At 70.0% G+C, this 222,904-nt stretch carries 194 protein-coding genes, 2 tRNA genes, 5 pseudogenes and 1 riboswitch; of the genes and pseudogenes, 77 read left to right on the top strand and 124 right to left on the bottom strand.

The features are described from left to right. A partial coding sequence (locus AB0D12_RS17275; RefSeq protein WP_362682784.1) for an adenosylhomocysteinase occupies positions 1 to 131 on the bottom strand: 131 nt, incomplete at its 3' end. A gap of 361 nt (positions 132 to 492) precedes the next feature. On the opposite strand from AB0D12_RS17275, the gene AB0D12_RS17270 reads away from it, so the two are divergent. Continuing rightward, a complete protein-coding gene (locus AB0D12_RS17270; RefSeq protein WP_362682739.1) occupies positions 493 to 2,577 on the top strand; it encodes a fructose-specific PTS transporter subunit EIIC in 2,085 nt (694 codons plus the stop codon). 141 nt (positions 2,578 to 2,718) lie between these two features. On the opposite strand, the gene AB0D12_RS17265 is transcribed toward AB0D12_RS17270, so the two are convergent. The 7 genes from AB0D12_RS17265 to AB0D12_RS17235 all read right to left on the bottom strand — a co-directional run bounded on the left by AB0D12_RS17265 (position 2,719) and on the right by AB0D12_RS17235 (position 10,613). Next, on the bottom strand, positions 2,719 to 3,696 hold the full coding sequence (locus tag AB0D12_RS17265) for a cation diffusion facilitator family transporter (RefSeq protein WP_362682736.1): 978 nt from the start codon (positions 3,694 to 3,696) through the stop codon (positions 2,719 to 2,721). A gap of 99 nt (positions 3,697 to 3,795) precedes the next feature. Continuing rightward, on the bottom strand, positions 3,796 to 5,001 hold the full coding sequence (manA, locus tag AB0D12_RS17260; protein WP_362682733.1) for a mannose-6-phosphate isomerase, class I: 1,206 nt from the start codon (positions 4,999 to 5,001) through the stop codon (positions 3,796 to 3,798). 58 nt (positions 5,002 to 5,059) lie between these two features. After that, positions 5,060 to 6,196 carry an SIS domain-containing protein gene (locus AB0D12_RS17255; RefSeq protein ID WP_362682730.1) on the bottom strand — a complete coding sequence of 379 codons (1,137 nt, stop codon included), beginning with the start codon at positions 6,194 to 6,196 and terminating at the stop codon, positions 5,060 to 5,062. A gap of 108 nt (positions 6,197 to 6,304) precedes the next feature. Continuing rightward, positions 6,305 to 6,487 (bottom strand): Trm112 family protein, encoded by a 183-nt coding sequence (locus AB0D12_RS17250; protein ID WP_326650288.1) that lies wholly within the window; start codon positions 6,485 to 6,487, stop codon positions 6,305 to 6,307. Positions 6,488 to 6,933: 446 nt separating this feature from the next. Further along, complete coding sequence (locus AB0D12_RS17245) at positions 6,934 to 8,298, bottom strand: phosphomannomutase/phosphoglucomutase (protein WP_362682727.1); 1,365 nt, start codon at positions 8,296 to 8,298, stop codon at positions 6,934 to 6,936. 50 nt (positions 8,299 to 8,348) lie between these two features. Further along, the gene (locus AB0D12_RS17240; protein WP_362682724.1) at positions 8,349 to 9,965 is read right to left on the bottom strand and encodes an L-lactate permease; all 1,617 of its coding nucleotides are present in this window, start codon (positions 9,963 to 9,965) and stop codon (positions 8,349 to 8,351) included. A 219-nt stretch (positions 9,966 to 10,184) separates the two neighbouring features. Beyond that, positions 10,185 to 10,613: a DUF3499 domain-containing protein gene (locus tag AB0D12_RS17235; RefSeq protein WP_327323970.1), complete on the bottom strand. Its 429-nt coding sequence runs from the start codon at positions 10,611 to 10,613 to the stop codon at positions 10,185 to 10,187. 274 nt (positions 10,614 to 10,887) lie between these two features. On the opposite strand from AB0D12_RS17235, the gene AB0D12_RS17230 reads away from it, so the two are divergent. Continuing rightward, positions 10,888 to 11,316 carry a metallopeptidase family protein gene (locus AB0D12_RS17230; RefSeq protein ID WP_362682781.1) on the top strand — a complete coding sequence of 143 codons (429 nt, stop codon included), beginning with the start codon at positions 10,888 to 10,890 and terminating at the stop codon, positions 11,314 to 11,316. A 45-nt stretch (positions 11,317 to 11,361) separates the two neighbouring features. Here AB0D12_RS17230 and AB0D12_RS17225 read toward each other — a convergent pair whose 3' ends face one another. From AB0D12_RS17225 to AB0D12_RS17215, 3 genes are all read right to left on the bottom strand, one after another. Then, complete coding sequence (locus tag AB0D12_RS17225) at positions 11,362 to 12,915, bottom strand: DUF5719 family protein (protein WP_362682721.1); 1,554 nt, start codon at positions 12,913 to 12,915, stop codon at positions 11,362 to 11,364. After that, positions 12,912 to 16,631 carry a glycosyltransferase family 2 protein gene (locus tag AB0D12_RS17220; protein WP_362682718.1) on the bottom strand — a complete coding sequence of 1,240 codons (3,720 nt, stop codon included), beginning with the start codon at positions 16,629 to 16,631 and terminating at the stop codon, positions 12,912 to 12,914. The genes AB0D12_RS17225 and AB0D12_RS17220 overlap by 4 nt, the downstream gene beginning before the upstream one ends. 237 nt (positions 16,632 to 16,868) lie before the next feature. Further along, on the bottom strand, positions 16,869 to 17,132 hold the full coding sequence (locus AB0D12_RS17215) for a WhiB family transcriptional regulator (RefSeq protein ID WP_326650296.1): 264 nt from the start codon (positions 17,130 to 17,132) through the stop codon (positions 16,869 to 16,871). 652 nt (positions 17,133 to 17,784) lie between these two features. Between AB0D12_RS17215 and AB0D12_RS17210 the strand changes: the two genes are divergently transcribed. The 3 genes from AB0D12_RS17210 (at position 17,785) to AB0D12_RS17200 (ending at position 20,602) form a co-directional block, all read left to right on the top strand. Next, entirely contained in the window at positions 17,785 to 18,285 is a 501-nt protein-coding gene (locus tag AB0D12_RS17210) for a cysteine dioxygenase family protein (protein WP_327323973.1), read from the top strand. Positions 18,286 to 18,350: 65 nt separating this feature from the next. After that, complete coding sequence (cofD, locus tag AB0D12_RS17205) at positions 18,351 to 19,307, top strand: 2-phospho-L-lactate transferase (protein WP_362682713.1); 957 nt, start codon at positions 18,351 to 18,353, stop codon at positions 19,305 to 19,307. Beyond that, positions 19,304 to 20,602: a coenzyme F420-0:L-glutamate ligase gene (locus AB0D12_RS17200; protein WP_362682711.1), complete on the top strand. Its 1,299-nt coding sequence runs from the start codon at positions 19,304 to 19,306 to the stop codon at positions 20,600 to 20,602. Before cofD ends, AB0D12_RS17200 begins: the two co-directional genes overlap by 4 nt. Before the next feature lie 23 nt (positions 20,603 to 20,625). Here the strand turns inward: AB0D12_RS17200 and AB0D12_RS17195 are convergent, their stop codons facing one another. The 4 genes from AB0D12_RS17195 to AB0D12_RS17180 form a co-directional block, all read right to left on the bottom strand. Continuing rightward, positions 20,626 to 21,261, bottom strand: a complete 636-nt coding sequence (locus AB0D12_RS17195) for a hypothetical protein (protein ID WP_362682708.1) — start codon at positions 21,259 to 21,261, stop codon at positions 20,626 to 20,628. A 90-nt stretch (positions 21,262 to 21,351) separates the two neighbouring features. Beyond that, a complete protein-coding gene (locus AB0D12_RS17190; RefSeq protein WP_362682705.1) occupies positions 21,352 to 22,359 on the bottom strand; it encodes a DNA-3-methyladenine glycosylase 2 family protein in 1,008 nt (335 codons plus the stop codon). Positions 22,360 to 22,607: 248 nt separating this feature from the next. Beyond that, positions 22,608 to 23,723, bottom strand: a complete 1,116-nt coding sequence (locus AB0D12_RS17185; protein WP_362682702.1) for an NDP-sugar synthase — start codon at positions 23,721 to 23,723, stop codon at positions 22,608 to 22,610. Between the two features lie 51 nt (positions 23,724 to 23,774). After that, the gene (locus AB0D12_RS17180) at positions 23,775 to 25,088 is read right to left on the bottom strand and encodes an N-acetylmuramoyl-L-alanine amidase (RefSeq protein WP_362682699.1); all 1,314 of its coding nucleotides are present in this window, start codon (positions 25,086 to 25,088) and stop codon (positions 23,775 to 23,777) included. A gap of 127 nt (positions 25,089 to 25,215) precedes the next feature. Here AB0D12_RS17180 and AB0D12_RS17175 point away from each other — a divergent pair, with 127 nt between their 5' ends. From AB0D12_RS17175 to AB0D12_RS17160, 4 genes are all read left to right on the top strand, one after another. Continuing rightward, complete coding sequence (locus tag AB0D12_RS17175) at positions 25,216 to 25,968, top strand: TIGR03089 family protein (protein ID WP_362682696.1); 753 nt, start codon at positions 25,216 to 25,218, stop codon at positions 25,966 to 25,968. Between the two features lie 171 nt (positions 25,969 to 26,139). Next, positions 26,140 to 27,546, top strand: a complete 1,407-nt coding sequence (locus AB0D12_RS17170; protein WP_362682693.1) for an LCP family protein — start codon at positions 26,140 to 26,142, stop codon at positions 27,544 to 27,546. A 222-nt stretch (positions 27,547 to 27,768) separates the two neighbouring features. After that, positions 27,769 to 29,517 carry an LCP family protein gene (locus AB0D12_RS17165; protein WP_362682690.1) on the top strand — a complete coding sequence of 583 codons (1,749 nt, stop codon included), beginning with the start codon at positions 27,769 to 27,771 and terminating at the stop codon, positions 29,515 to 29,517. 51 nt (positions 29,518 to 29,568) lie between these two features. Further along, positions 29,569 to 31,302 carry an LCP family protein gene (locus AB0D12_RS17160; RefSeq protein ID WP_362682687.1) on the top strand — a complete coding sequence of 578 codons (1,734 nt, stop codon included), beginning with the start codon at positions 29,569 to 29,571 and terminating at the stop codon, positions 31,300 to 31,302. Between the two features lie 55 nt (positions 31,303 to 31,357). On the opposite strand, the gene AB0D12_RS17155 is transcribed toward AB0D12_RS17160, so the two are convergent. After that, the gene (locus AB0D12_RS17155; protein WP_362682684.1) at positions 31,358 to 32,374 is read right to left on the bottom strand and encodes a glycosyltransferase family 2 protein; all 1,017 of its coding nucleotides are present in this window, start codon (positions 32,372 to 32,374) and stop codon (positions 31,358 to 31,360) included. A gap of 277 nt (positions 32,375 to 32,651) precedes the next feature. On the opposite strand from AB0D12_RS17155, the gene AB0D12_RS17150 reads away from it, so the two are divergent. Then, positions 32,652 to 34,016: an LCP family protein gene (locus tag AB0D12_RS17150; RefSeq protein WP_362682681.1), complete on the top strand. Its 1,365-nt coding sequence runs from the start codon at positions 32,652 to 32,654 to the stop codon at positions 34,014 to 34,016. A 7-nt stretch (positions 34,017 to 34,023) separates the two neighbouring features. Here the strand turns inward: AB0D12_RS17150 and AB0D12_RS17145 are convergent, their stop codons facing one another. Next, on the bottom strand, positions 34,024 to 34,572 hold the full coding sequence (locus AB0D12_RS17145; protein WP_362682678.1) for an acyl-CoA thioesterase: 549 nt from the start codon (positions 34,570 to 34,572) through the stop codon (positions 34,024 to 34,026). 107 nt (positions 34,573 to 34,679) lie between these two features. Here AB0D12_RS17145 and AB0D12_RS17140 point away from each other — a divergent pair, with 107 nt between their 5' ends. The 4 genes from AB0D12_RS17140 (at position 34,680) to AB0D12_RS17125 (ending at position 39,153) form a co-directional block, all read left to right on the top strand. Then, on the top strand, positions 34,680 to 35,954 hold the full coding sequence (locus tag AB0D12_RS17140) for an LCP family protein (protein WP_362682675.1): 1,275 nt from the start codon (positions 34,680 to 34,682) through the stop codon (positions 35,952 to 35,954). A 704-nt stretch (positions 35,955 to 36,658) separates the two neighbouring features. Beyond that, a complete protein-coding gene (locus AB0D12_RS17135; RefSeq protein WP_362682672.1) occupies positions 36,659 to 37,183 on the top strand; it encodes a DUF6879 family protein in 525 nt (174 codons plus the stop codon). An 18-nt stretch (positions 37,184 to 37,201) separates the two neighbouring features. Further along, positions 37,202 to 38,050, top strand: coding sequence for a helix-turn-helix transcriptional regulator (locus tag AB0D12_RS17130; protein ID WP_362682669.1), 849 nt, complete (start codon positions 37,202 to 37,204; stop codon positions 38,048 to 38,050). A 635-nt stretch (positions 38,051 to 38,685) separates the two neighbouring features. Continuing rightward, entirely contained in the window at positions 38,686 to 39,153 is a 468-nt protein-coding gene (locus AB0D12_RS17125) for a hypothetical protein (protein WP_362682666.1), read from the top strand. Positions 39,154 to 39,759: 606 nt separating this feature from the next. On the opposite strand, the gene AB0D12_RS17120 is transcribed toward AB0D12_RS17125, so the two are convergent. Further along, positions 39,760 to 40,917 carry an acyl-CoA dehydrogenase gene (locus tag AB0D12_RS17120; protein ID WP_362682663.1) on the bottom strand — a complete coding sequence of 386 codons (1,158 nt, stop codon included), beginning with the start codon at positions 40,915 to 40,917 and terminating at the stop codon, positions 39,760 to 39,762. 246 nt (positions 40,918 to 41,163) lie between these two features. Here AB0D12_RS17120 and AB0D12_RS17115 point away from each other — a divergent pair, with 246 nt between their 5' ends. Then, positions 41,164 to 42,507, top strand: coding sequence for a UDP-glucose/GDP-mannose dehydrogenase family protein (locus AB0D12_RS17115; protein ID WP_362682661.1), 1,344 nt, complete (start codon positions 41,164 to 41,166; stop codon positions 42,505 to 42,507). Positions 42,508 to 42,671: 164 nt separating this feature from the next. Here the strand turns inward: AB0D12_RS17115 and AB0D12_RS17110 are convergent, their stop codons facing one another. After that, positions 42,672 to 43,196 carry a CGNR zinc finger domain-containing protein gene (locus AB0D12_RS17110; protein WP_362682658.1) on the bottom strand — a complete coding sequence of 175 codons (525 nt, stop codon included), beginning with the start codon at positions 43,194 to 43,196 and terminating at the stop codon, positions 42,672 to 42,674. A gap of 88 nt (positions 43,197 to 43,284) precedes the next feature. Between AB0D12_RS17110 and AB0D12_RS17105 the strand changes: the two genes are divergently transcribed. Further along, positions 43,285 to 43,647 carry a VOC family protein gene (locus AB0D12_RS17105; protein ID WP_362682655.1) on the top strand — a complete coding sequence of 121 codons (363 nt, stop codon included), beginning with the start codon at positions 43,285 to 43,287 and terminating at the stop codon, positions 43,645 to 43,647. A gap of 35 nt (positions 43,648 to 43,682) precedes the next feature. Here the strand turns inward: AB0D12_RS17105 and AB0D12_RS17100 are convergent, their stop codons facing one another. From AB0D12_RS17100 to AB0D12_RS17085, 4 genes are all read right to left on the bottom strand, one after another. Continuing rightward, positions 43,683 to 44,873, bottom strand: a complete 1,191-nt coding sequence (locus AB0D12_RS17100) for a membrane dipeptidase (protein WP_362682652.1) — start codon at positions 44,871 to 44,873, stop codon at positions 43,683 to 43,685. 127 nt (positions 44,874 to 45,000) lie between these two features. Then, positions 45,001 to 46,197: a dipeptidase gene (locus AB0D12_RS17095; RefSeq protein WP_362682649.1), complete on the bottom strand. Its 1,197-nt coding sequence runs from the start codon at positions 46,195 to 46,197 to the stop codon at positions 45,001 to 45,003. A 6-nt stretch (positions 46,198 to 46,203) separates the two neighbouring features. After that, a complete protein-coding gene (purE, locus tag AB0D12_RS17090) occupies positions 46,204 to 46,740 on the bottom strand; it encodes a 5-(carboxyamino)imidazole ribonucleotide mutase (protein ID WP_362682646.1) in 537 nt (178 codons plus the stop codon). Beyond that, a complete protein-coding gene (locus AB0D12_RS17085; RefSeq protein WP_362682643.1) occupies positions 46,737 to 47,876 on the bottom strand; it encodes a 5-(carboxyamino)imidazole ribonucleotide synthase in 1,140 nt (379 codons plus the stop codon). The genes purE and AB0D12_RS17085 overlap by 4 nt, the downstream gene beginning before the upstream one ends. Positions 47,877 to 48,048: 172 nt before the next feature. On the opposite strand from AB0D12_RS17085, the gene AB0D12_RS17080 reads away from it, so the two are divergent. Next, entirely contained in the window at positions 48,049 to 48,555 is a 507-nt protein-coding gene (locus tag AB0D12_RS17080; RefSeq protein ID WP_327323996.1) for a GtrA family protein, read from the top strand. Positions 48,556 to 48,703: 148 nt separating this feature from the next. Here the strand turns inward: AB0D12_RS17080 and AB0D12_RS17075 are convergent, their stop codons facing one another. Beyond that, complete coding sequence (locus AB0D12_RS17075) at positions 48,704 to 49,972, bottom strand: ATP-binding protein (RefSeq protein ID WP_362682640.1); 1,269 nt, start codon at positions 49,970 to 49,972, stop codon at positions 48,704 to 48,706. Positions 49,973 to 50,101: 129 nt separating this feature from the next. Then, a complete protein-coding gene (locus AB0D12_RS17070; protein WP_326650322.1) occupies positions 50,102 to 50,779 on the bottom strand; it encodes a response regulator transcription factor in 678 nt (225 codons plus the stop codon). A 467-nt stretch (positions 50,780 to 51,246) separates the two neighbouring features. Here AB0D12_RS17070 and AB0D12_RS17065 point away from each other — a divergent pair, with 467 nt between their 5' ends. Next, complete coding sequence (locus AB0D12_RS17065; protein ID WP_362682637.1) at positions 51,247 to 52,767, top strand: oligopeptide:H+ symporter; 1,521 nt, start codon at positions 51,247 to 51,249, stop codon at positions 52,765 to 52,767. Positions 52,768 to 52,842: 75 nt separating this feature from the next. Here AB0D12_RS17065 and AB0D12_RS17060 read toward each other — a convergent pair whose 3' ends face one another. From AB0D12_RS17060 to AB0D12_RS17035, 6 genes are all read right to left on the bottom strand, one after another. Beyond that, entirely contained in the window at positions 52,843 to 54,168 is a 1,326-nt protein-coding gene (locus AB0D12_RS17060; protein ID WP_362682778.1) for a hypothetical protein, read from the bottom strand. A gap of 14 nt (positions 54,169 to 54,182) precedes the next feature. Then, positions 54,183 to 55,406 carry a hypothetical protein gene (locus AB0D12_RS17055; RefSeq protein WP_362682634.1) on the bottom strand — a complete coding sequence of 408 codons (1,224 nt, stop codon included), beginning with the start codon at positions 55,404 to 55,406 and terminating at the stop codon, positions 54,183 to 54,185. 2 nt (positions 55,407 to 55,408) lie between these two features. Then, a complete protein-coding gene (locus tag AB0D12_RS17050; protein WP_362682631.1) occupies positions 55,409 to 56,338 on the bottom strand; it encodes a hypothetical protein in 930 nt (309 codons plus the stop codon). A 9-nt stretch (positions 56,339 to 56,347) separates the two neighbouring features. Next, positions 56,348 to 57,043, bottom strand: coding sequence for an LPXTG cell wall anchor domain-containing protein (locus AB0D12_RS17045; protein WP_362682628.1), 696 nt, complete (start codon positions 57,041 to 57,043; stop codon positions 56,348 to 56,350). A gap of 175 nt (positions 57,044 to 57,218) precedes the next feature. Next, positions 57,219 to 57,713 carry an ATP-binding protein gene (locus AB0D12_RS17040; RefSeq protein ID WP_327324004.1) on the bottom strand — a complete coding sequence of 165 codons (495 nt, stop codon included), beginning with the start codon at positions 57,711 to 57,713 and terminating at the stop codon, positions 57,219 to 57,221. A gap of 160 nt (positions 57,714 to 57,873) precedes the next feature. Beyond that, positions 57,874 to 58,242 (bottom strand): STAS domain-containing protein, encoded by a 369-nt coding sequence (locus tag AB0D12_RS17035; RefSeq protein WP_327324005.1) that lies wholly within the window; start codon positions 58,240 to 58,242, stop codon positions 57,874 to 57,876. Between the two features lie 317 nt (positions 58,243 to 58,559). Here AB0D12_RS17035 and AB0D12_RS17030 point away from each other — a divergent pair, with 317 nt between their 5' ends. The 3 genes from AB0D12_RS17030 (at position 58,560) to AB0D12_RS17020 (ending at position 63,069) form a co-directional block, all read left to right on the top strand. Then, positions 58,560 to 59,465 (top strand): RNA polymerase sigma factor SigF, encoded by a 906-nt coding sequence (locus tag AB0D12_RS17030; RefSeq protein WP_362682775.1) that lies wholly within the window; start codon positions 58,560 to 58,562, stop codon positions 59,463 to 59,465. A 174-nt stretch (positions 59,466 to 59,639) separates the two neighbouring features. Beyond that, the gene (locus AB0D12_RS17025) at positions 59,640 to 60,818 is read left to right on the top strand and encodes a DegT/DnrJ/EryC1/StrS family aminotransferase (RefSeq protein ID WP_362682772.1); all 1,179 of its coding nucleotides are present in this window, start codon (positions 59,640 to 59,642) and stop codon (positions 60,816 to 60,818) included. Positions 60,819 to 60,909: 91 nt separating this feature from the next. Further along, positions 60,910 to 63,069, top strand: coding sequence for a lipopolysaccharide biosynthesis protein (locus tag AB0D12_RS17020; protein ID WP_362682769.1), 2,160 nt, complete (start codon positions 60,910 to 60,912; stop codon positions 63,067 to 63,069). Here AB0D12_RS17020 and AB0D12_RS17015 read toward each other — a convergent pair. From AB0D12_RS17015 to AB0D12_RS16990, 6 genes are all read right to left on the bottom strand, one after another. Beyond that, positions 63,044 to 64,183 carry a glycosyl hydrolase gene (locus AB0D12_RS17015; protein ID WP_362682624.1) on the bottom strand — a complete coding sequence of 380 codons (1,140 nt, stop codon included), beginning with the start codon at positions 64,181 to 64,183 and terminating at the stop codon, positions 63,044 to 63,046. The two genes, AB0D12_RS17020 and AB0D12_RS17015, sit on opposite strands and share 26 nt — an antisense overlap. Next, complete coding sequence (locus AB0D12_RS17010; protein ID WP_362682621.1) at positions 64,183 to 64,581, bottom strand: hypothetical protein; 399 nt, start codon at positions 64,579 to 64,581, stop codon at positions 64,183 to 64,185. The genes AB0D12_RS17015 and AB0D12_RS17010 overlap by 1 nt, the downstream gene beginning before the upstream one ends. Continuing rightward, positions 64,578 to 66,521, bottom strand: a complete 1,944-nt coding sequence (locus tag AB0D12_RS17005) for a hypothetical protein (protein ID WP_362682618.1) — start codon at positions 66,519 to 66,521, stop codon at positions 64,578 to 64,580. Before AB0D12_RS17005 ends, AB0D12_RS17010 begins: the two co-directional genes overlap by 4 nt. 117 nt (positions 66,522 to 66,638) lie before the next feature. Continuing rightward, positions 66,639 to 67,430, bottom strand: a complete 792-nt coding sequence (locus tag AB0D12_RS17000; RefSeq protein WP_362682615.1) for a polysaccharide deacetylase family protein — start codon at positions 67,428 to 67,430, stop codon at positions 66,639 to 66,641. A 43-nt stretch (positions 67,431 to 67,473) separates the two neighbouring features. Further along, a complete protein-coding gene (locus AB0D12_RS16995; RefSeq protein WP_362682612.1) occupies positions 67,474 to 68,787 on the bottom strand; it encodes a glycosyltransferase family 2 protein in 1,314 nt (437 codons plus the stop codon). Between the two features lie 34 nt (positions 68,788 to 68,821). Beyond that, positions 68,822 to 69,892, bottom strand: a complete 1,071-nt coding sequence (locus AB0D12_RS16990) for a GNAT family N-acetyltransferase (protein ID WP_362682766.1) — start codon at positions 69,890 to 69,892, stop codon at positions 68,822 to 68,824. Positions 69,893 to 70,231: 339 nt separating this feature from the next. Between AB0D12_RS16990 and AB0D12_RS16985 the strand changes: the two are divergent. Continuing rightward, a pseudogene (locus tag AB0D12_RS16985) lies at positions 70,232 to 70,531 on the top strand (cytochrome P450); the annotation flags it as partial. Positions 70,532 to 70,575: 44 nt separating this feature from the next. On the opposite strand, the gene AB0D12_RS16980 reads toward AB0D12_RS16985, so the two are convergent. Next, positions 70,576 to 71,271, bottom strand: coding sequence for an aspartate/glutamate racemase family protein (locus tag AB0D12_RS16980; RefSeq protein ID WP_362682609.1), 696 nt, complete (start codon positions 71,269 to 71,271; stop codon positions 70,576 to 70,578). Positions 71,272 to 71,366: 95 nt separating this feature from the next. Between AB0D12_RS16980 and AB0D12_RS16975 the strand changes: the two genes are divergently transcribed. After that, positions 71,367 to 72,125, top strand: a complete 759-nt coding sequence (locus AB0D12_RS16975; protein ID WP_362682606.1) for a hypothetical protein — start codon at positions 71,367 to 71,369, stop codon at positions 72,123 to 72,125. Between the two features lie 11 nt (positions 72,126 to 72,136). Here AB0D12_RS16975 and AB0D12_RS16970 read toward each other — a convergent pair whose 3' ends face one another. Beyond that, positions 72,137 to 73,219 carry a class I SAM-dependent methyltransferase gene (locus AB0D12_RS16970; RefSeq protein ID WP_362682603.1) on the bottom strand — a complete coding sequence of 361 codons (1,083 nt, stop codon included), beginning with the start codon at positions 73,217 to 73,219 and terminating at the stop codon, positions 72,137 to 72,139. A 396-nt stretch (positions 73,220 to 73,615) separates the two neighbouring features. Between AB0D12_RS16970 and AB0D12_RS16965 the strand changes: the two genes are divergently transcribed. From AB0D12_RS16965 to AB0D12_RS16955, 3 genes are all read left to right on the top strand, one after another. Continuing rightward, a complete protein-coding gene (locus AB0D12_RS16965) occupies positions 73,616 to 73,906 on the top strand; it encodes a glycosyltransferase (protein WP_362682600.1) in 291 nt (96 codons plus the stop codon). Next, entirely contained in the window at positions 73,903 to 74,307 is a 405-nt protein-coding gene (locus AB0D12_RS16960; protein ID WP_362682598.1) for a GtrA family protein, read from the top strand. The genes AB0D12_RS16965 and AB0D12_RS16960 overlap by 4 nt, the downstream gene beginning before the upstream one ends. A gap of 217 nt (positions 74,308 to 74,524) precedes the next feature. Next, positions 74,525 to 75,391 (top strand): SDR family oxidoreductase, encoded by an 867-nt coding sequence (locus tag AB0D12_RS16955; protein ID WP_362682595.1) that lies wholly within the window; start codon positions 74,525 to 74,527, stop codon positions 75,389 to 75,391. On the opposite strand, the gene hutI is transcribed toward AB0D12_RS16955, so the two are convergent. From hutI to hutU, 4 genes are read right to left on the bottom strand one after another with little or no spacing between them, the layout of a single operon-like run. After that, positions 75,370 to 76,539: an imidazolonepropionase gene (gene hutI / locus AB0D12_RS16950; RefSeq protein ID WP_362682592.1), complete on the bottom strand. Its 1,170-nt coding sequence runs from the start codon at positions 76,537 to 76,539 to the stop codon at positions 75,370 to 75,372. The two genes, AB0D12_RS16955 and hutI, sit on opposite strands and share 22 nt — an antisense overlap. Positions 76,540 to 76,567: 28 nt before the next feature. After that, positions 76,568 to 77,902, bottom strand: coding sequence for a formimidoylglutamate deiminase (locus AB0D12_RS16945; protein ID WP_362682589.1), 1,335 nt, complete (start codon positions 77,900 to 77,902; stop codon positions 76,568 to 76,570). Next, positions 77,893 to 79,083: an allantoate amidohydrolase gene (locus AB0D12_RS16940; RefSeq protein ID WP_362682763.1), complete on the bottom strand. Its 1,191-nt coding sequence runs from the start codon at positions 79,081 to 79,083 to the stop codon at positions 77,893 to 77,895. Before AB0D12_RS16940 ends, AB0D12_RS16945 begins: the two co-directional genes overlap by 10 nt. 56 nt (positions 79,084 to 79,139) lie before the next feature. Beyond that, complete coding sequence (hutU, locus tag AB0D12_RS16935; RefSeq protein ID WP_362682586.1) at positions 79,140 to 80,804, bottom strand: urocanate hydratase; 1,665 nt, start codon at positions 80,802 to 80,804, stop codon at positions 79,140 to 79,142. A gap of 118 nt (positions 80,805 to 80,922) precedes the next feature. Between hutU and AB0D12_RS16930 the strand changes: the two genes are divergently transcribed. From AB0D12_RS16930 to AB0D12_RS16910, 5 genes are all read left to right on the top strand, one after another. Further along, entirely contained in the window at positions 80,923 to 82,242 is a 1,320-nt protein-coding gene (locus AB0D12_RS16930) for a diaminopimelate decarboxylase (RefSeq protein WP_362682583.1), read from the top strand. 203 nt (positions 82,243 to 82,445) lie between these two features. Then, the gene (locus tag AB0D12_RS16925; RefSeq protein ID WP_362682580.1) at positions 82,446 to 82,883 is read left to right on the top strand and encodes a hypothetical protein; all 438 of its coding nucleotides are present in this window, start codon (positions 82,446 to 82,448) and stop codon (positions 82,881 to 82,883) included. Positions 82,884 to 82,900: 17 nt separating this feature from the next. Next, positions 82,901 to 83,716 carry a transcriptional regulator gene (locus tag AB0D12_RS16920; protein WP_362682577.1) on the top strand — a complete coding sequence of 272 codons (816 nt, stop codon included), beginning with the start codon at positions 82,901 to 82,903 and terminating at the stop codon, positions 83,714 to 83,716. Positions 83,717 to 83,753: 37 nt separating this feature from the next. Continuing rightward, positions 83,754 to 84,182 (top strand): roadblock/LC7 domain-containing protein, encoded by a 429-nt coding sequence (locus AB0D12_RS16915; protein WP_362682574.1) that lies wholly within the window; start codon positions 83,754 to 83,756, stop codon positions 84,180 to 84,182. Between the two features lie 57 nt (positions 84,183 to 84,239). Further along, complete coding sequence (locus AB0D12_RS16910) at positions 84,240 to 84,614, top strand: hypothetical protein (protein WP_362682571.1); 375 nt, start codon at positions 84,240 to 84,242, stop codon at positions 84,612 to 84,614. Positions 84,615 to 84,699: 85 nt separating this feature from the next. Here AB0D12_RS16910 and AB0D12_RS16905 read toward each other — a convergent pair whose 3' ends face one another. Continuing rightward, positions 84,700 to 85,536 carry a MurR/RpiR family transcriptional regulator gene (locus AB0D12_RS16905; protein ID WP_362682568.1) on the bottom strand — a complete coding sequence of 279 codons (837 nt, stop codon included), beginning with the start codon at positions 85,534 to 85,536 and terminating at the stop codon, positions 84,700 to 84,702. Next, positions 85,533 to 87,047, bottom strand: a complete 1,515-nt coding sequence (locus AB0D12_RS16900) for an aromatic amino acid ammonia-lyase (RefSeq protein ID WP_362682565.1) — start codon at positions 87,045 to 87,047, stop codon at positions 85,533 to 85,535. The genes AB0D12_RS16905 and AB0D12_RS16900 overlap by 4 nt, the downstream gene beginning before the upstream one ends. Before the next feature lie 141 nt (positions 87,048 to 87,188). Between AB0D12_RS16900 and AB0D12_RS16895 the strand changes: the two genes are divergently transcribed. The 5 genes from AB0D12_RS16895 (at position 87,189) to AB0D12_RS16875 (ending at position 91,346) form a co-directional block, all read left to right on the top strand. After that, positions 87,189 to 88,523 carry an ABC transporter ATP-binding protein gene (locus AB0D12_RS16895; protein WP_362682562.1) on the top strand — a complete coding sequence of 445 codons (1,335 nt, stop codon included), beginning with the start codon at positions 87,189 to 87,191 and terminating at the stop codon, positions 88,521 to 88,523. After that, entirely contained in the window at positions 88,520 to 89,164 is a 645-nt protein-coding gene (locus AB0D12_RS16890; protein ID WP_362682559.1) for an ABC transporter permease, read from the top strand. Before AB0D12_RS16895 ends, AB0D12_RS16890 begins: the two co-directional genes overlap by 4 nt. Before the next feature lie 4 nt (positions 89,165 to 89,168). Then, positions 89,169 to 89,834, top strand: a complete 666-nt coding sequence (locus tag AB0D12_RS16885) for an ABC transporter permease (RefSeq protein WP_362682556.1) — start codon at positions 89,169 to 89,171, stop codon at positions 89,832 to 89,834. A gap of 11 nt (positions 89,835 to 89,845) precedes the next feature. Next, a complete protein-coding gene (locus AB0D12_RS16880) occupies positions 89,846 to 90,781 on the top strand; it encodes an ABC transporter substrate-binding protein (protein ID WP_362682553.1) in 936 nt (311 codons plus the stop codon). 145 nt (positions 90,782 to 90,926) lie between these two features. Then, positions 90,927 to 91,346 (top strand): hypothetical protein, encoded by a 420-nt coding sequence (locus tag AB0D12_RS16875; protein ID WP_362682550.1) that lies wholly within the window; start codon positions 90,927 to 90,929, stop codon positions 91,344 to 91,346. A gap of 372 nt (positions 91,347 to 91,718) precedes the next feature. Here AB0D12_RS16875 and AB0D12_RS16870 read toward each other — a convergent pair whose 3' ends face one another. Further along, positions 91,719 to 93,107, bottom strand: coding sequence for a cystathionine beta-synthase (locus AB0D12_RS16870; RefSeq protein ID WP_362682547.1), 1,389 nt, complete (start codon positions 93,105 to 93,107; stop codon positions 91,719 to 91,721). 163 nt (positions 93,108 to 93,270) lie between these two features. Between AB0D12_RS16870 and AB0D12_RS16865 the strand changes: the two genes are divergently transcribed. The 3 genes from AB0D12_RS16865 to AB0D12_RS16855 all read left to right on the top strand — a co-directional run bounded on the left by AB0D12_RS16865 (position 93,271) and on the right by AB0D12_RS16855 (position 96,716). Continuing rightward, a complete protein-coding gene (locus AB0D12_RS16865) occupies positions 93,271 to 94,335 on the top strand; it encodes an SGNH/GDSL hydrolase family protein (RefSeq protein WP_362682545.1) in 1,065 nt (354 codons plus the stop codon). A gap of 111 nt (positions 94,336 to 94,446) precedes the next feature. Next, on the top strand, positions 94,447 to 95,667 hold the full coding sequence (locus tag AB0D12_RS16860; protein ID WP_362682543.1) for an acetyl-CoA C-acetyltransferase: 1,221 nt from the start codon (positions 94,447 to 94,449) through the stop codon (positions 95,665 to 95,667). Between the two features lie 233 nt (positions 95,668 to 95,900). Further along, complete coding sequence (locus AB0D12_RS16855; protein WP_362682760.1) at positions 95,901 to 96,716, top strand: hypothetical protein; 816 nt, start codon at positions 95,901 to 95,903, stop codon at positions 96,714 to 96,716. 50 nt (positions 96,717 to 96,766) lie between these two features. Here the strand turns inward: AB0D12_RS16855 and AB0D12_RS16850 are convergent, their stop codons facing one another. After that, positions 96,767 to 97,093 (bottom strand): hypothetical protein, encoded by a 327-nt coding sequence (locus tag AB0D12_RS16850; protein ID WP_362682541.1) that lies wholly within the window; start codon positions 97,091 to 97,093, stop codon positions 96,767 to 96,769. Positions 97,094 to 97,192: 99 nt separating this feature from the next. Here AB0D12_RS16850 and AB0D12_RS16845 point away from each other — a divergent pair, with 99 nt between their 5' ends. Continuing rightward, positions 97,193 to 97,423 (top strand): DUF4287 domain-containing protein, encoded by a 231-nt coding sequence (locus AB0D12_RS16845; RefSeq protein ID WP_327324042.1) that lies wholly within the window; start codon positions 97,193 to 97,195, stop codon positions 97,421 to 97,423. Between the two features lie 80 nt (positions 97,424 to 97,503). Here AB0D12_RS16845 and AB0D12_RS16840 read toward each other — a convergent pair whose 3' ends face one another. Further along, positions 97,504 to 98,394 carry a Bax inhibitor-1/YccA family protein gene (locus AB0D12_RS16840; protein WP_362682539.1) on the bottom strand — a complete coding sequence of 297 codons (891 nt, stop codon included), beginning with the start codon at positions 98,392 to 98,394 and terminating at the stop codon, positions 97,504 to 97,506. Between the two features lie 167 nt (positions 98,395 to 98,561). After that, positions 98,562 to 98,644 (bottom strand) — tRNA-Leu (locus AB0D12_RS16835). A gap of 351 nt (positions 98,645 to 98,995) precedes the next feature. Between AB0D12_RS16835 and AB0D12_RS16830 the strand changes: the two genes are divergently transcribed. Then, positions 98,996 to 99,766: an ABC transporter ATP-binding protein gene (locus tag AB0D12_RS16830; protein WP_362682537.1), complete on the top strand. Its 771-nt coding sequence runs from the start codon at positions 98,996 to 98,998 to the stop codon at positions 99,764 to 99,766. Between the two features lie 51 nt (positions 99,767 to 99,817). After that, on the top strand, positions 99,818 to 102,364 hold the full coding sequence (locus AB0D12_RS16825; protein ID WP_362682535.1) for an ABC transporter permease: 2,547 nt from the start codon (positions 99,818 to 99,820) through the stop codon (positions 102,362 to 102,364). A gap of 97 nt (positions 102,365 to 102,461) precedes the next feature. Here AB0D12_RS16825 and AB0D12_RS16820 read toward each other — a convergent pair whose 3' ends face one another. From AB0D12_RS16820 to AB0D12_RS16760, 13 genes are all read right to left on the bottom strand, one after another. Further along, the gene (locus AB0D12_RS16820; RefSeq protein WP_362682533.1) at positions 102,462 to 103,763 is read right to left on the bottom strand and encodes a cyclopropane-fatty-acyl-phospholipid synthase family protein; all 1,302 of its coding nucleotides are present in this window, start codon (positions 103,761 to 103,763) and stop codon (positions 102,462 to 102,464) included. A 284-nt stretch (positions 103,764 to 104,047) separates the two neighbouring features. Further along, positions 104,048 to 105,460, bottom strand: coding sequence for an NAD(P)/FAD-dependent oxidoreductase (locus AB0D12_RS16815; protein ID WP_362682531.1), 1,413 nt, complete (start codon positions 105,458 to 105,460; stop codon positions 104,048 to 104,050). Between the two features lie 358 nt (positions 105,461 to 105,818). Next, the gene (locus AB0D12_RS16810) at positions 105,819 to 106,733 is read right to left on the bottom strand and encodes a Ppx/GppA phosphatase family protein (RefSeq protein WP_362682529.1); all 915 of its coding nucleotides are present in this window, start codon (positions 106,731 to 106,733) and stop codon (positions 105,819 to 105,821) included. Next, a complete protein-coding gene (locus AB0D12_RS16805) occupies positions 106,730 to 107,335 on the bottom strand; it encodes a DUF501 domain-containing protein (protein ID WP_362682526.1) in 606 nt (201 codons plus the stop codon). Before AB0D12_RS16805 ends, AB0D12_RS16810 begins: the two co-directional genes overlap by 4 nt. Positions 107,336 to 107,359: 24 nt before the next feature. Beyond that, on the bottom strand, positions 107,360 to 107,833 hold the full coding sequence (locus tag AB0D12_RS16800) for a septum formation initiator family protein (RefSeq protein WP_362682523.1): 474 nt from the start codon (positions 107,831 to 107,833) through the stop codon (positions 107,360 to 107,362). A gap of 139 nt (positions 107,834 to 107,972) precedes the next feature. Next, positions 107,973 to 109,259, bottom strand: coding sequence for a phosphopyruvate hydratase (gene eno, locus AB0D12_RS16795; RefSeq protein WP_327324051.1), 1,287 nt, complete (start codon positions 109,257 to 109,259; stop codon positions 107,973 to 107,975). A gap of 325 nt (positions 109,260 to 109,584) precedes the next feature. Next, the gene (locus AB0D12_RS16790; protein WP_362682520.1) at positions 109,585 to 110,268 is read right to left on the bottom strand and encodes a transglycosylase family protein; all 684 of its coding nucleotides are present in this window, start codon (positions 110,266 to 110,268) and stop codon (positions 109,585 to 109,587) included. A 3-nt stretch (positions 110,269 to 110,271) separates the two neighbouring features. After that, positions 110,272 to 110,453: riboswitch (cyclic di-AMP (ydaO/yuaA leader) on the bottom strand. A 266-nt stretch (positions 110,454 to 110,719) separates the two neighbouring features. Further along, positions 110,720 to 111,631, bottom strand: a complete 912-nt coding sequence (locus AB0D12_RS16785; protein WP_362682518.1) for a transglycosylase family protein — start codon at positions 111,629 to 111,631, stop codon at positions 110,720 to 110,722. A 178-nt stretch (positions 111,632 to 111,809) separates the two neighbouring features. Continuing rightward, on the bottom strand, positions 111,810 to 113,063 hold the full coding sequence (locus tag AB0D12_RS16780) for a cytochrome P450 (RefSeq protein ID WP_362682515.1): 1,254 nt from the start codon (positions 113,061 to 113,063) through the stop codon (positions 111,810 to 111,812). Between the two features lie 60 nt (positions 113,064 to 113,123). Next, positions 113,124 to 114,128, bottom strand: a complete 1,005-nt coding sequence (locus tag AB0D12_RS16775) for a nucleoside triphosphate pyrophosphohydrolase (protein ID WP_362682512.1) — start codon at positions 114,126 to 114,128, stop codon at positions 113,124 to 113,126. Between the two features lie 19 nt (positions 114,129 to 114,147). Then, positions 114,148 to 114,798: a SurA N-terminal domain-containing protein gene (locus tag AB0D12_RS16770; RefSeq protein WP_362682509.1), complete on the bottom strand. Its 651-nt coding sequence runs from the start codon at positions 114,796 to 114,798 to the stop codon at positions 114,148 to 114,150. Between the two features lie 164 nt (positions 114,799 to 114,962). Next, entirely contained in the window at positions 114,963 to 115,382 is a 420-nt protein-coding gene (locus AB0D12_RS16765) for a GtrA family protein (RefSeq protein ID WP_362682506.1), read from the bottom strand. Further along, the gene (locus AB0D12_RS16760) at positions 115,379 to 116,356 is read right to left on the bottom strand and encodes a glycosyltransferase family 2 protein (RefSeq protein ID WP_362682503.1); all 978 of its coding nucleotides are present in this window, start codon (positions 116,354 to 116,356) and stop codon (positions 115,379 to 115,381) included. Before AB0D12_RS16760 ends, AB0D12_RS16765 begins: the two co-directional genes overlap by 4 nt. Positions 116,357 to 116,480: 124 nt before the next feature. Between AB0D12_RS16760 and AB0D12_RS16755 the strand changes: the two genes are divergently transcribed. Further along, positions 116,481 to 118,883, top strand: coding sequence for a YfhO family protein (locus tag AB0D12_RS16755; protein ID WP_362682500.1), 2,403 nt, complete (start codon positions 116,481 to 116,483; stop codon positions 118,881 to 118,883). 13 nt (positions 118,884 to 118,896) lie between these two features. Here AB0D12_RS16755 and AB0D12_RS16750 read toward each other — a convergent pair whose 3' ends face one another. The 3 genes from AB0D12_RS16750 to AB0D12_RS16740 all read right to left on the bottom strand — a co-directional run bounded on the left by AB0D12_RS16750 (position 118,897) and on the right by AB0D12_RS16740 (position 123,251). Then, entirely contained in the window at positions 118,897 to 120,414 is a 1,518-nt protein-coding gene (locus tag AB0D12_RS16750; RefSeq protein WP_362682497.1) for a serine/threonine-protein kinase, read from the bottom strand. Then, positions 120,411 to 121,022, bottom strand: coding sequence for a hypothetical protein (locus tag AB0D12_RS16745; protein ID WP_362682494.1), 612 nt, complete (start codon positions 121,020 to 121,022; stop codon positions 120,411 to 120,413). Before AB0D12_RS16745 ends, AB0D12_RS16750 begins: the two co-directional genes overlap by 4 nt. A 114-nt stretch (positions 121,023 to 121,136) precedes the next feature. Beyond that, entirely contained in the window at positions 121,137 to 123,251 is a 2,115-nt protein-coding gene (locus AB0D12_RS16740; RefSeq protein ID WP_362682491.1) for an N-6 DNA methylase, read from the bottom strand. Positions 123,252 to 123,477: 226 nt separating this feature from the next. Between AB0D12_RS16740 and AB0D12_RS16735 the strand changes: the two genes are divergently transcribed. After that, entirely contained in the window at positions 123,478 to 124,332 is an 855-nt protein-coding gene (locus AB0D12_RS16735) for a DUF4352 domain-containing protein (protein ID WP_362682488.1), read from the top strand. 70 nt (positions 124,333 to 124,402) lie between these two features. On the opposite strand, the pseudogene AB0D12_RS16730 reads toward AB0D12_RS16735, so the two are convergent. Together AB0D12_RS16730 and AB0D12_RS16725 are read right to left on the bottom strand one after the other, a co-directional pair. Then, positions 124,403 to 124,579: pseudogene (locus tag AB0D12_RS16730) on the bottom strand (HNH endonuclease); the annotation flags it as partial. A gap of 419 nt (positions 124,580 to 124,998) precedes the next feature. Continuing rightward, the gene (locus AB0D12_RS16725) at positions 124,999 to 126,003 is read right to left on the bottom strand and encodes a helix-turn-helix domain-containing protein (RefSeq protein ID WP_362682485.1); all 1,005 of its coding nucleotides are present in this window, start codon (positions 126,001 to 126,003) and stop codon (positions 124,999 to 125,001) included. 56 nt (positions 126,004 to 126,059) lie between these two features. On the opposite strand from AB0D12_RS16725, the gene AB0D12_RS16720 reads away from it, so the two are divergent. Together AB0D12_RS16720 and AB0D12_RS16715 are read left to right on the top strand one after the other, a co-directional pair. Next, positions 126,060 to 126,827 (top strand): SDR family NAD(P)-dependent oxidoreductase, encoded by a 768-nt coding sequence (locus AB0D12_RS16720; protein ID WP_362682482.1) that lies wholly within the window; start codon positions 126,060 to 126,062, stop codon positions 126,825 to 126,827. A 14-nt stretch (positions 126,828 to 126,841) separates the two neighbouring features. Further along, positions 126,842 to 128,056, top strand: coding sequence for an MFS transporter (locus AB0D12_RS16715; protein WP_362682479.1), 1,215 nt, complete (start codon positions 126,842 to 126,844; stop codon positions 128,054 to 128,056). A gap of 22 nt (positions 128,057 to 128,078) precedes the next feature. Here AB0D12_RS16715 and AB0D12_RS16710 read toward each other — a convergent pair whose 3' ends face one another. Beyond that, positions 128,079 to 128,867: an HNH endonuclease family protein gene (locus AB0D12_RS16710; protein ID WP_362682476.1), complete on the bottom strand. Its 789-nt coding sequence runs from the start codon at positions 128,865 to 128,867 to the stop codon at positions 128,079 to 128,081. Positions 128,868 to 129,215: 348 nt separating this feature from the next. Then, positions 129,216 to 129,401 (bottom strand): hypothetical protein, encoded by a 186-nt coding sequence (locus AB0D12_RS16705; RefSeq protein WP_362682790.1) that lies wholly within the window; start codon positions 129,399 to 129,401, stop codon positions 129,216 to 129,218. Here AB0D12_RS16705 and AB0D12_RS16700 point away from each other — a divergent pair. Continuing rightward, positions 129,348 to 129,686 (top strand): annotated as a pseudogene (locus AB0D12_RS16700) (TetR-like C-terminal domain-containing protein); the annotation flags it as partial. The gene AB0D12_RS16705 and the pseudogene AB0D12_RS16700 overlap by 54 nt on opposite strands. A gap of 84 nt (positions 129,687 to 129,770) precedes the next feature. On the opposite strand, the gene AB0D12_RS16695 reads toward AB0D12_RS16700, so the two are convergent. The 3 genes from AB0D12_RS16695 to AB0D12_RS16685 form a co-directional block, all read right to left on the bottom strand. Continuing rightward, on the bottom strand, positions 129,771 to 130,472 hold the full coding sequence (locus tag AB0D12_RS16695) for a hypothetical protein (RefSeq protein ID WP_362682473.1): 702 nt from the start codon (positions 130,470 to 130,472) through the stop codon (positions 129,771 to 129,773). A gap of 87 nt (positions 130,473 to 130,559) precedes the next feature. Continuing rightward, positions 130,560 to 134,090: a transcription-repair coupling factor gene (gene mfd / locus AB0D12_RS16690; protein ID WP_362682470.1), complete on the bottom strand. Its 3,531-nt coding sequence runs from the start codon at positions 134,088 to 134,090 to the stop codon at positions 130,560 to 130,562. 534 nt (positions 134,091 to 134,624) lie between these two features. Continuing rightward, a complete protein-coding gene (locus AB0D12_RS16685) occupies positions 134,625 to 135,173 on the bottom strand; it encodes a phospholipase (RefSeq protein ID WP_362682468.1) in 549 nt (182 codons plus the stop codon). A 536-nt stretch (positions 135,174 to 135,709) separates the two neighbouring features. On the opposite strand from AB0D12_RS16685, the gene AB0D12_RS16680 reads away from it, so the two are divergent. Beyond that, the gene (locus AB0D12_RS16680; RefSeq protein ID WP_362682757.1) at positions 135,710 to 137,218 is read left to right on the top strand and encodes an MFS transporter; all 1,509 of its coding nucleotides are present in this window, start codon (positions 135,710 to 135,712) and stop codon (positions 137,216 to 137,218) included. A gap of 3 nt (positions 137,219 to 137,221) precedes the next feature. On the opposite strand, the gene AB0D12_RS16675 is transcribed toward AB0D12_RS16680, so the two are convergent. The 3 genes from AB0D12_RS16675 to AB0D12_RS16665 all read right to left on the bottom strand — a co-directional run bounded on the left by AB0D12_RS16675 (position 137,222) and on the right by AB0D12_RS16665 (position 139,339). Then, positions 137,222 to 138,019, bottom strand: a complete 798-nt coding sequence (locus AB0D12_RS16675; RefSeq protein WP_362682465.1) for a helix-turn-helix domain-containing protein — start codon at positions 138,017 to 138,019, stop codon at positions 137,222 to 137,224. Between the two features lie 274 nt (positions 138,020 to 138,293). Continuing rightward, entirely contained in the window at positions 138,294 to 138,509 is a 216-nt protein-coding gene (locus AB0D12_RS16670; RefSeq protein ID WP_362682462.1) for a DUF397 domain-containing protein, read from the bottom strand. Further along, entirely contained in the window at positions 138,485 to 139,339 is an 855-nt protein-coding gene (locus AB0D12_RS16665; RefSeq protein WP_362682455.1) for a helix-turn-helix transcriptional regulator, read from the bottom strand. Before AB0D12_RS16665 ends, AB0D12_RS16670 begins: the two co-directional genes overlap by 25 nt. A gap of 116 nt (positions 139,340 to 139,455) precedes the next feature. Between AB0D12_RS16665 and AB0D12_RS16660 the strand changes: the two genes are divergently transcribed. From AB0D12_RS16660 to AB0D12_RS16650, 3 genes are read left to right on the top strand one after another with little or no spacing between them, the layout of a single operon-like run. Next, positions 139,456 to 139,683, top strand: a complete 228-nt coding sequence (locus AB0D12_RS16660; RefSeq protein ID WP_362682452.1) for a hypothetical protein — start codon at positions 139,456 to 139,458, stop codon at positions 139,681 to 139,683. Beyond that, positions 139,680 to 139,802, top strand: a complete 123-nt coding sequence (locus AB0D12_RS16655; protein WP_362682450.1) for a hypothetical protein — start codon at positions 139,680 to 139,682, stop codon at positions 139,800 to 139,802. Before AB0D12_RS16660 ends, AB0D12_RS16655 begins: the two co-directional genes overlap by 4 nt. Positions 139,803 to 139,821: 19 nt before the next feature. Next, positions 139,822 to 140,040, top strand: coding sequence for a hypothetical protein (locus AB0D12_RS16650; protein WP_362682447.1), 219 nt, complete (start codon positions 139,822 to 139,824; stop codon positions 140,038 to 140,040). A gap of 112 nt (positions 140,041 to 140,152) precedes the next feature. Here AB0D12_RS16650 and AB0D12_RS16645 read toward each other — a convergent pair whose 3' ends face one another. The 10 genes from AB0D12_RS16645 to AB0D12_RS16600 form a co-directional block, all read right to left on the bottom strand. After that, on the bottom strand, positions 140,153 to 140,488 hold the full coding sequence (locus AB0D12_RS16645) for a hypothetical protein (protein ID WP_362682444.1): 336 nt from the start codon (positions 140,486 to 140,488) through the stop codon (positions 140,153 to 140,155). Between the two features lie 5 nt (positions 140,489 to 140,493). Then, the gene (locus tag AB0D12_RS16640) at positions 140,494 to 140,967 is read right to left on the bottom strand and encodes a hypothetical protein (protein WP_362682441.1); all 474 of its coding nucleotides are present in this window, start codon (positions 140,965 to 140,967) and stop codon (positions 140,494 to 140,496) included. Further along, positions 140,964 to 141,404 (bottom strand): hypothetical protein, encoded by a 441-nt coding sequence (locus AB0D12_RS16635; RefSeq protein ID WP_362682438.1) that lies wholly within the window; start codon positions 141,402 to 141,404, stop codon positions 140,964 to 140,966. The genes AB0D12_RS16640 and AB0D12_RS16635 overlap by 4 nt, the downstream gene beginning before the upstream one ends. A 118-nt stretch (positions 141,405 to 141,522) precedes the next feature. Next, on the bottom strand, positions 141,523 to 141,720 hold the full coding sequence (locus AB0D12_RS16630) for a hypothetical protein (protein WP_362682435.1): 198 nt from the start codon (positions 141,718 to 141,720) through the stop codon (positions 141,523 to 141,525). A gap of 131 nt (positions 141,721 to 141,851) precedes the next feature. Continuing rightward, a complete protein-coding gene (locus tag AB0D12_RS16625) occupies positions 141,852 to 142,331 on the bottom strand; it encodes a hypothetical protein (protein ID WP_362682432.1) in 480 nt (159 codons plus the stop codon). Continuing rightward, positions 142,331 to 146,635, bottom strand: a complete 4,305-nt coding sequence (locus AB0D12_RS16620; protein ID WP_362682429.1) for a DUF6531 domain-containing protein — start codon at positions 146,633 to 146,635, stop codon at positions 142,331 to 142,333. The genes AB0D12_RS16625 and AB0D12_RS16620 overlap by 1 nt, the downstream gene beginning before the upstream one ends. Then, entirely contained in the window at positions 146,632 to 146,991 is a 360-nt protein-coding gene (locus AB0D12_RS16615) for a hypothetical protein (protein WP_327324071.1), read from the bottom strand. The genes AB0D12_RS16620 and AB0D12_RS16615 overlap by 4 nt, the downstream gene beginning before the upstream one ends. Before the next feature lie 137 nt (positions 146,992 to 147,128). Further along, a complete protein-coding gene (locus tag AB0D12_RS16610) occupies positions 147,129 to 148,019 on the bottom strand; it encodes a cellulose-binding protein (protein ID WP_362682426.1) in 891 nt (296 codons plus the stop codon). Positions 148,020 to 148,378: 359 nt separating this feature from the next. Next, positions 148,379 to 151,045: an SUKH-4 family immunity protein gene (locus AB0D12_RS16605; protein WP_362682423.1), complete on the bottom strand. Its 2,667-nt coding sequence runs from the start codon at positions 151,043 to 151,045 to the stop codon at positions 148,379 to 148,381. A gap of 7 nt (positions 151,046 to 151,052) precedes the next feature. Next, the gene (locus AB0D12_RS16600) at positions 151,053 to 152,036 is read right to left on the bottom strand and encodes an SMI1/KNR4 family protein (protein ID WP_362682420.1); all 984 of its coding nucleotides are present in this window, start codon (positions 152,034 to 152,036) and stop codon (positions 151,053 to 151,055) included. Between the two features lie 216 nt (positions 152,037 to 152,252). On the opposite strand from AB0D12_RS16600, the gene AB0D12_RS16595 reads away from it, so the two are divergent. Together AB0D12_RS16595 and AB0D12_RS16590 are read left to right on the top strand one after the other, a co-directional pair. Further along, the gene (locus AB0D12_RS16595; protein ID WP_362682417.1) at positions 152,253 to 152,759 is read left to right on the top strand and encodes a YwqJ-related putative deaminase; all 507 of its coding nucleotides are present in this window, start codon (positions 152,253 to 152,255) and stop codon (positions 152,757 to 152,759) included. Between the two features lie 10 nt (positions 152,760 to 152,769). Further along, positions 152,770 to 153,261: an SUKH-3 domain-containing protein gene (locus AB0D12_RS16590; RefSeq protein ID WP_362682414.1), complete on the top strand. Its 492-nt coding sequence runs from the start codon at positions 152,770 to 152,772 to the stop codon at positions 153,259 to 153,261. A gap of 215 nt (positions 153,262 to 153,476) precedes the next feature. Here AB0D12_RS16590 and AB0D12_RS16585 read toward each other — a convergent pair whose 3' ends face one another. Continuing rightward, the gene (locus AB0D12_RS16585; protein ID WP_362682411.1) at positions 153,477 to 154,811 is read right to left on the bottom strand and encodes a histidine kinase; all 1,335 of its coding nucleotides are present in this window, start codon (positions 154,809 to 154,811) and stop codon (positions 153,477 to 153,479) included. Positions 154,812 to 155,048: 237 nt separating this feature from the next. Between AB0D12_RS16585 and AB0D12_RS16580 the strand changes: the two genes are divergently transcribed. The 7 genes from AB0D12_RS16580 to AB0D12_RS16550 all read left to right on the top strand — a co-directional run bounded on the left by AB0D12_RS16580 (position 155,049) and on the right by AB0D12_RS16550 (position 160,818). Next, positions 155,049 to 155,120, top strand: a tRNA-Gln gene (locus AB0D12_RS16580). Positions 155,121 to 155,229: 109 nt separating this feature from the next. Then, positions 155,230 to 156,678 carry a bifunctional UDP-N-acetylglucosamine diphosphorylase/glucosamine-1-phosphate N-acetyltransferase GlmU gene (glmU, locus tag AB0D12_RS16575; protein ID WP_362682408.1) on the top strand — a complete coding sequence of 483 codons (1,449 nt, stop codon included), beginning with the start codon at positions 155,230 to 155,232 and terminating at the stop codon, positions 156,676 to 156,678. A 109-nt stretch (positions 156,679 to 156,787) separates the two neighbouring features. Then, entirely contained in the window at positions 156,788 to 157,765 is a 978-nt protein-coding gene (locus tag AB0D12_RS16570; protein ID WP_362682405.1) for a ribose-phosphate diphosphokinase, read from the top strand. Between the two features lie 320 nt (positions 157,766 to 158,085). Then, positions 158,086 to 158,679, top strand: a complete 594-nt coding sequence (locus AB0D12_RS16565) for a 50S ribosomal protein L25/general stress protein Ctc (RefSeq protein WP_362682402.1) — start codon at positions 158,086 to 158,088, stop codon at positions 158,677 to 158,679. 169 nt (positions 158,680 to 158,848) lie between these two features. Next, positions 158,849 to 159,442: an aminoacyl-tRNA hydrolase gene (pth, locus tag AB0D12_RS16560; protein ID WP_362682399.1), complete on the top strand. Its 594-nt coding sequence runs from the start codon at positions 158,849 to 158,851 to the stop codon at positions 159,440 to 159,442. A gap of 55 nt (positions 159,443 to 159,497) precedes the next feature. After that, complete coding sequence (locus AB0D12_RS16555) at positions 159,498 to 159,965, top strand: hypothetical protein (protein ID WP_362682397.1); 468 nt, start codon at positions 159,498 to 159,500, stop codon at positions 159,963 to 159,965. A gap of 175 nt (positions 159,966 to 160,140) precedes the next feature. Next, on the top strand, positions 160,141 to 160,818 hold the full coding sequence (locus AB0D12_RS16550) for a hypothetical protein (RefSeq protein WP_362682394.1): 678 nt from the start codon (positions 160,141 to 160,143) through the stop codon (positions 160,816 to 160,818). Between the two features lie 191 nt (positions 160,819 to 161,009). Here the strand turns inward: AB0D12_RS16550 and ppc are convergent, their stop codons facing one another. Further along, on the bottom strand, positions 161,010 to 163,739 hold the full coding sequence (gene ppc, locus AB0D12_RS16545) for a phosphoenolpyruvate carboxylase (protein ID WP_362682392.1): 2,730 nt from the start codon (positions 163,737 to 163,739) through the stop codon (positions 161,010 to 161,012). 214 nt (positions 163,740 to 163,953) lie between these two features. Here ppc and AB0D12_RS16540 point away from each other — a divergent pair, with 214 nt between their 5' ends. Both AB0D12_RS16540 and AB0D12_RS16535 read left to right on the top strand, forming a co-directional pair. Beyond that, positions 163,954 to 164,937 (top strand): fatty acid desaturase, encoded by a 984-nt coding sequence (locus AB0D12_RS16540; RefSeq protein WP_362682389.1) that lies wholly within the window; start codon positions 163,954 to 163,956, stop codon positions 164,935 to 164,937. Next, the gene (locus tag AB0D12_RS16535; RefSeq protein WP_362682386.1) at positions 164,934 to 165,623 is read left to right on the top strand and encodes a TetR/AcrR family transcriptional regulator; all 690 of its coding nucleotides are present in this window, start codon (positions 164,934 to 164,936) and stop codon (positions 165,621 to 165,623) included. Before AB0D12_RS16540 ends, AB0D12_RS16535 begins: the two co-directional genes overlap by 4 nt. 114 nt (positions 165,624 to 165,737) lie before the next feature. On the opposite strand, the gene AB0D12_RS16530 is transcribed toward AB0D12_RS16535, so the two are convergent. From AB0D12_RS16530 to AB0D12_RS16510, 5 genes are read right to left on the bottom strand one after another with little or no spacing between them, the layout of a single operon-like run. Then, on the bottom strand, positions 165,738 to 166,445 hold the full coding sequence (locus tag AB0D12_RS16530) for a hypothetical protein (protein ID WP_362682383.1): 708 nt from the start codon (positions 166,443 to 166,445) through the stop codon (positions 165,738 to 165,740). Next, positions 166,442 to 168,082: an ABC transporter permease gene (locus tag AB0D12_RS16525; RefSeq protein ID WP_362682380.1), complete on the bottom strand. Its 1,641-nt coding sequence runs from the start codon at positions 168,080 to 168,082 to the stop codon at positions 166,442 to 166,444. The genes AB0D12_RS16530 and AB0D12_RS16525 overlap by 4 nt, the downstream gene beginning before the upstream one ends. Continuing rightward, the gene (locus AB0D12_RS16520) at positions 168,079 to 168,945 is read right to left on the bottom strand and encodes an ABC transporter ATP-binding protein (RefSeq protein ID WP_362682377.1); all 867 of its coding nucleotides are present in this window, start codon (positions 168,943 to 168,945) and stop codon (positions 168,079 to 168,081) included. Before AB0D12_RS16520 ends, AB0D12_RS16525 begins: the two co-directional genes overlap by 4 nt. 17 nt (positions 168,946 to 168,962) lie before the next feature. Beyond that, the gene (locus AB0D12_RS16515) at positions 168,963 to 169,892 is read right to left on the bottom strand and encodes a zf-HC2 domain-containing protein (protein WP_362682374.1); all 930 of its coding nucleotides are present in this window, start codon (positions 169,890 to 169,892) and stop codon (positions 168,963 to 168,965) included. Next, positions 169,889 to 170,437 carry an RNA polymerase sigma factor gene (locus AB0D12_RS16510; protein ID WP_362682754.1) on the bottom strand — a complete coding sequence of 183 codons (549 nt, stop codon included), beginning with the start codon at positions 170,435 to 170,437 and terminating at the stop codon, positions 169,889 to 169,891. Before AB0D12_RS16510 ends, AB0D12_RS16515 begins: the two co-directional genes overlap by 4 nt. A gap of 283 nt (positions 170,438 to 170,720) precedes the next feature. On the opposite strand from AB0D12_RS16510, the gene AB0D12_RS16505 reads away from it, so the two are divergent. Beyond that, the gene (locus tag AB0D12_RS16505; RefSeq protein WP_362682371.1) at positions 170,721 to 171,041 is read left to right on the top strand and encodes a hypothetical protein; all 321 of its coding nucleotides are present in this window, start codon (positions 170,721 to 170,723) and stop codon (positions 171,039 to 171,041) included. Positions 171,042 to 171,207: 166 nt separating this feature from the next. On the opposite strand, the gene AB0D12_RS16500 is transcribed toward AB0D12_RS16505, so the two are convergent. Then, a complete protein-coding gene (locus AB0D12_RS16500) occupies positions 171,208 to 171,567 on the bottom strand; it encodes a VOC family protein (protein ID WP_362682368.1) in 360 nt (119 codons plus the stop codon). Beyond that, positions 171,567 to 172,388, bottom strand: coding sequence for a trans-aconitate 2-methyltransferase (locus AB0D12_RS16495; protein ID WP_362682365.1), 822 nt, complete (start codon positions 172,386 to 172,388; stop codon positions 171,567 to 171,569). The genes AB0D12_RS16500 and AB0D12_RS16495 overlap by 1 nt, the downstream gene beginning before the upstream one ends. Positions 172,389 to 172,519: 131 nt before the next feature. Between AB0D12_RS16495 and tamR the strand changes: the two genes are divergently transcribed. Further along, the gene (tamR, locus tag AB0D12_RS16490) at positions 172,520 to 173,017 is read left to right on the top strand and encodes a MarR family transcriptional regulator TamR (protein WP_324973496.1); all 498 of its coding nucleotides are present in this window, start codon (positions 172,520 to 172,522) and stop codon (positions 173,015 to 173,017) included. Here tamR and AB0D12_RS16485 read toward each other — a convergent pair. Continuing rightward, a complete protein-coding gene (locus AB0D12_RS16485) occupies positions 172,976 to 173,755 on the bottom strand; it encodes a response regulator transcription factor (RefSeq protein WP_327328355.1) in 780 nt (259 codons plus the stop codon). The two genes, tamR and AB0D12_RS16485, sit on opposite strands and share 42 nt — an antisense overlap. A gap of 244 nt (positions 173,756 to 173,999) precedes the next feature. On the opposite strand from AB0D12_RS16485, the gene AB0D12_RS16480 reads away from it, so the two are divergent. After that, positions 174,000 to 174,446 carry an N-acetyltransferase gene (locus tag AB0D12_RS16480; protein WP_362682362.1) on the top strand — a complete coding sequence of 149 codons (447 nt, stop codon included), beginning with the start codon at positions 174,000 to 174,002 and terminating at the stop codon, positions 174,444 to 174,446. 12 nt (positions 174,447 to 174,458) lie between these two features. Here the strand turns inward: AB0D12_RS16480 and galK are convergent, their stop codons facing one another. The 8 genes from galK to AB0D12_RS16440 all read right to left on the bottom strand — a co-directional run bounded on the left by galK (position 174,459) and on the right by AB0D12_RS16440 (position 186,270). Next, a complete protein-coding gene (gene galK / locus AB0D12_RS16475) occupies positions 174,459 to 175,565 on the bottom strand; it encodes a galactokinase (RefSeq protein ID WP_362682359.1) in 1,107 nt (368 codons plus the stop codon). Then, positions 175,562 to 176,548 carry a UDP-glucose 4-epimerase GalE gene (gene galE, locus AB0D12_RS16470; protein WP_362682356.1) on the bottom strand — a complete coding sequence of 329 codons (987 nt, stop codon included), beginning with the start codon at positions 176,546 to 176,548 and terminating at the stop codon, positions 175,562 to 175,564. Before galE ends, galK begins: the two co-directional genes overlap by 4 nt. Positions 176,549 to 176,553: 5 nt before the next feature. Continuing rightward, positions 176,554 to 177,597 (bottom strand): galactose-1-phosphate uridylyltransferase, encoded by a 1,044-nt coding sequence (gene galT, locus AB0D12_RS16465; protein WP_362682353.1) that lies wholly within the window; start codon positions 177,595 to 177,597, stop codon positions 176,554 to 176,556. Positions 177,598 to 177,841: 244 nt separating this feature from the next. Continuing rightward, positions 177,842 to 178,534, bottom strand: coding sequence for a LuxR C-terminal-related transcriptional regulator (locus tag AB0D12_RS16460; RefSeq protein ID WP_362682350.1), 693 nt, complete (start codon positions 178,532 to 178,534; stop codon positions 177,842 to 177,844). Positions 178,535 to 178,767: 233 nt separating this feature from the next. Continuing rightward, a complete protein-coding gene (locus AB0D12_RS16455) occupies positions 178,768 to 180,597 on the bottom strand; it encodes a PQQ-binding-like beta-propeller repeat protein (RefSeq protein WP_362682347.1) in 1,830 nt (609 codons plus the stop codon). A gap of 53 nt (positions 180,598 to 180,650) precedes the next feature. Continuing rightward, entirely contained in the window at positions 180,651 to 182,432 is a 1,782-nt protein-coding gene (locus AB0D12_RS16450) for a PQQ-binding-like beta-propeller repeat protein (protein ID WP_362682344.1), read from the bottom strand. A 69-nt stretch (positions 182,433 to 182,501) separates the two neighbouring features. Beyond that, positions 182,502 to 184,229 (bottom strand): PQQ-binding-like beta-propeller repeat protein, encoded by a 1,728-nt coding sequence (locus AB0D12_RS16445; RefSeq protein ID WP_362682341.1) that lies wholly within the window; start codon positions 184,227 to 184,229, stop codon positions 182,502 to 182,504. Between the two features lie 229 nt (positions 184,230 to 184,458). Next, the gene (locus AB0D12_RS16440; RefSeq protein WP_362682338.1) at positions 184,459 to 186,270 is read right to left on the bottom strand and encodes an ABC-F family ATP-binding cassette domain-containing protein; all 1,812 of its coding nucleotides are present in this window, start codon (positions 186,268 to 186,270) and stop codon (positions 184,459 to 184,461) included. A 300-nt stretch (positions 186,271 to 186,570) separates the two neighbouring features. Here AB0D12_RS16440 and AB0D12_RS16435 point away from each other — a divergent pair, with 300 nt between their 5' ends. Continuing rightward, a complete protein-coding gene (locus AB0D12_RS16435; RefSeq protein ID WP_362682335.1) occupies positions 186,571 to 188,274 on the top strand; it encodes a lysyl oxidase family protein in 1,704 nt (567 codons plus the stop codon). A 110-nt stretch (positions 188,275 to 188,384) separates the two neighbouring features. On the opposite strand, the gene AB0D12_RS16430 is transcribed toward AB0D12_RS16435, so the two are convergent. From AB0D12_RS16430 to rsmI, 7 genes are all read right to left on the bottom strand, one after another. Further along, positions 188,385 to 189,722: an acyltransferase gene (locus tag AB0D12_RS16430; protein ID WP_362682332.1), complete on the bottom strand. Its 1,338-nt coding sequence runs from the start codon at positions 189,720 to 189,722 to the stop codon at positions 188,385 to 188,387. Between the two features lie 140 nt (positions 189,723 to 189,862). After that, complete coding sequence (locus tag AB0D12_RS16425; protein ID WP_362682329.1) at positions 189,863 to 190,762, bottom strand: 4-(cytidine 5'-diphospho)-2-C-methyl-D-erythritol kinase; 900 nt, start codon at positions 190,760 to 190,762, stop codon at positions 189,863 to 189,865. Further along, a complete protein-coding gene (gene rsmA / locus AB0D12_RS16420; protein WP_362682326.1) occupies positions 190,759 to 191,619 on the bottom strand; it encodes a 16S rRNA (adenine(1518)-N(6)/adenine(1519)-N(6))-dimethyltransferase RsmA in 861 nt (286 codons plus the stop codon). Before rsmA ends, AB0D12_RS16425 begins: the two co-directional genes overlap by 4 nt. After that, the gene (locus tag AB0D12_RS16415) at positions 191,616 to 193,025 is read right to left on the bottom strand and encodes a ubiquitin-like domain-containing protein (protein WP_362682751.1); all 1,410 of its coding nucleotides are present in this window, start codon (positions 193,023 to 193,025) and stop codon (positions 191,616 to 191,618) included. Before AB0D12_RS16415 ends, rsmA begins: the two co-directional genes overlap by 4 nt. Positions 193,026 to 193,296: 271 nt before the next feature. Then, entirely contained in the window at positions 193,297 to 194,166 is an 870-nt protein-coding gene (locus tag AB0D12_RS16410; RefSeq protein ID WP_362682324.1) for a TatD family hydrolase, read from the bottom strand. Positions 194,167 to 194,219: 53 nt separating this feature from the next. Then, positions 194,220 to 194,654, bottom strand: a complete 435-nt coding sequence (locus tag AB0D12_RS16405) for a hypothetical protein (RefSeq protein WP_362682321.1) — start codon at positions 194,652 to 194,654, stop codon at positions 194,220 to 194,222. Positions 194,655 to 194,782: 128 nt separating this feature from the next. Further along, on the bottom strand, positions 194,783 to 195,700 hold the full coding sequence (gene rsmI / locus AB0D12_RS16400) for a 16S rRNA (cytidine(1402)-2'-O)-methyltransferase (protein WP_362682318.1): 918 nt from the start codon (positions 195,698 to 195,700) through the stop codon (positions 194,783 to 194,785). A gap of 62 nt (positions 195,701 to 195,762) precedes the next feature. Here rsmI and AB0D12_RS16395 point away from each other — a divergent pair, with 62 nt between their 5' ends. Further along, complete coding sequence (locus AB0D12_RS16395) at positions 195,763 to 197,484, top strand: phospholipid carrier-dependent glycosyltransferase (RefSeq protein WP_362682315.1); 1,722 nt, start codon at positions 195,763 to 195,765, stop codon at positions 197,482 to 197,484. Between the two features lie 130 nt (positions 197,485 to 197,614). Here the strand turns inward: AB0D12_RS16395 and AB0D12_RS16390 are convergent, their stop codons facing one another. Next, positions 197,615 to 198,343 carry a DUF6333 family protein gene (locus AB0D12_RS16390; RefSeq protein ID WP_362682312.1) on the bottom strand — a complete coding sequence of 243 codons (729 nt, stop codon included), beginning with the start codon at positions 198,341 to 198,343 and terminating at the stop codon, positions 197,615 to 197,617. A 154-nt stretch (positions 198,344 to 198,497) separates the two neighbouring features. Between AB0D12_RS16390 and AB0D12_RS16385 the strand changes: the two genes are divergently transcribed. The 7 genes and pseudogenes from AB0D12_RS16385 (at position 198,498) to AB0D12_RS16355 (ending at position 205,472) form a co-directional block, all read left to right on the top strand. Beyond that, positions 198,498 to 200,795, top strand: a complete 2,298-nt coding sequence (locus AB0D12_RS16385) for a hypothetical protein (protein WP_362682309.1) — start codon at positions 198,498 to 198,500, stop codon at positions 200,793 to 200,795. A gap of 106 nt (positions 200,796 to 200,901) precedes the next feature. Further along, positions 200,902 to 201,216: pseudogene (locus AB0D12_RS16380) on the top strand (ATP-binding protein); the annotation flags it as partial. A 281-nt stretch (positions 201,217 to 201,497) separates the two neighbouring features. After that, positions 201,498 to 203,147 (top strand): penicillin-binding transpeptidase domain-containing protein, encoded by a 1,650-nt coding sequence (locus AB0D12_RS16375; RefSeq protein WP_362682306.1) that lies wholly within the window; start codon positions 201,498 to 201,500, stop codon positions 203,145 to 203,147. A gap of 62 nt (positions 203,148 to 203,209) precedes the next feature. Further along, on the top strand, positions 203,210 to 203,362 hold the full coding sequence (locus AB0D12_RS16370; RefSeq protein ID WP_362682303.1) for a hypothetical protein: 153 nt from the start codon (positions 203,210 to 203,212) through the stop codon (positions 203,360 to 203,362). Then, positions 203,359 to 204,210 (top strand): DMT family transporter, encoded by an 852-nt coding sequence (locus AB0D12_RS16365; protein ID WP_362682300.1) that lies wholly within the window; start codon positions 203,359 to 203,361, stop codon positions 204,208 to 204,210. Before AB0D12_RS16370 ends, AB0D12_RS16365 begins: the two co-directional genes overlap by 4 nt. A 39-nt stretch (positions 204,211 to 204,249) precedes the next feature. Further along, positions 204,250 to 205,017, top strand: a complete 768-nt coding sequence (locus AB0D12_RS16360; RefSeq protein WP_362682297.1) for a DUF817 domain-containing protein — start codon at positions 204,250 to 204,252, stop codon at positions 205,015 to 205,017. A 20-nt stretch (positions 205,018 to 205,037) separates the two neighbouring features. Beyond that, positions 205,038 to 205,472, top strand: coding sequence for a VOC family protein (locus AB0D12_RS16355; protein WP_362682294.1), 435 nt, complete (start codon positions 205,038 to 205,040; stop codon positions 205,470 to 205,472). Positions 205,473 to 205,545: 73 nt separating this feature from the next. On the opposite strand, the pseudogene AB0D12_RS16350 reads toward AB0D12_RS16355, so the two are convergent. The 7 genes and pseudogenes from AB0D12_RS16350 to AB0D12_RS16320 all read right to left on the bottom strand — a co-directional run. Next, positions 205,546 to 205,919 (bottom strand): annotated as a pseudogene (locus AB0D12_RS16350) (SDR family NAD(P)-dependent oxidoreductase); the annotation flags it as partial. An 8-nt stretch (positions 205,920 to 205,927) separates the two neighbouring features. After that, complete coding sequence (locus AB0D12_RS16345; protein ID WP_362682291.1) at positions 205,928 to 207,118, bottom strand: serine hydrolase domain-containing protein; 1,191 nt, start codon at positions 207,116 to 207,118, stop codon at positions 205,928 to 205,930. A gap of 125 nt (positions 207,119 to 207,243) precedes the next feature. Then, entirely contained in the window at positions 207,244 to 207,648 is a 405-nt protein-coding gene (locus AB0D12_RS16340) for an organic hydroperoxide resistance protein (protein ID WP_362682748.1), read from the bottom strand. A gap of 108 nt (positions 207,649 to 207,756) precedes the next feature. Continuing rightward, positions 207,757 to 208,233, bottom strand: coding sequence for a MarR family transcriptional regulator (locus tag AB0D12_RS16335; protein ID WP_362682288.1), 477 nt, complete (start codon positions 208,231 to 208,233; stop codon positions 207,757 to 207,759). Then, a complete protein-coding gene (locus tag AB0D12_RS16330; RefSeq protein ID WP_362682285.1) occupies positions 208,230 to 209,066 on the bottom strand; it encodes an ABC transporter ATP-binding protein in 837 nt (278 codons plus the stop codon). Before AB0D12_RS16330 ends, AB0D12_RS16335 begins: the two co-directional genes overlap by 4 nt. After that, entirely contained in the window at positions 209,063 to 209,824 is a 762-nt protein-coding gene (gene cbiQ / locus AB0D12_RS16325) for a cobalt ECF transporter T component CbiQ (protein WP_362682282.1), read from the bottom strand. The genes AB0D12_RS16330 and cbiQ overlap by 4 nt, the downstream gene beginning before the upstream one ends. A gap of 1 nt (position 209,825) precedes the next feature. Further along, entirely contained in the window at positions 209,826 to 210,875 is a 1,050-nt protein-coding gene (locus AB0D12_RS16320) for an energy-coupling factor ABC transporter permease (protein ID WP_362682279.1), read from the bottom strand. 155 nt (positions 210,876 to 211,030) lie between these two features. On the opposite strand from AB0D12_RS16320, the gene AB0D12_RS16315 reads away from it, so the two are divergent. Beyond that, positions 211,031 to 211,378 carry an SsgA family sporulation/cell division regulator gene (locus AB0D12_RS16315; RefSeq protein WP_362682276.1) on the top strand — a complete coding sequence of 116 codons (348 nt, stop codon included), beginning with the start codon at positions 211,031 to 211,033 and terminating at the stop codon, positions 211,376 to 211,378. A gap of 119 nt (positions 211,379 to 211,497) precedes the next feature. Here AB0D12_RS16315 and AB0D12_RS16310 read toward each other — a convergent pair whose 3' ends face one another. Both AB0D12_RS16310 and AB0D12_RS16305 read right to left on the bottom strand, forming a co-directional pair. Continuing rightward, positions 211,498 to 213,663: an MMPL family transporter gene (locus AB0D12_RS16310; protein WP_362682273.1), complete on the bottom strand. Its 2,166-nt coding sequence runs from the start codon at positions 213,661 to 213,663 to the stop codon at positions 211,498 to 211,500. Positions 213,664 to 213,772: 109 nt separating this feature from the next. After that, positions 213,773 to 214,345: a TetR/AcrR family transcriptional regulator gene (locus AB0D12_RS16305; RefSeq protein ID WP_327324154.1), complete on the bottom strand. Its 573-nt coding sequence runs from the start codon at positions 214,343 to 214,345 to the stop codon at positions 213,773 to 213,775. Positions 214,346 to 214,513: 168 nt separating this feature from the next. Between AB0D12_RS16305 and AB0D12_RS16300 the strand changes: the two genes are divergently transcribed. Continuing rightward, complete coding sequence (locus tag AB0D12_RS16300; protein WP_362682270.1) at positions 214,514 to 217,858, top strand: S41 family peptidase; 3,345 nt, start codon at positions 214,514 to 214,516, stop codon at positions 217,856 to 217,858. 119 nt (positions 217,859 to 217,977) lie between these two features. Here the strand turns inward: AB0D12_RS16300 and AB0D12_RS16295 are convergent, their stop codons facing one another. The 4 genes from AB0D12_RS16295 to AB0D12_RS16280 form a co-directional block, all read right to left on the bottom strand. Beyond that, positions 217,978 to 218,283, bottom strand: a complete 306-nt coding sequence (locus AB0D12_RS16295; RefSeq protein WP_362682267.1) for a hypothetical protein — start codon at positions 218,281 to 218,283, stop codon at positions 217,978 to 217,980. Positions 218,284 to 218,381: 98 nt separating this feature from the next. Next, on the bottom strand, positions 218,382 to 219,263 hold the full coding sequence (locus AB0D12_RS16290) for an SDR family oxidoreductase (protein WP_362682264.1): 882 nt from the start codon (positions 219,261 to 219,263) through the stop codon (positions 218,382 to 218,384). Beyond that, a complete protein-coding gene (locus AB0D12_RS16285; protein ID WP_362682261.1) occupies positions 219,260 to 220,228 on the bottom strand; it encodes an alpha/beta hydrolase in 969 nt (322 codons plus the stop codon). The genes AB0D12_RS16290 and AB0D12_RS16285 overlap by 4 nt, the downstream gene beginning before the upstream one ends. After that, positions 220,225 to 221,859, bottom strand: coding sequence for an NAD(P)/FAD-dependent oxidoreductase (locus AB0D12_RS16280; protein WP_362682258.1), 1,635 nt, complete (start codon positions 221,857 to 221,859; stop codon positions 220,225 to 220,227). Before AB0D12_RS16280 ends, AB0D12_RS16285 begins: the two co-directional genes overlap by 4 nt. 166 nt (positions 221,860 to 222,025) lie before the next feature. Between AB0D12_RS16280 and AB0D12_RS16275 the strand changes: the two genes are divergently transcribed. Then, positions 222,026 to 222,652: a MerR family transcriptional regulator gene (locus AB0D12_RS16275; protein WP_362682745.1), complete on the top strand. Its 627-nt coding sequence runs from the start codon at positions 222,026 to 222,028 to the stop codon at positions 222,650 to 222,652. Positions 222,653 to 222,904 lie beyond the last annotated feature (252 nt).

The following is a 222,904-nucleotide window of genomic DNA, read 5'->3' as shown; positions in this document are numbered from 1 at the left end:
GCGGCGTACTCCTCACGGATCGACATCAGACCGGGCATCTCATGCTCGGCAAGAGTGATCTCCTTGCGGCCGAAGGCGGCGAGGGAAAGGTCGGCGACCTTGAAGTCCTGGTCAGTGGCGACAGTCGACATGCGAGCTGCTCCTCGTGGTGTGGGTCGAGGGTGGGTACGGCTGGCTCTGCGGCGGCCATGGGCATACGAATGCCCGGGCGCCCGCAGTGCAGTCCGTCGGAGGCCCTCTCTCCCTCGGCCGGTCCGTGGAACGGAACCGCCCGACCGCCATCAGCAGCGACGTCTGACTCTGGTCACGAATCTACACCGATCGGCCGAGTGGGCCCCAGCCCGCCCGGGCTGGGATCCAGCCACATCCGAGGTCCGTCGCCCCTAACTGGCAGCGTCCTCCGGCTTTCGCCGTCGCGCTCGTGTGTTGCACGATGCCTCGTGGATCGGGAACCACTGCACGATCTGCGCACCGAAGCGTAAGGAGAACCACGTGACCAGTCCGGCAAGTGGGCAGCGAAAGTTGAAGCTGCTCGCGGTGACCGCCTGTCCGACCGGCATCGCCCACACCTATATGGCGGCGGAGAAGCTGGTGCAGGCCGCGGAGGCGCTCGGCATCGATATGAAGGTGGAGACCCAAGGCTCCATCGGGGCCGAGAATGTCCTCTCTGACAACGATGTCATAGACGCCGACGGCGTCATCATCGCGGCTGACAAGGACGTGGACCGCAGTCGGTTCGCAGGGAAGAAGGTGCTGGCCGTCGGGGTTGCCGAGGGCATCCACCACCCCGAGCGGCTGATCGAGCAGGTGCAGAACGCTCCCGTGCAGGGGGCGGGCGGCGGGGGCGGGGACGCGGCGCCGCTGAGCAGCGCGGGCGGGAGCGGCAAGGAGCGCAGCGTCGCGTACAAGGCGCTGATGAACGGTGTCTCGTACATGATCCCGTTCGTGGTGGTCGGCGGGCTGCTGATCGCCATCTCGCTGGCGTTGGGGGGCCATGCGACGCCCGAGGGTTACATCATCCCGAAGGACTCCTTCTGGCTGGACGTCAACAACATCGGCGTCGCCGGCTTCACGCTGATGATCCCGATCCTCTCCGGCTACATCGCGTACGCCATCGGGGACCGGCCCGCACTGGTGCCGGGCATGATCGGCGGATGGATTGCCGCGCACGGCGAGCTCTACGGTTCGCCGAAGGCCGGCGCGGGCTTCATCGGTGCGATCGTCACCGGCTTCCTGGCCGGCTATCTGGTGTTGTGGATCAAGAAGGTCAAGGTCCCGAAGTTCGTCCGGCCGATCATGCCGATCATCGTGATCCCGATCGTCGCGACCTCCGTGCTGGGGCTCTTGTTCATCAACGTCATCGGCAAGCCGATCTCGTGGGTCTTCACGCATCTCACCGACTGGCTCAGCGGGATGACCGGGACCAGTGCGATTCTGCTGGGCGCAATTCTGGGGCTCATGATCGCGTTCGACATGGGCGGGCCGGTCAACAAGACCGCGTTCCTCTTCGGCGCCGGGCTGATCGCCACCGACAACCAGACCGTCATGGGTATGTGCGCCGCCGCGATTCCGGTCATGCCGCTCGGGCAGGGGCTCGCCACGCTGATCCGGCGGCGGCTCTATTCGGAGCAGGAGCGGGAGACCGGTATGGCCGCGCTCTTCATGGGGATGTTCGGGATTTCGGAGGGCGCGATTCCGTTCGCGGCGGCCAGGCCGGCCCAGGTCATTCCGGCGAACATGCTCGGTGGTGCGGTGGCCGGTGCGATCGCGGGTCTGGCCGGCGTGGAGGACGCGGTTCCGCACGGTGGGCCGATCGTGGCCGTGCTCGGTGCGGTCGGAGGGGTGCCGATGTTCTTCCTGGCGGTCGCGATCGGCACCGTCGTCACCGCGATCACCACGAATGCGCTGATCGACGTCAAGGAGCGGAAGACGCGCGGGGCCGGTGCGCCGGCGCCGGTGAGTGTGGGCGTGGATGCGCTGGTGCCCGAGCCGGCCCTTGTCGGGGTCGGTGCCGGGGGCGTACGGACCGAGACCGCGCTCACTTCCCCGCCGCCTGCGGCCGAGCAGCCCGAACCGGCCGAACCGGCAGGACCGGCCGAACCGGCACGACCGGCCGAGGACGACGTGCTGTCCGGATATCTGACTGTGCAGACCGTCAAGGTTCAGCTGTCCGCCGACAGCAAGGAAGACGCCATCCGGGAGATGGCCGCGATGCTCTCCGGCACGGGCAAGGTCGCCGATCCCGTCGCGCTCGTGGCGGCCGCCTTCGCCCGCGAGGACCAGGGCACCACCGGGCTCGGCGAGGAGATCGCCATCCCCCACGCCAAGACCGATGCGGTCACCGCGCCGATCGTCGGGTTCGCGCGGTCGGCGGAGGGCGTGGAGTGGGGTTCGCTCGACGGTACGAAGGCCAAGCTGATCTTCATGATCACGGTGCCGGAGGCGGCCGCCGGCGATGAGCACCTGCGGATCCTGGCGCTGCTGTCGCGCAAGCTCATGGACTCCGGTTTCCGGGAGCGGCTGATGGGCGCGTCCGACGAGGCGGCGATCCTCGACGTGCTGCGCGAGATCCAGTAGCCCGTAGGGAACACGAGGGGGCCCCGCGCGAACGCTTGCGCGGGGCCCTTGTCGACGAGAGCGGGGCCCTTGTCGACGAGAAGGCCCCGCTGCCTGCCGGCATCGGGGCCTTCTCGTGGTGGTGCGAGCGGCGACGCGAGATCAGTGGGAGGTCTCCGGGCTCGGGCCGCCCGGGGCCTTCGCCGGGTTGACGCCCGCCGCGGCCGCCGACTCGCTGTAGATGTCCGGCTCCAGGTAGATCACGCGGGCGATCGGGACAGCGTTACGGATGCGGTCCTCGGCTGCGTTGATCGCGTCCGCGACCTCGGAGGCCGTGTCGTCGTGCTTGACCGCGATCTTCGCTGCGACCAGCAGTTCCTCCGGGCCGAGGTGGAGCGTACGCATGTGGATGATGCCGGTGACCACATCACCGTCCACGAGGGCCGCCTTGATCTTCTCGACATCGTCCGTGCCGGCCGCCTCGCCCAGCAGCAGGGACTTCGTCTCGGCCGCCAGGACCAGCGCGATCAGAATGAGCAGGACGCCGATGCAGAGGGTGCCGATGCCGTCCCAGACGCCGTCGCCCGTGCCCAGGGCCAGGCCCACACCGATGAGCGCCAGGACCAGACCGACCAGCGCGCCCAGGTCCTCCAGGAGGACGACCGGAAGCTCCGGGGCCTTGGCGCGGCGGACGAACTCCGTCCACGAGAGCTTGCCGCGTGTCTCGTTGGACTCCTTGATCGCGGTACGGAAGGAGAAGGACTCGGCGATGATCGCGAAGACCAGGACGCCGACCGGCCAGTACCAGGCCTCGATCTCGTGCGGGTGCTTGATCTTCTCGTAGCCCTCGTAGATCGCGAACATGCCGCCGACCGAGAAGAGAACGATGGAGACGAGGAAGGCGTAGATGTATCGCTCACGGCCGTAGCCGAAGGGGTGCTGCGGGGTCGCCTCGCGCTTGGCCTTCTTGCCGCCGAGCAGCAGCAGCCCCTGGTTTCCGGAGTCCGCGAGCGAGTGGACGCTCTCCGCGAGCATCGACGACGAGCCGCTGAAGAGGAACGCAACGAACTTCGCTACCGCGATTGCGATGTTGGCGCCCAGTGCCGCCACGATCGCCTTTGTTCCGCCTGACGCGCTCATGTGTGCCGGATGTCCCTTCGTACCTACGTCGGTCGCCACCCGGGCTTTGCCCGGTCTTTGCCGTGCGCCATTGTTGCAGCCCTCGAAGATGGCGCCGCGTCAGGCCACCACAGTGGCTCGGAAGACGGTGCCGGAACCGGATCCTGTGCCCGAGATCTCCGTCTTGTCCCCCGCCGGGACGAAGGCCGACTCGCCAGGGGCGAGGGTCAGCTCACCGGCCGTCGCACTTCCCGCGGGCACGCTGTCCACCGTCACGCTGCCCGCCGTGCAGAGCAGGATCTGCGGGGTGGGAGCGGTGAGATCGCGGGACTGTGCGCCGGGAGCCAGCGTGTAGCGGGAGAGGCGGAACTCGTGGATCGGGGTTTCGTAGACCTCCTCGCCCGAGGGCGCGGCCTCCGGGCGCAGAACGCCCGGGTCGGTCGCCTCGAAGCGGACGATGCGCAGCAGTTCGGGAACGTCCACATGCTTGGGGGTCAGTCCGCAGCGCAGCACATTGTCGGAGTTGGCCATGATCTCGACACTGAGGCCGTTGAGATACGCGTGCGGGACGCCGGCACCGAGGAACAGCGCCTCGCCGGGCTGCAGTTGGACGTAGTTGAGCAGCATGGCGGCGATCACGCCCGGGTCGCCGGGGAATTGGTGCGCAATCGCGGCGTACGGGGCGTAGGCGCCGCCGAGGCGTTCCGCGGCGGCCGCCGCTTCGGTGACGGTGGCGGCCATCTCGGCCGGGTCGGCGCTCAGGATGGCGGTCAGTACCTCGCGGAGAGCGGCCTCTTCCGGGTGGGCGTGGAGGAGATCGACGTACGGCTTGAGCGAGTCCACCTCGAGTCCGGCGAGGAGATCGGCGGCCTCGACGGGCGTACGGAATCCGCACAGGCCGTCGAAGGGCGTGAGCGCGCAGATCAGTTCGGGCTTGTGGTTGGCGTCCTTGTAGTTGCGGTGCGGAGCGTCGATCGGGACGCCCGCGCTCTCCTCTGCCACGTAGCCCTCCCTCGCCTGCTCGAGGTTCGGGTGAACCTGGAGGGAGAGAGGAGCGCCGGCCGCGAGGATCTTGAGGAGGAAGGGGAGGCGCGGTCCGAACTTCTCGACGGCCGCGGAGCCGAGTTCGCGTACCGGATCGGCGGCGATGACGTCGGACAGCGGCTGGTCGGTAGTGCTGCGGGTGACGCGGGAGGGCGCTCCCGGGTGGGCGCCCATCCACATCTCGGCCTGTGGCTCGCCGGTGGGGGCGACGCCGAGCAGGTCCGGGATGGCGGTCGTGGAGCCCCAGGCGTAGGGGCGCACGGTGTTGGAGAGGCGATCCATGTTCTTCCTTGAGTTCTCAGTACTCGTGTTCTCAGGTACTCGACAGGTACCCGTGTTCTCAGGCCTGAGGGCGCGAGGCCGTCAGGGCCAGATAGACGGCCGCGAAGTCGGTGACGGCGAGGAGTTCGGCGATCGACTCCAACTCGGTGCCCTCCTCCGGTTCGAGCTCGCTGATCGGGGTGTCGTGGCTGAGCGCCAGTTCGCGGGCGGCGGGCGCGGCGGTGAGGCCGCCGGCGGGCCGGTCGCGCAGAAGTACGACGCGGGCGCGCAGGGCCTGCTGCTCAGCGACACGGTCGCGGAAGAAGTCCTCCGGGTCGGCGCCTGCCGCGAGCGCGCCCGCGAGGAGCACTCCGTGGGCGGGGAGCGCCTCGGGGAGCTCCGCGACCAGGGCGGGCCGGCCGGCCAGCTCGGCCAGTACGGCGGCGAAGCGGCGGCCCGCGGGGGCGGCGCCCGCGCCCTCCGTCCAGATGAGCGGGAGGCTGTCGGCGAGCTCGGCGGCGAGCGTCTTGGCGGGATTGCTGTACGTCGCGATGGCGGGGCCGCACCGTTCGGCGGTGGCGTCGAGGCGGTCGGCCACCTTGGCGAGCGTCTCCGGGGGCGCCTCGAGTACGCCGACGCGGTCGAGAAGCGCGAGGAGCGGAGTGAACAGCGCCCACAGCGCCCCGGGGCTCGCGGCCTGGGTCTCCTCGTACATCTCGTGCGGGGCGGTGGCCATGGGGACAACCAGGCCGTGCGTGCCGTCGACCGCCTCGGAGAGCGGGGAGTGCTGGGGGGCTACGGCGACGACAGTGCTGCCGCGGCGGTACGCCTGCTCGGCGAGGAGGGCGAGGCCGGGTTCGCTGCCGTCGGTGGTCGTGATGAGGAGGAGGTCCACGGAGCCGGCCCAGCCGGGCAGCGCCCAGCGGAGGGCGCCGGCGGCCGGGGCTACGCCGGTGGGGGCGAGCCGGGCGACGGGGGCGGTGGCGCCGGCGAGCGCGCTGACCAGGTCGGCGACGCCGGTGGCGGCGGTGCCGGGGCCCGCGATGAGTACGGACCGGGGGCGGCCCTCGGGCTTGAGCTCGGCGATACCTGCCTCGGCGGCGTGCCTGGCGGCGGTGCGTACACGCGCCCCGGCCTCGGCGGCCCCTCGGAGGAGGCCTCGGCGATCGGCTCGGGCCAGGGCGTCCGGGGCATCGAGGAGCGACTCGTCGAGCATGGGGGTGGGCCTCCGATCGCCGTGCGCGTGCGGGGGGTCTGGTTGTTGTGCGGTGGTGCGGGTGCGGTTGGTGCGGGTGCGGTTGGTGGGGTGCGCGCGTGGTGCGGGTTAAGCCGGGCGGCGTGCCTCGTCGACGAGGAGGACGGGGATGGCGTCCCGCACCGGGTAGGCCAGGCCGCAGTCCTTGCCCGTGCAGATCAGCTCGGGTGTGTCGGCTGCCGTTCGGTCGCTGAGCGGAGCGTGGCAGGCCGGGCAGGCGAGGATCTCCAGGAGGCCGGCTTCGAGCGGCATGTGTGGGGTGTCCCTTCGGGCATGCCGCATGTCGAAGTCGCTTCGAACATGCGGTCGCGGTCATGCGGATTGAGCCACGTCAGCCTACCGCTGGGGGGCGGGGTGCGGCGCGTTCTGGGTGGGCGGGGTACGGGAGCGCGGGTGGGTCGGGGTGCGGGTGGGGTGCGGGGCGTTCCCCTGCCCGCCCCTTCCCGAAACCGGGGCTCCGCCCCGGGCCCCGGGCGTTTCCCCACCCGCCCGCCCATGAGATGTGGGGCTACGGGGTACCCCCCGCGCCCCGGGGCGGCAGCTTCGCGCCGCCGAACGAGGCGCTGCACCCGGGGGTACGGGCGCGCCGCCGAACGAGGCGCTGCACCCGGGGGTACGGGCGCGCCGCCGAACGAGGCGCTGCACCCGGGGCCGGGGGCAGTGACCCATCCCCGGACCCGGCTGGGACTCACTCAGGGTCAGGAAGCACGGACCAGTGTCAGGACCTCGTCCCGCACCTTCGTCATCGTCGCCTCGTCGCGTGCCTCCACATTCAGGCGCAGCAGTGGCTCGGTGTTCGACGGGCGGAGGTTGAACCACCAGTCCGCCGTCGACACCGTCAGGCCGTCCAGTTCGTCGGTCGTCACGTCCTCGCGCGCCCCGAACGCAGCCTTCACCGCCGCCGTACGGCCCGCCTGGTCGTCGACCGTGGAGTTGATCTCGCCCGAGCCCGTGTACCGGTCGTACTGTGCGACCAGCGACGACAGCGGGCCGTCCTGGGAGCCCAGCGCCGCCAGTACATGCAGCGCCGCCAGCATGCCGGTGTCCGCGTTCCAGAAGTCCCGGAAGTAGTAGTGCGCCGAGTGCTCGCCGCCGAAGATCGCTCCAGTACGGGCCATCTCCTCCTTGATGAAGGAGTGACCGACCCGCGTACGGGCCGGAGTGCCGCCGTTCTCGCGGACGACCTCCGGGACCGACCACGACGTGATCAGGTTGTGGATCACCGTGCCGCCGGGGTGCTTGGCCAGCTCACGCGCCGCCACCAGCGCCGTGATCGCCGACGGCGAGATGCCCTCGCCGCGCTCGTCCACGACGAAGCACCTGTCCGCGTCGCCGTCGAAGGCCAGGCCCAGGTCCGCGCCCTCGGACCGCACGCGGGCCTGGAGGTCGACGATGTTCCGCGGGTCCAGCGGGTTCGCCTCGTGGTTGGGGAAAGTGCCGTCCAGCTCGAAGTACATCGGTACGAGCGTGAGGGGCAGGGACCCGAAGACGGTCGGGACGGTGTGGCCGCCCATGCCGTTGCCCGCGTCCACGACCACCTTGAGCGGACGCATCGCCGACAGGTCCACCAGGGACAGCAGATGCGCCGAGTAGTCCGTCAGCGTGTCCAGCTCGGTCACCGTGCCCGGCACCTCGGCCGGGGACGGTGCGCCCTGCCCGGACCAGGACTCGACCAGCGCGCGGATGTCCGCGAGGCCCGTGTCCTGGCCCACCGGTGCGGCGCCCGCCCGGCACATCTTGATGCCGTTGTACTGCGCCGGGTTGTGCGAGGCGGTGAACATCGCGCCCGGCAGACCCAGCTTCCCCGAAGCGAAGTACAGCTGGTCCGTCGAGCACAGGCCGATCAGGGTGACATCCGCGCCCCGGGCCGCGGCCCCGCGCGCGAACGCCCCGGAAAGCCCTGGCGACGACGGCCGCATGTCATGGCCGACGACGATCGCGTCCGCGTCCGTCACCTGGACGAAGGCGGCCCCGAACAGTTCGGCCAGGGCCTCGTCCCACTGATCCGGCACCACCCCGCGGACGTCGTACGCCTTCACGATCTGCGACAGATCAGCAGTCACGGCCCAACCTTCCTGAAGTCTCTGCGGTCACGTCAAACTACCCGCACAAACTAAGGCAGCATCCAGCCCAGTACCGGTGTGCTCTGTGCCGTCACGATCAGGCACATCACCAGGAGCAGTCCCAGGCTCCACGGGAGCACCTTGCGCAGCAGGTCGCCCTCCTTGCCCGCGAGCCCGACCGCGGCGCAGGCGATCGTCAGGTTCTGCGGCGAAATCATCTTGCCGAGGACCCCTCCGGAACTGTTGGCCGCCGCCAACAGCTCGGGCGAGAGCCCCGATTCCCGCGCCGCCGTCACCTGCAGCGCGCCGAAGAGCGCGTTCGCGGAGGTGTCCGAGCCGGAGACCGCGACGCCGAACCAGCCGAGCACCGGGGAGAGGAAGGCAAGTCCCGCGCCCGCCGCGGCCACGAGGTGACCGATGGAGGCGGCCTGTCCGGACAGGTTCATGACGTACGCGAGTGCCAGTACGGAGGTGACCGTGAGGATCGCGTACCGCAGTTCGTGCACGGTCGCCGCCCACTCGCGCAGCGCCTCCCGCCCACGTACGCCCAGGACGAACGCGGTCACCACACCCGCGAGCAGCACCAGCGTCCCGCCGGTGGAGACGAGCGGCATCGTGAAGACATTCGCGCCGACCGGCTTACCCTCCGGACTCGCGACATCGAGGAACGGCCAGTCGAAGACACGGGTCGCTTCTGCCAGCAGCCGTTTGACAGGCGGTATCTGGGCGACGGAGAAGATCGCGACGATGAGTACGTACGGGGCGTAGGCGCGCACCACTTCGCGCCGCGGGTCCTCGTGGTCCAGGTCCTCACTCCGTACGCCTGTGAGCACCGCAGCACGTACCGGTTCCGCGGCCGGCCTGCGCGCGCCCGGCACCGCGACGAGCGCCGCCGCGCCCACCAACGCCGCTCCGATGTCGGCGAGTTGGGCCGAGACATAGTTGGCCGCCGCGAACTGGGCTGCCGCGAAGGCGAATCCGCAGGCGAGCGCGGGCGCCCAGGTCTCCCGCAGACCCCGCCGCCCGTCGACCAGACCGACCAGCACCAGCGGCACGACGAGGGCGAGCAGCGGCGTCTGGCGGCCGACCACCGAGGCGACCGAGTCCAGCGGCAGGCCGGTGACCTGAGCGAGCGTCACCACCGGGGTGCCCATGGCGCCGAACGCGACGGGCGCGGTGTTGGCCACGAGCGAGACGACCGCCGCCTTGACCGGGTCGAAGCCGAGCGCGACGAGCATCACCGAACAGATGGCGACCGGCGCGCCGAAACCGGCGAGTGCTTCGAGCAGCGCACCGAAGCAGAAGGCGATGACGAGGGCCTGGATGCGAGGGTCGTCGGAGAGCCGGCCGAAGGAACGCCGCAGGATGTCGAAGTGCTGGGTACGGACCGTCATCCGGTACACCCACAGGGCGTTGACGACGATCCACATGATGGGGAAGAGGCCGAAGAGCACACCCTGCGCGCCGGCCGAGAGGGTCTGACCGAGGGGCATTCCGTAGGCGAGCCAGGCGACCAGCGCCGCGACGGCGAGGCCGATGAGTCCGGCGCGGTGGGCCTTCATCCGTACGGCTCCGAGCAGCACCATGACGGTGACCAGCGGGAGCGCGGCGACGAGGGCGGACAGGGCGAGCGAGTCGGCGACGGGTTCCAGTTCCTGCACGAACACGACAGACCTACCTCCGAATTCCGCGATGCGGAAAGCGATCTCTCACGGGTGAGGGAATGGTCGTGTCCGCGACAAGTGGAGGTCAATGGTCCGTACAGGATTCCGTACAGGATTCAAGGAATGAACGAGCGGCGGGGCTCGTGGAGCGGGTGGGGCGAAGGCGCTCAGCAGGTGGAGCGGGGGCGCTCAGCAGAAGGGCGCGCTCCAGGGCGCGAGGGCTCAGGAGTCCGGGGAACGCAGCACCCGCAGATGGCCGCGGCGCGCGACCTCCCTCGGGTCCGCCGTCCGGCGGCCGTTCTGCGCGCCGGCCTCGGCAGTCCGTCCCTGCGGGCGGGCTGCCTCCCGTACGGCATTGGCGAGCGCCTCAAGATCGTCGCCGCTGGGGCGGGGCGGGGCGGAGCCGTCGGTGAGCCGCACGACCTCCCAGCCGCGCGGGGCGGTCAGACGCTCACTGTGCTCGGCACACAGGTCGTAGCAGTGGGGCTCGGCATAGGTGGCGAGCGGGCCGAGGACCGCGGTCGAATCGGCATAGACGTACGTCAGTGTCGCGACGGCGGGGCGGCCGCACGCGGTGCGCGAACAGCGACGTACAGGGCTCACGACGTTGGACGGTACCGCACTCTTGAGCGGGCTGCGACGACTCTCCACCAGGTCACCCCACCGTGTCGTGCTGTGATGTCGACCATAGAGGCTCCTCGAGCAACTGCCCTGACCTGCACGGGAGGAGAAGCGCGCCGGCGACACCCGCGGGCGATGCGGTCATGACTCGGGGTAAATAAGGTCAATCACGATGAGAACGGCGATCGTGGAGAGGTATGCAATCGGGCCCAAGCTTGGCCGGAATGCTCAATTAGCGACATGCCCCCTCCCCGCGGCGCGGACCCGATCGCCGCACCCCAGTGAGAGTTACCCTGCGTCAGTGATGGACAGTTCTGTGCCGCCCCGCCCGTCCGAACCGCGGCCGCGTCGCCGCGACCGCCATGGCCGCGGGATGCGCGGGCCGGTCGCGCCGCCCCAGGTACCCCTCGCCGCGAGCCGGGCCGAGTCCTTCCGGGACCTGGTGCAGGACTCGGTGGAGCGGCTGGAGCGACGCTGGCCACAGCTCGCCGACGTCGATTTCCTCGTACTGGACGTGCCGGGCGCGCCGGACGAGTCGGTGCCGCTGGGCAACTCGGCTCCCGCGGAAAAGGAACGGCGGGCTCAGATCGTGGTTTACCGGCGGCCCGTCGAGATCCGGACGAAGAATCGCGACGAGCGCGCACTCCTGGTGCACGAGGTGGTCGTGGAGCAGGTGGCTGAGCTGCTGGGGCTGGCGCCGGAGTCGGTCGACCCGCGATACGGACAGGACTGACCGACGGCAGTCCACTGCTGTCGGTCGTTGCGCTGGTCGATCTCGTCAGTCGTCCAGTACTGACAGGTCCTGCTCCGCCTTCGGCACCGCCACCGTCCCCCGGTCGTCCGGCAGTGTCTGCACCGTGAACATCGGGATGCCGTCCTGCGGCAGCGTGAGCGTGCGCGACGCGTGCACCGGGCCGCCCGACACCGTCTCGACGGTCAGCGCGTACGAGCCCTTGAGGCCGGCCGGGACCGGCGGGGGGACCGCCAGTGTCGTACCGGCCTTGACCGTGTACGTCTTGACGACCTGAGTGCCGCCCTGCGTACCCGCCGAGGCGGTGACCTTGACCTGTGCGCCGGCGTCCGGCGCGGTCAGGGACAGGATCGAGCCCTTGGCGCGGTTGTCGGCCGCGGTCGCCCGCTCCCCCACCGGTGCGGTCGCCGGGATGAAGGCGACCTCCTGCTTGTCACCCTTGCCGCGCACGACGCGCAGCGCCGCCACCACCGGGGTCGCCTGGCTGCTCTGCGCCGGGCTGAGGATCAGTGATCCGGCCTCGCCCTTGGTGACGTCCTGCAGGTCGACGGCCGCGGTCATGCCGGACTTGATGTGCAGCGTCTCGTGTCCGGCCGGGGTGATCCGGCCGGTCGCGCCCGCCAGCTGCACCTTCAGGTCGGCGTCGTCGTCGCCGGGGGCGAAGGCCACCAGCTGGACCGAGGTGGCGTCCGCAGGGATGCCCGGCAGTACCGCGGTGCCCGACGGATCGGCCGAGGCGGCCAGCCAGTCACTGCCCGCCTTGTCGTCGGCTGCCCGCACCACCGCTCCGACGCGGCCCGTGCGGGTGGTGACATGGACGGTCAGATCCGCGGCGGGGTCGGAGGTCAGTGTGGAGAGCAGGACCGGGACGCTGGATCCGGCAGGGACCGGGATGCCCTCGGTCAGTGTGGTCTTGAGGGCGCCGTCCTTGCCGTACAGCTCGATGTCGGCGACGGCCGCCGTCGGGTCCGGGTTGGTGAGGTGGACGTAGTCCTGGCGGTTCTTGGCGATGGAGGCGCCCGGGAACCAGAAGTCGGTGTCGGGTGCGGTGCAGCTGACGCCGAGCACGCCGCGCGAGCCGCCCGCGGTGACCGTGGTGGTCTGCTGGGCGGTCCAGCCGGGGGCGAGGCGGCCGGTGGCGGTGCCGACGAGGGCGGGGGCCTCGCCGCCGGCGGCCTTGGCGGCGACGGGCTTGCCGGGCTCCTTCAGCGCGAGCACCGCCTTGTCGGGCGCCGGCTTCTTCGCGCCCTCCGCCGCGGCGTCCTTCTTGGCGGCCTTCTTGGTGTCCTTCTTGGGCGCGGTGCCGGTGTCGGCCAGGGTGGCGGCGGACGCCTTCAGCTCGGCTGCACCGTCCTTCGCGTCTCCGGCCTTCCCGACCGGGGTGAACGAGGTGTACGCCGTCTCCGCGATCTCGGAGCTGCTCGGCGCCGGGCAGAGCAGGCTGGAGCGTTCGACGGGCAGCCGCGCCGCGGCCCCGGCTTCCGCCGTCGAGCCGCCGCCCGGTGCGGTGAGGGCGGCGAACCCGGTGATCGCGGCGAGTGCGACGGTGGTCGCGATCAGGGAGATGGTAGTGCGCTTCACTCTGACTCGCCTCGCGAAGTGTTGCCGGGATGCTGTTCGGTCTCGCTGCCGTCGGCGTAGGGCTGTCCGCCCTGCCGGTCGTAGCCGTACGGGTCGTACTGGGCCTCCTGGTACTGCCCGTCCCCGTAGTTCGCCGCCTGGTACGGGTCGGCCTGGTACGGCTGCTGCTGGTACTGGTCCGCAGCGCCGTACTGCTCACCGCCGTACTGCTGCCGGCCGTCGTACTGGGCGCCGCCCTGGTACTGCTCGTTGTCGTACGGGGCGGTGTACCCGGTGTCCGCGTAGGACTGCGCGTCCCATTCGCCGTACTGCTGCTGGGGCACCGCCGCGTAGTGCGTCGGCTGCTGCCCGGCCCGCTGTGCGCCGAGTTGGCCGTACGCGTCCGGGTCCGGGTCGGCGTAGGTCTGAACCTGCTCTGCCGTCCCCACCTCCGTCCCCAGCGCCGTGTCCGACTCGGCCTCCGCTTCCGCCTGCGCGCGCAGTCTGCGTGCCCTGCGGCCTTCGCCCTCCACCGGCTGAGCCGGTACGGCGATCTCCTCGTCCGGCAGGTCGTCGTCGATCTCCCGGCGCCGGCCCGGAAGCGCGAGCACCAGCAGCACCAGCGCGAACGCGCCCTGGGCCCAGATCCAGCCCGTGTGGGTGGCGGGATCGTCGTACGTCAGATCCAGCCGACCGCCCTCGGCGGGCAGCTCGAAGCCCTGGGCCCAGCCGTCGGCGGTGGTCTTCGTCAGCACGCGGCCGTCGAGCGTTGCCTGCCAGCCTGCGTCGGCGCGGTCCGCGATGCGCAGCACGCGTCCGGACGCACCGGCCGGGATCCTGGCGTGGGCCTCGACCGGGTCGGCGGCGACGGGCAGGGGGTCGGCCTTGCCGGTGACGATGGTGGCCCGTGCGACCTGGCGGTCGACGCGCCACAGTGCGCTGCCGTCGAGCTGGCTCAGCCGGGTGAGGCCCGGGGTGGCGTCGAGGACGCGGCTGGTCTGGCGCGGTGCTCCGTCGCGTACGAGTACGTAACGGATCGCGAAGCCGCTGAGCTGGCTGGTCTGGTCGGCGCCGGAGCCCGCGACGAGGTTGGCGACGACCTTGTCGAGGCGTCCGTCGCTGCCGCCGGCCTCGGACAGTTCGGCGTCGCCCAGGCGGCCGCCGGAGCCGCGTACGAGGGTGTACGAGACCTTGGCGGCGGAGGTGCCGCCGAGGACGAGGGTGCGTGGCTGGTCGCGGGTGTCGCTCTCTGCGGCGACGAAGGCGGGCACCTGGACGGGGTCGCGCCGTTGCAGCGGTCCCGCGGCGCCGCTGAGCATCCAGTTGCCTGCGGCGAGAAGGGGGGCGATGCCGGCGGCGAGCGTGACGAGGACCGCGACGGGCTGGCGCCAGCCGAAGTTCTCGGCGGCGACGCGGGAGCGGCCGCCTTCGGCGCCGATGACGGCGGCGGCGAGCAGGGCGATGCCGTAGACGAGGGTGGCGGGTCCTGCCCAGCCGGAGCCGTTGGCGAGCACCGCGAAGATCAGTGCGACAAGTGCGGCGGCCCAGGCGGCGCGGATCGCGAACTGCCGTTCGCCGCGCAGCAGGGCCGCGAGTGCGGCCAGGACGATGCCGATGAGCAGGATTCCGCCTGCGGCCTTGGGGCCGCCGGGGCTCATACCGAGGAGGTCGAGTGCGCCGGCCGATCCGGTGCCGAACTCGAGTCCGGCTTCACGGAAGAAGCCGGACGGGCCGGTGAGCAGGGTCAGCGACCACGGCGCGAGCACGAGGAGCGGGGTGCCGACGGCGGCGAGGAAGCGCAGTCCGTATGCGGTGATGTCGTCACGCCGCAGTACGAGAACGCCGATGCCGAGGACGAGCGCGATCGGCCACACGATGGGTGTGAACGCCATGGTGAAGGTCAGCAGGAGGGCGTAGGCCCAGGTGGCGCGCCAGCTTCCGCGTCCGCCGCCGTTGCCGCCGCGCAGTCCGTGGGCGGCGACGCCGGCGCGTGCGATGAGGGGCAGCAGGATCGCGAGTACGGCGGTGCCGAGCCGTCCGGTGGCGAGTGCGCCGGTCGCGGCGGGCAGGAACGCGTACGCGACGCTCCCCCAGGCCCGCAGCAGCCGGGACTCGACGACGGGCCGGGAGGCGAAGTAGGCGGTGAGTCCGGCGAGCGGGACCGAGCAGACGAGCAGCACGGTGAGTGCGAAACCGGTGGAGCCGAGGAAGAGGGCGGAGAGCGCCGCGAGCACCGCGAGGTAGGGCGGCGCGGTCTGGGTGCCGCCGGTGCCGAGGGGGTGCCAGTTGTCGGCGTAGCGGGACCAGAGCTCGGAGACGTCGGCCGGGGCGGGCAGCAGTGCGCCGCCCGCGAGGGCGCCGCTGCCGAAGAGTCCGCGGCAGGCGACGAGCGAGACGAGGAGCAGGACGGCGAAGAGCACCGGTCCCGGCTTGCGCCCTATTTTCTTCAGGCGGGCGAACTGTTCGATCTCGAGGAAGTCCGCATCGTCGCCGCCGGGTCCGGATTCGACGGCGCCGTGCCGGGAGCCGCCGGAGTCGGCGTCGGAGCCGCCGCCGAAGTGGCCCGCGACCTGTTCGACGGTGGCGCGGACGGTCGCGCCCGTCGGCGGGAAGAGGGGGCGCAGTTCGCCGGCCTCGACCGCTCGCCGAGAGCGCCTGCGGCGTCCGGCGATGATCCGTTCGGGCCGCAGCAGGGTGCCGAAGAGGCCCATGACTTCGTCGACGGCCTGGCCGGGGACTTTTCCGACGAGGTAGGCGAGAGTGCGCAGCAGGGTGCCGAAGACGATGCGCAGGAGTACGTACGGGAGTACGGCGCCGCGTGCGTTGGTGAGGAGGGTGTAGACGGCCCCGGCCTTGTCGACGCGGTGCGGGCTGGCGACGGAGCGTCCCGCGCAGTCGACGGTGCGGCGTTCGCGGGCGGCGGCTTCGGCGTGCCGCATGACGGCGTCGGGGGCGATGAGGACGCGGTGTCCTGCGGCGTGGGCGCGCCAGCAGAGGTCGACGTCGTCGCGCATGAGGGGAAGTCGTCGGTCGAAGCCGCCGAGCTCTTCGAAGACGTCGCGGCGGATGAGCATGCCGGCGGAGGAGACGGAGAGGACGGAGCGGATCTGGTCGTGCTGTCCCTGGTCCTGTTCGCGCCGGTCGAGTCCGGTCCAGCGGCGTCCGCTGTTGGCGATGGAGACGCCTGCCTCGAGGAGCTGTTTGCGGTCGTACCAGCCGCGGAGTTTGGGTCCGACGATGGCGGCGTATTCGTCGGAGTCGGCGACGCGCAGCAGTTCGGCGAGAGCGCCGGGTTCGGGTGCGCTGTCGTCGTGGAGGAGCCACAGCCATTGGACGGGTTCGCCATGGGGCAGCTCGGGCATGTCGTAGGCGTCGTCGCGCCAGCTCCTGCTGACCGGGTCCCAGCCGCTGGGCCGCTTCAGGTAGGGCAGGTCGTCGGGGGTGAGCACGCCGGCGGTGCGGGCCGCTTCGTCCACGGCGGTGCCGAAGCCGGTGCGGCGGGCGAGGTGCAGTACGCGTTCGGCGCCGAGTGCTTCGGTGACCAGCCGCGCGGAGTCGTCGGCGCTGCCGGTGTCGGCGGCGATGACGTTCTGTACCGGGCGTTCCTGGCCGAGGAGTCCGGCGAGGGCGTCGGGGAGCCAGCGTGCGCCGTCGTGGGAGACGAGCACGGCGGTGACGACATGCCGCGGGAACTCGGGCGGGTGTGCGGGAACAAACGCGGCTGTGGTGGGGGACATTGAGGTACGGGCCCTCCGGCCGGGGGGTCGCCCCGTAGGGGCGTTGGAGCGTCTCGGACGGGGCCCCACACTAACGGTATGAAAAAGCGCTGCGGCGCGAAGCGACTCGACGGGGTGGTAGTCGGGCGACGGGTGAGACAGAACGGTCCGCCGACTGCGGCGAGTGCGCAGTCGGCGGACCGTGGTTTAGGTACGGGCTTGTGGTGTTTGGTCGGGTCTCGGGTATCGGTTCGGTTTTCAGACGGCGGCCTTCTTCAGCCGGCGGCGTTCGCGTTCGGACAGGCCGCCCCAGATACCGAATCGCTCGTCGTTGGCGAGGGCGTACTCGAGACATTCGGGGCGGACCTCGCAGGCAAGGCAGACCTTCTTGGCCTCGCGGGTGGATCCGCCCTTCTCGGGGAAGAAGGACTCGGGGTCGGTCTGGGCGCACAACGCGCGCTCCTGCCAGCCGAGTTCCTCGTCCGCGTCCTCGACCAGCAGTTGTTCGAACAGCTCGGTCATGTGCGCCCCTCGTCTGTTTTTGCGTCCCCGTGATGTTGCCGGTGTCGCTTTTCGGCCGAACGACACGAGTGAAATTACAAGTGCGGTGCTCCAAGCCAGTCAAGCCGAGATCTGCTATTGGGCCCGGTATTCACTCTGGGGAACCAAAGCTTTGCGGAAAGTGTTCAAATCATGAGAAACCTGACACATGCCACCGGCCTGCCCCGCACTCCTCCTCTCACACGGAGAAGACGTGGCCGGGATCGATCTTGTTGCCCATCGAGCCACTGAAGCGATCCGGATCACAGTCCGATCACGGGACCGCAACGGCGTTTGTCAGCGCGGTTGCTGCGCCATGTCTCCGCGGTCGCGGCTGCACAAACCTTTCTCCGCAACCAGTAACCGGATGAGGTGAAACATTACCGCCAAATCGGTCATTGAGTTGACAGTATTGGACCCACCCGTCACCTTTGATTGCATGCCAGTGACCTCAGCGCCCTTCGCAACCCCCCTCCGCGGGTTCCGCAGCGCTGTCCAGGCGCGCTGTTGCTGTTCCAGCTGTTGATGCCCTAGCGCTCCAGCTTCACCACCGCGTACAGCTCATCGCCGTATGCACCGCATGTCCTGCGACACCCCTGCACTGCACGTTCTCTGCCGAGGAACCACCGCACCCATGAACAGCGACAGCGACCTCCAGATCGCCGGCGACATCCTCGCCGTACAGCACCTGCTCCAGCCCGCCCGTGAGCACCCGGCCACCGTCGCCGACTTCGTCGGCCTGGCCCGCTCCATCGCCGCCGACCGCGCGCAGTGGGCCCACCTCGTCCAGTACGACACCACCACCCGCTGGTACCACCGGCTGCGCACCGGTCCGGGCTACGAGGTGTGGCTGCTGTCCTGGGTCCCGGGGCAGGGCAGCGGACTGCACGACCACGGACTGTCCTCCGGTGTGCTGACCGTCCTCGACGGCGAGCTCACCGAGCGCACCGCAGACACCTCCCGGTCCCTGTCGGCCGGCGCGCAGCGGGTGTTCGCGCCCGGATATGTGCACGAGGTGGTCAATGACTCGCTCGAGCCTGCGGTCAGCCTGCACATCTACTACCCGGGTCTGACCGATATGCCGATGCACAGCTCCCAGTGCTCCCCGGCCGAACGGGATGTCGTAGCCGCCTGACAGTCCCGCCCGTCGCCCGACCACCACCCCTCATGGGATCAGGCTCCGCCTGACAGACTGTCTGCATGCGCATTGTGGTTCTGGCCGGCGGCATCGGCGGCGCCCGTTTCCTCCGCGGTCTCAAGCAGGCCGCGCCCGAAGCGGACGTCACGGTGATCGGCAACACCGGCGACGACATCCATCTGTTCGGACTGAAGGTCTGCCCCGACCTCGACACCGTGATGTACACCCTCGGCGGTGGCATCAACGAGGAGCAGGGCTGGGGCCGTACGGACGAGACCTTCCAGGTCAAGAGCGAGCTCGCGGCGTACGGCGTGGGACCCGAGTGGTTCGGTCTCGGCGACCGCGACTTCGCCACGCACATCGTCCGTACGCAGATGCTGAGCGCGGGCTATCCGCTCAGCGCCGTCACCGAGGCGCTCTGCGCGCGCTGGAACCCGGGCGTGCGGCTGCTGCCGATGTCCGACGACCGCGTCGAAACGCATGTCGCCGTCGAGGTCGAGGGCGAGCGCAAGGTCGTCCACTTCCAGGAGTACTGGGTGAAGCTGCGGGCGTCCGTGGCCGCGGAGGCCGTCGTGCCCGTCGGCGCGGACCAGGCGAAGCCGGCGCCCGGGGTGCTGGAGGCGATCGCCGCCGCCGACGTCATCCTCTTCCCGCCTTCCAACCCCGTCGTCAGCGTCGGCACGATCCTGGCCGTGCCGGGGATCCGCGAGGCCATAGCCGAAGCGGGCGTCCCGGTCGTGGGCCTGTCCCCCATCGTCGGGGACGCGCCGGTGCGCGGCATGGCGGACAAGGTCCTGGCCGCGGTGGGCGTGGAGGCGACGGCCGCGGCCGTCGCCCAGCACTACGGCTCCGGGCTGCTCGACGGCTGGCTGGTCGACACGGTGGACGCGGGCGCGGTGGCGGAGGTCGAGGCGGCGGGGATCCGCTGCCGGGCCGTGCCGCTGCTGATGACGGATGTGGACGCGACCGCCGAGATGGCGCGTCAGGCGCTGGCCCTGGCCGAGGAGGTACGGGCGTGAACCCGCCCTCCTACCGGGTCTGGGCGCTGCCCGGTCTTGCGGAGGTCCAGCCGGGCGACGACCTCGCGAAGCTGATCACCGCGGCCTCACCGGAGCTGGTGGACGGCGACGTACTGCTCGTCACCTCGAAGATCGTGAGCAAGGCGGAGGGGCGGGTCGTCGAGGCGGCCGACCGCGAGGCAGCCATCGACGCGGAGACGGTACGGGTGGTGGCGCGGCGCGGCACCCTTCGTATCGTCGAGAACCGGCAGGGCCTGGTGATGGCCGCGGCCGGGGTCGACGCCTCCAACACCCCTGCGGGGACAGTGCTGTTGCTGCCCGCCGATCCTGATGCCTCGGCGCGGGCGATCCGCGAAGGGCTGCGGGAGTCGCTCGGGGTCGACGTCGGCGTGATCGTCACGGACACCTTCGGGCGGCCCTGGCGCAACGGTCTGACCGATGTCGCGATCGGCGCTGCGGGCGTGCGGGTACTGGACGATCTGCGCGGCGGGGCCGATACGTACGGCAATCCGCTGAGCGCGACCGTCGTCGCCACCGCGGACGAACTGGCCGCGGCGGGCGACCTGGTGAAGGGCAAGGTGGCGGGTCTGCCGGTCGCGGTGGTGCGCGGTCTGCCGCATCTGGTGGCCGACGCGGCCGAGGGAGCGCGGGCGATGGTCCGGGTCGCGGCCGACGACATGTTCCGGCTGGGGACCTCGGAGGCGGTACGGGAGGCGGTGACCCAGCGCCGTACGGTGCGGGAGTTCACGGACGAGCCGGTGGACGGCGGTGCGGTGCGCCGCGCCGTCGCCGCGGCTGTGACGGCTCCGGCGCCGCATCACACGACGCCCTGGCGGTTCGTACTCCTCGAATCCGCTGCGGCGCGCACCGGGTTGCTCGACGCGATGCGGGACGCGTGGATCGCGGACCTGCGGCGCGACGGCAAGTCGGAAGAGTCCATCGCGAAGCGGGTGCGGCGCGGGGACGTGCTGCGCAAGGCGCCGTATCTGGTCGTGCCGTGCCTGGTGGCGGACGGCTCGCACCACTACGGGGACGAGCGCCGGGACGCCGCCGAGCGCGAGATGTTCGTGGTCGCTGCGGGCGCGGGCGTGCAGAACTTCCTGGTGGCGCTGGCGGGTGAGCGGCTCGGCTCGGCGTGGGTGTCGTCGACGATGTTCTGCCGCGAGGTCGTACGGGACGTGCTGCGGCTGCCGCAGGAGTGGGACCCGATGGGCGCGGTGGCGGTCGGGCATGCGGCCGGGGCGCCGAAGGAACGGCCGGCGCGGGAGGCGGGGGACTTCATCGAGGTGCGGTGACGCGCCCTTGCGCCCCGCAGCCGTCAGGAGTGGTACAGCACGCGTACGACCATCGCGTCGGCCGGCAGGGCGTCGAGGCAGGCGTCGAGGCTGCGGCGGCACGCGTGCGTGCCGCCCTCGAAGCAGCGGCCGTCCAGTGTGAGCAGGGCCCAGGTCGGCAGTACGTCTGCGGTCTTGAGCTCGACGAAGGCGGCGAGGTCGTCCCCGTAGACGGCCACCGGGTCGTCACCGAGACGGTCGTGCAGCTCGGACTCCGCGCGCAGCGCCCGGATCACCGGCTGGTCACCGAAGTCCTCCAGCGCCTGCCGCTCCGGGTAGCCGGCCGGGTCGAGGAAGGCCTTCTGCCAGAAGTGGCCCAGCGGCAGGGACGGCGGATACGCCGCGGCGAACTCCTGCCACTCGTGCCGGCGCCTCGCGGCATCCTCGGCTGCCGGGGCCCGGTCGGCGTCGAAGTCCAGCAGTCCCTTGGGGCCTCCGTCGCACCGATTGCGGGGCCGCGCCCTGTGCTCGTCCTCGCCCTCCCTGACGATCCTCGGATCGTCCTCGTGCCCGGCCAGCACCGCGAACTCCCAGCCGCCGGCGGAGATGTACCAGTAGTCCCACTCCCCCACCGAGTCCGGTTGGGGGACGTCGGCGCGATTGTCGTCGTAGGGCGCCATGGCCGCGCCGATCGCCCGCTGGAGGTCATCGGGTTCGCACGGGGCGAGACAGACGGTGACGCGTTGCTTGGCCCTTCTGCCCTCGGTGTTCTACAGGCCGGCGATGTCTGTGCGGGGCATCTTGGGCACGCGGCGGGGCGGGGTGCGGCCGCTCAGCAGGATCAGACGGGCGGCGCGGTGGCGCTGGCCGGCGTACGGGGCCAGGAGTTCGAGCATCGCCGCGTCGTCGGCGTCGCGGTCGCCCGCGAGCGCGTAGCCGACGATGCCCGGCAGATGCACATCGCCGACGGAGACGGCGTCGGGGGCGCCGTTGCTGCGCTGGACCGTTTCGGCGGAGGTCCAGGGGCCGATGCCGGAGATCAACTCCAGCCTTGCCCGGGCCTGTTCGGGCTCCATGGCTGCGGCCTCCTCCAGGCGGCGGGCGACGCGGACCGCGCGCAGGATCGTCGATGCGCGCTTGTTGTCGACGCCCGCGCGGTGCCACTCCCAGGAAGGGATCAGCGCCCAGGTGCGGGGCTCGGGCATCACGTACATACGCGGTGCAGGGCCGGGCGCGGGTTCGCCGTACTTGCGTACGAGCAGCCGCCAGGCTCGGTACGCCTCGTCCGTGGTGACCTTCTGCTCCAGGATCGAGGGGATCAGGGATTCCAGGACCAGGCCGGTGCGGGACAGGCGGAGGCCGGGGCGGCGGTGCTGGGAGGCGGCGAGTAGGCGGTGGCGCGGGGTGAAGGCGGCGGGGTCGTCCGCCTCACCGAGCAGCGTGGGGAGGTGCTCGAGCAGCCAGTCGGCGCCGGGGCCCCATGCCTCGGCCTCGGCGGCGCCGGCGCTCGTGTGCAGGGCGACGCGGAGGGTGCCGGGGCCGGCGGGCGTACGGCTGGTGCGCCAGACGGAGCCGTCCGGGGTCGTACGGAAGGTGGGGTCGCCGGGCCCGCGACGGTGCGGCCCGAGCACGAGCCCGAGATCGAGGGGCCCGGGGGGCGTCCAGCCCCGGGTGCTGGAGCCGGCCCGCGTCTGCGCGGGGATGCCGGAGGGGACGGTGGTGTGGCCGCCTCGCACGGTGGTGCGGGTGGGGGTGCGGGGGGCGAAGCGTCCTGACACGGCGGGGGTCCTCGGGGATCGGGTGCCTTCTGAGGGTAGGCGGTGTTGTTCCCCCACCCCGCCCCTTCCCGGAACCGGGGACTGCGCCCCCAGGCCCCCTGGGGGCGGGGGAACGTGGGGCCGGCGCCCCCACACCCGAAGCGCCGACTTCGCGGCGCGGGATCCCCGGGGCCGCCTCGGGGTGTGTCCTCGATCGCCGGACGGGCTTGATTCGCCGATTGAGGAGCGGGGTCCGGGGCGAAGCCCGGCTACTGGTCCGACGAGAACCGCACCGATGACGGCGGTAGCACCGCCTCGCACCACACCCGCGCGCCGTCGCGGAGCTCGTTGTCCGCGCCTACCGACGCGCCGTCGCCGATCACCACGCCCGACAGGACCGTGCGGGGTCCGATTCTCGCGCCCGCGCCGATCAAGGAGGCGGAGATCTCCGCGCCCTCCTCCACCACCGCGCCCTCCAGGATCGCGCTGCCGTCGATACGGGCGCCGGCGCCGATCCGGGCGCCACGGCCGACTACCGTGCCGCCCGTCAGCTTCGCGTCGGGTGCCACTGTCGCCGACGGCAGTACCAGGCGGTCGCCGCAGCGGCCCGGGACCGCCGGGGACGGGGCACGGCCCATGACCAGGTCGGCCGAGCCGCGGACGAAGGCCTGCGGGGTGCCGAGATCCAGCCAGTACGTGGAGTCGACCATGCCCTGGAGGTGGGCTCCGGAAGACAGCAGATCCGGGAAGGTCTCACGTTCGACCGAGACCGGGCGGCCCGTCGGGATGGTGTCGATGACCGAGCGACGGAAGACGTACGCGCCCGCGTTGATCTGGTCGGTGACGATCTCCTCGGGCGTCTGCGGCTTCTCCAGGAAGGCCGTGACGCGACCGGAGGAGTCTGTCGGGACCAGACCGAACGCCCGCGGATCCTCGACCCTGGTGAGGTGGAGCGAGACGTCCGCGCCGGACGACTGGTGCGTGGCGACGAGCGCCTCGATGTCCAGGCCCGTCAGGATGTCGCCGTTGAAGATCAGGACCGGGTCCTCGGGGCCCGAGTGCAGCCGCGACGCGACATTGCGGATCGCCCCGCCCGTACCGAGCGGCTCCTCCTCGGTGACGTACTCCAGGTGGAGGCCGAGCGAGGAGCCGTCGCCGAAGTACGGCTCGAAGACCTCGGCCAGGTACGACGTGGCCAGCACGATGTGCTCGACCCCCGCCGCCCGCGCCCGCGCCAGCTGATGCGTCAGGAACGGGACGCCCGCCGCCGGAACCATCGGCTTCGGCGTGTTGACGGTGAGCGGACGCAGCCGGGTGCCCTTGCCGCCGACCAGGAGGATCGCTTCTGTCACCTTGTCGTCTCTGCTTCCTGCTGGGGCCGGCATGCTCACTCGTTCGAGACCGGCAGTGTATGCAGTTCGTCGGCGCTTTCCCCGTCAGGTCCGGCCCTGCAGCGTGGCCGAGGAAGTCCGGGCCGTGCCGAGCCTGGCGTAGAGATGACTTCCCGGACATTCCGTGAAGAATCCGTCCCGGTGCCCGGAGATGGCGTTGAAACTGACGTTCTTGCCCTTCTCGTACTTGCCGCTCCCTCCCGACGTCAGCACCGACTTGCCACGGGGGTCGATTCCGTACAGTCCGAGCTTCCAGGCGGTCAGCTGCGCGACGGCGTCCACCGCGACCGCGGGCGGGGTGGACAGACTGTATGTGCCGAGCACGGCGATACCCATGCTGTCCGTGTTGAATCCCAGAGTGTGCGCGCCGAGGACCGGTTTGGCCACGCCTCCCGCGCGCCCTTCGTAGATGTTTCCGCACTTGTCGACGGCGAAGTTGTAGCCGAAGTCGCGCCAGCCACTGCTCACTACGTGGTAGCGGTAGATACTGCGCAGGACGGAGGGCGCCTGCTCGCAGGTATAGCTGTTGCCGGTGGCGGTGTGGTGCACGAAGGCGACCTTCACGGAATTGGTGTAGACGAAGCCCGGTTCGCGCAGCGACTCGCTCGCACCCCACCCCTTGCGCGTAATGATGCGCGGGCGCGGTCCGATGTAAGGACTCAACTCCACGGCGCCGACCGCCCCTGCCGCTGTCGCGTCCTCTTCGGCCTGCGCCACGGCCTGCGCTTCCGTCTCCGCCACGGAAAGCGCCGGGAGCACATCCTCATCCTCCGTCGACGTCGGCTCGTCGTCGGCCCGCTCCACCTCGTCCACCGGCGGCGCCTGGCCGGCTGCCGACTCCTCGCCGGGGTCGACGAGTTCGAGGCTCAAACCTTCGGGCAGCGGCCACGGATCCGTCGGCTGCGCGCGTACGCGTACCTCGACGCCGTCCGACGCCCCGACCCAGAGCGGGGCCGTGGCACCGCGGGCCCTCCCCCATTCGCTCTCCCGGGTGCCGGGATCGGCGCGATGATCGGCGTTGTGGGTCTCCACGCCCTGCCAGCCGGACCACGCGCCGGAGGCGACGGCCCTGGTGCGGACCTGGACGGTGCCGTGCAGTTCGGCGTTCACGTCGTCCCAGACGACGCCGAGCAGGGAGAACGGTCTGACCTCACGTTCGGTCAGACCCTGTTCCGCCGCGGGCCCGAGGGACCGCTCCGATGTCGTCGCCCCGATGGCTGCGAGCGGCAGGGACTGGGTGGAGCCGGGCACATCGGGCGCCCGGGGCGCCACGGCGGCGGCGCCGGAGGGCAGCGAGAGCGGGAGTACGAGCGCGGCGGTGCACGCGATGCCGATCGAAAAAGCTAGGAATCCACGCATGGGTTCGATCCTGTGCCGGGGCCGCCGACTCCGCTCCCCCAGGAACTGACGGCGCAGCGGTCCGACCGGTGTACGCATCACCGGTACGGCGGCCTGTCCAGTCACCGTGCCGCGTACGCTTGCGCGCGTGAACGCCAGCGACCGTACCCCCGCCGACCTGCTGCGATCCGCGCTCGCCGCGGACCCGGCGCGCCCCTTGGTCACCTTCTACGACGACGCCACCGGTGAGCGCGTCGAATTGTCCGTGGCCACCTTCGCCAATTGGGTGGCCAAAACGGCGAATCTGCTCCAGGGCGATCTTGCCGCCGCGCCCGGCGACCGGCTCGCGCTGCTGCTTCCCGCGCACTGGCAGAGCGCGGTCTGGCTGCTCGCCTGCTCCTCGGTCGGGGTGACCGTGGAGGTGGGCGGCGACCCGGCGGACGCCGATCTCGTCGTCAGCGGACCGGACACGCTGGAGGCGGCGCTGGCCTGTTCCGGGGAGCGGGTCGCTCTCGCGCTGCGGCCGCTGGGGGGCCGTTTCCCGCAGCCGCCGGCGGGCTTCGCCGACTACGCGGTGGAGGTGCCGGGGCAGGGCGACCGTTTCGCTCCGTACGCGCCGGTGGACCCGGCCGCGCCCGCGCTCGCCGTCGGCGGCTTGGAGCTGACGGGCGTACAGCTGGTCGAGCGGGCCCGCGCGGACGCGGCCGACTTGGGACTTTCGCCCGGCTCGCGGCTGCTGACGGGGCGCGCGTACGACTCCTGGGAGGGGCTGTCGGCCGGGCTGTTCGCGCCGCTCGCGGCCGGCGGGTCGGTGGTGCTGTGCCACCATCTCGGCGAGCTGTCCCAAGAGGGCCTCGAGAAGCGGATCGAGAGCGAGCGCGTCACCAACACCGCCGTATGACAAGCCTCTGAAGTCCACTCGTGTGGCGCACACACGGGCCGAGCCCCCGGGCCTCAGCGTCAACTCCGGTACATGATCGGCGATACCCGTGCTTAAAAAGACAACCAAGCGTGAGGTTCGGCCGTCTAGTCCTGCGATCGGCGACCCAGCGCGCCGCCGACGCCGTGAAGGATGGACGCAGACGTGACGGAGAGTGCTGGCACGCCCGCCGAACCGGACAGGCCGGCCGACGACGAGCCGGCCGCGGGAACGCCCGGGCACGAGGCGGACGAGGTCCCGAAGGGCGAAGCCGGTACGGCCGGCGCGCCGCAGGACGAGGCCTCCGCCACGGTGTCCGCCGCCGACGGACAGACGTCCGGCGCCGACGGCACCGACGGCACGACCGAAGGCACCCCTGCTGAGACCGCCAACCACAAGCGCCACTGGCTGCGTTGGACCGCCCTCGGCACCTCCGTCGTCGTACTCGCCGCGGCCGGCGTCGGCTGGTGGTTCTACCGCAAGCTCGACGCCAACATCACCACAGACAGCACCGCCGCCGCCGAGCTCGAGACATACGAGAAGGAGCGCCCGGCGTCCCTCGCGCACAACGCGCAGAACATCCTGCTCCTCGGCTCAGACACCCGCTCCGGCGAGGGCAACAGCAAGTACGGCCGCGACGACGGCGGCAGCCAGCGCTCCGACACCACGATCCTGCTGCATATCGCCGCGGACCGGCAGAGCGCGACGGCGATGTCCATCCCGCGCGATCTGATGGTGACCATCCCGAGCTGCCACAAGCCCGCCGGGACCCGCACGAAAGAGCAGTTCTCGCAGTTCAACTGGGCCTTCGAGTTCGGCGGTACGGCCTGCACGATCCGTACCGTCGAGCGCTTCACCGGTATCCGCATCGACCACCACATGGTGGTCGACTTCAGCGGCTTCAAGGACATGGTCAATGCCGTGCACGGGGTCGAGGTCTGCCTCAAGGATCCGATCGACGACGCCGACGCGCACCTCAGGCTTCGCGCGGGCAAGCAGTTGCTCAACGGCGAGCAGGCCCTCGGTTTCGTACGGGCCCGCAAGTCCATCGGCAACGGCAGCGACACCGAACGCATGGACCGCCAGCAGCAGTTCCTCGGTGCGCTGGTCAAGAAGGTACAGAGCAACGGCGTACTGCTGAATCCGATCCGGCTCTACCCGGTACTGGACGCGGCGACCAAGTCGCTGACCACTGATCCGGGTCTTGACTCGCTCAAGGATCTGTACGACCTGACCCGCTCGATTCGTAACATTCCGACGGAAAAGGTGCAGTTCCTGACGGTTCCGCGGCAGCCGTACAGCGCCGACCCGAACCGCGACGAGCTCATCGAGTCCGAGGCCGCCCAGCTCTTCAAGCGGCTGCGGGAGGACACACCCGTCACGGTCGTCTCCGGGGGCAAGGGGAAGTCCGGGGACGAGGACAAGAACCGGGAATCCGAAAAGGCGTCGCAGCGGCCCACGGCCGGGACCGACGAGAAGCCCGACGACAGCGCAGCCGGGGGGCCGACACCGACGCCGACTTTCTCCGGCACGAATGCCGCTGTGGGCATGTGTGAGTAAAGCGATGACCAAGCCGGAGTCGGCAGTCCATGACGATTGGGCGGAATGCCCGCTTGTAAGGGACGTGGAATTTGTCACGAGCGTCGCTCGACGCTGAACTGGGCGGATAGTGTGACGCGACCTGGTGCTACCGACCCTGGGTCGCGCACCTGCTGGATCGAAAGACCGAGCGCCCTTCGGGGGAGGCGCCTCGCGTGGCACCGACGGAGGACTCAAGCAACCGTGGATGCGCAAAGCCGTGGGCGGGACGAGATCGACCCCGCCGACCAGTGGGTCCTCAACCCGCAGACCGGTAATTACGAACTGCGACTGGATCAATCCGGACCGCAGTCATCGGCCGCGAGAAGCACGGCTCCCAGGACCCCGGCCCCGCGAAGTTCGACGCGCCGCAGTCCCGTCGTGCCGGGCGAGACGCCGGGCAGGGAGACGCCGGGCCGCGAGACGCCGGGCCATCAGGTCCCGGGCCAGCGCTCGCGCCGCGCGGGCAACGCCTCCGGCGGTACGACACCGCCCACGGCGGGCCGGCGCAAGCGCAAGCAGCCCAAGTCGCGCAAGAAGAAGGCGCTGCTGTGGACGGGCGGCGTGATGGCCTTCATCGTCGTCGCCGGCTCCGTCGGTGCGTACCTCGTCTACCAGCACTTCGACTCGAACCTGAACACGGTCGACGTCGCGGGCGCGGGCAGCGGCGGCTTCAAGAAGGACCAGGCCGTCAACATCCTGGTGATCGGCACGGACAAGCGGTCCGGCAAGGGCAATGGCGGCTACGGCGACAAGAACAGCGTCGGCCACGCCGACACCTCGATCCTCTTCCATGTCTCCAAGGACCGGACCAACGCGACCGCGCTGTCCATCCCGCGTGACCTGATCACCGACATCCCGAACTGCGAGACCAAGACCGCGGACGGCACCAAGGTCATAGGCGGTACGCACAAGACCCGGTTCAACGAGAGCCTCGGCCAGGAGGGCCGCGACCCCGGCTGCACCATGCGTACGGTCAAGGAGCTCACCGGGCTGACCGTCGACCACTTCATGATGGCCGACTTCAACGCGGTGAAGTCGATGACGACAGCCGTCGGTGGCGTCGAGGTCTGTCTCGCCAAGGACATCCATGACAAGGACTCCAAGCTCAACCTGCCGGCGGGCAAGCACGTCCTCGAAGGTGAGCAGGCGCTTGCCTTCGTCCGTACGCGTCACTCGGTGGGCTTCGGCGGCGACCTGAGCCGGATCGAGATCCAGCAGCAGTTCCTGAGCTCGCTGATCCGGAAGATGAAGTCCAGCGACACCCTCTCCAGCCCCACCAAGATGTGGGACCTGGCCGAGGCCGCCACCAAGGCACTCACGGTCGACAGCGGGATAGGAAAGATCTCGAGGCTCCGGGATCTCGGTATGGAGCTCTCGAAGGTGAATCCGAAGAACATCACGTTCGCCACCGTGCCGGTGGTCGACAACACCGACGGCGCGACCGTGCTGCTCAACGAGGCCAAGGCCAAGCCGCTGTTCGCGATGATGCAGAACGACACCTCGCTCACCGAGGTGAAGCAGAAGGAGCAGGACGCCAAGAACAAGCAGCAGACCCTGCTCAAGGGGTCCAGGGCGACCGCCTCCGAGGTACGGGTCGCGGTCTTCAACGGCAGTGAGACGCAGGGTGCGGCACTGGCGACCCTCACCTGGCTGCAGAACGAGGAAGGCGTACTGAAGTCGAGCAATGAGGGCAACGCCCCGCAGAAGCTCGCCAGGACGACGCTGACGTACGCACCGAACCAGGCGGAGCAGGCCCGCAAGCTCGCGGACCTGATGGGTCTGCCGGCCGAGGCTCTGAAGCCGGGCACGAAGGACGCCGTGGGGCGTGAGGCAATGACCCTGACCCTCGGCGCGGATTACAGGGGCGCAGGGGTGCCCATCACCGGACCGGCCAAGGCGCCGGAGGGTGTGCAGAAGGTCGAAGCAGACAAACAGGTATGTGCCAAATGACGCCGGAACACCGGGTCATGGGGCGAGCCTGAACGACAGGGGGGACCCGGGGTGGGACAGAACAGGGTGCGGGGGGAGGGGACGCGGGATCGCGTCCGGCAGGCCCGTGAGCTGGGATGGGACGACAGCCTGTACGGCGAGGGGGGCGAGGCTCCCAAGGGCCGCACAGGCACGATCGGTCGCCAGGACCGGCATGACCGGCCGGCCGGCGACGACACCGCGACGGCGGAGGACGGCGGCGGTGGCACTGAGAGCGGCCACCGGCGCGGTGGCACAAGACGGGGTCGCGGAAAGGGCGGCAAGCGCCGGATACTGCGCTGGGTCGCTGCCGTGGTGTCGCTGCTGATACTCGGCACGGCCGGGGCCGGTTATCTGTACTACGAGCACCTCAACAGCAAGCTCAAGAAGGACGACCTGAACCTCGGCGGCAAGATGCGCGAGCACCAGGCCAACGCCGCGGGTCAGACGCCGCTGAACATCCTGCTGATCGGCTCGGACGCGCGGAACTCCAAGAAGAACCAGGAGCTCGGCGGCGCCAAGGAGACGTTCAACGGCGTGCCGCTGGCGGACGTACAGATGCTGGTGCACGTCTCGGCCGACCGCAGCAACATTTCGGTGATCAGCATGCCGCGCGACACCGTGCTGAAGATCCCGGAGTGCAAGGACCCGGACACCGGCAAGACGTACCGCGCCACCAAAGAGGCGCCGACCAACGAGTCGCTGGGCCGTGGCGGACCCGGCTGCACGGTGGCCACCTGGTACGAGCTCACGGGCATCACCATCGACCACTTCATGATGATCGACTTCGCGGGTGTGGTCTCCATGGCCGACGCCATCGGCGGCGTCCCGGTCTGCGTCGAGAAGAACGTCTACTCGCGCAACAAGAAGGGCCAGGGCTCCGGCCTCAAGCTGGAGGCGGGCACACACCCGGTCAAGGGCGAGCAGGCCCTGCAATGGCTGCGTACGCGCTACGGCTTCGACGACGGCACCGACCTCGCCCGCACACGCGCGCAGCACATGTACATGAACTCGATGGTCCGGGAGCTGCGCAAGAACACCAAGCTCACCGACCCGGCCAAGCTGCGCAACCTCGCCGAGGCCGCCATTGACGCGCTCACCGTCGACAAGGGCATCAACACCGTCAAGGACCTGTACGACCTGGGCGAGGAGCTCAAGAGCGTTCCCACCGGCCGGATCACCATGACCACGATGCCGAACTTCTACTCCACGCGCTTCGAAGGGAAGGTCGAGCCCCAGCCCGGCGATGCCGAGCAGCTGTTCCGGATGGTCCGCGAGGACATTCCGCTGGACGGCAAGGCCCCGAAGAAGCGGCCGACCACCACCCCGGCCGTGTCCAAGGACCCGGCGGCGGCGCCCGGTGAGATCGCGGTGACGGTGCAGAACGGTACCGGAGGCGACGGCAGGCTCGCCGAGAAGGGCCGTGCGACAGCGGTCGCCGGGGTCCTGACCGGCAAGGGGTACGCCCTGGCCAAGGCCGACAGCACGACCAACCCGCAGAAGAAAACGGTCATCCGCTTCTCCAACGCCGAGCTGGAGGGTGATGCGCAGGCAGTCGCCAAATCCCTCGGGATTCCGCTGACTTCGGTGAAGAAATCGACCGAGGTCACCGGCATCAGCCTGATCGTGGGCGCGGACTGGCGTCAGGGCGATGCCTATCCGAAGTCCACGGCGCAGCAGGACAACAAGACGCCGACGTCGGCGAAGCCCCTGAACGGCGAGGACAAGACGGCGTGCATGCCAGTGCAGCCCGGCTTCACCTGGTAGGTCGTACGCGAAGGGCCCCGGGCACGCGATGCGTACCCGGGGCCCTTCCTGCGTATCAGGCGGAGGCCGTCCGCACGGCGGGGCGGCGGCTCGCGATGACCTTCCGCGCCAGCGAGCGCGGGCTGGTCAGGAAGCCGTACCCCCACGACATGTGCATCGTGGCCAGCGCGACGGGGATCTGCAGTCGCGCCTTCAGCGGCAGGCCCCTGCCCGCGGGGACGGATCCGGCCGCGATCGCGGCCAGATAGCCGGCCGGCACCACAAAGCCCCATGGAGTGAGGGCCACGCCGGCCACGAGGCCCGCGGCGATCGCGCAGACGGCGGTCGGCGGGGCGAGGTAGCGGAGGTTGATGGAGCCGGAGTGGTAGCGGGCGACGACATGGCGCCAGCGGCCGTAGTCCTTGTACTGCTTGGCGAGCGCCTTCACAGAGGGCCGCGGCCGGTACTGGACCTTGAGCTCCGGCGAGAACCAGATGAGGCCGCCCGCCTCGCGGATACGGAAGTTCAGCTCCCAGTCCTGGGCCCGGACGAACTCCTCGTTGTAGCCGCCCTGCTGCTCCAGCGCCTCGCGCCGGAAGACACCCAGATACACGGTTTCGGCCGGGGCTGCCGCGCCGCCGGTGTGAAAGGCCGCGTTGCCGACACCTATCTTCGAGGTCATGGCGGCGGCGACCGCGTGCTCCCAGTCGTTCTCGCCCTCGGCGTGCATGATGCCGCCGACGTTCTGCGCGCCGGTCTCCTCCAGGAGCCGGACGGCGGTGGCGATGTAGTTGGCCGACAGCATGCCGTGCCCGTCGACCCGTACCACGATCGGGTGGCGCGATGCCTTGATGGCGGCATTCAGCGCGGCCGGGGTGCGGCCGGTGGGGTTCGGGACGGTGTGGACGCGGGGGTCCTCCCGTACGAGCTCGGCGGCGATCTCGTCGGTGCGGTCCGTGGACGGTCCGAGCGCGATCACCACCTCCATCTCGCCGTCGTACTCCTGCTCGAGGATGTGACGGACGGAGTTACGCAGATGCCGCTCCTCGTTGAGGACCGGCATGATCACGGAGACAGCGGGTGTGGCGTTCATCGGTCGCCACGTTACCGCGAACGGGGGACACGGACGCGCGGCGGCCGGGTCGCTGCCCGTTGTCGCAGATCGTATGGGCCTACGGTGCTCGCGATCCCTGTCACCCGCGGAGGTTTCCCACGTGCCCACGCCGCCCCGCTCCAGCCGTCCGCGGCCGGCCGCTCAGCCCAGGACCAGACGTCCGGCCGGGAGCAGACAGCCGGTCGCGAGCGGGCGGGCGGCCGGGAGCAGACGGCCGGTCGCGAGCAGACGGCCGGTCGAGCGGCCCCGCTGGGGAATGCGGGTGGCGACGTCGCTCTCGGTCCTGGTGCTGGCCGCGGGCGGCATCGGGCATGCGGTGGTGACGAGTCTGGACACCGGTATCAGCCGCGTCGACCCGTTCAGGGACATGAAGAACCGGCCCGATGCGGGCCACGGCATGAATCTGCTCGTCGTCGGCACCGACGGGCGCGACAAAATCACACGCGAGGAGAAGCAGAAGTACCGTCTGGGCGGCGCGCCCTGCCACTGCACCGACACGATCATGCTCGTGCACATCTCGGCGGACCGGGAGCGCGCGAGTGTGGTGAGCCTGCCGCGGGACACCTACGCGCAGATCCCCGAGCACATCGACGCCACCACCGGCAAGCACCACCAGCCGCACCCGCTGAAGCTCAACGCGGCGTACGCGGAAGGCGGGCCGAACCTGACGGTGCGGACCGTCGAGAACTTGACCAAGGTGAAGATCGACCATTATCTGGAGGTCGACTTCACCAGCTTCATGAAGACGGTGGACACGCTGGGCGGGGTGGAGATCTGCAACGCCCGGCCGCTGAAGGACTCGCACAGCGGTCTGGATCTCGGCGTCGGCACGCACAGGCTCACCGGCGGTCAGGCGCTGCAGTATGTGCGCTCGCGCTATGTCGACGGGGCGGCGGACCTGGGCCGGATGCAGCGCCAGCAGCGCTTCCTCGCGGCTCTCATCCACCAGGCGAGCAGCAGCGGCGTCCTGCTGAACCCGGTCAAGTTCCGGGATGTCGCCTCGACGATGCTGAACTCCGTACGGGCCGACCGGGGCTTCGGTTCGGATGAGATCCTCACGCTCGGCAAGGCGATGCGCGGCTTCACACCCGCCTCGTCGGAGTTCACGTCCGTACCGCTCGCCGACACCAGAAAGCCGGTCAAGGGCATCGGCTCCACGGTGAAGTGGGACGACGCGAAGTCGAAGAAGCTCTTCCAGACGCTGCGCGAGGACAAGCCGCTCGCCCCGCGCCGGCCGAAGACGCGGAAGGTGACACTGGTCGATGTGCCGCCGCAGCAGATCCGGGTGCAGATCTTCAACGGCACGCACACCGACGGGCTCGGCAAGCAGGTCGACGCGGCCCTGCGCTCCACCGGCTTCAACACCACCCGCGCCCCGCTGAACGGCAGCAGCCGCGAGGTGCGCCGCACCTATGTGACATACGACCCACGCTGGGACCGCTCAGCAAAATCGCTCGCGGCCGCGCTGCCGGGGTGCGAGCTGCGGGCGGCCAGGAGGCAGGGGCCGACGCTGAAGGTGACGGCGGGGCGGGACTACAAGGGGGTCACGCCGGTGCGGGCGGAGGAGGTGCCCCGGGGCGGGTTCGGCGCGGTCACCGGCGACCAGGTCGTCTGCCCGTGAGAGCCGGTCAGTCCTCAATGCCGTCGGCGGCGCGCTTCTCCCGCAGCTCCTTGATCGCGCGGCGCCGGGCGAGCCGGTGCGTACGGCGGATCTGCGCCTCCTGGTAGCGCCGCCGGTCGCGCTCGGTCTCGGGGATCACGGACGGTACGCGACGGGGCTTGCCGTCCCCGTCGACGGCCGCGAAGACGAGATAGGCGCTACCGACCTGCTGCGCCGGGGTCGACTCGTTCCAGCGCTCGGCCAGGACCCGTACGCCGACCTCCATCGAGGACCGCCCTGTCCAGTTGACCTGGGCCTTCACATGGACCAGATCACCGACCCTGACCGGCTCCAGGAAGACCATCTCGTCCATGGAGGCGGTGACAGCAGGCCCGCCGGAGTGGCGGCCGGCGACCGCGCCCGCCGCGTCGTCCACCAGCTTCATGATCACGCCACCGTGCACCGTGCCGAGGAGATTGGTGTCACTGCCGGTCATGATGTGGCTCAGGGTGGTACGGGAAGCTGCGGTGGGCTTGCCCGGTATCTCTGGCTCCGGGCGCTGGGCCTGATCTGTCATGCCGACCACCATATGCCGGGCCACATTGCATCAGCTTCGCAACAGCCGTGGTGCGATTCCTCACCCGCCTTGTGGGGGACGGGGGCTCTCCCTGCACACTGGTCCGCATGAATGACTGGCCCGATGGATGGTCCGACGACCGCGGCAACGGCAACGCAGCCGGCTACGGCCGCGGCAGCGCAGGCCCGCAGCCCGAAGGCGCGCGGGTGATGCGCCATGTCCAGCGCCCGGCCGCGCCGCAGCGCGGCGGGGTCCCTCCGCAGTCGCGCGGGTACGACGAAGGCTATGACCAGCAGGCGTACGACAGCGAGTACAACACGGGTCAGGTCTACGGAGGCGGCGGCCGGGGCGGCGACAACGGCGCTCCCCCGCAGAGCTACCCGCCGCGCCCGGGCGCGGCCCCGGACTGGCGCCGCCGGCTCAAGATAGGTTCGCTGACGCTGGTCGTACTGCTGCTCGCGGTCTCCATAGGCACGTACTTCTGGGCCGACTCCAAGCTCAAGCGCGAGGTCGACCTCTCCAAGGTCATCGAGCGGCCGGGCGGCGGCGAGGGCACCAACTATCTGATCGTGGGTTCCGACAGCCGTGAGGGCATGTCCGCCGACGAGAAGAAGAAGCTCCACACGGGCTCGGCCGAAGGCAAGCGGACCGACTCGATGATGATCCTGCACGACGGCTCGAACGGCCCCACGCTGATCTCGCTGCCGCGCGACTCGGACGTGGAGATACCGTCCTTCAAGGGCTCGCAGTCGGGCAAGCTCTTCCCGGCGAAGGGCCGGCACACCAAGCTGAACGCCGCGTACGCGGAGGACGGCCCGGAGCTGCTGGTCCGCACGGTCGAGCACAACACGGGTCTGCGCATCGACCACTACGTCGAGATCGGCTTCGCGGGCTTCGCGAACATCGTGGACGCGATCGGCGGTGTCGAGATCGACATCCCGAAGGCCTTCAAGGACAAGAACTCGGGCGCGGACTTCCAGGCGGGAAAGCAGACGCTCGACGGCGAGCAGTCGCTGGCGTTCGTACGGACGCGGTACGCGTTCGCGGGCAGCGACCTTGACCGTACGAAGAACCAGCAGAAGTTCCTCGCGGCCCTGGCGAGCCAGACGGCGACGCCGGGCACGATCCTCAACCCGTTCAAGCTCTACCCGACGATGGGCGCGGGCCTGGACACGCTCCTCGTCGACAAGGACATGTCCCTGTGGTCGCTGGGACAGATGTTCTTCGCGATGAAGGGCGTCACGGGCGGCGAGGGCAAGTCCATGAACATGCCGATCTCGGGCAGCACGGGCGGGAACCTGGTCTGGGACAAGGCCAAGGTGAAGCAGCTGGTGCAGCAGCTGAAGAACGACGAGAAGGTCACGGTCACCTCGGACCGCTGACCCCCACAGCGGGCCGCCGGAAGCGGCGGCCCGCTGTGCATGAGGGTCGCGCAGGGTCCGGATCTCGCGGGTGAACATCGGCAGCGCGGACAGGGCGATGCCCGCGCTGCCGACCGCCACGGCTCCGGTGGTGCCGAGCGCCCCGCCAGGACGCCGCCGAGCGCAGCGCCGAGCGGGAGCACGCCGAAGGTGAAGGTGCGGTACGCGCCGTTGCTGCGCGCGAGCGCTGTCCTGGGGATCAGCAGCTGCCGGATCGTGACGGACAGCACATTGGTTACTTTACGACATCCGAGGTGCTGACCTGCAAGAACATCCCCTGCCGAGGGGGGCACCCCAGGATTTCCCCAGGGTCAGTCACGGTCGCGCCAGGTCAGGGCCTGCGGACCGGCCACAGTGCTTCCGCGCGCCGCTCGGGGCCGCTTGACGGCAGTCACGCCACAGGGTGAGGGTCGTGCAACCAGGCGCAACGAACTCGACAGCGGAGGTTGTCATGGCATTACGGTTCGTCGGTAAAGATCCCGAGTCCGGAGATCACGGGTCACCGGCTGTGTGGGTCGATGAGGAGACAAGGGATCTTCTCGTACAGGGGTGGACGGCGGACGAGCAGACCCGGGCTGAGAGCTCGAAGGATGTTGCGATCCCCGGCCACGAATCGGTGGTCCGGGTACCGAAGCGGATGATCCCGCTTCTAAGGGAGGCGCTTCGTGTCGCAGAGTCTGACTGACTTCTCGGACCTGATCAGGTCTGTCCGGGAGTCGGCCGTTCATCTGGAGATGCGAGACGGATACGGCGTTGAGAACGAGATCGAAGGCTTCGCAGCATGGAAGCAAGGTCACCGGCTCGACCCTGACAACCGAGAGTCCTGGTGGCGACCGTGGCTCGACCTCGTACACGAGGTCACAGCCAAGGGAGTCGTCATCCGACGTGCCCGCGTGGTCTCGGAGCCCGTGAGCGACTACATCGCCTTCGAGCACTCCGGCACCTTCACGAACGTGGCAGCCGGGGAGCAGATCCGGTGGCTTCCTCGGCGGAGTGCCTCAGATCTGGCGCTGCCGGGCAATGACTACTGGCTCTTTGATGGCCGTCTCGTTCAGTTCAATATCTTCGATGGCGACGGCAGGTGGGTGCACACCGACCAAACCGAAGATCCCGGCGTAGCAGCGCTGTGCGCGTCCGCCTTCGAAGCAGTGTGGGAGCGCGCCATCCCACACGAGAAGTACACCGTCTGATCCCTGGCCGGTCAGTTCATGCCTTCATCTCCCCTCTCCAGCGCCCAAGCAGCACGGGCAGCCGTCGCAGCGCGCTTGCAAGGCCTTATGAAGGACGCTGGACTCTCCGGGCATGAACTGGCCGTCCGGTGCGGCTGGCACAAGGCCAAGTCGTCCAGGATCGCCAGAGGCAAGACGCCGCCATCGGATGCCGACATCCGTGCATGGTGCTCAGCCTGCGGGGCCAACGAACAAGCGGCCGACCTGATCGCAGCCTCGCGGAACGCAGAGTCGATGTACGTCGAGTGGAGACAGATCCACCGCGACGGCATGCGCCGCATCCACGAGCAGACAGTGCCGCTTTACCAACGAACCCGCTCATTTCGTGTCTACGCTTCGAACGTCATGCCTGGCATGCTCCAGACCGCCGGATATGCAACAGGACTCCTACGGTCGATCACGACCTTTCAAGGCACCCCGGACGACGTGGCCGACGCTGTACGGGCCCGTCTCGACCGTTCCCGCGTGATCCGCGAGGGTGACCACCGGTTCGCCCTGCTCCTTGAAGAGACGGTTCTCTACTACCGAGTCAGTGACGAAGCGGCCATGGCCGAGCAGCTTCAGCATCTGCTCACCGTCATGGCACGGCCGAACGTCTCCCTCGGCATCATCCCGGTCACAGCCCGCCGTACCGTCTGGCCCCTCGAAGCGTTCTACGCGTTCGATGACACTCAGGTAGCCGTCGAGACTCTGACGGCAGAGATCAACCTGACCACTCCCGGCGAAATCCGCACCTACCTCCGAGCCTTCGCTGAGCTGTCCCAGACAGCCGTACGCGGAGCTGACTCTCGCGCCCTCATCACGAAGGCACTCGCCGCGCTCGAGTGAATCCGTGCAACCGCATGCAACAACGTGGACCCCCAACTTGGCCTCTCCATACGGTCGTTGCATCGGGAGCGGATCAGCCGGGGAGGCCAAGCATGGTGACGCAGAAGCCGCAGGGATACCACCTGAGTGAGCTACCGGCCGAGCCCTCCGCCAAGCCGGGGTGTTCGGCTTGCCTGTCCATGGTGGTTGCCAGGGAGAACGCGCGCTCCAGGAGCGATTACAGCGGAGTGACTGACTGCAATGTGGGTCTGCGGCAGCACCAGGCAGAGGCGCACCAGTCATGAGCAAGGGCAGAGAGGTCCAACTCATTGCCGACCGGCCGTTGATGACGCTGCGGGTGTCTCGGGACGACGGGAAAACGTGGGGGCCTGAGCGGGCTGTACGCAGCACCGAGAACCTCGCCCCCATGGTGACCTCGGAATGGCCGCCGTGTGAGTGCTGGCGGTGCAAGGGGCGTTGATCTCCCCCCCTTCCCGTGATCGCGGCGGCGCGAGGCGGTAGGGGGCGGGTATGGACGGGCCCCGGTTCGATGCTTCCCCCGTGCATTGGGCCGGGGCTCTGCCGTCCACAACACTTCATCTTCACAGGGAGAGTTCATGCGTTCGGGCACAGTGGCACGACTGGCAGCGATACCCGTGATCATCTCGGCGTTACTGGGAGCGGAGCAGGGTGGTTGTACCTCGACCACGGGAAGCGTGAGCGGCGGCCAGGGCGGCGGACAGGCTGAGCAACCCCAAGGCAAGACGTACGGCCAGGTGATCGGCGGCAGGTGCACACAGCGCGTCGCCGAGGCTTACGTGAGTGCGGGCAGGGTTCGTGGCTACGCGGACGCCACATGCCGGGAAGCGGTGCTGAATCACTCCCTGACGGTCATCCTGGACAAGAGAGGGCCTGGCGGAGGCTGGGACGAAGTGAGCAGCAATTCGAACCATCTTTCTCCCGGAAAGGGTGCGCTCAAGAAAGTGGAGACCTCGGTAAGCTGCCAGCCCGGTTTCTACCGGGTCCGCATGAAGGCGACCGTAGAAGCGCTGAAGGACCCGAACGGGCCGGACTCCGGCGGAGCCGAGACCCCCGGAGCCGTCGTCAACAAGGAGCAGTGCTGATGGACAGGCAGGCAAGGGACTATCCGGGGATCGTGGCCTCACTGGACCTTGGCACCATGTCCGACATGACGCTGAACCGTCGCCAGCGCTTCCGTCTGTGGCGGTGGGAACACGGCGGCAGGCACCTGCACAACGCTGGCGTTCTCGTACGGAGCCGAGTCGGATTGAGGCGTGGCCGCGATGAGTCCCAGCGTCCGGGACGGTAGGACTCTCACAAACGGAGAAGCCCCCGGCCAATAGTCTCTTCAGTTGGTTTAGAGCAGTGCACGGAAGGGGTTGGAATCGCTGGCCGGTTCCGGCCGCTTCAGAGTCTCGGGCTCCGGGGCAACAGCGCGGGCGGGCAGCCATCGCCACGACGCTGACCCCAGGCGCGGACGACCCCACGGAGCGAACAGAGGTGGCTTGAGCAAGGCCATAACCAAGACCCCCGGCATCACGCCGGGGGTCTTAGTGTTTGTGCAGCTCAGAGGCGGTTGCAGTCCCAGTGTCAGCCCAGGATTTCCCCAGCATGACGCCCAGGATCACCCCGGAACCGGCTCGAACGGACCGAAACCGGAGCCAGCTTCCCTGACCCAGTCACAGGGCCACTGACCTGCAAGAACCCTGCTACGGCAGGTTCCTTGCCATGACGATCCGCTGGACCTGATTCGTACCTTCATAAATCTGCGTGATCTTGGCGTCGCGCATCATGCGCTCGACCGGGTAGTCACGCGTGTAGCCGTAGCCGCCGAGCAGCTGGACCGCATCCGTCGTGACCTCCATCGCGACGTCGGAGGCGAAGCACTTCGCCGCCGCGCCGAAGAAGGTCAGGTCGCCGTCGACACGCTGCGACTTCGCGGCCGCCGAGTAGGTGAGCTGGCGGGCGGCCTCGAGCTTCATCGCCATGTCGGCGAGCATGAACTGGATGCCCTGGAAGTCGGCGATCGGCTTGCCGAACTGCTTGCGCTCCTGGACATAGCCCTTGGCGTAGTCGAGGGCGCCCTGGGCGATGCCGAGAGCCTGGGCCGCGATCGTGATGCGGGTGTGGTCCAGGGTCTTCATCGCGGTGGCGAAGCCCGTGCCCTCCTCGCCGATCATGCGGTCGGCGGGGATGCGGACGTTGTCGAGGTAGACCTCGCGGGTCGGGGAGCCCTTGATGCCGAGCTTCTTCTCCGGGGCGCCGAAGGAAACGCCCTCGTCCGACTTCTCGACGACGAAGGCGCTGATGCCCTTGGAGCGCTTGGTCGGGTCGGTGACGGCCATCACCGTGTAGTACTCGGAGACGCCGGCGTTGGTGATCCAGCGCTTCACGCCGTTGAGAACCCAGAAGTCTCCGTCGCGTACGGCCTTCGTCTTCATGCCGGCGGCGTCGGAGCCCGCGTCCGGCTCGGAGAGGCAGTACGAGAACATCCCGTCGCCCTGCGCGAGCGGGCCCAGGTACCTCTTCTTGAGGTCTTCGTCACCCGAGAGGATCACGGGCAGGGAGCCGAGCTTGTTCACGGCCGGGATGAGGGAGGAGGACGCGCAGACGCGGGCCACCTCCTCGATCACGATCACGGTCGCCAGCGCATCGGCGCCCGCGCCGCCGTACTCCTCGGGGACGTGGACCGCGTGCAGATCGGCGGAGACCAGCGCGTCCAGAGCCTCCTGCGGGAAGCGGGCCTGCTCGTCGACCTCGGCGGCGAACGGCGCGATCTTCGCCTCGGCGAGCGAACGGATGGCGTCGCGGAGCATGTCGTGCTCTTCGGACGGGCGGTACAGGTCGAAATCAGCCGATCCGGCCAAGGTCTCTCACTCCCCAGTGACGCTAACTACCGTTAAGTAACCTGATTTTAGTGGGCTTGCTACTCCCAGGCATACGTGAGCTTGACGACAGCGGGAATCGTCCCCCCGCATCAGACCGCCCGCGAAACCCCCACCGGCCACCGGCAGCAACCGTCAACGCCCCCGCCCACGGTCACCACGACCACGGTACGCGCCCCGGTTATGCTCGGGCAGCGCACCTGAGCCCGCACTTCACTGGAGCACCGCATGGCCCTCAAGATCACCGTGATCGGCACCGGATATCTCGGCGCCACGCACGCCGCGGCCATGGCGGAGTTGGGCTTCGAAGTGCTCGGGCTCGATGTCGTTCCCGAGAAGATCGAGATGCTTTCGGCCGGCAAGGTCCCCATGTACGAGCCGGGGCTCGAGGATCTGCTCGCCAAGCATGTCGCCGGGATCGAGGGATCGAGCGGCCGACTGCGTTTCACGACCTCCTGGGAGGAGATCGGGGAGTTCGGCGACGTTCATTTTGTGTGTGTGAACACCCCGCAGAAGCACGGTGAGTACGCCTGCGACATGTCGTACGTGGACCGTGCCTTCGCCTCTCTCGCGCCGCAGCTGAAGCGGCCGGCGCTGGTCGTCGGCAAGTCGACCGTGCCGGTCGGCAGCGCGGCCCGGCTGGCGGAGCTGCTCGTCGAGCTGGCTCCGGTGGGCGTGGACGCGGAGCTGGCGTGGAACCCGGAGTTCCTGCGCGAGGGCTTCGCCGTCCAGGACACGCTGCACCCCGACCGGATCGTGGTCGGTGTGGAGAGCGAGCGCGCGGAAAAGCTGCTGCGCGAGGTGTACGCGACGCCGGTCGGCGAAGGGTCGCCGTTCGTGGTGATGGACTTCCCGACCGCCGAGCTGGTGAAGACCTCCGCGAACTCCTTTCTCGCGACGAAGATTTCGTTCATCAACGCGATGGCGGAGGTGTGCGAGGCCGCGGACGGCGATGTCGTGAAGCTGGCCGAGGCAATCGGTTACGACGAGCGAATCGGGTCCAAGTTCCTGCGGGCCGGGATCGGCTTCGGCGGCGGATGTCTGCCGAAGGACATCCGTGCCTTCATGGCGCGCGCCGGTGAGCTGGGCGCCGACCAGGCGCTGACCTTCCTGCGGGAGGTCGACTCGATCAATATGCGGCGGCGTGGCCACATGGTGGAACTGGCGCGGGACGCGGTGGGCGGTGACTCCTTCCTGGGGAAGCGGGTGGCCGTGCTGGGTGCGACGTTCAAACCGGACTCGGACGACGTACGGGATTCACCGGCGCTGAATGTGGCGGGCCAGATCCATCTGCAGGGCGGCCAGGTGACGGTGTACGACCCGAAGGGGATGGACAACGCGCGCCGTCTCTTCCCGACGCTGGGCTACGCCGATTCGGCGCTGGACGCGGTGCGGGGCGCGGATGTGGTGCTGCACCTGACGGAGTGGCGCGAGTTCCGCGAGCTGGACGCGGCGGCGCTGGGCGAGGTCGTGACCAGCCGGATCATCCTGGACGGGCGGAACGCGCTGGACGGCGCGCGCTGGCGCGAGGCGGGCTGGACGTACCGGGCGATGGGCCGCCCGCGCGCCTGAGCGGGGGGCGATGGCGGGCGGGCCGCGTGCGCGCGGTCATGACCAGCCGCAGATCTGGTCGGCACGCCGCCGCGTACGGGCCGGCCCCCGGGCGCGGTCAGCGCGCCCGCAGCCGGCGACTCCGCGCGCGGCCATGACCGCGGTCGGGCCGGCCCTCGCGGGTATCAGGCCGAGGCGTCCGGCACCGACCGGCGAGCCCGGTATGTGCGCATCTTGGCGCGGGCTCCGCAGACCGACATCGAGCACCAGCGGCGGCGGCCCGCCGGGCTGCGGTCGTAGTACGCCCATTGGCAGTCCTCCGCCTCGCACGCCTTGAGACGTGCCCAGGTCCCGTCGGCGGCCGCGGCCGCGAGTGCCTCGGCGATACGGGAGACGAGCGTGTCCGGGGTGGCCGGACGGAGCGCGGCCGTGCCGTCCTCGGCCACCGTGACCAGCAGCGGCGCCTCGGCCAGAAAGCCGTCGAGTGCCGCCGCCGAGCGGTCCGGTGCGCGGTGGCCCGCGTGGGCGAGGCATGCGGCGCGCAGGGCCTCGCGGAGTTCGCGGGCGGCAGGGACGTCCCGCTCGGCGAGACCGAAGACGGCACGGCCCTCCGTCGCGTCCAGAGCGTCGGCGCCGGTCTCGACGTCCAGCGTGTTCACCAGGGCCTCGACCAGCGCCAGGCCGCCTGGTGCGGGCGCCTTCTCATTCATGGTTGCGACGTTACCTCCGATGCGAGAGCATCAGGTAACCGTTACTGGTTGCTCTCATGTAGCGGTAACGCCGACCGAGGAGGAAACCATGGCCATCGCCACGCTGGGGGCCGTCGTTCTGGACTGTCCCGACCCCGTCGCACTCGGCCGTTTCTACGCCGCGGTGCTGGGCGGCCGGATCCAGGACGAGGGCGAGGGCTGGGTCCACCTGGCGGAAGCCCCGGGCACCCCGCTGGACTTCCAGGCCGCGCCCGGCTTCGTACCGCCGAAGTGGCCGGCTCCCGACGGCTCGCAGCAGTTCCACCTGGATCTGACGGTGGAGGACCTGGACGCGGCGGAGAAGCGCGTACTGGAGCTGGGCGCGACGGTGCTGGACGCGGACGACAGGACCCGCTCCTGGCGCGTGTACGCGGACCCGGCGGGGCATCCGTTCTGCCTCTGCGCCTGCTGACCGAGCGGCCACGGGGCGGCCCTCGCGGCCGGGGTTCAGGTGTCCAGCGCCGGCAGTGTTGCCGTCGACGGCGGGCGGCGTGGATGCGTGGCGCGGGCCAGGAACTCCGCGTCGCGTAGCACCCGGGACACGTTCGACCAGGTCAGGGCCTCGATATCCGGCTCCGGCCAGTCGCGGTCGAGGAGTTCGGCGATCACGCGGGGGAAGCAGGACACATCGCCCAGTCCCGGGGCGTGCGGGGTTCCCGTGTCGTAGGCGCCGCTGAGGGCGACCGACTCGGGGCCCGCCACCTCGCGGACGTGGTCCAGGCGGTCCGCCGTCTCGCGGATCGTCGTGGCGGTGCACGCGACCATGCACACGCCGTGATTGTCGCGCAGCAGGCCCAGCACATCGTCCGGGACCCGTGCCGGGTGGTACGAGATGACGACCGGAGCCCCGGCCACCGCGAGCACACGGCGCATCGTGTCGGCCGAGCAGCCGGCGAGGTCGACGAGAACGCCGAGGCGGTTCATCTCGCGGACGACCTCCTGGCCGAAGCGGGTCAGTCCGGTGCCCTCCGTCCAGCGGGTGCCCGCGAGGGTGAGGCTGCGGACGCCGAGTGCGTGGTACGCCCGCAGCGTGCCGAGCGAGTCGCCCAGCGCCGGGCCCGACACCGGGCCGAGCAGGGTGGCGACGCGCCCGCAGTTGTGGGCGTCGGCCATGTCGTCGGCGCTCAGCGCGAGGCGCAGGCCTTCGGGACAGGCGGCCACCAGGGAGCGGACCAGGTCGATCTGCTCCAGGGTGGCGCTCAGCGCGCGGTCCCCGGTCAGTTCCGGTGGCACGTGCAGGGACAGGAACAGCGCGCCGACGCATCCGTCCCGCAGGCGCGGTATGTCGGTCTCCAGCACGCGCTCGCCCAGTTCTATGTCGTACCCGTACCCGGACGCGTATTTCAGCGCGCGGGCCAGTCCGCTGTGACCGTCGGCTATGGGGTGCGCGGCGAGGAGTTCGCGTGCGCGCTCAAGGCTTCCGGCGGGCTCTGCCAAATCGGTCGGCTCGGCGAGCTCGGCCGGCTCTGCCAAATCGGTCGGCTCGGCCAGCTCGGCCGGCTCTGCCAAATCGGTCGGCTCGGCCGGCTCGGCGAGCTCGGCCGGCTCGGCCGACACTCTTCTGCTGGGCGGGGCCGGGCCGTCGAGATCGCCGACCGCGGCGGTGGCGGCATGGGGGTCGTCCTCGAGATCTGCCATGTCTGGGTGCTCCGAGCGTCGACGGCGATTGCCGTACGGCCACCGTGGCACGGGAGCGGCGAGGGTTCACGGCAGGGTGGTGCGTTCGGGGGTACGGGGCCTCGTCCCCGTACCCCCGTCACCGCACTCAGCCGTCGAGCTGCTCGATCGTCGCGTTGGACGGTCCGCGGCCCCGCTGCAGGTCGCGGGCGACGTCTTCGGCCGCGCGCAGTGTGCGCACCGCGTTCTGCCAGGTGAGCTTCGCCAGGTCGGCGCCGGACCAGCCGCGGCGCAGCAGCTCCGCGATCAGGTTCGGGTAGCCCGCGACGTCCTCGAGCCCGGCCGGGGTGAAGGCTGTGCCGTCGAAGTCGCCGCCGATGCCGATGTGGTCGATGCCGGCGACCTCGCGCATGTGGTCGAGATGGTCGGCGACCGTCGCGGCCGTCGCCATCGGCCGTGGGTTCGCCGCCTCGAAGGCCTCGTGGACCTTCATGGCCTCCGGCGTGGTGTCCAGGTGGTGGAGGCCATGCGCGCGCATGTTCTCGTCCGCGGCCCGTGTCCAGTCGACGGCCGCCGGAAGGATGAACTTCGGTACGAACGTCGCCATGGCGATACCGCCGTTGTCGGGCAGCTGCGCCAGCACGTCGTCGGGAATGTTGCGCACGTGGTCGCATATCGCCCGGGACGACGAGTGCGAGAAGACGACCGGCGCGACCGAGGTGGCCAGCGCGTCGCGCATCGTCGGCACAGCGACGTGCGAGAGGTCGACCAGCATGCCGACGCGGTTCATCTCCCGTACGACCTCATGGCCGAAGGCCGACAGACCGCCGACGCCCACCTCGTCCGTCGCCGAGTCGGCCCACGCGATGTTGTCGTTGTGGGTGAGCGTCATATAGCGCACGCCCAGCGCGAACAGGGCCCGCAGGGTGGCGAGGGAGTTGTTGATGGAGTGGCCGCCCTCGGCGCCCATGAGCGAGGCGATACGGCCTTCGCCGCGCGCCGTCTCCATGTCGTCCGCGCTCAAGGCTGCGGCCAGGTCCGCCGGATAGCGCTCAAGGAGCTGGCGCACCCCGTCGATCTGCTCGAGGGTCGCGCTGACCGCGTCGTCGCCGGCCATGTCGCTGCGTACGTACACGGACCAGAACTGCGCGCCGACCCCACCGGAACGCAGCCGCGGGATGTCGGTGTGCAGCCGGCCGGTCTGGTCGCCGGCGATGTCGAGGCGGTCCAGGTCGTAGCGGACGTGCTGGCGCAGCGCCCAGGGCAGGTCGTTGTGGCCGTCGACGACGGGGTGGGCGGCGAGGAGTTCGCGCGCCGCGGTGAGGAAGTCCGTGGCTGAGTCCATTGCCTCTTACTTCCCGAAGCCGAAGGCGTCCGCACCTTCGACCTTGGTGCGCAGCCGCTTGCCCTTCTCGGTGGCCTGGTCGTTCAGCTCCTGCTGGAACTCCCGCATACGGGCGAGGAGTTCGCTGTCCTGCGTGGCCAGGATGCGGGCCGCGAGCAGACCGGCGTTACGGGCGCCGGCCACGGAGACGGTGGCCACGGGCACGCCCGCCGGCATCTGCACGATGGAGAGCAGGGAGTCCATCCCGTCGAGGTACTTCAACGGCACCGGCACGCCGATCACCGGCAGCGGGGTGACGGAGGCGAGCATGCCAGGCAGATGGGCCGCTCCCCCGGCGCCCGCGATGATCGCCTTGAGGCCGCGGCCGTCGGCCTCCTCGCCGTACGCGATCATCTCGCGCGGCATCCGGTGCGCGGAGACGACATCGACCTCGTAGGGGATCTCGAACTCTTCGAGCGCTTGCGCGGCGGCTTCCATGACGGGCCAGTCGGAGTCCGAGCCCATGACGATGCCGACGAGGGGGCTGGCTGCGGGGCTGGTCATTCCGTGATCGTTCCTCTGAGATAGCCGGCTGCGTGACGGGCGCGCTCCAGCACGTCGTCCAGGTCGTCGCCGTAGGTGTTGACGTGCCCCACCTTGCGGCCGGGCTTCACGTCCTTGCCATACATATGGATCTTGAGCTGCGGGTCGCGGGCCATGCAGTGCAGATAGGCCGCGTACATGTCGGGGTAGTCGCCGCCCAGCACATTGCACATGACCGTCCAGCCGGCGCGCGGGCGCGGGTCGCCGAGCGGGAGGTCGAGGATGGCGCGGACATGGTTGGCGAACTGCGAGGTGACCGCGCCGTCCTGGGTCCAGTGGCCGGAGTTGTGCGGGCGCATGGCGAGTTCGTTGACCAGGATGCGGCCGTCGGTCGTCTCGAAGAGCTCGACCGCGAGATGGCCGACGACGCCGAGGTCCTTCGCGATCCGCAGGGCGAGCTCCTGGGCCTGGCCCGCGAGCGCCTCCGGCAGATTCGGCGCGGGCGCGATCACCGTGTCGCAGACGCCGTCGACCTGCTGGGACTCGACGACGGGATAGGCGACGGCCTGGCCGTGCGGAGAGCGGACGATGTTCGCCGCGAGCTCGCGGGTGAAGTCGACCTTCTCCTCCGCGAGGACGGGGACACCGGCCCGGAACGGGGCCTCGGCCTCGTGCTGCGTACGGACGAACCAGACGCCCTTGCCGTCGTAGCCGCCGCGCACCGTCTTGAGGATGACGGGGAAGCCGCCCACCTCCTCGGCGAACGCCGACACATCGGCGGGGTCCGCGACGATGCGGTGGCGCGGGCAGGGCGCGCCGAGCTCGTCGAGCTTGGCGCGCATCACGCCCTTGTCCTGCGCGTGCACCAAGGCGTCGGGCCCCGGCCGGACGGGGATGCCGTCCGCCTCCAGGGCCCGCAGGTGCTCGATCGGGACGTGCTCGTGATCGAAAGTGATCACGTCGCAGCCCCGCGCGAACTCACGCAGCGTGTCCAGGTCGCGATAGTCGCCGATGACGACCTCGCTGACCACCTGGGCCGCCGAGTCCTGCGGAGTGTCACTGAGGAGCTTGAATCTGATGCCGAGGGGGATGCCCGCCTCGTGGGTCATACGGGCGAGCTGACCGCCGCCGACCATGCCGACTACCGGGAACGTCACCCTCTTAGGGTATCCGCCGCCCCGGTGCGCCCTGCCTCCCGCGGCCCCGGTCCGTCGTCGCCCTTGTCACAGTCCCGCCACGCCGTTGCAGACGTCCGCGGGCAACTCCTGAGGGTGGTGGTTAGCATGGCTGAGTTGACGACACCGACCCGAACGGGGCTGAGCGATCACCATGAGTGAACGAAGCGCACTGCGCGTGCCGCTTGATCAGCTCACGCGCGAGTTCGCGAAGTTCGGCGCGGTTGGTGCGGTGGGGCTCCTGGTGGACCTGGGAGTCTTCAATCTCGTACGGACTCTCACGGACCTCCCTGTGGTACGGGCGAGCATCGTGGCCACGGTCGTCGCGATCGCCTTCAACTATGTGGGCTTCCGCTACTTCACCTACCGGGACCGCGACAAGACCCGCAGGACCAAGGAGCTGACGCTCTTCTTCCTGTTCAGCCTGGTCGGGCTGGTGATCCAGAGCGGGGTGCTCTACGCCGCGACGTACGGCTTCGGCTGGGACAGTCCGCTCCAGAGCAATGTGTTCAAGTTCCTCGGTATCGGCATCGCGACGCTGTTCCGCTTCTGGTCGTACCGCACCTGGGTGTTCCGGGCGCTCCCGGTGCGCGAGGCCGTACAGACCGCGGAGTCCTTCCTCGGGCAGCGGCCGCCGCAGCCCGACCGGGTCTCCCGCTGAGCCCGGTCGCACGCTGAGCCTGCTCGCCCGCTGAGCCGCGCCGCCCGCCGAGCCCGGTCGCACGCTGAGCCTGCTCGCCCGCTGAGCCCGGGCTCCCGCTGAGCCCGGTCGCACGCTGAGCCTGAGCCGCACGCCGGCTGTCCGACGGCTATCTGACCATCGGCGTCTGCTCGTCCCGGCGGCCGCGCTGCACCCGGCTCAGGAAGAGCGCGAAGACCGGCGGATCCTGCTGGAGCAGCTCGAGCCGTCCGCCGTCCGCCTCCGCCAGATCGCGGGCCACGGCCAGTCCGATGCCTGTCGAGTTGCGGCCGCTGATGGTCCGCTCGAAAATCCGCGCGCCGAGGTCGGCCGGTACGCCGGGGCCCTCGTCGGTCACCTCGACGACGGCCTGATTTCCGGTGACGCGAGTGCGGACGGCGACGGTGCCGCCGCCGTGCATGAGGGAGTTCTCGATCAGCGCGGCGAGGACCTGGGCGACCGCGCCCGGGGTGCCGACGGCCCGCATGCCCTGCCGTCCCGAGCAGACGATCGCCCGGCCCGCGCTGCGGTAGGCCGGCCGCCACTCCTCCAGTTGCTGCTTGACGACCTCGTCCAGATCGAAGACGACGGCGGAACCGGTGCGCGGATCACGGGCGTTGGTGAGCAGCCGCTCCACCACGTCGGTGAGCCGCTCCACCTGGGCGAGCGCGATGCTCGCCTCCTCCTTCACCGTCTCGAGGTCCTCGGCGACGGTGATCTCCTCCAGCCGCATGGAGAGCGCGGTCAGTGGCGTACGGAGCTGGTGCGAGGCGTCCGCGGCGAGCCGGCGCTCGGCGGTGAGCATGCGCGCGATGCGCTCGGCGCTGGCGTCGAGGACGTCGGCGACCCGGTCGAGCTCGGGGACGCCGTAGCGCTTGTGGCGGGGGCGCGGGTCGCCGGAGCCGAGGCGCTCGGCGGTCTCGGCGAGGTCGGTGAGCGGCGAGCCGAGCCGGTTCGCCTGGCGTACGGCGAGCAGTACGGCGGCGACGACCGCGAGCAGCGACACCGCGGCGATGATCAGCAGGGTCCGGCCGACCTCGCGGGTGACGGAGGAACGGGATTCCTCGACAGTGACGGACTCGCCGCGCTCGCCGCGTGCGACGCCGCGGATGACGCTGCCGGAGGGGCGCTCGCCGATCGCGATGGGCGCGCGGCCGGGGATCTGGATCTGCGCGTACCGCTTGGCGCCGCTCTGCTCGGCCAGGATGTCCGGGTTGACGGGCTCGCCGCCGATGAGCCGGCTGTCGACGATGCTGACGAGGCGGAGGGCCTCGGAGTCCACGCTTTCCTGGGCGCTGCTGCTGATGGTGCGGGTCTCGACGAGGACGAGCGAGACCCCGAAGACGGCGATGACGACGAGCACGACGGCGAGCGTGGAGTTGATCAGGCGGCGGCGCAAAGTGCCCTCCGGGCGGGACGCGGTGTACGGGGAGTGCCCGTACTTCAGCCTAGGCCTCGTGGCACGGTTTCCTGTCCGGTGCGGGTTCCGTGCGGGCTCCGCCCCCGTGCCTCAGCTCTTCGCCGTGCCTCAGCTCTTTTCGAAGCGGAAGCCCACTCCCCGGACCGTGGCGATGTAGCGCGGGTTCGCCGCGTCGTCGCCGAGCTTCTTGCGCAGCCACGAGATGTGCATGTCCAGCGTCTTGGTGGACGACCACCACGTGGTGTCCCAGACCTCGCGCATCAGCTGGTCGCGGGTGACCACCCGGCCCGCGTCCCTGACGAGGACCCGCAGCAGGTCGAACTCCTTGGCCGTGAGCTGGAGCTCCTCGTCGCCCATCCAGGCCCGGTGCGACTCGACGTCGATCCGTACGCCGTGGGTGGCGGGCGCCGGGACCGGCTCGGTGGCGCCGCGCCGCAGCAGGGCCCGTACCCGGGCGAGCAACTCGGCGAGGCGGAACGGCTTGGTGACGTAGTCGTCGGCGCCGGCGTCCAGGCCCACCACGGTGTCCACTTCGTCGGCGCGGGCGGTCAGCACCAGGACGGGCACGGTGTGGCCCTCGGCACGCAGCCGTCTGGCGACCTCCAGGCCGTCCATGCCGGGCAGCCCGAGGTCGAGGACGACGAGGTCCACGCCGCCGACAAGTCCGGCTTCGAGCGCGGTCGGACCGTCTTCGCGCACCTCGACCTCGTACCCCTCCCGACGTAGGGCGCGGGCCAGCGGCTCCGAGATGGAAGCGTCGTCCTCGGCGAGCAGTACACGGGTCATGTGGGTGATGGTAGTCCGCGCGACTCGCAGGTTGGCGCTTGATCGTCAAGGCCTGCGGGTCTGGGATGCAATCATGGTTGCCGCCTTCGAATCAGGGCAGCGGTTCCTTTAAATCCTGTGATCCATGTCTCAAGTCCTTCCATATGCCACTGTGTCGTGACGTATGGTGGCGAGAAGCCTGTGCACTACACGGGACCTTTGGCCTGCTGAGCGCGCCAAGGGTCTCTTTTCTGCGCGAGGTTGGCCCTGCCGGCCTCGAAGACAGTGAATGACCGATGGACCGGGCCTGGTGCGCGACACAGCGCGCGAGGCGTGGATCCCGGTGCGGACTGCCCCTCGGCTCCCGCTTCTGCGGAGCGAACCCCTCAAACGTGGGGTGGGGCACATCCGTTGCCGGTGCCGGCCACCCCCACACCGGGCGCGTACCGCTCACAAAGCACCGCGTCCCGACCAAGCAAGGATCGACCATGGCGTCCAGCCTGACGAAGGACTCGGCCAGCTCCGCTGTCTCCGAGAAGACCTTCCTCGGCCACCCCCGCGGCCTGGCCACTCTCTTCATGACCGAGATGTGGGAGCGCTTCAGCTACTACGGCATGCGCGCCCTTCTCGTGTACTACCTGGTTTCCGGCGGTGCCGACGCGGCAACCGGCAGCCAGGGCGGCGGCCTCGCGATGACCACGGCCATGGCCACGGCGATCTACTCCGTCTACGTCTCCATGGTCTACCTCATGGCCATGCCGGGCGGCTGGTTCGGCGACCGCGTATGGGGCGCTCGCAAGACCGTCACCATCGCCGGCTTCGTGATCATGGCAGGCCACGGCTTGCTGGCCGTCCCCGGTCAGGCGATGTTCTTCGTCGGTCTGGTACTCGTCGCCGTCGGCTCCGGTCTGCTGAAGGCCAACATCTCCACGATGGTCGGCCACCTCTACGACGGTCCGGACGACCCGCGCCGTGACGGTGGCTTCACGATCTTCTACATGGGCATCAACCTCGGTGCCTTCGCCGCCCCGCTGGTCATCGGCACGGTCGGCAAGGAGTACAACTGGCACCTCGGCTTCGCGCTCGCCGCGGTCGGCATGGCGCTGGGCCTGGCCCAGCTGCTGTTCGGCACGCGCCACCTGAGTGCGAAGAGCAGCGTCGTCCCGAACCCGCTGTCCGCCGATGAGCGCAAGGCCGTTCTGACCAAGGTCGTCGCCGTCGTCGCCGTCCTCGCCGTTTTCTACGGCGCCGTGGTCGCCATGGGCGTCTACACGCTGAACTGGGCCCTCGTCCCGCTGACTCTGGCCGGCCTGATCATCCCGATCGCCGTGCTGGTCCGCATCAAGCGCGACAAGGACCTCAGCCCCGGCGAGCACTCGAAGATGAGCGCCTACATCTGGTTCTTCGTGGCCGCCGCCGTCTTCTGGATGATCTACGACCAGGGTGGCTCCACCCTGTCCCTGTTCGCGGACGGCAAGACCGCGGGCACCCTGTTCGGCTTCGACTTCTCGGCCACCTGGTACCAGTCGCTGAACCCGCTGTTCGTCATGGCACTGGCCCCGGTCTTCGCCTGGCTGTGGCTGTGGTTGGCCCGTAAGAACCAGGAGCCCAGCACCATCGTTAAGTTCACGATGGGCCTGGTCGTCGTCGGCGCCTCGTTCTTCGTGTTCATCGTGCCGATGGGCATGGCCGGTGACGGCACGAAGGTCAGCCCGATGTGGCTGGTCTCGATCTACATGATCCAGACGATCGCCGAGCTGTGCCTCTCCCCGGTCGGCCTGTCGGTCACCACGAAGATGGCGCCGCAGAAGTACGCCAGCCAGATGATGGGTGTCTGGTTCCTCGCCGTCACCGCCGGTGACTGCGCCACGGGTCTGCTCGCGCTCGCGGGTGTCGATCTCAACGGAACCTCCATCATCGCCATGCAGGCGCTGCTTGCCGTCGCGGCCGGTGTCGCGATCTACATGTACCGCAAGAAGGTTGAGTCGCTGATGGGCGACGTCCACTGACGTAGCTCGTACGCGCAGCCAAAGGGCCGCCGCACCGTATTCGGTGCGGCGGCCCTTTGCCGTGTCAGCGCTGCTCTATCGGATTCCGCGCAGTCGGCGCCACGGGGTGAACGTGAACACCGCGCCGCCCAGCAGGATCACTGTGCCGGCGACCAGAGCGAGGGCGCGCAGGGCGCCGTTGTCCTCGGCGCCCGTCTGGGCGAGGCCGCCGCTCGTGCTCGTGCCGCCGCTGGACGTGGTGCCGCCGCCGCTGTCACCGCCCGACGCGCCGCCCGGCTGGGCCGAGGTGTCGAGCTCGAGGGAGACGGCCGCCGAGCCCTTGCCCGTGCACGGGATGCTGATCTTCTGGCCGCCCAGGGTGACGTCGATCGTCAGGGTGCCGGGGCTGAGCGTGGACTTGCCGCTCGCGCCCGGTTTGTACGTACCGGTCATATCAGGCAGGTCCACCGGCTTTCCCTGCTCCAGCGGATCCTTGTTGGCAGGGCCTGTGACGGGGACGGTGCCCTTGTCGACGCCACCGAGCAGGACCGCCATGGACGGCTTGAGGGCACCGGCGGGGAGTGCCGCCGGGCTGTTCATGACGCCCTTGGCGGTCTTGACGACCAGGTCGTAACTGCCGCCGTTCTTCTTGGCGTTGATCGTCACCTTGGAGTTGATGCTCGCCGGGCCCGGCGACTTGCAGGCGAAGGTGACGGCGACCTCCTTGCCGGGGAAGTCGCTCTGGCCGCCGTCGCCACCGCCGGAGGCCGTACCACCGGAGGTGGTGGTGCCGCCGGAGGTGGTCGTGCCGCCCGACGTCGTCGTACCGCCGGACGTCGTCGTACCGCCTGAGGTGGTTCCGCCGGACGTCGTCGTGCCGCCGGACGTACCGCTGCCGTCCGACACCTTGATCGTCGCAGCGGACTTGACCGTCTCCTTCGGCGTGCACTTGGTGTCGGTGGACATCGGCTTGGAGACGTTGATGTTGTACCCGTCGGGCGTCAGCGTGACCTCGCCGGCCTTGGTCAGCTTGATCTTGCCCTTCATGTCGGACAGCTTCATCGGGCTGTTCTTGGGGATCGGCGGGTTCGTCCGCGGCCCCTCCATGGCGATGTCCGCGGTCTGCGTGCCGGCCGCCTTGAGCGTGCCGGTGGGCTTCACCGTGTCCTTCTCCAGGTCGATGATGTCGGGGTTCTTGGAAGCCGCCTCGACGAACTTCCACACCACTTCGACCTCATCGCCGACCTTCGCCTCGGCGGGCGCGGTGATCTCGACCTTGGTGGTGCCCTGCACGGGTGGCAGGCCCGAGATGGGCGGTGGGATGCACTCCGTCCGGTACGAGACCTCGGCTGCCTGGGCGGGGCTTGCGGCCAGCAGAATCCCCGCGCCGCCGAGCATCAGCGCGACTCCGGCCGCGCTCATCCTCCGTTGCGTGCTCACGAATGTCCCTTCGTCGTGGACCGGTTCTCTGACGGTGCGGAGTCAGGCGTGAACCACGGCAGAGCCGCCGTGGTGGTCGTGGTGCTCTTCGGCGCTGCGGACGGCTGCGCGCGGGACCCGGAGCCTGGGCGGCGGAACGTGGGCAGCCGAACGGTGCGGTGGCGGCCGTTGCCGCGTGGGCGGAGGCTGCCGTTGCCGCGTGGGCGGAGGCGGTCGACGATCGCCATGCCGATACGGAAGACGGCGGCCGGTACGACGACGGCCAGCAGCAGCCAGAAGATCGTGACGCCCCACGGCCTACCGACGCCCCACGGCTGCTCGACGAGCACCTTGGTGCCGTACTTCACGGAGACCTGGTAGTCGCCGTGTGCCCCGGCGGACAGCTGGACCGGCAGCTTGACCTGCGCCTTCTGGCCGGGCGCAATGGTGCCGCGCCACTGCTGCTCCTCCCACTGCGGGGCGAAGACGCCGTGCGAGGTGCCGACCTGGAAGACAGGGTCGCGCACGGGCGCGGAGCCGAGGTTGCCGACGGTGAACTCGAGCCGGCGGGACGGCGGGGCGCCGAAGAAGACGAGGATGCCGGATTCGCCCTCGAGCCGGGTGGCGGCGAGGACGGCGAGCCTGCCGGCGCCCGCCTGCTGCGGCAGCGGTGCGGTGGGGTGACCGGCGACGGTGAACGGGGCGTCGACGACGGCCTGTTCACCGGTCACGGTCGCTACGTGCACCACGCAGGGGCAGGGCCTGGGCGGCTCGGCAACCGGCATCTCCTTGCTGAAGGAGCCCTTGGCGTCGGTGGTGACGGCGCGGCCGTCGGAGTTGGCGCAGGCGTTGGTGCCGCCGATCACGCCTCTGTCAGGCACAGCCTGCCCGCAGATGAGCATCATGAGGAGCGTGCCCGGCCGCCATCCGGTACCGCTGACGGTGATGTCGCCGCCCTTGCCGGCCTGCACCTGGGAGAGCTTGACCGCGGGCTTTCCGTCGGCCGCGGAGGCGGGGAGCGCGGGGAGGAGCAGCAGCAGAGGGAGCAGGGCGAGAAGGACAGCGAGGGCGTTGGGGTGGTGGGCGGTGGAGTCTCCCCCACCCCGCCACTTCCCGTAGCCGGGGGCAAGGCCCCGGGCCCCCGGGCGGTGGAGGGCACGCGGGGGCTGACGCCCATCGACCCCTACGGCGTCAGCGTCGCGACGCCCGACGACCCCTGCGGCGTCAGCTCTGTGGTGCATCGTCATGTTCCTGACCTCGCCAAGTGCCGGTCGTTGTCCGTCTGTTCAGAGGTCGGATCGGGGGCCGGGGGGTGGCGTCGGCGCCGTACCCACCACAGTGTCGTCGCGGCCGTGGTGAGCAGAGCCGCGACCGCGCCCCCCACCGTCCTCCAGGGGACGAAGGCCGCCGATACCGAGGCCTCGGCCCTCGCGTCGCCCGAGGCCGTCGCATCGATGTGGACGGTCACCTTGTTCAGCGAGGGAGGATCGGTCCACTTCTCGGTGATCCTGACGCGCTGGGCCGGGAGCAGTTCCACCGGCAGCGTCCGCGGCGCCCGGCGCAGCACCTGCCCGAACAGACCGTCCGCGCGGAACGCGACCCGCGGGGTCAGCGCCGTATTGCCGCGGTTCACCAGGCTGTAGCGGATCGCGCCGCCGGCGACCGACACGTCCTCGACCGTGAGCGCCGCCAGCGTCGGGCCGCTCACCCGCAGCTGGATCCGTACGCCCACCGCACGGCCGCCGGACTCCGCCACGACCGCGCCCGGATGGTCGCCGGGGAGTGCGCCAGGAGGGACCGTGACCGAGAAGGGGACCTCCGCCCTGGTGCGGGGCGGGACCGTCACCCGGTTCGCGGCGAGCGTGATCCAGGTGCCCGCATCCTTGGACTGCCGCGCGCCCCGTACCGCGGGCGCGCCGCCCGCGGTGTTGAACATATCGGCGGACCTGAGCCGGACGGCAAGCGGCTTCGCGCCCCGGTTCGTCACGGAGAGCTTGTCCTCGAGGACGGTGCCGGGCACGCCTTCCATATAGATGTACGGTCTGCCTCCGCCCGCCGCCGGTTCCGCCGTCCACGTCGGCTCGCCGGACGCCCACGCGGCAGGGGCGCACAGCCCACAGAGCGCGCACAGCAGCACGGCGACGGCGAGGGCGGCGGCGAGGCGTGCGCGCACGTGCACGGGTCAGCTCGCGGCGCGCTGTCCGCGCCGGGTCAGCCACAGCACCCCGGCCGCTCCGGCCAGCAGGACCGTCCCGCCGAGCGTGCCGAGCGCGAGGGCCGAGTCGACCGGGCCGGTCTTGGGGAGTTCGCCGCCCGACTGGGCGTTCTGCCCCGTACCGCCGTCGGCACCGCCGCCGCCCGAACCGCCGCCCGCCGCCGTGACGCCGAGTTCCAGCGAGGGCTTGGGGTTGTTCTTGGGTGTGCACGTCGTCGTCGTACCGAGCGCCTTGATCGTCAGCACTCCGGCGGTGAAGGTGACCTTGCCGCTCTTCTTCGGGGTGTACGTCCCCGTCAAGTCATTGATCTTGATAGGGGTGTTGGCCGGGATCGCCGCCTCGTTCGAGGGCCCGGAGACCGCGACCGAGCCCTCCTCCGCGCCGCCCAGCTTGATCAGCGCGCTCGGCTTCATCGCGCCCTTGCCGAGCTCCACCGGGCTGGAGGAGACGCCTTTCTGGAAGGACATCGTCAGCCGGTAGCCGCCGCCGCTCCTGACGCTCTTGATATCGATCGGCGAGACCGCGCCTTTTGGCCCGATCGGAGTCTGACACTGGTAGTCGACGTCCACGACACTGGCTTGGGCGGCAGGGGCGGCCATCAGCACCACCGAGCCCGCCACCGCTGCTGCCAGCGCGAGAGCTGTCCGCTTCTGGTACGACACCTCGAGTTCCCCTCAGGCCGGAAGTTGCTGCCTGATGTCGCCGAAGTTACTGACGGCACATCAGATCGGGCGCTCAAGGTACGCCTGGGACCTTGGGGAGGGAAGACAAAGAGCACGCCGTATTGACGTGCTCTACAAGAGATTCAAAACCTGCCGTGGACCGCTGCGCGCGGCGCTAGGAGGGCGCGGCGAGCTCCGCCCAGACCGTCTTGCCCGACGCGCCGGGCACGCGGACAACTCCCCAGTCCAGACAGAGACGTTGGACGATGAACATCCCGTGTCCGCCGGGCCGTCCGGCCCGGTGCGGGGTGCGCGGGGCGGGCTGGCCGGTGCCCCGGTCGGTGACTTCCAGACGCAGCACTTTCCCGTCGCAGCCGACTTTCAGCTGCTCCGGGCCATCGGCGTGCAGGCAGGCGTTGGTGACCAGTTCGGATACGACCAGCAGCACATCCTCCGCCGCCGCCCGCCGGTCGGCGCTGGCGGCGGGCAGCCAGCCCCAGTCGTACAGCGCCTGGCGGGTGAAGTCGCGGGCCATCGGAACGATGCCGCTGGCGCTGCCCAGGGCAAGACTGCGCACCGCACCGCCGGGTGCACCGGAGGCAGGGGCGGCGCCGGCGCCGTTCGGCTCGGGGCCGAGGTCGCCCGGCGGCTGCTGCCGGGTGGTGCTCATCAGCGCTTCACCTCACCGATTCACCAAATTGCCATGACTTGAATACACAGAGTGCGGGGTCGTCAACGTTCTGCGGAGGTTCTCCTGCCCTGCCGAATCGTGACAACACCCACTGCGCCGAAGCGGCGCGCGTGACGCGGACAACAAAGGGGGGCGACAGTCAGTCGGAGAGGGCCGCTTCGAGGGAGTCGTGCACGGTGAAGACCGCATCTGCTCCGGTGATCTCGAAGACCCTGGCCACTACGGGCAGCATCCCGGCCAGATGGACCCCTCCCCCGGCCGCCTCGGCCTTCAGTCGCGCGCCGAGCAGCACATTGAGCCCGGTGGAGTCGCAGAACTCGAGTTCCGAACAGTCGATGACCAGCCGTACCCGGCCCTGCTCGACCGCGTCGTCCAATGGCGCGCGCAGCAATTCGGCGGTGTGGTGATCCAGCTCACCCGCCGGTTTCACCACCTCGCTGTGGCCCTCGGTCCGAACCTCGACCTGAAGTCGGCCCCGGTTCGCGCTGCCGACCGTCCCGCGGTCCATGCCCGTCCCTCTTCGCCGTGTCGTGCGCTGCATCGTTCGCCGCATCGCCGTCGTGTCATCGGAGTGTCGCTGCGTGCGTCGAGCGCCGTCGTCGGACGGCGTGGACGCCCGACGAAGAGTAGCCCTTCCATGCGCCGACGGGTAGCCGAACTCTGCACCATAACGGACATATGGAATATATGGCACTTGCAACTGCCCGCACTGACCGGGTAGGCCTAGTACGGACACAACCAACACGACCGGCTTTGGAGGCGCCGCTCACCGCAGCAGCACGTATTGGCATCGGCGGCCATATGCCGAGAACGATGGAGGAGACCATGTCACCCCGGCTCGACGCATCGCGTACCCCCACCGCGCCGTCGACACACGCCCCCGCCCCCGAACCCGAGAACCTGGAAAGCCTGAACGGGCTGAACGGGCTGAACGGGCTCCCGCAGATCCCACCCTTCAACGAGGTGGGACCAGTGGACGCGCGCGCCCTGTCGAAGACGCTCTTCGGACGCCTCGAATCCCTCGAGGAAGGCACGCACGAGTACGCCTACGTACGCAATACGCTCGTCGAACTCAACCTGGCGCTGGTCAAGTTCGCCGCCTCCCGGTTCCGCTCCCGCAGCGAACCGATGGAGGACATCATCCAGGTCGGCACGATCGGCCTGATCAAGGCGATCGACCGCTTCGAACTCAGCCGTGGCGTCGAATTCCCGACCTTCGCGATGCCGACCATCGTCGGCGAGATCAAGCGATTCTTCCGCGACACCAGTTGGTCGGTGCGGGTGCCGCGCCGCCTCCAGGAGCTGCGGCTCGACCTCGCGAAGGCGGGCGACGAACTCGCCCAGCAGCTCGACCGCGCGCCCACCGTCGGCGAACTGGCGCAGCAGCTCGGCATCAGCAACGACGAGGTCGTCGAGGGCATGGCGGCGAGCAACGCGTACACCGCGAGTTCGCTGGACGCCCAGCCCGAGGAGGACGACACCGAGGGCGCGCTCGCGGACCGCATCGGCTACGAGGACCACGGACTCGAGGGCATCGAGTACGTCGAGTCGCTGAAGCCGCTGATTGCAAGCCTTCCGCCACGGGACCGTAAAATCCTCTCCCTGCGTTTCGTCGCCAATATGACGCAGTCGGAGATCGGCGAGGAGCTCGGAATCTCGCAGATGCATGTGTCCCGGCTGCTGTCCCGCACCCTGGTCAGGCTCCGGAAGGGTCTGACGCTGGAGGAGTAACGGGGGACACGCCGCACAGGCCACTGGAAGGGCCCATTCCGTCAAGGAATGGGCCCTTCCCCGTTATTGACGGGGCAGTCCTGATTGGTCCACATTGAGCCTGGGGTAGGTGGGGGGATGAACATGGCTCTTGGGGAGGGCTGCCCTGCGGCGTACGCACCACTGGAACAGCTGATGGGCCGCCGTCTGGGCAGGGAATGTCTGTATGTGCCGTCGTGCCGCATCGGGCTCTACGTGGCACTGCGCCACTGGTGCCCGCCCGGCGGGCGGGTGTTGATGTCGCCGGTCAACGACGACGTCATCTTCTTCGTGGTGCTCGCCGCCGGACTGCGTCCCGTACAGGCGCCGCTCAACGCCGAGGACGGGTCCATCGACACGGCCGCCGTCGCCGACTCCGTATGGCGCGGGCTGTCCGCCGTGATCACCACCAATCTGTACGGAAATCCCGATCCGGTCCCCGAACTGCGCGCCCACTGCGACCGGTTGGGGATCCCGCTCATCGAGGACGCCGCGCACGCGATCGGCAGCGAGGTGGCGGGACGGCCGGTGGGAACCTTCGGTGATGCGTCCGTCTTCAGCCTTTCCAAGCACACCGGGGCCAAGACCGGCGGATTCCTCGCTGTCGCGGATCCGGCGCTGCGGTCGACACTGGAGCGGGCACGGGACGAACTCCTGGAACCTGCACGGCTGTCGGCGGAGATCGCGTACGGCCTGCGACCGTACGCCGAGGCCGGTGTGCGGGGACTGCGGCTCGTCCGGGCGGCCCGCGCCACCCAACGGCTGCTCGGTCTCGAGGAGCGCGAGGACATCCGGATGGAACTGCGGCCCGGCGAGCTCAAGCAGGCGATGTCCACCGCACCCGCGCTCGCGGACTTCCACTCCTGGATACGCGTGGACATGCACGACTACCGGCTCAGACCCGGCGGGCTGCGGCTGCGGCGTACGGAGCGGCTGCTGACCCGCCTCGACGGCCGGCTGGCCGCGCATCGCGCCGGCACCCGGCGCCTGTACGCCACCGAGTGGGCGCCGGCGCGGCCCGGACCGGTGCAGCCGCTGTTCCGGGTGCCGCTGCTGGTCGAGGACCGCGACGCGGCCATCGCCGCACTCGCACGCCACCGGATCACGGTCGGCTATCTCTACGACCCGCCGCTCGACACGTACGCCGGCGAGGTCTTCACCGACCCGTCGCCCGTACCGGACCGGGCCGCCTGGTTCGCCCGGCACGCCCTGCCCGTCGATCCGCTCCGCGCGGACCAGGTGATATCCGTTCTCACGGAACTGCGCGCGCGGCCCGCCCCGCCGCCCGGAGCCGAAGCGGCCCCGCCGTCCACGCAGGGCGAGCACGGTGTCTGACACCACCCGGCTGCGCAAGCCGTCCGATGCCGTGCCTTCGGCCGAGCCGTCCGCCCCCGACGTGTCCGAGGCGGACGGGTCCCGGGCGGACATGTCCCAGGCAGACGGCTCGGCGGTGAGCGCGGCCCCCAGCGGCGACTCGATGTTCCGCAACGCCTACGCCCTGATGCTCTCCACCGGCGTCTCCGCCGCGCTGGGCCTCGGCTTCTGGCTGGTGGCCGCCCGCTACTACACCAAGGAGTCGGTCGGCGAGGGCTCGGCCGCCATTGCCGCGATGCGGCTGCTGGCCTCCATCACCGCGACGACCATGATCGGCGCGGTGGTGCGGTACGTGCCACGGGCCGGACGGGCCACCGGACCCCTGGTGTGGCGGGCGTACGCCGCCAGCTCGCTGGTGGTGTGCCTCGCCTCCGTGGCGTTCCTGTTCACGCTCGACCTCTGGGGGCCTTCGTACGCGCCTCTCGGCGGACTCACGGCGGGTGTGGTCTTCACCGCGTCCTGCGTCGCCTGGGCGCTGCTGACGCTCCAGGACGGTGTGCTGACCGGGCTGCGCAAGGCCGTGTGGGTGCCCGTCGGCAACGCCGTCTTCTCCATCGGCAAGCTGCTGCTGCTCGCCGTCTTCGCCACCGCCATGCCCGTCCTGGGCATCTTCGTCTCCTGGGCCGCGGCCATCGGCCTGTCCGTACTGCCGCTGGCCTGGCTGATCTTCCGCAGGCTCATCCCGCGGCAGGTCGCGGCCGACCGCGACCGCGAGCCGCCCAGCCTCCGCGAGATCAGGCGCTTCCTCGCCGGTGACTCGGTCGGTTCGCTGTTCTCGCTGGCGATGATCAATCTGCTGCCGGTGATGGTCGCGATCCACTTCGACGCCGCGCACAACGCGTACTTCTACATCGCGTACACCGTCGGCGGGACGATGGAGTTCATGGCCATCAATATGGCCTCCTCGCTGACCGCCCACGCCTCGCACAACCCGGAGACCTTGGCCGCCGGGGTGCGGGGCGCGCTGCGCCGGATGTCCGTGCTGCTGGTGCCGGTCGTGCTGTTCCTCGTCGTGCTCGCCCCGCAGATCCTCGCCCCGTTCGGCCACACCTACGCCGAGCACGGCACCACGGTGCTGCGGCTGCTGGCCGCGGCCGCGCTGCCGCGGGTCGCCGTCGAGCTGTACATCGGAGTGCTGCGCGTCCAGGGGCGTACGGGCGTGCTCGCCGCGCTGCAGGGCGCGATGTGCACGCTGGTGCTGGGCAGCGCGGCGCTGCTGCTCGGCCCCGTCGGGATCCCTGGCGCGGGCCTGGCGATGCTGCTCTCGATGACGCTGATGGCCGCGGTGTCGGTGCCCGGGCTGCGCGCCGCGCTGTCGGGCCGCGAGCCGAAGCCCTCCCGGCTGGGCCGGCTGCTGCACCGGGGCCGCGAGAAGGAGATCGACTACGGCACGAACTGGGCCAGGAAGGCCGCCGAGCGGCGCGAGCGGGCCGACCGGGAGGAACAGGAGTTCGACTCCGACTGGGCGCGCCGGACCGCTTACCTGCGGGGCGGGCACGACACGGCGACGCCCGCACTCGGCATCCCGGTGTACGTACCCGAGCCCGCGGACGAGCGGCCTTCCGCACCCGGCGGCGACGAGCTCCGGCTGACCAGCTGGCTGTGGCTGTGGCTCGGGCTGGCCGCCGGGCTCTTCTGGATTCCGCTCTCCCGCGCCGAGGACCTCGGCCGGAACCGGCTGTCCGGCGGCGAGCTGCTCGACGCGCTGCCGCCGGTCACGCTCACCGCAGGCATCCTGCTCGTCGTCGTGTACTGCGCGGCCGTCGCGCTCCAGCGGCCGCGGCTCGCCCTGACCGGCGCGGCCCTGCTGGTGACGGTCGCCGCCCTGCACACCGCGCCGCTGCTGCTCGGCATCCGGCCGGAGCCGGCCGAGGGCTCGTGGGCCGAAGCGTTCGCGGACTTCCTCGCCGAGGCGGCGGGCCTGGACAGCCCGGCCGGTGTCCTGAGCGTGCTGCCCGCCGCGCTCCAGGCGCTCTGCCTCGCGCTCGCAGCGGTGACGCTGCGCGCGGCGGGCGCGGGCGAGCGGGTCACGGCGGGCGCGGTGTGGGTGCTGGCGGTGGCCGGGTGGGCGGCCCAGGACACGGTGGCGGCTGCCGCGCTGCCGGTGTTCGCCGGATTCGCCGGGCTGTACGCGGCTGCGGCGGCCGGTGCGGCGGTACGCCGCCGCCGCACCGGCCGGCGCGCTGTCAGCGGCTCGGAACCGTCTGCTTGAAGTAGCGGTCGCCGCCCGCCTTCCGGTAACCCTCCAGCGCCGGGCCCTCGTTGACGGTGAGATCGCATTTCGCCTCGGCGGAGGTCGCCCGGTTCCAGTGGACCATCGCCTTCACCTTCGGCATGGTCCTGATGACCCCGGGAATGGCCGAGTACCAGCCGCGCTGCCGGTCCGGGTCCGCCGGGTCGGGCGCGGTGGCGAACTCCGCCATCATCAGCGGTTTCTTCGCGGAGATGTTCTCCAGCAGCCAGTCGTAGGTGGGCCGCTGGCTCTCGTCGAAGTCGTTCCAGTCGGTGGTGTCGTGGCAGCCGAAGTAGTTGTACTGGTCCATGCCGATCCAGTCGACGTAGTCGTCGCCCGGATAGAGCTGTTTCATGGCATCGGCGCTGCCCAGATAGCCGGAGACCGTCCACACCCAGACGGCGTTGTCGGCGCCCAGCTTCCGGAACCGGTCGTACAGATGCCGGTAGGCGGCGACGTACTCGGCCGGGGTGCCCGCGCCCTCCTTGATGCGGGCGTCGACCTCCTGGTCGAAGGAGAAGAAGACCCGCTTGCCGTACGCCTTGAGGCGGCGGATCTGCGGGTCGATGATCTTGGCGTCGTACTTCCCGGCGGCGATGTTCTTCCAGCCGAGCTGGGTCTCCGTGTAGTTGGCGTGGTGCGGTTCCTTCCACACCGTGGACTCCCACGCCAGCATCAGCAGGCGGTCCTTGCCGAGCTCCTGCTCGTCGGCGGTGAGCAGCTCACCGTCGGTCTTTCCGCCCGACATGTCGTGGTACGTGTAGACGAGATCGAGCTTGCGGCCGATCTTCTTCTCGAACGCGTACACCGGTTTCGTGAGGGAGCTGTTCCGGTCGTACGGGATGTACGCGCCCCACCAGGCCCCGCACCCTGCGACCAGCTTCTCGTCCGGTGCGCAGGACCCGGTGGGCAGCTCGCCGGACGCCGCGTTGCGGGGCAGATCCCGGCCCGGCGAGCGGGCGTCGTCCCCGTTCCCCGCCGTACCGTCGACGCCGCCGGCCCAGACGCCGAGCCCGGCGACGAGCAGCGCCACCGCCACCAGGACGACGGCGGTGTACGCCCTCTTGTGGGGCCCCGCGTGGCGGCCGTTCATCAGCCACCGTCCGCGGGCCTGCGTTTGACCCGCTCGGCGGCGCCCTGTGTGGCGGCGGGCAGCGGCAGACCGGGCAGCGCGGCGACGACGGTCGCGAACGCGGCGAGCGCCACCAGGAAGGCGGTGGCCGAGAAGGCCTTGACCAGATAGAGCGAGGTGGCGGTGAGCACGCCGAGCGACAGGCTGATCGGCGCCGCCAGCGCGAACGCCTCCAGGCGGGCGCCGGATCGCAGCCCGCTGGGCTGCGGATAGAGCATGGCCAAGCCGGGTCCGAAGCAGACGAAGAGCAGCACCGGCATCCAGCGCAGCGGCGAACCGCCGGGCAGCAGGGTCGCGGCGAGAGCCACCCATCCGGAGACCGCCACGGCCGCTCTGAGCTGATTCTGATGGACCTTCATCGGGTGATCCCCCCGCTTCGGGAGCCCCGTGGGCCTCCTGGCCGGTATTCGAGTACGACGCCGTACGGCTGCTCCTCGACGACCTTGAACAGCGGTGACGCCGACAGGCGCGAGCGCAGTGCGGCGAAGCCGCCGGGCGGCAGCAGGCCTTCGCCCGCGGTGTAGATGTCCTGGGTACGGGTGAGAACGACGTACGCCTTGGTGCCGCGCGCGATCCCCCGGGCCAGATATCCCGCCGGGTCCTTCAGCATCTTCTCGTTCTCCGGCAGCTCCTGCTCGGCGAAGAACCAGTGCTCCAGCCGGTCGTAGCGGTGCAGCGCCTGCGGGAACGAGCCGGTGGTGGCGAGAATCAGCGTGCCCTGAGGGGCCCGGTCGATGGTCCGGGTGACCATCGCCGTCTCGGCGGGCGGCGTGTAGTACATCTTCTCTTTGCCGTAGTACGAGGGCATGAAGCCCGCGACCAGCGCTGTCAGCGCCAGCGGCAGCGCGACCGCGGCGATCCGGCGCCGGACCGTGCCGGCCCGGGTTTGTGGCCTGCGGGCCCCGACGACGGCCGGAACGAGTGCCGCGGCCGCGAAGAACGCCGCGCCCGGCAGCGCGAAGAGGTAGACGCGGAACAGCATTTCGCCGCCGTAGTCGTTGACGGCGAACATCGGTACGGGAGCGGCCGACACCAGCAGCAGCGGCAACGCGCTCCGGGTCAGCCGGCGCCGCGTCAGCACCGCGATCCCGGCAAGGGCGGCGACCGCAAGGACCATCACCACATTGGCGCGCCCGGCCAGCTCGGGCCCGGGCCCGGTGAGCTGACCGGCGTACCCGGCCCGGGAGTTCTGCATCAGCTCGCCGATCGAGTCGCGCAGGGTGCCCAGCGTCTCGACGAACAACGGCCGCCCCATCGTCAGGTCCCAGATCAGCATCAGCAGCCCGGCGACGACGAGCAGCCCGTAGTTGCGGTAGCGGCGGGTGAGAGTGAGGGCGAGCAGCGAGACGCACAGCATGACCGGCGTGAGTTGGTGGGAAGCGTTGATCGCGGCGATGAGCGGGGCGAGGATGGCGATGCAGACGGCCCGCTGGCGCACCCCGGTGGGCGGCGGGACGGGGGCGGCCACCGGATCGAGACAGGTGCGGTCCCGGAGCCTGCCTGCCGAGCCCGGCCGTACGAAATGGCGCAGCACCACGGCCAGTACGGTCAGATGCAGCAGATACGCGAAGCCCTGCGGGGCCAGATAGTCCTGCCCGACCCAGTTGGCGGCCTGGAAGATCCAGACGGCGGTCCACACCAGCCGCCAGTCCTCGGTGAAGGTGCGGTAGATCAGGACCAGTACCGGCATCACCAGCAGCCCGAGCACGATCGGCGCCCAGTTGAGGTAGGCGGCCGCGCTCTCCACGCCGAAGGTCCGCACCAGGGCGGCGTTGAGGGAGAAGAAGCCGGGCCACTGGTCGTACGCCGACATGTTGCCGGACAGGGCGGCGTTCGGCCGCAGTTCGCCGTTGAGCAGCAGCTGGTTGATGACCGCGTCGTGCTTGGAGGCCCAGGGGTAGCGCACCGAGTCGTACAGCACGGCCGGCGCCGCCTTGAGCGCGAAGAGCAGTCCGACGCAGTAGGCGGCGGGCCACCAGGGTGCCGTACCGGCACGGCGCAGACTGAGCAGGAAGCCGCAGGTCAGAACCAGCAGCGAGAGATAGAAGGCGGCGGGCAGCCGGTCGAGGAGACCGTAGTCGCCCATGGAGCGGAATCCGATGCGCGGCAGCGCGTACAGCCAGAGGCCGATGCCGAGGAACAGCGGCAGCCAGCTGAACAGCAGGTCGGGCCGCAGCAGGTCGGGCGGTCTGCGGATGCGTGGGCGGGCGGTGTCGCCGGGTGGTTCCTGGCCGGTGGTCTCCAGGGCGGACGGCGGCGCGCTGCGCCCTGTGAGCGGTGCGGGCACGCGTTGGCGCACAGTGCGACTCCCCCCACGGAAGTGGTCGCGGCCGTCACGCCGCTGTCCCTTCAGCGAAGTATAGGAACAGATTTCGTGTTTGCGTGGCTCTCTTCTCCGGTTGTGTCGCTGCCCCTGCTACCCCGCGAAGACCGGGCCCTTCACGACCGCGCGGGCCCGCCGGTAGAACCGCCACCCGACCGTCGGCAGCGAGTCGGGGAACGGCGCGACCGGCGCGCCACGACCGTCCATCCACGCCTCGATGTCAGCGACGGTGTGGCTGCGGCGCAGGATGAGGCGGGCGATGCGGTACGTCTCGTCGGTGTCCGAGCTCAGTGCGTGCCGCACGGCGACCGCCGATGCGTAGCCCGCGCGGGCGACGGCCCTGCGCACGGCACGGCTGTTGTAGCCGTGCGGATAGGCGAGGTGCGTCACCTGATGGCCGAGGACGTCCTCCAGAACCGCCTTGGACTCGCGCAGTTCACGGTGGAGTGCCTTCGGCGGGAGGGTGTCCAGCTGGGGGTGGGTGACGGTGTGGGCGCCCACCTCCACTCCGTACTGCTCCAGCAGTGGAGCCTGCGAGAGGGTCATCATCGGCGCGGGCGGCAGCAGACTGCGCCGGCCCGGGGTGATGGCCCCGGTGGTGAGATACGCGGTGGCGGGCAGTGCGCGTGCGGCGAGCGCTTCGGCGGTGGGCCCCGGCAGATCGGCGAAGCCGTCGTCGAAGGTGAGGACGACGGGCCGGGGGACGACCGGGGCACGGCCCGCGAGCTGGTCCGCGAGTGCGCCGATGGTGACCGGGGTGCGGCCGCTGGCCACGATCGCGTCCAGCTGCGCGCCGAACTCCCGTGGTGTGACGGTGAATTCGGCGATCCAGTCGGGCGGCTCGTCCATCACGGCGTGGTAGAGCAGTACGGGGATCCGGGGCATCGTCGTACCAGCGCCTCTCATTCTTCGTCTCACTTTCGTCCCGCTACGGCCGGCTGCCCCACGGGAGCGGTACGCCGCGCACCCGTCGGCGCGCCTTGGCATACCCGATCGGCCCGGCCAGCATCCCGCGCCGCTCGAGCCGGGAGAGATGGCGCGGCCACGGATAGTCCTGCGCCCCGTGCTCCCCGGGTACCGAGGCGCCGCCGGCCTCGCGGTGCGCGGTGATGGAGCGGGCGTGCGCGAGTCCGCGCGGCAGCTTTCTGAGCAGTGCGGGCAGCAGCGCGGGCCGGCGGACCAGGACGGCGGTGAGATACGCGGTGAGGCCTGCGCCGTAGCCGTACGCCTGGTTCTTCAGGTCCTGCCAGCTCTCGCGGTGGTGGTGCCAGACCAGCGCGTCGGGCGTGTAGCGCAGCCGGTGCCCGGCGACGAGGACGCTGACGAACGCGTACAGGTCGTCGCCGCCCCTGGCCGGAGTGCCGGTGCCGGTGGCGGGATCGAAGCCGCCGATCTCGCGCAGCACCGTGGCCCGGAAGGCCATGTTGGCGCCGGAGCCGAAACTGCCGGCGGTGAACGGGAAGAGCGGTTCGTCGGCGGGCGGGTGCGCCGGGTCGTACTGGCGAGGCGCGAAGCCCTTGGCGAAGCCGCCGTGGCTCTCGAGGAGGATCTGCGCGGGCGTGCACAGCCGGGCGGGCAGGATCAGGCCGGTCGCACAGCCCAGGCCCGGATCGCGGGCGAAGGGCGCGGTCAGCGCAGTGAGCCAGTGCGGATCGGCGACGACGTCGTCGTCGGTGAAGGCGATGACCGCGCCGTCGGCGACGGCGATCCCGCGGTTGTGGGCGACGGCGAGGCCCGGTACGGGCTCGCGGACGTATCGGACGCGCTCACCGTATTTGTGCTCGACGAGGTCGTGGGTGGCACTGGTGACGGGCGCGTTGTCGACGACGACGATCTCGAAGTCCGGGTGGTCCTGGGCGAGCAGCGAGTCGAGCGCGCGGGCGAGCTGATCGGCGCGCTCGCGGGTTGCGACGACGATAGTCACCCGGTCCTGTGACCGAGGTGCGCCGGGGGCGTGAGCGGGGTCCTGTGGCCCAGGTGCGCCGGTGGCGTGCGCGAGCTTGGCGCGGGCGGCCGCGGCTACGGAGTCGGCCGGGTCCCTGCCGGGTGGGACGGCGCAGACGACGGTGGCGACGGGGCGGCCGCGGAGCCGGACGAGTGCGTAGACATCACCTGCCCGTACGGGGGGACCACCGCCGGGCGCCGGTCCGAACCGCAGGACGGCGCCGTCGGGACCGTCCAGATCCAGCTCGGCGACCTGGATCTCGGCCGGTCTCTGTGGCTTGTTCGGTGTGCTCGGCATGCGAATCCCCCGCCTGCTCGGATGTTCCTGCTGTTCAGTTACCCCGCAACCGGCCGACCTGGTTCAGCGCCCGCTGCGCGTACCCGGCCAGCCGCGGCCTGCTGCGTACAAAGCTGTGCGCGCGGCGCGAGGGCTCGCGACTCAGCCAGTACAGGGCCGCCCCCGCCCCCGGCCGGACCGAGGAGCCCTCGTGGACCCGCAGCTCACCGGTCCTCAGCGCGTCTTTGTACTCCGCGGTCCCACGCCCCAGGTCGAGCATTCCGATGCCCTCGTCGGCGGCGGACTCGGCCATCCGCAGATGGAGGATCAGACCCGGCGAGTACTTGGCGAACTCGACGTCGTACGCCGGGAACCAGCAGGACAGCACGGTGCGCGAGCGCAGCCCGAAGTGCGCGGCGACGGGCCGGTCGGCGACGTACAGCACGGACAGCACTCCGGAGCAGCCGGAGGTGCGTGTCTCGTGCAGCAGGTGGACCAGGGTGTTGATCCACTCCTGAGCGAAGCGGTCCCGGCGGCCGGTCCTGCGGTACTGCGCGGACTTCCACTCCATCAGCGCACGCAGCGCGGCCGGGTCGCGCTCGTCGAAGACGAACCGCACCTGGCCCGCCTGCCGCCCCAGCCGGCGTTCCTTGGCCAGGGTGGTCTTGAGGAACTTGGGCGACTGCGCGCGCAGGACCTCCTCGTACGCCGCGTATCCCGCGCCGATGTCGATCACGGGAGAGGCGAACTCCTCGGCGGCATCGGGCACGAACATCTCCTGGCCCGCCTCGAGGTTGTCGAACTCCCACGCCGACAGCCCGCAGGCTCGCAGCAGCTCACGGGGCGCGACAGTGAGGCCGGCGCGGAGCACGGCGCCCTGGCAGTCGGAGACCCCCAGACCGATCGCGCGTCCGTGGCCCAGTGGCCCTCGTTCGTACGGGAAGAAGCCGGCGGGCTCCCCGTCCTCCCACAGCACCGCCACCCTGGCCGCGGGCCGCACGCGGCCGACGGTGCGGGTGAACTCCGGCTCCATGAACGGATTGGCGGGTGCGCCGGTCTTGGCACGCAGCTCCCGCCAGGCCTCGATCTCTCCCTCGCCCAGCTCGTCCGGTTTCACGACACGAATGCGTACACCGTTCAACTCGACCCCCCGGTCCTCCCCATGAGCTTTTCCCGAGGACAGGACGCTACCGGCCCATATCCCGACAGGGTAGGGACCGTCGCACTTCTTGTGACCGTTTCGTGAAGGACTCGGAATGGAGGGATACGCGAGGTGTTCGAGTGCCGGAATCAACTCTTCGCCATCGTGGCTGGAGTTGCACAACTCGTGTTCGAACAAGGTCCGCTGCTCGTACCATCTGAATGCTCCCGGTCACTCAGGGGAGTTCGACGTGTCCTGGAGGACTGTTGACCACCTCACGTGACACCGCGCACCGCATGGACCCGGCCGGCGGCTGCCCGCACGCGGGGCACGCCGGTGCTCGCCGGTTACTCGGCGGCCGGCCGCGACAAGTCGGCGCACGGCCCGGACGCGGACCGCTTCGACATCACCAGGACCGGCGGCGCCCGGCATCTGGCACTGGGCCACGGCCCGCACTACTGCCCGGGTTCGCCGCTGGCGCGGATGGAGGCGACGATCGCGCCGGAGCGGCTGTTCACGCGCTTCCCGGAGCTGGATCTGGCCGTTCCGGAGGCGGAGTTGCCGCGGCACACGAGCTTTGTGGGCAACAGCGTGCACACGTTGCCGGTACGGCCCCGGGCCTGAGACGCAAGCTGCGGGCGGACGTCGGCGCAAGCTGCGGGCGGACGTCAGCGCCCGCCCAGAGCGGCGTCCACCGCGGCCTCGGCATGCACCCGGGTCGTCGGGAACACGGGCACCGGGCTGTCCTTCTCCCCGATGAGCAACTCGATCTCGGTGCACCCGAGTACGACACCTTCCGCCCCGGCGGCGACAAGCCGGCCGATGACCTCCTGGTAGGCGGCTCGGGACTCCTCCCGTACAACTCCGAGGCACAGCTCCTCGTAGATCACCCGGTGCACCAGGGCACGCCCTTCCGTGTCGGGCGTGAGTACCTCGAGCCCGTGTCCGGCCAGCCGGTCCCGGTAGAAGTCCTGCTCCATGGTGAAAGCCGTTCCGAGTAGCCCGACCCGGCTGAGCCCCTGCGCGCGTACGGCATCGGCGGTGGCGTCCGCAAGATGCAGCAGCGGCACGGAGACAGCGGCCTCCACCTGCCCCGCGACCTTGTGCATGGTGTTCGTACAGATCAGCAGCAGATCCGCGCCCGCGGCCTGGAGCCCTCGTGCGGCCTCGGCGAGGATCTCACCGGCGCGCTCCCACTCCCCCGCGACCTGGAGCTCCTCGATCTCGGCGAAGTCGACGGAGTGGAGAACGCACTTGGCGGAGTGCAGCCCGCCGAGCCGTTCCCGTACGAGCTCGTTGAGAAGCCGGTAGTACTCAGCGCTGGATTCCCAGCTCATGCCGCCGATCAGCCCGATGGTCTTCATCGGCTCACTGTGCCATGCCCGCCGTGCCGACTCGGCCGTCAGTGAGAAAATAGGACAAAGACCCTTTCTCGGGGATGCTCCCGTGGGAGGCAACAATGATGGCGTCGCAAGGCACAGAACCTGCCCTGCCCGCTCAGCACAGAGACCTCTGGCCCGGGATAGCCGGGCTGGTGGCCGGTGGGCTGCTGATCGCCGGGCAAGCTCTGTGGATGGGCACTCCCGGCACCAAGGGGAGCGGCGCGCTCAGGCACGTCTTCTTCTACTACCTCAAGGGCAGCAATCGGGACCTGTCGCAGGCCACGGCCCTGATACTGCTGGTGTCGGGCCTGCTCTTCCTGTTCTTCCTGGTCGCCCTCGCCCGGCTGGCCGGCAACCGCTCCCACCTGGTGCTGGTGGGCGGCACGGTCTTCGCGGCACTGCTCACGGTCGCGGCGGTCGCCGGGAACATCTTCGCCATCACGGCGAACCACTCCGAGGCGTTCCCGGTGCTCCCGGGGACCGCGCTGTTCGCCATGCTGCTGCTGAACATGGCGTACGGAGCGATGATCGCGTCGATGGCGGGCGCGGCGGTGATGCTCTTCGCGCTCTGGCGGGCGGGTCAGGAGACCCACTCGATCCCGGCCTGGCTCGGCTGGGCGGGCTTCGTGGTGGCGGTGGTGTCGCTGGCGGGGCCGCTGACCGCGTGGCTGACGCCGCTGCTGCTGGGGGTGTGGGCGCTGGGGGCGGGCGTTGTGCTGATCATGAACGCGCGTATCGCACGGGCCGAGAAGGAGCCGACGGGCAGCACGCCCGCGGAGGAGGGCACCAGTCCGACGGACAGACCGACAGACAGGCCGACGGACAAGGAGAGTTAGCCTTCGGCGCGCTACGGAGCCCTCCGTGCCAGTACACGGTAGGCGTTGCCCCGGTTCGCCGACCGCGCTGCCAGCAGGATGAGGACGTCGAGGAATCCCGCCAGAGCGAGAGACGGGGCCTTCGCCACGAGGGCCGCCTTCCGTGACATCCGGTATCCGGTGCCGCGGCTCGGCAGCCACGGGGCGTCGGGATCGGGCATCAGAGCGTTCCAGAAATGCACCATGGCCATCAGGAGGTCGGCCCCCGTCTGGTGTGCCATTCCGCGCTCTTCGGCCACCGGGTCCAGGCGCCGGCTCCTCAGCGCCTCTTTGAGATTGCCGATCGGGAACATGTGCAGATGCTGGGGCTGACACCACGGGTTCCAGCGCCGGCCGAGGACACGGCTCAGCGGCCACTCGGGGTCGGGAACCTCGATCAGCAGATGCCCCCCGGGCGGGAGCACGCGGGCTGCCGCATCCAGCTCCGCGAAGGGATCAAGGGTGTGCTCCAGGTAGTGGTGCATGCTCACCACGTCGTAGCGCCCCGTCAGGTCGTCGGCCAGCTCAGGGAACGGGCCGCGATGGGACCGGTCGATCCAGCCCCGGCGTACTCCCTTGTCGACACCGTCCCCGAAGTCCAGACCGTCGAATACGGCGTTGGGCCAATGAGCGCGGGCCGCCCGGCAGAAGTGTCCGTGCCCGGCTCCCACGTCCAGCCAGGCCTTGGGCGAGGTGTGACGGTCGAGAAACCGGATCCGTCCCCGGTAGGTGGCGGCCTGGAGCTTGAACATCCGCTCCCGGAGGGCCTCTTGGTAACCGTCGTAACAGTCACGGTAATAGAATTCCAGCCCCTCCGGGGTCAGCCGCGGGTTCTGGAACACATGGCCGCAGCCACCACATTCCTCAAGTGTGAATCGCCCCGGCTTGTGCTGGACCACATCCGGGCTCCGCAGCAGCACCTTCAGTGCGGCCGAATTGCACCAGGGGCATTCGGTGTTCCGCGGCTCGAGGAAGCGATCCACCCCGATACTCATTTCGGATTGGTAGCGCATCCGGGATGCGGCCATGTCGCCGGTGCCCCCGACGTAGGCGGTCGGGATTTCTTGGGCAGCCATAGGAGCTCCTTCGGGCCTTCGGGATGGCACCGTTTCGCTTCGTCACCTGACTATGGATTTTCAGGGTGGCCACTGATCAGGTGAGGCGATGGCACGTAACAGACGAGGCCCTCGGGCTGTTGAGCGAGATATTCGATGTCTCAACTCTTCAGCCAGGGAGCCTCATCGATTACGCATCCTGCCGCGCTGAACCTGTCGCACGCCCTCATAGTGTGGGTGACATGCTGATCGTCACCCGGGTGGGCGACGTTTACCGTCATGGCCAGATTTGAATGCGGCAACCGAAAGCGTCTGTTCAGGCGGTGCGGGCACGGCGAAAGGACCGATTGCTGATGCCACCGCCACGCAGAGAGCACATACCGCGGTGCGTACCGTCGGGTGTGTTCCACTGTGGGCATGCCGGAGATCGGGATTTCGGTCGTCGTGCCGTGCCACGAAGAGAATGAAGTGATCGAAACCTTTCACGCTGTCTTGACCGCTGAGGTCGAGCCGATCGGTGAGCCCTATGAGATCTGCTACGTCGACAACGGCAGCGGCGAAGGTACGGCAGAACGGCTGAGGGAATTGGCGGTCACCGCGCCGCAGGTGCGCTGCACCTCCTTCAGCCGGAACTTCGGCAACGAGTCGGCCCCCCTGCGGCCCGCCCGCGTCCTCCCCGTCGCCGGCGCAGCGGCATCCAAACCATGAACCCGCCCGCCCTTCACCAGTTCGCCGTCTTCGCCGCGATCGGCCTCGCCAACACCGCGGTCTACTACGCCGTGTACGTCGTGCTGAACCTCTGGATGCCCTACCTGGCCGCCCATGCACTGGCATACGCGGTGAGCCTCGCCGGGTCGTTCCTGCTCAACTCGTACATCACACTGCGAACCCGCCCCACCTGGCGGGCCTTCTTCCGCTTTCCACTGTCCGGACTGGCCAACCTCGCGGGCAGCGGCATCCTGCTTCATCTGGCCGTGAGCCGGCTGCGCATGGATGAGCAGCTCTCGGCGCTCGTCGCCGGCGTGCTGGTGATGCCCGTCTCGTTCCTGATCACCCGCTGGGCCATCACCTCCGGCACGAAGCCGGAGGTCGCGCGGACCATCCCATAAGGGCCGCCGAGGTCGGCGTCGAGGCCGGGACCGGAGGCGGGGCCGGGACCGGGGGCGGGGCCGGGACCGGAGGCGGGGGCGGGGCCGGAGGCGGGGGCGGGGCTGGGGCCGGAGGCGACGCGGAGCACTTCCCCTTCGCGGTCGAGGCGCTGCTCACCGGGTTCGACCGGGCCCGGCCGTAGCCTCGGAGAAAGCAGCACGACGAGAGGACGCGCCCATGCCCCCAGTCATCGCCGTCACCGGAGCCGGCGGACAGATCGGCGGGCGTCTCGCGCGGCGGCTCTCCGAGCAGGGAGTGGGCGCGCGGCTGCTGGGGCGTGATCCCGGACGGCTGCCGGAGCTCGCCGGGTGCGTCAAGGCGCCGCCCGCGGCCTACGGGGACGGGGAGGCCATGCGCCGGGCGCTCGACGGGGCCGACACGCTCTTCCTGGTGTCGGCACGCGAGGCGGCCGACCGGGTGCGGGAGCACATCACCGCCGTGGACGCGGCCGTCGCGGCGGGGATCGGGCGCATCGTGTACGTCTCGTTCCTGGGCGCCGCGCCCGAAGCAACCTTCACCTTCGCGCGCGACCACTGGCACACCGAGGAGCACATCCGGGGCACAGGACTCGCGCACACCTTCCTTCGCGACAACCTCTATCTGGCCGGGCTGCCCGCCATGGCCGGCGCGGACGGGGTCATCCGCGGGCCCGCCGGGGACGGGCGCGTGGGGGCGGTGGCGCACGAGGACATCGCGGATGTCGCCACTGCCGTACTGCTCGGGGACGGGCACGACGGGGCGACGTACGACGTCACCGGACCCGAGGCGCTCTCCCTCGACGAGGCCGCCGCGGAGCTGACCCGGTTCATCGGGCGACAGATCACCTATGTGCCCGAGACCCACGAGGAGGCGTACGCCTCACGGGCCGGGTACGGCGCAAAGGAGTGGGAGGTCGCCGGCTGGGTGTCCTCCTACGAGGCCATCGCCAACGGCGAGATGGCCACCGTCTCCGATGTCGTGCCACGGCTGACGGGCCATCCGGCGCAGACCTTCACCGCATACCTGGCCGGGCACCCGGGCAGTTACCGGCACCTCCTGCCCTGACGCCAGACCTCCGAGACGAGCGGCACACCCGGCCGGTAGGCCAGATGGACATGGCTCGGCGCGTCCAGCAGAGCGAGATCCGCGCGGGCGCCGGGCGTGATGCGGCCGATGTCGGTACGGCGCAGGGCCGCCGCGCCGCCCGCCGTGGCGGACCAGATCGCCTCGTCCGGGGTCATGCCCATGTCCCGTACGGCGAGCGCGATGCAGAACGGGACGGAGGAGGTGAAGGAGGAGCCCGGGTTGCAGTCCGTGGACAGCGCGACGGTCACACCCGCGTCGAGCAGGCGGCGGGCGTCGGGCCACTGCGCGCGGGTGGAGAACTCAGCGCCGGGGAGGAGCGTGGCGACGGTAGCGCCGTTGGCGAGCGCGTCGACGTCCGCGTCGGTGAGGTGCGTGCAGTGGTCGGCGGAGGCGGCGTCGAGCTCGACGGCAAGCTGCACGCCGGGGCCGTAGCTGAGCTGGTTGGCGTGGACGCGCGGGTGCAGGCCCTTCGCCTTGCCGGCGGTGAGGATCGCACGGGCCTGGTCGCCGTCGAAGGCGCCCTTCTCGCAGAAGACGTCCACCCAACGGGCGTACGGAGCACAGGCGTCGAGCATCTCGCCGGTGACGAGGGCGACGTACGCGGCGGGGTCGTCGGCGTAGTCGGGCGGGACGATGTGCGCGCCGAGGTAGGTGACCTCGTCGGTGTGGAGCGCGGCGATACGAAGGGCGCGCGCCTCGTCCTCGACGGTGAGCCCGTAGCCGGACTTGGTCTCGAAGGTGGTGGTGCCCTGGCGGAGGGCCTCGTCGAGGTAGCGCGTGAGGTTCGCTTCGAGCGCCTCGTCGGTGGCTGCGCGGGTTGCGGCGACGGTGGTGCGGATGCCGCCGGCGGAGTAGGCGCGGCCGGACATCCGCGCGTTGAACTCCTGGGTGCGGTCGCCGGCGAAGAGGAGGTGGGAGTGGGAGTCGACGAAGCCGGGGATGACGGCGCGGCCGTCGGCGTCGTACGCCTCGTCGGCGTCGGGCGCGCTTGCGGCGGGGCCGGTCCAGGCGACGCGGTCGCCGTCGATGACGACGGCGGCGTCCTGGAGAAGGCCGATGGGGCCTTCGCCGAGGGCGGGGTCGTTGGTGACGAGGCTGCCGATGTTGGTGATGACGGTGGTGGTCATGGGTTCCTCTCCAGGGGGAAACGCAGCGTCAGGAGCGCAGGGCCGCGATCGAATCGGCCAGCGCCCGCGCGACATCCGGGATCAGCGTGTGCATCCCGTCCCGCACCACATGGCGGCCCGCCACAACCGTGTGGCGCACATCCGCCGCCGTCGCCGCGAAGACCGCCGTCTCCGCCGCCAGGCGCGGCACCGGACCCGCCGTGCGGACCGAGTCCAGGGCCACCGTCGCGAAGTCCGCCGGCGCGCCCGGCTCGAGGCGGCCCGCGTCGTGCCATCCCAGCGCGGCGTGGCCGTCTTCGGTCGCGGCACGCAGGAGAGCCGCGGCCGTCCAGTGGCCGCGTGCCCGGGTGCGCAGGCGTTCGTCCAGCTCCATGGCGCGGGCCTCTTCGAGCAGGTCGATGACCGCGTGACTGTCGCTGCCGAGCGACAGCGGTGAGCCCTCCCGTTGCAGCGTCGCCGCCGGGCCGATGCCGTCCGCCAGGTCGCGTTCCGTCGTCGGGCACATGCATGTGCCGGTGACGGAGGAGCCCAGCAGCGCGATGTCCTCGTTCGTCAGGTGCGTGTTGTGGACGCCCGTCGTGCGTGGGCCCAGTACGCCGTGGTCGGCGAGCAGGCGCGTGGGCGTACAGCCGTGCGCCGCCCGGCACGCGTCGTTCTCCGCCGTCTGCTCGGAGAGGTGGACATGGAGCGGGGCCCGGCGGGCCTCCGCCCACTGGGCCACCGTGCTCAGCTGCGCGGCCGGCACCGCGCGTACGGAGTGGATCGCCGCGCCGATCAGCGCATGGCCACTGCTCTTCAGCGCGGAGGCCCGTTCCGCCCACGCCTCTGCCGTGCCGTCGGAGAAGCGCAACTGGTGCTTGTTGGGCGCCTCGCCGAAGCCGGACGACAGATACGCCGTGTCCAGCAGCGTGATCCGGATACCCGCATCCGCCGCCGCCGCGATCAGTGCCTCGCCCATCGCGTTCGGGTCGGAGTACGCGACACCGCCCGGCGCGTGGTGCAGATAGTGGAACTCGCCGACCGCCGTGATCCCGGCCAGCGCCATCTCCGCGTAGACCGCGCGGGCGAGCGAGAAGTACGTCTCGGGCGTCAGCCGCGACGCGACCTGGTACATGACCTCGCGCCAGGTCCAGAAGGTCCCTGAGCCCACCTGCACCGTGCCCCGCAGAGCGCGGTGGAAGGCGTGCGAGTGTGCGTTCGCGAGGCCCGGGATGGTCAGGCCGCGCAGCACCACGGCGCCCGGTGGCGGGGCCTCGGCCCCCTTGCGTACCGCCGTGATCCGGCCGTCCGTCACCTCGAGCGCCACGCCCGGCTCGACGTTCGTGTCCAGCCAGGCGTGTTCCGCCCAGTACGTCACCTGCACGCCAGGCCCTCCAGTACGTCGGCGAGTGCGATCACCCCGGCCACGCAGTCGTCCTCGTCGGCGAACTCCGCCGGGGAGTGCGAGACGCCGGTGGGATTGCGTACGAACAGCATGGCGGTCGGGATCGATCCGGACAAAATACCCGCATCGTGTCCCGCGCCCGTGCCGAGCACGGGGACGGAGCCGCCGAGGATCTTGTTCAGCTCGTCGCGCAGCGCGTGCTCGAACTCGATCACCGGGGTGAAGGATTCGCGCACGACACGCAGGTCGACGCCGTCCCGCTCGGCCCGCTCCTTCGCCGCCCGCTCGACCGCGGAGACGACCGTGTCGAGCGTGGTCTGGTCGGCGGCGCGCGAGTCCAGCCAGCCGCGCACCAGCGACGGGATCGCGTTGACGCCGTTCGGCTCGACGGAGATCTTGCCGAACGTGGCGACCGCGCCGGCGAGCTCGGCCTCGCGGCGGGCCGCGAGGACCGTCTCGGCGTACGTCAGCATCGGGTCGCGGCGGTCGACGAGCCGCGTCGTGCCGGCGTGGTTGGCCTCGCCGTGGAAGTCGAACCGCCAGCGGCCGTGCGGCCAGATCGCGGATGCGATGCCGACGCGGTCGCCGGACAGGTCCAGCGCCCGGCCCTGCTCGACATGGAGCTCGACGAACGCGCCGATACGGGCCAGCCGTTCCGGGTCCGGTCCGATGGCGGACGGGTCGTACCCGGCCGCCTCCATGGCCTGCGGGAGCGGCACCCCGTCGCCGTCGCGCAGCGCGTACGCCGCTTCGGGCGTCAGCTGTCCGGAGGCGAGACGGGAGCCCACGCAGGCGAGACCGAAGCGGGCGCCCTCCTCGTCACCGAAGTTGGTGATGGCGAGGGGCCGGGTGAACTGCGCTCCCCTGCCGCGCAGTTCGTCGAGCGCGGCGAAGGAGGAGACCACGCCGAGCGGGCCGTCGAAGGCGCCGCCGTCGGGGACCGAGTCCAGGTGGGAGCCGGTGACGACGGCACCCTCGGCGAGCGGATCGCCGAGCCAGGCCCACTGGTTGCCGTTGCGGTCGAGCTCGTAGGTCAGGCCGCGGGATGCGGCCTGTGCCTTGAACCAGGCGCGGCAGTCGGCGTCGGCGCCGGTCCAGGCGTAGCGGCGGTAGCCGCGGCTGCCGGCGTCGCGGCCGATGGGTGCGAGGTCCCGCCACATCTCGTGGAAGGAGGCCCCCGCCGGTCCGGCGGGGGGGCCGCCGGGAGCGTTCACGGTCACGCCGGGTCGCCCTCGCGCATCGGGACGCGCACGCCGCGCTCGTCCGCGACCGACTCGGCGATGTCGTAGCCCGCGTCCACATGGCGGATGACACCCATGCCCGGGTCGTTCGTCAGTACGCGGCGGATCTTCTCGCCCGCGAGCTTGGTGCCGTCCGCCACCGAGACCTGCCCGGCGTGGATGGAGCGGCCCATGCCGACGCCGCCGCCGTGGTGGATCGACACCCAGCTCGCGCCCGAGGCCACGTTGACCATGGCGTTGAGCAGCGGCCAGTCGGCGATCGCGTCCGACCCGTCCAGCATGGCCTCGGTCTCGCGGTACGGGGATGCGACGGAGCCGCAGTCCAGGTGGTCGCGGCCGATCACCAGCGGGGCGGCCAGCTCGCCGGACGCCACCATGTCGTTGAAGCGCTCGCCCGCCTTGTCGCGCTCGCCGTAGCCGAGCCAGCAGATACGCGCAGGCAGGCCCTGGAAGTGGACGCGCTCGCCGGCCAACTTGATCCAGCGGTGCAGCGACTCGTTCTCCGGGAAGAGCTCGAGCATCGCCTTGTCGGTCTTGTGGATGTCCGAGGCCTCGCCGGACAGGGCCGCCCAGCGGAACGGACCCTTGCCCTCGCAGAAGAGCGGCCGGATATAGGCGGGGACGAAGCCGGGGAATGCGAACGACCGCTCATAACCGGCCAGTTGGGCCTCGCCGCGGATGGAGTTGCCGTAGTCGAAGACCTCGGCGCCGGCGTCCATGAAGCCGACCATCGCCTCGACATGCTTGGCCATCGACTCACGCGCGCGCTGGGTGAAGTCCGCGGGCTTCTCCGTCGCGTACGACGCCATGTCGTCGAAGTCGACGCCGATCGGCAGGTAGGCGAGCGGGTCGTGGGCCGAGGTCTGGTCGGTCACGATGTCGATGGGCGCGCCCTCGGCGAGCATCCGCGGCAGCAGCTCCGCTGCGTTGCCGAGCAGGCCGATGGAGAGCGGCTTGCGGGCGTCGCGGGCCTCGACGGCGAGCTGGAGCGCGTGCTCCAGCGAGTTCGCGCGCACATCCAGGTAGCGGTGCTCGATACGGCGCTCGATCGCGCGCGGGTCGACGTCGATACAGATAGCGACGCCGTCGTTCATCGTCACGGCGAGCGGCTGCGCGCCGCCCATGCCGCCCAGACCGGCCGTCAGTGTGATCGTCCCGGCGAGCGTGCCGCCGAACTTCTTCGCGGCGACGGCGGAGAACGTCTCGTAGGTGCCCTGCAGGATGCCCTGCGTGCCGATGTAGATCCAGGAGCCGGCCGTCATCTGGCCGTACATGGTCAGGCCGAGGGCCTCCAGGCGCCGGAACTCCTCCCAGTTCGCCCAGTCGCCGACCAGGTTGGAATTGGCGATGAGCACCCGCGGCGCCCACTCGTGCGTCTGCATCACGCCGACGGGACGGCCGGACTGGACGAGCATCGTCTCGTCCTGCTTCAGGGTCTGCAGCGTGCGCACCATCGCGTCGTAGGAGCGCCAGTCGCGGGCCGCCTTGCCGGTGCCGCCGTAGACGACGAGCTTGTCGGGGTGTTCGGCGACCTCGGGGTCGAGGTTGTTCTGGAGCATGCGGAGGGCGGCTTCCTGCTGCCATCCCAGGGCGCTCAGTTCCGTACCGCGCGGTGCCCGTACGGGGCGGGGTCCTGACATGGCGATGCCTCCTCGCGACTGTGACCATGACTGTTGGCTTATCTATTCACATCTTGTCGACCTGAATAGTCTTAGTCAACAGCTGCGGCCCGGCCCGCCGGGTGATTGGCTGGCGCACATGGCTAAGGACCGTCGGGATCAGGCCGTACGAGCGGCAGTGGAGCAGGGTCTTCTCAGCGAGGCGCAGCCGGTGGCCGCGCTCCTCGACGTGGCCGGCATCCGCGCCTCGGCGACCGCTCTGCGGGCCGCCTTCGCCGCCGTCACCGACGCCCCCGTACTGCACGCCTTCGCCGTGAAAGCCGCGCCGCTGGTCCCGGTACTCGCGCTGCTGCACGCCGAAGGCATCGGCGCGGAGGTCGCCAGCCCGGGTGAGCTGGCGCTGGCCCGCGCCGCCGGTGTGCCCACCGACCACACGGTCCTCGACTCTCCCGCCAAGACGCCCGCCGAACTGCGCGAGGCCCTCACCCTCGGGATCGCCGTCAACGCCGACAATCCGCAGGAGCTCGCGCGTATCGACGCCCTCGTCCACTCCGCCGCCACCCGGTCCCCGCTCGGCCTGCGCGTCAATCCGCAGGTCGGCGGCGGTGCCATCGGAGCCCTGTCGACGGCCACCGCGACCTCCAAATTCGGTGTCGCACTGCGCGACGAAGGCGCCCGCGACCGGGTCGTACGCGCATATCTCGACCGTCCGTGGCTGACCCGGCTGCATGCCCACTCCGGCTCCCAGGGCATGCCGCTCACTCTCATGGCACAGGGCATCCGGGCCGTGTACGAGCTGGCCGAGGAGATCAACGCCGCGGCCGGCCGGCAGCAGATCGACACGGTCGACATCGGCGGCGGCCTCCCGGTCAACTTCGCCTCCGACGAAGAGTCGCCCACCTTCGCCGAGTACGCCCGACTGCTGAAGGAGCTGGTCCCCGGGCTGCTCGACGGCCGCTACGGCCTCGTCACCGAGTTCGGCCGGTCCCTGCTCGCCAAGAACGGCGCCGTCCTCGCCCGCGTCGAGTACGCCAAGACCGCCGGGTCCCGCCCCATCGCGGTCACCCACGCCGGCGTCCAGATCGCCACCCGTACGGTGTACGACCCCGTCTCGTGGCCGCTGCGCATCGCCGCGTACGACGCCGATGGCCGTCCGAAGGACGGTGCCGCCGTCGCCCAGGACATCGCGGGACCCGCCTGCTTCGCGGGTGACCTGCTCGCCGAGGCGCGCCCGCTGCCGCTGCTGGAGCAGGGCGATGTGATCGCGGCGCTGGACACCGGCGCGTACTACTTCTCGAACCACTACGGCTACAACAGCCTGCCCCGGCCCGGCGTCCACGGCTTTGCCACCGCTGCGGACGGGTCGGTGCGGTTCACCACCGTACGAACCCCGCAGAGCCTCGCGGAGATCGTCGCCGAGTCGGGCGGCGCGCACGCGGACGCGCTGACCGCCCACTGAGCCGACCGCCCGCATCCGCGCACACCGGACGGCCCGGTCTCGAAACGTCAGAAACGGGCGATGTCCGCGGACCCTACCGGGCCAGGGGCATGTTCCGATGGAAAATGCCCCAACTCCCCCCAGCAGCAGCAACGTTGCGTAACTTCTCCGTCACTGCCGCACATCAGTGCGCGCGGCGCGCCGTGGCGGAGAGGGGAATCCGCGTGCCCGGAATCGACGAGTGTCTGCTGGAAGCCATGCTGGTGCCGGGCGCGCGCGGAGCATCCATCGTGGACTGGATCAGCGGGCTCGCGCTCGGCGCGGTCGGTGAGTCGCCGGGCAGCGACCACGAGGCCACCGCCGCGGAGACGGCCGAACTGGCCAGGATGGCCACCGAGTACACGACGTTCGCGCCCAAGGAGCCCACGGCGTACGGAAGTGAAGGCCCGGGCCGGGAAGGCGAGGCCGAGGACAAGGCCGAGGGGCCGCCCGTCGAGGACCTCATCGTCACCACCCGCACCGGCTATCACGTGGTGCGTTTCGTGGAGACCACCTTCGACAGCAGCGTGTTCCTGCATCTGTGGCTCGACCGGGACCTGGGCAATCTCGCACTGGCCCGGCTGCGCCTCCAGAACCTCGCCGAAAGGCTGGTGCTCGGATGAGAGCGGCCGTCTCCCCGATGCTTGTCCGACTCGCGGACGAGCGCGCCACCGGCGTGCTGGTACGCGACCACGGCGCCCTCTATCTGGCCGACGGCCAGGTCGTCCACGCCGAGAGCCCCGACGCGCCCGGACTCGACGTCCTGCTGACCGCGCGAGGCCGACTGGAGCCCGGCAACTGGGCGGACGCGGTCGCGCGGGCGGGCTCGCGCGGCGAGGTCGCCCGCTTCCTCGTCGACAGCGGCCAAGTGACGGGCGGCGAGCTGGAGATCTGCCATCTCGGCGCGCTGTTCGACGCTGCCTTCTTCGCCCTGGCGCCCGCCAGTGGTCCGACCCGCTTCCGCTACGGCGTCGTCCACTGGATCGGCCGGGTGCGGCCGGTGCCCACCCGGGTCGTCGAGCGCGAGGCCCAGCGCCGCAGCCGGCTGCTGGACTCCGTATGGCCCTACCCCGCGGTCGACACCGCGCCGCTGGTGCGCTGCCCGCGCACCGCGGGGCGGGCGGTCGGGCCCCGCCGGCAGTCGCTGCTGGACCTCGCCGACGGCGTACGTACGCCGGCCGTGGTCGCCCGGGAACTGGGACGCCCCGCCTTCAACACCCTGATCGAGGTGCGCAGGCTGGCCGCCGAGGGGCTCATCGCGACGCCCGCCGGGTCCTCCGCCCCCAGCGAGCCCGCCGCCATTCCTGAGACCGCGGCGCCGAGTGAGCCCGCCGCCTTGCCCGAGACCGCGGCGCCCCGCGAGCGCGCTGCCTTTCGCGACACCGCCGAGCCCCCGTCCGTCCTGGACTCCGCCCTGCTCCGCCGGCTCCGCGACGCCCTGGAGGCAAACCTGTGACGCACCGCTCCGTCCACCAGGTCCATTGCGCACCGTCATGAGACGCGCGCTGAGGCTGCGCGCCGAGAGGAGACAGCTCATGACGGCCGAGGCCGACGTGCTCGCTGAACTGAAGAAGCTGCGCGTGCGTGTGCCGCAGGTGACCGGCGCACTCGCCGCCAGCACCGACGGCCTCGCGCTGGCGGCCGACACCGCGGAAGCGGAGAGCGTCGCCGCACTGACCGCCGCCGCCCTCGGCGTCGCACTGCGGCTGACCGAGGCCACCGGGCAGGGGGGCTTCCGCGAGCTGCTGGTCAAGGGCGAGCGGGGATACGTCGCGACCTACGCGGCGGGTTCCTCGGCCGTCCTCACCCTCCTGGCCGAGCCACGCATCAACGTGGGACGGCTCCACCTCGAGGCCCGCCGCTCCGGCGCCCGCATCGGCGAGCTGGTCGACGGCGCACTCGAACGACCGGAGAACACCTGACCCATGACCGACACACCATCGCGAACACCCAGCAGACGGAAAGGAAGTGCGCATCTCATGGCCACTACCGAAAGCGCCCTCAAGGAAGCCATCACTGTCATCGAGGGGGCCATCGGCGCCGCGCTCGTCGACTACAGCAGCGGAATGGCCCTCGGCACTGTCGGCGGCGGAAAGGACCTGGACCTGTCGGTCGCCGCGGCGGGCAACACCGATGTGGTGCGCGCCAAGGTGCGCACCATGGAGCAGCTCGGGCTCAAGGACTCGATCGAGGACATCCTGATCACGCTCGGCTCCCAGTACCACCTGATCCGGCTGATGAAGGGCCGCGGGGCCAACGGTCTTTTCCTCTATCTGGCGCTCGACAAGGACCGCGCGAACCTCGCCATGGCCAGGCACCAGTTGAGGAAGATCGAGGCCGAGCTGGAGGTCTGACCGCCTCCGGTGTCCTCGGGCGCCGGCGGGGCTCCGCATGGAGCCCCGCCGGCGCCTGAGGATCGGGGTCCGCGGCGGGGCCCCGCTACTCCACGAACAGTCCCCGCGCCGCCGCTCTCGTGTCGAACTCCTCCAGGCGCGCCTGCGCGTCCGGCAGGTCGTCGCACATCGCCTCCAGCAGCACCCGGCCCAGCAGCATCGGCGCGCACGCCGTGTCGAAGGCCAGGCCCGTGCCGACCGCCGCCGGGATCAGCAGGTCGCTGTGGCGCGCCACCGGTGCGAACGCCGAGTCCGCGACCGTCACCACCTTCAGGCCCGCCGAGCGCGCGTACGCCAGCGCCTCCACGACCTCCTTGGGGTGGCGCGGCAGCGCGAAGCAGAGCAGCGCGCTCGCGCCCGCCCGGCGGGCCGCGTCGATGCGGTCGGCGAGCAGCGTGCCGCCCTCGTCGAGCAGGCGCACGTCCGGATGCACCTTGGCCGCGAAGTACGCGAAGCCGCGGGCCTGCGAGGACGCGGCGCGCAGACCGAGCACCGGGAGCGGGCGGGACGCGGCGAGCAGCCGGCCCGCGCGCTCGACCGGGGCCGGGTCGGCGAGCAGTTCGGCCAGATGGCGCAGGTTCTCGATCTCGGCCTGCACCGCCTGCTGGTACTCGTTGTACGTGTCCTTCCCGGCCTCGCTCTCCTCGGGCGCGACCTCCCGCAGATACTTGCGCAGCGCCGGATAGCCGTCGAAGCCCAGCGCGACGGCGAAGCGGGTGACGGACGGCTGGCTGACCCCCGCCAGTTCGGCGAGCTCCACGCTGGACAGGAACGGCGCATCGGCGGCCCGGCGCACCATGCTGTGTGCGATACGCCGCTGGGTGGGGGTGAGCCGGTGCCCCTCGAAGAGCTGCTGCAGCCGTGCGGCAGGGCTGTCGCTCATGCCATCCCCCTCATCAGGTCGGTCGTCTCCGTCATCAGATCCGTGAACCGGTCGAGCAGCGCCGCCGCCCCCGTCACATCATCGGTCAGCGGCCGGTCGGCGAGTTCGTCGTCCAGTACGGTCTCGGCCAGCTCGAAGGCCCTGCCCACCGGGAGCTCCGGATCGGGCCGCAGCCCGCGCTGGCGCAACGCCCGTACCGCGGCGACGAGTTCGCAGCCGACGACGAGCCGGTACGCGCCGCCCGCCCGCAGTGTCTGGCGCGCCGCGAGCGAGGCGAAGCTGGCCTGCTCCTCGACGCCTCGGGACAGTACCGCGTGGCCGAGCGAGGCGGGGGCGGAAAAGGCCCGCAGATCACCGAGGGCCGCGCCGGCCGCGTACTCGAGGATCATCACGCCGGAGCTCGCCGCCTCCGCGTCCGCGAGGAAGGGCCGCAGCCGGGTGAAGGCGGGCTCGTTCAGGGCGGAGAGCCGGGAGGTGGACAGCCGCGCGGTCTGGGTTACGGCGAGCCTGAAGTGGTCCAGGTCCAGGGCCAGTTGGGCCATGTAGAAGCCGCCGTGGTGGTACGCCGCCATGTCGGACGCACGGATCAGCGGGTTCTCGGCGGCCGCGTTGATCTCGACGGCGAGGGTCCGCTCCAGCGCGTCCGCCGCGTCCTGGGCGGGCCCGTGGATCTGCGGCAGACAGCGGAATCCGTACGGATCCTGGATCCGGCCGAGCGGCGGCGTGGGCCGCTCGGGCGCACCGAGCAGCCGCCGCATCCTGGTGGCGACGGCATACGTGCCGGGGTGCGGGCGGGCCGCGTGCACGGGTTCGGCGTACGCCTCGTAGGAGCCGTCGACCGCGAGCAGCGAGAGCGCGGCGACCAGCTCGGTGGCCGAGACGAGGGCGCGCAGCTCGTCCAGGGCGAGCGCGGCCTGCCCGAGGGTGAGGGCGTTGGAGCTGATCAGGGCCAGGGCGTCGTTGTTGTCGAGGGCCTGCGCCTCGGGCGGCGGGCCGCCCTCCCAGGGGTGCTCACCGGCCAGCGCGAGGCCCAGCTGGGCCAGGGCCGCGATATCGCCGGTGCCGACCGAGCCGAACTCGTTGACGACGGGATACGCACCGCTCGCCAGCGCCTCGCAGAGCGCGGTGACGACGCCGGGCCGCAGACCGGCACCGCCCGCGAGCAGCTGGTTGGCCCGTACGGCGAGCATGGCGCGGACCTGTCGGGCCGGCAGCGGATCGCCGATCGCGCCGGCGTGCGAGCGCAGCAGCCGCAGCCCGTGGTCGGCGGCGGCCTCGGTCGGCACATCCTCGTTCCGGTTGGCACCGACGCCGGTGGAGCGCCCGTACACCCGGCCCGAGGCGGCGAGCTCCCGCGCGGCGTCCCAGGAGATCTCGACGCGCTTGACCGCTTCGGATCCGGGTACGGGACGGGCCGCGCCATCGGCCAGTCGGACGATGTCCGCGACCGGGAGGCTCTGTCCGTCGAGGATCACGATGCCGGTGGGCGGGTCCACCATGTGGGACGACATCACGCGCAAACCCCTCATTTTCGGACGGCTTGTCTTGCTTCCCGAGCATCCGTAACCAGTGATTTACCCCGGGGCATTGACATTTTATTCAGACACCGAGAACTCTGCATGACGATATGCAGGCCGGGCAAGGGACGACTGATGATCAAATTCGAAGCAGTGAACAAGCGCTTCCCCAACGGCACCACGGCAGTCCACGACCTCACCCTGGAGATGGACCAGGGCGGTATCACCGTCCTGGTCGGTTCCTCCGGATGCGGTAAGACCACCACGCTCCGCATGATCAACCGGATGGTCGATCCGACCTCCGGCACCATCCACGTAGGCGGCAAGGACGTCCTGACGCAGGACGCGGCGGAGCTGCGCCGCTCCATCGGATACGTCATCCAGCAGTCCGGCCTCTTTCCGCACCGCACGGTCCTCGACAACATCGCGACGGTGCCGCTGCTGCTGGGCTGGGGCCGGCGCAAGGCCCGCGCCCGCGCGGCGGAGCTGCTCGAGACGGTCGGCCTGCCGGCCGACGCCGGCAGGCGCTACCCGCACCAGCTCTCCGGCGGCCAGCAGCAGCGCGTCGGTGTGGCCCGCGCGCTGGCGGCGGACCCGCCGGTGCTGCTGATGGACGAGCCGTTCGGCGCGGTCGACCCGGTCGTCCGCACCCAGCTCCAGGACGAACTGCTGCGACTGCAGCAGGAGTTGAGCAAGACGATCGTCTTCGTCACGCACGACATCGACGAGGCGGTCCGGCTCGGCGACCGGATAGCCGTGTTCCGTACGGGCGGCCATCTGGTCCAGTGCGCCTCCCCGGCGGAGCTGCTGGCTCGCCCGGCGGACGACTTCGTGGCGGACTTCCTCGGCGCGGAGCGGGGGTTGAAGCTGTTGTCGCTGTCGACACTGGCGGACGTGCCGCAGCAGCGGGCAGCCGCGATACGGGCCGACGAGCCGGTGGCTTCGGCGAGCGCGGACGGCCGCTGGCTGCTCGTCGTCTCGGCGAAGGGCCGGCCACAGGGCTGGCTCGACACGGATGCGCTACCCGCGCGGGGCACGGCGGAGGACGCGCGGCTGCTCCCCGTACGACCGCTGGGCGACGGCGACTCACTGCTCTCGGCGCTCAACGAGTCCGTCGCCTCCCCCGCGGGCCTGGTGGCCCGGGTCGACGCGGACGGCGTTCTGACCGGGGTTACGTCACGGGACGTCATCCACGCCCGCGCGGGCGAGTTCCACGTCGCGGCGTCGAGGCACCCGGCGGCCCCGGGCGCGGAGCCAGCGGCCGCAGGCGCAACGGACACGGACACGCACCCCGGCACCGCAGACACGGACGCAACGACCGCAGGCGCGCACCCCGGCACCGCAGACACGGACGCAACAACCGCAGGCGCGCACCCCGGCGCCGCGGACGCGGACTCGGCCCCGACCACCGCGGGCACCGACGCGGCGCCCGGCACCACACCCGCCACCCCCAAGGGCGGCACCTCATGACCATCGACTGGTCGTGGATATCCGACCACACGGGCGATCTCACCACCCTCACCCTCTCGCACCTCCAAGCCGCCCTGTCCGCCGTGCTGTTCGGGCTGGTCATCTCCCTCCCCCTGGCCGTCCTCGCCCACCGGGTCCGCCCTCTGCGCGGCTTCCTCCTCGGGCTGTCGAACGTCCTGTTCACCATCCCCTCCATCGCCGTCTTCGTGCTGCTCCTCCCGGTCTCCGGGCTGACCCGCACCACGACCGTCATCGGCCTGACGATCTACACCCTCGTCGTCCTGCTGCGGAACACCGTCGAGGGCCTCGACTCCGTACCGGCCAGGACCAAGGAGGCCGCCAAGGCGATGGGCACCCGTCCTCTGCGCACGCTGCTCACCGTCGAGCTGCCTCTCGCGCTGCCCGTGATCATGGCGGGCGTGCGCATCGCCACCGTCATGTCGATCTCGCTGGTCAGCGTGGCCACGTACATCGGCGACGGCGGCCTCGGCCAGCTCTTCACCGACGGCTTCCAGCGCGACTTCCCCACCCCCGTGGTCGTCGGTGTCGTCCTCACCCTCCTCCTCGCGCTGGTCGCCGACGCGCTGCTGGTCGCCGTCCAGTACGTCCTCACCCCCTGGACACGGAAGCAGAGGGCCTGACGACATGTACGAACTCTTCAAGGACCTCGGCTCCTGGCTGACCAGCGGCGCCCAGTGGTCCGGCAGCGACGGCATCGCCCACCGCCTCGCCGAGCACCTCCAGTACTCGCTGCTCGCGACCCTGATCGCCGCCGTGATCGCACTGCCCGTCGGCCTGCTCATCGGGCACACCGGCCGCGGCGCGTTCCTCGCCATCAACCTCTCGTCCTTCGGCCGGGCACTGCCCACCGTCGGTCTCGTCGTCCTGGTGTTCCTCGCCAGTGGCCTGTCCATGACCCCGGTGTACGTCGCGCTGGTCGCCCTGGCCGTGCCGTCGATCGTCACCAACACCTACGCCGGTATGAGCGCCGTCGACCCGGAGGTGAAGGACGCCGCCCGCGGCCAGGGCATGCGCGGCCACCAGGTCCTGCTCCAGGTCGAGATCCCGCTCGCGCTGCCACTGATCATGACCGGGCTGCGGCTCGCGCTGATCCAGGTCGTGGCGACAGCCACCATCGCCGCGTACGTCAGCTTCGGCGGCCTCGGCCGGTACGTCTTCGACGGCCTCGCCCAGCGCGACCTCGTCCAGGTACTGGGCGGAGCCGTACTCGTCGCGGTGGTCGCCGTCGTACTCGACCTCGCCCTCGCCGCACTCCAGCGCGCCCTGTTCCGACACCGCCGTACAGCCTGAGGAGCCCAGCCATGAACCGACGTACCCTCCTCGGCGGCCTGTTCGCCGCGGCCTCCGTCCCCGCGCTCGCCGCCTGCAGCAGCGGCATCACCACCCTCGAAGGCGAGGGCACCACTTCGGGCGGCGGGGGCTCCAGCGCCGGCGGCATCACCATCGGCACCGCCAATTTCACCGAGAACCAGATACTCGGCTACCTGTACGCCGCAGCCCTCGAGGCCGCCGGCGTCACGACCAAGGTCCGCCCCAACCTCGGCACCCGCGAGATCCTCATCCCCGCCCTCAAGGGCGGCGACATCGATCTGCTGCCCGAGTACCAGGGCGCGCTGCTGCACTACCTCGACCCGAAGGCGAAGGCCACCGAGGAGGGCGAGATGCAGAACGCCCTCGCCGTCGCGCTCCCCAAGGGTCTGCAGATCCTCCCGTACGGCATGGCCGAGGACTCCGACGCCTTCGCCGTCACCCGCGAGACCGCCGGCAAGTACGGCCTGAAAACCCTCGCCGACCTCGCCAAGCAGAACGGCAAGCTCGTCATCGGAGCCGCGCCCGAGGTCAAGAAGCGGGTCGTCGGCGTCGTCGGCCTGAAGGACGAATACGGCGTGGAATTCAAGGAGTTCAAGTCGCTGGACTCCTCCGGGCCGCTGGTCAAGGGCGCGCTGAAGAAGGGCGACGTGGATGTCGCCAACCTGTTCACCACCGACACCGACATCGCCGATGAGGGCTGGGTGGTGCTCGCCGACCCGAAGAACCTCGTGCCCGGCCAGCATGTCGTCCCGCTGATCGCCGACCGCAAGGCCGACTCCACCGTCCGCAAGGCGCTGGCCCGGCTCGGCGCCGTACTGACGACGGAGCAGCTGACCGAGCTCAACCGGCTGGTCGACAAGGACAAGAAGGACCCGGAAGACGTGGCGAACGACTGGGCGAAGCAGCACGGCCTCACCAAGAAGTAGGGCGCCTGTACCGGCTGCCCCCACCCGGGGGCGGGAGCAACTCCCGACCGGGTGGGGGGCAGGACCGCCCCCAGGTACCCCCAGGGGAAAACAGTGGGGCTAACCCCACTGACGCGACGGCCGGTCGCACGTAGCGTGAACGACTATGGAAGCCCGCGACCCTGAGCTCAAGAAAGAGCTCGACGCCACCCTGCACGCCCGCCGCGAGCTGGGGGAGGAGTACGAGTCCGCACTCGTCGAATCGTTCCTGGAGAAGGTCGAGCAGCGGCTCGACGGCACGGTGGACCGCCGTGTCCGCCGCCAGCTCGCCGAGCAGCAGATGGTGGTCGCCCGTGGCGCCCGCCCGCCGAACTCGTCGGAGTCGAATTTCGGGGAGCGCTTCGGCTTCGGCATCGTCTCGATGATCCTGGCCATCCCGCTGTCGGCGATCGGCGTGGTGAACGCCAACCTCGAGGGCCTGGTGGTGACCTGGCTCGGCATCGTCGGCGTGAACGCGGTCCACGCGGCCAGGGGCTGGCCGTGGTTTCGCCGGCAGCAGCGCGAGAAGTCCGACTGGGAGGACTAGGGCCTGCCCCGGGGCCGGACCGGCTCGACCGCGGGGCGGGCAAAAAAGTCTTGGCGGGGACCGCCGCACCCCCGGCGAACCGGAGGGCGGGACGACGGCGGTCCCCGCGTGGGACACGGTCCCGGGTCAGGGCCGGTCTCCGCGTCCAGGGCGTCTTGGGAGGTCCGGGAGCCGCTCCGGAGGGTCCTAGACGCCGCTGTGGGTGTCGGCCGGGTTACCTGCCCGGTCGCCCTGCCGACATCCACCACTGTGCCGGACGCGTGTTAAGCGGGTGCTGCGTGAACGTGACGCGCTCGTACCTTTTTCGCGGCCGGGAGGTCCGGGAGGTTGCCCCCGGACCGGGCGCGACGGAAAACGCGCGTGTTTCCGCCCCTAGTTGCCGCCCTTCGCCAGGAACGCCAGCAGGTCCTGACGGCTCACCACACCGGTCGGCTTCCCCTCGACCAGCACGATCGCCGCGTCGGCCTCGCCGAGCACCTTCATCAGGTCGCCGACCGGCTCGCCCGAGCCGACCTGCGGCAGCGGCGAGGACATGTGCTTCTCCAGCGGGTCGGTCAGCGAGGCGCGCTGCGTGAACAGCGCGTCCAGCAGCTCCCGTTCGACAACGGAGCCGATGACCTCCGCCGCCATCACGTCCGGGTGTCCCGCTCCCGGCTTCACGATCGGCATCTGCGAGACGCCGTACTCCCGCAGTACCTCGATCGCCTCGCCGACGGTCTCCTCCGGGTGCATGTGCACCAGGCTCGGGATCCTGCCGCCCTCCTTGTCCTTGAGCACGTCGTTGACGCTCGCGGACGGGCCCTCGCCCTCCAGGAAGCCGTAGTCGGCCATCCACTCGTCGTTGAAGATCTTGCTGAGGTAGCCGCGGCCACTGTCCGGCAGCAGGACGACCACGACGTCGTCGGGGCCGAGCCGCTCGGCCACGCGCAGCGCGGCGACCACCGCCATGCCGCACGAGCCGCCGACGAGCAGCCCCTCTTCCTTGGCGAGGCGGCGCGTCATCTGGAAGGAGTCCTTGTCGGAGACGGCGACGATCTCGTCGGTCACCGTCCGGTCGTACGCACTCGGCCAGAAGTCCTCGCCGACACCCTCGACGAGATACGGCCGGCCGGAGCCGCCGGAGTACACGGAGCCCTCCGGATCCGCGCCGATGATCTTGACCTTCCCGTCGCTGACCTCCTTGAGATAGCGACCGGTCCCGGAAATCGTGCCGCCGGTGCCGACACCCGCGACAAAGTGGGTGATCCGCCCGTCCGTCTGGTCCCAGAGCTCAGGACCGGTGCTCTCGTAGTGCGAACGGGGGTTGTTGGGGTTGGAGTACTGGTCGGGCTTCCAGGCGCCCGGAGTCTCCCGCACCAGCCGGTCCGAGACGTTGTAGTACGAGTCGGGGTGCTCGGGGTCGACGGCCGTAGGGCAGACGACGACCTCGGCACCGTACGCACGGAGCACATTGATCTTGTCCGTGGACACCTTGTCCGGGCAGACGAAGATGCACTTGTAGCCCTTCTGCTGGGCCACGATGGCAAGTCCGACACCGGTGTTTCCACTGGTCGGCTCCACGATCGTGCCGCCGGGCTGGAGCGCGCCGCTCTGCTCGGCCGCCTCGATCATGCGCAGGGCGATCCGGTCCTTCACCGAGCCGCCGGGGTTGAAGTACTCGACCTTGGCCAGGACGGTCGCCTGGATGCCCGCGGTCACGGTGTTCAGCTTCACCAGCGGGGTATTGCCGACAAGACTGATCATCGAGTGGTGAATGCGCACAATGTTTCTCCGGGATCTCCGTAGTGGTGCGGCCAGCGTAAGCCGACGAGCACGGGATTGGGCGACGGTGGCTACGGGGCAGTTAGCTGATGACTGCCGTTGGCTGACGTACGGCCACGAGGTGGCTACGAGGAGGTGACTCGGACCCGTGTCGAGGGCGAGGGTGGCACGACGCATCGCCGCAGGTGCGGCCTACGGCGGCGGCAGCATCGGGCTGCTCGGGGCGGCGGCCGTAGGGGTGGTGCTGGCCGAGGTACAGCTGGCGAAGCGCTCGGTGGGCGGGGGCAAGGCCCCGGTCCCGCCGCGCGGGGACGGCATGTACGGGCTGGCTTTCGGGCGCACCGAACCGCTGCTTCTGGTGGTACTCGGCGACTCGACGGCGGCGGGGCAGGGCGTGCGCCGGGCCGGTCAGACGCCGGGGGCGCTGCTCGCGTCGGGCCTGGCGGCGGTGGCGGAGCGGCCGGTGGAGGTGCTCAATATCGCGCTTCCGGGCGCGATGTCGGACGATCTGGAGCGCCAGGTCACGCTGCTGCTGGCGGACCGGACCCGTACGCCCGACGCCTGCGTGATCATGATTGGCGCGAATGACGTCACGCACCGGATGCCACCCACGCAGTCCGTCCGGTATCTGTCCTCCGCGGTGCGCAGGCTGCGTACGGCGGGCGCGGAGGTGGTGGTCGGCACGTGCCCTGATCTGGGCACGATCGAGCCGGTGTACCAGCCGCTGCGCTGGCTGGCCCGCCGGGTCTCGCGGCAGCTGGCCGCGGCCCAGACGATCGTGGTGGTGGAGCAGGGCGGCCGTACGGTCTCGCTGGGCGATCTGCTGGGCCCGGAGTTCGCGGCGAATCCGCGCGAGATGTTCGGCGCGGACAACTACCACCCGTCGGCGGAGGGGTACGCGACGGCGGCGATGGCGATGCTGCCGACGCTCTGCGCGGTGCTGGGGCTGTGGCCGGAGTCGGACCACCCGGAGGCGGACCGCAACGAAGGCGTGCTGCCCGTGGCCAGGGCGGCGGCGACCGCGGCGGCGGAGGCGGGCACGGAGGTCACGGCCGCGAGGGCGCCCTGGGCACTGCTCAAGCACCGCAGGCGCCGGCGCCTTCCGGCACCTTCGCCGACGACGGAGCCGGCAGCTTCGGAAGCACAGCAGACGTGCACAGGCACGGGAACGCCCGGTGGCACAACGGGCGCAACCGGTCGCAACCGGGCACAGGAACGTCCGGACTGAGCGGACGCTTAGAAAAGAGGCCCGCATCACACGGCTCGTACGGTGACCTACGCGATACGTGCGGGTAACTTCCCAGTCAGTCCTGCGTACTCTCGCCCTCCTGGAGCCGTGATGCCCGAAGCCGTGATCGTCTCTGCTGCCCGCTCCCCCATCGGCCGGGCCTTCAAGGGCTCCCTGAAGGATCTGCGCGCCGACGATCTGACCGCCACGATCATCCAGACCGCGCTCGCCAAGGTCCCCGAGCTCGACCCCAAGGACATCGACGACCTGATGCTCGGCTGCGGCCTGCCCGGCGGTGAGCAGGGCCACAACCTCGGCCGGATCATCGCCGTGCGGATGGGGATGGACCACCTCCCCGGCTGCACCGTCACCCGCTACTGTTCCTCCTCGCTCCAGACCTCCCGCATGGCGCTGCACGCCATCAAGGCCGGCGAGGGTGATGTCTTCATCTCGGCCGGTGTCGAGATGGTGTCCCGCTTCGTGAAGGGCAACTCCGACACCCTGCCGGACACGTTCAACCCGCTCTTCGCCGAGGCCCAGGCCCGCACCGCCGCCGTCGCCGAGAACGGCGCCGCCGACTGGCACGACCCGCGCGAGGACGGCCTGGTCCCGGACGCGTACATCGCCATGGGCCAGACCGCCGAGAACCTGGCGCGCCTCAAGGGCGTCACCCGCCAGGACATGGACGAGTTCGGCGTACGGTCCCAGAACCTCGCCGAGGAAGCCCTCAAGAACGGCTTCTGGGAGCGCGAGATCACCCCGGTCACGACGCCGGACGGCACGGTCGTCTCCAAGGACGACGGCCCGCGTGCGGGCGTCACCCTGGAGGGCGTGCAGGGCCTGAAGCCGGTCTTCCGCCCCGACGGCTTCGTCACCGCCGCCAACTGCTGCCCGCTCAACGACGGCGCCGCCGCGCTCGTGATCATGAGCGACACCAAGGCGCGCGAGCTCGGCCTGACCCCGCTGGCCCGGATCGTCTCCACCGGCGTTTCCGGCCTCTCCCCCGAGATCATGGGCTACGGCCCGGTCGAGGCCTCCAAGCAGGCGCTCAAGCGCGCCGGCCTGACCATCGGCGACATCGACCTGGCCGAGATCAACGAAGCCTTCGCGGCCCAGGTCATCCCGTCCTACCGGGACCTCGGCCTGGACGTGGACAAGGTCAACGTCAACGGTGGCGCCATCGCCGTCGGCCACCCCTTCGGCATGACGGGCGCGCGGATCACCGGCACGCTCATCAACAGCCTGCAGTTCCACGACAAGCAGTTCGGTCTGGAGACCATGTGCGTGGGCGGCGGCCAGGGCATGGCGATGGTCATCGAGCGCCTGAGCTGACGCACTTCTCGGGCCCTTCGGAGCTCAAGTCGTGACTGAATCTCCCCCAGGATGTGACCTATGCCCTGGGGGAGAGTCATTTCCCCAGGTCAGAGTGGTTTTCCCGCTAAACACCGGGGCCAAAGTTCTGTCCAATTCGTGACGTAATGCACTGACAGGACGAGCGGGTTCACCGCAAGCTGATGTAGGAAGTCGGGGGGATCGATGAAACAGGGAGTACGTCAGTGAGCGCCATGCCTCTTGCCCTGCTGCTGACCGCGGCCACCGCCACGGCCGTGGGCGCCGCTGCCCTGCACGCCGCCTACCGTCTGCGCAAGCAGGTCACCGCCCTGCGCACCGAGCTGGCCAGGACGCACGGCACCGGCCGCCTCGCGGTCGTACCGCAGGCCCGCGCCACCCCCGCCGCCGAGATACGCGCCGCCGTCGCGGAGGCGCTCGCCGAGGAGCGGGAGCGCGAGCTGGCCGAGGCGCGCGCCTTCTGGGCCGCGCAGGAGACCCGCGACGCGGCGGACGCCCCCTCGCTGCTCGGTGGCCTGGCCGCCCCCGGCGAGGAGCTCCCGTTCTACCTACCGCGCCAGTCCGATTTCGTGGGTCTGGAGGCGATGGACTTCGACGCGGTCGAGGCGTTCGACGACATGGCGGACCTGCCCGAGGTGACGGAGTTCGCCGAGGACTCCCCCGAGCTGGCCGCTGCCCGCCGCCGCCACCCCTCGCACCCCGACTTCGTGCCGGTCCAGACCCCGGTGGTCACCGACCACGAGCGCACCGTGGCCCGCCTCGAGGAGCTCGCGGAGACGCGTACGGAGCTCATGGACGTACGCCCCGGCCCGCTCGGCACACTCGATGTCTATGCCTTCGCCGACGGCACGACGCTCTGTCTGACCCCCGGCCACCGGGAGACGGCGGAGCGGCTCGCCGAGGCGCTGCGCGCGGGCGACAGCCCGGTGCTGCTGGGCGGCTCCGGTGTCTCCGGCGCGTACGCCCTGACCTTCGCGTGCGGCGAGGAGAGCGTGTACATCCTCGCCGACCGCGTGATCGCGTCGCTCTAGTAGCCCGCCCCACGGGCGACAGCCCGGCCCCCCGCACGCCAGGCCCCGGGCTACAGCCCCGCCCGGCCCATCGCCGCCCGCACCAGACTCACGGCCTCGTCGATCTCCTCCAGGGAACCGGACGGGGCCGCTCGCAATGCCTCGGCCAAATCCCGCCCGGCCACCATCAGTTGATCCGCAACTGCGAACGGACCCGCGTCGGGCATGATCCGCGGCGCCCTGTCCGGCGCCTCGATCCGCTGGGCCCGCAGCGCCAATTCCCTGGCCGTCGCCAGCCCTTCGGCGGCCGCACCACACTGCAGCCGGCTCTGCGGCGCGGCCCGCAACCGGTCGGCGAAGCGGTCCACGGCGGCCGTCAGCTCAGTGGTATCAAACACGCCGCGACCCTACGCGCCGCCCCCGGCCTGTTGCCAATACGCGAGCGCTCAGGCACGGTGGCGGGAAGGAGCACACGCGCAACGCGTCCGGAGGCGCCGATGTCCCAAGTCTTCTCCGAAGAGACCCATCGAAATCTGCTCTCGCGAATCCCCCATTGCACCGGTCGTGAAATCTCCGACTGGCTCCGCACCGTCGACGAAGGCCCGTCCCTCTTCCGCTTCGAGGAGAAGGTCAGCTGGCTCCGGAGCGAGCACGACCTCGCCTACGGACACGCCAAAGCGATCATCCATGAGTACGACCTGAGGCGGGCAGCGCGCAAACTGCTCTAGCCGCTCCAGGTGTGCCGAAACCGCCGAAGGGCCCACAGGCGGTTGCCTGCGGGCCCTTCGCACGACTACAGCCGGCTGCGTCAGTCGTCGCCCTGGAGGATCGACAGCAGTCGCAGCATCTCCAGGTAGATCCACACCAGGGTCATGGTGAGGCCGAAGGCCGCCAGCCAGGACTCCTCGCGCGGAGCGCCGTACGTGACCCCGTCCTCGACCTGCTTGAAGTCGAGGGCCAGGAAGCACGCGCCGAGGATGATGCCGATGACACCGAAGAGGATGCCGAGGCCACCGCTGCGGAAGCCGAGGCCGTCACCGCCGCCGAACAGGGCGAACAGCAGGTTCACGGCCATGAGAAGCATGAAGCCCATGGCAGCTGCCATCACGAAGCCGTAGAAGCGGCGGTTGACCCGGATCAGCCGGGTCCTGTACGCGATGAGCACACCGACGAAGACACACATGGTGCCCATAACGGCCTGCACCACCGTGCCCGGGCCGATGTAGGTGCTGACAGCGCTGGAGATCACTCCGAGGAAGACACCCTCGAAGGCCGCGTACGCCAGGATGAGCGCCGGCACCGGCTTGCGCTTGAACGCCTGGATGAGCGAAAGGACCATGGCCACCAGAGCCGCGCCGATCGCGATGCCGTACGACTTGCCGATATTGGCTTCGTCGACCGGCAGCATGACCCAGGCGAGCACCGCGGTGAGGACGACCGTGCCGAGCGTCATGGCGGTACGCGCCACGACGTCGTCGATGGTCATCACATTGGCGCGGGCGGGAGCCTGCGGGCCGGCGCCGTACTGCGCGTCCGCCGGTGCGTAAGGGTTGGTCGCGTACGGGTTGCCCGCGCCCTGAGCGTAGGGGTTGGTTCCTACGGCGGGGCCCCCGGCCTGCGGCTGCTGCGCGTTGAACCCCGCGTAGCCGTTGTCGCGGCTGAACCCCCGTCGCGAGAAGACCGGGTTACTGCTCCTCATTTCACTCCTCCATGGCCACCCTGCGCGGCCTTGACGACAAGAGTAATGCGAAGGCAAAAGCAACACTCTAGTGCTCGGGGAGGATCTTTCCAGGATCGTGACCGGACCCGCATCCAGGACGGCTGCCCCGGCGGGGCGGTCAGCTGCAGGTGGAACGGGCGATGAAGTGCCCGGAGCCGGACTTGAACCGGCACGCCCCCGAGGGGCAGCGAGGTTTAAGCTCGCCGTGTCTGCATTCCACCATCCGGGCAAGGCGTGCGGTCCGCTTCGGCCCCTGAGCCTATCCGGGTGGATCTACCGGTCTGCGGGCCCTGTGGCCCGATGTTGTCTTATTTTATTGGCTTCTGAGGGTGCGTCAGTGCAGGTAAGGGGGCATTCGTACCCGCACCGCACGGCCCCCGGACGCCCTCGCGCCATCACGGGAATGACGGAAAGTCGCCTCCTCGCGTCTCAGGGACGCCGTCATACCAAAGGAGGAGGAACGGGCCGTGCGGTCCGACCCAAGTGGCCCCCGGGAACGGGCATCCGGACGGACGATCCGCGGCCGGGCGGCGGACAGGATGGGGTGGTCCCCTCAGCCACCTCGACAGGAGCCTTCCTCGTGACCACCACCCCCATCGCTCACCGCGCCACCGCAGTGGCCGCCCGCGCCACGGAACTGTCCAAGGTGTACGGACAGGGCGAGACCCAGGTGGTCGCGCTGGACCGGGTCACCGTGGACTTCCGGCAGGCGGAGTTCACCGCGATCATGGGCCCCTCGGGCTCCGGCAAGTCCACGCTGATGCACTGCGTGGCCGGCCTGGACAGCTTCAGCTCCGGGTCCGTACGGATCGGTGAGACCGAGCTCGGGTCGCTCAAGGACAAGCAGCTGACCCAGCTGCGCCGGGACAAGATCGGCTTCATCTTCCAGGCGTTCAACCTGCTGCCGACGCTGACCGGTCTTGAGAACATCACCCTCCCGATGGACATTGCGGGCCGCAAGCCGGACAAGCAGTGGCTGCAGCGAGTCATCGACATGGTGGGCCTGCAGGACCGGCTCAGCCACCGCCCCACCGAGCTCTCGGGCGGCCAGCAGCAACGCGTCGCCGTCGCCCGCGCCCTGGCCTCCCAGCCGGAGATCATCTTCGGTGACGAGCCGACCGGAAACCTGGACTCGCGCTCCGGCGCGGAGGTGCTGGGCTTCCTGCGCAACTCCGTACGCGAGATGGGGCAGACCGTCGTCATGGTCACGCACGACCCGGTGGCCGCCTCCTACGCCGACCGGGTGATCTTCCTGGCCGACGGCCAGATCGTCGACGAGATGCTGCACCCCACCGCGGACGGCGTCCTCGACCGGATGAAGGAGTTCGACGCCAGGGGCCGGACCAGCTGAACGACCGCTGACCCGTAGACCTCCGGCTCTCACACCAGGACTGACTCAGACATGTTCCGTACCGCCCTGCGCAATGTGCTCGCGCACAAGGCCAGACTGCTGATGACCGTACTCGCCGTAATGCTCGGCGTGGCCTTCGTCTCCGGCACCCTGGTCTTCACCGACACCCTCGGCAACGCCTACCGCAAGCAGTCGGCCAAGAGCTACGACAACGTCGCGGTCGCCGTCACCACGTACACCGACGGGAGCGACAGCAAGAAGAACGCCGGGATAGACACCAAGACCCTGGAGAAGATCCGGGGACTTGACGGGGTCGCCGGCGCCACCGGGCGGGTCTCCGGCTTCGCCGGCGTCGCCGACCAGGACGGCAAGCTGATCGGCAACGGCTGGTCCAACACCGGTGCGAACTTCGCCCCCGGCAAGGACGGCAAGGACGCCCAGTACACCTTCACCGACGGCTCGGGCCCGGTGAAGGACAGTCAGGTCGCCCTCGACCAGGACTCCGCGACCAAGGGCAGGTACGAGGTCGGGGACACCGTGCGGGTCGCGACCAACGGCCCGGTGAAGGAGTACACCCTCTCGGGTGTCTTCACCACCGAGGACGGCGCGGTCAACGCCGGCGGCAGCCTGGTTCTCTTCGACACCCCGGTCGCGCAGAAGCTGTATCTGCAGCCCGGCTACTTCAAGGACGTCACCGTCACCGCCGCGGCCGGAGCCTCCGACCAGAAGATCCTGGACACGGTCAAGCCGCTGCTGCCCAAGCACGCCGGGGCGCAGACCGGCAAGCAGCTCGCCGACGACCAGGCCAGGATGATCGAGGAGGGCCTCAGCAACCTCAACACGATGCTGCTCGCCTTCGCGGCCATCGCGCTCTTCGTCGGCGTCTTCCTGATCGCCAACACCTTCACCATGCTGGTCGCCCAGCGCACCAGGGAGCTGGCGCTGATGCGCGCCGTCGGCGCCTCGCGCCGCCAGGTCAAGCGCTCGGTGATGCTCGAGGCGCTGGTCGTCGGCGCACTCGCCTCCGTGATCGGCTTTGTCCTCGGTATCGGGCTGGCGACCGGGCTGCGTTCCGCGATGACCTCCTTCGGTGCGAAGGTGCCGGCGGGTCCGCTGATCATCTCGCCCACCGCGATCGCTTCCGCCCTCGCGGTCGGTGTGCTGGTCACCGTGCTCGCCGCGTGGCTGCCCGCCCGCCGGGCCGCGAAGATCCCGCCGGTGGCGGCGATGAGCAGCGTGCACGCGGTGGCGACCACCAAGTCGCTGGTCGTACGGAACTCCATCGGCGGCGTGATCACGCTGCTCGGCGCGGCCGGAATCCTCGGCGGCGCGGCGGTCGGCAAGGACGGCCGGATGCTCATCGCGGGCGGCGCGTTCCTGACGATGATCGGCATCATCGTGCTGATTCCGCTGCTGTCCCGTCCCGTGATCGCGCTGGCGCGTCCGCTGCTGCACCGTGTGTTCGGAGTGTCCGGCAAGCTGGCCGGCCAGAACGCGGTCCGTAATCCGCGCCGTACCGGAGCCACCGCCTCGGCGCTGGCCATCGGTCTGACTCTGGTCACCGGCCTCTCGGTACTCGGCGTCACGATGGGCCGTGCCGTGGACAAGATGACCACGGACAACATCAGGGCCGACTACATGGTGACGATGGCCGGCGGCGGTGCGCTGGACAAGTCGGCGCTGACCGCGCTGGAGAAGGCGAAGGGTGTCAGCGCGGTCTCCCCGCAGCAGGCCACCTCGCTGGAGATCAAGGGCGAATGGCACTCGGTCTCCGCGGTCACTCCAGGGGACGTGGAGAAGGTCTTCGACCTCAAGACGGTCTCCGGCTCCCTGGCCACCCTCGGCAAGGGCCAGATCGCGGTCGCCGAGAAGACCGCCAAGTCCAACGGCTGGAAGCCCGGTGACTCGCTGTCGGTGAAGTTCGGCGACGACCAGGACGGCGGCAAGGCCGAGACGAAGAACCTGACGGTCGGCGCGGTCTACACCGACAACGAGTTCCTCTCGCCTGTGCTGGTGTCCACGGACATCGTCGCTCCGTACGAGGCGAAGCCGTACATCCCCGAGGTCTGGGTGAAGATGGACGGCGGCCCGACCAAGGCCAACGAGCAGGCTTTGGTGGACGCGCTGGGTAACAGCCCGGCGATGAGCGTCATGGACCAGCAGGACATCCGGAACAAGTTCGGCGGCATGATCAACACCCTGCTGAACATCATGTACGGACTGCTGGCGATGGCCCTGATCATTGCGGTCCTCGGCGTCATCAACACCCTCGCGATGTCCGTCTTCGAGCGACAGCAGGAGATCGGCATGCTGCGGGCGATCGGCCTGGACCGCCGCAAGGTCAAGCGCATGATCCGCCTGGAGGCGGTGGTGATCTCGGTCTTCGGCGCGGTGATCGGTGTCGGGCTCGGGTCCTTCCTGGCCTGGGCGATCGGCGAGACGATCAGGAAGCAGATCCCCGGGTACGCGCTGGTCATGCCGTGGGACCGGATCGGGATCTTCCTGCTGCTCGCCGGTGTGGTCGGGGTACTGGCCGCGCTGTGGCCGGCGCGCAGTGCCGCGAAGCTGAACATGCTGACGGCGATCAAGACCGAGTAGGTCCTGTACGCCGCAAGGGCCCCGCGACCTGTGCAGGTCGCGGGGCCCTTGCGCTTGCGCCCGGATCGCCCGGAACGTCAGTCGGCCCCAGGCCGACTCACCCGGCCCGATTCCATTCGCGCGTACGCAGCGGCAGCCCGGATGTCCCGCTCTCCGGCGACTTCACGGCCAGGATCTGGTTGACCCCGATCCTGTTGCGCTCGAAGGAGAGCGCGCAGGCAGCCATGTAGAGCCGCCAGACACGGGCGCGGCCAGGAGTGCTGAGCCGCACCGCCTTGCGCCAGTTCGCCTCCAGGTTGGCGACCCACTGGCGCAGTGTGAGTGCGTAGTGCTCGCGGATCGACTCGACGTCACGGACCTCGAAGCCGGCTTCCTCGAGCGTGCCGACGGTACGGCCGAGCGGGGCGAGCTCACCGTCCGGGAAGACGTACCGGTCGATGAACTCGTCCACCTGGTAGGCGGATTCGTCCTTCTCGGGGCGGCGGGCGATCTGGTGGTTGAGCAGCCGGCCGCCGGGCCTGAGGAGCGAGAAGAGCTGTTCGGCGTACTCGTGGTAGCGGAGCTCGCCGACGTGTTCGGCCATGCCGATGGAGGAAATGGCGTCGTACGGACCGTCCCTGACGTCCCGGTAGTCCTGAACGCGGATCTCGATCCGGTCGGTGAGGCCCTCTTCGGCGATGCGCTTGCGGGCGAAGGCGGCCTGCTCACGGGAGAGAGTGACGCCGATGACCTGGACGCCGTACTCGCGGGCGGCATGGATGGCCATGGCGCCCCAGCCGCAGCCGACGTCGAGCAGCCGGTTCCCCTCCTTCAGGTCGAGCTTGCGGCAGATGAGGTCGAGCTTGTCGCGCTGGGCGTCTTCGAGACTGCTGTCCTCGTCCTCCCAGTACGCGCACGAGTAGACCATCGACGGCCCGAGCACCAGCGCGTAGAAGTCGTTGCCTACGTCGTAGTGGTGGCTGATGGCCCGCTTGTCGCGGAGCTTGGTGTGCAGCGACCCCAAGCGCCGCCGGACTTCCTCGGGGGGCGGGGCGGGCGGTGGCAGCATCCCGCCGATCTTCAGCAGCCCGCGGGCGGCGGCGCGCATGCGCGGATCGCGGAGGGGGTGGACGCTGTCCGTGGACTCGTCGCCGCGCTCCCAGAGGAGCCCGGCGAGCAGGCCGAGCGCGGTGTACAGATCGCCGTCGACATCGATCTCCCCGGCCACCCAGGCCCGGACCAGCCCGAGCTCCCCGGGCCGCCACAACAGTCGGCGCAGCGCGCGCCGGTGCCGAATGACGAGAACGGGACCGCCCGGCGGCCCGGCCTCGCTGCCGTCCCAGGCCCGGATACGGACCGGGAGCGGGTCTCCGAGCAACTCCTCGGCAAGAGTGGTCAGCCGCAGTGCGGCGTCGGCCATGGCGCACACCTCCGTGACGGTGGATCCCAGAAATGCTGCGCACCACGCGCGCTGGGCTGCGCGGTGCACTCCAGGGAACAATCCGACCACCCTGCGTGCTTCCCGACATCACGCAATGCCCGAGCAAAATACCTGCATGTCACACGTACCCGTCCGGGCGACGGGAACGGGCGCGTGCGGCTGCGCCGTTGACGGAAGAAATGTCCCGCGCACGGCCGAAGGGGCCGCCCGCACCACGGATGGCGGGCGACCCCTTCGGGGTAGGACAAGCTGTGCTGCTGCGGCTAGGAGGCCTTGGCCTTCTCTGCTTCCGTCTTCTTCGCTTCGGCCTTCTCCGCTTCCGGCTTCGGAGCGGCCGCCGGAGCCGGCTTCGCCGCCTCGTAGAACTCCTCGCGCGGCGACTCCATCGCGCCGAGCGAGACGACCTCACGCTTCAGGAACATCGCCAGCGTCCAGTCCGCGAAGACACGGATCTTGCGGTTCCAGGTCGGCATCGCCATACCGTGGTAGCCACGGTGCATGTACCAGGCGAGCCGGCCCTTGAGCTTGATCTTCACCTTGCCCATGACGATCATCGCGACGCCCTTGTGCATGCCGAGACCGGCCACCGCACCCTTGTTGGCGTGGCTGTACTCCTTCTGCGGGAAGCCCCGCATACCGGAGATGACGTTGTCGCCGAGGAGCCGCGCCTGACGCAGCGCGTGCTGGGCGTTCGGCGGGCACCAGGCGTTCTCCACGCCGGCCTTGCGGGCCGCGACGTCCGGGACCTGGGCGTTGTCGCCGGCGGCCCAGATGTAGTCGGTGCCCTGGACCTGCAGCGTCGTCGTGGTGTCGACGTGGCCGCGCGGGCCCAGCGGCAGGCCGTAGCGGGCCAGCGCCGGGTTCGGCTTCACACCGGCCGTCCACACGATGGTGCTGGAGTCGACCTCGAGGCCGTTCTTCAGCACCACGTGGCCGTCCACGCAGGAGTCCATCGACGTCGAGAGGTAGATCTCGATGCCGCGGCCCTCGAGGTGTTCCTTGCCGTACTTGCCCAGCTTCGGACCGACCTCGGGAAGGATCTTGTCGGCCGCGTCGACCAGGACGAAGCGCATGTCCTCGCGCTTGACGTTCGTGTAGTACTTGGCCGCGTCGCGCGCCAGGTCCTCCACCTCGCCGATGGTCTCGGCGCCGGCGAAGCCGCCGCCCACGAAGACGAAGGTGAGCGCCTTGCGGCGGACGTCCTCATCGGTCGTCGAGTCGGCCTTGTCGAGCTGCTCGAGTACGTGGTTGCGCAGGCCGATGGCCTCTTCGATGCCCTTCATACCGATGCCCTGCTCGGCGAGGCCGGGGATCGGGAAGGTGCGGGAGATCGCGCCGAGCGCGACGACCAGGTAGTCGAAGGGCACCTCGTACGCCTCGCCGACGAGCGGCGAGATCGTGGCGACCTTGCGGTCCTGATCAATGGTGGTGACCCGACCGGTGAGCACCTCGGCCTTGGGCAGGACGCGTCGCAGCGGGACGACGACGTGCCTCGGCGAGATGCTGCCGGCGGCAGCTTCGGGGAGGAAGGGCTGGTACGTCATGTACGAGCGCGGGTCCACGACCGTGACGGTCGCTTCCGCGTAACGCATCTTCTTCAGAATGCGTCGAGCTGCGTACAGGCCTACGTACCCACCGCCTACAACGAGGATCCTGGGACGCTCCGTGGTGCTCATGCCATCGAGTATCCACCCCCCTCGGAGGGGGTGCTCGTGAGCCCCTTCACAAGCTCCCGACCCACCTCTGCTACACTGCGCCGCCCACGTGACCCAGGTCATGGCGGCGGAGGGGAACCACGGTGTAAAGGCAAACGCTGTTCGCCCCCCGTGAGCTGGTCCCTAAGGGGCCGCCCGGCGGTGGACCACTGTCCTGATCAACGCTCCCGCAACATGCCTGTATCCGTCCGGAATGCACGCACCCGGGACGGACGGGTGGGCCGCGGGGGGCTTTCGACCCCCCGCAGCGCCCAACAAGGACGTTTTCCTTGTGAAGAACTTCACGAAGTTCGTCGCGCCGCAGTCGCGAGACCGGTCTCTAGGCGATGGACCAGGCGATCCCGTCGAGGATGTCGTGCTCGCTGACGACCACTTCGCGCGCGCCGATCCGCTCCATGATCTCCCTCAGCACCAGCGCCCCGGCGCCGATGACATCCACCCGCCCCGGGTGCATGACCCGGTACGCGGCGCGCTGCTCGTGCGTGGAGTCCAGCAGCGTGTCGCTGATCCTCACCACCTGCTCGTAAGGGATCCGGGCGTGGTGGATCTTCGCCGAGTCGTATGCGTCGAGGCCGAGCGCGATCCCCGCGACCGTCGTCACCGATCCGGCGAGACCGACCAGGGTGCGCGCCTCCCGCAGCGGGACGGTCTCCTCCGCCAGGTCGAGCGCGGCCCGGATGTCCGCGCGGATCGCGGCGACCTCGTCGGCCGCCGGCGGATCGTTGCGGATGTGACGCTCCGTGAGCCGTACGCAGCCGATGTCGACCGACCGCGCGGCCAGCACGTGCTCCTCGCCGACGACGAACTCGGTCGAGCCGCCGCCGATGTCCACGACCAGGCGCTCCTCGTGGCCCGGCAGGCCACCGGTGGCGCCGGTGAAGGAGAACTCCGCCTCCTGCTCGCCGGTGATCACCTCGGGCTCGACGCCGAGGATGTCGAGGACGCCGCGGACGAACTCGTCGCGGTTCTCGGCATCACGCGAGGCGGAGGTGGCCACGAAGCGGAGCTTCTCGGCACGGTGCTCCTTGATGACGGCGGCGTACTCGCGGCAGGCCGCGAAGGTCCGCTCCAGCGCCTCGGGCGCGAGCCGTCCGGTGCGGTCCACGTCCTGACCCAGCCGGACGATGATCATCCGCCGGTCGAGGTCGACCAGCTCGCCGGTCTCGGGGTCCGCGTCGGCGACGAGGAGGCGGATGGAGTTCGTACCGCAGTCGACGGCGGCGACCCGGGTCACTCCTTGTCCCCTTCTTCACGAGCCGCGGCTTCTTCGCGGGGCGCGGCTTCTTCGCGGGGCGCGGCTTCTTCGCGGGGCGCGGCTTCTTCACACGGCGCGACACAGGGGCCCTTGCGCCACCACTCGGGGAGCAGGGCGATCGCCTCGTCGCCCAGCGGGTTGACCCCGGGCCCGGCCGCGAGCGAGTGGCCGACCAGGACGTGCAGGCACTTCACCCGGTCGGGCATGCCGCCGGCGCTGGGGAAGCCCTCCAGCACCTCGATCGCGTCACGGCGCGCGATGTAGTCCTCGTGGGCGGCGCGGTACGCGGCGGCCAGCTCCGGGTCGGTCGCCAGGCGCTCGGTCATCTCCTTCATGACGCCGTTCGCCTCGAGCGTGCCGATCGCCGACGCGGCCCGCGGGCAGGTCAGGTAGTACAGCGTCGGGAACGGGGTGCCGTCGGGGAGCCGCGGAGCGGTCTCGACGACATCGGGCCGGCCGCACGGGCAGCGGTGCGCGATCGCGCGCAGACCGCGCGGCGGGCGGCCGAGCTGCTCCTTGAACGCGGCGATGTCCGCGTGGGTCGGCTCAGTGGGGTCGGTGGTGGGAGGGGGCGTTTCCATGCCTGCCTTGGTTCTACTCGGCTGCTACTTGCGGTCGGCGTTGTCGACGCCGTCCCAGACGTTCGAGTACCAGGGACGGTCCGCCGCGCCTTCGTCGGTACGGCGGTGCTCGGCGGCCTCGGGGTCGATCACCGTGTACCCAGTCTCTCCCGGAAGCACGAAGTGCAGGTGCTCGCGGGCCAGCCGCTCGATGTACCTGTCGTCCTGAAGGCGCGCCTTCTCGTCCCTGAGCCGCTCGACCTGCTGCTCGGCGTCGTCCATCCGGCGCCTCTGCTCGGCGATGTCGGCGCGCTGGGAGACGTACTGACGCATCGGGTACGCGAGGGCGACGACCAGCGAGCAGATCACCAGGGTCAGAAACGCCGCCCGGCCGGTGAGCCGGGAGCGGCGGTCCTGCCGGCGGCTCTGCGAACGGTAGACGCGGGCCGCGGTCTGCTCGCCGAGCACCCGCAGCCTGGTCGCGGTGGAGAACCGGTCCTGGTCCCCTTTGCGTGCCATGGTCTCACCTCCCCATTACGCGCGTACGTCCCCGGACACGGTACGGGACCGTGACCGGGGACGCTTCGCTTCGCTACGCCTTTGCCACCCATTCACTTCTCTGGATGCACAGCGCGAATGACAGGGCGTCAGCCGGTGATCAGCCCTTGAAGCGCGGGAAGGCGGAGCGGCCCGCGTACACCGCGGCGTCGTCGAGGATCTCCTCGATACGCAGCAGCTGGTTGTACTTGGCGACGCGCTCGGAGCGGGCGGGGGCGCCGGTCTTGATCTGGCCGCAGTTGGTGGCGACGGCCAGGTCGGCGATGGTGACGTCCTCGGTCTCGCCGGAGCGGTGGGACATCATGCACTTGAAGCCGCTGCGCTGGGCGAGCTCCACGGCATCCAGGGTCTCGGTCAGCGAACCGATCTGGTTCACCTTGACGAGCAGCGCGTTCGCGGCGCCGTCCTCGATGCCGCGGGCCAGGCGCTCCGGGTTGGTGACGAACAGGTCGTCGCCGACGATCTGGACCTTGGTGCCCAGCTTGTCGGTGAGGACCTTCCAGCCGGCCCAGTCGTCCTCGAAGAGCGGGTCCTCGATGGAGACGAGCGGGTAGGCCGCCACGAGCTCCTCGTAGTACTCGGTCATCTCGGCGGCCGAGCGGGACTTGCCCTCGAACTCGTACAGGCCGTCCTTGTAGAACTCGGACGCGGCGACGTCGAGCGCCAGCGCGATGTCCTTGCCCGGGGCGTAACCGGCCTGCTTGATGGCCTCGAGGATGAGGTCCAGGGCGGCGCGGTTGGAATCCAGGTTCGGCGCGAAGCCGCCCTCGTCGCCGAGGCCGGTGGAGAGGCCCTTGGTCTTCAGGACGGACTTGAGGGTGTGGTAGACCTCGGCGCCCCAGCGCAGGGCCTCGGAGAAGGACTCGGCGCCGATCGGCGCGATCATGAACTCCTGGATGTCCACGTTGGAGTCGGCGTGCGAGCCGCCGTTCAGGATGTTCATCATCGGAACGGGCAGCAGGTGCGCGTTCGGGCCGCCGAGGTAGCGGAAGAGCGGCAGGTCGGAGGCCTCGGAGGCGGCGTGCGCGACGGCGAGGGAGACGCCGAGGATGGCGTTGGCACCGAGGGAGGACTTGTCCGGAGTGGCGTCCAGGTCGAACATCGCCTGGTCGATCAGGCGCTGCTCGGTGGCGTCGTAGCCGACGAGCTCCGGGCCGATCTGCTCGATGACGGCGAGGACGGCCTTCTCGACGCCCTTGCCCTGGTAGCGGTTCTGGTCACCGTCGCGGAGCTCAAGAGCCTCGAACGCACCGGTGGAGGCGCCGGACGGAACAGCAGCACGGCCCGTGCTGCCGTCGTCGAGGCCAACCTCGACCTCGACCGTGGGGTTGCCTCGGGAGTCCAGGATTTCCCGGGCTACGACGACGTCGATGGACGGCACGAGCATCTCCTTCTGGGATGTGACGCGAGAAGTGCAGGGTCTCTTGGCCTTGCGACATGAGCCTAACCGGCTCCACGGCATCGGCCAGCCGTTGCCCGCCCGCTGGGACGAAAAACGCCCCGAAGACTCGCGGCGCAGGACAAACAGCACGTGAACTACCTGCGGGTAACGCCACGAGGGCCCGGCAAGGACCGGTAACGACGGGTACCGACCGGGACAGACAGCGCCCCGGCCCAGCGCGTACGGGGGGAGACGCGCCGGACCGGGGGCTGGGACCCGGCCCAGCGCGTACGGGGGGGAGACGCGCCGGACCGGAGTCTGGGACCCGGGGTCAGCTCAGGTGGAGCTGCTGGCCCGGGAAGATCACATCGGAGTCCTTGACGATGTCCTTGTTGAGGTCGAACAGCTTCTGCCAGCCGCCCTTGACCTTCTTGGCCTCGGCGATCGTGCCGAGGGTGTCGCCGGCCTTGACCTTGTACTCGCCGTCGCCCTTCTTGAAGCCCTTGGCGGCGGGCGCGGACTTCGCCGGGGCGGCGGGGCGCTCGGAGCGCGTCGTGGGGGCCTCGGCGCGCTTCGGGGCGGGCTTCGGGGCGGGCTGCGCCTGCTGCGTGGTGCCGGAGCCACCGTTGTAGGCGGCGTTGGACAGGCCGACGCCGCAGTTCGGCCAGGCACCCTTGCCCTGCCCGGCCAGGACCTTCTCGGCGACCGCTATCTGCTGGGACTTGGAGGCCTGGTCGGCGGAGGAGGCGTACGCCGTGCCGCCGTACGCGGCCCAGGTGGAGGCCGAGAACTGCAGGCCGCCGTAGAAGCCGTTGCCGGTGTTGATGGACCAGTTGCCACCGGCCTCGCACTGGGCGACCTTGTCCCACTCGGAGGCGGTCGCGGCGGAGGCGGAGGTGGCGCCCATCAGCGGGGCGGCGACGACGGCACCGGTGACACCGGCGAACGCGGCGATACGGGCAGTCCGATCAAGAACGGTCGGGCGGCGGTGCTTGTTCTTGCTGGAAAACAGCATGGAACATCTCCTCACCGACGCCTACGAGGTGAGCTGTCGGGTTCGGGCCAAGTGAGTTGCCCGGCCGCGCGTCCTGCGCGCAGCTTCACCCCAAGCCGGTCCGTCGGCCGTTGCGTACTGCTCTCAACGGCCGGGCCCGGCGCTTACCTTGGGTCCCCCGCTCCTGCCTTCGGCGCTCTGTGCGAACGACTACTCCCCCCGACCGGCGGCAGGATTCGGCGTGACGGTCAGTGGTGCCCGCGGTGGCGAGCGGTTCAGACCGTAGACACAGCTCTCCCCGATGTCCAAAGACGAACATCGGGGAGAAATCGCCCATTTCGCTGCTCAGGGAACTCTCGTTTCCGCAGGTGAGAAGCGGAACAACCGGACCCGAGGGGCGAGATATGCCAGTTGGGACAAAGAGACCCATGTCTCAGTTGAACAAACTCGGACATACATCGGCGAACTGCCGCTACTTCACGTCCAGATCGAGGCTCTGGCCAGGGAGGATGAGATCCGGATCGGCGCCGACCGTCTCGCGGTTCGCCTCGTAGATCGCGGACCAGCCACCGGTCAGCTTCTGCTCGTCGGCGATGGCCCACAGGCTGTCGCCGGGGCGGACGGTGTACTCGCCGGGCAGGGCGTCCGCTTTGCCGTCGCTGCCGGTCTTGTCGACCTCGTCACGTGTCGCACCGTCACCTCGCGAGGCATGGCGGGCATCTTCGCGCGGATTGTCCGTATTGCCCGGCTCGGCCTCCTCCGGGGCGCCACGGTGCTTGCCGGTGCCGCTGTCGGCGCCGGCGTCCTGCCCCGCACCCGGCTTCGCCGACCCGGACGGCCGGGTCGACGCCTTGGGGCTCGCCGGCGCGGAGGAGTCCGCGGACGGCTCGGCGGACGGCTCGGCGGATCCGGAGGTCCCGGCGGAGGGCTCCGCGGACGCGGCCGGCGGCGCGGGGGTGCTCTGCCCCGGCGACGGCATGGCGCCCGGGTCGACACCGGTCGCGGCGCCGTCGTTCGTCAGCCCCGACAACAGCGAACAGGTGGCCCACGCCTGGGGACCCTGCGCGTCGAGGACCTTCTCCGCGACCGCGATCTGCTGGGAGCGGCTCGCGAGGTCGGCGGTGGGCGCATACGCCGTACCGCCGAAGTCCTGCCAGGTCTCCTGCGAGAGCTGCAGACCGCCGTAGAACCCGTTGCCGAGGTCTGCGCTCCACATGCCGCCGCTCTCGCACTCCGCGACGCGGTCCCACGTGGAGGCGTCGGCGGCGGAGGCCGATCCGGCGCCGAGCAGCGGGATGGCGATGGCCGATCCAGTCACCCCTGCCGCGACGACGATGGCCGGAGCCTGGCGGGGTCGGCGGTGTCGTCCGTTCCCGGAGCGCATGCGGTTGCCTTTCGCGTGACTACAGACGTGACTACAGCCATGTCCGCGGATCTGACCACAGGCCTGACCACAGATGTGACTGGTGGGACGACGGTGAAGGTAGCCGCATTCGAACGCTGGTCACAAGTCGATGCAGCGGAGATCACGTGAAAGTCACAGTCTTGACGCTTCGTCAGATTTATCGAGGTGTGAACTCAACGGGCAGAGTGCGCAATCCGCGCATAATGAGCCCCCCGCGCCATCGCAAATCGGCCGGATCTCCCGCAAGCCGCAAGTCGGGCATCCTGCGGAGCAGCGTCGCCAGCGCCGTCTGCCCCTCCAGCCGGGCGAGCGGCGCACCGAGGCAGTAGTGGATGCCGTGCCCGTACCCGAGATGCTGGTTGTCGCGCCGGGAGAGGTCGAGAATGTCCGGGTCCGTGAACCGCTCCGGGTCCCGGTCGGCCGCGGCGAGCACGACGAGTACGGGATCGCCGGCGGCGATGTCCTGTCCGCCGAGGCTGAGCGGCTGCGTGGCGAACCGCCAGGTCGCGAGCTCCACCGGCCCGTCGTACCGCAGCAGTTCCTCGACACCTGTCGCGAGCAGCTCGCTCTCCCCGGCCGCGAGGGAGGCCTGGAGCCGCTCCCGCTGCGCCGGGTTGCGCAACAGCGCGTAGACGCCGTTGCCGATGAGATTGACCGTCGTCTCGAAGCCCGCGAAGAGAAGAATGAAGGCCATCGCGGCGGCCTCGTTCTCGGTGAGGTGCTCGCCGTGGTCACTGGCGCGAATGAGGCCCGAGATGAGATCGTCGCCCGGATCTTCCCTTTTACGGTGGATGAGTTCGGCGAGATAGCCACGCATCTTCTTCACAGAACGAGCGACACCGCCACGCGGCCCGCCGCCGTGCCGGATCATCATGCCCGCCCAGTCGCGGAAGTCGTCCTGGTCCTCACGCGGGACTCCGAGCATGTCGCAGATGGCGTAGATGGGGAGTGGGAACGCGAACTCATGAATGAGGTCCGCCTCTCCCTTCTCCACGCTGTGCTGATTCTCGAAGATTGTGTCAATGAGACGGTCCGTCAACTCCTGCACCCGCGGCGCGAATTCGGCGACCCGGCCCGGAGTGAACGCCTTCGACACCAGCCGCCGCAACCGGGTGTGGTCGGGCGGGTCGATGTTCAGCAGATGCGTCATCAGCTCGGCCTTGCGCTCGCCCGGGATCCCCGTCTTCCCCTTGGCGTGCGCGGGCTCGGCGTGGTGCACCGGGTTCTTGGACAGCCGCTGGTCGGCGAGCGCCTGCTTGGCGTCGGCGTACCGGGTCACCAGCCATGCCTCGACCCCGCTGGGGAGCCGGGTGCGGTGCACGGGGGCGTGCTCGCGCAGCCAGGCGTAGGCGGGGTAGGGGTCGGTGGCGAACTCCCAGGTGAAGAGTTCGGGGGCAGGTGTGTTGCTCACGCCCCGACGTTATCCGGCTTCCCGTCGAGCGCCTTCCTTGCACCGGGGCAACGAAAGGTACTAACCGGCGTGGCCCTCCGCCACGCGGATCGCATCCCGGTAGGCCCGGGCAGCGGCGCGCAGTGCGGCCTCCGGATCCGTGCCCGCCTCCTCGGCACGAGCAGCGAGGGCGAGCAGTTCGTACCCGATGCCCTCGCCGGCGGGCAGCGGCACGGTAAGTCCCGCGGTACGGACCCGGGAGGCGAGCTTCGCGGCGAGCGCGAGGCCGGGCTGGCCCAGCGGCACGCCGTCCGTGACCGAGTCCCGCTGCTTCTCGATGGCCTTCGTGCGGAGCCAGTGCTCCTTCACGTCCTCCGGCGTCTCGGCGCTCTCGTCGCCGAAGACATGCGGATGGCGGTGGATCAGCTTCTCCACGATCGTCCCGGCGACGTCGTCGATGGAGAACGGCTCGTCCTGATCCTCCTCCGCGATGCGCGCGTGGAAGACGACCTGGAGGAGTACGTCCCCGAGCTCCTCCCGCAGCTCGTCGCGGTCGCCGTCCTCGATCGCCTCGACGAGTTCGTACGCCTCCTCGATGCCGTACTTGGCGAGGCCCTTGTGGGTCTGCTGCGAGGACCACGGGCACTCGAGCCTGATCCGGTCCATGACCTGGACGAGGTCGATGAGACGGGCGCCGGGCAGGTCGTACGAGCCGGGGAGCAGCTCCAGATCCGGCATCTGCACCCGTCCGGACCCGGCCAGCCTGGCGAGCCCGTCGGTCAGGGCCCGGTCGCCCTCGCCGGACGGGACGACCACGACGGTACGGCCTCCCCCAGAGCCTCCGGCCTGGGAGGTACCCCCGGCGCAGGCGTCGACGAGCTCCTGTGCGGTGGGCGCGGCGATCTCGACGTCGACACCCGCCTCGCGCAGATACGGCAGCTGCGGATGACCCTCGTCGGCGCACAGCACCCGGTCGGCGGCGTGCAGCGTCTGCCACGCGGGCCAGGACAACAGCCCGGGCGCGACGCGGTGGCTGGCGGTGAGCAGGACGATACGGCCGGAGGCAACGGGTGCTTCTGTGGTCACCCGTCGAACCTACCTCGCACTAAGCACCCGCCTCGACGGGCTGCTCCTCCTTGGTGACCTGGGTGATCCAGGGGGCCTTGTAGCTGCTGAGCTCGAGCTTCTGGTCGTCCCAGGTGCCGTAGCGCGGGTTGACGTCGATGTGCAGCGCCTTGGCGGCAGCGGTGAAGGCCTGGTTGAGCTTCTGCTGGCCCTCGGGGGTGTTCGTCGCACCGAGGGAGGTGGCGAGCTTGTTCACCAGGATGTCGCGGCGTACGACGTCGTCGAGCTGGGCCGGGGCGACGCCGCGCTGCTGCAGATACATGGCGGAGAGCTGCTCCTCGCCACCGGACTGCTGGACCAGGGTGGCCCGGCCGTCCTGGACCTCCTTGCGGCTGACCTTGACGCCGGCGTCGTCGGCGGCGCGCTGGACGACCTGGTCGACGATGAGGTCGTAGAGCTTGGCGCGGCTGAGCTGCCCACTGTCCTTGATGAGCTGCGCGGACTGGGGGGAGCGCTGCTGGGCGGCGCGTACGTCCTTCACCTTCGCCTGGACGGTGGACACATCGATCCGCTCGCCACCGACGACGGCGGCGGCCCCTGGGTGCGCGTCACTGCCGCAGGCGGAGAGGAGGGGCGCGGCGGTGAGGAGCGCGGCGGAGACGATGAGCGCGGTGCGACGGCGGCGGTGCAAAGGAGCCTCCCGGCGTGATTGTGCTTCGGTGCACAAGACCCTGCGGTGATCGATGGTAGGCAGTCCCAGGGGTCTGGGCCACTGATTCGCCAAACGATTCGCCTGCGGTTGCGGATGCGCGGAGCGGCCGTCAGCCGGCCGACTGCACAGTGCCCGCTCCCGTATCAGGTCTGAGGCACCCGCTCCGGCTCCGGCTCCCGCTCGCGCGGGACCGGATCCGGTCGCAGCATGATCGTCCGGGAGACCACAAAAGTGATCGGGATCGCCGCGCCCGCCGCGATCAGCGGCGCGTAGCGGCTGCCGAAGTGCAGTACGTCCACCAGCAGATAGACACCGGTCGTGGTGACGACGAAGTTCGCGGCGTTGGTGAGCGGGAAGAGCAGGAACTTCCGCCAGGTCGGGCGGGTCCTGTAGGTGAAGTACGAGGTCAGGAAGAAGGACCCGACCATGCTGAGCGCGAAGGCGATGACATGCGCCGCGACATACGGCAGCCAGGTCAGCAGGGCCAGATATATCCCGTAGTACGTCCCGGTGTTCACCACCCCTACCAGGGCGAATCTGACCATCTGGACCCGGACTGTCATCGTCTTACGAGCTCCCCCGTGCGTGTACGCCGTACTCCTCCCTGCTGGTGCGGAAGGTCGGCGTCGGTGGCCTTCACCAGGAAGTGCGGTCGCCGCTTCACCTCGTAGTAGATACGGCCGACGTACTCGCCGACCACCCCCAGCATCAGCATCTGTACGCCGGCGAGTGCGGTGACCGCCACCAGAAGGGTGACATACCCGGGGGTGTCCACGCCGTTCACCAGGGCGACACCGACAATCCAGGCGGCATACGCCATGGCGAGCGTGACAAGCAGAAGCCCGAGATAGACGGCGGCCCGCAACGGCTTGTTGTTGAAGGAGAGCAGCCCGTCGAGGCCGTAGTTGAGCAGTTTTCCGAAACTCCATTTGGACCGGCCCTGTTCACGCAGCGCATTCTCGTACTCGAAGGTCGTGGTGCGGAATCCGACCCAGGCGAAGAGACCCTTGGAAAACCGGTTGTACTCGGTGAGTTCGAGGACCGCGTCCACGGTACGGCGCGACAGCAGCCGGAAATCGCCCACGCCGTCGACCAGTTCCACATCGACGAGGCGGTTGATCAGCCAGTAGTAGGCACGGGCGGTGACGGTGCGGGTGACCCGGTCGCCCTTGCGGGTGCGCCGGGCGATGACCTGGTCGAAGCCCTCCTGGTGCAGCTGCAGCATGCGCCGGACCAGCTCCGGCGGGTGCTGGAGGTCGGCATCCATGATGACGACCGCGTCGCCCTCGGCATGCTGGAGGCCGGCGAGCATCGCCGCCTCCTTGCCGAAGTTGCGGCTGAAGGAGACATAGCGGGCACGAGGGTCGGCCGCGGCGATCTCCTCGAGGAGAGGGAGCGTACGGTCCTGGCTTCCGTCGTCCACATAGACCAACTCGAATTCCTGCCCGAGCAGGGAGATTTCCGCGGTCACATGTTCATGGAAGCGGCCGATGATCTCCTCTTCGTTGAAGCACGGAACAACTATCGAGATCAGCACGGAAGAACAACATCCCACCCGAATGTCCCGTGCGGATTCCCTACATGACGCGTAGGCGACCATTCCGTGAACTGGGCTTCCCGCGTGATGTTTTCACGAACGGCGCTGGCATATTCGAGGAATCATGTCGACTCTGCAATCCGCGCGCGGCCGCGCCGCCGCCCTCGCCGCACTGATCACCGTGGGGGCCGTGTGTGCCGGTGACGCCGTCGCCCGCAGCTTCCCCTTCGGACCGCACACCCGCAGCGTGAACGACCTCGGCAATCAGTTTGTGCCGTTTCATGCGCACCTGTGGGATCTGCTGCACGGCCGGGCGGACGGCGGACTGCTGCTCAACTGGCAGTCCGGTTACGGAACCAGCTTTCTGCCCGACCTGGGGACCTATCTGACCAGCCCGTTCTCGCTGCTGGTCGGGCTCTTCCCGCGGGACGGGATCGATCTCGCCGTCTATGTGGTCACGCTGCTGAAGATGGCGACCGCGGCCGCGGCCATGACCTGGCTGCTGCTGTCGCTGCGCAAGGACACGGGCGGGCGCTGGTGGATGGCGGCGGTGCTCGGCGCCTCGTACGCGCTGTGCGGCTGGTCGGTCGTCGAGGCCTCGTACAACCCGATGTGGATGGACGGACTGGTCGCCTTCCCGCTGCTGTGCCTGGTCGGCGAGTGGGCGCGCACGGCGCGCCGGCCGGTTCTCGGCCCCGTGGTCGTCGCGGTGGCCTGGATCGCCAACTTCTACACCGCGTACATGGCGACCATCGGGGCCGCGCTGGTGCTTCTCGTGCGGCTGCTGCTGGAGGAGACGGCGGCAGGCGACCGGATGCGGGCGCTGCTGCGGGCCGCCCGGGCCGTACTGCTCGGCATCGCGCTCGCCGCACCCGTACTGATCCCCGTCTTCCTCGGCTCCAAGCACGCCTATCCGGGGTGGACGAAGGAGTTCGCGCCGGCCGGCTGGGCCGATGCGTTCGCCCGTACGCTGCCGGCGACGTACAGCTTCTTCACGCCCGCGGTCTTCCTCGGCAGCGGTGCGCTGCTGCTGGCCTGCACGCTCGCCTTCAACAGCGCTGTGCCGCGCCGTGAGCGGTGGGTGTGGACGGGGCTGGCGGCGGCTGTCGCCGTCTCGCTGCAGTGGGGGCCGACGCACCTGGTGTGGCATGTCTTCGCGACGCCCAACGGCAGCCCGTACCGGCAGACCTTCGTCTTCGCCGGGATCCTGGTGATCGCCGGCTGGATCTGCCTCTCGCACGGCTGGCCTGGGCGGCGCGCCCTGCTCGGCGGCGGCGCGGTGGTGGCGGTGATCGCGCTCGGGGCCTCCTTCAGCGACCTGGTCACCGCCTGGACGTTCCCGCTGTTCGCGGCGGGGATCGCGGCGGTCCTGGCCGGTCTGGTGCTGGCAAGGCGCGGAAAGTCCGCCGTGCTGGCCGCGCTGCTGCTCAGCGGCGCGCTGGTCGGGCAGGCCGCGGCGACCACCGCGTACGCCGACCGGCAGCGGCTCGGCAGGCTCGACGACTATCCGGCCTGGGGCGAGCCGCAGAGCGAGCGGGCCGCGGCGGTGGCGAAGGCCGACGGCTGGCCCGGCTACCGCACCGATCCGGGCCGCGACCAGATCACCGGGAACGATCCGATCCTGCTGGGCGGCCAGGGCGGCTCGTACTACAGCAGCCACACACCCGATGTGTACACACGCACGCTGGCCGCGCTCGGCGCGGGCTGGACGTCCAACGGCCGCAGTGTGCAGTCCCTGGACAACCCGGTCACCGACGCGATCTTCTCCGTCGGCGCGCGGGTCCGCACCGGGCAGGGACAGCACCCGGAGGTGACCCGGTCGGCGACTGGGCCGCTGCTGACCGTACGGCCGCCGGGGCCCGAACCGCGGTACGGCGACTCGCCGTTCCGCAACCAGGAGATGCTGCTGGGCGCGCAGGTCTACAGCTCCCCGGTCGCGGACGCCTGTCCGGTCGGCAGCGAGGTCTTCCTCTGGGCGCCGGACTTCACCGGGACCGCCAGGCTCGGCGGCGGAAAGCCGGTGAAACTGCGCGGCGGGCAGCCCAAGCGGCGTGCCGCGCTGACCCCGCTCGGGACGGTCACCGCGCCGGACACCACGATCGGCTACGGCCGCGCGGCGCCGCGCCGGGCGAGCGTGGGCTGTCTGGACCGGGCGAAGCTCGCCGCGGCCGTGGACCGGCTGAAGTCGACGGGCGCGGTGTCCGTCAAGGTCACCGACAGCGGCGTACGGGCCCAGCTCCCGCCCGGCGCACGGGGGACGGCGGTCCTCGCCGCGCCCCGGATCGCGGGCTGGAGCTGCGACGGCAGGCCCGCGGACTCCTACCTGGGTCTCGTCGCCGTGCCTCTGGACGGAAATTCGACGACGGTGGACTGCTCCTTCCGGCCGCCCGGCCTGAAGGCCGGTACTGCGGTCGGGGCGACGGGCCTGCTGGCGCTCGGAGTGCTCGCTCTGCTGCCGCTGCTGCCGCTGCTGCGGTCACGTCTCCGGGGCCGCAACGGCCGTGCGCAAGGGGACGCCCGGATGTGACCGACCGGCCCGGTCAGCCGCTGTGGAACTGCTGCTGCCGGTCGAGCCCACGACGCAGCTCGACCGGCAGCTGGTGGTAGGGCCCGTACGCCCGCTCCGCGTCGTACAGCAGGCCCTGCAGCTGCTGCCGCGCCGCCGCATGGTCGCCGACCGCGAGCAGCAGATGGCCGATGCGGTGGCGGACGTCGAAGGCACGGGCCGGGTCGGAGGCCTGCTGGTTCTCGTAGTACGGCAGCACTGCCCGGTACTCCGCGAGCGCGGCGGCCGGCTCGCCCAGCTGCTCCAGGCACTGCGCGGCGTCGTAGCGGAACTGCAGCGTCTGCGGATCGGCCGGGCCCGCATCGGCGGCCCGGTCGTCGGCCAGCCGCCGCAGCTCAGGGAGCGCACGGCGGTACTGCCCGTCGTCCATCAGCGTCGTGGCGTACTGCTTGCGCAGGATCCGTACGACCGGCGAGTGCTCGCCGTGCTCGGCGGCGGCCGCCGGGAGGATCCCGCCGAGGATGTCGACGGCCTGGGTGATGCTGCCCTCGCCGAGGAGGCGCTTGGCCTCGTCGACTGCGGCCGCCACATCCGGCCGGGGCGCCACCGGGGCGGCGGAGCGGGAGTCCGGGGGCGGGCTGGTGACCCGGTTCGGCCACGGCGCATGCGGGCGCAGGAAGGGGCGGGTCGGGTCCAGCGGACCGCCGGGCGCACCGCGGCTGGGCAGCAGCGGCGCGAGCGTCTCGTAGACATCCTGCGCACCGGACGGGCGGTGCTGCGGGTCCTTGGCGAGCAGGCGCAGCACGAGCGCTTCGAGCGGCTCGGGTATCTCGGGGCGCAGCTGGCGGACCGGGAGCGGCGGCTCATAGAGATGGCGGTGCAGCACGCCGAGGGCGGTGGAGCCCGCGAACGGGACGTTCCCGCTGAGGAGTTCGTGCAGCAGCACACCGAGGGCGTAGAGATCGGTGTACGGGCCCACCGCGCCGCCCATCGCCTGCTCGGGGGCCATATAGGCGGGGCTGCCGATGGGCGATCCGGTGTGGGTGAGGCGGGTGGTGTCGGTGTCGATGACGGAGGCGACACCGAGGTCGAGGACGGTGACCGTGCCGTCGGGCTTCACCATCACATTCCGCGGCTTGAGGTCGCGGTGCACAATCGGCACGGCGTGCACGGCGGCGAGCACGGCACAGAGCTGGGCGGCGACCGAGACGGCCCACGGCCAGGGGTACGGGTCGTGCTCGGCGAGATGATCGGCGAGGTCCGCGCCCTCGACGTACTGCATGACGAGATAGAGGTCGTCGTCGTCGCTGCCCGCGTCATGGACGGTGACCAGGCCGGGATGGGAGACCTGCGCGGTGACCCGGCACTCGCGGACGAAGCGGCGGCGCATCTCGTCGGCGCCGGTGGCCGCGGCCATGTGGTCGGGGCGGAGCAGCTTGACGGCGACGCGGCGGTCGAGGCGGCCGTCGTAGGCCGTCCAGACCTGGCCCATGCCGCCCTGGCCGATGACGGTCGAGAGCTCGTAACGGCCCGCGATGACGCGTCCGTTCACCGGCCCTGCTCCTTGCGGAGGTAGTCGCTGAGCTCGTCGAGCTCGGCACGGACCTGATCGATACGGGGCTTGTCGGTCAGGGACTGGGGCGGGGACTGGGGCGGGGACTGCGGCGGAACGGGCGGGTAGCCGTATCCCGGCCGCTGGAACGGGTGAGGCGTCCGGGATGTGTGAGGCGTCCGCCCCGGCTGCGGCGGCAGCCCGTACGGCACGGTCGGCGCGGCATAGGGTGGCGGCGCCCAGCCCGTCCGGGGCTCCTGGTAGTGGCGGATGTCGGCCACCAGATAGTGCGTGGGCACCCCGATGGCGAGCCCGAGCAGAAGCGGCAGGAACACAAGGTCGAGGGCGGTCATGCCGTCCTGCTCGGCCTGGGCGTCGGAACCGTATTCGCCGATGACGACGAGCGCGGTGACGGCGATGGCGAGGCTGACCCAGAACAGCAGCCAGTCGAGCCTTCGGCGGCGCAGGATCGCTATTCGTAGCATCGTGCCCCAGGCGAGCATGCCGAAGCTGAGCAGCGCGAGAGCCACGAAGAGCACGCGTATGGCGATAAGCAGCGCGGTGGGCGGTCGCTTGGGCTGCGGCGGCGCATAGCCGTGGCCGTGCATTACTGCTCCTGGGGGCCTGGGGACGAGGCAGATAGAGGACGAGCGTATACACCGACACGGACATCGGGTCCTGGGTTGTACGGACCCGATGTCCGATGCGTCACGCCCCGGCTCTCACTCCCGCGTGACCGTGCCGTCCGTCAGCCCGTCGTACAGCCCCTGGACGAGCTGCTCGCCGAGCCGCCCGGCCTGCCTGAGGGCATCCTCGAATTCGGCGAGCGCACGGAAGCGTTCGCCGTAGCGCTGCTGATCGGCGAGCGGCAGCCGGGGCAGCTGGAGCCGGCGCACATCGAGTCGGGTCGCGGTCGATGCATAGCTGCTGGCCTGCCGGGTGTTGGCGGTGCCGCGAAGGAAGCCGGCGAGGAACCAGGGGTCGAGCGCGGCCGGATCGGGTTGCAGCAGCTGGAGGTTACGGCCCAGAGCCGCTCCGGCGGTGGCCTCGTCGATGACGCGTACGACCGATCCGCCGCCGAGCACGGGCACGACGACATCGCCCTCCTCGACGCGTACGGGCTGCTCGTCAGGGCCTTCGGGAAGCGTGCCCGAGGGCGCGGTGCCGGAGAGCACGTCCTGCTCGGTGAGTACGGGCACGGCCTCGGTGCTCGTACTTCCCGTGCCGCCCGCACTGAGCACCAGCGCTCCCGCCCGGGCCAGTTCGCCGACGGTGGTGGCGGGCCAGGGCGCGGGCTCCGCGTGGGCGGCGGGCGCGGGAGTGAGCTCTCGGGTCAGCCGGAGGGTGTCGGCCAGCCGGTCCCGCACCCGCAGCAGCTCGTCCACGCCGCCGGCGGCGGCCGGGGGCGGCAGGTGCCGGGCGGGGGCCAGGTCCACGTCGTCGTCGAGGAGTTCGATGACGGGGACCGAGCGGCTGACGCCCGGCTGCTCCTCGGCCGAGCCGTGCTTCTCGAAGGGCTGCCAGGCGTCGAGTACGGCGCTGTGGACTGCCTGCCAGTCGAGCTTGTCGCGGCCACCGCCCGCTCCGGCGAGCTCCGCGGTGTCGACGAACAGCAGCTCGGGCGGTGCCGCCTGGCCCGGGTCCGGCTTGCGCAGCACCCAAATGTGCAGGGGGATGCCGTACGGGGGCGCGGCGCCGGCGGGCAGGGCAACGACGGCCCGCAGCGCACCGCGGCGCAGCAGCCCGGCGCGGATACGGCGGCCGGAACGGCGGGACGCGGCGGCGGGCGGCATCAGCAGCACGGCGGCGCCGCCGGGGCGCAGCCGGGCGAGCGCGTGCTGGACCCAGGCCAGTTCGGACTCGGTACGGGCCGGGAAGCCGTACTCCCAGCGGGGGTCGTAGGCGAGTTCGTCGTGGCCCCAGTTGCGCTCGTTGAACGGCGGGTGGCAGAGCACAGCATCGAAGGCGGGCTTCGGGAACGCGTCGCCGCGCAGGGTGTCGCCCGCGCGGGCGCGCACGGTGGCGTCGGAGTGGAGGGCGAGGCGCAGACCGGTGAGCGCGGCGAGGTCGGGGTCGGTGTCCTGTGCGTACAGGGCGCTGGGGCGTTCGACGGCGCGCAGCAGCGTCCCGGTCCCGGCAGCGGGATCGAGCACGTCGCGGGCGCCGGCCCCGGCAAGCCCGGCCATGAGCGCGGCGGGCCCGGGCGGGGTGAGGGTGTACTGCCGCGGGTTGGCGTCCAGGTACCGCCCCAGCAGAAACTCGAAGGCATGGCGTGCGCCGAGTTCGGCGGCCAGCTCGGCGACACCACGCAGAAAGGGGACGGACGCCGGCAACGGCGCTTCCGGCCCGGAGGAGGAGTCCACTGCCTCGGTGGAAAGTTCCGTGCGCGTCGCCGAGCCTGTCTGCGCTGTGAACACTTCCATGAAGAGCCCCACCGCGTCCTCGCCGAAGCGCGCCGTGAGCACCTGCTCCAGCGCGCCGGGCAGCAGCTCCGCCAGGCGCTCGTCCGAGACCGCCGTCAGCTCCAGCCAGGCCGGGTGACGGTCCCTCACGAGCAGCAGCGTGCAGCCCGCCTGCACCAACGCCGGTACGGGGCCCGCGAGATGGCCAGCGAGCTGTTGCCAAATCCTTTCACGGAGCGGGATTTCTGCGAGTTTTCCCTGGTCACGGAGCCACTGCTCGACCTCGGGGAGTGCGAACGACGGGCTTGCCTCCGTGCCGCCGACCGGCTTCGGGAAGTCGGCGTGACGGCGCCGCCAGTTGCTGACCGCGGCGCGGCCGACTCCCGCCAGCCGGGCGATTTCGGCCGCCGTCACCTCGCTCGATCTGTCCGGCACCTGGCTGACTCCCTCGCGTAAGCGCTGATCCGCACCTGCCTGTTGTGTCGCCGAGCATAGCCGCGCACACAAGAGAAACCCCTTCACAGTGTGAGCGAATCATAATTCCGAGAACCATGTTGACTCGGTTCACAGTCTCTGCTCTTATTTGACCCGTCGCCACACGGCGCGCTGAACGGGGCTCACGCCAAGGTCCCGACACCACTCCACGTCCGGGAGGGCACCCATGTCCCACTCCACGCAGCAGCCTCAGCACGACCCGCAGCAGCCGCCCGGCGCGGGCCCCTACGCCCCGGCCCCGCAGCAGCTGCGCAACGGGCTCGGCACGGCCGCGCTGGTGCTCGGGATCATCGGAACCATCTCCGGCCTGATCCCCTTCTTCTTCTGGCTGGCCGGCATCCTCGGCCTGATCGCCCTGATCCTGGGCCTGTCGGGCCGCGGCCGCGTCAAGCGCGGCGAGGCCGCCAACAAGGGCGTGACCACGACCGGAGCGATCCTCGGACTGGTCGCGCTGATCCTCTCGATCGTCGGCGCGGTGATCACCTTCAAGGCCGTGGGCGACGCGGTGGACGAGATCAACAAGGCCACCTCGGGCACCACGGCGTCGAAGGCGCCGGCCGCCGGAAAGGGCGACAAGGGCAAGGGCGCCGAGGCGGACAAGCCCAAGAGCGACGACAAGGCCAACCCTGCCGACATCCTCGCGGCGGGCGACACCTCCATCTACGACGACGACTTGAAGGTCACCGTCTCCGCGCCCAAGGACTTCACCCCCAGCGAGTTCGCCGCCGGGCACACCAAGGGCCACAAGGCCTACGTGGTGACCGTCGTGATCGAGAACGCCGGCAAGGAGAACTTCGACGCCGCCCTGCTGACCGCCGAGGCCCGCGCCGGCAAGGACGGCGTCAAGTCCGAGCAGATCTTCGACGAAGGGGTCGGCGACGGCTTCAACGGCAAGATCCTGCCCGGAAAGAAGGCCACGGTGAAGTACGCCTTCGACGTCCCGGCCGACGCCACGATCCTCACGGTCGAGGTCAGCCCCGGCATCTCCTACGACGCCTCGCAGTGGGAGCTGAAGCTCTGACCCGCCGCCGCCCCCGGGCGAAGAGGCCGCCTTTGAGGCGGCCTCTTTTCGTTCCCCGGCACGGCCCGGTTCAGCCGCCGCACTGCGCCGGCATCGTCTTCCTGTCCGCCGCCGTCACGGGCAGCTCGTACGTGACCGCCACCTGCGCGACCCGTACCGCGTACGAGCAGCGGATCCGCTTGTTGGGGGGCAGCCAGGACGCCGGGCCCGAGTCACTCTTCGAGCTGTTGGCGCTGCCCTCCACGGGCCACCGGCGAGCAGCCAACAGGTCACTCCCGTCGGTCTGCACACCGAACTCGCCCTTGCCTGTGAGGAGATCAAGGACCTCAAGAAGGAACGCGACCGTCTGCGGGGCAGGGTCCGGCTCTCTCTCGGCGCCGAACTGGACGACGTGGGCCGCTGCGAGCTGGTCGAGCGGGTACAGCAGTTGGAGCAGCAGAACACAGCTCTGCACCAGAAGCTGTTGGACGCCCGGAATCGGCTTATCGACCTGGAACGACAGCTACGGGAGTCGGAAGACGCCCTCACCGCCGCCAGGGCCGGCCTTCGCCGCGCGATGCGTGCCGTGCCGTGCCGTGGAAGTAACCCGTGCCGAAACGGCACCCGTTGTGTCTGTGCGGCCCTCCCGGTACCGGACAGAGACGACGACGCTGACGGGCGCCAGGTTCAAGGCATCGCAACGATGTGGAGCTGATTCAAGTCGGCCAGCTGGTCGCCGAGATGGCTACGTCGGTAGAGGACCTGGCGTCCGTCGCGCGCTCGGGTCAGAAGACCCGTGGCGTGCAGCACGCGCAGGTGCTGGGACACGGCGCTCGGGGTAACCCTGAAGCGACGAGCGATCTCGACCGTGGGCAGCGGCTCATCGAGGAGGGCCAGCAGCCTCGCCTTGGGGGCGCCGAGCAGCGCCACCAGGGCAGTCGCGTCAGGAGTGGGCGCCGGGGTCCACAGCGTCGCCACTCCACGGCTTGGGTAGGACAGCACCGGCGGTTCCTCCGGACTGACCGGAGGTGCGGGCTTGTGAGCGAACACCGACGGCACAAAGAGCAGTCCTCGACCGGACGCCGCGACGCGGTGCCTGCTGATCATCTTGTCGATGTGCAGTACGCCGTCGTGCCAGCGCAGGTTCGGGTGCATGTCCGCGAACAGCAAGCGGGCGCCTCCCACGGCCAGTTGCCGCGCTCGGTACGTCATGTCGGTTTCCAGCAGCAGTCGCATCTGCGGCCACATTGGCTTGATGGCGATCTCCCAGTACTGCCGCAGGAGCTCGCAGAGGGCATTGCGGAGTGCGATGACAGGCGCGTCGTCGGCAGCGGTGGCGTCGCGCAGGGCTTCGGGAAGCGGGTCCGGCGCGTGCGTGGCCAGCAGATCGCGGCGCACCGTCCGGGGGGAGGTCCGGCTGACGACGGCCAGTTCTTCTTCGAAGGCCGGGGCGAAGCTGGTGGGCCGCGGGGTCAGGAAGTCAGGGAGGGTGCGCCTGGCCGAGACCAGGGACATCAACAGGCCGGTGTCGAGGGCTCCGAGTCGGCCGAGTACGGATCTGCGCCACGGGAGGTGCAGCGCGGACAGGCCCGGATCGTGCAGCACCCGCAGGCTGACCACGGTCTCGTGCAGGGGCGAGACGGCGAACCGGGTGTCCGCGAGATCCTCGACGCCGAGCACGAAGCTGATCATTAAGCCGTACGCTACATCGATTGGCGACGTCTCGTCGATGCCGTGGACTTCTGCGCATGACACCCACAACTCATGGACAGCGCACGGCGATCGTCACCGGTGCGGCACGCGGCATCGGCGCCGCAGTGGCCATACGGCTGGCACGTGAGGGCCTTGCGGTCGGTGTGATCGACCTGGACGAGGCAGACTGCGCGGGCACCATCGACACCATCACCGGCGCCGGTGGATCCGCGACAGCGGTCGCAGCCGATGTCTCCGACGAGGCTGCGGTGACGACCGCCGTCGCCCGGATCGCCGCCGAACTGGGGCCGCCGACAGTGCTGGTCAACAACGCCGGCATCGGCCCCCGTGCCGAGCTTGTCGAGATGACCTCGGAGCAGTGGGACACCGTGACCGGGGTCAACCTGCGCGGCCCGTTCCTCGCCACCCGGACCGTCTGCCCACACATGATCGCGGCCGGCTGGGGACGGATCGTGAACATGTCCAGCATCTCCGCGGTCGGCGATGCCGCTCGGGTCGACTACGGCAGCGCGAAGGCCGGTCTGATCGGTTTCACCAAGTCACTCGCCCTGCAACTCGGACGGCACGGCATCACGGCCAACGCCATCGCTCCGGGCTTCGTCGTGAGCGACATGACCAGGGCATCCGCCCGGCGGCTCGGCCGCGACTTCGAGGAATTCCGAAGCAGCGCGGCGCAGCCCATCCCGGTCGGACGGGTCGGCGAGCCGGAGGACATCGCACACACGGCGTCCTTCCTGGTGAGCCCCGAGGCGGGATTCGTCTCCGGACAGGTCATTTACGTCGCCGGCGGACCGGTGGACTGAGGATGAGCCGTCGGATGACCCTGATCCTGGCCGTGACCTGCGCGGTGGCCGTGGGAAACATCTACTTCCCGCAGGCGATCATCCCGCTGATCGCCGCAGGACTGCATACGTCTCCCGATTCGGCCTCCCTGGCAGTGACCGCCACCCAGGTCGGTTACACGGCCGGGATGTTCCTGCTGGTGCCACTCGGTGACCGGCTCCCGCACCGCTCGTTCCTCGTCATCCTGCTCGCCCTGACCGGTCTGGGCCTGCTCGCCGCAAGTTGCGCCCCCACCCTGCCGCTCCTCGTCGCCGCCAGTGCCCTCATCGGGCTCGCCACCGTGGCCGCGCAGGTCGTCGGCCCGCTGGCTGCCGGACTGGTTGCCGCCGACCACCGTGGAGCGGTGATCGGCACCCTGCTGAGCGGGTCGATCGGCGGCATGCTGCTGGCCCGCGCCTTCAGCGGGGTACTCGGCGAATGGCTGGGATGGCGAGCCCCCTATCTGGTGGCTGCGGTCGTGGTCCTCCTGCTCGCGGTCATTCTGGCCCGGACGGTGCCAGTCACGACCCCGCCCTCGCGTCAGCCGTATCCAGCGCTCCTGGCCGATTCACTGCGCCTGCTGCGCACCGAGCCGGACCTGCGTCGCTCCTGCTTCTACCAGGCGACGGTCTTCGCCGGGTTCTCGGCCGTGTGGACCTGCCTGGCGCTCCACCTCACCAGTCCGGTCTACGGAATGGGCGCCCAGGCGGTAGGACTGCTCGCCCTGGTCGGCGGTGCAACCATGGTCTGCACTCCGCTCGCAGGACGCCTGGTGGACCGCCACGGCCCGGACCCGGTGAACCTCGTCTGCATGCTCGCGGTCCTCGTCTCAGCCGCGGTCCTGGCCGCGGGCGTCTGGGGCAACGTACCCGGGCTGACCGCTCTGGTCGTCGGCACGCTGCTGCTCGACATCGCCATGCAGTCCGGCATGGTCGCCAACCAGGCCCGGGTCTACGCCCTGCGCCCCGACAGCCGCAGCAGGCTCAACACCGCCTACATGACCTGCGCCTACCTGGGCGGCAGCGCAGGATCTTGGCTCGGGGTCCACGCCTACGGACAGGGCGGGTGGTGGGGCGTGTGCGCGCTCGTGGTGCTGCTCACCACACTCGGCCTGGCCCGCCACCTCGCGGCACTGTATGGCCGAAGGCCTGACTCAGCGAAGAACCCGTCACAGGCCCGTGTACAGAATCGGCCGATGTCCCCTCGTTGAGAGCTCTCGTCCCCACTGTCCGTCAACCGCCGCACTGCTTCAGCATCATCTGCTTGTCCGGGGCTGTCACCGACATCAGGTACTTGAGGGCCACCTGCGCGAAGCGAACCGCGTACGCGCACCTGATCTGCTTGTTCGGCGGCAGCCAGGTAGCGGGGCCGGAATCGCCCTTGGCCGAGTTGGCCCGTCCCTCGACCGGGATCAGATTGAGCACGTCGTTCGCCAACTGCTTGCGCTTGCTCTCCGGCCAGCGCGACGAGCCCATCTGCCAGCTGTACGACAACGGCACCACATGGTCTATCTGCACCTCGGATGCCTTCGCCTTGCGCCACTCGATGGTCGTCCCGGTGTACGGGTCGTGCAGCGTCATGGCGACGACCACACAGTCGGAGCCGGTTCGAAAGCGGAGGTTCTGACCATCACGATGAATGAGATCGTTTCGAGTGTCGCACCCGTTCCTCGCCAGCGGCACCCCGTCCGCCGAGTCCATCCAGGCGTAGCCGAAGCGGTCCCGGGCGTAACCGGTCTTCGGTCCCCGGCCCTTGGTGGACACCTTCCCGATCAGCCGACGGGCGGCGGCCCTGTCCTGCTCGGAGGTGAGAGGGGCCAGGCCGGGCTTCGTCCCCTCGGGGTTGGCGAGCGGGCTGGTGCCGGCGCCCGAGCCTCCGGCGGAGGGCGCGGCTGCGGAGTCCGAGGGCTTGGCGTCCCCGGTGAGCCCGCCTCCTTCGCAGCCTGCGAGCAGTGTCCCTGCGACGACAGCCGTCAGTCCGCCTGCGAGCACACGCGATATTCGAGCCCCGAGTCTTTTCACGCTCGCACCCTACTCAAGTCGTGCACGAGGCAAGGCAGTTCGGGAGCATTGTGGAGTGTATGTTCGCTATCCACCGCTATGAAACGGTCCGCGGCCGCGCTTCGACGCGCGGAAGGCGGAGGGGGCGCGTAGCGTCGAAAGCACCAAGTCTGCAATCCACCTGTCCGGAGGAGAGCAACAGCGATACGCACACAGAGATACACATCCGCACACCCACCGCCCACGGAGCCGAGCCGGCCACCGCGGGCGGTGTGCCGTTTCGGATCCCGTGCCGCGAGGAGCCCGTACCGCCAGGACCCCGTGCTGCCAGGACCCCGCACGGCAGCGGCCCCGCCCTGGCCCGCGGCCTCACACCTTGCCGATGCCGAGCGTGGTCACCCCGGGCAGCAGGCCCGTGCCCAGCACCTCGACCCAGAGCGGCCCGAGCAGCTCGACAAGGCGGTCGCGGTCCTCGTCCGCGAGAGCCGTCCAGGGCGCGGCGCCCCCGACCTGCGCGAACGAGGCGTGCACTACGTCCGTTTCGCGGTCGGGCACCCCGCGCACTTCCAGGTCATGTTCCAGCCGGACCTCTACCGCCCCGACGACCCGGAACTCCTGGCGGCCAAGGCCCGGGCCACGGAGGAACTCCGCTCGGGAGTCGCGGACCGAATCCCCGCCGAGGACGCCGGCCTGATGGGCATCGCCGCCTGGTCGATCGCCCACGGCTTCGCCACGCTGCTGCTGAGCCACAACCTGGACCGGCCGGTGGGCGACCGCGACGCCGAGGAGGTCTTCCGCGCCCTGACCGGCGTGACCTTCAAGGGGTCGGGCGCCGAGTGACCCCGCCTCGGCCAGTACCGGCGTCGAGGCCCCGTCACATGGGCGGGCGGCCCACCACCGGGACCGCCCGCGGGACTCGTGACCTCAGGACTTCGTCACCTTGCGCACCTGCGCGTCGACCATGCCGGCCGACACGACCGCCGGCCGGCCGTTGAGGTTCATCGCGCGAAAGATCGCCACCGTCGAACCGCTGCGCACCACGACGAAGGTGAACGCGGGTCGCTGCTTCACGCCCTCCATGACCTGGACCAGCTTGAAAGAGACGGACTCGTCGCCCTGCCCCCGGCCCGGCAGTGCGGCGACCTCCTGGTAGTGAAAGCTGTCGCCAGGAGCGAATGACCGGCCGGGACACGTACGAAGGCCCATCCGGATGTCCGCCATCGCCCTTTCGGCGTCGCCCGCCCGGTACGCGGCCAGGGCCAGAGTGGCCCCGTCCTCACCCGGCTTGGTGACGATCCGGATGAGGCGCGCCGTGGGCCGGTACCGGCTGACGAGCCCCAGGGTGTCCCCGACCGCCTGGCATTGGGCAGGGTCAGTGGGGAGCGACGGAGCCGTTGTGTGGGCCGTGAGCCAGTCCACGGTGTACCCCGGCAGATCCTCCTTCGCCACGGCGGCCTTCTCCAGCTGCTGCTGCGTGAGCACCGTGCCCTTCGCCGCGACCGCCGTTTTCCTGGCCGCGCGCTCCGTGCGAGCGCGCTCACCGCCCCCGTCACCGCACGCAGCCGTGAACAACAGGCCCGTCAGCCCCGCAATGGCCGCACCGGCCCGCAGTATTCGCGTCGTCATCGCCCCACCCCTCAGCCCCCTCGCACACGGCGAACATTCGCCGTGCGCGCCTCTCGGCGGCGAGATCCTACGGCTCAAAGGTCACCGTCACGAACCCAGAATCGTCGTGAGGAACTCGCCCGTCCACGCCAGCAGTTCGCGCCCCACCACCGGCTTGCCGCCGATCTTGCCCGCCGCCGGGCGGGGCACCAGGATCTGGTGGATCGCCGGCTTGATCACCGTACGCGGATACAGACGCTTCAGCCGCAGCTCCTGCGACTCCCTCAACTCCACCGGCGCGAAGCGGATGTTCGAGCCCTGGAGCACGATCTCGCCGACCCCGCACGCCCGGGCCAGCATCCGCAGGCCCGCCACCAGGAGCAGGTTCTCGACCGGTTCCGGGAGCTTGCCGTAGCGGTCGGTGAGTTCGTCACGGACCGCCTTGATGTCCTCCTCGGTGTTCGCCGAGGCGATCGCGCGGTACGCCTGGAGGCGCAGCCGCTCGCCCGGTGCGTAGTCGTGCGGGACATGCGCGTCGACCGGGAGCTCGATCCTGACCTCGAGCGGGGGCTCCTCCTCCACGCCACCGTCGACCGCGGCGCGGTAGTCCGCCACCGCCTCGCCCACCATGCGGATGTACAGGTCGAAGCCGACGCCCGCGATATGGCCGGACTGCTCGCCGCCCAGCAGATTGCCCGCGCCGCGGATCTCCAGGTCCTTCATCGCGACATACATTCCCGCACCCATCTCGGTGTGCTGGGCGATCGTCGCAAGGCGCTCGTGGGCGGTCTCGGTGAGCGGCTTCTCCGGCGGGTAGAGGAAGTAGGCATAACCGCGCTCGCGGCCCCGGCCCACACGGCCGCGCAGCTGATGCAGCTGCGAGAGACCGAAGTTGTCGCCGCGCTCGACGATCAGAGTGTTCGCGTTGGAGATGTCGATACCGGACTCGACGATCGTCGTGGAGACAAGCACGTCGAACTTCTTCTCCCAGAAGTCCACCACGACCTGCTCGAGCGCCGATTCGGGCATCTGGCCGTGGGCGGTCGCGATACGGGCCTCGGGCACGATGTCACGCAGCCGGGCCGCCGCCCGGTCGATCGACTCCACGCGGTTGTGGATGTAGAAGACCTGGCCCTCGCGCAGCAGTTCACGGCGGATGGCCGCGCCGAGCTGCTTCTCCTCATAAGGCCCCACGAAGGTGAGCACAGGGTGGCGCTCCTCCGGCGGGGTGGTGATCGTCGACATCTCGCGGATGCCGGTGACCGCCATCTCCAACGTACGGGGGATCGGTGTCGCGGACATCGTCAGTACGTCGACGTTGGCGCGCAGCTTCTTCAGCTGCTCCTTGTGCTCGACGCCGAAGCGCTGCTCCTCGTCGACGATGACCAGTCCCAAGTCCTTGAACTTGGTCTCGGACGAGAACAGCCGGTGCGTGCCGATGACGATGTCGACCGTGCCGTCCCGCAGGCCCTCCAGCGCCGCCTTCGCCTCCGCATCCGACTGGAAACGGCTCAACGCCCGTACATTCACCGGGAATTGGGAGTAGCGCTCGGAGAACGTGCCGAAGTGCTGCTGCACCAGCAGTGTCGTCGGCACCAGGACCGCGACCTGCTTGCCGTCCTGCACCGCCTTGAAGGCCGCCCGTACCGCGATCTCCGTCTTTCCGTAACCGACGTCGCCGCAGATCAGCCGGTCCATCGGGACCGTCTTCTCCATGTCCTCCTTGACCTCGGCGATCGTGGAGAGCTGGTCGGGCGTCTCCACATACACGAAGGCGTCCTCCAGCTCCCGCTGCCACGGGGTGTCCGGACCGAAGGCGTGGCCGGGCGCCGCCATCCGCGCCGAGTAGAGCTTGATCAGGTCGGCGGCGATCTCCTTGACCGCCTTCTTGGCGCGCGCCTTGGTCTTCGTCCAGTCCGCGCCGCCGAGCCGGTGCAGGGTCGGGGCCTCGCCACCGACGTACTTGGTGACCTGCTCCAGCTGGTCGGTGGGAATGTAGAGCCGGTCGCCGGGCTGGCCGCGCTTGGCCGGGGCGTACTCGACGAGCAGATACTCGCGGGTCGCGTTCTGCACGGTCCGCTGCACCATCTCGATATAGCGGCCCACGCCGTGTTGCTCGTGAACGATGTAGTCGCCCGCCTCCAGAGTGAGCGGGTCGATCGTCTTGCGACGGCGGGTGGGCATCCGCTGGCCGTCCTTGCCGGCCGCCTTCTGGCCCGACAGGTCGGTCTCCGTCAGCACGGCGAGCTTGAGGCCCGGGTCGATGAAGCCGTAGTCGATCGAGCCGCACGACACATGGACGACGGACGGGGTGATCTCTCGGAGGTCGGCGTCGAGGCGGGCCGCGATGCCTTCGCCGCTCAGCACCTCGACGGTACGGGAGGCGGGGCCGTGCGCCTCCGTCACGTACGCCGTGCGCCAGCCGTCCGCCAGCCAGCCCTTGGTGTCGGCGAGCGCCCGCGCGGTGTCGCCGCGGTACGTCTCCGGGGCGTGCATCCCCAGCTTGAGGGTCTCGTCCGACAGCTCTTCGTCGGCCGCGAACGGCGAGACCGACCACCACATCATCCCGAGCTCGCGAGCCCGGTCCCGTACATCCGCGAGCGCCCACAGCGAGGCCGCGCCGACATCGATCGGGGCCTCGCCACCGCCGGCCGTCGCCGCCCAGGAGGCCTGCAGGAACTCCTGGCTCGTCGCCACCAGGTCCGCGGCCCGCGTCCGTACCCGCTCCGGGTCGCAGACCACGGCCATCGAGCCCTTGGGCAGGACATCGAGCAGCAGCTCCATCTCGTCGACGAGGACCGGTGCGAGGGACTCCATGCCCTCGACCGCGATGCCCTCGGCGATCTTGCCGAGCAGCTCACCCAGCTCCGGGTGTTGTTCGGCGAGGGCCGCGGCCCTTTCCCGTACGTCGTCGGTGAGCAGCAGCTCGCGGCAGGGCGGCGCCCACAGCCCGTGCTCCGCGACCTCGAGCGAACGCTGGTCCGCGATCTTGAAGTACCGGATCTCCTCGACGTCGTCGCCCCAGAACTCCACCCGAAGGGGGTGTTCCTCGGTCGGCGGAAAGACGTCCAGGATGCCGCCGCGGACCGCGAACTCGCCGCGCTTCTCGACCAGTTCGACCCGGGAGTACGCGGCGGCGACGAGCGCCTCCGTGACCTCGCCGAGGTCGGCGGACTGCCCGGTGCGCAGAGCCACCGGTTCCAGGTCACCGAGCCCCTTGACCTGCGGCTGCAGTACGGAGCGGATGGGCGCGACCACGACTGACACCGGTCCGGTGGCCGGGTCGTCCTGCGTCGGGTGGGCCAGCCTGCGCAACACCGCGAGCCTGCGGCCCACGGTGTCGGAGCGGGGCGAGAGCCGCTCGTGCGGCAGGGTCTCCCAGGAGGGATATTCGGCGATGCCCTCCTCGGGCAGCAGCGAGCGCAGCGCGGCCGCCAGGTCCTCGGCCTCCCGCCCGGTCGCCGTGACGGCCAGCACCGGCCGCCCGGCCTCCCGGGCGAGCGCGGCCACCGCGAAGGGGCGCGCGGCGGGCGGGCCGACCAGGTCGACGTGCATACGGTGACCGTCCGCGGCAGCCTTCACCGCTTCGGCGAGCGCCGGGTCACGTACGACGGCATCGAGCAGACCGTGCAGGCTCATGAAGGGCTTCCATCCGGGGAGTGGGCAACGCGAACCGCCCGACACGTCGAACGGGCCGGGGTCCTTCCAGCCTACGGCTGCCGACTGACAGCCGCGTTCCGGAATCGTCGCGGCGCGGACTGCGGCGCGGACTGCGGCGCGGACTGCGGCCCGGACTGCGGCGCGGACTGCGGCCCGGACTGCGGCCCGGACTGCGGCCCGGACTGCGGCCCGGACTCCGGCGCGGACTGCGGCCCGGACTGCGGCCCGGACTGCGGCCCGGACTGCGGCCCGGACTGCGGCGCGGACTGCGGCCCGCCGACGTACGGCCGCGGCCGCGTCTCTTGGCTGATGTCCTTGCCAGGACGGGCGCGGTGGAGGTGCTGCCGCTCACCGGGTTTCCCGGGGCTACCGCGCCCGCCTGGAGCGGACGCCGGACCCGAGACCCGGATCAGGACCGTCGCCCGGCGGCTCGCGCACAAAAAAGACCCGGCCCCGGGTGCGCTTGGAGGAGCGCACCCGGGGCCGGTCCCCTATCTCAACCGCGCCGAATGACTAAGGGCGGAGTTCCCCGAACGTCCTCACTGCCTGGTAGTACTTCTTGGCAACGTTGCGGCACGCCGCACGCTGTGCAGTCGTGTAAGGACCCCACTGGCTATTGCACACCTTGGTCATGTCGCTCAGGAACGCCTGGTCGATACGCAGCTTGTTCGCGGCGCTGAATACACTCAGCTTCTTGTGGTTGCGGTAGCCGAAGTCGTGGCGATGACACGCTGAATAGAAATGGAATCCGAGCGGGCTGTCCGACACCTTGGAGCAGCCGTCGGTCGACCAGTCGAAGCGGTAGTAGTTCGAGCCTTGCTGGTTGAGGGCGAGGTAGTCGAACCACTGGTTCTGGGAGGCCTGATCGTTGCCGGTCAGGGCGCGAAGCTTGTTGAGTCGCACCTGATGGCCGACCATCGGGGCGACTTCCCCGGCCTGCGAGACGGAAGACCCGGTCTTGGTCGTCACATCCACGGGATCCGCGGCGGCAGGAGTCACCGACGCAAAACCGACGACGCCGGCCAGTGCGATGCCACTAAAGGCAGCCTGAACCTTATTCATCTGTAAACCTTTCCCCGAATTCATGCGTTGTCGGCGAGCTGGTCAGTGCCGCCGACTCCGAGAAGAAAATTAGCGCAGCTGAATCGATCAGTGAAGGGATTTCCAGGAAACCGCCGGGGAACGGACAGCGCACCCTCAAAGGAACCTCAAATTCCACAACCGAGGCAGAGTAAATCCTTACTCGAATTCATGGGCAATCCTGACATTCACGAACGAAAAGTCACGCAAAATTACGCACGCCTCCGGGCCCACACCGACATGTGAACCACATCACATGCCCCTCAACTCCCAAGCGCGCGTGGGCAGTCGACACGCAGCGAGTGACCCCCGGGAGCACGGAGGTGCTCACCGGAACCGGTCGTCATCGGCCGGGTGGACGCACCCCGGTGAGCCTGCACCCTCCCCTTGCGTGAGGCTCAGGTGAGAAGGTGTCCGGGGAAATAGGTGCAAGGGGAAAGGATCTAAGGGTGGGCGCCACCGGCGGCAGTACGGGCAGTACCGGCGGGCCGGGCAGTACCGGCAGCGCCGACAGCGAGATATCCGGGGCGGCGACGGAGGCCTCAGCCACCCCGCGCGGCCGCGGCCCGGTCGTCGCCGCGCTGATGCTCGGCATGGCGCTCGCCGCGCTCGACGGCACCATTGTCTCCACCGCCGTACCGCAGATCGTCGGCGACCTCGGCGGCTTCTCGGTCTTCTCCTGGCTCTTCTCCGGCTATCTGCTCGCCGTGACGGTGACCCTGCCGGTGTACGGGAAGCTCTCCGACACCTTCGGCCGCAAGCCCGTCCTGATCGCCGGCATCATCCTCTTCCTCCTCGGCTCGATACTGTGCGCCGCAGCGTGGAGCATGGCCGCGCTCATCGCCTTCCGGGTTGTGCAGGGACTGGGCGGCGGGGCTCTGCAGGGCACGGTGCAGACCATCGCCGCCGACCTCTACCCGCTCAAGGAACGCCCCAAGATCCAGGCGAAGTTGTCGACGGTGTGGGCGAGCGCGGCGGTGGCCGGGCCTGCGATCGGCGGCCTGCTGGCCTCGTACGCGGACTGGCGCTGGATCTTCCTGATCAACCTGCCCGTCGGCGCGGTCGCCCTCTGGCTGGTCGGCCGCCATCTGCGCGAACCGTCCCGTACGCGACCGGCCGCCCGCCCGCGGATCGACTGGCCCGGCGCCCTGGCCATCTTCGCCGCCGGAACCCTCATGCTCACCGCACTCGTCCAGGGCGGTATCGCCTGGCCCTGGCTCTCCGCGCCGTCACTCGCACTGCTCGGCGCAAGCGCGGTCCTCGTCGCGGTCGTCGTTGTCATCGAACGGCGGGCCGCAGAGCCGATCATCCCCGGCTGGGTCTGGCGGCGCCGCACCATCGCCGCGGTGAACCTCGCCCTGGGAGCGCTGGGGCTCCTCATGGTCGCCCCCACGGTCTTTCTCCCCACCTACGCGCAATCCGTCCTCGGTCTCGGTCCGATCGCGGCGGGCTTCGTGCTCTCGGTGATGACGCTGAGCTGGCCGGTCAGCGCGGCGCTGTCGAACAGGGTCTACAACCGGATCGGCTTCCGGCAGACAGCGATCATCGGCATCTCCCTCGCCGGCTTGATCCTTGCCGCCTTCCCCCTCCTCCCCTACCCGGGCGATCCCTGGCAGCCGGCCCTGATCATGCTGCTGCTCGGCGCGGCGCTCGGCCTCTTCCAGCTCCCGCTGATCGTCGGCGTCCAGTCGACAGTGGGCTGGTCGGAACGCGGCACCACCACGGCCTCCGTCCTCTTCTGCCGCCAGGTCGGCCAGAGCATGGGCGCCGCGCTGTTCGGCGCCGTCGCCAACACGGTCCTCGCCGCCCGCCTGGGCGGCACGGGCGACCTGGACTCGGTCGCGCACGCACTGGCCGATCCGTCCTCGCTGACGGCGGAGGCGTTGGACCACCTTCGGCGGGCGGTGGACGCGGCGGTGGACTACGTGTACGTGGGGGCTGCCGCGGCGGCCGGCGTCGCCCTGCTGGTCCTGGTGTTCGTCGCCCCGCGCCGCTTCCCGGTCCTCGCCGACAAGCCGGAGGAGTAAGTCTCAGGCCGCGATCGGGTCCGCCGGGCGGCAGTCGCGGCAGCGGTCGTCCGGATCCTGGGACCGGAAGGCGCGCTCGCAGCCGTCGCAGGTACGGAGCGGAAGGACGGCCTTGGGGACAGGACCCGGCGGGAGCGGGGGCGGCAGGAGCGTGGTGAGGCGGTGCCCCAGGAAGCGCGCCGGATGGTGGATGGGGACGGCCGGGAGGTTCGCCGTGAGGGTGCGGATGATCTGGGCGGGCGTTGCGTCGCGGCCGAGCCAGTCGTCCACGGCGGGTGCGAGGCGGTGCACGTCGCGCAGGGAGAGGAGCAGACGCGGGTCGATGCCCCGCAGCCCCGCGAGAAGCTCGACGGCGGGGCCGGACACCTCGGGTACGGGCGGATCGGGCGGCCGGGGAGCGGAAGCAGGCACCTCCGATACGAGGACTGCGGGGGCTACCGGCGCGCAGCCCGGCTTCTCGTACGACAACGTCCGCGTGGCGATGCGTCCGCCACCGAGGGCGACCCGGCGGCGCTCCAAGTACCCGGCTTCCTCAAGCTCGTTGAGCGCCCTACGGATGGTCGTCTCACCCTCGGGAAAGCGCAGGGTCAGCGCCTTGGCGGTGACGGACGCGCCATCGGGCAGCGACTGGATATGGACGGCGAGCCCGATCGCGGTCGCGGACAGCGACGCGTGCTGGGCCAGGTGGTTGCCGACCACCGTGAACCGATCGGTGTGGCGGTGGCGTACGTGGAGGACTCCGGCACGCGGGGCGTCCTCGGGGAGCGCGGGCAGGGCCGCGTTAGACTGCGGATCAGCCATCGGAAGCTTCTTCTTCCTTGATGGTCAGGCCTCCGGTATGGACTGCGAATCCTGCCGGGGGCCGACGTCTGTGTGAGGTTGTTGCGGCCGACCGTACCTCACCCCTCCGATATCCGGACACCTCGTCACCCGATCGTGTAGCGAGTGGAGTTGGGGGGTGGGTTAATTGGTTCTTTCTCCCGTTCCTTTAAGGAAGAGCGCGCCCAACCGGGACGCGCCCGGCCGCGCCCCGGCGGCTACCTGCGCGAACACGCCCGCGCGGGCGCGGAGTTGATTAGCCGCAGTGCCCGGCGCTCTTCACCTCGGCGACGAAAGCGGCCCAGGCACCGACCGGGAAGACCAGAACCGGGCCGCGAGGGTTCTTGCTGTCGCGGACGGGGGCGAGGCCGGGGAATCCCTCGGCCACCTCCACGCAGTCGCCACCGGACGGATTGCTGCGACTGCTCTTGCGCCAAACGGCGTTGGTCAGGTCGGGTCGGGCGGCAAGCATGGATACCTGTCCTCCATCACCTTGCGGATGAAATCCGCAGACACATCCGGGGGCAGTGCGTTGGCCTGCAAGAGATCGTAAGCGACGGCGTATCGCTCGACCTCTCCGGGCGCCTCCACCAATGTCCCGGAGTTGATGCCTTCCAAGTAGACCACCTGGCTCCCGCCGGAGAGCGTGAGGAGAGTCACTGAGCCGCCCATGGCGGGGTGCTCACCCCGGTCGTACGGCAGGACCTGCACCGTGATGCGCGGGCGCTCAGTCATGGCGAGCACATGCTCAAGTTGGTCCCGCATGACCTGGCGACCACCTACGAGCCGATGCACGACCGCTTCATCGAGAACAACCCATAGCCATGGAGGAGTTGCGCCGTCGAGGATCGTCTGGCGCTGCATGCGAGCCGTCAGCTTCTCCTCCAGATCTGGAGCAACCCCGTAGCTGTAGACCTGCCCGACTTCGAGCATGGCGCGGGCATACGACTCGGTCTGGAGCAGACCGGGCACGCTGTGCGCCAGGTACTTGTGCATGGCGGTCGCATTGGACTCGTAGCTCACAAACTTCCGCACCCAGTCCGGGAACGGCGTCCGCTTGATATGTCCCCACAGGTCGGTCAGGTCACAGTCCGCACCCAGAAGCGCGTCCAGCTTCCTGTCGATGTCCTCGGGCGGCGTTTCGTTGCCCAGCTCGAACTGGGCAATCCTGCTGTGCGCGATGGGGACCTTGCCCCCCAGCTCCCGCTGCGTCCACCCGGCGCGGACACGGAGCTTGCGCAGCTTCGTGCCGTACAGCGCGGCCAAAGACGCCGACGGATCAAGCTCCTTTGGTGCAGGCATCGCCGCCCCCCGTTTTCGCTCGCGCGCCCCGAAAACCGTTACCCCTAGTGATCGTAGCTCTACGCGCCGATGCTCAACAGTGGAAGGTGTGAGCAACCACGGAAGGCACCGCAGACATGGGAACGGCTGAACGCAGAGCGGCGGTTGAACGGATCAAGGACGCCGAGGCGGCACGGGACGAACTGCGCGACACACTCGCTGCGGTCGGCGTCGTGCTGCCCTCGCTCGGACTGGACGACGCATCCCTCGCCCGCGACGTACCGCGGCCGCTCGTGGACCTCGGTCGCTGCAACCCGAGGGTCGCCCGTCAACTGGCCGCAATCCTCAAGGGATCCGCGCCATGAGCGACGAACGCGAGCCAAATGAGCCGCCGACGCAGGACGACCGGGAGGCCGCACGCCGCGAAGAGTTGCTCGCCAAGGTGCGGGAAGCCAACAAGCAGAGCGCCGCCCGCCCCCGGTAGGACGAGAGGAACTTGAGTCATGCAGATCGTCAGCGTCACCGCCGACGGGGTACGCAGAGGCGACGTGATCGCCGTGGGCGGCATCCCGCACACCGTCTGCGACGTACGAGAGGTGAGCGGGCGGCGTAAGCGACTGGAGTTCGCGGACGGCAACGCGTACGTCCTCGGCGCACGGGTCGAGATCCGCGTGACCCGTGCGCGCAACGGCGGCGCCCGCCGGGTCCCGCCGGCGGGATAGTCAGCGCTCGTCACCGGCAGCTCAGCCCCGCTGCTCACCCGGGCAGCCGGGGCGGCCGTGCTCCCGCAGGAAGCGCGGCCGGCGCACTGCCCGGCCGGCACAGGCGCCTCCGTCAGCCGAGCCAGAGCGCGCTGCCCCCGAGCACCATCACCAGGCCGGCGACGGCCATGAACGCCCCCAACAGCCGCTGGTACCAGGCCTGAGCCCACATCGTGGGCGACCTGTCCAGCTGCCCCAGCTGCGCCCCGCCCAGCAGGTAGCGCTGCCTGATGTTCTCGGCCCGCCGTGTAGCGATCCCCCGCACATTGAACGCCCAGCTCGCACCGCACCACACCGCGACCAGGCCGCCCAGCACCATGACGGCGATGAACAGCGGCGACGGCGCATGGACCCCGGCAGCCTGAGCGGGGCCGAATCCAGCGTTCTCCGCCAGCGTCTCAAGTTTCACTTTTACTACACCTTTCCAAGAGACTCGGCGTCATCCCAGACAGCGCGCAAGTCCCTACTGCGAATAATAATCGACGCATCGGTCAACGCGGTTTCATGCACGCAACCGTGGCCATCCGGAAGGATCTCGTCCAGCAGCACCGTATCTGCCTGCATCCAGTCAATTGATCCTTCGTACTCTATCGAGAAGTGCGACACTCCCGAGTACCGGATCCGAAGGCCCGAATCATGCTTCCATTGATTGGGCGCGAACTCGAGAGTCAGGACTCCGTTCTTATCCGTCGGTACGTGGACCCCGGCCAGCTCCAGGTCTTTCACACACCGACTGCTGCGCATGCTGTAGTGCCCAGGATCGAAAGCAAACTCCCGAGCGTCGACAGGCAACGCTTCCCGAATTTTCGGGAGTTCCGCCAAGTAAGGGCTCGGGTCCAGGCTGAACCCGAGCGGATCTGGGTCCCAATGGGCTTTCACAAATTTCATACGGTCAGACTCGTGAAGCTCACGACGGGGCCATCAACCGTGTCGGTCGCCTGAACGTCAAAGCTTCGCCGAGGAAACGATCGTTCAAGGCAGTTACGCCAGGATGTGGCGATCTCTCGAGCCAACTCGAAGGCGCGGCGTTGGGATTCATCATCGTCGATTTCGATGTACTGCCACAGCCTGAATTGATTCAGGGTCGCCTCGATGGAACTAACGTCACCCTTCAACTCTTCTCGCCAGATTCGGAAATTGTCGGGGTCATACACCCGGTCCCACAGAACACAGCCCTCAACTTCCACAAACTGCGGAAAGAACACATGCGATACGGCAACCCATTCGGCCAGCCCCATATTCTGAGACAAGTAGTCCAGGTAGTCGGGGGCAGCGTCGATTGATTCCGTCCATGCCCTGATTTGTGGATCTTCCAAGGGGTCCATTCAGCATCCCTCACTGCGGCAATTCGTCGGGCGTGGCAGGTCGCACGCCACGAAGAGCTGCCCCCCAAGGTGCGTGAAGCCAACAAGCAGACGTTGCCCTCCCGGCTGTCGGCCTTCCTCAGCCCAGATGCCGGAGCGCGCCGCCCAGCTGGTAGCGCTGCCGGATATTCTCGGCCCGCCGTGTAGCGATCCCCCGCACATTGAACGCCCAGCTCGCACCGCACCACTCCGCGACCAGGCCGCCCAGCGCCATGACGGCGATGAACAGCGGCGACGGCGCATGGGCCCCGGCGGCAAGAATAAGTCCCTCAGTCACAACCAATCCTCTTCTCAAAACACATCAAGCCCGTTCCCGTCGCGCGCCGCGCGCAGGCCGCCTCCTCACGGTCGACCCTTCACGGGATCAAACGGCATTTCCGTTGCGGTAATCACTCGTGTCCGACTACTTCAGGACAGAACGATTGACCAAATAGACCCCTCACCCAGACCTGCTTGTGACGGATCTTCAGCTACATAAACCGAGGATCGCGCATTAACCTCGCGATATTGGTCGAACCCTCCAATGGAGGAATCGGCGACCTGTTCAAGCGAGCCTCCTCGGGATTGCAGCAGCGCACAGAAATTGTCAAACCGCACCCGCTCGGAGAATTTCCCATAGGCGCTCTCAAGCGGGGCCGGGACCAGCCCTTCGAGCGCTCGACCCAAGCGATGGATCTGCAGTGACACCGTCACCGATTCCCAGACCCCCTCTCGCCTGATGAAAGCGACCTCCACGAGCCCGTAGTCCCGGCGCATCCGCGACTTTCGCACATCGTCCAGGAAATCCGCCCCAAGCACTTCCTCCCAAGCCGGAGGCCCAGCACCAAGGGGGACGCCGTGCACCTCGTTCCGCGTCACCGCGTCCACATAGAAGTCGATGTCCGACATCAGCCCGCCTCTGATTTGTTCATCTTCTCAAGGGCCGGGGCCTTGATCAGGAAGTGAATTTCAGCCGCCCTATTCTCGGCCATACCGAATTCACCCTTGTTCATACTGTCACGTGCGGATGTACCCTTTTCTATTATGTCATCCCTGAGGGATTTATTCGAATGGATCTCATCCAGAACTCTCTGAACGTCTCGCGCACTGGCAGTGCCATTCTTCAGTCTGATCGGTTCAGCTCCGATCCCTCCCTTGCCGTCGGGGAAGATGCGGACCTCATGAGCGTCAATGTGAATGTGCGCACCCTTTGTACCCCAATCCTGATACGCGACCGAGGCGTGGATTTTGCAGGGCGCCAAGCCGAGTTGGTCAGACCAGACGAGGGGATTTCGGACGTAGCCGGCCGGGTTGGGAGCTGGCTCCAGGCCCAGCGGGTCCGGGCTCACATACCGGGCGGTCTCCGGATCGTAGTAGCGGAAGTAGTTGTAGTTCAGGCCCGATTCCGCGTCGGCGTACTGTCCCGGGAAGCGGAGAGGACAGTCCACGGACGCCGGGTCCGCCGGGGCGGGGAGAGCCGTGCCCCAGAGGGTCGTGCGGCGCTGCCAGGCCAATTCGCCGTCCGGCGTGACCAGTTCGGCGGGCGTGCCGACGGCGTCCGTGATCACGGCGTGGAAGCGCGTGCCGTAGTCGGCCGACGTGTCCTCGGCCAGCTTGGAGAGGAGGGATCCGCCCGGCTCCCGGACCAGTGGCTTGTGGTCGGTCTGGGTGAGGGGGCGATGGGTGCCCGGGGCGTAGTCCCAGGTGGTGACCCTGCCGTCGGAGGCCTTCTGCTCTGCCAGGCGGGTGTCGTCCCAGCTGAAGTCCGTGCGCTCGGCGGTCGAGCCGTCGTCCGCCAGGCGCAGCTTGGATATTCGGCGTCCGAGCGGGTCGTACGTGTACCGCCAGCGCTCGCCGCCCGGGGTCGCGGCTTCGAGCAGGCGGTCCTCCGCGTTCCAGGCGTACGTCCACGTCCGCTGCTGCCCGTTGAGGAGCTTGCGGGTCTTACGGATCAGGCGCTGCGTGTCGTGCTCGTACGAGGTGCGGCCGGCGCGGCGGATGAGGGTGCCCTCGAATTCACGGTCGCCCGGGGCGTCGTGCGCCGGGGCCGTGGCGTGGGCGAGGTTGCCCGCCACGTCGTAGGCGTACGTCTCCGTCCAGCCGTGAGCCCGTACGCCCGTGACCCTCCCCATGCGATCGAGGTCGAACCGGCGGGTGCCGGAGGTCAGTTCGCGGATCTCGGTGAGGTAGCCGTCCTCGCGGTAGGCGTAGGCGCGGTGCTGGAGGAGCCGGTCCGCGTCCTCCGAGCGCGCCGTCAGGGACTGGGTGGCAAGGCGGTCGGTCGCATCCCAGGTCTGGCTGAGGGTGACGTCTTCACCAAGGCGGCGTTCCGTCTCGCGGCCCGCGGCGTCGTACGTGAAGGACAGCGAACCGGCGTCGGAGCGGAGCTCGGTGGGGCGGCCCGCCGGGTCGTAGGTCCACTCCGAGGTGAGCCCGGACGGGGTGACCCGCCGGGTCCGGCGGCCCAGGACGTCGTACGCGTAGGTGGTCGTACGGCCGTCGACGGTTTCGGTGAGCGTACGGCCGAGCGCGTCCCGCTCGATGGCGATCTCGGCGTCCGCGCCCACCGCGCGGGCCAGATGGCCCGTCGGGCCGTATGCGTACGTGGTGATGTCACCGGCATCGGTCCGCTGCTCCGTCACGCGGGCGAGCACGTCCCGACTGAAGCGCAGCGTCTCGCCCGCGCCGTTCGTACGCGTCACGAGGCCGCCCGCCGCGTCGTGCGTGTACGCGAGCGTCCGGCCGTTGAAGTCGGTCTCCGCGACCAGACGGCCCGCCTCGTCGTAGGCGTACGACCAGGTCAGGCCCTGCGGGTTGGTGACCCCGGTCAGCCGCATCTCGGTGTCGTACGCGAAGCCGTACGTCGTACCGTCCGGATCCGTCCGCGTGGCAGGGACGTCGAAGTGGGTGGCGGTGTGGCGGGTGACATTGCCCGCCGGGTCGGTGTGGGAGAGCAGGTTGCCCTCTCCGTCCCAGGTCCAGGACTCCCGGGTGCCGTCCGCGTACTGGCGCCACTCCGGCTTGCCTTCGGTCGTCCAGCCCATGCGGGTGACATGACCCAGCGGGTCGGTCACCTCCATGACCCGGCCGAAGGTGTCCCGGCGCACCGCCGTCACATGCCCGAGCTCGTCGGTCACGGCGATGGGCAGGCCGGCCGCGTTCGAAGCGATGGTGCGCGTATGACCGAGGGCGTCGGTGATCGCGGACAATCGACCCAACTCGTCGTAGCTGCACCGTGTTTCGGCGCCGACGGGGTCGACCGTGGTCAGCAGATTGCCGAGTTCGTCGTATGTGTGGCGCCAGGTCGCACCGCCGGGCTCGACTACCTCCGTGGGGCGGCCGAGCGTGTTGTACGTGGCTCGGGCAAGGGACTCGTCCGGCAGGGTGAGCGCGGTGAGGTTGCCGGCCTCGTCGTAGCCGTAGCGCGTCGTACGGCCCAGCGGATCCGTGACCGAGAGCGGCCTGTCGCCCCGCTCGTGCCACTCGGTGCGCGTCGTGTGGCCGAGCGGGTTGGTCTCCTCGACGACCTGGCCCTCGGAGTTGTACCGGTGCCTGGACCGCCGCCCAAGAGAGTCGGTGTACGTGGTCGTGCGCGACTCGTCGTCGTAGGCGAGGGCCCCGGAGAGAAAGCCGTCGCTGCCCTCGGTGCGCTCGACGCGGCCGCGGGCGTCGTAGAAGTACGCGAACGAGGTGCCGTTGCGGTCCGTCCAGGAGGCGACCCGGCCTTCCGCGTCATACGTGAAACGCAGGGGCTCGCCACTGGAGTTGATGACTTCGGTGAGGTTGCCGGCCTCGTCGTAGCCGTAGCGCATCACGACCGTACCGCCGCCGTTGTGCTGTGTCGGCTCGTACCGTGACGGGGTCTCGTCGAGCAGGCGCAGGGCGGTGATGCGTGGGCCCTGCGTGTCGACGGCGAGGTAGTAGCCGCCGGAGTGGCGCAGCGCGGTGGGGATGCCGTCAGCAGTGCGTTCGACATCGATGCGGGCGCCGTTGCGGTCGTGCCAGCTGTCCACAGGGAGATGGACAGTTCCGAGCGTGTCCGAGGGAACGGGACTGCTGAAGCTTCGTACGACCCCGGAGACCGGGTCGGTGATCGTCATGACGCCGTCGGGCTTGCCGTCCCACTCCAGCGGCCACAGGGCGCCCTTCACCGGGAGAACGGGTTCACTCACCTGCGGCACCGGATAGACGAGGCGCATACCGTCCGCGGCGGCGAACACCACGCCCTCGGCGTCGAGTTGGATGCACTCGTCGAGAGTGGAGACCCAGGTGGGGCCGAAGGACATTCCCGCCCGGTACGTGGACAGGTGGGTGCGCTCAAAGGCCAGCGGGAGGCTCGCCGGCAGCGTGAGGTCGGTCTGCGTCATCAGCATGGCGCCGGTCGCCACGTCGATCGGCTCTCCGACGCACGGCGTCTTCTTGGCCGGGCGGGCCGCAGGCCCCAGTTCAACGAGGTCGGGGCGCAGAGTCGGCGGTCGCAGCATCAGAGGCGTTTCGTTCAGCTTCCCGAACAGGCTCCCCTCGGCTCCGGCCTTCGCCAAACCGCTCGCCCCGCCGAACGCCCCGCCGAAGATCATGCCGTCCTTCGCCGCGGCATTGATCTCGTCCAGGCTGAAGCCCTTCTGCAGCCCGGTGGCTATCTTCATTGGCTGGGCTACGGCCAGGTCGATGGCCACCGACTCCACGCCGCCGAAGGCCGCGGCGACCACGGCGCCCGCGGCGAATTCGGCGACCGTGGTCGTGACGGCGACTCCCAGCGTGCCGGCGAGTTCGAGGATGGCTTCGGCTGCTATCGCCGAAGCCCCCGCCGATATGCCCGCCGTGAACCAGGCGAGCCCGAGGCCTGCCACGATGATGGTGGCGTCGATGGTGAGCTCTGTCTGAAGCTTGTTGATGGCGTCATCGACGGCGCCGGCGAGCTTGTCCAGCATCTCCGCCATCTTGCGGGCCGCCTTCGCCATGTCACTGAGCCAGCCCGCGTCCTTCCCCTTGGCGTAGCGCTCCCAGAACACCTCGAACGCGTCGATCGCCTCACCTTTGTTGTTGTGGATGAGGGATGCGGCCGCGTTGTTGACCGGGGTACGTACGTCGTCGACGGCACCGGCGAAGGCCCGCCAGGCATCGGCGGCCTTGCGCAGGGTGCCGGAATCGGCGTCGGGCCACCACATGCCGAGCTTGAGCAGGATCTCCTTGGCCTCGTCCTCGACGCTCACTTGGCACCCTCGCCGTCGATCTTCGCCTTCGCCTTGGTGAACATCCCGGCGATCAACTGCTCGTTGTCGACATGCCCGTCCGCCATGTCCGACATCGCCTCATGAATGCTGGTCAGTCCGAGGACGAGGATGCCGGCGGCCCGCTCGATGGCCTTCTGCTGGGGGTGGTAGGCGTCGTAGAACTTCTTGCCCGGCTCATCGTCTCCCCAGGGGGCACCAAGCCCGTCCAGGGTGGTGACCAGCGTCGTCAAGGCCGTGCTGAGGTTCTTCGCCTGCTCGTGGAAGACCGGCGCCGTCAACTTGATGTCGGCCGTGTTGATTTCCAGGACCTTGCCGTCGCCTTTGCCATCGCCCATGCGAAGCACCCCCGTTGTCTTCACGCATTGCGAATCCCGACCCGAGAAGAGCGTGATCAAGATTTGCCCATGTGATGACCATGTCAGAGTAAATGGATGACACAAAGTGCGCGAACACACGTGCGGCGCAGGGCCTTTCAGCCCTCCGCCGCCGCGCGGCCCGTCAGCGTCGCCAGGCTGTTGCGGATGTGCGCCATATGCGCGTCCATCTCCTCGCGGGACCTGTCGTGCTCGCGCAGCACCCGCTCCGTCTCGCGCGCGATCCGCTCCTCGCGGGCCCTGGCCTCGGCGATCAGCGCGGCGGCCCGTGCCTCCGCGTCCTCCTGACCGGGGCGCGTGTTCTCCTCCGCCTCGGCGAGGGTGCGCTCGGCCTCGGCAAGCCCGGCCTGGGCGTACGTGGCGAGCTCGGCGTGGCGTGCTTCCAACTCGGCCTCGTGGTGCGCGAGTTCGCGCTCCATCGCCTCCCAGCGCCCGGCCTGCTCCTGCTCCAGGCCGGCCAGCATGCCTTCGCAGCGGCGGCGCATCTCCTTCCAGGCGGCCACGGCCTCGCCAAGCCGCTCCTTCACCTCGAGGCGGGCCTCGATACGCGCCTCGTCGGCCGCGGTCTGCGCGGCGAGCGAGATCCGCTGAACGCGCGCCTCGGTGTCCGCCCGGAGTTCGTCGGCGTACGCACAGGCCTCCTCATACAGCCTGCGACCGCCCGCGTCGGCGGCGTCCCACACGGCCTGGGCCTCGTCCCGCGCCGTGGCCAGCAATGCCTCGGCCTCCTCCACGGTCAACGCCAGCAGGTACTGGGCGCGACTACCGAGACTCTCGTACGTCTGCTGGGTGAGCGCCGAGACGACCTCGCGCAGGCTGACGGCCTTCGCCTCCATCTCCCTGGCGAGGACGGTGAGACGCGCCGCACGTTCCCAGGCGTCGTCGCGGTCCTGGGACAGAGCGGTGACGCAGGCGTCGGTCTCCTTCACGGGGTAGCCACGGCCCCGTACGGCGACGAAGCCGTGAGGTGACACCGGTGCAGCACTCATCCTTCAAGCCTCTCCGACACACAACGCAATTGGCGCACATCCTGCTAGATCCAAGTGAAGTGCTCACAACGCGACACTCCACCTGTCGATACTGGTCAAGAATGCATTATTCGGTGAAAGAAGCCGTAAACAGGACAAACAGCAGGCCGCTCGGCCTGCCGTTGACTCTCCGTACGTCGCCGGCCTTCCTGCCAACCCTCCCCCGGTGCCTGAGTGAGCGTCATATGCGTGAAGATTTGGTGAGGCTCTTTGCGGTCAGCTCCTGGCCAGGCGGAACACCGTCCCCGTGCGGCGGCAGACAAGAAAGCGCCCGGCCTGTGTCGTACAGGCCGGGCGCCTCAGTCATCCACACGGTCGCCCTACAGCAGTCCGTCCCACATCTGCTCCAGCAGCACCGACCACCAGCTCTCCGGCGACGCCAGCGCCGCCGGGTCCAGGGCCGCGAGCTGCGCCTGGAAGTCGACCGTCCAGCGGCCGGCCTGCTCCGGGTTGAGGTTGAAGCGCAGCCGCCACATCCGGCCGAGCAGTGCCAGGCAGCGTACGAACTCCGGAAGGCCGCTGTTCACGAACTGCGGCGCAACCGGCTGGCCGCCCGGGCCCGCCTCCACCGGTACGGCCACGATGTGCGCCGTGCCGTACTGAACACAGATCGCCCGGCCGAAGTCGCTGCCCACCACCAGGTACGAGCCCGCGTCCGCCGCCGGCTGCAGCTGACGCTGCGCCGCGAGCTCCGCCAGCGTCGGAACGACCGGCTGGGCCGGCTGCGCCCAGAAGAACGGGTTGAAGTCACCCGGCAGACCCGCCCAGACCAGAGTGGCCGCCACGACCTCCGGCACGCCCTGACGCGAGACGGCCCGCTGGTCGAACCGGCAGATGCCCTGCGGGCCGAACGCGGCCACCAGCTCCTGCGCGACCCCCTGCGGAGGGATCGGCGGGGTCGGCGGCACCTGCGGCAGCGGGGCCCGGACCGGCGCGGGGCGCGCCGGACCGTCCGCGACCTGGTGCAACTCACCCTGGTGGGTGAGCAGATGCTGCATGCCCTGCTGCCGGCTGGCGTGATCCCTGCCGTACGGCGCGACGGACGTGATCCGCACCTGCGGCCAGGTCTCCCGGATCATCCGGGCGCAGTAGCCGCCGGGCAGCTCGCACGACTCCAGCTCGGTGTGGAGCTCGAGCACCTGCTGCGGCGGCACGTTCATTGCGCGCAGCTCGTGCAGGATCTGCCACTCCGGATGCGGAGTCCCGGGCGCCGAACGGCGGATCAACTGGGCCTCGGAGCCGTCGGGCGCGCGGTAGCGCAGCACGGCCTGATAGCCGGGGCCGACGGTCGGCATACCGCTCGGCTGCTGCGGATAGCCGTAGGCGGGCGGCTGACCACCCTGCTGCGGCAGCGGCGCCTGCGGTACGGGAACGGGCGGCGCGCCGGGAGGTGCACCGAGAGGTGCACCGGGCGGGCCGGGCGGGCCGGGCGGCTGCGGCGCGCCCGGACCCATCTGCGCCGGTCCGGCCAGCATCGTCGCGGCGTGGTGCACGCCACCACCGGGAGGACCGGGCGGCGTCGGCACACCGGGAGGACCGGGCGGCTGCGGAACGCCGGGCGCGCCCGGAGCCCCCGGCGGACCGGGCGGCTGAGGCGCACCCGGACGAACCGGACCACTGGGACCACCCATCTGGCTCGGGTCCGCCAGCATCGTCGCCGCATGGTGGACGCCACCACCCGGCGGAGCGGGAGGAGCAGGCGGACCGGGCGGCTGCGAGGCCTCCGGGCCGAGCTGCGAGACGAGCTGCGTCGGCAGATAGCCGCCCGCCGGAGCACCGGGCGCACCCGGACCCGACGGCGGCGGCGTCGCGCCCGGCCGCACACCCGGAGTACCGGGAGCACCGGGCGGCGGCGGAGTCGTGGGGCCGCTGCCGCGCGAGGCGCGCGGCGTTACGACCGCCTTGCTCGTCGCCGCGTCCGCGATGTCACCGACCCCCGGGCGCGGGGGCGCACCGGGCGGCGGCGACTGCGGCGACTGCGGCGTCTGAGGCGAATGCGGAGCCTGCGGCTGGGGCGAATGTGGTGTCTGCGGCGCTTGGGGCCTGCCGGGCTGCGGGCCCAGCGCCGGGGCGACCGCGGTCCGCGGCAGCTGGCTGCCGCCCGACATCAGCGCGGTCGGCGCCTCCGCGCCGGTGACCGGCGGCGGGGCGTCATCGCCATCGGTCCCGGAGATCGGCGGCGCGAACACCGTGGCCGGCAGCGGTACGGACGCGTCGTCGGAACCGGCGCTGGTGTCCGTCCACGGAGTCGCTCCCGACGGTGTGGCGGGCACACCCTCGGAAGCCGTCGGCTCGTAGTCGCCGTCACCACCGGCGCTGGGCCACACGGACCCGCCCTGCGAGGCATTGCCGCCGGAGGAACCGGGCTCGGGCCAGGCCGAGCCGGGCGCGGACGAACTCCCGCCCGCCTGCGAGGCGTTGCTGTCCTGCGCAGGTGACGCGGGGGCGGACCAGTCGGCCCCCGCAGACGGCCCGCGCGAACCCGCACCCGCACCCGCCGGCTCCGGCGACCCCGAAGGCGTACTGGAAGGCGTCCCCGAAGGCGAACCCGAAGGCGTGCTCGAAGCCGCGCCGGACGCCACACCCGAAGCGCGCTCCGGCGACCTGCGGTCCGGGATCCCGATCTTGTCCGCCGCCTCCTGGAGCCACTCCGGCGGGCTCAACAAGAACGACGTCTGATTCAGATCGATACGCTGCGGTGGCTCCGGCGCGGCCGCGGCCTCCTCCTGTATCCCGTACTCCTCCTCGTACCGGCGGATCACCTCACCCACCGGCAGTCCCGGCCACAGCGTCGCCTCACCACTGTCCCGGGCGATCACCAGCCGCTGCTGCCCGCCGTCCGAACGAGCCCCGCCCTCGCGGTCCTCCGCCCACACCACAAAGCCCAGCTCGAACTCCCGTACCCGCACCTCACGATGCTGGTACGCGGGCACATCGCCGTTGACCCACTCTTCCGCGCGCTCCTGCGCCTGCGCGAAGGTCACCATCGGACCGTCACCCCTCGTCCGAGATCGGGACGGCGCGCGCGAAGCCGCCGTCCACCATCAGGTTCGCCACGGTCTCCAACTCCGGCGGATTGCCCGCCAGACGCTGCAGAAAACCGTCGAAGTCGTCGCCGCACGGCAGCAGCAGCCGCTCCGCGCGCTCCTGCACGCTCAAGCCGTTCTGGTCCCGTGCGTCGTCGTACGCGCAGAACCACACCGAGCCGACTACCGAGCCCTTGACCTTCACCGCCAGAATCCCGCCCTGGACGAACGCAACTCCCAAGTAATCCTTGGTCAGATGGTCCCGCAGGCACTTGTTGACGTACAGCAGGTCATTGACCGCGGCCTCGTCCCGCACCGTGAAGAACGGCTGGTCGACCAGCAGCCCCAGCTCGGCATCGAGCGCCGCCCCGACCGGAGCACAACCGCCCGCCGCCTTCAGGAATGAGCGGTACGCCCCCGGCAACCGGTAGCCCAGATCCTCCTCGACACCCAGCAGCTGCTGCTCGCTCACCGACACCACGCCCTTCGGCAGACCGAAATGCGCGGGCCGGGTCTCCTGCAGCGGGCGCGTACCCCGCTTGCTCTGGTCCACCGCCGTCGTCGCGAGACCTCCGTGGTGCCGCAGCAGCGCCTTCACCTCGACGGGCACCAGCTCCAGCCGACGGGTGCCCGGCACGTGGTGCCAGGTCCAGCCGTGCGGAGTGGCGACCGAAGGAATCGTGTCCCACAGCGCATGACCGTCGGCGTGCAGCGCCGCATTCGCCGATACGTAATCGGTGAGCCGCAGCTCGTCCACGCCGAAGCCCTCCGGGGGCTCCGCGATCTCTGCGGCGGCACGCGCGTAAGGCGAGAAGACCGGATAGCCGTTGTCGTCCACACGCACACCCCTGGGGTGGCGGGAGGCCCGGACCGGGTCCGGGAAGTTCACGACTTGCCCGGTGTAGGCCGCATTCGGTGGCGCGGCTTGCTGCCCGAGCCGACCTGTCGTCATGGCGGATGCCCCCTGCTGCTTCTGGCTGGTTCAGGACAGCCTATGCGGTGGGGCAATAGGGAGGACCGACGCTCCGCTTCCATCACGAAGGGTCACATACACGTGACCGAATGACGAAGAGGCGACACGTTTCAGCCCCCAGCTTCCACACCACCCGTCCCATTTGACAGGCTGTCCCGCAACTCGGGGGAGTGCAGGGGAGGGAACGAGCACACCATGCACACAGCGCAACCAAATGCTTCAGGTGATCCACGCCTCAGTTGGAGCAGTACGGACGCCGGCCGCCCGCCCGCACTGGGTCACCGACGCGACGGAATCCTGCCCGCCGTGGCGGCAGCACTCTCCGTACGCGGCGAGACCCTCACCTGCACCGCGGGCAAGGCCGACCAGCCACCCGTACTCCACGCGCTCGTACAGGATTTTCTCGACACCCTCACCAGCGGCCAGCGCGAACGCTTCACCGGCCGCTGTCCGGAGGCAATCCTGCTCTCGCGGCATCTCACCGCCGCGGAAACCCAGCGCTCGAAGCGGGCCCAGCGCAAGCCGCTGACCCACAGCGAGGCGAAGCGGACCTTCAAACAAGCGAAACTGACGGCACGTCGTATCCGCGAGGACGGCGATCCGCTGCACGGCAGTTACGCACCACCCTGCCGTTCCTGCGCGGCGATGCTCGACCACTTCGGCGTACGCACCGTCGACCCGACCGCGACCCAGAACGGCTGACCCCGCACCAATGCCCGACCACCTCAGCACCACCCGGTTCCCGGTCGCCGTCGACGCCGCCCTGCGCGACGCGGGCTGGCAGCCCGGCCGTTGGGACATCAAGCAGGCCGAGCACTGGGCCGACACCCTGCGCTCGTACGCCTCACCGGCGGGCCACCGGCACGTGGTCTTCCCGGCGGCCGTCGAAGCCTGGGCGGAGTTCGGCGGACTGCGCGTGACGGCGCCCGGTCCGGGACGGCACACTGCGCCCATACCGGTGCACTTCGACCCGCTCGCCGGGCTCCACCTCGCGCGCACTCTCGCGGACCTGGGGCGCGCGCTCGACACGGAGGTGTCGCCGCTCGGGGAGGAGGGCGACAGCCAGGCCGTACTGGCCATCGATGTCGAGGGCCGGGTCTACAGCCTCGACCACACCGGCGACTGGTACCTCGGGCCGGACATCGACCAGGCGCTGGCCACCATGGTCACGGGCGTCCAGCCGGCCCGCCTGACCCTGGGCTGAGCGACCGCGGCGACGGCCACCGAGCGGGCGGCGAGGCCACCCGGCCGGGACCCGCGCCTGATCCGAACCGGCACCGGGCCCGCACCCGAGCCGGGACCCGAGCCCCGAACCTGGACCCGAGCCGACCGCCGAACCGGACCGCCGGCCCGCACCCGAGCCTGGACCTGGACCCGAACCGGGCTGCCGACACCCGCACCCGCCCAGCCCCCACCGCCTCAGACCTGCTCGGCGTACCCGTCCCGGTCCGGCAGCACCGCGGACACCCGGAAGCCGCCCGCGTCCGTCGGCCCGGACACGAACACCCCACCCAGCGCCATCACCCGCTCCCGCATCCCCACCAGGCCGTTGCCACCGCTCGGCAGCCGCGCGGCCGCGTCACCGCCGCTCGCGTCCGGAGCGCCGTTCTCCACCTGCATCGCGACCTCAGCGCCACGGTGCGCGAGCCGCACCATCACCTTCGCGCCGGCCGCGTGCTTGTGGACGTTCGTCAGCGCCTCCTGAACCACCCGGTACGCGGTCTGCTCCACCTCCGGCGCGTACTCCCGCGCCTCGCCCTGCACCGCGAGCTCCACGACCACCCCCGCCTGCCGGGACTGCCCGACCAGACCCTCGAGATCCGCGAGACACGGCCCGTCCTCGGCCGCGGCCGCGGCAGCCGCCGCCGCGGCGGCACCGACAGCCGCCAGCGGCACCGGAGTCACCACCCGCTGTTCGCTCTCCCCGGCCCGCAACACGCCGAGCATCTCGCGTAGTTCGGTGAGCGCCTGCCGTCCCATGTCCCCCACCAGCGCCGCATTCTTCACCGCCTTCTGCGGATCCTTCAGCGCGACCGCCTGCAAGGCGGCCGCATGCACCACCATCAGGCTCACCCGGTGCGCCACGACGTCATGCATCTCCCGCGCGATCCGGGTCCGCTCCTCGGTACGCGCCCACTGCGCCCGCTGCTCGGCCCGGTCGGCCAGCAGCGACAGCTCCTGCTCCAGGCTGACCGCACGCTCCCGAAGGCTCTCCATCAGCCGCCGCCTGGCCCCTATGTAGAGGCCGAACAGCACGGGCGGCGCGGTCAGCCCGAGCGCCATGAAGCCGGCCATCGTCGGTACGTACCAGGCTCCGGGCTCCGGATCGAAGTCCGCCGACGACACTTCCTGCCGTACGCGTACGAACGTCACGATCAGCGTCGCGGCCAGCGACATCCCCGCGAGTGTCGCGGTGATCCGGCGCGGCACCTCGGAGGCGGCGAGCGAGTAGAGCCCGACAACGCCCATCAGATAGCCCATCTCGGCGGGCGTGGTCGCGATCGACACCAGCACCACGGCGATCGGCCAGCGCCGCCGCAGCACCAGCACGGACCCGACGATCAACCCGAACAGCACTCCGACGGGTACGGGAATCGATGCCTTGTCGGCGAACCCCACACCCTCCAGAGCGCACTCAAAGGCGGAGACAAGCCCCAGCCCCACATCCAAGGCGACACTGCGCCGCCGTCCCCACCACAGCCAGCTACGGGCGGTCGTGCCCGTGCCGTCCTGGTGTGCCCCCGTTACGGTCATGTCTTCCAGCCTACGGGCGGGCGCGAATCATTTTCCGGGGAGTGCGACAGCAGGGAAGGAGTTCGAACACGCACGAAACAAGCGTTGATCGCACGATCTGGTGAATCGAGCTGGCTTTCGACCCGAACGGTCACCAAGCGGGCTGATCTTTACCGTCGCACAGAAGGCGCTTGGTACGGCATAGTGTTGGGTGCCGATTCAGCGGCCTGACGTATTGTCCGGTTTAGCCGCGTTCTATCCCCCGTGGTGTAATTGGCAGCACTGAGGCTTTTGGTGCCTTAAGTCCGGGTTCGAGTCCTGGCGGGGGAGCATCTCACTTCGGGTCCTGACCTCCACGGTCAGGACCCGCGCTTATTTCGCCCCCGAAACCCCCCGGTATCCTTCGGATGTCCACCACCCGAAGCCGAAGGGCATTCCCGTGAGCGCCAATCGCCCGGCAGCCGTCGTCGTCCTTGCAGCGGGTGAGGGCACCCGCATGAAGTCGAAGACCCCCAAGGTCCTGCACAAAATCTGCGGGCGCTCGCTCGTCGGACATGTCGTCTCCGCGGCCCGCGAGCTCGATCCCGAGCATCTCGTCGTCGTTGTCGGCCATGCGAGTGAGCAGGTCAAGGGCCATCTGGCCGAGCAGTACGCCGGTACCCGCACCGCCTACCAGGCCGAGCAGAACGGCACCGGGCACGCCGTCCGAATGGCGCTCGAGGAGCTCGGCCGGACCCCCGAGGGCACCGTCGTCGTCGTGTGCGGCGACACTCCCCTCCTCTCCGGCGAGACTCTGACCGCGCTCGCCGCCACGCATGCCGCCGACGGCAATGCCGTCACCGTGCTCACCGCCGAGGTCCCGGACTCGACCGGCTACGGCCGCATCGTGCGTGACAGCGCCACCGGCGCCGTCACCGCGATCGTCGAGCACAAGGACGCCACTGACGACCAGCGCGCGATCCGGGAGATCAACTCCGGTGTCTTCGCCTTCGACGGGCAGCTGCTCGCGGACGCGCTGGGCAAGGTGCGTACGGACAACAGCCAGGGCGAGGAGTACCTCACCGATGTGCTGGGGATCCTGCGCGAGGCCGGTCACCGGGTCGGCGCGTCCGTCGCCGGCGACCACCGGGAGATCCTCGGCATCAACAACCGCGTGCAGCTGGCCGAGGCGCGCAAGCTGCTCAATGAGCGCCTCCTCGAGCGGGCGATGATGGCCGGTGTCACGGTCGTCGACCCGGCGTCGGTGCTCGTGGATGTGACGGTCACGTTCGAGCCGGACGCGATCGTGCACCCCGGTACGCAGCTGCTGGGTGCCTCGCATCTCGCCGAGGGCGCCGAGGTCGGCCCCAACTCGCGACTGAAGGACACGGTCGTCGGCGCGGGTGCCCGGGTGGACAACACGGTGGCGGACTCCGCGGTGGTGGGCGAGGGGGCGTCGGTCGGCCCGTACGCGTATCTCAGGCCCGGCACGAAGCTCGGTGCGAAGGCCAAGGCCGGCACGTATGTGGAGATGAAGAACGCGACGATCGGTGAGGGCACGAAGGTGCCGCACCTCTCCTATGTGGGTGACGCGACGATCGGCGAGTACACGAATATCGGCGCGGCGAGCGTGTTCGTGAACTACGACGGCGAGGCGAAGCACCACACCACGATCGGCTCGCACTGCAAGACCGGCTCGGACAACATGTTTGTGGCTCCTGTCACGATCGGGGACGGCGCGTACACGGCGGCGGGTTCGGTCATCACCAAGGATGTGCCTGCCGGTTCGCTCGCCGTGGCCCGCGGCCAGCAGCGGAATATCGAGGGCTGGGTGGCTCGGAAGCGCCCCGGCAGCGCGTCCGCGCAGGCGGCTCAAGTGGCAACGGAACAGGTCGCCGAGGGGAACTGACCGGAAACAGGTGCGTCCAACTCGGCGTACCGTGATACGTGCACACAAATTCGGCTGGCTCGCGATCAGTACGTCCGTGGCCAGGGAACACGTCTGAGGAGACAGTGCTGTGACCGGGATCAAGACGACCGGCGAGAAGAAGCTGATGCTCTTCTCCGGCCGCGCCCACCCCGAGCTGGCCGAGGAGGTCGCACATCAGCTGGGTGTCGGCCTGGTGCCGACGAAGGCTTTCGACTTCGCGAACGGTGAGATCTACGTCCGCTTCCAGGAGTCGGCCCGTGGTGCCGACTGCTTCCTGATGCAGAGCCACACGGCTCCCATCAACAAGTGGATCATGGAACAGCTGATCATGATCGATGCGCTGAAGCGGGCCTCGGCCCGGAGCATCACCGTGATCATCCCGTCGTACGGCTACGCCCGGCAGGACAAGAAGCACCGCGGCCGTGAGCCGATCTCGGCCCGGCTGGTCGCCGACCTGCTGAAGACCGCGGGTGCCCACCGCATCCTCACGGTCGATCTGCACACCGACCAGATCCAGGGCTTCTTCGACGGCCCGGTGGACCACCTCTCCGCGCTGCCGGTGCTCGCCGACTACGTGGGCGCGAAGGTGGACCGCAACAAGCTGACCGTCGTCTCCCCCGACGCCGGCCGGGTGCGCGTCGCCGACCGCTGGTGCGACCGCCTGGACGCTCCGCTGGCGATCGTCCACAAGCGCCGCGACAAGGACGTCGCCAATAAGGTGACGGTGCACGAGGTCGTGGGTGAGGTCGAGGGCCGCGTCTGCATCCTCGTCGACGACATGATCGACACCGGTGGCACGATCTGCGCCGCGGCGGACGCGCTGTTCGCGCACGGCGCGGAGGACGTCATCGTGACGGCGACGCACGGCATCCTGTCCGGGCCGGCGGCGGACCGTCTGAAGAACTCCAAGGTGAGCGAGTTCGTCTTCACGAACACGCTGCCCGACCCGGGCGACCTGGAGCTCGACAAGATCACGGTGCTGTCGATCGCGCCGACGATCGCGCGCGCGGTGCGTGAGGTGTTCGAGGACGGTTCGGTGACGAGCCTCTTCGAGGAGCAGGGCTGAGTACGTTACGAGAACGGGCCGCTTCCACTTGGGGGCGGCCCGTTCTCATGCCCGTAGCCTCATGCCGGTCTCACGTCGGCAGCGCGCCCGCAGCACATCGGCAGCGCATCGGCAGCGCATCGGCTCTTGATCGATTGGGTGACTCGGGGGGCTCCGAGTAGACTGTGCAGGTTGCTCGGCGAGGGAGGCCGTACTCATATGTACGGCGGTCCGTTATCGACGCGCTCTTCGTAGCAGGCCTGTCGTGGCCGGCTCTTCGTAGCAGGCCTGTCGTGGCCGGGTGACCGCCACCAGATCTGTCTGCAATACGAGGAGTGCACATGTCCGAGGTGAAGCTCGCCGCCGACATCCGTTCGGAGTTCGGCAAGGGTGCTGCCCGTCGCGTCCGCCGCGAGCACAAGGTTCCCGGCGTTCTCTACGGTCACGGTTCCGACCCGATCCACATCACGCTGCCGGGCCACGAGCTGCAGCTCGCCCTGCGTACCTCGAACGTTCTGATCTCCCTGGACATCGAGGGCAAGAACGAGCTGGCCATCCCGAAGTCGGTCCAGCGCAACCCGCTGAAGGGCTCCATCGAGCACGTCGACCTGCTCCTCGTGAAGCTCGGCGAGAAGGTCAACGTCGACATCCCCGTCCACACCGAGGGCGAGCTGGCCCCGGGTGCGTACCTGGTCGAGCACGTGCTGAACGCCCTGCCGGTCGAGGCCGAGGCCACGCACATCCCGGAGTCCGTCACGGTCTCCATCGCGGGCCTGGAGGCCGGCGACTCCATCCTCGCCAAGGACGTGCCGCTTCCGTCCGGCACGACCCTGGCCGTCGAGGACGACACCGTCGTCCTGCAGGTCCTGGCCGCGCAGGCCGAGGAGCCGGCCGCCGAGGGCGAGGGCGAGGGCGAAGAGGCCGCCGAGGCCTGAGCCGTACGCTCTGCTCGGCTGGGCCTGGCTCTGCCTGGCTTGGCTTGACGGGGTGGCGGGCTGCGGCCCGCCACCCCGTTTCCTGTATCTGTACCTGTACCTGCTGTACCTGTACCTGCTGTACCTGTACCTGCTGTACGTATGCCGTATGCGAGGAGACGCAGCGCAGATGTCCGACGCGAACGCCCCCTGGCTCGTCGTGGGCCTCGGCAACCCCGGGCCCGACTACGCCGCGAACCGGCACAACGTCGGGTTCATGGTCGCCGACCTCCTCGCCGAGCGCATCGGCGGCACGTTCAAGCGTGCGCAGAAGGCTCAGGCGCAGCTCGTCGAGGGCCGGATCGGCGCGCCGGGTCCGAGTGGCCGTCGGGTTGTACTGGCCAAGCCCATGTCGTACATGAATCTCTCCGGCGGCCCGGTCACGTCGCTGCGTGACTTCTACAAGGTGCCGACCGCGAATATCGTCGCGATCCACGATGAGCTGGACATCGACTACGGCGCGCTGCGGCTCAAGCTCGGCGGCGGTGACAACGGGCACAACGGTCTGAAGTCGATGACCAAGTCGATGGGCGCGGACTATCACCGGGTGCGGTTCGGGATCGGCCGTCCGCCGGGCCGGATGCAGGTCGCGGATTTCGTTCTGAAGGACTTCTCGTCCGCGGAGCGCAAGGAACTGGCGTATCTCGTGGACCGCGCGGCGGATGCGGTGGAGTGTCTGGTGACTGAGGGCCTGGAGCGGGCTCAAAGTACGTACAACTCCTGATAAAGGAGGGCCGCGAGTTGACCGGGCGCGTGTGCATGGCCAAGGATCGCGGCCCATGAGCCCGAAGCGGACCCGCATGCTCCTTTACGGCCAACGGGCGGCGATGGCGTGTGTTGCCGCGCTGCTGCTCGTCGCCGGCGTCTGGTCGTCGTGGGGCACGGCTCAGCACGTACTGCTGGCCAAGGGCCGTGAACACGGCACCCTGAAGATCGCCAGTTGCGGCAAGGACACCTGCACGGGCCCGTACGAGCCCGAGGACCCGGCCGCTCCCCGCTCCGGCGTGACCATCGACAAGTCGGTTGCCGTGCGGAAGGGCGCGAAGCTCGCGGTCGTGGTGAAGCCCGGTACGGACGAGGTGGTGCGGACGGGCACTGCGGGTGCTCTGTTCGCCTGGCTCCCGCTCGGCGGCGCGCTGGTTCTGGCCGGCCTGGTGATCGGCGGCGGACTGCGGCTGACGCGCGTGGCCTGGGCAACGGCGGCGGCGGGCGGGGCGCTGCTGGTGGGGGCGTTCTTCGCGCTCTGAACGACCCGGCTCCCTTACCGGAACGTCACATTCACCTGATCGTTATCCAGGACTATTGGGACAAGTGCCAGCGCTTGGGGCGGATGCGTCACGAGGTGTCTTGACCGGCCCGCGAGTTCACAGGACGCTGAGCCGCCCCCCACGGCATCCGTCCCTCTCTCACGTTGGATTGCCCATGCGCACCCTCACGTCCTCCGGCGCACTGGTGGCGGCAGCAGCGCTCTCGCTGCTGGCCGCGCCTTCCGCGCTCGCCACCCCTCCCGGCGACAACGGCACCGTGAAAATCCACGATGCCAAGACCGGTGAAGAACTCCGCAAGAACGAGCCGCACGTCTGCTCCTTCTATCTCGACGCCTTCGGTTTTGACGCCCGCCAGCAGGTCGACTGGCACATCGAGGCCTGGGCCCCGACCGCCGACGTCAAGGGCGAGACGGTTCAGTCCGGTTCGCTGACGCTCGACGGCGACGGCCACGGCAGGACCACGGATCTGGGTCTGCCCGACGGCCACTACAAGCTGTTCTGGAACTTCGACGGCGAGCACGGCCGGGCCAAGCACAAGGTCTTCTGGACCGACTGCGGAAGCGAGGACTCGAAGCCGGACGACAAGCCGAGCGCCACGGTGAGTGACAAGCCGGGCGAGCAGCCGAGTGAGCAGCCGTCCACGCCGGCCGCGACAGCCACGACCGCCGCGGGCGACTCGAAGCCGAGCGCGGCGCCGAGCGCCGACGGCACCTCTGGCGACCTCGCCGAGACCGGCAACGGCGCGCCCATCGGCATACTCGCGACGCTCGCGGCCGCGCTGGTCGCGGGCGGCTATCTGCTGGCCCGTCGCCGCACGGCCCAGCGGCACTAAGCAGCGCTGAGAGGCGCTGCGAAGGGTGCCCCCGCCAGGAGGACTCCGGCGGGGGCACCGCGTATCGCATACCAGTGCTTGTCCCGCCGCGCGGCAACGGGTGCGGGGCGCAGCCCCGGGATGCACCGGGACGGCGGATGCCCCGCACCTCACGGCGCGGGGCATCCGCCATACAAATCCGGCCGCGGGCGTCAGCCCGTGTTGCGCAGGCCGGCCGCCACACCGTTGACCGTCAGCAGCAGCGCCCTCGACAGCAGCGGGTCCGGCTCCTCGCCGCGCTTTGCCGCCGCGCGCTGGCGGGCGAGCAGTGAGACCTGGAGGTAGGAGATCGGGTCCAGGTACGCGTCCCGGATGCCGAACGTCTGTTGCAGCGCGGGGTGGGAGTCGAGCAGTTGCTCGCCGCCCGTGATCCGCAGCACCTCGCGTACCGTCAGCGCGTGCTCGGCCTCGATGGTGGCGAAGACGTGCTTGAGGTTCTCGGGCACGAGCGTGTCGACGTAGTGGCGGGCGATCCGCAGATCGGTCTTCGCCAGCGTCATTTCGACGTTGGCGATGAAGTTGCGGAAGAAGTGCCACTGCTCGTGCATCTCGTCCAGGACCGTGTCCAGGCCGGCCTCACGCAGCGCCTTCAGTCCTGACCCGACGCCGAACCAGCCGGGCACGATCTGCCGTGACTGCGTCCAGCCGAAGACCCACGGGATGGCGCGGAGGCCGTCGAGACCGGCGCCGGAGTCCGGCCGCCGGGAGGGGCGCGAGCCGAGATGGAGGTCGGCGAGCTGGTCCACCGGGGTGGCTGCGAAGAAGTACGCGGGCAGGTCCTGGTCCTCGACCAGACGCCGGTAGGCGGCGTGCGCCGCTTCCGACACGGTGTCCATCGCCGCGTCCCAGCCGGCCAGCGCCTCGTCGGACTGGCGCGGCGCCGTGTGCAGCGCGGAGGCCTGCAACGTGGCCGCGACTGTGAGTTCCAGGTTCTCCCTGGCGAGCGACGGGATGAGGTACTTGTCGGAGATGACCTCGCCCTGCTCGGTCACCTTGATCTCGCCCTCGAGTGTGCCCCACGGCTGCGCGAGGATCGCGTCGTGGGAGGGGCCGCCGCCGCGGCCGACGGTGCCGCCGCGGCCGTGAAAGAGCCGCAGCCGTACGCCGTACCGGTGCGCCACGTCTCGCAGCCGCCGCTGTGCCCGGTGGATCTCCCACTGCGAGGTGGTGATGCCGCCGAACTTGGACGAGTCGGAGTATCCGAGCATGACCTCCTGGACGTCGCCCCGGAGCGAGACGAGCCTGCGGTACGAGGGGTCGGCGAGCATCGCGTCGAGGATGACGTCCGCGGCCTTCAGCTCGTCGGTCGTCTCCAGCAGGGGCACGATGCCGATCTTTGCCCAGCCCGCGTGCAGATCGATCAGACCGGCCTCGCGTGCGAGCACCGCCGCCGCGAAGACGTCGTCCGCGCCCTGGCACATCGAGATGATGTACGACTCGATGACTTCGGGCCCGAAGCGTTCGAAGGCCTCCTTGACGGTGTGGAAGACGCCCAGGGTCTTCTGTCCCGCGGCGTCCAGCGGCGCGGGCGTCGGGGCGAGCGGCCGTCGTGAGCGCAGTTCCTTGGCGAGCAGCTTCTGCCGGTAGTCGCGCGGCATGTCGGCGTATCGCCAGGATTCCTCGCCGAGCCGGTCGAAGAGCTGGCCGAGCGCGTGGTGGTGCGCGTCGGCGTGCTCGCGTACGTCCATCGTGGCGAGCTGCAGTCCGAAGGCCGCGAGTGTGCGGATCGTACGGTCCAGGCCGCCGTCGGCGAAGAGTCCGCCGCGGTGTGCGCGGAGCGACGTCTGGATGAGGGTGAGGTCGTGCAGCAGTTCGGCGGTGCCGAGGTAGTCGCGGCCCGCCTCGTGCGGTGTGCCCTTGGCGAGGCGCTCGCGGGTGTTGACGAGCTTCTGCCGGATGCAGGTGGCCTTGAGGCGGTAGGGCTCTTCGGCGTTGAGCCGCTTGTAGCGGGGGCTGATCTCGGGCAGCCGCTCGAGGTCCGTCTGCAGTGATGTCAGCAGCTCTTCCGTCGCGCCCGCGTAGCGGATGGAGTTGGAGAGCAGTCCGCGCAGATGGTCGATGACCGCGATCGCGTCGGTGATGCCGTGCTCGTGCTGGAGGATCAGCACTTCCCAGGTCACCGCGGGGGTGACGTTGGGGTTGCCGTCGCGGTCACCGCCGATCCAGGTGCCGAAGGTCAACGGCCGGGTGCCTGCGGGCAGTTCGACGCCGACTCGTTCCAGCTCGGCGGACAGGTCCTCCAGCACGTCGCCGACGGCGCCGGCGTGCAGCTCGTCGAGGTAGTAGATGGCGTTGCGTGCCTCGTCGGCGGGCTCGGGCCGCACCACGCGCAGCTCGTCGGTCTGCCAGATGAGGTCGATGTTCTCGGCCAGCCGGAGATCGTGCCGGCGCCGGTCGGCGGCGATGACGGGGGTCTCGAGGAGCTCGGCGATGCGGCGGAGCTTGTTCAGTACGGAACGCCGTGCCGCTTCTGTGGGGTGCGCGGTGAACACGGGCCGGACGTTCAGGTTCCTGACGGTCTCGCGCAGATGCTCGGGGTCGGCGTCCTTGAGCATGTCCACCGTACGGGTCAGCAGTCCGCCTTCGGCGGCGCGCCGCTCGCGCATCTCGTGGCCGCGGTGCACCTGCTCGGTGACGTTGGCGAGGTGGAAGTAGGTGGAGAAGGCGCGCACCAGCTTGGCCGCGGTCTCGAGGTCGGTGTCGCCGAGCAGCTCGGCTGCGGCCTCACCGTCGCTGCGCGTCAGTGCGCGGACCCGCTCGACGAGCTCGAGGAGCTCGGGGCCCTCCTGCCGGACGAGGGTTTCACCCAGCAGATCGCCCAGTCGGCGGATGTCGGCGCGCAGCTCGGCGCTGGCGGTGGGGGTCTGGTCGGCACTGCTCACAGGTGCGGCTCCTTGCAGTGTTTCAGCACGTCTGGAGGGTTCTGGAGGCTGCGGACCGCGCTGTCCGACGACACCCAGGATAGGTGTCCATTTCCCTGACGTTATCCACAGGTCTCTTGCCGCGGGGCCGTGCACCTGCATACTTACGATGGCGTAGGTTACGCATCCGTAGCCTCGATCTTCAGTCCCATCTCTCACCCCACAGGGGACCCTCATGGCCACAAGCCCGCATCTGCTGGACGACGCCCCGAAGCCGTCGGCAGCCGACGATCTCCCCTTCGCCACGCTGGGCGGGGACAAAAAGCGGTCGCTGGAGCAGATCGCCCTGCTGATGTTCATCACGGTGCCCTTTGTCGCGCTGCTCGCCGCGGTGCCTCTGGCCTGGGGCTGGGGTGTGAGCTGGCTGGATCTCGGCCTGCTGGTGGCGATGTACTACATCGGCTGCCACGGCATCACGATCGGCTTCCACCGCTATTTCACCCATGGCTCCTTCAAGGCGAAGCGTCCTCTTCGGATCGCTCTCGCGATCATGGGTTCGCTGGCGGTCGAGGGCCCGCTGGTCCGCTGGGTGGCGGACCACCGCAAGCACCACAAGTTCTCCGACGCGGAGGGCGACCCGCACTCGCCGTGGCGCTTCGGCGAGACCGTGCCGGCGCTGATGAAGGGCCTGTGGTGGGCACATATCGGCTGGATGTTCGACGAGGAGCGCACGTCTCAGCACAAGTACGCACCGGATCTGATCAAGGATCCCGCGCTCCGTCGCATCTCCCGCCACTTCATCTACTGGACGATTCTGTCCCTCGCGATCCCGCCCCTGGTCGGCGGCCTGGTCACGATGTCCTGGTGGGGCGCGTTCACGGCCTTCTTCTGGGGTTCGCTGGTCCGTGTCTGCCTGCTCCACCACGTCACCTGGTCGATCAACTCCATCTGCCACGCGGTCGGCAAGCGCCCCTTCAAGTCCCGCGACCGCTCGGGCAATGTGTGGTGGCTGGCGGTGCTGTCCTGCGGCGAGTCCTGGCACAACCTCCACCACGCCGAGCCGACGAGCGCGCGGCACGGCGTGCTGCGCGGACAGATCGACTCCAGCGCCCGGCTGATCCGGTGGTTCGAGCAGCTGGGCTGGGCGTACGACGTGCGCTGGCCGGATGCGTCACGTATTGACGCCCGGCGCAAGATTGACGCCGCAGAGACGGCATGATTGACAACGTGGCGATCGACGGCAATACCAGCAGCACGGACAAGAGCCGGCCCTCCGGGAGCCGGCGAGCGCGCCGCGTCCGTATGACGGGGGCGGAACGCCGGGAGCAGCTGTTGGACATCGGCCGCACCCTCTTCGCCGAGAAGGGCTTCGAGGGCACCTCGGTCGAGGAGATCGCCGCGAAGGCAGGTGTCTCCAAGCCCGTGGTGTACGAGCACTTCGGTGGCAAGGAGGGTCTGTACGCCGTTGTGGTGGACCGCGAGATGCGCCAGCTGCTGGACATGGTGACGAGCGCGCTGACCGCGGGGCATCCGCGCGAGCTGCTGGAGCAGGCCGCCTTTGCGCTGCTGGACTACATCGAGACGTACACGGACGGTTTCCGCATCCTGGTGCGCGATTCTCCGGTCGCCCAGTCGACCGGTACGTTCGCGTCGCTGATCAGCGATATCGCGACCCAGGTCGAGGACATTCTGGGTCTGGAGTTCAAGGCCCGCGGTTTCGACCCGAAGCTGGCGCCTCTGTATGCGCAGGCGCTCGTCGGCATGGTCGCGCTGACGGGCCAGTGGTGGGTGGACGCCCGCCGTCCGAAGAAGGCGGAGGTCGCGGCGCATCTGGTGAATCTGGCCTGGCACGGTCTGGGCAGCCTGGAGGCGAAGCCGCGGTTGATAGGGCACCGCAAGTACTGAGCGGCGCCGCCTCCCGCCCCGGGGCCGCCTCCGGCCCCGGGGCGAGCACAGGCGCGCGGCGTCCAGCCGCGCCTTCCGGGAGCGGGTGTCAGCCGCGCCGTCCGGGAGCGGGTGTCAGCCGCGCCGTCCGGGAGCGCGCCACCTGACGGCGCGCCGTCCGGGGGCCGTCTCCCGGCACAGGGCGACCGCCGCGACGACCGCGACGCACAGCACCAGGGCCCAGACACGGCGCGACGGATCCCAGCCCGCCGACAGCGGCTGGGCGAACGGATCCAGGGCCTCCGGCAGCGGCAGCAGCACCGACACGATCACGCCCATCACCACCCCCGGCGCCGCCAGCGCACCGCCGCCGGTGCCCGCGCCGGTGCCGTTGCCCGTGCTGAGCCTGAACCCGAGCGCGGCGAGCGCGATCACCGTCGCCAGCAGTGCCGCCGCCTCCAGGGTGAGGCCGGGCTGCGGGAGCAGTGGCCGCTCGTCCGGGTTCACCGCCATGGCGCCCAGGAGCAGCACCGCCGTCCAGCCGGCCGCCGCCCCGAGCAGCGCGACGAAGATCCGCAGCCCGTGCACCACCCAGCGGGGAGTCGGCACCACTTCCGTCGTACGGGCGGCCGGGTCGTCCAGCAGGAATGCCGCACCCACCGCGATCAGCACGGCCGCGGAACGGATCAGCAGAACGACGTCGATGAGTCGCATGCCGCCGGAGACCAGGGCGGGGACCCCCACCAGCAGCACCGCGGCCGTCACGGCGATCAGCAGCGGCAGCGTGCGGGCGGAGCGCAGCGCGTACGGCAGGAGCAGCGGGAACAGCCTTCGGGTGCTCATGCGCAGGCCCGCTCGCCGGCCGGCACCTGCGCCGGCGCGCGTACTCCGAGGAGCTCAGCGGCACGGTCGGTGGTGGTCCCGGTCGCGGTCAGTTCGCGCCATGACGCCTTCACCCGCTCGCCGATCCGGTCGGACGGCCCGTCCAGCAGCTTCAGCGCGAACTCTCGTTCCCTGGCGTCGAAGTCGAGTCCGCTGGACGATTCGAGAACCAGCAGGCTCAGACCGCCGGTGGTGCGGCCGGTGAGGTCCTTGAGGGCGGCTTCGGAGTCGTCGGCGGCCTGGCCGGCGAGCCACAGGGTCAGTACGGCGCGGGCGCCGCAGACGGTGGTGCCGCCCTCTTCCCGCGGCAGCGTGCCCGTCACCACGCGGTAGGCGAATAGCGCCGAGAACTCGGCCACCGCGTCGCTCTCCGCGTCCTGTCCCGCATCGCCCGCGCTCCACCAGGTGCCGACGGGAACGGCGCCCGGCGTCCCTTCCCGGCGGTCGTCGGCGTCCCAGGCGGTATACGGCAGCGGCTTGTTGGCGTGTGCCTCGATGCCGTCCCGGAAGATCCGCTGGCGTACGGAGTAGCGGGCGTCGGCCACGGCGTCCGGGGTACGGGCGAGAACGCCGCGCACCACGCCGTCCCACTCGGTCACCCGCTCCTTGAACTCGGGGAACGCGCAGTAGGTGACGCTCTTCCTGGTCACGCACTGCTGGCCGGCGGCCGGGTGCTCGGTGACGTCGGCCCTGGCCCGTACGACGCTGTCGGGCAGCGGCCGCATCTGCAGCGCGCCCGCGACCACGGCCACGGCCGCTGCCACGGCGGCGCACGCCCACAGCGGACGTGTGCCGCGGCGGGGCGGTTCGGGCGCCGCGCCCGGCCGGCCGCGCAGCAGGGCGCACGCGGCGAGCAGCACGGTGAGGCCGGTCAGCCACAGCAGATGCAACCCGGTCGGCCTGCCGACCAGCGCCGACGGCAGCGGCTGCACAAACTCGTCCTCGATGGCGACGACAGCCAGCCAGCGCCAGCCCGCGGTGTTCTGGACGGCGGCGATGAAGGTGAACACCGCGAGCAGGGCCAGTGCGAGCGAGGCCGCGGCGGGAGCCGGGAACAGTCGCGCGAGCAGCACCCCGAGGACTCCGGCGAGGAGCACCACGGCGGGGCCGGTCGCCACCTCGAGCCACTGGACGGTGCCGACGGCTCCCGGTTTGGCGGCGAGGTAGCCGATCCTGGCGAGGCTGAGGCCCGCGCAGAGCAGGGCCGCGGGGAGCACCGCCAGCAGATGGGCGAGGGTGCGGCCGCGGGCGCCGACGACGAGCACCTCGTACACCGGCTCCACGCCGTTTCGGACGGCCCGCAGCACGCCGAAGTCGGCGGCGAGCAGGGTACCTGCGGCGAGCAGCAGGGTCGGCAGCTGGATGTAGCGGGAACTGTCCTGCAGGACCGGGTAGCGGTTCGCCGCGTCCCCGGTCGCCAGGGCGTAGCCCCACAGCGCGAGGTAGCCGGCCAGGGCGCCGAGCATCGCCGGGTGGCGCAGCAGGCGCAGCGCTTCCACGCGGGCCAGCGCGAGGACCGCGCCGCGCGTGCCGCTCTGCCCGGCCGGGGCCGCGGCCCGGTCCGCCCGGCCCCGGCGGGCGTCACCGACGACGGTCATGCCGCGTGCTCCTTCTGTGCGGTGGCGTCGAGGAGCAGCAAGTAGCCGTCCTCCAGGGTGGGTTCGAGGAGGGGCGCGCCGGCGGGGGCGGTGCCGATGTTCCGTACGGTTCCGACTCCGGTGCGCCATCCGGCGAGGGCCCGCGGGTCCCGTTCGGCGCTGCTCCATACGCGGCCGGCGGCGACGGCCGCGAGCGCGGGCGGCTCGCCGTCGAACTTCACGGTTCCGTGGTCCAGTACGACGACGCGGCGGCAGAGCGCGGCGACGTCCTCGGTCTGGTGGGTGGACAGCAGTACGGTGCGGCCGTCGCCGAGGTCGGCGATCAACTCCCGGAATCGCAACCGCTGTTCGGGGTCGAGGCCCACGGTCGGCTCGTCCAGGATGAGGAATTCGGGGTCGCCGACGAGTGCCGCGGCGAGCGCGACGCGCTGGCGCATACCGCCGGAGAGCTGCTTGATCTTCTTGCCGCGCCGGCCCGGCAGCCCGACCGCGTCGAGTACGCGCAGAACTTCGCGGTGCCTGGCGGCGCGGTCGGTCAGCTCCTTGAGGATGGCGACGTAGTCGACGAACTCGAAGGCGGTGAAGGCCGGGTGGAAGCCGGGGTCCTGCGGCAGATAGCCGAGGCGGCGCCGGATGCCGAGCCGCCCCTCGGGCGTCCGCGGGTCCATGCCGAGCACCGAGATGTCACCGCCGTCGGGCAGCGCCGCGGTGGCGAGTGTCCGCAACAGGGTCGTCTTGCCGGCGCCGTTCGGGCCCAGGAGCCCGGTCACGCCGGGTCCCAGGGTGAAGGACACACCGGCCAGTGCCTTGAAGCTCCGGTAATTCACTGCGAGTTCACGGACGGTGACCGCGGCTGGGCTCATCGGGATTTCCTTCCGGTTCACGCGCGTGCGTGCTGGGTGTCCCGGTCGTACCGGGTGCGGGTCAGGGTGATGGAGAGGGCGGCGGCAAAGAGCACTCCGGCCGCGGACAGCTGTCCGGTGGCGCTCAGCAGCGCGTCCTGTACGGGCCCGAAGGCCGCCAGCAGGCAGAGCGTCCAGGCCCCGCCGACGACGCCGGCCGCCACGGTGGGGTCGATGCGCGCCGACAGCGCCAGCGTGAGCGACGTCAGCGCGAGGGAGGGCAGCAGCCAGCCGAGCGTCTCCAGGGCGGGGCCGGGCAGCGCCACGGCCGCGGCGGCCGTGGGGACCAGGGCCGTGGTGACCACGGCGACCGTGCGCAGCATCAGCAGCCGCAGTCCGTACACGGGGGTGACGAGGGTGATCTCGTACATCGGATCGCTGCGCGGGCCGAAGGAGAGGGCGACTCCGATCACCGGCAGCGCGGGCGCCACCACGAAGAACGGCAGCGAGGCGGAGGCCGCGTGCCCGAGCCGGGCGACGACCAGGGCGAGCAGCAGCGTGACCACGGCTGCGGTGAGCCAGGAGCGGCGCAGTGCGGGTGTCGCGGTGATCAGCCGTGCCGTGTGGCCGGGTACCCGCAGCCGGTGCAGCGCACGTTCGGCGGGCCCTGGCCGGGGCACGTCCTTGGCGATGGCCAGCCGAGCCCATCCCGCCTCGGTGCGCGAGGTGTCGGCGTACGCGGCGAGCCGTGCCCGGCAGTGCGCGCACTGCGCCAGGTGCCCTTCGGCGCCGGCGAGAGCGGGCGGGCCGAGCTCCCCGGCGGTGTAGTCGCGCAGCAGGGCGTCCGGGAGGTGTACGTGGCTGTGCGGTACGGGGCGTCCCGGGCTCCCCCGGCTGCCGGTGTCCCACGGGGAAGTCATCGCCTGCTCCTCTCCTGCGCCCCTCATGTCCTCTCCTGATCCGCTCATGCCAGCTCCTTCCGGAGCCGCTGGCGTGCCCTCATCGCACGGGTTTTGACGGTGCCTGCCGGAATCCGCAGCACTTTCGCGGCCTCGGCGGTGGTGAGGCCGTCGACCACGGTGGCCTGCAGCACCGCCTTGAGTTCCGCCGGCAACTTCTCCAGGGCGTGCGCGAGTTCGCCGTGCGGGATGCCGTGCAGCGCCTCGTCCTCGGCGGAGGGCTGTTCCTGGTGCCGGAACCGGCCGAGTGCCCGGGTCAGCCGCTGCCGTGCGCCGTGCCCTCGCTGGATGTCGACGAGCCGGCGGGATCCGATGCGCCACAGCCAGCCGGCCGCGTCCGCGCCGTGCTCCTCGCGGTAGCGCGCGGTGCCCCGCCACACGGCAAGGAAGGTCTCCTGTACGACGTCGTCGACGACGCCGGGATCAGGACACCGGTACTGGAGCCGGGCGACCAACCACGGCTCGTAGCGCCGGTAGAGCAGCTCGAAGGCACGGCTGTCGCCGTCCTCCACCGCGCGCAGCAGGTCCCCGTCACTGGGGTGCTGCCCCTCCACGTACGCCACATCCCCTCATCGGACGGGCAGGTCGGATCGGTTCACGGAAGTCGGAGAATCTTTTCCGGCCCCTGCCCCCCACCAGCATTCAGCCAACCGTGGCTCTGTACAGGCCATTTACCCGCCGTTCCACAGGCCACTTTTCGACCATTGGCCACTGAACTGCACATAGGCCATTCGGAACTCTTTCGTCCCCCCTCGCCACAGACGTACCTTCGCCATCGCTCGGGCCCGACCAACCCGAGGACGGGTCCGACCAACCCGAATAGAGAGGGGAATTCGCATGCCCAAGAACCTCAAGTCACTGGCGCGCCCTGCCGCCGTCCTCATGGCCACCGGAGCGATCGCCGGAGTGATGGGTGTCGCTCCGGCAGCCGCCGCGCCCGCCCAGGCCACCGCCGTCCCGTCGTGCATCACCATCAAGAACACGTCGAGCTGGGCCACCACGACGACGCGGGTGACCAACAACTGCCGTGGGACGTACCGCTACTACTTCAAGTGGGACCGGCACACCGACGGCCCCTGTGAGACCTACGGGCCGGGCCACTGGCACTCCGAGACCGTGGCCATCACCGCGCGTTTCGCGGGTCTCGGCGGCTGCTGATCCGGCTGCCTGTCCCATGACCGGTCCGGCTGCCTCCGGCGGCTGATCCAGTCGGTCTGAGCGGCTGACGTCGCACCGCACCAAGGCGAGGGGCCTTCCCTGAAGCCCTACTCCAGGGAAAACCCCTCGCCGACCGTGGTGCGCGTCGGTCCGCGCATGCCCGCTGCTACGCCGGCTCCAGGAACTCCAGCCGGTTGCCGACCGGGTCCTCCGCGTAGAAACGGCGGTGGCCCGGGAGGCCATCGTCCCAGACCACCTTCGCGCCGCGCTCCTCCAGCCGCGCCGCATACGCCTCGATGCCCGTGACCCGCAGTCCGGGATGGGCCTTCCTGGCGGCCCGGAAGTCCGCCTCGATGCCGAGATGGAGCTGGACGGTGCCCTGCTGGAACCAGCAGCCGCCACGGGCCGCAAGCACGGGAGGCTTGGGGATTTCCGTCATACCCAGGACATCGGAGTAGTACGCGCGCAGAGCGTCCTCCGAACCGGGCGGCGCGGCCAGTTGGACGTGGTCGACGGCGGTGAGCATCAGAACCCCTTTTGCCCGACGGCGAAGATCCGGCGGAACGGGAACACCGTGCCGTGCGGGCCCGGCGGATACGCCTTGCGGAGCAGATCGCGGTACTGGCCCAGGAATTCGGCCTCGGCCGTGACGTCGTCGCCGAGCGCGGTGAGGACCGGACGCAGCGCCGTGCCTTTGACCCAGTCCAGCACCGGATCCTCCCCGGCGAGGAGCTGGAGATACGTGGTCTCCCAGACGTCCGCCTCGCAGCCGAGATCCACCAGGCGGGCGAGGTAGTCGGCAGGGTCCAGGATGTGGACGAAGCGCCGCCCGTGGTCGCCGAGCCGGCCGCGCCACTGCGGGGCTTCGCAGAGCTCGCCGAGGAGGGCGTGGCTGGGGGAGGTGAAGTTGCCGGGGACTTGTAAGGCGAAGGTGCCGCCGGGAGCGAGTCCCTCGATCCAGACCGGGAAGGACTCGGGATGGTTCGGCACCCACTGCAGTGCCGCGTTGGAGACGATCAGGTCGTACGGTTCGTCGGGCGTCCAGTGCGCGGCATCGGCGGGCCGGAAGTCCAGCCAGCCGCCGCCGGGTGTGGCGCCTGCGTGCCCCTTCTCCGCGATCGCGAGCATCTCCGGAGAGAGGTCGAAGCCCGTGATGTGGGCGGTGGGCCAGCGGTCGGCGAGGAGTGCGGTGACATTGCCGGGTCCGCAGCCGATGTCCGCTATACGGGCGGGACGCTCACCATTGGGCAGCCGGGGTATTCGGGCGAGAAGGTCCACGAATGGGCGTGTGCGGTGCCCGGCGTAGCGCAGGTACTGCTCTGGATCCCAGATTGGTGCGGAATGCATGTTCGAGCCCCCTTGCAGGAACGGTGTGACGAAGCGGAATGAGGTTCCGGCCCGACCATGCCCAAGCCTGCGCCCGAATATATCTTGATGTCAAGAGACTTCACGTCGACAGACCCTCTACACTGATCGACATGGAGGACGAGGTCGATCGACTGGTCGCAGCATGGCGCCGTGAGCGCCCCGACCTCGACGTGGAACCGCTCGAGGTACTCAGCCGCGTCTCCAGGCTCGCCCGCCATCTCGACCGGGCCCGGCGGCTCGCCTTCTCCGAGCACAATCTGGAGCCGTGGGAGTTCGACGTACTCACCTCGCTGCGGCGCGCGGGAGCTCCGTATCAGCTCTCACCAGGACAGCTGCTGACCCAGACCCTGGTCACCTCCGGCACCATGACCAACCGCATCGACCGGCTCGCCAAGAAGGACCTGGTCGAGCGGCTGCCCGACCCCAGCGACCGGCGCGGTGTGCTGGTGCGCCTCACGCCCGAGGGGCGGGACCGCGCCGACCAGGCGCTGGCCGGGCTGCTCGCGCAGGAGCGCGCGATCCTCTCCGAGCTCTCCCGGGCGCAGCGGGCCGAACTGGCCGCGCTGCTACGCCAGTTGACCGCCCCGTTCGACAACGTTCCCGGCTAGGTCGACCGGACCGACCCCGGCGCGGCGCGCGAGAGCGACCGCGGCGAGCGTGGAGTGCACGCCCAGCTTCCCCAGAACGTTCTGCATATGCGTACGAACGGTGTGCGGAGACAGGAAGAGGCGCTCGGCCACTGCTTTGCGCCCCAGGCCCGCGACCATGCAGCGCAGCACCTCACGCTCGCGCGGCGTGAGCGACTCGACGAGCTGCTCACTCTCGGTGCGGTGCTTGCGCGCCGCGGTCAGCTCTCGCAGTACGCCGGTGAGCAGAGCGGGGGGCAAGTGGGTCTCGTCCCTCAGCACTCCCCGTATCACCGCGAGCAGCCGCTGCAGCGAACAGTCCTTGGCGACCCAGCCGGAGGCGCCGGCCTGGAGAGCGAGCGCGGCGCGGCGCGGGTCGTCCTTCTCGGCGAGCACGACCGTACGGACCGCGAGATGGCCGGAACGGACGCCGGCGACCAGGGAGATACCGTCGACGACACCCTCCTCGCCGTTGTCGGACACGGCACGGGCGACAGCTACGGCACGGCCGCCCGGCACCGCGAGGGCGCCGAGGTCGGCGTCGACCAGCATCACATCGAATCTGCGGCCGTCGGCGGCCGCCCGCTCCAGGCACCGCAGCGCGGCGGGGCCGCTGCCGGCCGCGGCAACATCTACATCGGGCTCGGCCGCAAGAGCGGCGGCGAGCGACTCGGCGAAGATGCGGTGGTCGTCCACCACCAGTACCCGGATACGAACCACAGACACCCCCAGTGTCGGAAGACGGACCGGCGCGGATACGCCGCCCGGGTATTTGGGGTAGTTCAGCGGTCGCTCGGCCGCCGCCGTGCTGTGACTGATACCCCGCCCCGGGCGTCGTACCCGACTGTCTCGCCCCCTGATCAACACCGGCCCCCACCGGTGCTGAGCATCAGCGTACGGCTGGGGGGGCGGAGCGGAAGGCTATTTGCAGAACTGATTGGCCAGGGTGTTTAGGGTGGGCCGCATGTTTCGTATTGCGACAGAAGTCGACAAAGATCGGCGGATGCTGCTCGGCGAGCGGCTGGAGCAGAGCAACTCGGGGCGGTCACCGGCGATACGGGGGTTGCGGGGTACACCGCACGACGACGAAGTGCCGCTGGAGGTCTGGGCGCTCGAACCGGGCACGGCCGAGCTGGCGGGCGGACTGGCAGCACTGACCTGGGGAGGCTGGCTCCATGTGGATCTGCTCTGGGTCGCGGACACCCACCGCGGCACGGGCCTCGGCACGCGGCTGCTGGACGAGGCGGAGCGGACGGCGAAGCGGGACCGGGGCTGCGTGTACGCACGCCTGGAGACCTGGGACTTCCAGGCGCCGGAGTTCTACCGCAGGCGTGGGTACGAGGTGGTGGGCAGGGTGGACGACTACCCGCCGGGGGCAACGGAGTTCATCCTCACGAAGCGGCTGGTGTAGCGGGCCGAGGGCTCACGACACGCGCGTCGCACCCCGGGAAGCCGTCGCCGGGAAGATCCTCGGCTCCGCGTGGCGGGCGGACGCGAACGCCTCCAGGACCGACTTCGTCACCGTCGGCGTCGTCGGCACATCCGTCAGGACGATCGCCGAGCCCCCGAAGCCGCCGCCCGTCATCCTCGCGCCCAGCGCGCCCGCCGCCAGCGATGTGTCGACCACCAGGTCCAGTTCCGGGCAGGAGACCCGGAAGTCGTCCCGCAGCGAGGCATGCCCCTCGGTCAGCACCGGGCCGATGGCGCGCACCTCGCCCGCCTCCAGAAGGCCGATCACCCGCTCGACCCGGTGGTTCTCGGTCACGATATGCCGCACCAGGCCGCGCACCTCCGGATCGTCCAGCCGGTCCAGCGCCTGGGCCAGGCCCTCGTACGGAACGTCCCGCAGAGCGGGAACGCCGAGCGCCGCCGCCCCCGCCTCGCAGCCCGCGCGGCGTTTGCCGTACTCGCCGTCGCTGTGGGCGTGCTTGACGCGGGTGTCGACGACCAGGAGTTCCAGGCCCAACGCCGCCAGATCGAAGGGGATCTGGCGCTGGGAGAGGTCCCGGGTGTCCAGATGCAGCGCGTGCCCGTCCGTGCAGCACGCCGAGGCCGTCTGGTCCATGATCCCGGTGGGCGCGCCGACGTAGACGTTCTCGGCACGCTGGCACAGCCGGGCCATCCGCCACCGCTCCAGGCCCAGTTCGTACAGGTCGTTCAGAGCGAGAGCCGTGACGACCTCGAGCGCCGCGGAGGAGGAGAGACCCGCGCCCGTGGGCACGGTGGACTCGTAGTACAGGTCCGCGCCACCGGCCGGGTGCCCCGCCTCGCGCAGCGCCCAGACGACGCCCGCAGGGTAGTCGGTCCAGCCGCCCGCCCCTCGCGCCGGCGCGAGGTCGCCGACGCGCAGCTCGACCGGGCCGCCCTCGACGTTCGCCGAGTGCAGCCGCAGTACGCCGTCGTCGCGGCGCGCCGCGGTGACGACCGTGGTGTGGGGCAGCGCGAAGGGCATCACGAAACCGTCGTTGTAGTCGGTGTGTTCACCGATCAGATTCACCCGGCCGGGCGCCGCCCACACACCGTCACTCATGACGCGTTCTCCCTCCCACGGGCAAAGACCCAGGCGTCCGACACGATGCCCGCCAGGTCGGCGCGGCTCGGCTGCCAGCCCAGGAGTCTGTGCGCGGTGGCCGCGGAGGCGACGAGCACCGCCGGGTCGCCGCCGCGGCGCGGGGCCACGACCTCCGGGACCGGATGGCCGGTGACCTTGCGTACGGTTTCGATGACCTCACGGACCGAGAAGCCGTTGCCGTTGCCGAGGTTGCAGATGAGGTGCTCGCCGGCGGTCGGCGCATCCAGCGCGAGCAGATGCGCCTCGGCGAGGTCGGCGACATGGATGTAGTCGCGGACGCAGGTTCCGTCCGGGGTCGGGTAGTCGTCGCCGAACACCGAAATCGACTCACGCTTGCCGAGGGCGACTTGAAGCACCAGCGGGATGAGATGCGACTCGGGGTCGTGGCGCTCGCCGCACGTGATGTTGCCCGACGGGCCGTACGCGCCCGCCACGTTGAAGTAGCGAAGGGAAACGGCCGCGAGGCCGTGCGCCACGGCCTCGCCCGTGATCATGTGGTCGACGGCGAGCTTGGACGCGCCGTACGGGCTGGTGGGGGCCGTCGGGTCGGTCTCGGTGATCGGCGTGGAGACCGGTTCGCCGTATGTCGCCGCGGTGGACGAGAAGACCAGCTTGCGCACGCCCGCGTACCGCATGGCGGCAAGCAGCGCCATGGTCCCGCCCACGTTGTTGGTCCAGTACTTCTCGGGGTTCACCACCGACTCGCCGACCTGCGAGAAGGCCGCGAAGTGCAGCACCGCGTCGTACGAGGAATCCAGCCACTTGGCCGCATCCTGGATCCGGCCCTCGATGAACTCGGCGCCCGCCGGGATCCCTTCCAGGAACCCGGTCGAAAGGTCGTCGAGCACGGTCACCCGGTGGCCGGCCTCCAGCAGATGCTGCGCCACCACGCTGCCGACGTATCCCGCGCCACCCGTGACCAGGTACTTCTTCTGCGGCATGCCACTCACTCGCTCGCTACCTCTCGCAGTCGCTCGGCCGCGGTTTCCGGCGGCACGTCATTGATGAACACGCTCATACCGGACTCGGAACCCGCGAGGAACTTCAGCTTGCCGGAAGTACGGCGGATGGTGAAAAGCTCGAGATGAAGCCCGAAGTCACTCCGGTTGACATCAGCGAAGGGCGCCTGGTGCCAGGCCGCGATGTACGGCGTCGGCGGCTCCCCCGTACCGAAGATCCGGTCGAAGCGCCTCAATAGTTCCAGATAGATCTGTGGGAACTCTGTGCGCGCCGCGTCGTCCAGCGCCCGAAGGTCCGGAACACGCCGCAGCGGGTACAGATGCACCTCGTACGGCCAGTGCGCCGCGTACGGCACGAACGCGACCCAGTGCTCGCCCTCCAGCACCACTCGTACGCCCTGCTCACGCTCGCGGGCGACCATGTCGTCGAAGAGATTGCGGCCGGTCTCGGCCCGATGTCCGGCGGCCGAGCGCAGCATCAGCGCGGTGCGCGGGGTGACGAAGGGGTACGCGTAGATCTGGCCGTGCGGATGCCCCAGCGTCACCCCGATCTCGGCGCCCCGGTTCTCGAAGCAGAAGACCTGCTCCACCTGCGGAAGTTCGGCGAGCTCGGCGGTGCGGTCGGTCCAGGCCTCCAGCACCAGCGCGGCCTGCTCCTCTCCGATGTCGGCGAACGAGGCGTCGTGGTCGGAGGTGAAGCAGACGACCTCGCAGCGGCCGGAGTCGCCGGCCAGGGACGGAAAGCGGTTCTCGAAGACGGCGACGTCGTAGTCGGCGGCCGGGATCTCGCTGAGGCGGCCGTCCCTGGACGGGCAGAGCGGGCATTCGTCGGCCGGCGGGTGGTAGGTGCGGCCCTGACGGTGCGAGGCGACGGCGACCGAGTCGCCGAGCAGCGGGTCGTGACGGATCTCGGAGGTGGTGGAGATCGGGTCGAGCGGCCGCAGGTCCACGGCGTCGCGTACGGCGTCGTCGCGGGAGTCGTAGTAGAGCAGCTCACGACCGTCGGCGAGCCGGGTCGACGTCTTCTTCACTCTGGAGCTCCCTCAGCCTCCCAGCAAACAGAACCGCACATAACAAATCACAAGCCAACAGCCATCGTCAATGGGCATGCCGCATGCGCTTACTTAGGACATTTCAACCAGATGAGCCATGTGAACCATGTGAGCCATGCGAACCAGGCGAACCAGGTGAGAACCGAGCCGGCCGTGCCGATCTTCGGTACGAGGACGTCGGTGACCAAGCCCGAGGTCACAGACCCCGAGAGACGCGTAACGCCTACTCCGCCACCGGTCCGGGCGACGAGGCGATCGTCGCCCGGTCCAGCAGTCCGGTCCGCGCCGCCAGCGCCGCGGCCTCCAGCCGGGAGCCCACTCCCAGCTTCATCAGCACCCGCTGCACATGCGTACGGGCCGTGCTCGGCGCTATCCCCATCCCGGCCGCGATCAGCCGGGTGTCCTCGCCGTCCGCGACCCTGACCAGCACCTCGACCTCGCGCGGAGTGAGCAGCTGCAGAAGTCGCTGCCCCTCGTCGTCCGGCTGCGCGGCCGGGTTGAGCAGCTCGGCGAACGCGCCCTGCAGCAGCTGCGGAGCCACCACGGCCTCGCCCGCCCGCGCCTTGACCATCGCCCGCTCGACGCCCTCGATCCGCTCGTCGTGACGCACATAACCGGAGGCGCCGGCCGCGAAGGCCGCGGCGATCCCTCGCGGGCTCGGCACCGGGCCGAGGACCACTACAGCCACCTGCGGGCGCTCCCGCTTGATCTTCACGATCGGGTCGAAGGCACCCGGTTCCGCGGGTGTCGCCGTGCCCAGCAGGCACACCTCGGGCGCCCTGGCCACCACCAGCTCGGCCGCGCCGGCCCCCGGAGCTGCAGCAGCGAGCACCCGGTGCCCACGCAGTTTCAAGGCCGAGGCGAGTGCCTCAGCGAGCAGTCGGTGATCATCGACCACCACGAGCCGCACGCCCATCGAGTAACCCCCATCCCCGCGAGCTGGCCCCCCGGCCCTCCTGCCCCGGCAAGCTACACGCTTGTTCGACGTTGCGCGCCCCTAACTCGGCAGAAGCCCCCCAGAATGCCGAATTCTTCGCCAAACAGGGCTACAACAGGGCTAGTCATGACTGTGGCCCGGCACATCGGAGAACCGATGTGCCGGGCCACTGACCGGAGTTGTGCCGCGCGCGGCATGCGCCCGGTCGGAAATCAGTCGGCCGTGCTGAAGGCGACAGCCAGGTACTTCTTCCCGAACGACGCGCCGGATGAGGTCGGCTTGCTCATCAGGACCGCGCCGATGTACAGCCGGCCGTTCGCGTAGCGGTACTCGGCGTAGTCCGAGGAGAAGCTGGCCTCCGCCTCACGGACCGGCTTGTCGGCCGGATTGTCCATCAGCACCGTCTGCTTGAAGGTGCCGCCGTCGATGCTGATGACCTGGCCGCCCTTGTCGTAGGGGGGCCACCTGTAGGCGATGATGTTGCCGCCGTCCATCCGGATCGGGAACATCGTGTACCGGTCGCCCGCGTCGGCCCGGTCGCTGGTGGGCTTTCCGGTGGCGAGGTCGAAGGAGAGGATCTCGTTGGTGTCGCCGTACTCCCCCGTGCCCTCGTGGTCCGCGGTCGGCAGGTAGAGCTTGCCGTTTCCGACGACGACCTTCTGGCACTCCTCGACCTCGGTGGTATTGCACCGCGCCGCGTACTTGTCACCGGCGGCCGGGATCTTGGCGCGCAGCGCGCCCTTCTCGTCGAGCGAGAAGAAGTCCGAGATGCCGCCCGAGCCCGTGTCGCCGACGTTGGCGGCGACGACCAGCGGCTTGGTGGAGACGATGCTCGCGTAGCCGACGCCGGGCGGCAGCTTGTACGAGAACAGCGGGGTGCCGTTGGCCGGGTTCAGGCCCTGGATGCTGACCTGCGCGTTGTCGTACGAACCGCACTTGCGGACCGCGACGAGCGCCTCCCCGCCGCCGTACCCCATGTCGTAGCACTGCTCGCCGTTGACCGTGGGCTTCCAGCGGACCGCGCCGCTGTTGAGGTCGAACGCCCCACCGCCGTCGGAGCCGCCCGCGGCGACCGTGGTGCCGCTCTGGGTGATCTCTCCGAACTGGGCCTTGGAGTCACCGGACTTGGCGCTGGTGACGGACTTGCTCCACAGCAGCTTGCCGGTGTTGAGATCGACGACGCCGACCTCGGTGCACGGCTGGAAGTTCTTCGGCGGAGTCCGCTTGGCGGCCTCGAAGACGATCGCGGCCTTGAAGTCCTTGGAGACATGGCGCGAGGCCGCGCAGACCTGACCCGGGAGCGGGACGGTCCACAGCTGGGTGCCCTTGGCCACGTCGTAGCCGACGATCGAATTGATCCCGGGCTTGACGTAGGCCTTGTCGGTGACCCAGGAGCCCTTGACGCTCGTGAGGTCGGTGCGCGCGGGCTCCGGCAGCTGGAAGGCCACCTTGGAGTGGATGTTCGCGGGCGCCTGCTCCTTGCCGGGGCCGTCGGCGGCCTTGCCACCGCCGGTGGAACCGCCGGTGGAGCCCTCGGAACCGCCGCCCGAGCTGTTCTTGCTCTCGTCCTTCTTGCCGCCGCCGTCGTCATCCTTGGAGGCGAACCAGATGCCGCCGACGACGATCAGCACCACGGCGAGCGACGCCGCGATGATGATCTGCGTCTGCGTGCTCAGCTTCTTGCCGCCGCCACCGCCACTGCCGCCGGGCTGGGGCTGGGCGTACTGCGGCTGCGCGTACTGCGGCTGCAGGGGCGTGGTCGGGTAGCCGTAGCCCGGCTGGGCCGGCGGCTGTCCGGCCGGAGGCGTCTGCGGGTAGCCGTAGCCGGGTGCCTGGCCCGGCGCCTGCGGATAGCCGTAACCGGGCTGGCCCTGCGGCGGCTGGGCGGGCGGCTGCGTCTGCGGATAGCCGTACGAAGGGCCCTGCGCGGGTGGCGGCGTCGGGGCTCCGAAGCCGCCGGGCGGCGGATCCTGCGGAGCGCCGAACCCGCCCTGCGGCGGCGGCCCCGGCGGCTGGTTCGGCGGGGGTGGTGGCTGCGTCATGGCGTACTTACCTCTGGAGAAAGGGAGTTGGGTCTGAAGGACTCAGGACGCGGTCACTTGCCGAAGGCCATCAAGGTCTTCGTCTCCTTCTCCTCCGCGTCGTTGCTGGCGCTGACGCGGCCACTGGCGATGAAGAACCGGCCGTCCGCGTACACCATCTTGGCGGAGTAGAAGGAGTTCTCGATCTCAGCGGTCGAGGCCGGGTGCTGCAGCAGCACCTTCGGCGCGCCACCCGTCGGCGCGATCGTGGCGACCGCACCGCCCTTGTCGTACGACGCTTCCTTGTAGACGAGTACGCTCCCGTCCTGCATGCCCAGCGGCGTCATCGAGGTGTCGCCGCCCGCGGGCGAACGCCACTTGGGCTTGCCGGTGTCGAGGTTGAACGCGACGACCTCGTTGGCCCCGCCGGCCCGGGCCGGCTCGGTCGACATGTAGAACGTGCTCGCGTCGGCGGCGACGCCGGTGCAGCCCTCGAGGTTCTGGCCGAAGACCACGAACGAACCGCCGCAGCGCGGCTGGAACTTGTCCTTGCCGCCGTCGATCTGCGAGCGCACCGTGCCGTTGTCCTTCAGCGCGACGATGGACCACTTCTTCGGCTCACGCTGCGTCAGGGAGATGACCAGCGGGCTGGCCGAGTAGACCTTGTCGATCTCCCAGCCGACCGGAGCGTTGAATGTCCACTTGGGCTTGCCGGTGGCCGGGTCGACCTCCGACAGCTGCTGCTTGGGCTTGTTGTAGTCCGACGTCGGGCAGCTCGCCGCGGCGATCAGCTTGGGGCCGCCCGCGAAGGCGAACGGCTTGCAGCCCTCGCTCGGGCCCTTGAAGAGCTGCTTGCCGTCGGCCATCGAGAAGCCGTAGGAGTTGCCGCTACCCCCCGCCGCGAGGGTGTTGCCGCTGATCGACAGAGTGAAGTCGGAGAGCGAGCTGAAGGCGCCACTGGCCTTGGGAATCGGCTTCTTCCAGCCCGCCTTGCCGGTCTTGAGGTCGATCATCTGCAGATTGAGGCACTTGGACTTCTCCGTGAGACCGTCCTTGACCCCCACAACGATCTTGCCGTCGGCAGAGGTCTGCGCGGGCGCGGAGCAGATCTCGGCGCCGAGCGGCAGACTCCACTTCTTCGTGCCGTCGGTCGCCGAGTAGCCGACGACCTCCTTGTACATGCCCTTGACGACGGTGTCGCCGACGACCCACGGGCCGAACACATCGGCGCCGTTGCGCGGCAGGTCGACATCGTTCTTCGTCAGGAACAGGACCTTCGCCTCGCCCGGCTTGCGCCCGGCGTTGAGGTCGTCGTTGGCCTCACGGCCGTCGCCGCTGCCGTCGCCCTGGTCGACGGACGCCGAGCCCGTCGGCTTGGGGTCGTCGCTCTTGCTGACGTTCTGCTTGTTGTCCTTCTCGTCGTCACCGCCGCTGACGGCGAGGTAGGTGCCGCCGCCGATCACCAGCAGCGCGGCGACGGCCGCGCCGACGACGGCGCCGGGCTTGCCCTTGAAGAAGCCGCCGATGCCACCGCCGCCACCGGGCGGGGTGGGCGCGCCGGGGTACTGCGGCTGGGTCGGGTAGCCGCCGTAGGGACCCGGCTGTTGGTTGTACGGGCCGGGCTGCTGGTTGTACGGACCCGGCTGGCCGGGGGCCTGCTGCGGGTAGCCGTAACCCGGCTGGGCGGGCGGCTGTTGTGGGTAGCCGTAGCCGGGCGCCCCGGGAGGCGTCGCGGGCGGCGGCCCCTGCGGGGCGGGCGGCATCTGCGGCGGCTGCGCGGGCGGCTGAGGAGCGCCGAAGCCCCCCTGTGGCGGCTGGTTCGGCGGCTGCGGCGGCTGGTTCGGCGGCTGTGTCATGAGTGTCTACCTCTGGAAAATGGGGAGATGGGAGAAGGAGTTGGGATGTCCGAACGACTCAGAACGCGGTCACTTGCCGAAGGCCATCAGTGTTGTCGTCTCCCTCTCCCTGGCATCGTCGAGCCCGGCGATCCCGGTAGCGGTGAGGAAGAACCGGCCGTCCGCATACACCGTCCGCGGTTTGCTGAAGCCGGCCTCGATCTCGGCGGTCGACAGCGGGTGCTTCAGCACGGCTCTCGGTGCACCACCCGCGGGCGCGATGGTCGCGACCGCACCACCCAGGCTGAAGGTCGGGGCGATGTAGACCACGACGCTGCCGTTCTCCACGGTGACCGGCATCATCGTGCGGTCGAGTCCCGCCGTTGAACGCCACTTGGGCTTGCCGGTGTCCAGGCTGAAGGCCACGACCTCGTTGGTCTCGGCCGGCTCCGTGGCCAGATAGAGGGTGGACGCGTCCGCGGCGACGCCGGTGCACCACCCCTGGATGTCCCCGCGGAAGGCGATGGTCGAACTGGTGCAGCGCGGCTCGAACTTGTCCTTGCCGACCTGGAGCTGCGACCGCAGCTTTCCGCTGTCCGTAAGGGAGATGACCCGCCGTTTGACGTTGTCGAGGGACTCGTTGATCTGCAGCCTGATGGAGACGACGACCGGGCTGACCGAGTAGACCTTCTCGACCTCCCAGTCGGAGGGGAGCGCGTACGTCCACTTGGCCTTGCCGGTGGCCGGGTCGACCTCCTGGATCTCCTGCTTGAAGTTCTCCGCGTCGCTGGTGGGGCAGCTCGCGGCGGCGATCAGCCTGGTGCCGCCCGCGAAACCGTAGGGCAGGCAGCGGGAGGACGGCTTGCCGAAGAGCTGCTTGCCGTCGCTCAGGCTGAAGCCGTAGGAGCTGTCGTCGCCTGCGATGGTGACCGTGTTCCCGCTGATGGCGAGGATGAAGTCGGAAAAGCCGGTGAGCTGCTTGGGCTTGGGTATGGGCTTCTTCCAGCCCGCCTTGCCGGTTTTCGCATCGATCATCAGGAGATCGCTGCAGTCGGACTTCTTCGTAGTGCCGTTCTTGACGCCGATGACGATCTTTCCCTCGGCCGAAGCCTGGGGGGCGGCCAGGCACGCGGGAGTGCCGAGCTTCAGGCTCCACTTTTTCTTGCCGTCGGTCACCGACTGGGCGGTGACCTCCCGGTACGTGACCTTGACGACGGTGTCGCCGACGATCCACGGGCCGAAGATCTCGGTGCCGTTGCCCGGCACGTCGATGTCGTTCGTCAACATGATCAGAACCTTCGCCTCGCCCGGCCTGCGCCGGGCGTTGGGGTCCTGGCCGCCGGGGGTGCCGTCGGCGGTGCCCTCGTCGACGGACGCCGAGCCGGAGGGCTTGGGATGGTCGCTGCTCTTGCTGACGCCGGCCTTGCCGTCCTTGCCGTCACCGCTGAGCGCGAACCAGGTACCGCCGCCGAGCACCAGCAGGCCTGCGACCGCCGCGCCGATGATGACTCCGGGCCTGCCCTTGAAGAAGCCGGAGCCACCGCCGGGCGGGGTGGGTCCGCCCGCGTACTGCGGCTGGGTCGAGTAGCCGCTGTACGGCCCCGGCTGCTGACCGTACGGACCGGGCGGCTGGTTGTACGGGCCGGGCGGCTGGTTGTACGGACCCGGCTGACCGGGCGCCTGCTGCGGGTAGCCGTAGCCAGGCTGCGCGGGCGGTATCTGCGGAGGCTGGGGCGGTGGTTGAGGAAACCCGTGCTGCGAGCCCTGGGAAACGCCAAAGCCACCCTGCGGCTGTTGCTGGCCGGGCGGCTGAGTCATCGGTACGTCCCCCTTGGTGCGGCCCACTGCCCGAGCCGGTCTCCCCCGCTGTTCCGGCGAGCATTTGCTCCGAGAAGGAGCGATTCGGACATGGATTGCGCTGTTTCAGGTCAGTCGAGCGGAGCTTCTTTCTATCACTCGGCCATGCTCGAACAAGGGGCCGGTCCACCCCTGTTCCCAAGGGAGGACCGGCCCGTGATGCGGTTGTTACGCGCTCTGCACCGCTCCTTTACGCGTGCTCGGCGAGTTCGAGCCAGCGCATCTCCAACTCGTCGCGCTCGCCGATCAGTTCACGCAGCTCCGCGTCCAGTTTCGCCACCTTCCCGAAGTCCGTGGCGTTATCGGCGATTTGGGCGTGCAGATTGGTCTCCCGGTCAGAGATCTTGTTCAGCTGCCGCTCGATCTTCTGCAGTTCCTTCTTCGCCGCGCGGGCGTCGCCCGCGGACTTGGCCGCCGGCTTCTCCACCGCGGCGGAGGCGGGTGCCGACGTCGGCACGGCGGCCTCGATCATCCGCTGCCTGCGCTCCAGATACTCGTCGATACCGCGCGGCAGCATCCGCAGCGTGGTGTCGCCGAGCAGCGCGAACGTCCTGTCCGTCGTCCGCTCGAGGAAGAAGCGGTCGTGCGAGATGACGACCATCGAGCCCGGCCAGCCGTCGAGCAGGTCCTCGAGCTGGGTCAGCGTCTCGATGTCGAGGTCGTTGGTGGGCTCGTCGAGGAAGAGGACGTTCGGCTCGTCCATCAGCAGCCGCAGAATCTGCAGCCTGCGCCGCTCACCGCCGGAGAGGTCACCCACAGGCGTCCACTGCTTGTCCTTGGTGAAGCCGAACTGCTCGCACAGCTGACCCGCGGTCATCTCACGGCCCTTGCCGAGGTCGACCCGGTCGCGTACCTGCTGCACGGCCTCGAGTACCCGCAGGGCCGGGTCGAGTTCGCCGACCTCCTGGGAGAGGTAGGCCAGCTTCACGGTCTTGCCGACGACGACGCGGCCGCCGGCGGGCTGCTTGTCGCCGTCGCTGCGGGCCGCCTCCGCCATGGCGCGCAGCAGCGAGGTCTTGCCGGCGCCGTTCACGCCGACGAGGCCGATACGGTCGCCGGGGCCGAGCTGCCAGGTGAGGTGCTTCAGCAGGACCTTCGGGCCTGCCTGGACGGTCACGTCCTCCAGGTCGAAGACGGTCTTGCCGAGGCGGGCGTTGGCGAACTTCATCAGCTCGGAGGTGTCGCGCGGCGGCGGCACATCGGCGATCAGCTCGTTCGCGGCCTCGATGCGGTAGCGCGGCTTGGAGGTACGGGCGGGAGCGCCGCGCCGCAGCCAGGCGAGCTCCTTGCGCATCAGGTTCTGCCGCTTGGACTCCTCGGTCGCCGCGATGCGCTCGCGCTCGGCGCGCGAGAAGACGTAGTCGCTGTAGCCACCCTCGTACTCGTGCACCGCTCCGCGCTGGACGTCCCACATCCGCGTGCAGACCTGGTCGAGGAACCAGCGGTCGTGGGTGACGCAGACGAGCGCCGAGCGGCGCGCCCGCAGATGCTTCGCCAGCCAGGCGATGCCCTCCACGTCGAGGTGGTTGGTGGGCTCGTCGAGGACGATCAGGTCCTGCTCGGCGATGAGCAGCTTGGCGAGCGCGATCCGGCGGCGCTCACCGCCGGAGAGCGGCCCGATGACCGTGTCCAGACCCTGTTCGAAGCCCGGCAGGTGCAGGTCACCGAAGAGCCCGGTGAGTACGTCACGGATCTTGGCGTTGCCCGCCCACTCGTGGTCGGCCATGTCACCGATGACCTCGTGCCGGACGGTGGCCTCGGGGTCGAGCGAGTCGTGCTGGGTGAGCACCCCGAGCCGCAGCCCGCCGCTCTGGGTGACCCGTCCGGTGTCGGGCTCCTCCAGCTTGGCGAGCATCCGGATGAGGGTGGTCTTGCCGTCGCCGTTGCGGCCGACGACGCCGATGCGGTCCCCCTCGGACACGCCGAGGGAGACCCTGTCGAGCAGGGCACGTGTTCCGTACACCTTGCTGACTGCCTCGACATTGACGAGGTTGACGGCCATTTCACTCCTGGGACGGGGGATGGATCGACGTCCAGGGTAGTCGCCCGGCCGGACCTGTTTCCGGCAGCCGAGGATCACCGGGTTCCAACGGCCCGTGGACGACCTGTGGCCCGTTTTCGGCCAACGTTCAGCGCCTTCCTGTCGCGAGCAACCAGGACAGCCCTGCCCAACTCTCACAGGCCGCACAGGTCGTACCGGGCCACACCTGAGGGAGCGGGCACATCGGGGGCGTGTCCGGCCGGTTCGGCCGTGGGCTCTGACCAGTCCGATGCCATCGTGGCACTCGCAGACGAGGAACCGATGACCAGACATCCCATATCCTCTGGTACCCGCCTACGCCGTACAGCGGCCGTCGCCGTGGCACTCGCCGCGGTCGCTGCCGCGACCGGGGCCGCTCCGGTCGCCGGAGCGGCGCCGACGACCACCGCACCCAAGCTCAAGCTGATCGCCGCCTCCAGCTCCGTGACACTCGACCGCTATGAGGGCGAACCCGGGGTCAATCTTGACCTCGGGACGTACATCACCGTCGACGGGGGGCCGCTGGAGTTCAAGGTCACGCGCCCGTCCTACAAGAAGCCCGTGACCGCCGCGCAGATCATCCACGAGGGAAAGAAGACGCGGACCAAGCCCCTTCCGGCGGGTCTGGTCAAGGACTTCTCCGGCCTGCCGGGCTTCCTCAAGGTGACGATCAGCAAGGCGTCCGGCGCGAAGGTGCTGGACACCACCCAGGCGTTCTGCCCGAACAGCGCCGCCGGCCGGATCCGGCCGGACGCCCCGGCCACCTCGACGTACCCCGAGGAATGCCCCAGGAACCCCTTCACGCTCGGCTCCGTATGGGGCGTCGAGAAGGGCTGGGCGGCCAACACCAGCCGGGGCCGCGAATCCGCCCCGGCCGATCTGCCTCCCGGCGAGTACACCGCCAAGGTCTCCGTGGCGAAGACCTACCGCGACCTGTTCGGCATGGCGAACGAACAGAAGACGATCAAGGTGAAGGTACGGAAAGTCACCGAGGGCGGGGGCGGGCCGGCGGCCTCGCGCTCGGCGCACCCGGCGATGGCCGGGCACTCCGCGCACGGCTCGGGGCACGACGCCGGGCACGGCGCCGCGGCGTCGGGCCACGCGAGCCACTACGGCGTCGACGGACGCGGTGCGGACGCCCCCGCCCCGCCCGCGCTGTCACACGCTCTGCAGGACCGCGGCACGGCGACGCACCTGGGAGACGGGCCCGGGCACACCGACGGCTCCCGGAACGCACCCGCGCTGCAGCCCAACGCCCACCGCCCGACCGGCCGGGCGAGCGTGCCCAACGTGCCCAAGCCCGACCTGCGTTCGCTCCCGGCATGGGATATCGCCATCTCCGACGGCGAGGACGGGGACGTCCCCGGCAAGGACTATCTCGCCTTCAGCGCCAACGTCTGGAACGCGGGCCCCGCGCCACTGGTCGTCGACGGCTTCCGCAGCCCCGGCAAGAACCTGATGGACGCCTACCAGTACTTCTACGACGCCAACGGCAAGCAGATCGGGTACACGCCCACGGGCGCCATGGAGTGGGACCCGCGAGTGGGCCACGAACACTGGCACTTCAAGGACTTCGCCAGCTACCGCCTGCTGAGCGCCAACCAGGCCGAGATCGTGCGCAGCGGCAAGGAGGCCTTCTGCCTGGCCAACACCGACGCCATCGACTACACGGTGAAGAACGCCAACTGGCACCCGAACAACACGGATCTGTCGACCGCGTGCGGCGAGCAGAACTCGGTGTCCGTGCGCGAGGTCCTCGACGTCGGTTCCGGCGACACGTACACCCAGTACCGTCCCGGCCAGTCCTTCGACGTCACCGACCTGCCGAACGGCACCTACTACATCCAGGTGATCGCCAACCCCGAACACCGCCTCCAGGAGACGAACCTGAAGAACAACGTCGCACTCCGCAAGGTCGTACTGGGCGGTAAGCCCGGTGCCCGCACGGTGAAGGTGCCTCCGCACGATCTGATCAGCGCTCCCTGATCCGGGGCCCGGTCGCTGCCCTGCCCACAGCCGGGCCGCGACCGGGCACACCCTTGAGCGCGGCTCCCAGGAAGCGGCTCCGGGGAAAGGGGCGTAGGAAGAGGCGGCTCCTAGGAAGCGGTCCGGCGGCCTCTGCCCGCCGTCTCGACCAGCAGCCAGCCGATGAGCGCCATGGCGACGGCGACGGGCGCGGTGACCCGTACGGCGACCAGCATCGCGGACCTGCCCTCCAGCATGCCGCCGAAGCCGACCATCGACAGACCCAGCACACCGAACAGGCAGAGCGTGATCCCGAGGGCGGCGGCGGGCCCCGATCCGCCCTTCCCGGCGGCTCCGGGGGCCGCGGTCACCGGCCGTTCGAAGGTGCGGAAGGCAGCGACGAGCAGCGCGGTCACCACGGCGGCCACCGCGATACGGACCGGGACCTGCGCCCACCAGGCGCCGGAGGCGGGGGCGGGCAGCGGTATGCCGAGGGCGAACATCGCGCCGTACACACCGAGCATCGCGCTGAGATGCCACAGGAACGCGGTCATCGCGATGCCGTTGGCGGCGACGACGGCCCGCCAGACCCTGGCCCGCTGCACAAAGCGTGTACCGGGCGTACGGAGCAGTTCCACCGCGCCGACCAGCCACAGACCGTGGAAGAGGAGCGCGAGGGTGGGCGGGGACATGTTGGAGACCTTCTCGCCGGGCATCCCGACCATGCTCAGGGGGTACGGGCCGAACGCGACCAGCCCCGCGGCACCGACGAGTCCGGCGGCGGCGAGCGCGGAGGGCATCCGGATCCGGCCATCGGCGCGGAGGAAGCCGAGCTGGTGGACGGCGAGCCAGACGAAGGCGAAGTTCAGGAACTCGACGAAGGGCACCCCGCCGAGGAAGCGCAGCACGTCCACGAGCGCGGCACCGGCGACGAGCGCGCCGAAGGCGCCCCAGCCGTACCGCTCGTGCAGCTTCAGCAGCGGCGGTGTGAAGGCGACCATCGCCAGGTAGATACCGATGAACCAGAGCGGCTGGGCGACGAGCCGCAGCGCTACGCCGGTCAACCCGGTCGAGTCACCGCCGCTGCCGCTGCCGAGAAGCTGAACGATCAGCGCGGCCGCGCCCCATACCAGGATGAAGACCATGGTGGGCCGCAGCAGCCGCTGCAGCCGGGCTCGCAGGAAGGCGGCGTAGACGGAGCCGTCGGTCTTCCGGGCGAGGGAGCGGTACGAGAGGGCGTGCGAGAAGCCGCCAACGAAGAAGAACACCGGCATGATCTGCAGGCCCCAGGTGAGCAGCTGCAGCTCGGGCACGACGGCGAGGAGATTCCCGACGCCGTCCCCGGTGACGACGGCCATCAGCCAGTGCCCGAGCACGACGGTCCCCAGCGAGGCGACCCGCAACAGGTCGATGTACCGGTCCCGGGTCCCGGGCGTGGCAGCGGCGAGCTCACGAACGCTTGATCCCATACGAGTACGGTGCCGCGGGGGCGCGGGGGCTGGTGAGAGCGCTCGTACTCAACCGGGATCTGAGTACCTCCACCCACCCGCCCTCGCACACGCGGGTGGGGGGCAGGGGGTTTGCGGGGCAGGGGGTCCGGGCGTGGCCCTCAGGCCCCGACCACCGTCGCACCCCTCGCCGGGGACGGCGCCACCCGTGCCGTACGGCACGTGCCCGAGGACAGGAGCGCCTGCGCCACCCCCCGCGCCGCGTCCTCGTGCTTCGTCAGGAACGCCGTCGTCGGGCCCGAGCCCGAGACCAGGGACGCCAGTGCGCCCGCCGCCGTGCCCGCCGCGAGGGTGGCGGACAGCGAAGGGCGCAGCGAGAGCGCCGCGGGCTGCAGGTCGTTGGCGAGCGCGCCCGCCAGCGCCGTCGCGTCGCCCGTGCGCAGGGCTTCGAGTAGCGCGGGGGACGCGATCGGCTCGGGGACGGCGATGCCTTCGTTGAGGCGGTCGAACTCGCCGTACACCGCCGGCGTCGACAGGCCGCCGTCCGCCACCGCGAACACCCAGTGGAAGTCCCCGCCGACCTCCAGCTCGGTCAGCTGCTCGCCGCGGCCGGTGCCCAGCGCCGCGCCGCCCACCAGGCTGAACGGCACATCGCTGCCCAACTCGGCGCAGATCGAGAGGAGTTCGGAGCGCGACGAGCCAAGACCCCACAGCGCGTCGCACGCGAGCAGCGCACCCGCGCCGTCCGCGCTGCCACCCGCCATGCCGCCCGCGACGGGGATGTCCTTGGCAATGTGTATGTGGACGTCCGGGGACAGTCCATGACGGGCCGCGAGCAGTTCGGCCGCGCGCGCCGCCAAGTTCGTACGGTCCAGGGGGACTTGATGCGCGTCCGGGCCCGAGCACGTGATCGTCAGCGACTCGGCCGGGGTCACCGTGACCTCGTCGTACAGGCCGACCGCCAGGAAGACATTCGCGAGGTCGTGGAAACCGTCGGGCCGCGCTCCGCCCACCGCCAGCTGGACGTTCACCTTCGCCGGGACCCGTACCGTGACACTCACGCCTTGGCCTCCGCGATCCGTGCGAACTCCTCGACCGTCAGCGCTTCCCCGCGCGCCTGCGGTGAGATCCCGGCCCCGACCAGCGCCGCCTCCGCCGCGGCCGGCGATCCGGCCCAGCCCGCCAGCGCCGCCCGCAGCGTCTTGCGGCGCTGCGCGAACGCCGCGTCGACCACGGCGAAGACCTCCGCCTTCGAGGCCGTTGTCTTCAGCGGTTCGGTGCGGCGGACCAGGGACACGAGGCCCGAGTCCACATTCGGGGCCGGCCAGAAGACGTTCCGGCCGATCGAGCCCGCCCGCTTCACCTCCGCGTACCAGTTCGCCTTCACCGAAGGCACCCCGTACACCTTGTTGCCCGGCTTGGCCGCGAGCCGGTCCGCGACCTCCGCCTGGACCATCACCAGCGTCCGCTCGATCGTCGGGAAGCGGTCCAGCATGGTGAGGAGGACCGGCACGGCGACGTTGTACGGGAGGTTGGCGACCAGCGCGGTCGGCGGCGGTCCCGGCAGCTCCTCGACGAGCATCGCGTCGGAGTGGACCAGCGAGAAGCGGTCGGCGCGCGACGGCATCCGGGCCGCGATCGTCGACGGCAGCGCGCCCGCCAGCACATCGTCGATCTCGACGGCGACGACCCGGTCCGCTGCCTCCAACAGCGCCAGGGTCAGCGACCCGAGCCCGGGGCCGACCTCGACGACGACGTCCTCTTCCCGCACCTCGGCGGTCCGTACGATCCGGCGGACCGTATTGGCGTCGATGACGAAGTTCTGGCCGCGCTGCTTGGTGGGGCGTACGCCCAGCGCTGCGGCCAGTTCACGGATGTCGGCGGGGCCGAGGAGTGCGTCGGGCTCAGTGGTGCTCACCGATACAGCCTACGGCCGCAGTGCGGCCACGGACTCGCCCCCCGTTGCACGAAGAGCATCTTCGCCCGGTACGTCTGCTCCGCCGCGGACGCGTCCTGCGGCCGCCCGCCGCCGCCCAGCGCATGCCACGTCTGGGTGTCGAACTGGTACAGCCCGCCGTAGGCGCCCGACGGATCGACCGCCCCCGGCCGCCCGCCGGACTCGCATTGCGCGAGAGCGCCCCAGTTCATCCCGTCCGCGCTCGGCACGGAGTCCGGCAGCCGCCTGGTGCCCACCTTCACCAGCTGGGCGACCGGCTCCCGCACCACCTCCTCGGCGATCTTCTTCGGCTTCTGGAGCACCCCGTTGACCGTCCGCAGGGCGTACGTGACCCGGCGCGCACCCGGCCGCCCCGGCCGTGCGACGGCCTCGGTGCCGACGGCCAGCGAGGGGTCCCCGGTCTTCTCGGTCTCGAAGTCGATCGGCTCCTCGCGGACCGCCTTGGCGCCGGTGATCCGCGTGACACTGATCGTCTGGCCGTCACGCGGAAAGCTGGTGAGCGGCAGGGAGGTGGTGTCCTGCCCGCGCAGCGCGATGCCCACCTCCTCCAGCATCTCGCGCACACTCGCCGCGTTCGTACGGATGGTGCGCTCGCTCCCGTCGGCCATCAAGGTCACGGTGCGCTCGGTGCGTACATCCAGCGCGAGGCCCGTGCGGGAGATCGCCGAGGAGCGGGAGGCGGACAGGTACGCACCGTCGGCCCGCACTCCGAGCTGACGCAGCGCGCCGTCGACCGTGCGGGCGGTGGTCCACACCCGGCGACGCCGGCCGTCGAGAGTGAGCATCACGGGCCGGCCGTAGCGGACGATGATCTGGTCGCCGCTGGCGAGGGCCGCGCCGGGGGCCGGGGCGATGATGTCGTGCCCGGTGATGTCGAGGCCCTCGTCCTCGAGGAGCTCCTGAACATCGTCGGCGAAGGTGTGCATGGTGCGCGGTACGCCGTCGACGCTGACCTGTACCGCCTTGTCGTTGGCGACGAAGGCCGAGGTGCCGCCGGCCAGGAAGGCGACGACGAGGGCCTGCGGGAGGAGCCGGCGGAGGGTGCCGGGCTTCTCCACGGTCCTGCGGCGGCGGGCGGCGCGACGGGCTTCGGCGCGGCCACCCGCCCTGGCGGGGGCGCCCATGGCCGGCACGGCAGCACCGGGGCTCCGGCTCGGCAGCGACGATGCGGGCGCTTCGTACAACGGCAGCTCGGGCACGTCGTACGGCGTAGGCTCGGGCACTTCGTACGCCATCGGCTCGGGCGCTTCGTAGAACGGCTCGGGCACTTCGTACGACGACTCGGCCGGCTCGTACGCCATCGACTCGGGCGCCCCGTACAACGGCTCGGGCACTTCGTACGACGACTCGGCCGGCTCGTACGCCATCGACTCGGGCGCCCCGTACAACGGCTCGGGCACTTCGTACGGCTCCGCCGTCCTGGCGGCGGCGCGGCGGCGGCCGCGCCCTCTTCGATCACTGCCCTGCGAATTGCTCACGACGCTCCGTAGGTCCGGTCCGGTCCGCGCGATGGCGTTGCAGGGCCGGGACACTAGCGAAGGTATGGTCACTCTCCAAAGCGGCTCGACTACGCAGAGTGGTGACATTTTTCCGCACCTAGCCCGCCGCCGGAGCCGGCGGCACTCTCCGAGTTAACCCTCAGTAATCAAATGCGCGAGCCGTATTGGCCGAGATCGCCGCGGCCAGCGTGTCCTCGTCGAGGCCTTTCACCGCCGCCATCGCGCGCAGCGTGACCGGAATGAGATACGGCGCATTGGGCCGACCGCGGAACGGCGCCGGTGTGAGAAACGGTGCATCCGTTTCGACAAGTACGAGCTCCGCCGGGGCGACGGCGAGCGCGTCTCGCAGCGGCTGCGCGTTCTTGAAGGTCACATTGCCGGCGAAGGACATGAAATAGCCTGCGGCCGCGCACACTTCGGCCATTTCCGCGTCACCCGAATAGCAGTGGAAGACGGTGCGTTCGGGGGCGCCCTCCTCGGCGAGGATCCGCAGGACATCGGCGTGCGCCTCGCGGTCGTGGATGACCAGCGCCTTGCCGTGCCGTTTGGCGATCTCGATGTGGGCCCGGAAGGAGCGTTCCTGGGCGGCCATGCCCTCGGGGCCCGTGCGGAAGGAGTCAAGGCCGGTCTCGCCGACCGCGCGCACCTGCGGGAGGGCGGCCATTCGGTCGATCTCGGTGAGCGCGTCGTCCAGCGCGCTGTCACCTCCCGCCTCCCGCGCACCCTGCCGCGACCAGCCATCGGGGTCTCCGTGCACGATGCGCGGCGCCTCGTTGGGGTGCAGGGCGACGGCTGCGTGCACGCTCTCGTGCGCGGCGGCCGTCTCCGCGGCCCAGCGGGAGCCCTTGATGTCGCAGCCCACCTGGACCACCGCAGTCACGCCGACGGCCGCGGCCCTCGCCAGCGCCTCCTCGACCGTGCCCTCCTGCATATCCAGGTGGGTGTGCGAATCGGTGACCGGCACGCCGAGCGGTGCGGGCAGCGGCGGTGGTGCGGACTTCGAACTCATGGGCGCGATCCTACGAGGCTCACGCCCTGCGTCTCACTCCCGGTGGAACAGCCTCACTTGCGGTGGAACGGGTGCAGGAGGTCGGAGAGGTGCCAGTGGTGAGGTTCCGCCGGCTGGGTCTGCTCGGCGCCCGCCACTTCGGGCACCGCCCTCTCCGCCGACTCCCTCTCCACCGACTCGCGCTCCACGGGCGCCGCAGCGGCGGCCGGGACGGACTTCTTCTCAGCGGGTGGCGACATCAGGTTCCGTACCGAGGAGACCTGTCCGGACCGCATGATCCGTACGACATGTCCGCCGCAGTTGATGCAGGTCGGACTCGAGAGCGGGGACGGCACTCGCGCGCCCGCGGCCTTATAGACAACGAATTCCTGGCCGGTGGTGTCGACGTGGTGCTCTATCTCGTAGGACTGCTCCCAGCCGTGCCCGCAGCGCATGCAGGCGAAGGCATACGCCTCGTGGACCTTGGCGGTACCTGTGATCTCACTCATGCCAGCTCCTCTCCACTGACCCAGTGGACGCCCATACCGGCGGGAGCGCATCAGCGCCTGTCGATTAATGGTCTGGTTTTTGGCATTCCCATGCAGAAAAGCTCAGGACACGGTCTGCCCTTTGCTTTTTACGATAGTCCTTTACCGTCCGCAGGGACCGGCCGATCCGCATTCTTTGCCGCCACCACGGCATCGAAGACCTCGCGCTTGGGAAGCCCCGCGTCAGCGGCGACCGCCGCAATGGCCTCCTTGCGCCGTTCGCCTGCCTCCTCGCGCACCCGCACCCTGCGCACCAGCTCGGCCGGGTCGAGATCCCCGGGCCTCGACTCGGGCGCACCCTCGACGACGACAGTGATCTCGCCACGTACGCCCTCAGCCGCCCAGTCCGCCAGCTCACCGAGACCGCCGCGCTTGACCTCCTCGTACGTCTTCGTCAGCTCGCGGCAGACTGCGGCCCGGCGCTCGGCGCCGAAGACCTCGGCCATCGCGGCGAGGGTGTCGTCGAGCCGGTGCGGGGCCTCGAAGTAGACGAGAGTGCGCCGCTCGTTCTCGACCTCGCGCAGTCGGCCGAGCCGCTCGCCCGCCTTGCGCGGCAGAAAACCCTCGAAGCAGAAGCGGTCCACGGGCAGCCCGGACAGGGCCAGCGCGGTCAGTACGGCGGACGGGCCCGGCACCGCCGTCACCTTGATGTTCTGCTCGACGGCGGCGGCGACCAGCCGGTAACCGGGGTCGGAGACGGACGGCATGCCGGCGTCGGTCACCAGAAGCACCCGGGAGCCGCCGGTCAGCGCCTCGACCAGCTCCGGCGTACGGGCGGACTCATTGCCCTCGAAGTACGACACCACGCGCCCCTGCGTGTGCACCCCGAGCGCCTGGGTGAGCCGGCGCAGCCGCCGGGTGTCCTCCGCGGCCACGATGTCGGCGCGCTCCAGCTCGGCGGCGAGCCGGGGCGGTGCGTCAGCGACATCACCGATGGGGGTCCCTGCGAGTACCAGCACGCCTGTCGGGGGTCCGGGGGTCGTCCCCCGGGAGAGCACAGTTGTCACATACGCCATCCTCGCAGGACCGGACGTACGACTCGCACAGTCGCGTTCCCTACGATGGCGCGGTGACCAGTACCGCGCCACAGACCCAGCAGGGCAAGGACGCCGATCAGCAGCCACCCGGCTGGCAGCAGCGGCTGCGCAGATTCGGCTACGTGCCCCGGCCCGTGATCGGGCTGCGCGAACGCCTGGTGCCGCCCTACACGCGCCCCTCCGAGCGGCTGTGGCCGGTCTTCGGCATCCCGCCGTCGGTCGCGAACCCGCTGCTGCGCTGGGCGGCATGGGGCGGGCCGCTGCTGGTTGCGCTGGTCGCGGGCGTGCTGCGGTTCTGGAACCTCGGCACGCCGAAGGCGGTGATATTCGACGAGACGTACTACGCGAAGGACGCCTGGGCCCTGATCAATCAGGGGTACGAGGGCAGTTGGCCGAAGGACGTCGACAAGCTGATCCTCAAGGACCCGTCGAGCGTCCCGATCCCGACCGACCCCGGCTATGTGGTGCATCCGCCGGTCGGCAAGTGGGTCATCGGCGTCGGCGAGCACTTCTTCGGGTTCACGCCCTTCGGCTGGCGCTTCATGGTCTGCGTGCTCGGCACGCTGTCGGTGCTGATGCTCTGCCGGATCGGCCGACGGCTGTTCCGCTCGACGTTCCTGGGCTGCCTGGCGGGTGCGCTGCTCGCCGTGGACGGACTGCACTTCGTGATGAGCCGCACGGCGCTGCTCGACCAGGTGCTGATGTTCTTCGTGCTGGCCGCCTTCGGCTGCCTGGTCATCGACCGGGACTGGTCGCGGCGACGGCTCGCGGCGACGCTGCCGACGGACGAGGAGGGCGTGCTGCGCCCGGATGCGACGGTCGCGGAGACGCTTCGCCTCGGTTGGCGTCCATGGCGGCTGGCTGCGGGCCTGATGCTCGGCCTGGCCGCCGGCACCAAGTGGAACGGCCTGTATGTGATGGTCGCGTTCTGCCTGATGACCGTCCTGTGGGACGTGGGCGCCCGCCGGACGGCGGGTGCGGTGCACCCGTACCGGGCGGTGCTGAGGAAGGACGTGGTGCCGGCCTTCGTCTCGACGGTGCCGGTCGCGATCGCCACGTACATCGCGTCCTGGACCGGCTGGATCGTCACGAACAAGGGCTACTTCAGGAACTGGGCCCGGACGGACGGCAAGGGCGGCAGCTGGACCTGGCTGCCCGACTGGCTGCGCAGCCTGTGGCACTACGAGAACGAGGTCTACGAGTTCCACGTCAATCTGACCTCCGGCCACACGTACCAGTCGAACCCGTGGAGCTGGATCGTGCTGGGCCGCCCGGTCTCGTACTTCTACGAGGACCCGAACGCGGGCACCGGAGGCTGCCCGCCGGACGCCGCGGACAAGTGCGCCCGCGAGGTACTGGCGCTCGGCACACCGCTGCTGTGGTGGGCGGCCTGCTTCGCGATCTGCTACGTCCTGTGGCGCTGGCTGTTCCGCCGGGACTGGCGCGCGGGCGCGATCGCCTGCGGCATCGCGGCGGGCTGGGTGCCGTGGTTCTTCTACCAGGAACGCACGATCTTCCTGTTCTACGCGGTGGTGTTCGTGCCGTTCCTGTGTCTGGCGGTCGCGATGATGATCGGCGCGATCCTGGGTCCACCGGGCTCGGACGAACGCAGGAGGGCGATCGGGGCGATCGGCGCGGGGGCGCTGGTGCTGCTGATCATCTGGAACTTCATCTACTTCTATCCGCTGTACACGGGCAGACCGATCCCGGTGGAGGACTGGCGAAACAGGATGTGGCTGGACACCTGGGTCTAGCAGGGACGACAGCGGACAGGTGGCCTGCGCGCGTCGTGTCCACCTTGGTCGTTGCCGGCCGTTGCGGGTCGTCCCGGGCCGCCCTTGGACGGCCCACAGACGGCCCGGGTCTGCCGCCTTCAGGGGTCTTCTAGTCGGAGATCCAGATCTCTTCCATCAGATCCGTGGCGGCGTGGGTGTGGCGGACGCGGAACACTGACGTTTTCACCTTCCTCCGCCTCCATGGGCAGTGGGCGCCGAGGATCAGTTCCCCGAGGCCGCCCCAGTAGGTTGAGGTGGGGTTGTCCGGGTCGTACGCGACATCGGCGTCCTTCGCCATCTGTGCCGTCACCCCGCAGGCATCCAGAACGGCCTGCGGGTCACCTTCCAGCGTCCACCGTGACGTATCGTCCTCGCCCGGCCAGCCCTCGGAATGCACCAGCTCAAAGCCGGGCACCACCCACGCGACCTCCTCGTGGGTCTCCCCGCAGTCGACCGTCGCCCCGCCGATGATCTTCGCCCCCGGGAAGCGTTCCGCAAGGTTCTTGACCTGCTCCAGTACCGGCCACGAGTTTCCCTCGTCCGCCAAAGCAGGATCCGAAATGCCGATCACGTTCCCCCACATCCCGACCTGGATCCAGTCCAGGTCGTCGCGGGTCGTCAGAGAGAAGCCGTCGCTGATGTTCTGCTCCCCGGGATACTCCAGCACCGCATCGACCGTCCCGAACGATGCGGCGAACTCCCGTGCCCCCTGAGGGTCATTGGGCGACCAGCCTCCCGCGTGGTCCGGGAACGGCGGCAGCACCACCGTGACCGTGTACTGACCCGACCCCCGCACCCGCGCCTGAGGCGGGCACGTCCAAAAGCTGTTCTCCGTCATGCCCGCCACCGTAACGGCACGATGCGGCAACACGCGGTCCGAACCCCCGTGCATCCAGAGCGAGTTGGGGCCTAGGCTGTCACAGCCGGCGTCAACGACCACGGGGGCCACTGACCCGGCCCATCCCATCCTGGGCCCCCCAGGAGAACTCAACGTGACCCAGTTCATACGACTGCCGCGACAGCGCGCCTGGGCCCGCGGCATCCTCGCCCTGGCCTGTGCATCTGTCATGGCCATGACCGGACTTCCCTCCCTCGACAGTGCGGAGGCCAAGCCGCCGCCGCTCAAACCCGGCAAGCGCTGCGACGAATTGTTCGGCCTCAAGGGCAGTCCCACCAAGAGCCTCCCGCAGGGTGACGCCTCTCGCGTGAAGGACCTCTGGGACCAGTACGAGTACGTGAACCCGGGCATGGAGTTCGACGGACTCAACCCCACCCAGCAGCAGCTGGAAGCCGCCGGAACGGACTACAAGAAGTACCCCCACAGTGACCCGCGCCGTATCTACGCCCGCTTCAACGCCCAGAAGCGGTGGACGGACTTCGACGACTACCTGACCAAGCAGTACATCCCCAACCAGGGCAACGACCCGCGCGGCGAAGCGTTCGAGAAGAAGGTCGTCAAGGAGATGGGCCTGACCGGCCCGGACTGGATCTGCCAGAAGGAGGTGTACTTCACCGACCCCGACACCGGCGAGCGTCACAAGCGGGTCCTGGACGGTTACAACAAGAAGACCCGCGAGATCGTGGAGATGAAGTCCAACGGCAAGCCGGACGGGTCTCAGACCCCCGCCGACAAGGCGTGGGCTCGCCACAAGGGCTGGAAGTCCTACAAGTACACCTTCGTCTTCGGCGAACAGCAGAAGAGCGAAGCCCGCACCTTCATGAAGGACATGAAGCAGACCGCGGGCAAGGACGCACTGGGCCGTGACCGGGTGAGGGAGTACAACTTCCACTCCGACCACAAGCCCCAGGCACCCAAGAAGGCCGCGAACGGCCCCTACCGGCGCAACGACCAGTTCCTGTCCAACGGCGCGGGGAAGAACACCGGCTCCCGCGGCGGCGGCAACGACATGATCAAGCAGTCACCGGCCACACCGAAGACCCTCAAGGAACAGCTCGACCGCATCAACAAGAACGACCCCCAGGGCCGGATGCCCAGGGGCCCCGGCGGAGTCGACTTCTCCACCCTGGACCTGCGCTACATCGGCAAGCCCGTCAAGGGCGAGGGCCTGAACTACGCGTTCTCCGCGAAGAAGGTCGACGACGAGTACGCAGCCGGCTGGGGAGGCCAGGAAAAGGCGCAGCTCATCTCGGACGCGTTCTTCACCTGGCTCGCGCTCACGCCGGACAAGTTCTGGGTGAACCTGAACCCGGACGAGCCCGACCGGGTCATGGACGCCAAGTTCGGGAAGACCGACGCCGGCCGGGTCCTCCTTGAAGCCGATCTCCAGATGAAGCACGACTTCTTCAAGACGATGGACCCCAAGACCGACCTCGGCAAGCGGTTCTGGGCGTCCCTGCCCAAGGTGAACGGCCGCCCGTGCTTCGCCGGGATCCGCAACTGGATCGAGCCGAAGACCGCGACGGTACGCGAGCAGGACGGCGGCATCTACATCCTTGACGCCCCCCTGAAGCTGAAGTCCACCCCGCAGGACTTCGCCACCAACCCCGGCGGCGAGCGGATCTGCAACCCGTCGAAGGCCGAACGGGACGAGGCACAGCGGGTCATCGACCGGATGATCGTCCCCGAGGTCGAGAAGACCATCAACGCTGCCCCGCAGTACGCGGATCTGCGCCGCGTCTACACCGCCCGCGTCGCCGCCGAGTTCATCCGCCAGCAGGACGCCAAGACCCCCACCGACTACCGCAACATCATCAACAGCAACGACGTGGCCAAGTGGCCCCTGCGCGCCCCCAACCAGAACTGGGACAAGAACGAGCTGTTCCAGAAGTACCGGAAGATCTTCCTCAACGGCGAGTTCCAGTACGACGTGGACACCGCCGAAGGCGTGCTGGTCTACATCGTCGGCGGCGTCGACTTCTCCAAGCAGCCCAAGCGCAACATGAACCCGGTGCGCTTCCGCACCGAGCACCCCTATAAGCCCCGCACCGCACAGTTCGCCGTCGGGCAGATGACCGATGAAGCGGACAAGGACGGGTACGTGATGCTCGGCGGGAACACCGCCGGCAAGTCCGCCGGCGGCGACGACCCGACCCCCACCCCCACGCCGACGGACAAGCCGACCGACAAGCCGTCAACCCCGGTGCCCTCCACTTCGCCGGGCGGCAACGACGACAAGCCCACCCCACCGGCCAAGGACCCCGACGGCGACCTCGCCCACACCGGCTCCGACACCCCCATCGGCCTCATCACCGCGATCGCCGCCGCCCTCGCGGCAGCCGGTGGAGCACTGATGTGGTGGATGCGCCGACGCAAGGCAGAACAGAGCTGACCGGGTAACCCCACCGGCCGGAACACGACAAGCGGCCCCGCACCCAACCCATGGGTGCGGGGCCGCCGCCATTACCTTCCCTACGCCGTCGTACGGGGTTGTCGCGACCGCCGAACACCTCGTCGCCGAGCTCGCCGCGAACGCGGCCACGCACGGCCGGCTGCCCGGCCGGGACTTCCTCCTCGACCTCCGTACGACGGAAGGCGACAGCGCGCTCCGGATCGAGGTGACCGACACCCGTGGTGATCGCCTCCCGAGCCCTCACTCCCAACCACCCTCCTCGGACAGCGAGTCGGGGCGCGGGCTCCTGCTCGTCGAGGCGTCGGCCGACCGCTGGGGCGTCACACCGGGGCCCGTCCCGCGCAAGACGGTGTGGGCCGAGCTGGACCTCGTACCGCAGAATTCGGGGCGTCCGAGATGACGTCAGCCCCGCCGCCGTACGGCACGCCTTGACCGCCGATCTCCCACCCGACGGCGTGCGCCGCGGAACCGGGAGACTGCCGCGCCTGCCGGACCCCGCACACCGAAAGCCGGACTGATTCCGCCCTTGCCGTCGCGGTTCCCGGCCCGATCGTCGCGGTCCGATAACGGCCACCGCCCCCGTCACTCCTGTCCCGTAGAGTGCACGCGATGCATCTTCTTGAACACGCTTTCCAATAGGCACAGTCAAGGAGATGTGCTCCTGGGGAGGGGACCGCAGCAATGCGCAGTGGAGCGAAAGTCGCCGTGGTCGGCGGCGTGTTTCTGGTGGTCGCCGGTGGCGTGGGCTACGGCGGCTACAACCTGTACAGCGGCCTGACCGGCAACGGCGGCAATGGCGGGACCGACGCCAAGACCGCGTCGGCGCCGAGGAAGACCGGGCCGCCCGGCGCGGACGAGATCAGCGAGACCGCCAAGGACTTCCTGGCGGCGTGGGCCGGGGGCAACGCTCCGGAAGCGGCGCAGTTGACCAACAACGCCGCCGAAGCCGAGCCGTTGCTCGCCGGGTACCGCGATCAGGCCCGTGTCTCCGCCGCCGTGATCACTCCCGGTACGCCGGTCGGCGCGAAGGTGCCGTTCACCGTCAAGGCGACGGTGACGTTCGAAGGGCAGAGCAAGCCCTGGTCGTACGCCTCCGAGCTGACCGTGGTGCGGGGGCAGACCACCGGCAGGCCGCTCGTCGACTGGGCGCCGACCGTGGTTCACCCGAAGCTGACGAAGGGCACCAGTCTCAGGACGGACCAGGCCTCGGCCCCGCCGATCAAGGCCGTCGACAGCCGTGGCCGGGAGCTGACGAAGGAGAAGTACCCGTCGCTCGGGCCCGTCCTGGACAGCCTGCGCAAGAAGTACGGCAAGGACGCGGGCGGTACCGCCGGTGTGGAGCTGGTCATCTCGTCCGCGAACGCCTCCACGCCCGACCAGACCCTGCTGACCCTGACCAAGGGCAAAGAGGGCAAGCTGACCACCACTTTGGACGCGGATGTGCAGGCAGCCGCCGAGCAGGCGGTGAAGAAGTACGCGCAGGCTTCGGTCGTCGCGGTGAAGCCGAGTACGGGTGAGATCCGGGCGATCGCCAACAACCCGGCGAGCGGCTTCAACGCGGCGGTGCAGGGCGCGCAGGCGCCCGGCTCCACGATGAAGATCGTGAGCGCGACGATGTTGATGGACAACGGAATCGTCCAGGGCCCCGGCGCCAAGGTGGAGTGTCCGCCGACCGTTTCGTGGGAGGGCGTGACGTTCGAGAATCTCAAGAAGTTCGAGATCAAGAACGGCACTCTCAAGGACAGCTTCCGCCGCTCCTGCAACACCGCCTTCATCAAGGCGATCAAGCCCCTCACCAAGAAGAACATCGCCGGCACCGCGCTGGGCGAGACCGCACGCAAGTACTTCGGCATCGGCCTGGACTGGCAGACGGGCATCGCCACCGTCGACGGCAGTGTGCCCGAGTCGGCGGGTGCGGAGACCGCGGCCTCGTTCATCGGACAGGGCAAGGTCACGATGAACGCGCTCAACATGGCGTCCATCACCGCCACCGCGAAGAGCGGCGGCTTCCACCAGCCGATGATCGTCCCGCAGTCCCTCGACCACCGTGAACTGGCCACCGCGCAGCCGCTGCCCGGCTCCATCGCGAGTGCCCTGCGCGAGATGATGAGGGCCACCGCGCAGTACGGCACGGGCCAGGCCGCGATGGCCGGGGTCCGCGGTGACAAGGGCGCCAAGACCGGCTCGGCGGAGGTCGACGGACAGGGCAAGTCCAACAGCTGGTTCACCGGATACGCCGATGATCTGGCGGCGGCCGCGGTCGTGCAGTCCGGCGGGCACGGCGGCGACGCGGCGGGGCCGGTGGTCGCCTCGGTGCTGCAGGCCCGCTGATCCGCCGGCCGACCGGAAAAGCAGCTCGCATGGCCCGTACGGCTACCGCTAGCGTGCGGGCCATGAGCAGTCACCACACCGACGCGCACCCCCGTTTCGCCGAGGCTCTGCGCGAGCTGGGGCTCGAGGTCCCGGTCTTCTTCCCGCTCGACCCCAAGACGCTGATCGCGCACGCGGGCGGCACGCTGGTGGATGTACGCGAGCGCACGGCGTGACCGTTCTCGTCGCCGCGGCGGTCCTGATAGCCGCGCTCACGCATGCCTCGTGGAATGCCCTTGCCCACACCATCAGAGATCAGCTGATCGCCTTCACGCTGATCGCCGGCGGCGGCACGGTGATCGGGGCCGTGCTGGCCTGCTTCTCGCCGCTGCCCGCGGCCGCCGCCTGGCCGTATCTGATCGCCTCCGCGCTGCTCCACATCGGCTACCAGGCGCTGCTGATGCGGTCGTTCACTCTGGGCGACTTCGGCCAGATGTATCCCATCGCCCGGGGTACCGCGCCGCTGGTGGTGACCGTGCTCGCGGCGCTGTTCGTCGGCGAGAGCCTCAACGGCTGGCAGTTGGCGGGCGTGGCGATCGCCTCGGCGGGCCTGGTGGGCGTAGCCCTGTGGGGCATCAGGGGGTCGGAGGCCCATCCGCACTGGCCGGCGCTGCTGGCCGCGCTGGCGACCGGTCTGTCCATCGCCGCGTACACGGTGGTCGACGGTGTCGGCGTACGCGCCTCGGGCACGCCCCTCGGCTATATCGCCTGGCTGATGATTCTGGAGGGGGCGCTGATCCCGGCATACACGCTGTACGTCCACCGGGGCGGCCTGCTCGCCCAGCTGCGCCCGTACGCGGCCCGCGGGCTCCTCGGCGCATTGCTTTCGGTATCGGCCTACGGACTGGTGCTGTGGGCGCAGACCAAGGCGCCGCTCGCTCCGATCGCGGCACTGCGCGAGTCGTCGATCATCGTGGGCGCGGCGATCGGAGCGCTCTTCTTCAAGGAACGGTTCGGTGCGCCGAGGATCGCGGCGGCGGGACTGATGGTGGTGGGCATCGGCCTGATGCTGCGGGCGGGCTGAACCGCAATGGGTGCCGCGGGCGTCCCACCCGGCATGGGGATGATCACGCACCGAATACGTCAGCTGCTCCGCTTCGGCCTGTTGCAGGCCCGCTGCTGCGCCTTCGCCGTCGCGCTCGTCGGCGGCATCGCCGTCTCGGGCCTACTGCCCGCACTGCCCGTCGCGCGCTACGACCTCGTCCTGATCTACGGGATCCTGCTCGCGGTGGCGGCCAGGAAGCTCGGCTGGGACAGTGCACGCGACACGGCTGTGATCACCGGCTGCCATCTCATCGGGCTGCTCTTCGAACTGGTCAAGGTGCGGATGGGGTCCTGGAGTTATCCGGAGGAGGCGCTGACGAAGGTCGCGGGAGTGCCGCTGTACGGCGGCTTTCTCTACGCTGCCGTGGGCAGCTATGTCTGCCGCGCCTGGCACTTGTTCGAACTGCGCCTGGACGGCTACCGTCCCCGGATCATGGCGGTGCTCGCCGGTGCCGTCTATCTGAACTTCTTCAGCCATCACTGGCTGCCCGACCTCCGCTGGGCGCTGGCCGCGACGCTGCTGTTGGCGACCGCCGGGACCTGGGTGCACTACCGGGTGGGGGCGCGGGAGCACCGTATGCCGCTCGCTCTGTCGTTCGTTCTCATCGGGTTCTTCCTCTGGGTCGCGGAGAACATCGCGACGTACGCGGGCGCCTGGCGCTATCCGGACCAGCTGAGCGGCTGGCAGCCGGTGTCCGTGGCGAAGTTCGGGGCATGGGCGCTGCTGATCACCGTCACCTTCGTGCTGGCGGCCGGGCAGCGCCGCGCGGCACCCCGATTGTCATAGGCGGGCAGTACGGTCCAGTCATGGCAGCCAGAATCGATTTGACCCTCGACTGCACGGACGCGCAGCTGCTCGCGGAGTTCTGGAAGCTGGCGCTGGGGTATGTGGACGAGCCCCCGCCCGCTCCGTTCAAGACCCGCGAGGAGTGGCTCGCGCAGTTCGACCTGCCGGACGACGACTCCGAGGACGACGGGGCGTGGCTGTGCGATCCCGACGGCGTCGGCCCCCGGCTCTCCATCCTCAAGGTCCCCGAGCCGAAGACGGCGAAGAACCGGCTCCATATCGACATCCGGGTGCCGGGCCACGGCAGTCCCGATGAGCGGTGGGCCAGGATCCGGGCCGAGTCCGAACGGCTGGTGAAGGCGGGCGGGACGGTCCGGGAGGAGGTCGACGGGCACCACATCGTGATGGCCGATCCGGAGGGCAATGAGTTCTGCGTCGCCGCGGGCCAGGCCTAGGGATCCGGCCGAAGGACCCGCCGAAGGACAGGTCCCGGTGCCAGGACTCGTCCGACTGGTCCTCGATGAGCGGCGTGTCGGGGCTGCACGAGAACGCGTTGTTGACCAGGACGTCGAGGGTACCGAAGCGTTCGGCGGCGTACGCGACGGCCGCCTCGACCGCCGTACGGTCGCTCACGTCGCAGCCGAAGGAGTCGGCCCCGGGAATGGACCCGGCCGTCTTCGCGGCGTGTTCCGCGTCCACGTCGGTGACCAGGACACGGGCGCCTTCGCGAGGCAAGCCGACGGGCGCCCGGGGATGGACCCGGCCGTCTTCGCGGCGTGTTCCGCGTCCACGTCGGTGACCAGGACGCGGGCGCCCTCGGAGGCAAGCCGACGGGCGGTCGCCTCACCGATACCGCGCGCCGCGCCCGTGATCAGTACGCCGTAACCCTCGAAACGTGTCATAGCGCTGCTCATAGCGCTGAACGTACCGCCCTGATCAGCGCCTGGGCCCGCGGATCGGCCGTAACTCCCCTGCGCATGCCGTTGGTTACGTAGCCGAGCGCGATACCCGACTCCGGGTCGGCGAAGCCGAGCGAGCCACCGCGCCCCGGGTGGCCGAAGGAGCTGGGGCCGAGCAGGGGGCAGGCCGGGCCGTGCAGCATGAAGCCGAGGCCGAAGCGGGTGGCCACGACCAGAACGCGGTCCGGGCCGACGGACTCCTCGGTGCGGGCGAGGGTCACGGTGGCCGGGGCGAAGAGCCGTGGTCCGCCGTCGACCACACCGATCGTCGCCGCGTAGAAGCGGGCGAGTGCGCGGGCGGTGGATATGCCGTTGGATGCGGGGAGTTCGGCGGCGCGGTACAGCGGGTCGTTCTCGTCCGGCAGCGGGTCGATCACTCCGAAGGCGCGGCGGCTGAGCGACTCGGGGTTGGCGTAGGCCTCGGAGACCGCGCGCTTGGGGCGCAGTTTGAGGCCGCCGCCGTCCGCCGTGGGCGGCTCGTCGACGGCGCCGATCCGGCCGACCCGGTGGGCCTCCTCCTGCGGCAGCCCGATCCAGAAGTCCAGGCCGAGCGGGCGGGCGATCTCCTCGGCGACCCAGCGGCCGATGGTCCTGCCGGTGACCCGGCGCACCAGTTCGCCGAGCAGCCAGCTGTAGGTCTGCGCGTGGTAGCCGTGCTCCGTGCCGGGCTCCCAGGCGGGGCGCTGTGCGGCGAGCGCGGCCGGGCCGCTCGCGCCGTCCGCGGCCTCGGCCGGGGTGAGCGGGCGGTCGAGGACGGGCAGCCCGGCGCGGTGCGAGAGGAGCTGGCGTACGACCACGCGCTCCTTGCCGGCCGCCTTGAACTCCGGCCAGTACGTGCCGACCGGGGCGTCCAGGTCGATCTGGCCGCGCTGGTGGAGCAGGAGCACCACGGCCGCCGCGACGCCCTTGGTGGCGGAGCGGACGACCTGTGCGGTGTCCACGGCCCACGGCGCACGACCGTCCACATCGCGGCTGCCCGCCCACAGATCGACGACCTTGCGCCCGTCCCGGTAGACGGCGACGGCCGCGCCGCGCTCGCCGCGCTGCTCGAAGTTGCGTATGAAGGCGTCGTGAACCGGCTCGAAGCCTTCTGCCACCGTGCCCCGGACGTCCGCCGCGCCTGCTCTCCCGCTGCCGCTCATCCCCCCATGGTGCAGGGTGGTCCGGACCACCCGACTCGCGGGTCGGCTCAGCACGGACCGGTCGGCTCAGCACGGACCGGGCAGGGTCAGCACGGACCGGTCGGCTCAGCACGGACCGGGCAGGGTCAGCTCAGCATGATCGAGACGTCGATGTTGCCGCGGGTCGCGTTGGAGTACGGGCAGACCTGGTGCGCCGCCGTCACCAGGTCTGCGGCGAGCTCCTGGTCGACCAGCGGCAGCGAGACATTGAGCGCGACCGCGAGCCCGTACCCCTGTGCTTCGTTGGGGCCGATCCCCACCTTCGCGGCGACCGTGGAGCCGGTCAGGTCCACGCCCGCCCTGCGGCCGACCAGGACGAGTGCGTTGTGGAAACAGGAGCTGTAGCCGGCTGCGAAGAGCTGCTCCGGATTGGTGCCCCGACCGTCGCCGCCGAGCGCCCGCGGCATCGCGACGCGCAGCTCGAGCTGCCCGTCATGGCTGGTCACATAGCCGTCGCGGCCGCCGTGCGCGGTGGCCTCCGCCACGTACATGATCTTTGTCGGCCGGGTGTCGGCGCGGTCGCCCACTGTGCGTCCCCGAGTCGGTGGCAAAGCGATAAGTACATTGCGCACAATGTATCGAAGGGGATTGACGCGGTATTACTCGGGGGTAGCCGGATCCGTCGCCACCGCGACCCGCCGTGTCAGCTCGTGCAGTTCACCGCGCAGCCGCGCGATCTCCGGCGCCTCGAGACCGGTGCTCAGCAGCAGCCGGGCCGGCACCCGCTCGGCGCGCGAACGCAGCGCCTCGCCCTGGTCGGTGAGCACCAGCCGTACCGAACGCTCGTCGGCGGCCGAGCGTTCGCGCCGTACCAGACCCGCCGCCTCCAGCCGCTTGAGCAGCGGCGAGAGAGTGCCGTAGTCGAGCCGCAGCGCGGCCCCGAGCTCCTTGACCGGGATCTCCCCCCGCTCCCACAGCACCAGCATCGTCAGGTATTGCGGGTAGGTCAGGCCCAGTTCGTCGAGGAGCGGTCGGTAGACGGCCGTCACCGCGCGCTGGGCCGCGTACAGCGCGAAGCACAGCTGGTCGTCAAGGAGCAGCGATGCCGCCGCCGTTCCGCTCGTTTCCTCGTTCACGAGCCCATTGTCACGGACTTCGGGTCGAAACCGAACGGGAGCTCCAGGCGGTGCGCCCGCATCAGCTCCTCGTCGCCCAGCAGGTCCTGCGTACGCCCGTCCGCCGCGATCACGCCTTCGCTGAGGATCACCGAGCGCGGGCAGAGCTCCAGCGCATACGGAAGGTCGTGCGTGACCATCAGTACGGTGACGTCCAACGACCGCAGGATGTCGGCCAGTTCGCGGCGCGAGGCCGGGTCGAGGTTGGACGAGGGCTCGTCGAGGACCAGGATCTCCGGCTCCATCGCCAGCACCGTGGCGACCGCGACACGGCGGCGCTGGCCGAAGGAGAGATGGTGCGGCGGCCGGTCCGCGAACGGGGCCATGCCGACCTGCGTCAGGGCCGAGACGACCCGGGCCTCCAGCTCCGCACCGCGCATACCCGCCGCCGCGGGGCCGAAGGCCACGTCCTCGCGGACCGTCGGCATGAACAGCTGGTCGTCCGGGTCCTGGAAGACGATGCCGACCCGGCGGCGGATCTCGGCAAGGTTCGCCTTGGCGACCGGCAGGCCCGCGACCGACACCGAGCCCACGCCGCCCGCCAGGATGCCGTTGAGATGCAGCACGAGCGTGGTCTTGCCCGCGCCGTTGGGGCCGAGCAGGGCGACGCGCTCGCCGCGTCCGACCGTGAGGTCGACGCCGAACAGGGCCTGGTGGCCGTCGGGGTAGGCGTAGGCGAGGCCGGAGACTTCCAAGGACAAGGACGACGCGGAGGACGTGGACGACGTGGAGGACGTGGACGACGTGGACGACGTGGACGACGTGGACGACGTGGACGACAAGGGCGCGGTCATAGGGTCCAGCCAAGCAGACAGACCGCGAGGGCGGTCAGCGGGAGTGCGGCGGCACCGGTCCACTGCGCACGGGTCGCGGTCAACTCGTCGATGACCGGCATGGTCCCGGCGTATCCCCGGCTCACCATCGCCAGATGGACCCGCTCGCCACGCTCGTAGGAGCGGATGAAGAGCGCGCCCGCGGACTTGCCGAGAACGCCCCAGTGGCGCACGCCGCGCGCCTCGAACCCGCGTGACCTGCGCGCGATCGACATACGGCGCATCTCGTCGGTGATGACATCGCCGTAACGGATCATGAAGGACGCGATCTGGACTAGCATCGGCGGCAGCTTGAGCCGCTGCAGGCCGAGCAGCAGGGAGCGCAGCTCGGTCGTCGAGGCCAGGATCACGGAGGCGGCGACGCCGAGCGTGCCCTTGGCGAGGACGTTCCAGGCGCCCCACAGGCCGGGGACGCTCAGCGAGATGCCGAGTACGGACACCTGCTCGCCCGGGACCACGAACGGCATGAGGACCGCGAAGGCCACGAACGGGATCTCGATGAGCAGCCGGCGCAGCAGAAATCCGGCGGGGATACGCGCCAGGGCCGCGACCGCGGCGAGCAGCACCGCGTACAGCCCGAAGGCCCAGACCGCCTCGCGCGGCGTGGAGACCACCACCAGCACGAAGCAGAAGACGGCGGCGAGCTTGCAGTGCGGAGGCAGGTCGTGGACCGGGGAGTGCCCGTGCCGGTAGAGCTTGTGCGTGTGGCCCGCGCCCATGTCAGACGGATTCCGGTACGTGGGTGGGCGCGGCGTCCGTCGTGTGGCGGCGGCGCACGGACCAGAAGATGCCGGTGCCCGCGACGACCGTGACGCCGACGCCGATCACGCCCGCCAGGCCGCCCGAGATCCGGGCGTCGGCGATGTCCTTGACGCCGTAGTCGGCGAGCGGGGAGTCCTTGGCCGCGTGCTCCTCGACGTTCTTGTCGATGCCCTTGTCGGCGGCGACCTTCTCCAGGCCGTCGGGGCTGGCGGAGGCGTAGAAGGAGACAAAGCCCGCGAGGACGAGGGCGGTGACCAGGCCGGTCGCCCAGACCGCGCGCGGCGACCGGGCGGCGACCGGGACCGGTCGGGCGGCGGGGGCGTCGACCAGCTCGCCGCCGACGCGCAGCTTCAGCGGAGCGGATAGGCCCCGGGCTCCGTACACCAGGTCCGGGCGTACGGCGATGACGGCGCCGACCGTCAGCATGGTGATCACGGCCTCGCCGATGCCGATCAGGACATGGACGCCGACCATCGCGGTCAGCACCTTGCCGACGGGGACGTCGGTGGTCCCGCCGATCGCGTAGATCGCGGTGAAGACGCAGGCCGCGGCCGGTACGGAGATCAGCGCGGCGGCGAAGGAGGCGACCGTGACCGAGCGGCGCTTCCGCGGCAGCACCTTGACCAGGCCGCGGAAGAGCGCGTAGGCGACGACGACCGTGACCACGCCCATGACGGTGATGTTCACGCCGAGCGCGGTGAGGCCGCCGTCCGCGAAGAGGATGCCCTGCATCAGCAGGACGACGGATATACAGAGCACACCTGTGTACGGACCGACCAGGATGGCCGCGAGCGCGCCGCCGAGCAGATGCCCGCTGGTGCCGGCCGCGACGGGGAAGTTCAGCATCTGTACGGCGAAGGTGAAGGCGGCGACCAGGCCGGCCAGCGGCGCGGTGCGCTCGTCCAGCTCACGGCGGGCGCCGCGCAGGCTGATCGCGACGGCACCGGCGGCAACGACTCCGGCGGCCACCGACACAGGTGCGTTGATGAATCCGTCGGGGACATGCATGGAGGACTCCGCTTCGGACAGATGAATAAGTGTTCAATGATAGTGCCCTATTGCACATGAGTTGCAAGAGCGGGTCTGTCACAAATGAACTAGCGCCTTCGGCCCAAAATATGGGACATTAGAGGGCATATCGGGCGAGTGTGAGGAGCCGGCCAATGACCCTAGCCGTCGAAGATCATGCACGGGCCCGAATCGTCACCGATGCTCCGCAGTTCCGCTCCGTCCGCGTCGCACTGCGCTACGACCCTGTGGAGAACCCGGATGCGGTGTGCTTCGCCTTCCCCAGCGGCCGCGACTGGGCCTTCCCCCGCGCGCTGCTGGAAACGGGGCTCCGCTCACCCGCCCGCCTCGGCGACATCGAGGTCTGGCCCTGCGGCCGGGTCCAGACGATAGTGGAGTTCCATACCCCGGACGGCGTAGCGGTGGTGCAGTTCGACACCACATCGCTCATCCGCTTCCTGCGGCACACATACGCGGTGGCCTCACCCGCCACCACAGCATGACGGGGACGGCCACCGGGTTCCGCGGCGGCCCCCGTCCCCACGGTGCCGACGCGCTGCCGGGGACGCACGCTCCGCTCAAGCGGCGCCCCCGGGGCTTTGCGCTCTCTGAGAGAGCCTGATCAGACGCGCGCCAACGCGCGCTCCTCGTCCGGGTCCTCGGGACTGTCGGCGAGCTCCTTGTGCAGCTTCTCGCCCTCCACGTCCACATTGGGCAGCACCCGGTCCAGCCAGCGCGGCAGCCACCACGCCTTGTGGCCGAGCAGCGCGAGCACCGCGGGCACGATCGCCATCCGGACCACGAAGGCGTCGAAGAGCACCGCGATCGCGAGACCGAAGCCGATCATCTTCACCATCTGCTCGCTGGAGCCGATGAAGCCCGAGAAGACCGCCATCATGATCACCGCGGCGGCGGTGACCACCCGGGCCCCGTGCTTGAAGCCGGTGACGATCGCCTCGCCGGGCCGCTCCCCGTGGACGTACGCCTCACGCATCCGCGTGACCAGGAAGACCTCGTAGTCCATGGCGAGACCGAAGACGACGCCCACCATGAAGATCGGCATCATCGACATGATCGGGCCGGTCTGCTCGACGCCGAAGAGCGAGCCGAGCCAGCCCCACTGGAAGACGGCGACGACCGCGCCCAGCGCCGCGACGACGGAGAGCAGGAAGCCGAGTGCCGCCTTCAGCGGTACCAGCACCGAGCGGAAGACCACCATCAGCAGCAGGAAGGCGAGACCGACGACGAGTGCGAGATAGGGCACCAGCGCGTCGTTCATCTTCTGCGAGAAGTCGATGTTCATCGCGGTGGCGCCGGTGACCAGCACGTCGTCGCCGCTGCCGGCCCGGATGGAGTGGACGAGGTCCTCGGTCTCGACCGAGGACGGCCGGTCCTTCGGTACGACCGTGACCATCGCGGTGTCGCCGGCCTTGTTGAACGCCGGCGGGGTGACGGCCACGACGCCGTCGAGGCCCTTGATCTCCTTGACCGTACGGTCGGCCGCGGCCTTGTCGCCGTCGACGACGACCAGCAGCGGACCGTTGAAGCCGGGGCCGAAGCCGTCGGACAGCAGGTCGTACGCCTTGCGCTGGGTGGTGCTGACCGGCTGCGCACCGTCGTCCGGCAGACCCATCTCCAGCGACGCGGCCGGTACGGCCATGGCGCCGAGGCCCACGACACCGACCAGCAGCACGGCGACCGGCCGACGGATCACGAAGCGCGCCCAGCGGGTGCCCATGTTCGGCTTGTCGCCGGCCGGCCGGCCCTTGCGCGCCTTGCGGCCGAGTACCTGCTTGCCCGCGAAGCCGAGCAGCGCCGGGATGAGGGTGAGCGCGATGAGGACCGCGATCACGACCGTGCCGGCCGCGGCGAAGCCCATCTTGGTGAGCATCGGGATATTGACGACGGCGAGGCCGACGAGCGCGATGACCACGGTCAGGCCCGCGAAGACGACCGCGGAGCCCGCGGTGCCGACGGCCCTGCCTGCCGCCTCCTCGCGTTCGCGGCCCTCGGCCAGCTCGGCGCGGTAGCGGGAGACGATGAAGAGCGCGTAGTCGATGCCGACCGCGAGGCCGATCATCGTCGCCAGCGTGGAGGTGGTGGAGCCCAGGTCCAGGACATTCGCCAGCGCGGTGATCGTGGAGATCCCGATGCCGACGCCGATGATCGCGGTGAGCAGCGGAAGTCCGGCGGCGACCAGCGAGCCGAAGGTGATCACAAGCACCACCGCGGCGATGCCGACGCCGACGATCTCGCCGGCCCCGTTCTCCGGGACGGTCTGCAGCGCGTCGCCGCCGATCTCCACGGTCAGCCCGGCGTCACGCGCCTCGGTGCCGGTGTCCTCGAGCGCCTTACGGGTCTCCTTGGTCAGCTCCATCGAGCTGACCTTGTACGAGACCGACACGTACGCCGTCCTGCCGTCCTTGGAGACCGCCTTGACGCTGTACGGGTCGGTGACGGAGGCGATCTGGCCGGAGCCGGACTTCAGCTCCGCGACCGCCTTGTTCACCTCGGCCTTGTTGGCCGGCTCGGTCATCTTCCGGCCGTCGGGCGCCTGGAAGACGACGCGGGCGGTCGCGCCGTCGGGGCTGGCCCCGGGGAAGCGCTCTTCCAGCAGATCGAAGGCCTTCTGCGCCTCCGTGCCCGGTATGGAGAAGGACGAGGAGGTGGCGGTGGACGCGGAGGCCGCGGCGACCCCGGCGAGTGTCAGCAGCGCCACCCACAACAGGGCGACGAGGCGGCGGCGCCGGAAGGCGGACCGCCCGAGTTTGTAGAGAAACGTGGCCACGAGGGCGTACTCCCGTTTAGTGGGGTGAACAGGGCATGGGGAGCCGGCCCGACGACGAGAGCGGCGCGCGTCAGGAAGGTGGAGCCGGTGGTGCGGGGAGGTCTGTGGCTCAGACGCCGAGGGCGGGGAAGAACACGGCGTCGAGGTAGTCGGTGAGGAAGGTCCGGTCGGGGGTCCGGTCCTCGATCAGCTGCCGGGCGACGAAAGCGCCGACCAGCATGTGCGGGACGAAGTCGAGTGCGGGGTTGTCCACCCTGACCTCGCCCCGTTCCACGGCCCGCCGCAACAGCGTGTCGAGTCCGGTGATCTCGGGCTCGATCAGCAGTTCCCGCAGGGCCTGGTGGAGATCGGGGTTTCCGTGGATGGCCTGGGCCAGACCCCGCATCAGCGCGGAGTCCTTCTCCATCTGACAGTCGTCGGTGCGGTCCAGCATCGCCTGGAAGTCACCACGCAGGGTGCCGGTGTCGATATCGGCGACGCTCACCGGCTTGTTGTGCCGCAGCGCCCTGGCCACCAGCTCCGGCTTGCTCCGCCACTGCCGGTAGAGCGTGGCCTTGCTGGACCGGGTCCTGGCGGCGACGGCGTCCATCGTCAGGGCGTCGTAGCCGACTTCGCGCAACAGGTCGAGGACGGCTTCGTACAGCTCCGCCTCGCGCTCAGGCGTGAGCCGGGTGCGCGTCATGGCCGACCTCCTGTCACACGCGAACGAAACGGTTTCGTACAGCTCGACCATAACCAAGCCCTTCAGCGAAACGAAATCGTTTCGCATGTGGTGTCGGTCACGATTCCGAAGAGGGTTCACCCCCTCCCACAAGTTGCCGCACCCACCCGGCACGGAAAGCATTGAAGGGTGAGTGACGACGTCGCGTATCTCCGTTTCCCGCATCTGCACGACGACTTGCTGTGCTTCGCCGCCGAGGACGATCTCTGGGTCGCGCCCCTGGTGCCGGAAGGGCACAGGCCGGAACGGTCCTGGCGGCTCACCGTCGACCGAACCAGAGTCGGTCATCCGCGCTTCTCCCCGGACGGCCGCCATATCGCGTACACGACCTGGCGCAGCCTCGACCCGGAGATCCATCTCGCACCGGTCGCCGGCGGACCGGCCAGCCGGCTGACCTACTGGGGCTCCGCCGACACCCGCGTCTGCGGCTGGGACCCGGACGGCAACATCCTGGCCGTCTCCTCGCACAGCCAGCCCTTCTCCTACTTCTCCTGGGCCTACAAGGTGGCCACCGACGGCTCCCCCGGCCGACGGCTCCCCTGGGGCCCGGTCTCCGACCTCCAGGTCGCGGACATCGAGGAAGAGCACCGCTCGCTGCTCCTCACCGGCAAGCCGCCGCACGAACCGGCCGCCTGGAAGCGGTACCGGGGCGGAGCGACGGGCCGACTGTGGCTGCACGGCAAGCGGCTGCTCGCCGACCTCAACGGCCATCTGGACTGTCCGATGTTCGTCTCGGGGCGGATCGCTTTCCTCTCCGACCACGAAGGCGTCGGCAATCTCTACTCCTGCCTGCCCGACGGATCCGATCTCGTGCGCCACACCGACCATGACGCCTTCTATGCGCGGCACGCCTCGAGCGACGGTCGCAGAGTCGTCTACCAGTGCGCGGGCGAACTGTGGATCGCCGACGATCTGACGGACCCGGGCGCGGTGCCGCGCAAGCTTGAGGTACGGCTCGGCGGCCCGCGCGCCGGACGCCGCAGCTACCAGGTGCCGGCCGCCAGCCACGTCGACGCGATCTCGGTCGACGAGACAGGACGGGCCAGCGCCGTCAACGTACGCGGCAGCCTGTACTGGCTCACGCACCGCGACGGTCCCGCCCGCACGATCGCGGACACCCCAGGCGTACGGGTACGGATGCCGGAGATGCTCGGCAGCGCGGGCCAGGTCGCCTATGTCACGGACGCGGACGGTGCCGACGCCATCGAGATCTCGTATCTGCCACGGGCGAGCGGGGGCCGGGAGCCGCGGCGGCTGGCCTCCGGTGAGTTGGGCCGCGTCCACGAGCTGGTGTCGGACCCCCTCGGTGAGCGGATCGCGATCGCCTCGCACGACGGGCGGCTGCTGCTGATCGACGCCACGGAGGAGTCCGGGGGCAGCTCCACGGCCGAAGGCTCCGGGGACACCCCGCCGGCCGAGGGCTCCGGAGAGGGAGAGACCTCCCCGGCCGAGAGCTCCGGCGGCGGAGCGGTGACGGAGCTGATCCACTCCACCAACGGGCCGGTGCGGGACCTGTCGTTCTCACCGGACGGTGCGTGGCTGACCTGGTCGCACCCGGGCATCGGCCGCTCGCTGCGGCAGATCAAGATGGCCCGGATCACCGACCGTACGATCGTCGACGTCACCAACGGCCGCTTCGAGGACGAGAATCCGGTCTTCACCAGGGACGGCCGCTATCTCGCCTTCCTCTCCTGGCGGGGCTTCGACCCGGTGTACGACGTGCACACCGGGGACCTGTCCTTCCCGCTGGGCTGCCGCCCCTATCTCGTACCGCTGTCCTCCGCGACGCCGTCGCCGTTCGCGCTGTCGCCGGACGGGCGGCCCGCGGCCGGCGGACTCGACCCGCTGGTCGACTCCGAGGACAGTACGGCGGTGATGGTCGAGATCGAGGGCCTGGAGAGCCGGGTGACGCCCTTCCCCGTGACGGCCTCCAAGTACTCCGCGCTCCATCCTGTCAGCGGTGGCGGACTTGTCTGGCTGCGCTGGCCGATCTCGGGCGCGCTCGGCGAGACCTTCGCCAATCCGGCGGACACCTCCGGACGTCCCACGCTCGAGCACTTCGACATCATCAAGGCCCGCAAGACCGAACTGGTCGGCCATCTCGACTGGTTCGCGGTGAGCGGCGACGGCAGCAGGCTGGTGGTCGTGGACGAAAGTGAGCTGCGGGCCGTCCCGGCCATGGAGCCGGGCGACAGCGATTCGACGGTCTATCTGGACCTGCGCCGGATCCTGCACGATGTCGATCCGCCGTCCGAATGGCGCCAGGCGTACGGCGAGGCGGGCCGCATCATCCGCGCGTACTTCTGGGAGCCGGGGATGTGCGGCATCGACTGGGACGCGGTGCTGGAGCAGTACCGTCCGCTGGTCGAACGGGTCGCCTCGCCCGACGAGTTCGCGGATCTGCTGCGCGAGGTGCTCGGCGAGCTGGGTACGTCCCATGCGTACGTCTCGCCGGCCCGGCGGAACGAGGGGCCGCCGCACTACCAGCGGCCGATAGGTCTGCTGGGCGTGAATCTGGTCTGCCGGGACGGGAGTTGGATCCTCGCCCGGATCCTGCCCGGCGAATCGTCGGACTCCAAGGCGCGCTCCCCGCTGGCCGGTACGGGCATCCGCGAGGGCGCGATCCTCACGCATGTCGACGGCCGCCCGGTGGATCCGGTGGCCGGTCCGTACCCGATGCTCGCGGCGGCGGGCGGCACGACGGTCGAGCTGACCTTCCAGCCGCCGGAGGGCGAGGGTCCTTCGCGCCGGGTGGCGGTGATCCCGCTGGTGGACGAGCGGCCGCTGCGGTACCAGGACTGGGTGGCCAAACGCCGTGAGGTCGTACGGGAGTTGAGTGGCGGCAAATGCGGCTACCTGCACATCCCGGACATGGGCGGCTCAGGCTGGGCGCAGTTCAACCGCGATCTGCGCCTGGAGGTGTCCCGGCCGGCACTGATCGTGGATGTACGGGGCAATGCCGGCGGCCACATCAGCGAACTGGTGGTGGAGAAGCTGACCAGGAAGATCGTGGGCTGGGACCTGACGCGCAACGCCCAGCCCGTCTCGTACGCCTCCAATGCGCCGCGCGGTCCGATCGTCGCGCTGGCGGACGAGGCGACGTCCTCGGACGGCGACATGATCACGGCGGCGTTCAAACTCCTGGGCCTGGGCCCGGTGGTGGGCAGCCGGACCTGGGGCGGGGTGGTCGGCATGACGGGCCGCCACCGCCTGGTGGACGGCACGGTGATCACGGTCCCGATGAACGCGGCCTGGTTCAACGAGTACGACTGGTCGATCGAGAACCACGGCGTGGAGCCCGACCTGGACGCGCTGCGCACCCCACTGGACTGGGCGGAGGGCCGCCATGCCCAGATGGACGACGCGATCGGCCTCTGCCTTGACCTGCTGAAGACGCACCGCCCGGCGGAGCCTCCCGGCTACGAGAACGTCCCGGACCTGCGCCGCCCGAAGATCCCGCCACGGGGGGCGTGAGGGAGCGTTGAGCCTTGGGGTACGTGTGGCTCACCGCAACTGCACCGCGTACGCGGAAGGGGCGCACCCGTCGTCACGGGTGCGCCCCTCATCCGCGCGGCACAGCGCAAGCGCTCGCGTCAGATGTCGTAGTCCTGGTGGAACTTGTCCTCGGCGTCCTGCATGGCCTTACTGGTCATGTCCTCGTCCCGGCCACGCGAAATCCGCTCCGAGGATTCCTCCCGCGGCTGCGAACCACGCTGCGGCTGCGAACCACGCTCCGGCTGCGAACCACGCTGGGGCTGAGTACCACGCTGCGGCTGAGTACCACGCTCCGGCGCCTGGTCCTTCGCACCGCTCGTCTGTCGCTTCGCCTGCCGCTTCGTCTGCTTCGCCTGCTCTTCGAGCTTCGAGGCCTTGTCCTGGAACTGGTCCTTCATGCCCATGAAGATTCACTCCTAGAAGGGTGTGAGGGGGGTCGGGGGCTGTTACGCCCCCTGGGCCTCGACCAGCGTGGCACGCAAGAACATACCTCGCATTTCGATCAATAACGCTGTGTACGGGCCTCCTCGTCCGCCGCCCCGCCCGCCCCCACGAGGCCCTTCCCGACGCCCCCCAGCCGAGGCTCGAAGCGCCGCATCTCCCGCTGCCCCACCGCCCCGATCAGCGACGGCAGATAACCCCGCACCGACTGCATTCCCCGCAGCCACCACTGCGCGTACACATGCGAGGACCGTCGTTCGATCCCGGCCACGATCCGGTCCACCGCCGGGCCGAGCGGATACGTCTTGTTCGAGGGCCACGGCAGCCGCTGCCGCAGCTCCCGCATCACCTCGTCCTGGTCCGCGCCGCGCACCATGTCCGTGTCCGTCCAGGACAGATAACCGACCCCGACCCGCACACCCTTGTACCCGACCTCCGCGCGCAGGCTGTGCGCGAACGCCTCGACGCCCGACTTCGACGCGCAGTACGCCGTCATCATCGGTGCCGGCGTGATCGCCGCCAGCGACGCGATCTGCAGGAAGTAGCCTCGGCTCTCCACCAGCACAGGCAGGAACGCCCGGCCCGTGACCGCGCTCCCGATCAGATTGACCTCGATCACCCGCCGCCACGCGACCGGGTCCGAGTCGACGAACGGGCCGCCGGAGGCGACACCCGCGTTCGCGACGACGATGTCGACCTTTCCGAAGCGCGCCTTGACCTCCTCGGCGACCCGGGCCATCGCCTCGTGGTCGGTGACGTCCGCGTACCAGTGGTCGCTCTCGGTGTGCAGCCGCTCCGAGACCTCCTTCAGCACGTCGGGCTCCAGCCCCACCAGCGCCACCTTCGCGCCGCGCGCGGAGAGCTTGCGGGCCAGCAGCTCACCCACACCCCGCGCCGCGCCCGTGACGACCGCGACCTGTCCCTCCAGGCTGGTCCTGCTCATGCGGCCTCCTCCTTGGCATTCTGCTTCACGGTCGCCTTCGCGTTCACTATCGCGTTCCCGTCCCCGTTGGCGTTCGCGTTCACGTATGTACCGGCCAGCTCACGGATCTTCGCGGTGACCACCTCCGGCGCCTCCACCGGTGTCATATGTCCCATCCCGGCGAGCTCCACGAGTTCCACGCATTCGGGCAGCGCGGCGGCCAGCCGCCGCGCGTGCACGATCGGCGTGAGCCGGTCGGCCGTGCCGGACACCACCACCGTCGGCACCCTCAACTCCCGTACGCCCGCGTCGAGATCGAGCTCGGCGAGCACATGCGCCCAGGCCACCCGGGCCGCCCGCGGACAGGCGTGCACGATACGGGCGCACTCCGCCACCCGCTCCGGCGCCGAACCGGGGCCCATCGTCCCGTACTTGAGAATGCGCTTCGAGAGCGGTGTCACCGGGCCGAGCGGGGCGCGCGCCCCGAGGATCACCCGGGTGAGCCGGGTCCGGGTCCGGCCCGCGCGCAGCGGCAGCACCAGCGAGTCCTCGACCAGCCTCGCGCTGCCCGTGCTGCACAGCAGGACAGCGGCCGCGTGCTCCGTGAAGGCGGCCCGGCCCGACGCTGCCATCAGCGTCATCCCGCCCATGGAGTGCCCGGCGAGCACAGCCTTCTCCCCCGGAGCCAGTGCCGCTCCGAGTACCGCTTCCAGGTCGTCGGCGAGCAGATCCGTACCGACCGCGGCAGTCGGCGTACGGCCGTGACCGCGCTGGTCGTAGACGACCACCCGGTGATCCGCCGCCAAGTCCCGTATCTGCGCGGCCCAGAAGTGCGTCGAGCAGGTCCAGCCGTGGGCGAGCACCACGATGGGCGCGCCCTCGGGACCGTGCACCTCGACATGGAGCCGCGACCCGTCGGCGGAGACGGCGGTCAGTTCGTGATCGGCGACGGGAGGAGCGCCCGTACGCCGCAGCAGCCGGCTCATCGCACGGCCTCCGCGGACTCCACGGACTTCGCGGACTCCACGGACTTCGCGGACTCCACGGACTGCGCGGACTCCACAGCCTCGACGGCCGGCTCGGCGCCCACGGCCGGCTCGGCGTCCACTGCCGGCTCGGCGCCCACGGCCGGCTCGGCGCCCTTCGCGTACACCCGGACGACCTCGTACTCCGCGAGGTCCACCTCACGCGTCGCCCGCCGGAACTCTCCGGTCGTCCCCGGCCAGAGCGTGGTGTTACGGCCGTTGGCGTCCAGATACCAGCTGTTGCAGCCGCCGGACTTCCACACGGTCCGCTCCATCCGCTCCTGCACCCGCCGGTTCCAGGTGTGCACGGCGGACGGCTGGGCCGCGAGCGCCACGCGCCCACCCAGAACGTTCAACTGCCGCATGTAGTCGGCCAGATAGTTCAGCTGCGACTCGATCATCAGGATCATGGAGGAGTTCCCGAGCCCGGTGTTCGGGCCGATGATCGTCATCCAGTTGGGGAAGCCCGCCGCGGTGGCTCCGCGCAGTGACTCCATCCCGTCCTTCCACGCCTCGGCGAGCGTGATCCCGTCGGCGCCCACCACACGCTCGGCGATCGGCATGTCCGTCACACGGAAGCCCGTACCGAAGATGATCGCGTCGGCCTCGGTCTCGGTGCCGTCGGCCGCTACCAGCGTCGACCCGCGTACTTCCGCCAGCCCGGAGGCCACCACGTCCACATTCGGCTGAGCGAGGGCCGGGTAGTACTCGCTCGACAGCAGGATCCGCTTGCAGCCGATGCGGTACGAGGGCGTGAGCCTGGCCCGCAGCACCGGGTCCTTGATCGAGCGGCCCATGTTGCGCTTGGCGATCGACTCGATGAGACCGAGCTCGTTCGGCCGCTTGGTGAACGCGCTGACCTGCAGTTCCCTGATCCCCCAGAGCAGCCCGCGGCGCGCGGCGCCGGTGAACGGCAGCCGGCGGTGCAACCATCGCTCGGCACCGGTGATCGCGCGGTCCATGCGCGGCAGCACCCATGGCGGGGTCCGCTGAAACAGCGTCAGCTTTGCGGCCTCCGGCTGGATCGACGGCACGATCTGGATCGCCGACGCACCGGTCCCGATCATCGCGACGCGCTTGCCGCGCAGGTCGTATTCGTGGTCCCAGCGGGAGGAGTGGAAGACCTTGCCAGGGAAGTCGGCGAGACCCGGAATCTCCGGAATCTTCGGGTCCGACAGCGGCCCGGTCGCGGAGACCACGACATCGGCGGTCAGCGTCCCCTTCGAGGTCTCGATCTCCCAGCGCAGCTCGTCCTTGTCCCAGTGCATCATCAGCACTTCATGGTTGAGGCGGATGTGGGAGCGGAGCCGGAAGGTGTCCGCGACATGCTCCAGATAGGCACGGATGTGCTGCTGCCCGGAGAAAGTGCGCGGCCAGTCGGGGTTGGGCGCGAAGGAGAACGAGTAGAGGTGCGAGGGTACGTCGCAGGCGCACCCGGGATAGCTGTTGTCCCGCCAGGTCCCGCCGACCGAGTCCGCCCGCTCCAGGACGACGAAGTCGGTGATCCCCTCGCGGCGCAGCCGGACCGCGGCCCCCAGGCCGCCGAACCCGGATCCGATCACCGCCACTCGTACGTGCTCGTGCTGGCCCATGCCGCCGCCTCCCGCTGAACGTCACAACCCTGCCAGCGATCACTGGCACAGTTGGGAGAGTAGAGCAGCAACATACCCAGCGGTAGGGGTCGGGCCGGGCGAGTTACTGCCGGTACAACATAGGCTGACCGACGTGGCAGAAGGACGAGCAGGGCGCGAGTACCGCATGCAGGAGCTGGCCAAAGAGGCCGGCATCACGGTGCGCACGGTGCGCTTCTACCGCGAGCGCGGACTGATTCCGCCACCCCGCCGCGAGGGCCGTATCGCCTGGTACGACGAGCACCATCTGGCCCGGCTCCGTACGATCGCCGCGCTGCTGGAACGCGGCCACACGCTCAACGGCATCGCGGATCTCGCCACCGCCTTCGAGAGCGGACGCGACGTCGGCGAGGTGCTCGGCCTCGGCGAACCCACCGAGGAGACGCCGGTCAGGCTCAGCCCGGAAGAGCTCGCCGACTACTTCGAGGGCGAGGTCACTCCCGAGAACCTGGCCGCCGCGCTGGACCTCGGCTATCTGGCGACGGACGGCGACGAGATCGTCCACATCAGCCGCCGCCTGCTGGACGTCTCGGCGGCACTCGTACGGGAAGGCATACCGCTCGCCGTGGTCCTGGACGCGGGCCGCCGGGTCCGCACCCACGCGGACGCACTGGCCGAACTCTTCGTCGGGATGCTGAGCGCCCACACCCCGGAGGGCGGTGCGGACCGGCTGCGTCCGCTGGCGAAGAGCGTCGTGGACGCGGAGCTCTCGATGGCGATGGACCGCCTCCTGCGCAAGACACCCGACCGGTAGCGGCCGCAGGGGACGGCCCCGCCGGACCGGCGCCGCGGACGACAGCCGGTACGGCTCTAGCTCGCGCACCGCCACAGCCCGTGCGCCGGCCCCGCTCGGCACCGCCACAGCCCATGGACCGCTACCGCTCGTGCACCGCCACAGCCCATGGACCACTACCGCTCGTGCACCGCCACAGCCCATGGACCACTACCGCTCGTGCACCGCCACAGCCCATGGACCGCTACCGCTCGTGCACCGCCACAGCCCATG

The organism is Streptomyces sp. NPDC048479, from assembly GCF_040651435.1.
Lineage (GTDB): Bacteria > Actinomycetota > Actinomycetes > Streptomycetales > Streptomycetaceae > Streptomyces.
The sequence above is the reverse complement of the archived record's forward strand: the minus strand, read 5'-3'. Positions and strand labels throughout refer to the sequence as shown.

What these genes read in the sequence shown, in the direction of transcription:
- cofD (WP_362682713.1), top strand. Translation starts at nt 18,351, where the DNA reads ATGCGCATTGTGGTTCTGGCCGGCGGCATCGGCGGCGCCCGTTTCCTC.
- AB0D12_RS17065 (WP_362682637.1), top strand. Translation starts at nt 51,247, where the DNA reads ATGGCGTCCAGCCTGACGAAGGACTCGGCCAGCTCCGCTGTCTCCGAG.
- AB0D12_RS16315 (WP_362682276.1), top strand. Translation starts at nt 211,031, where the DNA reads ATGACCCTAGCCGTCGAAGATCATGCACGGGCCCGAATCGTCACCGAT.
- AB0D12_RS16440 (WP_362682338.1), bottom strand. Translation starts at nt 186,270, where the DNA reads ATGGCCGTCAACCTCGTCAATGTCGAGGCAGTCAGCAAGGTGTACGGA.
- AB0D12_RS16825 (WP_362682535.1), top strand. Translation starts at nt 99,818, where the DNA reads ATGTTCCGTACCGCCCTGCGCAATGTGCTCGCGCACAAGGCCAGACTG.
- AB0D12_RS16610 (WP_362682426.1), bottom strand. Translation starts at nt 148,019, where the DNA reads ATGAGTGCTGCACCGGTGTCACCTCACGGCTTCGTCGCCGTACGGGGC.
- AB0D12_RS16600 (WP_362682420.1), bottom strand. Translation starts at nt 152,036, where the DNA reads ATGACGACAGGTCGGCTCGGGCAGCAAGCCGCGCCACCGAATGCGGCC.
- AB0D12_RS17040 (WP_327324004.1), bottom strand. Translation starts at nt 57,713, where the DNA reads ATGAGCACCACCCGGCAGCAGCCGCCGGGCGACCTCGGCCCCGAGCCG.
- AB0D12_RS17105 (WP_362682655.1), top strand. Translation starts at nt 43,285, where the DNA reads ATGGCCATCGCCACGCTGGGGGCCGTCGTTCTGGACTGTCCCGACCCC.
- AB0D12_RS17230 (WP_362682781.1), top strand. Translation starts at nt 10,888, where the DNA reads ATGGACAGTTCTGTGCCGCCCCGCCCGTCCGAACCGCGGCCGCGTCGC.
- hutU (WP_362682586.1), bottom strand. Translation starts at nt 80,804, where the DNA reads ATGTCAGGACCCCGCCCCGTACGGGCACCGCGCGGTACGGAACTGAGC.
- AB0D12_RS16430 (WP_362682332.1), bottom strand. Translation starts at nt 189,722, where the DNA reads ATGGGATCAAGCGTTCGTGAGCTCGCCGCTGCCACGCCCGGGACCCGG.
- AB0D12_RS16505 (WP_362682371.1), top strand. Translation starts at nt 170,721, where the DNA reads ATGCCCAAGAACCTCAAGTCACTGGCGCGCCCTGCCGCCGTCCTCATG.
- AB0D12_RS16805 (WP_362682526.1), bottom strand. Translation starts at nt 107,335, where the DNA reads ATGGAAACGCCCCCTCCCACCACCGACCCCACTGAGCCGACCCACGCG.
- AB0D12_RS16920 (WP_362682577.1), top strand. Translation starts at nt 82,901, where the DNA reads ATGCTTGTCCGACTCGCGGACGAGCGCGCCACCGGCGTGCTGGTACGC.
- AB0D12_RS16415 (WP_362682751.1), bottom strand. Translation starts at nt 193,025, where the DNA reads ATGGCGTACGAGCCGGCCGAGTCGTCGTACGAAGTGCCCGAGCCGTTG.
- AB0D12_RS16965 (WP_362682600.1), top strand. Translation starts at nt 73,616, where the DNA reads ATGCCGGAGATCGGGATTTCGGTCGTCGTGCCGTGCCACGAAGAGAAT.
- galK (WP_362682359.1), bottom strand. Translation starts at nt 175,565, where the DNA reads ATGAGTGACGGTGTGTGGGCGGCGCCCGGCCGGGTGAATCTGATCGGT.
- AB0D12_RS16745 (WP_362682494.1), bottom strand. Translation starts at nt 121,022, where the DNA reads ATGCACGGCCACGGCTATGCGCCGCCGCAGCCCAAGCGACCGCCCACC.
- AB0D12_RS16655 (WP_362682450.1), top strand. Translation starts at nt 139,680, where the DNA reads ATGAGCGACGAACGCGAGCCAAATGAGCCGCCGACGCAGGACGACCGG.
- hutI (WP_362682592.1), bottom strand. Translation starts at nt 76,539, where the DNA reads ATGACCACCACCGTCATCACCAACATCGGCAGCCTCGTCACCAACGAC.
- AB0D12_RS17185 (WP_362682702.1), bottom strand. Translation starts at nt 23,723, where the DNA reads ATGCCGGCCCCAGCAGGAAGCAGAGACGACAAGGTGACAGAAGCGATC.
- galE (WP_362682356.1), bottom strand. Translation starts at nt 176,548, where the DNA reads ATGCCGCAGAAGAAGTACCTGGTCACGGGTGGCGCGGGATACGTCGGC.
- AB0D12_RS17155 (WP_362682684.1), bottom strand. Translation starts at nt 32,374, where the DNA reads ATGAACGCCACACCCGCTGTCTCCGTGATCATGCCGGTCCTCAACGAG.
- AB0D12_RS17030 (WP_362682775.1), top strand. Translation starts at nt 58,560, where the DNA reads ATGTCACCCCGGCTCGACGCATCGCGTACCCCCACCGCGCCGTCGACA.
- AB0D12_RS17000 (WP_362682615.1), bottom strand. Translation starts at nt 67,430, where the DNA reads ATGCCCCGGATCCCCGTACTGCTCTACCACGCCGTGATGGACGAGCCG.
- AB0D12_RS16405 (WP_362682321.1), bottom strand. Translation starts at nt 194,654, where the DNA reads ATGAGTGAGATCACAGGTACCGCCAAGGTCCACGAGGCGTATGCCTTC.
- AB0D12_RS16450 (WP_362682344.1), bottom strand. Translation starts at nt 182,432, where the DNA reads ATGACACAGCCGCCGAACCAGCCGCCGCAGCCGCCGAACCAGCCGCCA.
- AB0D12_RS16910 (WP_362682571.1), top strand. Translation starts at nt 84,240, where the DNA reads ATGGCCACTACCGAAAGCGCCCTCAAGGAAGCCATCACTGTCATCGAG.
- cbiQ (WP_362682282.1), bottom strand. Translation starts at nt 209,824, where the DNA reads ATGGGCGCGGGCCACACGCACAAGCTCTACCGGCACGGGCACTCCCCG.
- AB0D12_RS16885 (WP_362682556.1), top strand. Translation starts at nt 89,169, where the DNA reads ATGTACGAACTCTTCAAGGACCTCGGCTCCTGGCTGACCAGCGGCGCC.
- AB0D12_RS17215 (WP_326650296.1), bottom strand. Translation starts at nt 17,132, where the DNA reads ATGACCGAGCTGTTCGAACAACTGCTGGTCGAGGACGCGGACGAGGAA.
- AB0D12_RS16665 (WP_362682455.1), bottom strand. Translation starts at nt 139,339, where the DNA reads ATGCCTGCACCAAAGGAGCTTGATCCGTCGGCGTCTTTGGCCGCGCTG.
- AB0D12_RS16280 (WP_362682258.1), bottom strand. Translation starts at nt 221,859, where the DNA reads ATGGGCCAGCACGAGCACGTACGAGTGGCGGTGATCGGATCCGGGTTC.
- AB0D12_RS17070 (WP_326650322.1), bottom strand. Translation starts at nt 50,779, where the DNA reads ATGACCCGTGTACTGCTCGCCGAGGACGACGCTTCCATCTCGGAGCCG.
- AB0D12_RS16905 (WP_362682568.1), bottom strand. Translation starts at nt 85,536, where the DNA reads ATGAGCGACAGCCCTGCCGCACGGCTGCAGCAGCTCTTCGAGGGGCAC.
- AB0D12_RS16410 (WP_362682324.1), bottom strand. Translation starts at nt 194,166, where the DNA reads ATGAGTTCGAAGTCCGCACCACCGCCGCTGCCCGCACCGCTCGGCGTG.
- AB0D12_RS17210 (WP_327323973.1), top strand. Translation starts at nt 17,785, where the DNA reads ATGAACAGCGACAGCGACCTCCAGATCGCCGGCGACATCCTCGCCGTA.
- AB0D12_RS16435 (WP_362682335.1), top strand. Translation starts at nt 186,571, where the DNA reads ATGACCAGACATCCCATATCCTCTGGTACCCGCCTACGCCGTACAGCG.
- AB0D12_RS16940 (WP_362682763.1), bottom strand. Translation starts at nt 79,083, where the DNA reads ATGTGGCGGGACCTCGCACCCATCGGCCGCGACGCCGGCAGCCGCGGC.
- AB0D12_RS16670 (WP_362682462.1), bottom strand. Translation starts at nt 138,509, where the DNA reads ATGCTTGCCGCCCGACCCGACCTGACCAACGCCGTTTGGCGCAAGAGC.
- AB0D12_RS17150 (WP_362682681.1), top strand. Translation starts at nt 32,652, where the DNA reads ATGCGGGTGGCGACGTCGCTCTCGGTCCTGGTGCTGGCCGCGGGCGGC.
- AB0D12_RS17100 (WP_362682652.1), bottom strand. Translation starts at nt 44,873, where the DNA reads ATGGCAGATCTCGAGGACGACCCCCATGCCGCCACCGCCGCGGTCGGC.
- AB0D12_RS17145 (WP_362682678.1), bottom strand. Translation starts at nt 34,572, where the DNA reads ATGACAGATCAGGCCCAGCGCCCGGAGCCAGAGATACCGGGCAAGCCC.
- AB0D12_RS16295 (WP_362682267.1), bottom strand. Translation starts at nt 218,283, where the DNA reads ATGGGCATGAAGGACCAGTTCCAGGACAAGGCCTCGAAGCTCGAAGAG.
- AB0D12_RS17140 (WP_362682675.1), top strand. Translation starts at nt 34,680, where the DNA reads ATGAATGACTGGCCCGATGGATGGTCCGACGACCGCGGCAACGGCAAC.
- AB0D12_RS17180 (WP_362682699.1), bottom strand. Translation starts at nt 25,088, where the DNA reads ATGCGTGGATTCCTAGCTTTTTCGATCGGCATCGCGTGCACCGCCGCG.
- AB0D12_RS16625 (WP_362682432.1), bottom strand. Translation starts at nt 142,331, where the DNA reads ATGTCGGACATCGACTTCTATGTGGACGCGGTGACGCGGAACGAGGTG.
- AB0D12_RS16980 (WP_362682609.1), bottom strand. Translation starts at nt 71,271, where the DNA reads ATGAAGACCATCGGGCTGATCGGCGGCATGAGCTGGGAATCCAGCGCT.
- AB0D12_RS17130 (WP_362682669.1), top strand. Translation starts at nt 37,202, where the DNA reads ATGCCTTCATCTCCCCTCTCCAGCGCCCAAGCAGCACGGGCAGCCGTC.
- eno (WP_327324051.1), bottom strand. Translation starts at nt 109,259, where the DNA reads ATGCTCGTGCCGTCCATCGACGTCGTCGTAGCCCGGGAAATCCTGGAC.
- AB0D12_RS16995 (WP_362682612.1), bottom strand. Translation starts at nt 68,787, where the DNA reads ATGCCGAGCACACCGAACAAGCCACAGAGACCGGCCGAGATCCAGGTC.
- AB0D12_RS17110 (WP_362682658.1), bottom strand. Translation starts at nt 43,196, where the DNA reads ATGAATGAGAAGGCGCCCGCACCAGGCGGCCTGGCGCTGGTCGAGGCC.
- AB0D12_RS17080 (WP_327323996.1), top strand. Translation starts at nt 48,049, where the DNA reads ATGAGTGAACGAAGCGCACTGCGCGTGCCGCTTGATCAGCTCACGCGC.
- AB0D12_RS16715 (WP_362682479.1), top strand. Translation starts at nt 126,842, where the DNA reads ATGACCCTGATCCTGGCCGTGACCTGCGCGGTGGCCGTGGGAAACATC.
- AB0D12_RS16340 (WP_362682748.1), bottom strand. Translation starts at nt 207,648, where the DNA reads ATGTACGTGGCGGAGGCCACCGCGCACGGCGGCCGCGACGGCTATGTG.
- AB0D12_RS17220 (WP_362682718.1), bottom strand. Translation starts at nt 16,631, where the DNA reads ATGTCCCCCACCACAGCCGCGTTTGTTCCCGCACACCCGCCCGAGTTC.
- AB0D12_RS17010 (WP_362682621.1), bottom strand. Translation starts at nt 64,581, where the DNA reads ATGAAGGTCCATCAGAATCAGCTCAGAGCGGCCGTGGCGGTCTCCGGA.
- AB0D12_RS17265 (WP_362682736.1), bottom strand. Translation starts at nt 3,696, where the DNA reads ATGAGCGCGTCAGGCGGAACAAAGGCGATCGTGGCGGCACTGGGCGCC.
- AB0D12_RS16820 (WP_362682533.1), bottom strand. Translation starts at nt 103,763, where the DNA reads ATGGCCGACGCCGCACTGCGGCTGACCACTCTTGCCGAGGAGTTGCTC.
- AB0D12_RS17015 (WP_362682624.1), bottom strand. Translation starts at nt 64,183, where the DNA reads ATGAACGGCCGCCACGCGGGGCCCCACAAGAGGGCGTACACCGCCGTC.
- AB0D12_RS16540 (WP_362682389.1), top strand. Translation starts at nt 163,954, where the DNA reads ATGGCCACAAGCCCGCATCTGCTGGACGACGCCCCGAAGCCGTCGGCA.
- AB0D12_RS16800 (WP_362682523.1), bottom strand. Translation starts at nt 107,833, where the DNA reads ATGGCACGCAAAGGGGACCAGGACCGGTTCTCCACCGCGACCAGGCTG.
- AB0D12_RS16595 (WP_362682417.1), top strand. Translation starts at nt 152,253, where the DNA reads ATGCACACAGCGCAACCAAATGCTTCAGGTGATCCACGCCTCAGTTGG.
- AB0D12_RS17195 (WP_362682708.1), bottom strand. Translation starts at nt 21,261, where the DNA reads ATGGCGCCCTACGACGACAATCGCGCCGACGTCCCCCAACCGGACTCG.
- AB0D12_RS16890 (WP_362682559.1), top strand. Translation starts at nt 88,520, where the DNA reads ATGACCATCGACTGGTCGTGGATATCCGACCACACGGGCGATCTCACC.
- AB0D12_RS16790 (WP_362682520.1), bottom strand. Translation starts at nt 110,268, where the DNA reads ATGCTGTTTTCCAGCAAGAACAAGCACCGCCGCCCGACCGTTCTTGAT.
- AB0D12_RS16695 (WP_362682473.1), bottom strand. Translation starts at nt 130,472, where the DNA reads ATGACGACGCGAATACTGCGGGCCGGTGCGGCCATTGCGGGGCTGACG.
- AB0D12_RS16305 (WP_327324154.1), bottom strand. Translation starts at nt 214,345, where the DNA reads ATGACGCGCACCCGGCTCACGCCTGAGCGCGAGGCGGAGCTGTACGAA.
- AB0D12_RS16650 (WP_362682447.1), top strand. Translation starts at nt 139,822, where the DNA reads ATGCAGATCGTCAGCGTCACCGCCGACGGGGTACGCAGAGGCGACGTG.
- AB0D12_RS16550 (WP_362682394.1), top strand. Translation starts at nt 160,141, where the DNA reads ATGCGCACCCTCACGTCCTCCGGCGCACTGGTGGCGGCAGCAGCGCTC.
- AB0D12_RS16585 (WP_362682411.1), bottom strand. Translation starts at nt 154,811, where the DNA reads ATGACCGTAACGGGGGCACACCAGGACGGCACGGGCACGACCGCCCGT.
- AB0D12_RS16970 (WP_362682603.1), bottom strand. Translation starts at nt 73,219, where the DNA reads ATGGCTGCCCAAGAAATCCCGACCGCCTACGTCGGGGGCACCGGCGAC.
- AB0D12_RS16370 (WP_362682303.1), top strand. Translation starts at nt 203,210, where the DNA reads ATGAGCAGTCACCACACCGACGCGCACCCCCGTTTCGCCGAGGCTCTG.
- AB0D12_RS16735 (WP_362682488.1), top strand. Translation starts at nt 123,478, where the DNA reads ATGTCCCACTCCACGCAGCAGCCTCAGCACGACCCGCAGCAGCCGCCC.
- AB0D12_RS16445 (WP_362682341.1), bottom strand. Translation starts at nt 184,229, where the DNA reads ATGACTCAGCCGCCCGGCCAGCAACAGCCGCAGGGTGGCTTTGGCGTT.
- pth (WP_362682399.1), top strand. Translation starts at nt 158,849, where the DNA reads ATGTCCGACGCGAACGCCCCCTGGCTCGTCGTGGGCCTCGGCAACCCC.
- AB0D12_RS16515 (WP_362682374.1), bottom strand. Translation starts at nt 169,892, where the DNA reads ATGAGCGGATCAGGAGAGGACATGAGGGGCGCAGGAGAGGAGCAGGCG.
- AB0D12_RS16500 (WP_362682368.1), bottom strand. Translation starts at nt 171,567, where the DNA reads ATGCTCACCGCCGTCGACCACGTCCAACTGGCCGCGCCGCCCGGTTCG.
- AB0D12_RS16785 (WP_362682518.1), bottom strand. Translation starts at nt 111,631, where the DNA reads ATGCGCTCCGGGAACGGACGACACCGCCGACCCCGCCAGGCTCCGGCC.
- tamR (WP_324973496.1), top strand. Translation starts at nt 172,520, where the DNA reads ATGGAGGACGAGGTCGATCGACTGGTCGCAGCATGGCGCCGTGAGCGC.
- AB0D12_RS16975 (WP_362682606.1), top strand. Translation starts at nt 71,367, where the DNA reads ATGATGGCGTCGCAAGGCACAGAACCTGCCCTGCCCGCTCAGCACAGA.
- AB0D12_RS17255 (WP_362682730.1), bottom strand. Translation starts at nt 6,196, where the DNA reads ATGCTCGACGAGTCGCTCCTCGATGCCCCGGACGCCCTGGCCCGAGCC.
- AB0D12_RS16930 (WP_362682583.1), top strand. Translation starts at nt 80,923, where the DNA reads ATGGCTAAGGACCGTCGGGATCAGGCCGTACGAGCGGCAGTGGAGCAG.
- AB0D12_RS16615 (WP_327324071.1), bottom strand. Translation starts at nt 146,991, where the DNA reads ATGGGCGATGGCAAAGGCGACGGCAAGGTCCTGGAAATCAACACGGCC.
- AB0D12_RS16520 (WP_362682377.1), bottom strand. Translation starts at nt 168,945, where the DNA reads ATGAGCCCAGCCGCGGTCACCGTCCGTGAACTCGCAGTGAATTACCGG.
- AB0D12_RS17250 (WP_326650288.1), bottom strand. Translation starts at nt 6,487, where the DNA reads ATGCCGCTCGAAGCCGGCCTCCTGGAGATCCTCGCCTGCCCGGCCTGC.
- AB0D12_RS17095 (WP_362682649.1), bottom strand. Translation starts at nt 46,197, where the DNA reads ATGGACTCAGCCACGGACTTCCTCACCGCGGCGCGCGAACTCCTCGCC.
- AB0D12_RS17055 (WP_362682634.1), bottom strand. Translation starts at nt 55,406, where the DNA reads ATGCACCACAGAGCTGACGCCGCAGGGGTCGTCGGGCGTCGCGACGCT.
- AB0D12_RS16855 (WP_362682760.1), top strand. Translation starts at nt 95,901, where the DNA reads ATGCCTCTTGCCCTGCTGCTGACCGCGGCCACCGCCACGGCCGTGGGC.
- AB0D12_RS16900 (WP_362682565.1), bottom strand. Translation starts at nt 87,047, where the DNA reads ATGTCGTCCCACATGGTGGACCCGCCCACCGGCATCGTGATCCTCGAC.
- AB0D12_RS16845 (WP_327324042.1), top strand. Translation starts at nt 97,193, where the DNA reads ATGTCCCAAGTCTTCTCCGAAGAGACCCATCGAAATCTGCTCTCGCGA.
- AB0D12_RS16860 (WP_362682543.1), top strand. Translation starts at nt 94,447, where the DNA reads ATGCCCGAAGCCGTGATCGTCTCTGCTGCCCGCTCCCCCATCGGCCGG.
- AB0D12_RS16565 (WP_362682402.1), top strand. Translation starts at nt 158,086, where the DNA reads ATGTCCGAGGTGAAGCTCGCCGCCGACATCCGTTCGGAGTTCGGCAAG.
- AB0D12_RS16530 (WP_362682383.1), bottom strand. Translation starts at nt 166,445, where the DNA reads ATGAGCACCCGAAGGCTGTTCCCGCTGCTCCTGCCGTACGCGCTGCGC.
- manA (WP_362682733.1), bottom strand. Translation starts at nt 5,001, where the DNA reads ATGGATCGCCTCTCCAACACCGTGCGCCCCTACGCCTGGGGCTCCACG.
- AB0D12_RS17025 (WP_362682772.1), top strand. Translation starts at nt 59,640, where the DNA reads ATGGGCCGCCGTCTGGGCAGGGAATGTCTGTATGTGCCGTCGTGCCGC.
- AB0D12_RS16880 (WP_362682553.1), top strand. Translation starts at nt 89,846, where the DNA reads ATGAACCGACGTACCCTCCTCGGCGGCCTGTTCGCCGCGGCCTCCGTC.
- AB0D12_RS16345 (WP_362682291.1), bottom strand. Translation starts at nt 207,118, where the DNA reads ATGAGCGGCAGCGGGAGAGCAGGCGCGGCGGACGTCCGGGGCACGGTG.
- AB0D12_RS16660 (WP_362682452.1), top strand. Translation starts at nt 139,456, where the DNA reads ATGGGAACGGCTGAACGCAGAGCGGCGGTTGAACGGATCAAGGACGCC.
- AB0D12_RS16765 (WP_362682506.1), bottom strand. Translation starts at nt 115,382, where the DNA reads ATGACAGTCCGGGTCCAGATGGTCAGATTCGCCCTGGTAGGGGTGGTG.
- AB0D12_RS16535 (WP_362682386.1), top strand. Translation starts at nt 164,934, where the DNA reads ATGATTGACAACGTGGCGATCGACGGCAATACCAGCAGCACGGACAAG.
- AB0D12_RS16390 (WP_362682312.1), bottom strand. Translation starts at nt 198,343, where the DNA reads ATGACGGAGAACAGCTTTTGGACGTGCCCGCCTCAGGCGCGGGTGCGG.
- AB0D12_RS16275 (WP_362682745.1), top strand. Translation starts at nt 222,026, where the DNA reads ATGCAGGAGCTGGCCAAAGAGGCCGGCATCACGGTGCGCACGGTGCGC.
- AB0D12_RS16355 (WP_362682294.1), top strand. Translation starts at nt 205,038, where the DNA reads ATGGCAGCCAGAATCGATTTGACCCTCGACTGCACGGACGCGCAGCTG.
- AB0D12_RS16455 (WP_362682347.1), bottom strand. Translation starts at nt 180,597, where the DNA reads ATGACGCAGCCACCACCCCCGCCGAACCAGCCGCCGGGGCCGCCGCCG.
- AB0D12_RS16285 (WP_362682261.1), bottom strand. Translation starts at nt 220,228, where the DNA reads ATGAGCCGGCTGCTGCGGCGTACGGGCGCTCCTCCCGTCGCCGATCAC.
- AB0D12_RS16635 (WP_362682438.1), bottom strand. Translation starts at nt 141,404, where the DNA reads ATGGACCCCTTGGAAGATCCACAAATCAGGGCATGGACGGAATCAATC.
- AB0D12_RS16895 (WP_362682562.1), top strand. Translation starts at nt 87,189, where the DNA reads ATGATCAAATTCGAAGCAGTGAACAAGCGCTTCCCCAACGGCACCACG.
- AB0D12_RS16685 (WP_362682468.1), bottom strand. Translation starts at nt 135,173, where the DNA reads ATGAATAAGGTTCAGGCTGCCTTTAGTGGCATCGCACTGGCCGGCGTC.
- AB0D12_RS16915 (WP_362682574.1), top strand. Translation starts at nt 83,754, where the DNA reads ATGAGACGCGCGCTGAGGCTGCGCGCCGAGAGGAGACAGCTCATGACG.
- AB0D12_RS16460 (WP_362682350.1), bottom strand. Translation starts at nt 178,534, where the DNA reads ATGGGCGTGCGGCTCGTGGTGGTCGATGATCACCGACTGCTCGCTGAG.
- AB0D12_RS16495 (WP_362682365.1), bottom strand. Translation starts at nt 172,388, where the DNA reads ATGCATTCCGCACCAATCTGGGATCCAGAGCAGTACCTGCGCTACGCC.
- AB0D12_RS16755 (WP_362682500.1), top strand. Translation starts at nt 116,481, where the DNA reads ATGTCGACTCTGCAATCCGCGCGCGGCCGCGCCGCCGCCCTCGCCGCA.
- AB0D12_RS16555 (WP_362682397.1), top strand. Translation starts at nt 159,498, where the DNA reads ATGAGCCCGAAGCGGACCCGCATGCTCCTTTACGGCCAACGGGCGGCG.
- AB0D12_RS17020 (WP_362682769.1), top strand. Translation starts at nt 60,910, where the DNA reads ATGTCCCAGGCAGACGGCTCGGCGGTGAGCGCGGCCCCCAGCGGCGAC.
- mfd (WP_362682470.1), bottom strand. Translation starts at nt 134,090, where the DNA reads ATGAGCCTGCACGGTCTGCTCGATGCCGTCGTACGTGACCCGGCGCTC.
- AB0D12_RS17170 (WP_362682693.1), top strand. Translation starts at nt 26,140, where the DNA reads ATGGACGCAGACGTGACGGAGAGTGCTGGCACGCCCGCCGAACCGGAC.
- AB0D12_RS16330 (WP_362682285.1), bottom strand. Translation starts at nt 209,066, where the DNA reads ATGACCGCGCCCTTGTCGTCCACGTCGTCCACGTCGTCCACGTCGTCC.
- AB0D12_RS16375 (WP_362682306.1), top strand. Translation starts at nt 201,498, where the DNA reads ATGCGCAGTGGAGCGAAAGTCGCCGTGGTCGGCGGCGTGTTTCTGGTG.
- AB0D12_RS17115 (WP_362682661.1), top strand. Translation starts at nt 41,164, where the DNA reads ATGGCCCTCAAGATCACCGTGATCGGCACCGGATATCTCGGCGCCACG.
- AB0D12_RS16955 (WP_362682595.1), top strand. Translation starts at nt 74,525, where the DNA reads ATGCCCCCAGTCATCGCCGTCACCGGAGCCGGCGGACAGATCGGCGGG.
- AB0D12_RS16320 (WP_362682279.1), bottom strand. Translation starts at nt 210,875, where the DNA reads ATGCATGTCCCCGACGGATTCATCAACGCACCTGTGTCGGTGGCCGCC.
- AB0D12_RS16675 (WP_362682465.1), bottom strand. Translation starts at nt 138,019, where the DNA reads ATGGCTGATCCGCAGTCTAACGCGGCCCTGCCCGCGCTCCCCGAGGAC.
- AB0D12_RS16960 (WP_362682598.1), top strand. Translation starts at nt 73,903, where the DNA reads ATGAACCCGCCCGCCCTTCACCAGTTCGCCGTCTTCGCCGCGATCGGC.
- AB0D12_RS16590 (WP_362682414.1), top strand. Translation starts at nt 152,770, where the DNA reads ATGCCCGACCACCTCAGCACCACCCGGTTCCCGGTCGCCGTCGACGCC.
- AB0D12_RS16605 (WP_362682423.1), bottom strand. Translation starts at nt 151,045, where the DNA reads ATGGTGACCTTCGCGCAGGCGCAGGAGCGCGCGGAAGAGTGGGTCAAC.
- AB0D12_RS16480 (WP_362682362.1), top strand. Translation starts at nt 174,000, where the DNA reads ATGTTTCGTATTGCGACAGAAGTCGACAAAGATCGGCGGATGCTGCTC.
- AB0D12_RS16360 (WP_362682297.1), top strand. Translation starts at nt 204,250, where the DNA reads ATGATCACGCACCGAATACGTCAGCTGCTCCGCTTCGGCCTGTTGCAG.
- AB0D12_RS16840 (WP_362682539.1), bottom strand. Translation starts at nt 98,394, where the DNA reads ATGAGGAGCAGTAACCCGGTCTTCTCGCGACGGGGGTTCAGCCGCGAC.
- AB0D12_RS16725 (WP_362682485.1), bottom strand. Translation starts at nt 126,003, where the DNA reads ATGATCAGCTTCGTGCTCGGCGTCGAGGATCTCGCGGACACCCGGTTC.
- purE (WP_362682646.1), bottom strand. Translation starts at nt 46,740, where the DNA reads ATGACCAGCCCCGCAGCCAGCCCCCTCGTCGGCATCGTCATGGGCTCG.
- AB0D12_RS17060 (WP_362682778.1), bottom strand. Translation starts at nt 54,168, where the DNA reads ATGAGCGCGGCCGGAGTCGCGCTGATGCTCGGCGGCGCGGGGATTCTG.
- AB0D12_RS16875 (WP_362682550.1), top strand. Translation starts at nt 90,927, where the DNA reads ATGGAAGCCCGCGACCCTGAGCTCAAGAAAGAGCTCGACGCCACCCTG.
- AB0D12_RS16640 (WP_362682441.1), bottom strand. Translation starts at nt 140,967, where the DNA reads ATGAAATTTGTGAAAGCCCATTGGGACCCAGATCCGCTCGGGTTCAGC.
- AB0D12_RS17035 (WP_327324005.1), bottom strand. Translation starts at nt 58,242, where the DNA reads ATGGACCGCGGGACGGTCGGCAGCGCGAACCGGGGCCGACTTCAGGTC.
- AB0D12_RS16720 (WP_362682482.1), top strand. Translation starts at nt 126,060, where the DNA reads ATGACACCCACAACTCATGGACAGCGCACGGCGATCGTCACCGGTGCG.
- AB0D12_RS16815 (WP_362682531.1), bottom strand. Translation starts at nt 105,460, where the DNA reads ATGAGCACCACGGAGCGTCCCAGGATCCTCGTTGTAGGCGGTGGGTAC.
- AB0D12_RS16290 (WP_362682264.1), bottom strand. Translation starts at nt 219,263, where the DNA reads ATGAGCAGGACCAGCCTGGAGGGACAGGTCGCGGTCGTCACGGGCGCG.
- AB0D12_RS16525 (WP_362682380.1), bottom strand. Translation starts at nt 168,082, where the DNA reads ATGACCGTCGTCGGTGACGCCCGCCGGGGCCGGGCGGACCGGGCCGCG.